Consider the following 230,686-nt stretch of genomic DNA (forward strand, 5'->3'; position numbering starts at 1 on the left):
GCCGGTCGTGACGTGGAGCGGGAACTGGTGCCACTGCTCTGCGAAGAGAAAATAGGACTCCTTGTCTGGTCACACCTCGCCGGTGGTTTACTTTCCAGAAAATTTGGCCATGGTGCAGCGGCAGAGAGCGATTCCCGTCGCAGCAAATTCGATTTCCCACCGGTTGGTCGTGCTTTGGCGTGGCGATGCGCTGCTGAAATGCGAATCATTGCAGACAAATACGCTGTATCGGTAAGCAGGATCGCACTAGCATGGTTACTTGCCAGGCCATGGGTTACCAGCGTGATTATCGGTGTAAAACGGATCGCCCAGCTCACCGATAATCTTGGCGCTACAGACATCGCTCTGACAGCAGAAGAACTGACGCATCTTGATGCGATAAGCGCTATGTCTCCTCATTACCCGGGATGGATGATCGAACATCAGGATGCAGAACGTTATCCCAAACCTTTCACTTTTAAAGCACAGAAATAAACCTAACCCATTGTTAACAGCTCAGCTTAGTCACGTATGTCTGTGAGCTTACGCTGAAATACAACATCATCTACGAAGGACAAAGAAAAATGAATAAAGGTTATTTAATCGCTCATGTAACTGTATCAGACCCTGTCGCTTACGCTGAATATGCCCGGGCTGCCGGAGAGGCAATGCAGGAATTCAATCCGAAGATAATTGCCTGGTCCGGGCAGTATGAAAACCTTGAGGGCGAATCACATGAACGGCATGTTGTCTTTGAGTTCGCTTCTTATACTGAGGCCAAACGTTTTTATGAAAGCCCTGGATATCAGGCAGCCAGGTCAATACGGGCAGGTGCTGCAACCGGAACGTTTGTACTGGTTGAAGGTCCGTCCTTTGACACCAAATAGTATCGTGTCTGCTTCTCGCTCATAGCGGAATTTGCCCCACTCAATGTCTGCTTTGTGCCAGAAGCGGACATTGCTAATACCCTGGCACACGCTAAACAGTTTGCAGTGCAGCTTATTTCTGTTCCCCATGTAAAAAGGCATTAACTGAAAGATGGCACTTAACTTTCTCATGTATATCTACATCCACATATAGTCATCAGGAAAAGGATGAATGAAGATGCTGAGAGGTAAAAGAGCTGTTATTACCGGTGGCGGCGGGGGATTTGGCCAGGCGCTGTGCGTGTGGCTGGCACGAGAGGGAGTCGAGGTGGATTTTTGCGCACGGCGGGCTGAAGATATTCAAAAAACCAGCAGCATCATCACTGCTGAAAGCGGCATTGCAAAAGGGTATATCTGTGATTTAACACGCCCTGAATCCCTTTCTCAGTTTTCCTCACAGCTGTTAATTTCAGACAAGCCTATAGACATTTTAATCCTGAATGCTGCTCAGTGGTTATCAGGGAGATTAGACGATCAGCCTGACACAGAAATTATCAATACCGTCAGTTCAGGTCTGACAGGTTCGATTCTGCTGACTCAGGCTCTGCTGCCCGGGTTAAGACGTTCAGACAATGCTGATATCGTCTCAATTATATCTTCATGTGGGATCCCGAATTTTACGGATTCAATTGCGCATCCTGCTTTTTTCGCCAGTAAACATGGGCTTAGCGGGTTTATCACCAAACTGTCACAGCAGTTGTCCGAAGAAAACATACGTGTGACCGGGTTGTATCCACCGGATTTCGAACTTACAGGGTTAGATACGCTTGTCGACAGTGAATCCAGAATGGGGGAACGTCTGATGAATGGGCGCTCAGTCTGGGAAACAATTCGTTTTGTGCTGACTCAGCCACGTAGTTGCCATATAAGCAGTATCTACTTTCAAGGTCCAACTCGCGAAGACCTGGGATAAGAGTAGCTAAAAGCCAATAGAGTTAAACAAACATTCATACTTCCGCTTCTCGCTCAAAGCGAACATCAATAGAGTTGCATATCACGGAACCGGCAGAAGCACTCATCCTTTCCCAATGGAAATGCATACACTCACTCAGGCGTAATCTTTCATAAGAAATAAAGTTTCTGATAAGCGAACCGATAAAAGCTATGCCTGTCGGTATGATTGCCTCTGTCACTGACAGCGTTTGTCCTTTTAGAAGTGGTTCCCGGCTTTGCTTCCCCTGTGCCGGGATTTTTTATTTCTGTCACCAGACCTGCCGGAGAAACACCGGTTTTAATCTTCAAAAAATCATCACAGCATGAATAGGTAAGTGCATCGATATGCATTCCCTGTAGTCCAACATTTTGCGCAAGCCGCATACAGCAATAACCCCCAACGGCCTCTGAATGACCCTACAAAAATAAAAGATAAGATAAGCGTTAATCCACATGTAAAGCTCTATTAAATAAACGTTATTTCAGCCAGGAACCTTATGAACAACATCAGAATCTGCACGCGGCTTGGCGCTGCGTTTGCCTTCATCCTTCTTCTTCTGGTCATCGTTGCGTTTACCGGATTTACCCGCATTCAGTCTCTGGGAGAGACGGCGGATACACTTGCAGGCAGCCGCTATCAGAAGGCCTCGACTGCAACCAATCTGCGTTACTATTCAACTGACCTTAGCCGGCTGGTCCGTAACGTTGTCCTGGCGGATGCACCTGATCGGAAGGCCGTCTTTAAAAAAGATTATGACAGGATACATGATAAAATTACCGCTACGGTTGATCAGGTTGATGCCCTGCTGAAGGCACCCAAAAGCCGGAAGCTGATTGCGCAAATCAGGAGCACCGGCAGTCAGTATCTGGCCTTTTCTGATGACGTTGTCGCGCTGGGAATGGCAGGCAAGCGGGACGAGGCCGCTCAACTTCTTCTTGGTCCGCGCTACCAGACCCAGGTTGACTATCTGAAAACTATTGCAGACCTGGTATCTTTTCAGGAACAACAGATGCAAACGGCGCGTAGTGCTGCTGAAGATGAACAACATGCGGCCACCATTCTGCTGACTTCGCTGAGTGCTGCCGCCATTCTGCTTGCCGTCGCCGCAGCCTGGCTCATCACCCGCAGCATTACCCGCCCACTGAGCATAACGCTTGCCGCCGCACAACGCATCGCACGCGGAGACCTGAGTCAGGCCGTCCCTGTCAGCGGACGGGATGAAACCGGTATGCTGCTCACCGCAGTTGCTGAGATGCAGGACTCGCTGGCGCAGACGGTCAGCACAGTACGCCGGAATGCCGAGAGCGTTGCCGCAGCCAGCCTGCAGATTGCGCAGGGGAACACAGACCTGTCTCAGCGCACCGAGGAGCAGGCCAGTGCACTGGAGCAGACTGCTGCTACCATGAGCGAGCTCAGTGTCACAGTCAAAAACAATGCCGACAATGCCCGTCAGGCGGCACAGCTTGCTGTTAACGTGAGAGAGGTCGCCCGTCAGGGAAGCGAGGTGACTTCCGACATTTTCGGAACCATGAAATCTATCGGCGAAAGTTCTGGCCGGATTGCGGACATTACATCGGTGATTGACAGCATTGCCTTCCAGACCAACATACTGGCTCTTAATGCGGCGGTGGAGGCGGCGCGTGCGGGTGAGCAGGGGCGTGGCTTTGCCGTCGTCGCCGGTGAGGTGCGCACGCTGGCTAGCCGCAGCGCCACAGCAGCCGGTGAGATCCGTCAGCTGATTGAGGCAAACTCTGCAAGCGTAAGTGCAGGCAGCACCCTGGCGAGCCGGTCTGTGACCACGATGGCGGATATAGTGTCATCGGTCGGTCAGTTAAGTGATACCGTTGAGGAAATTACTGCTGCAAGTGCCGAACAGGCCCGCGGTATTGAGCAGGTCGGCATCGCCGTAACGGAGATGGATGGTGTGACGCAACAGAATGCGTCACTGGTCGAGGAATCAGCTTCAGCCTCGCAGAGCCTGCGCGAACAGGCATCCCTGCTGCTGCAGTCGGTGTCGGTATTCACGCTTGCTGCAGACTCTCATCCTGCAGCCACCCGGCATGCAATTGTATCTGTACCAGCCGTAGTGAAGAAAGAAGCGCCTGCTGATACAGACGGAAACTGGACGACCTTCTGATATCTGGCTGCGTCCTGCAGAGCGCAGCCTCTCTCCTTTTCCGTATTGACTCTTAAGAATGTCCGCTTTGTGCCAGAAGCGGACGTTTAAACCAGCCGAAGGCTATCTCGTGCTCATAGCAAGTTTGGCCGCGAAGCATAAAAATAAGCCGCCTGTTGCTCTATCCATCACTTGGACAACGCGACTTTTCTTCAATGCGGCTGACGCAAAATGTGTGGATAAAATGAGTATTAGTGACCATATAGTTCCAATCGATACGTGGATGCTTACCAGGATAAAAGTCCATATCAAAGGAGAGTGACCGGCAGGTATGAACTGTGGCAAAAAAGAGACATAGAAAATGCCCATTTTAGGATTGAGCACATTCCCCAGCATTCCTCTGATAAACCAGTTCCCCTGAGAACCGTTGTTGTCATCGTCATCACTGAAAGATGATCGGGGACGTATCAGCAGTTGTAAGCCCAGCCAGCTCAGGTAGACCGCGCCACAAACTTTGAGCACAGTGTAAGCCATCTCTGAAACCGCCAGAAGAGCACCAAGACCTAACGCGACCAGCGCGCCCCATACAAAACAGCCAGCATCAATGCCAAGTGCAGCGTGAAAAGCCTTTTTGCCGCCCTCAGCACAAGCTGTGCGCAGAATAAGTGCCGTATCGAGGCCGGGAGTCAGGGTAAGTAACAGTGCTGCGAGAGAGAATGCGAAGAGGGAATCGTTAACAGTCATTTTCTTTGTCCGAAAGAGCAGATGCTAATCATTTAGTTCCTTACAATCCATCAAATATTACTTTTTAAAGGTCCGCTATTCGCTCATAGCGGACCTTAAAGCACCAATAATTTCTGTAGATTTTCCATTCCACATAAACGGTGACATGTCAGCGCGCATGATGGCGATATTGGGGGAGATGGCTGCAGGACAGGAGGTTTACTCTATTGACGAGTGTTTTCTTGATATCACCGGAATTAGCCGCCTGACACCACTTGAGACATACGGCCAGCAGATGCGCGAGCGTATCCGAAGAGAGACCGGGCTGATAATTGGCGTGGGATTTGGACCGACTAAAACGCTGGCCAAACTTGCCAACCAAGCGGCAAAAAAGTGGTCAAAGACGAATGGCATCGTTGATCTGTCTGACAGAAACCGGCAGCGAAAACTCCTGCATCTGACTGATGTCGGCGATATCTGGGGAATTGGTCAGCGTATTAGTAAGCGGCTGAACCAGTTGGGAATAACAACGGCCCTGCAACTTGCAGACAGCAACATCAGCATGATAAGGAAAAATTTTGACGTTATCGTTGAACGCATCACACGTGAGCTAAACGGTGAGTCCTGCATTGCAGTTGAGGATGCGCCACCGCCTAAACAACACATACTGAATTCACGATCATTTGGCGAGAGAGTAACAAAACTGGAAGATATGCAGCAAGCAATCGTGCTGTATGCCACGCGTGCGGCGGAAAAGCTCAGGGAGAAGAATTCGCGCTGCCGCCATATTAGCGTGTCAGCTGCTACCGGCAGGCATGGCGATGAGCCGCGATATTCGAATACTGCATCGTGCATCCTCGACTATCCGACCAATGACACGCGGGACATTATCGAATCAGCGCTTCGCGGTCTTGGCACTATCTGGCAGGACGGTTACCGGTATGCCAAAGCGGGAATTATGCTGGGTGATTTTTACCAGTCAGGCATGACGCAGTTTGACATGTTCAGTGAGCAGCAGCCACGTGCGAATGCAGACGCTCTAATGTCAGCGCTGGACGGTATCAATCGCTCAGGTAAAGGTAAAATCTGGTTTGCAGGGCAGGGAGAGCGCGACAGCTCATGGCAGATGAAGCGTGAAATGCTGTCACCTCGGTACACAACGAGATTAAAAGAGATTCCAAAAATAAAATAATCTTAAGCGTATAACTAAGATAGCTAGGTTATAATTTAGCTTTGAATACGCTATTTTAGCAATAACGGGTTTGATTTTTAGCATGTATGCATATACAGCAACGTTGCTTAGTTAGACAATACTCACACTTTAGTTAATTTGCCAGGTGCATTTATCAGTTGCTGAAAATTGAAATGTCTTATAATTTTAAGGAACAGAATACAGTAACCTAGTTGAAAAAGGCACTTAATATTCGGCCAATAAAAATCCCTTTCAGGAATGAAAGTTTATGAGAGTCAAAGTGTGACTGATAAAGGAGTGTATCTTGCCTAAAATTTTCTATAAGAGTAGCGACTATAAGAATAATCATACTCATTTGAATACTACAAATATAGCATGCCTAAACTGCAGAAAAATTGATCTTTACAGGTCAATTATAACTGTCGGTAACCCTAGTTTCATTTCAAAGCAAATGATTAAGGATTATGGTCTTGCGCGAACGATATATAGCTCTGTAATAGAGAAAGTTGGTGTTGTCTTCGAAAATATAATGTCTGATGGAAGTGGTATGAGGCTACATCCTATATATCATAGGCACGTGAGCGATAAAAAGCGTATTGTAAGTTACAATCTAGGGATGGCTTTTGAAAAATTCTATGCCGAAAAGTTGTTTAATATTCCTAGTTTAGTACATGTCGAAAGTCTCAAGGCGTCAGGTGCTATTGAGTTTCTTGATGGTGAAGAAATTAAAGAACGCGAACCAGACTTAGTAGGTAAGTGTTTGAATGATGATTGGCATGTTTTTGAAGCTAAAGGAATGTCAACTAACCAGTTAAATTCGAAAATACGTGATGCTAAAGAACAAGTGCAAAGAGTAGGTTCAATAAACGGAACTACACCCCAATCACTAAATGCTTGCGCAACTTACTTTAGTGATCATCAAATATTAACTTATCTGGTAGATCCGAAGAGCAAAAACGAAAAGGACTTTGCAATAAAAGGAAGTAAATATTTCGATGCGATCTACAAGCCAATATTCCTTTTCGAAAGCGCTTTAGATAGAAAGCTAAAGCTAACAGCTGAAGATGGTTTTAAATATTATGCGATAAATCTTGAAGGAAAAGGAGTTAAACTTACAGTTGGTATTGAAGAGGAAATTCATGATTTAATTCAACAAAAGGAAATTTCTATATTACCTCTATCTTTAGCGACTAAGTTTATAAATCAGCGCCCTAGAGAAAGAGAGCAGAATTTCTCTATTGGTTTAGATGGGATAATTGTGAAATATCGTGATTATTAGTCATTTGATGTGCGTGTCAAAAGAGACTTTCAATAACTCGGGCATAGTATGCAGCCTTTAACGTCAGCTTCTGGCTTTTAAAGGAATTGGGTATTCTAAAAATATCCGGCTATGGAGCAGACTTATTCCGAGCCAAACACAGCAGGCTGCAGTGTCGGTAATGATAGCGTGGCCCAAAAAAAAGGCGTGAGATTAAACAGGTTAAATTCTGGAACGCGCCTCGCATGACTAAACCATCGCCCTGTATTTGCAGTCCAATGGCTCTACTATGATGCCTCTCACATAACAGGAGGTACTATGGAACAGGAATTCGAGGAGCAGGCTCACGCCGCAGCATGCAGCACTATGGTGAGGCTGTCTGGTTGTTGGTCGCCAGCGGTGAAACGGTATCGCAGGAGGCGATTGCCAGAATGATAATGGAACTATCAAAGCGGAGGCCTGATTTGGCTTCAAGTATTGCGCTTTCAGTACTTGTGGGTACGCAAAAACCAAGGGAGCATAAATAATATGTTTTTTGAGTAGATATATCTTATTTGATGTTTTTAAAATTAAGGCTTAAATCATGTATATCCTGCCAAGATTTGACAGGATATTATTGATTAATTTGAAAATTAATCGTTACTAAAACTCCAGTATCCATGATCTTCAGCAAATGATGACATTGCTTCAGAATCGTTAGGATCGACCAATTCGTAATATTCTTCAGGGGTGTAATGTGTTCTGTTTGTGTAATGGTCTGCCACTCCGGCAGCAACTAGTTGAGCATAACCATTCAGCTTTAATCCACAACCTGAACATGAGAAACTATTTGGAATAACAGATCTTCTGGTGATTATTTCTTCGCCTGTGTTTTCAATCTGTAATTTACCAAATTCATTGCCATGAACTGTGGCAATACAAGAACACGCGGGACATATAACTTTATGGTGCTTAGTGTGTGCAAGCATTTCTCCTTTCTGTTGCGCAAGTACCTTTAATGCGTCTCTGTCTTCCGGAGTTTTATCATTAAAAACTTTGGCATAGGCTTGAATTTGGTCTAATACCTGTTTTTTAACCTGCTTATCTAGTTCGATAATTATGCCTTGTGCTGCAGCGGCTTCATCGTCTCCAAAAAGCTCTTCTAAGCTTCTATCTTGTGCCAAAGATAAGACGCTACAACATTTATAAAATTCTCCAATCCACTGTTGTTGTTTATATTCAACAAAGGCAGCTGTGCCTGTATGTACTTCTTCATTTCTACGTCCGGCCAAAGTTAAAGCTATCGCATATTCAGTATCATTGAAATCAGTAATCAATTCTTTGCAAAGCTTTAATACTTGGGTCGTTGATATAGACCTAGTCTGCGAAACCTTCGTATTAAGACCAAGAGCCGCGAGAAGATTCCTCTGTTCTTTATCAGGTTCAGCAAGCAAGCATGGGCTGATGAATGAAATTGCTGATCTTGAAAGCAATTCAAGCCCCATAGCGCACCACAGGCCAAAAACATCGGAATTTCTTTCTTCATTAAAGGCACGTTGAAAATAAACTCTACTTTTTGTCCACAAGGAATCATTATCCCAACTCATTTTTTACCTCACATATGCTCTATATATTTTTCTTTTCTCATGCTCGTTATCAACTCGGCTTCTGCCGTGAAGCATTTTCCAATTGTTAAGTACCAAAACATTCGAGCCGGACCAATATAAATCGATTAAATTGACTTGTGAAATTACCTTATTGAAAGCCTCAACAAATTTCTCAGCTTGTCTATTGGCCGGGAGCATTATGTTAGGATCATACCTGTATCCGTTTTTTTTCGAAGAAATGAAATTAATTGCTCGGTAATTTGAGTTTTCGAAAGTTTTGACTACAAAGACAGCCTCGTTTACGGCATTTTTTTCGGTTTGAGAAAAACGGTCTAAAATGTCTTTCCATGGCAGCATAGTTGTTGACGTGCTGCTAATTTCAGGTGACCACATTACTAACAATCTTGCTGGTACTGCCCAAAATGCAGTATCAGTGTGTAATGGAAAAGTGTTTAAACCAAAATTTTGACTAAAAGAACCTAACCTAGCGTTTCTTCCATCATTTGCAACAATTACATCATATTCCTGACCATTAGTTGTGGGGATTATTTCTCCCAACTTCTTAACTAATGATATAAAACTTTCAACTGAGTTGCAGTTTTCAATAACATTATATTCATTCATAAAAAGCCAGGGTCATTTTATGTGAGAGGGATCACAATTATTAAACGCGATATAAAATTTCAATCGATCTGTTTGTTATTAAATTGTTGTGTTTTATCCTATCATGGCTGCAAATTTGGTCAATGCATAATTTATAAATCTTGCTTAAGAATTTACGGTTTTTCATTGAATAAAATTTTGTCTTGTTTTCGTTATTGGAAGAATTCACTACCAAATTGAGATAGATCAAGCTAAGAATTTTAGCGCCTCCACATTTTTAATCATAAGATTTGAGATTAGAGGGTAATAATCGCCAACGCCAAATAAAAGACTCATGCTATCCAACTCGTTACATTTTTCAGAACTGATCTGTCTTGATCAAATGCCCTCATTGATAATACTGTTTATGTATGCAGTGTTTATCGAAAGGGGGATTAATCATGCCGCGCGACTATGAAATCAAACATGCATTTATGAACGCCATGAGGCGACAGCCTGGGCAAGGCGTTATCGTAACTACCCAGGAATTTGTCCGTCAGCTGGAACTGCTTAACTGGCACTTCAGCCTGCGTGAGGCTAACCAGTGGATAAAGGCCAACACAGTAACGTTCCGCGACGCCTCGACGCAGGAGGGTGAAGCAAAGATCTACAAACAGTTCAACCCCAATGGGGGTTTCTGATATGGACTTCCCATCACCAGGGCAGGATTACGTAGAACAACGCCTCACTCTTAACGGCATGCTTATGTGAAACCCGGCCAATATGATGCGTATTGATACGCCAGAGGGCTTCGTTCTGAAAGATCGTTTAATAAAGCCTGCAGCTGGCGATATAGTCGCATTTCAGTTCGATGATTATCCACAGATAGGCAAATTATTCAGGACAGGGATAATTACGCAGGACGGCGAAACGATCGACGGGGAAGGTCTTGAAGGGATCATCGTGCTGGGAAAAGTCACGGCCACGATTGTAGCGGTGTATGAGCCGTTGCGGCCTCCAACGTAAATTTATTAACTTCCGCCATAGAATTTTGAAGGTGTACATAGACGTGTACATAATTCAAGACAGTTACAAAATGCCGGGATAAAACCCATTAATTACCAAGCGTGTAGAAATAGTACTGTTATAGTTGCGCTTTATATGGGAGGAACCATGAGCGAACTGATTGATATTTTTACAAGTCACAAAAGTGAACGCAGTTTCACTGAACAACCTGTCGATGAAGCTGTGCTGGATCGGATTATCAGTACCGCTTACCGCGCACCCACATCAGTAAACTCGCAGCAGGTTTCTGTGGTGATCACGCGTGATGCAGGACGTCGCGCAAAGATCGCCGCCATTGCAGGCGGTCAGCCGTGGATTGCCAAAGCACCGGTGTTTATCACCTTTGTGCTGGATATGCATAAATCAGCCGTGGGAATGGCCGCGGTCGATCAGCAGCAGATTGCCCATCAGAGCATTGAGAGTATCGTGTCGGGTTCTACCGATATCGGTATTGCGCTGGGGTCGGTAATGGCCGCTGCGCGTGCGGAATGTCTGGGAATTGTGCCAATTGGCGGTATCCGTCGCGACCCGCAGGCGATGATTTCTCTACTGGAGCTGCCGCCGCTGACCTTCCCGGTAGCGGGTGTGGTAATCGGTCACGTAGATGAACCGGCTCATCAGAAACCACGTCTGCCTCTGGCGACGTTCCGCCATGATGAGACTTACCAGACGCAGGGCCTGGAGCAGCAGATTGCGGCCTACAACAATGAGATGGTTCAGCACTGGAAGACGATTGGTCGTAATGACGGTGAGAGCTGGAGTGAAAGCGTCAGCGGTTACTATAAAAACATCTACTTCCCGGATGTACTGCCCGCACTGCTGAAGCAGGGTTTTGGTACAGATAAATAGTTCGCTCTCGTTATTGAGTGAATAGCACAAGGCCATCCGTACAGTTTACGGGTGGCCTTTTTCATTTTGTTACTATAACGAAAGGTGACTTTCCACGTCGTAACACATAATTTCCCTTTTAACCGAAGCGCAACTGACTTTAACACTTACCTTCCAGGGAAATAACATGTCTCAGCGTTCACTCTACGCGCTCTGTTTAATGAGCTTTTTTCTGGCCGATGTCCGCGACGGCCTGGGGCCATTTCTGGGCATCTTTCTTACGGAGCGACACTGGCGACCCGACGAAATCGGTGTGGTAATGACCTGTGGCGGCATCGCCGGATTACTTGCCACGCTGCCAGCAGGGATCGCCGCCGATGCAACCCGCCATAAAAAAATGATTGTGCTGCTGGGCTGTCTGGTGATTACCGTTGCTACGCTGCTGCTGTGGTACAGCAATCAGACCTGGACGGCGATGGTCTCGCAGGTTGTAGCAGGCCTGGCTGCGGCGTTTATCGGCCCGACTGTGGCGGGGATCACCTTAGGGCTCACGGGCCAGCGCGGCTTTAACCAGCAGATGGGACGCAATGAGGCGTTTAATCATGGCGGGAATACGATTGCTGCATTGCTGGCCGGTTTTTCAGCCTGGTACTGGGGGATGGGTGCCGTTTTCATTCTTATGACGGTAATGGCGATTTTCGCTGCTTTCGCTACGCTGGCAATTCGCGGAAATGAGATCGATAACGACGTGGCGCGCGGTTATGAACCGCATGAAGAGCGTCAGCCAGCGCTGCGCTTATCAATGTTGTTGCGTAATCCGGCGCTGATGGTCGCCGGTGTGACGCTGCTGCTGTTTCATCTTGCCAATGCCGCACTGCTGCCGATGCTGAGCATGCGCGTTGCCTCGGCGGGCGGCCAGGGGGCAGTCAGTCCGGGCCTTTATGCGGCGGCAACGGTAGTGATTTCCCAACTGGTGATGATCCCGGTCGCGCTGTGGGTGTCTGAACGGGTTGATACGCACGGCTATCGCCTGTTTATCATGGTCGCCCTGATGATATTACCGCTGCGCGCGGTTCTCGCCGCCGGCTTTGCCGGGCCGATTTTTGTCATTCCGGTTCAGGTTCTGGATGGTATTGCGGCCGGGATTCTCGGTGTGGCGGTGCCAGGCTACATTGTCTCCCTGCTGCGGGGTACGGGTCATGTTAACGCCGGGCAAAGCGTTATTATGCTGATGCAGGGCGCAGGTGCAGCGCTGAGTCCCGCCATGACGGGCATGATCGCCGCACGTTATTCCTACAGCACCGCGTTTGCGGTACTCGGCGCAATTGCGCTGGCAGCGCTGATTCTATGGTGGCGCACCGGTAGCGCCCCAGCCGCCCGTCTGGCCTGATCAAACACAAAAAAGGCTGCCCATTGGGCAGCCTGTTCTGGCAAATCCGTTTGCGACCATCCGTTATTTATAAAGTTCTGCGGTCATGTGAACACGGTTATTGGTGTTCGCTTCCGTAATTTTATACTGCGCGCCCTGTTCCTGAGCCTGAGCAGCGATTTTTGATTCTGCGCCATCCAGTGTGGATGAGGTGACAGAAACGCTCTCGGCAAAGCTGCCAAAAGAGATCAGAGACAGAGTTGCGAGTGCGGCGATTGAGAGTGCTTTTACATTTTTCATGGTCATATTCCTGAGTTATGAATTGGGAGGATGTTTGCCTCCGATGGGAATAATAGTAACTCAGGTTATGATATCCATGTTAACTATTAGTGCGGTAATGGTGATCATGCTAATTGTTTATCTGAGGAGCAGACAGCGACTGTGCCGTCTCCGTACTCAACGTCCTGTTCCAGCGATGGGCAGGATCGTCGCGATAGCGTGCATGCCAGCCCATTCCTTTCTGCATTCAGTCTCACTCTGTCTGCATACGATGTACGCATCATCCCGGTTATTTTACAGGGTGGTCAGCGAACTCATCACCCCGCATCCCGCAGCGTTGCCGAACTGAAACCGGAACTTTGCTCCCTGGATATCTTCAAAGTATTTAACCTTCGCCTGCTGATAACCAAGGGAGAGGATTGGTCTTTCATGAGGATCACGACCCAGCGCAGCAGTGCACATCATTATGAACGACAATAAAGCTAATGACGATTTACTGAACAACCTCGGAACGCCTGTTAAAACTGGGGTGTATGATTTGGCATGCACCCCAGTTAAGAGGAACCCATCTTTAGCCAGATGCAGTTCAGAATAGTGAAAAATTAATCATCAGTTTTCACAGGATTGCTTTATAAGGTGAATGTTGTTCAATAGGGAGGCAGAAGTAAACAGGTAAGCAGTTAGCAGGATTTTATCATCAATTAATATGCAGGGCTTATTTTTAAGGCAAATCGTGATTCATGCTTTGCCCGGCATTTTTATAAAACCTTAAAAGCAGACTGCATCTTTAATTAAGGACGCTGTGTAGAACGTATGGAGAATATATCCTGGCTTAAACTATATTTCTCTTCACACCCCACGTTGCAGAACGTTCAGGTCAGTTTATGCCGGCAACCAGCAATAAATCCACGGGCCGTAAAACGACCCGCTCGCATCAAGAGAGATTTGGAAGATTGCCACTGCAAAAATATTATCTTTTATCCTTCCAGGGAGAGGCTTTGTATCTGCTCCTCCTGCCATATTTTTTTCCGCAAGGCTGATTCCGGGCTGAATAAACCTGTAAATCCCGGATTACAGTGATAAACATACTCAAAAAAAGCCGGCTGCCTGAATCCTGCTTTGGTTACGATACTATTACGGTGGTGATACAGCGTTTTTATCGCACAACCAAGTTGTCTTGAAAGTACCGACAGGCTAACTCCGGCCGTGAAAAAGGGCAGCAGGCGATGCTCCGTATGTGTCAGGCTGACCGGTCTGACGCGTTCTGCACTTATACGATAGACAGAGGAATGTTCAGCTATTTCTCTTATGCTATGGCAAAACGATGCAATATCCTGTGTCTGAGACAGGATCATGTCACCCCGACTTCTGGCCGGGAATATGCGCCCGGTATGTTCCTGCGTCAGCCAGACCACAGATATATCCTCCCGATAAGCCCGCAGTTTATTGAAGGTAATCCATTCGCCACGAAAAATTATCAGGCTGTCTACAGCAACGATGATGTTGCGTGCATTCTTTACTTTCTGTGGCAAATTTTGAATATCATAGCCTAATTTCAGACATGTCATCTCTGGCAACAAGTCATCAATACCTGTAAATAACCAGTTATTTTCAGTAATAACTACAAGTAATCTGTCATCCATTATATTAATCTCCCTGGCTTCTACGTGTTAAGTATTGCCGGTTATTTTCACAAGAAATAGCAATACAGCAAAAGGGGGCAGCCGATAAGTTCATCGGCTAAACTTTTCTGAGTATTAGATAATTAGTCATTAGCAGTAAAGTTCAGACTGCCGGTGAAGGCATGTTTGAATGAGATATATTATCTCTATTTTTACACTTATCCGTAAACAGCAGGCCCGAAAAGCAATCGATCTTCGGGCTTATTAACGAGTATGGCTTATTGAAAAGGTGCGCAGCATAATGACACGCTAACGCATCAATGCGAGTTCATAAATTCTATTACGCTCTGCAAGCCGTTGTTGTCATCTTTATGATACTGCAGGGAAAGAATTGATCCCCAGAACATTAACCGGTAAGGCATGATCGCTTCGGGCATCTCATCGAGAGAATCCACATTGAAAAATACCTGGAAACGTTGATCGAGTGACTTTTTGACTGACTCTTTCAAATTTTCATCAGCAAATGTTGCCTGCCATATTTCCATGATCAAAACCAGCGGGTTATGTACCGGCTGCTGCTGCATAAACTGGATTAACTCCAGAATACGTAACTTGCAGTCTGAGGTTTTGCTGGCAGGTATCTGCTCTAAAAGCCGTGGTATCAGTGCATTTAATAAGTCATACCTGCCCGAAGGGAAATGATATCTGAGCGCACCACGGGTGACACAGGCCTGTTCACAAATTTTATTCTCGCTGAAGGCAATATAACCTTCCTCTGCAATAATATTTTTTGCCGCGTCTAACAATCTCTTTTTGGTTTCATCCGCATTTCGGCGGATCATGTCCATCTTCATCAGCATCACACTCCTGATACATTTAATTTGTTGTCACCATGCCAGCCAGGAACAGAGCGACAGAGGTATACCAGCTCACGTGTCCTGAGCAGAAGCGGACTCTCTCTGACAGCGCCCGTTTCCGCGTCTATCTCCTGTATATCAGCAATAATCTGAACCCCCTGTGTGTCGATAGCCGGGGCACCACCCGGTTCGCACTGCAAACCCTCTGCATAGCGCTTCATCCCGACAGAAAGGGTTTGAAGTACACAACGGGCAAGCGTAACTGCGTGGTGCTGACTCGGGTCTGCGGCAGACCGCGCATACTCGGTTTCCAGCATCGAAATTGCAACGTGGATCTCACATAATTTACCCAGCAAGGTCTGACAGGCTAGCGTCAGTTCTTCATTATCATTACTGCGCCAGTTTGGCTCAAGCGCCACCTGGGCCAGTAATTTTTGTGTGGCATCCAGTTTCAACCAGCCTTCTGCTTGTGTGTGAGTTCTCGCTTTCAGCGGGCTCATTCTTGCAGCCATAAACTCAAACAAGCCAGCCAGGGAGTGACGCAGTGTCTTTCCCTCTGTTTCCGGCCAGATAAAAGTGTGTATAAGGGTCGAAACCGTGATGCCCAGTAAGATACCAATGAGTCTGTCCCGAATCTCTGACAGATCCGGTTGGGGAGAAAACGTTGCAAACATGGCCAGTGAGAACGCGAACAAAATCTGGACGCCCGCATAGCTGCTTCGCTCGGAACCTGCGGTTACCCAGCCGCTAAGGGCAATTGCAGGTATCACCATCAGCAACACGCCGGTCACTGAGTCGATATGAGGCAGAATAAATATCGTGCAGAATAACGCCAGCAGACTTCCGACTACGCATCCACCGATACGCAGCAGACTTTTCTGTACGGATGCGCCAAGTCCGGGAACGGCAACAATAATACAGGTGAGCATGCACGTATGAATCCCCGGCCACTGGACGCTGGTATAAAATACATAACAGAGCGCTACCGCGAATAATGTTTTGATTCCAAATTTAATATAGTCATATGAGAGTTCCGCTTTCGGCCGGGCAGTGCCGGTAAGCGTCTCACCTGACAGATGGCGTTCGCTTTCCCGTGCGTCCAGCAGGGACACGCTGCGCAGGGCACTGTACATTTCCTGAAGACAGGCGGGAAGAGACTCAAGTTGAGACTGATCCTGCTGTTCCGGGAAATAAGGGCACTGGTCACGCAGACACTGAAGGAAGGAACGGCATTCCGCGGCCAGTTTCAGGCAATGAATGGAGGCGGTGTCGCTTAATCCGGAATGCAGGCTGGCTAACTGACGTGAGGCAGAATAAAGGCGTTCAGCCGCCGATATTTCGGCAAGGTGCTTTTCCTTATTCGCGCGAAACTGCTGCGAGCGCATGATGCAGAACCTGAGACCGCTGTGTAAGGTCAGTGCGCTGGTCTGGATTTCTTCCAGCGCGACTGGTGCCATCGGTTTGCCTGCTGCTGCGGTTTCAAGCATCTGGCGGGTCGCACTCAGGATCCTGTCCATCTCCTGCTGTAATTGCCTGACCGGCTCTACTGGCAGGAGCAGCGTATTAACGATATGCGCCACAACAGTAGCATAACAGCCCGCCACCCAGGACCACAGACAGTTACGCAGCAGCAATTCGCCATCTGAAGTCAGGTCTACAAAGCTTTGAGCGTAGGTGATGGTGATAGCGACGGCAAAATAGAGAAATCCCCATTTTCTGGATGTCCGCATCAGATACAGCAGAATGAGCAGCGCAACAGAGACGCTGAGCAGACGCAGCAACGGGAGATCAATGGTGAATTTCAGGATAAGGATTGCCGCCCCCACCGCCGCTGTATTTACCAGCAGGAAGAGCGGAAATATCATCCGGGTTAATACAATGTTCTTCTGCGTTGCAAAAAATACCACCAACAGAGAATACGCGAGTTGCGGAACATCCAACGTCAGCGAAGTGACGATGACGATAACGGAAGAAAGCAGATACCTCAGCATGGCATTATAACGTCCGGGGAATGTCCTCAGTTCCTGCTGCAGAAAATGAAGCAGGGCACTGGTTTTCCCTTCAGTAATGGCTGGCGTTGTCATGCTGTAATACCTTTCTTTTCAGGACGCTGGCGGCCGGAATGCACCTTTACCACCGCAGAAGTGCCCATCCTGAAAAGCCGGCGGTCGGGACTGTTAATACGAATGCGTACCGGAAAGCGCTGGGCAACACGCACCCAGTTAATATTTCGGGCAACACTCGGTAAACCGCCCTGTAAGGATCCGCCATCGTCCGGATAAACTCCAAACCCAGTGGATTCGACAGTCCCGCTAAAATGTTTCCCGGTATCACTCATCAGGTAAACATCGACGCTGTCACCGCTGTGAATATTTTTAAGTTCAGACTCCCGGTAGTTTGCCACCACGTACCAGTTATTCGTGTCAATCAGGGTGAAAACAGCCTGTCCTGTGCTGACGTACTGGCCGCTGGTGGTTTTTAAAGAAGTGATACGCCCCTCAAACGGCGCCCTGATAACGGTATGTTCCAGATTAAATTCGGCCGTGGAGATATCTGCTTTAATCACTTCACGTTTCGCAATAAGTGCCGCTACGCTGCTGACTGCAGCATTGGCCTGTTCAGCTTGCAGTCGGACTGACTGTAACTGGGCCGCCGATGCTCGCTGCCGGGCTCGCGCCTGGTCCAGAGATTCCCCGGAAACGTAATTTTGCCCACGCAGCGCGTCCATCCGGCGCAGGGTAGCAGCATCCTGCTCAGCCGTAGCGCGGGCGGCATCAATCCGTTTTACCGCCGCCTGTGCATTGAACTGCTGTGCGCTGACGTCACGCTGAGTCAGGATGATTTGCTGTTCCAGTTGGGCAAGGTTGGCCTTTTGACGGATCAAAGCATCGTGATAAGGACGTGGATCTATTTCGAATAAAATTTCACCCTGACGAACAAGATTATTCTCTTTCACCGGCATTTTTATGATAACCCCGTTAACCTGCGGGGCGATGGTGATGGTATCCGCATAAACATAGGCATCATCTGTTCCGGGTGTCTCATTAAATAGCCAGATTAACCAGAATAATATTGCCAGCGTCAGCACTGACAGAAGCAGAATAAACGGCCTCTTGCCCGCGCCATTTTTTAACTGAATAGACATCTCTGTTCCATGGATAACAAAGTAAGATTAATAAAAAAACAGGATCCATAATCCCATTGTGAAGAGGGTGATCAGCAGCGGATAAGTCAGTATGTAAGGTGTAAGCCACGCATTTTTTCCGTACCTGGTCAGCGATGCGTAAATTGCCGCTGACAGCAGGCATCCTCCGGTAATGCAAAATAACCAGTCCGGAAAGTAAGCGCCTAATATATTGACTGAGGGTGAGTAGACCCTGCAGCCGTATAACTGAAAAATAATAACAGCAAGCAGAATTGTTCTGTATTTCATATATAAATTAGTCATTGAACTTTGACATAGCTTATAACAAACGCCTGATTACATACAACCCTGTATTTAGTGTGGTTATCGAGTCGTAAATTTAATTTTTACGCTTTCCTTCATTGACAGAAGGCGTCGTAAAGCGACTGACTGCTGAACTTACAGAATAAACATAGCGCTAAGATTTACTGTATCGGAAAGGGCGTTACGTGGTGTTTTCGTAGCAGGATTGTACGCGTCAGGATGTGAGATGAGTCCTCCTCCTGGATAACAACGTCATGCAAAAGAACCTCAATCGTGTCCACTGCTCCAGACTTTCGCCTGTTCTGACGAATGCCAGAGTGAGTCTGGAAAAAGTAATGGGGCCAGCACGGTCATAACGATTCCCGGAACCCCATACCTGGCATGCATTGCATATTTGACAGGAACAATCGGCTATAAAATTCAGTGCAACATGACATCACGTTCTCGTGTGAGGGACTGATCCCGCGCCTTACCTCTCAGCCAGTAGTGACACTCTGAAGGCGTAAGATTGAGGGGGCAATAAACACGGTAAAGTAAGTTGTCGTACTGGATTTAAACCGCTTACCAGCCCATGCGTTTTAATAGTGGCTTACCTTTTAGGTGATGTTTTACTACGGCAATAACATGCCCGACAACCAGCACTCCTAAAGTGATGCAGCAAAGAATATGCACGTGTTTAAAAAATCCCGTAACTCGGGTGTCATCAATGGGATGAGGTAACTCAAACAAGCCAAAGACGTTAATGGGTATATCCATCATCATCACACCAGTAATCAGGACAAAAGCAATGTTGCTGTAAAGCAGAATATGACCAGCCGCAGCGAGCTTTTCTTCTTTATGACTGAGCAAACTTTCACCGGGCTTACCATGGTGCCATGCAAACCAGAGCCTGAGTATAAAAAGCGGGATATAAATCGTTGTAAGGGAGACATTCACGGATCCAATCCAGCTTTTAAGCTGTATGTCGTGATTCAGCAATCCAATGTAGAAACCACTCAGCGTGGCCCAGATGATAATGACAGCGGAGACCCAGTGCAGCCATATCTGCGGTAACGAATAGCGGAGTAGCACAACGTTAATTCCTTATAACTATGTTAATTAAGTGTATCCATGACACTTTCAAAATACTGCCGTGGAAAAGTGGGCGCGAACTTTAAGCAATGAAAATAATGGCTGATATAAGATCATTCTCATAAATGTATCCTTGCCACTATTTTATATGCCAGAAAATAAGTAAACATCAGACTAAGTACCAGTTAATAGTAGAGTCAGGCGACTGATAAGTTACGACGCCTGAAATTAAATTCACTTTTATTAAGCTCATTCTCCGTAACAAACGCTGGATCGCTGAAAAGGGGGCAGGTTCCTTCTTGCCGTTAGGTAAAAACTGGAATTAATGAAGTCTGATAGATCTCAGCCAGTTCTTAAGAAAACCACCGCTTAAGCGGCTTCAGACTGCGCCGTCTCTCTTTACCCGAATAAACTAACCGTGCGCGTCTGGTTCCTGGCAGGGGACAAAGTGTTCAATTTAAGGGGCTGAGATGAAAATTAACGTCCGATTGACCATTAGTTTCAGGACCAAAAAACTTAATAGTCGTTAAGGCGCCATTTCATCATTTACCTAAAATTTTAGCACTGAGTGGGGACTAAATATTCAAGTTCCTTCCGGTATGGTGTGGCAGCAATATCAGAAGGTGTTTACTGAGCATCTGAAATAATTCGTTCAGGCCCGGAATAGCAGATACATGACTCCCGGATTACTGGCTTTTGGCTCGGTGTCTATCCTTCAGACATTAAACAGAGTGACACTAATACGCATCCTGCATGAGACTGTAAAGCTGCCTGATTCTCTTGCTGGCTTGAACAACAGCATGAAAGGCTACATTCAAATTTTTCATTTCGTTCTGGAATGAGTGATGCTGAGTCGTGTTCACGTTGGCGCATGAAATCTCAGTGCGTTAGTGACTTTCTATAACGCTCTGCTTACGAAGTCAGGCTATGAGTAGATGCCCCGGATCAGGCCACGGCTATTCAGATGGCGTTCTGTCACCCCCTGAGATTGCCGTCGCCATTACCCGGCTGACAGCCCGATCTTTGCTTAACGTGGGCAGATACCAGGCTCAGGTCTGCTTTGTGCCAAAAGCGGGCATTTCTAAGTCAGCGTGTTATGTTGGGACACTGCTATTAATCGTTCAAAACTGGAGTCAACAAGTGAACATTGACTGGCATAGTTCTTCATTAACACGTTCGACTACAGTGGATAAAGACTACAAAAACACACAAAACGTTCGCCATTTTATGGTCAATGAGTGTGGTCCAGATTTCCGGTTTAATCGCGAGTTTATGGCCTGGATACGCAATGACGTACCAAAAAATCTGGGTGATGTGGTAGATGAGTGGAAGCGCAGACATTCACTCTAAAGCAGTACTGTCCGGTCTTCGCCAATAGCAGATTTCAGCTAGTCTGATCCGCATACCATATAGTGTTCAGGTGTGATAGATAATGACGAGTAATGAAATAGCGAAGCCTGAACACCTTATTTAAGGGCATTTTAAAGCCCGGTGTTACCTGTATCGGCACGTTGATGCCGAACCCAGCCAATAAAATGTGCATCATAACGGTGGAAAGATTCTCACAGGTAGACCGTTCCCTGGCAGCTATATCGGGCGATATTTATGCAGTTCGCAGGCTATCCACAGACAGGCAAATTGTTCAGTTCGGAGTGATTACCCAAGACGGGAGAGAACAGACACGGAAAGGCTGAAGGGGATTGTGGAGCCTGGAAATGATACCGCAAAATCGTAGCGGTTTATGAAATGTTACGGCCCCAAATATAACCCAAAGGCTCAGACCTCAGATCTTTATTATTAAGAGCAATGCACATAATAAAAAATCAGCCACAAAAGTTGCCTGAAACCTTTTGTGGGGTGGCTTCCGACCGTTTCATTTCATATTTCTGAGTTATGAATTGGGAATATATTGGTCTCCGAAGGGAATAATGGCAACTGAGATGCTCATATCAATATCAACCATCAACATGACAATGGTGATCATACTAATTGTTTATCTGAGGATCAGACAGCGACTGGGCCGTCTCTGTAATCAACGTCCTGAACCAGCGATGGGCAGGATCGTCGCGATAGCGTGCATGCCAGCCCATTTCAACCGGAAAGGTGCCCAGGTCAACCGGCGCCGGAACGATTCTGAGTCGCTGATCGCGTGAAAGATGCTGACAGATCAAACGCGGCAGGGTAGCGCAGTAGTCCGTGACCGCAATCATTTCTGGCACGGCCAGAAAGTGTGTGACGGAGACTGCAACCTGACGACGCAGGCCCCGCTGTTCAAGCGCCTGATACAAACCGGCGCGCATACGGCCAGGCGGCAAAACGTTGACGTGCTTTAGCTGCTCATAGTGTTCTGCGCTCAGGTTTTCGCCCACCAGCGGATGATCGGCGCGTATCACGCAGGCCAGACCTTCATTCATCAGGTGCTGAACGACGAGATTGTCGGGCGGCTCCACGATACGACCCAGCACCATATCGGTATTACCTGAAATCACACCGGTTTCAGTGACGTCATTGCCAAAAGGAGTGAGGCGGAGTCGGATGCCGGGCGCACAGCTCCTCAGGCGGGCCACGATGGCCGGCATCATGATGAATTCTACATAGCTGTTAGGTGCGAGCGTGAAGAGACGGGTAGCGTGAAGCGGATCAAAGTCCTGCTGACCAAGAATAACCTTATCAATAGATGACAGTGCCGTACCAACCACCTGAGCCAGCAGTTCTGCTTTCGGTGTCGGGCGCATCCCGTAACGTTCGCGGATAAAGAGCGGATCGTTGAGCGTTTCACGCAGCCGGTTTAATGCATTAGAAAGCGCCGGCTGGGTTATGCCAAGCCGTTCAGCTGCGCGGGTCACGTTGCGCTCCTCCATCATGACCAGCAAAACGGGCAGTAAATTCAGATCGTATTTCATTAAGCTATAATGCTACGTGAATAACTGAAATTGAAGAAATAAATTTCATAAATATAAAGGGGTCGTTCATGATTAACGGGTCAACGCAGAAGATGGCGGCTCAGACGCTGGTTCTGACTATCCTTACACCTGAAACCGACTAACTGTTATATGGAGCGGAAATGAAAATTTTAATGGTTTTGACCTCGCATGATGAGTTGGGCACCACTGGCAAGAAGACCGGTTTCTGGCTGGAAGAACTTGCCGCACCTTACTATGCATTTCTTGATGCTGGCGCAGAGATTACCCTGGCTTCACCGAAGGGCGGACAGCCTCCACTCGATCCAAAAAGTGATGAACCCGATTCTCAGACTGATGAGACCCGCCGCTTCCATGCCGACTCTGCTGCTCAGGCAGTGCTGGCCTCGACCGTCAAGCTTGATACTGTTGATCAGGAAGCGTTTGATGCTGTTTTCTATCCGGGCGGCCATGGTCCTTTATGGGATCTGGCAAACGACAAACATTCCATTTCGCTGATTGAGCAAACCCTGCAGGCGGGCAAACCGGTTGCGCTGGTCTGTCATGCTCCAGGTGTCCTGCGTGATGTGAAAAATGCTGATGGCACGCCATTGGTCAAAGGGAAAAAAGTCACTGGCTTCACGAACAGTGAAGAAGAGGGCGTTGGGCTGACTGAGGTGGTGCCGTTCCTGGTTGAAGATGTGCTGAAACAGAGCGGGGGCGTCTACTCACGAGGCGATGACTGGCAGTCCTACACGGTTCAGGACGGTTTGCTGATTACCGGACAAAATCCAGGTTCATCAGCCGAGACCGCGAAGGTTTTACTGGCAAGTCTGGCGAAATAAAGCGCTGTACAGCATGCTGAGTTCTGAGGGTGCCTGCGGGCGCCTTTTTTATTGCTTCCGCACAGTGCCGGGGCAGATAGTGACCTGCTTAATTATTCAGGTTGAATAGATTAGGACTCGATTTTTCTTAACGTTGATAATTAATTTACGGGCGTTTTAAGAAAAAAATTATTGCCTGTACAATTCACTGCAAATATAAACATGTTTTTAAAACCAGTGTTGACATCGTTTTTTATATCCGTAAAGTAGGACTCATCAGCGGCGTGCAGTTGCCCTGATAAACCGGAAACAAAAGCGTTACGAGTAAAGTAAAAAGGTCCGACAAATTTGTGAGTTAAACTTGTCGGTGGTTCTGTTAAACATTGTTCTTTAAAACTGTTCGTTAGTTAAGATAACCCTGTTAAATGGAGTCGAAGTAAGTCTTTAAGAAGTATGTAGTATCGCGTCGCGATGATGTAAGGCCTCGTAGTTCTGAACGTTACGTTACGACAGGATACGATTGCGGTTTAAACGTCGTAATGAAAGTAAGGCAACGCATCAAAGAGTATATATCGCGATGGGGGTGTGCAGATTTATACGGGCCTGACCTGTCTTTGTCTCCTGAAGACTATCAGGTGGTTGAAACCGCTAATAATAGTGACATTTCAGTATCGTGATCATTATTATCCGCAGGATCTGTTCATAAACAGCAGTACCGAAGCAGTACCTTTCAATTAAGTTAGTTAATGGTAAACGTAAAATCTGTAGTACCTTAAAAGCCCTGGCTATCTCAGTCAGGGCTTTTATTATTTTATGGTTTCCGGCAGCTGTTTTTATAACGGTAATATTGTTGCATAACATTTCAAAAATCATTTCGGCAATCATTGCCTGAGAGCTCACGCACACTATCTTCTTCTGCTGTGATTTTTTTCAGTACGACACTCTTTTCCCGTATCCCCGGCATCGATGTTTACCAGCTATCGACATAAAAAGAAGATTTTGCCTTTTCGGCAACCAACAGGGCAGTACACCTGGCGTAAAATGACATGCAGTTAACCCAATTGCTAAACCTATATGATCGGATAAAAACCAGGCTTGAGAGTCGTCGCGCGGGGGTTAATCGGTACATTTAGCACCTGCTGGTTCAGCGCATAGCTGGTCATGCAGCTACAGAGTGATGTCGGGCAGGTTGCGATATAACGTCCCGTACTCTTATCTGCGGGTTAAGCAAAATCGTGAAACAGTGACAGCAATCCGTTATCCCTGTCAGCAAACCGCCGTTTCAGCCACCGACCCCAATCGCTTACGCAGCCACTGATGTGCTTTGTGATGATGGGTTCGGTCATGCCAGGCCATGATTTTGCTGAAGCCGGGGATGACCAGCGGTGGCGGCAACCTAACCAGACCCGCTGTGTCGAGTGCCAGTCGTTTAGGTACCACGCTTACCAAATCAGTGACGCGCAAAATTTCCGGTAGCACCAGAAAACTGCAAACGGATAGCGCTACGCGGCGGGTTCGGCCAATTGCAGCTAAAGCCTGGTCGGTCACGCCCTGAAAATTACCACCGGGCCACGACACCAGCGCATGATCCTGCGCACAGAAATCATCCAGCGACAGTGTCGGGCTGTCTGCCAGAGGGTGATTTTCACTCAGCAGACAAACATACTCTTCGTCGAACAATTGCCGCGTATGCAACGTCGGCGGCGTGGTTTCCGGCGTCAGCAACGCCACATCAACCTCCCCATGTTCAAATTGCCCTGACAGAGTTTCGCTATTCACGGGTACCACCGCGACACGTATATCTGGCGCTTCACATCGTAAATGCGCGATAAATGGCACAATCACAGCACTAAGCGCATAGTCCGTTGCAGCAACGTGTAATGTCATCTGCGACAGGGCCGGATCAAACTGTTGCGGCTGAAGCAATTCGCCCACCTCTGCCAGAATCGCCTTAACCGGCCCGGCCAGTTCCAGCGCCCGCAGCGTCGGCACGATGCCGCGTTGAGCCCGGATAAACAGCGGATCATCAAAACTTTCACGCAGCCGCGTCAACATGCCGCTTACAGCAGGCTGCGTCAGGCAAAGACGTTCAGCCGCTCGCGTCACGCTGCGTTCATCCAACAACACATCCAGCGTTTTTAATAAATTCAGGTCAACATTATGCAGATAATTGTTCATCTTTCCCCTGCGGCACGCGGTTAAGTTTTGATATTAATTCAAATAATATCACAGATAAATTATAGCGATTGGCGTTATATGATGAGGGATCAGATACTGCGTTTCCCGTGGCACTGATTACCGGTGCAACCGTTATAAAGCAGGAAAACATAGAATGAAAATGAACGCGATTTACTGGCCAGAAGGGTTTACCCCGGGTATGACTGACAACTTCTGCTCAAACGAGGTGATAGTTTCCGACCTGACCTCAGAAGCCGTCTGGCCGTTGCTGGCGTCACCCGCTCGCTGGCCTGAATATTACGCCAATTCAGCTAACGCACAGTTCTATGACAATAAGGGGCCAGCACTGGAGCAGGACGTACGTTTCTGCTTTGAGACTTTTGGCTTCCGGGTTGAGGCAAAGGTGACGGAATGTGTTCCGCCAGTCAATGGCGAAGCGGCACGTCTCGCCTGGCACGGCTGGTCAGGTGAAGCAGGGGCTGCCGATCGACTCGATGTCCTTCATGCCTGGTTGATAGAAACGCTGCCAGGAAACCGGCTGCGCATCCTGACGCAGGAGACGCAAAATGGAAATCCGGCGAAAGAACTGGCGCTCACCAAACCTAATCCGATGATTAATGGGCATCAGGAGTGGCTGGATGGACTGGTCGCTGCGGCCAGGTCGGCTAAATTCTGACTGGTGAAGAGGATGACAATTTCCGGCCGGCGCGTTATCGGCGCGTCGGTTGTCTGTTCCGGCAGGGTTTAACGATAACGTCAGACTCAGATAGCGTCACCTCCTTTTGCGTGTAATATCAGCGATTGTATGCGCTGTTTTATGCCTGACAGAATTGATAATAATAAAAGGTTTGGCCTGTCAGGGTCTGAGACGCTTTTTCTGCATTGACGACGTGTAACTTTATTTTTCTGATGATTAAGAGCTTCATTGGTGTCGGGCTAACAGACATTCTGGCACCTGATGAATTACTGAGCATGAATCGTGCGCACTGAGGTCAAATCATATCCCACTATGCCAGCAAGAAAAATGCATTCTCGTTTGAAGTTATTTTAAAATCAACCTTCGCTTGTAGATATTAACTTATTGAAATAAATCAATTTAAATAAACCATCAGGCCATTATTCTGCACTTCTTCATTTTACAGAGAATAAAGAAGGCGTCACCAGGAGTTGAATCGCTGAAAGGCACAAGAAATTACCCTTTATGCTACTGATCTATAAGGATAATGGAGGGTGTTAAGATAACGGACAATCTGCTCTGTAGAGTATTTAATCATAGGTAAGCATCCCCTTTCAGATTCCTGCATTCTCCGGTATACAGCGACTTATATATTAATTTATGGCTTTTCTGAAGCCCGTTATCAGAATAATGATGAAACTGATTTTTTAAGGGTTTATATTACCTGTCACAAAGCATTTCCGTTTTAAGATGGTAAAAAAATCAATCTGCGTCATAGTCAATATTCAATGATTCTTTGCGCTGTCACTCGTTATAAAATTCATCCGCGCATATCACACGCGCTATTTCAACAGAGGTTTACATGTCTGCAGAATCTCCAGAGAATATTTCCAGCGATCTTTCTCAGTTCGTCGGTACGCATTTTGTCTATACCTATGATAATGGCTGGAAATATGAGTGGTATGCTCGCAACGAAACCACCTGTGACTACCGCATTCATCAGGGACTGGTAGGTGGCCGCTGGGTGACCAACCAGAAAATGCACGCGATTCAGTTCGCCCCGGGCATTTACAAAGTAGACTGGCATGAACCCACCGGCACCTGCGTCAGCCTGCTGTTTGATCTGAATCGCACCCTGGTTCACGGCACAATTTTCTTCCCGCAGTGGATTGCCGGTGAAGGTCAGCATCCGGAAAAAACTATCTGTTATCAGAATGACTTCATTGAAGATATGCATCGCTTCCGCGATGAAGGCCCGGCCTATCCGTATGTGATCATTCCAGAGTTTGCTAAAGTGACCTATATGAAGAATGAAGGACCTGATAACGATGAAGTCATTAATCAGGCACCTGGACAGATGCCTGCTGACTATTTTGATGGTAAGTAACTGAGCCGGCTAGCCGCCCCTAAGGGCGGGTAGCTTCTGCCTGACGCGCCAGCGTGCGGGCCAGGATTGAGGAGTAGAGTGGTTTCCCCCCCAGAAACTGCGCCAGCAGCGTAGCGCCCAGACAGGTAATAATCATCGGCAATATCAGCTGATAGTTATCGGTCATCTCCAGCACCAGCACGATACCGGTCAGCGGTGCTCTTACCGACGCCGCAAACAGTGCTCCCATCCCCGCGATAGCAAAAGTGCCCGCTTCCAGATGATAAAACGGGAACAGGTCCGTCATTGCCACGCCAAAGGCTGTTCCGAGCAGCGTACCCAGCGCCAGCATCGGCGCAAAAATACCGCCCGGCGCACCTGAGCCAAAACAGAGCAGAGTCGTCACCAGCCTGACCAGAAAGATGATCAGCAGCAGGGTGAACGGAAAGACGCCATGGACCGCCTGTGGAATCAGTTCTGAACCGCCGCCTGCGCCAGGTGCAAACAGCAGAGCCAGAATACCGCATCCGCCGCCCAGCAATGCACCGGCCAGCACCACGCGTGCCGTTTTACCGGCATAAAAGCGGGCAAAAAGATCCTGCGTGATAAATATCAGGCGGTTAAACAGGACGCCGACCATACCGATTATCATACCGAGCACCAGATAGAGCCACAGCGTCTGCACGGGCGCATCAGCCAGCTTGCCGACGGAGATCACCGCCTGTTCGCCGTTGAAACAGCGAAACACGATGCTGGCCATAATCACACCGGTAAACACGGCTTTAATTGAAATCAGGTTATAGCGGAATTGCGGACGCATCTCCTCGATGATAAACAGGATGCCTGCCAGCGGCGCATTAAACGCCGCCGCCAGACCGGCCGCCGCGCCGGTTGCCAGCAGCGTATGACGTGCCTCATTGCTGCGCATCCCCAGAATATCAATGACCATGCGGCCAATGTTCCCGCCCAGCTGCACTGTCGGGCCTTCCCGGCCCAGCACCATACCGGCACCCAGCGTGCCCATGCCGCCAAAGAACTTCACCGGAATCACCCGCCACCAGCGCACAGGCCTCAGCTCTTCCAGCGCCCCTTCAATTTCAGGGATACCGGAGCCACCCGCTTCGGGAGCAAAGCGCCTGACGAGAAAATAGCCCACCATCGCCAGCAGAGCCGAGATGGCAAAAGCAACGGCGTAGAGCATCCAGCCCTGAAACTGCGCTGGCGTCAGCGTGTCAGTGCGCCACTGCTGTATTGCTTCAACGGCCCGGGCAAAGGCCACACCTGCCAGGCCAACCAGCGTACCGACCAGCGCGGCACAGAACAGCATCGCCAGCGGTGTTTTATCACGATAGAGCAGGGCGCGAAACATCCGGCTGCGCGCCGCGATGGAGCGGGGAACATAAACCGGCTGCGGTGATTCTTCATTCATTGAGAGGCATTCTTGTTCAATCAGACCAGCGCCCCAGTTTACTGAGTGATAAGGTGAAAACAAACGTCAGGATCAATTTCATCGGGGTAAAGGGTTAATTTGTCTGTGGTGGACAAACCACTTGCGCCATGCGTTCGCGGTAGGCTGGATCATCTTGGTTTTTCAGCGCCTGAGCCGCCGCGGTCAGCGTGACCTGATTCTGCTTCTGGTTCTGCTTATCGTTAAGAAAATTCTGACGCAGTTTTTCATCGGAGAGGGCTGGCGATAACTGGCACTTCTGGCGCAGATCGTCAGTTATCTGCTGCTGACGCAGCGCAAACTTTAGCGTGTCGTAGGGTGCGGCTGCCACAATCAGCGGGCTTAACAGCGGCAGAATAAACAGCGTGTTGCGGATCGCGTTCATGATGGTCTCCTGACTGCTGAGGACAAAATCGGGTCTTCGGCAGTTTTCATTTGATATTAATCGCATTGAGTGATTAGCCTGAGCACAATATTCCCGACCGACTGCGGCAACATCGCCACGGTCGACGCAATAATCATAGCAATACTGGCGTGACAGGGAGCTGACATGCAGCCACATTCCACTGAAATTCTCACCGCTGACTGTTGTATCGTCGGCGGTGGCCCGGCCGGACTTATGCTGGGTTATCTGTTCGCCCGCGCAGGCCTGCGCGTGGTGGTGATCGAAAAGCACGCCGATTTTCTCCACGATTTTCGCGGTGACACCATCCATCCTTCAACGCTGGAAATTATGCATCAGCTCGATCTGCTGGAATCTTTCCTGACGCTGCCGCATCAGCGTGCCGAAAAGCTGGAGGCGGAAATCGGCGGACAGAGTATTACGATGGCCGATTTTTCACGCCTGCCGGTTCAGTGCCGTTTTATCGCCTTTATGCCGCAGTGGGATTTCCTGAACTATATGGCTGAACAGAGCGCCCGTTATTCGGGCTTCAGCCTGCTGCAATCGACCTCTTTTGAGTCGCTGAATGTTGAAAATGGCAAGGTCAGTGGTGTGATCGCTTCCCGCGGGAATCAGCAACTGCACATCCGCTGTAAACTGGTGGTCGGTGCAGATGGCCGCCATTCACGCGTACGCGAAGCGGCAGGACTGACCGGACAGGAATTCGGCGCAGCACGCGACGTCATCTGGTTCCGCTTAAGTAAACAGCCGCAGGATCCCGATCTGGGCATGGGCCATAAAGGACCACGCCAGAACTTTATTGTTATCGATCGCGGCGACTACTGGCAGTGCGGACTGACCATTCCGAAAGGGGAGTTTGAAGCGAAACAGGCCGCCGGACTTGACGCGTTTAAAGCCGAAGTGGCGGCCCTGTCGCCCTTTGAAGCGACGCGCATGGCGGAAATCGAGGGCTGGGAAGCCTTTAAGCTGCTGTCGATACGGATTGACCGACTGGATAAGTGGGCGAAACCTGGTGTGCTCTGCATTGGTGATGCGGCGCATGCCATGTCGCCAATTGGCGGAGTTGGCGTAAATCTGGCGATTCAGGATGCGGTGGCGACGGCGAATCTGTTGACCGATCCCCTGAAGCGGGGAGAACTGCAGCTGCGCGATCTGGAAAAAGTGCAGAAGCGCCGTCAGTTCCCTACCGTCGCCACGCAGTTTTTGCAGATCAAAATGAGCCGCAGCAAAGCAAAAAGAAAACCTACGGGAAGCAGCAAGGTTCCCGCGATTATCCAGCGCCTGCCGTTTCTGCGTTTTGTACTGGGACGCCTGATCGGTCTGGGCTTCAGGACGGAGTCGCCGCAGGTTGCGCATATAAAAGAAGAGCGTTAAATGATTTCGACAGCGATCAGATATCATGCGACACTGTTTCACTGTGAAAGTACTGTCAGATTGAGCCGCTATTTATCTGATAATTGGGCGCTAATTGAGCATTCCTGAGCTAAATTATTTTCGATTTTTGCGCCTGCATAGGAGAGGTTTCAGTGCATAACGAGCAAAATGGCAGCGACATAAAACGTCTGAGTACCATTAAGGCGCTTTTATCACCGGATGAAGCCCGGGATAAAGTGCTGGAAAGATTCGTTAATCTTGCCAGCCAGGTTCTGGGTATTTCTGGCAGCTTCATTTCGATTATTGACGATCGTAATCAATATATTAAAGCGTCACGGAACTTCGATCTTAAGCAATCGACCCGAGATGAGTCTCTCTGCCGCCACGTCATCGATGGTGAGGGTCATCTGGTGGTGTATGACACCTTACTGGATGAGCGCTTTGTCACGCACCCGTTTGTTAAAGGCGATCCGCATATTCGTTTCTACGCCGGTGTCTCGCTGCAGAATCTCGACGGCGCGACGCTGGGCACGCTCTGCGTGACCGACACGCAGCCACATCCCTTTACGGATGAGAAACTCGCTACGCTGCGCTCACTGGCTACGCTGGTGACCTCTTTTCTGGATGTCTGGAACAACGCAGGTTTTGCCGACGTCATTACGCACCTGCCGAATCGCCCTCGCCTGATTCGTGATATTCAGCAGCTGACCCTGGTTGCACCACAGAGCCGCTTTCGCCTGATTCTTATCGACTGCCTCGATATCATTCGTGCCTATGAGCTTTCCCGTGCGGTGGGCATTGCACCGATGGAGAAACTCTTAAGGCAGATGGCGCAGGATGTGGTACACCGGCTTAATCTCCCGGAAAATGAGACGCTCTATACGTTCGCCCCAGGGCGTTTTGCCATTGTCCAGCCCTACCTGGGTCGTTATACCGCACATAACATGATCGACCTGTTTAAGGGCATGAAGGCCGATCTGGCGGAAAATATCACGCTCGACCTGGATGTCTTTACCGGTGAAACAGAGTTTGTACCGGGCCAGATGAATGCCAATGAAACGGTTCGTCAGGCGGTGAGCGCGCTGCATGAGGCGATTGATGAGAATATCAGTGCGATGTGTTTTGAAGAGAGTTACGACTCGCGGCGCACCGATGACTTCATGATCATGAACGATCTGGCTCAGGCGCTCAATAAAGACGAAGAGCTTTACTTGGCCTGGCAGCCTAAAGTGTGTCTCAAAACCGGTAAAACGGTCGGGCTGGAGGCGTTGATCCGCTGGAATCATCCTGAGCGGGGCGAGCTTTTCCCTTCAGAATTCATTCCGTTAGCGGGTAAAACCAACCTGATTTCCGATCTGACCAACTGGGTTATCGATCATACCGTTGAGCAGCTTACGCGCTGGGATCGCGAGTACGATCTGATTCCGGTTTCGATAAACGTCAGCGAGCGCGACTTTGCACAGCCCGATTTTGCCGATCGGCTGGTGGCGAAATTAGCGGCGGCTCAGTTACCCAACTCTATTCTGGGCATTGAGTGTCTTGAAAATGAACTGATCACCAAAACCAATGTGGCGATCAGCGGGCTGGAAGCGCTGAAATCACACGGCTTTGTGATCTCGCTGGATGATTTCGGCACCGGCTACAGCAACATCAGCTATCTGCAGGATATCCCGCTGGATGTGATCAAGATCGACCGATCCCTGATCTCGCGTATGGGTGAAGATGATGCATCAAAAATCATCGTCAGATGCATTATTCAGATGCTGAAAGAGCTGAACTACACCGTGCTGGCCGAAGGCGTTGAGACGGAAGCCACACTGACGTTGCTGAAAACTTACGGTTGCGATCAAATCCAGGGCTACTTCTTTTCAAAACCGCTGCCAGCCAGCGATATTGAACACTGGCTTTATCAGAAGTCACACTAGACAAGTGGCCCGCAGCGATCGTTGCGGGCTCTCATATTACTCACTGCCGGTGGCGTAGCGCTCAACCGGCGTGATGCTTTTAATCAGCTTGTTATCAAACAGAAATTGCTCGTAAGCCTGATAGCGTGCGCGATCCAGTTTTGCCGGATCGGCGGCAAACAGCGGCAGGGTGGCTCGCCATGCCTGATGATTCAGCGGTGTGTTCAGCTCCGGATGCGCGCGGGCAAAGGCCTGCCAGCTCTCCTCCGGGTGCGCCTGCAACTGCGCATTACCCTTCTTCAGTGCCCGCAAAAACTTTTGGATTTTCTCCGAGTGTGCCTCATCACGGTTGGCGACGATGATCAGTTCATCATAAGCCGGAACACCATAATCCTCGACGTTGAAGACTACCGGGTTTTTACCCTGCTGTTTCATCTCCAGCGCTTCGATATTGCGATAGCCGCCGATCACGGCATCCACCTGCCCGGTCATCAGGGCGCTGGTGAGCTGAAAATTGACATTAACCAGCTTAACCTGATCGGCCTTAACGCCATCATGGTTCAGCATGGTCGCCAGCGTTGCCTGTTCAATGCCGCTGACGGAATAGCCGATGCGTTTCCCTTTTAAATCGGCGGGTTTTTTTACCGTTTCGTCTAACGTCATCAGCGTATTCAGCGGACTGTTAATCAACGTACCCACCCGCATTAACGGCAATCCCTGATCGGCGAAGAAATGCAGCTGCGGCTGATAGGTAATCGCTAAGTCCGCCTGCTTTGCTGCCACCAGACGCGGCGGCAGCGCCGGATCGGAAGGCGGCACAATGTTAACCTCCAGCCCTTCTGCCGCAAAGGCGCCGGTCTGCTGGGCCACCATAATTGGCGCATGATCGGGATTGATATACCAGTCGAGCACCAGTGTCAGTTTCTCCATCGCCTGAGCCTGTGTGGCTAAGGTGGCGCTGAACAGCAGGGTAAGCAGAGGCATTTTTGTCATGGGTTTTCTCATTGGTTTGGTCATTAATGTGTCTCAGGTGCCCAGGTAATCAGGCGGCGCAGCAGGATGTCGAGGGTCAGCCACAGGGCCAGCGTCATCAGCACCAGAATAAACAAGGCGGCGAAACAGAGGTCGCTCTGCATCCGGGCATTGGCATTCAGCATCACGTAGCCCAGTCCCTCGGCCGAGCCGACCCATTCACCGATGATTGCGCCTATCGGCGCGACGGCTGCCGCCATCCGCAATCCTGAGCCCAGGGCGGGCAGCGCGGCTAACAGCCGGACATGGCGAAGTTGCGCTGCACGTGATGCGCCCAGCGTGTGAGCCAGATCGAGATAGCCGGGAGGGACGCGACGCAGTCCATCAAAAAAGGCGGAGGTCACCGGGAAGAAGATCACCAGGACGGCCATCACGACTTTGGCGCCCATGCCGAAACCAAACCAGAGCACCAGCAGCGGCGCCAGAGCAAAAACCGGAATCGCCTGGCTGGTGATCACCAGCGGCATCATCCAGCGCTGCAGCCACGGCGAAAAAGTCATGCCCAGCGCCAGCACAGAACCCAGCAGCACGCCGAGAGCCATGCCGCTGACGATCTCGGTCAGGGTAATCAAAGTGTGATGGCCGAGATAACCTGCGTTTTGCCACAGTGAGATGGCGACCGCAGCGGGTGAGGGCAGCAGAAAGGCCGGAACCGAAGTCAGTGTGGCGAGCCACCACAGCGCAATCAGTCCGGCAAACAGGATCAGGCCACGGTGAAAACTGACAAAACCTTTGTGTAATCTCATCCCGCTATCCTGCTCAGCTGTTTCAGCAGGGCGGCCTGACTGTGAATGACATTGAAGTCATCTGCTGCCCGCGGTGGCAGGCCTGGCAGAGGCGGGCAGGTTTCAATTCCCGCAGAACCAATCATCAGCACGTGGTGACTGAGCCGACAGGCTTCTGCGGCGTCATGGGTAATCAGCAGCACGGTGTATCCGACCAGCACTTCTGCGGCCAGCGTCTGAATCTGAGCGCGGGAGAGAGCATCCAGAGCGGAGAAGGGCTCATCCATCAGTACAACGGGCTGACGGGTGTAGAGGGTGCGGGCCAGCGCGGCGCGCTGACGCATCCCGCCGGAAAGTGTCGCGGGTCGCGCATTCGCCGAGTGGCTCAGACCTACCCGCATCAGCAGATGCTGCGCCCAGTCGCGATCGGCCCTTTCACCTTTCAGACGACTGGCGAGGCAGACATTTTGTTCAACCGTCAGCCACGGATAGAGCAGATCCTGTTGCCCCATCCAGGCGATGCGTCCGGTCAGCGGCAGGCCGTCGCTGCCGCTGACCTGCCCGGCGGTGGGTGGCGTCAGACCGGCAATGACCCGCATCAGGCTGCTTTTTCCGACGCCGCTGGCACCCAGTAAAGCGGTAAAAGCACCGCCCGCGATCTCCAGATCAAGCTGGCTGAAGAGTGGCTGCTGGCCAAAGTTCAGGCTGAGCTGGCGAAGTGAAATGCCTGGCGGCACCGGATGGCACGGCAGGTTCATGAGCTGATCCGCTGGGCGGCAGCATGGTTGAGGCCCATCTGCCAGAAAGCCGCTTCCAGCCGGGTTGCAGTGGTAAAAATCTCCGCCAGCGGGTTAAAACGGTGTTCACCGGCGCGCTGTTGGGCCAGGGTTTCAAACAGTGAAAGTGAGGAGCGAACACCAGCCAGATACGCTTCGTCGCCGTAATTTTCTATCCATGCCGCGTACGGATTCCCCTCAAAGCGGGTCGCGGGGTCATGCAGTAGTGTCAGGCCAATTTCAGCATAACCTGCAACGCACGGCATCAGCGCGGTCAGCAGCTCCAGCGCATCGCCGGTGTGACCCACGTCCAGCACGTAGCGGGTGTAGTTGAGCGTTTCCACGGCTTCGGGTTCGCTCGCCATTGCCGCCTCACTGATGCCCCATTGCTGGCAGTACGCCAGGTGAAGCGGCAGTTCGCTGACGATGGCGTTAAGCGATGCCGTCGCGCTGCGTAATGCGTCTGGCTCAGAGAGTTTGCTGATCAGCAGGCCCCAGGCACGGGCGAAGTGCAGCAGAAAGAGATAATCCTGAGTGAGATAGTGGCGAAAGGCGGCGGGTGGCAGGGTGCCCTGACCGAGTTGCCGCACAAACTCGTGCCCGATATAGGCGTGCCATTGGCTGCCCGCCTGCTGGCGCAGACGACCATAAAAGCCGGTGTCGAAAAGCGGATGTGACATAGGATCTCCAGTAACAGGGAGATCCGGGCATACGGTCTGGAACAGGGAATATTGCAGGAGATGACGCAGAAAATCTGCCGACCCGTCCCTTCGCTGGCATGACCCAGATCAGGTTCAAAGGGTTCGGCTTGCGCCATCTCAGCCCATTACAGGACACCCCTCGGAGACATTGGTTATACGATAATTACTGCCGGAGTACAACGGTACAAATAAGCGTGCTGTTCCGGCGTTGTTGTCGCGCCAGTAACAGCATGACGATAGATTTTAAGTGACGTTGTCACTCGAGATCTGCGCCATTACTGGCAATGACTTTTTTGTACCACCAGAACGATTTCTTCCGCGTGCGAGCCAGCGTACCGTTACCCAGGTCGTCGCGGTCAACATAGACAAATCCGTAGCGCTTGCTCATTTCGCCCGTTGAGGCGGCAACCAGATCGATACAGCCCCAGCTGGTATAACCCATCACTGGCACGCCATCCTCAATTGCGTCGCCCATGGCGCGGATATGTTCGCGCAGATAGCTGATGCGGTACTCATCGTTGATCTCGCCATTTGATTCGATCTCATCGCGCGCGCCAAGGCCATTCTCCACCAGAAACAGCGGCTTCTGATAGCGGTCATACATCATATTCATGGTGATGCGTAAGCCGATCGGATCAATGCCCCAGCCCCACTCACTGCGCGGTACATGGGGATTAGTCAGCGATTTCACCACATTGGCGGCGCTGCTGTTCTGCTCGTTCATCTCTGCCGAGGCGCAACGCGAGGCGTAGTAACTGAACGAGACAAAATCGACACTGTTTTTCAGGATGTCGGCATCACCGTCAGCGATCTCAAGCGTCACCCCTTTTTCACGGAATACGCGGGCGGCGTAGGCCGGATAGGCTCCGCGCGCCTGCACATCAATAAAGAACAGGTTTTCGCGATCCTTTTCCAGTGCTGCCCAGACATCTTCCGGCTTGCTCGACCAGGGATAGAAGTTGCCGCCTGCCAGCATGCAGCCGACCTGGTTTACCGGATTCACTTCATGCGCAATGCGCGTCACCAGCGCACTGGCGACCAGTTCATGATGGGCCGCCTGATATTTCACCTGATCCTTGTTCTCTCCGGGTTCGAACACCAGACCGGCGCCGGAAAACGGGCTGTGCAGCAGGATATTAATCTCATTAAAGGTCAGCCAGTATTTCACCAGACCATCAAATGCCTCGAAGCAACTGCGGGCATAGCGGGCAAAAAAGTCGACCATTTTGCGATTGCGCCACGAGCCATATTCAGTCACCAGATGCATCGGCACATCAAAGTGACAGAGCGTGACCAGCGGTTCGATATTATATTTCCGGCACTCCTCAAAGACCGCACGGTAAAAGGCGATGCCTTCCGGATTGGGCGCCAGTTCATCGCCGTTGGGGTAGAGACGGCTCCAGGCAATCGACGTGCGGAACACGCTGAATCCCATCTCCGCCATCAGGGCAATGTCCTCCGGATAGCGGTGATAGAAATCGATGGCTTCATGGCTGGGATAGAATTCATCGTCACGCAGGGTAAACCGCTTTTCCAGACCGAGTTTGACCGGTAAACGGTGCGGGCCATGTGGAATCATGTCAACGGTGGTTAAGCCCTTTCCGCCCTCACGAAAGCCGCCTTCACTCTGGTTGGCGGCCAGTGCGCCGCCCCATAAAAATCCTTGCGGAAACCTTGAATCAGACATGCAATCCTCTTTTCCGGGTCAGCGAGACCCTTTCCTTTAGTGGCTATTAATCGCGTTAGCGCGTTCGGTAACGGGCGCAGGTTGCGTTGTGCTTTCAGGTGCGGTGTTTGTTTTGGGTTCGGTTTCAGGAATATCTTCAAAACCTAACAGCAGCGTCAGCACAAATGACAGCACCACAGACAACACCATGACCGCACCGACCCAGACAATACTCATGGGATTGGTGGGATCGAAGAACTGTACGCTGGTAAACAGGCCGGGAGAGGCCATGGAGTGGCTGGCCAGCCCGCCAATGCCCGCGACCGCGCCACAGATAAAACCGCTGATCAGACAGGCGATCAGCGGTCGTTTTAAGCGGACCGCAACGCCATACAGCGCCGGTTCTGAAATGCCGGCAATAATCGCTGATGCCGCCGCTGCCAGCGCGGTCTGGCGCAGTTCACGGTTTTTGGTCCGGAACGCCACCGCCAGCGACGATCCTCCCAGCGAGAGGTTGGCACCAATCTCTGACGGCATCACCATGCCCTCTTTGCCGGTTTCGGCAATGGTCTGGATGATAGTGGGGGTGAACACCCGATGCATTCCGGTCATCACCAGCAGCGGCCAGATTGCGCCCATAATCGCAACGGAAAGCCAGCCAAGATAGCCATGCACCGTGTAGACCAGCGCGGAGATGCCGCTGCCGATCCAGATGCCAATCGGACCAATCAGCACAATCGCGATGGGTGCCGCAATCAGCACAATCAGCATCGGTTTCAGGAAGTTTTTAGTGACGGCAGGCGTAATACGATCCACGCCGCGCTCAATGTGCGACAGGATCCAGGTCATCACCAGCGCCGGGATGACCGTATAGGTATATTTCACTGCGGTCACCGGGATGTAAGCGAACTCGACCGCCTGGCCCTGTGCCGCTTTCGCCATCAGCTCAACAAAATTGGGATGAACCAGTACACCGGCAATGGCGATCGCCAGCGACATGTTCGTTTTGAATTTCAGCGCCGCAGAGGCGGCCACCATCACCGGCAGGAAGAAGAATGCGCCATCGCCAATCACGTTGAGGATGACCAGCGTTGATGAGCCTTTCTCAAACACGCCCGCCATATCCAGGATCATCGCCAGCAGCTTAACCATCGACCCGCCGATAATGGCCGGAATCAGCGGCGACATGGTGCCCACCAGCGCATCAAGAATACCGGCGCCGATGCCGCGCAGCGTGATTTTACGTTTAACGGGCACAGCCGATGTCGCTGCGGGCGAGCCCAGCTCCAGCACCGCCTGATAAGCCTGTGAAACGTTGTTACCAATGATCACCTGACACTGGGTGTCGTTGTGCACCACGCCCATTACGCCATTGATCGCCTTGAGCCGGGGATAGTCGACCCGGGTTTCATCTTTCACCACAAACCGCAGGCGGGTCATGCAGTGGGTTACGGCTTCGATATTGGTGAGGCCGCCTAGCGCATCGACGATGGCGCGTGACACCTCGGCATAATTTCTGGGCATGATCGCTCTTCTCTGTAGGGTAAATCGGTCAAGGTTTTTATGTTTTAGCGCCTGCGGGCAGGCAAATAGGAAACCGGTTTCACAAAATCATGAAGTGCTTTCTCAGCGCCGACAAGCGACAGAATCAACCAGATTTCTTTTTTGTGAACTCCATCACCTGATGCTGGCTGGTAACTTCGTTGAAAGGCGGGGTAAATATTTCCAACATTGAGAGGCTTAGGTAGACTGCATGACGACGCAGCAAAGGAGCATCACCATGGCAACGATTCAGGAAGTGGCAAACAGGGCGGGCGTCTCAAAAGCGACAGTGTCACGTGTGCTCTCGGGCAATGGCTATGTCGGACAGGAAAAGCGTGAAAAAGTACTGAAGGCGATTGCCGAAACCGGATACCGGCCCAATCTGCTGGCGCGCAACCTGGCCACGAAAACGTCTCAGACCATTGGACTGGTGATCACCAATACGCTCTACAGCGGCAGTTACTTCACTGAATTAATGGCGCATTCCGCTCGCATGATGGAGCAGCAGGGCCGCCAGCTGATTCTGGCAGACGGCAAACACACCGCTGAGCAGGAAGAGGCGGCAATACAGTTTCTGCTCGATCTGCGTTGCGATGGCATCATTATCTATCCGCGCTTCCTGAGCATTGACGCGCTGGATGCGATTATCTCGCGGCATAAACAGCCGATACTGGTGATCAACCGGCGGCTGCGCATCAACCACAGCTACTGTATTTACAGCGATCAGCACGCCAGCAGCGCCACAGCGGTGAGCCATCTGCTGAATCAGGGGCATCGCGAAATCGCGTTTATCACCGGTTCGCTCGATTCGCCGACCGGCGTCGAGCGGCTTTCCGGCTATCACGCTGCACTCGCCGCACAGGGCATTGAAGCCGACTCCCGGCGAATCGTGACCGGTAAATGGACGGCGCAGAGCGGTATGGCGGCCGTGGACACGCTGATGGAACGCAGGGTGACATTCAGCGCGCTGGTGGCGAGTAATGATGAGATGGCGATTGGCGCCATCAAGCGTCTGACTGAATGCAACATCGCAGTGCCCGGGCAGGTTTCGGTGATTGGCTTCGATGATATTCCGCTGGCGCCCTATATCTCGCCGTCGTTATCCAGCATGAAACTGCCGGTCACCGAGATGATCGATGAGACGATTAACCGCCTGCTGACCATGCTGGATGGCGGAGACTGGCATACTCAGGCACCTTTCATGGCCAGCCTGATGCTGCGGGACTCCGTTACGAAAGGCCCCGGCCGTTCTGCTTAATCTGCGGCGATCTGCATCACCTCTATCGCCTGTTCCCTGAGCTGCGCGACCGTCACCGCATCCAGTGTCTCATCGGTAATCACATGCCCGAGCTGATAACCGGATGAAAGCGGATAGGGGTGAATCTGACCAAACTTGGAGGCGTCGGTCAGGGCATAGCTCTCAGCGCCTTTCGCCAGCACGGCATCCACCACATCACAGCGCAGCATGTTGCGGCCGGTAAAACCGGTCTCCGGATGCCAGCCATCCACGCCAACAAATGCCCGATGAAAATGAACCTGCTGGATGGAATACCGCGTCAGCGGGCCGACTACCGACTCACTGCTTTTCTGCAGCAGGCCACCGAGCACAATCACCTCACAGGCGGCTTCCCGAAGAAGCTGGGCAATATAGTGACTGACGGTAATCAGCGTAAGATCGGCGCGGTCAGCCAGCGCACGCGCCAGCAGCGCATTGGTACTGCCGCCTTCGATGAACACCGATTCACCCGCCTGAACCAGGCTGGCCGCATGTCGTGCCAGCGCCTGCTTGATGGGATAGCGGGTATTCATGCGGGTGCCGACGTTATCGCTGTCCAGCGCCAGCGCGGAGCCGTGAACCCGTCGCAGCAGTCGGTCGCGTTCCAGCAGCGTGAGATCCTGACGCACCGTCACTTCAGAAACCCCGGTAAGCTGCGCCAGCTCACTGACCGTTACGCTGCCCCGGCTATTAACCAGTTGAATAATCTGATGATGTCGCGGGTTCATAATTGCGTTTCGCAGAAAAAAAGGAGCTACAGTGTAACAGGGATATCCCGCGCCGGTGTACAACGCGGGATTCGGGTCAGGACAAATCCAGCGACCGGCGTCCGTTAAGATTGAGATCCTGCAGCGTAAAACGCTGGTCCCACTCTGTTTCATAATCTTCCGGCGGAAAATCTCCCGGCGAACGTCCCTGCTCCAGCGCCTGTGCAACCCGCCGGGCATAGGCGCGGTTTTTGTCACACATTGGCGCAGCGGGGATATACATCACATTGCCCCAGCCCTGCTGATCTTCAACCGGTGCAACGGCGTGGATGACATCACAATGCCACCATACCGAATCGCCCGCCTCTAAAGCCGGTATCGAACAGAGTCCGGCAATCAGGTGCGGATGCCACTGTTCATTAACGGGCAACACCCGGCCCGGCGCGACGCCGCACAGTTCATCTTCAGGCACATCTGAAAGCAGCGGGCGCAGCAGAACATAGGCCATCGCCTGCGGCACCGGCACCACGTGCAGCAGGCCCTGACCGGGGATCATGTCAGAGAGTGCGGTCCAGCCCTGAAAGGTGCGGAACACGGAGCATTTGGTGGTACCCGGCAGATCATACTCATCCACGTCGGTGCGATGAGCCGCATCCCAGGGGTCGTAAGCGGCAAAATCACCGTGAAACAGTTTACTGAAAACCTGCTGATACGCGGGGAGTAACCAGCGTTCCAGCGCGCCGGAATCGGTATGGGCACCCAATCCCTTCGACGTGGTGCCCGGCAAGCGGCGACGGATGCGATCGGGATAGATAACGCTCACATCCGGGTCAAACCACTGCCTGCCCTGCGATTCAGACGTCCATAACCGGTTCAGAAAAGATTGCGCGTCAGCCATTGCTGCGCTCTGCCGCGCCTGCATTTGCGCCTGTGACCAGTAAATAGGATAGATTTCGGGGCGGGAGGCGGCCAGCGATCCAAAAAAGTCATCTCCGGGGCCGCGATAGTGTTCGTCAAACTGGTTGTGATCCAGATAGTCGAGCATCGACTTATCCCATGCCAGCGCCTGTTCACGCGCGAAGTGCTGCTTAATTACCACACAGCCGCGTCGTTTAATCAGCGCCCGGGTTTCATCCGAAACCTCTCCTGCCGCAATGTCCTGCATGGGCACTACTGGCCAGGCGCTGCCCGTGCGCTTTTCCTCCGCTTTTGCTTCAGCAATTGCAGCATCGATGTTGTCGCAAACCTGGCGGAAAAGGGCATCGACATCACCAATCTGTTGACGTAACTGCTGTTTCATCTCGCGAATAGCGGCATTGACGTCGTCAGGTAAAGGGGTTGATCGGGATTCTTCACGCATCTTGTGCTCCTGAATGTCTGGGGTTGAGTTTCGAGTGCAATTAAAATAATCTTCATTCGTAATTGGTGGTTGAGGTTAACATCCTTTTAACGAAAAAAAACGTGCGTGATAACACAACTCCGGAACCGGAACGCTCTGAAAGCCGTTAGCAAAGTCACTATTTGCATTCTCATTAATCCACACAGCGAGTAAGCTTTATGAATCAAATCAATCAGCCGAAAGGACAGAACGGCGAACGTAGAGGGGCAGGCGAGATGGCGGTTAAGATGATTGCGGTGGATATGGACGGCACCTTTCTGGACGACAATAAGCAGTACAACGTTCAGCGGTTTTCACGTCAGTATGCGCTGCTGAAGCAGAAGGGCATCCGTTTTGTGGTGGCCAGTGGTAACCAGTATTACCAGCTGCAGCGCTATTTTCCCGACATCAAAGATGAGATCGCTTTCGTGGCGGAAAATGGCGCATGGGTCTCTGACTGTAATGAAGAGATCTTTTGCGGAGAGTTAGCGCAGGAGAAAGTGCATAAGATCCTCGATATCCTGGCGCATGAACCTGACATCGCGGTCGTGGTCTGTGGACGCAACGGCGCCTATATGCATTCATCCACCTCTGACGAAGTGATGGCAATGCTTGCAAACCACTATCACCGGCTGGAAAAACGTGATGACCTCTATGCCATCGACGACACCATTTTCAAATTCTCGCTGAAACTGGAGCACGAAGGGGTGGATGCACTGCTGAAAAGACTGCATTCCAGTCTGGGTGAGCTGGAAAACATCATGCATCCGGTATCCAGCGGTTTTGGCTTTATTGATCTTATTATTCCCGGCTGCCATAAGGCACATGGTATTGCGTTGCTGCAGGAAAAATGGGGCATCAGCGATTGTGAAGTGCTGGCGATGGGTGACAGCGCGAATGATATTGAGATGCTGCGTCAGGCCTGCTTCAGTTTCTCAATGGCCAATGCTGCTGATTCGGTCGCTGCCGTGGCGCGCTATCAGACGCAGAGCAACAATGATGAAGGCGCGCTGAATGTCATTTCCCGCGTGCTGGCGCGCGAATTCCCGTTCGATTAAGCCTGCACTGCGTGAGAACTGGCGGAAGCCTATCCGCCACTCTCCTGATGGCTGCGCGCGTGATGCTCCATTTCATCCAGCGCAGCCTGATTCTCCAGACCCCACTGATACATCTGCTCAATTGGCTGGGCGAAGGTATGTCCCAACGGGGTGAGGCTGTATTCCACTTTTGTTGGCACCACCTGCCAGACCTGACGCGACACCAGTCCGCGCTGCTCCAGCTCACGCAGCGTCTGAATCAGCATCTTCTTCGAAATACCCTGCAGGCTGCGCTCCAGTTCGCCTGTGCGCGCCCGGTTTTCCGGCCAGTGATAGAGCGCATGCAGCACCATCGTGCTCCACTTCACCGAAAAGAGCTCCAGCAGGCGGCGCGGCGGTGAATCCGCATAAAAACAAAGTTTTCCTTCAACCCAGACCGGCATAGTGACTTCCCAGACAAGATGGTAACCAAAAGGTAACTACTACCAAATGGGGATCCGTGTGTCTATAGTGGGCCGCTTTCTTTACGACCACCAGGTGAGAAGAGGCAACAGATGAAAATTAACGCGCTGATAGCGTCCCAGGCTGACGAGCCGCTGCGGGCAGGCCAGGTAGAGTTACGCGAGCTGCAGGCTGACGATGTGAAAATCGAAATTCTTTACTGCGGTGTCTGTCACTCCGATCTGCATATGGCCCGTAATGAATGGGGCGTCAGCCGCTATCCGCTGGTTCCCGGTCACGAAATAGTCGGACGCGTAGTGGCTGTGGGGGGCAACGTCACAAAATTTGCCGCCGGGGAAACGGTTGGCGTTGGCGTGATGGTCGACTCGTGCGGTGAATGCCATTTCTGTCAGCAGCAGGAAGAGCAATATTGTGAGGCGGGTTTCACGCCGACCTACAACGGCACGGATAAATACACCGGCAATACGACATTTGGCGGCTATGCCCAGCATGTCATCGCCGACCAGCACTTTGTGGTCACGGTGCCCGACAATCTGGCGCTGAATGCGGTGGCACCGCTGCTATGCGCTGGCGTGACCGTCTGGTCACCGTTGCAGCATTTTAACGTCAAAGCAGGCGATCGTGTAGGTGTGGTCGGGCTCGGGGGACTGGGTCATATGGCGGTTAAACTGGCCAGCGCGCTGGGCGCAGAAGTTACCCTGTTTACTACTTCTCCGGCGAAAGGGGAAGATGCACGCCGGCTCGGCGCTAAGAACGTGGTGATCTCACGAGACGCCGCACAAATGGATGACTGCCAGGCGTCACTGGACATCATTCTGGACTGTGTCGCTGCACCACACGACCTCGATCCTTATCTCGGTGCGCTGAAAACCAATGGTCAGCTGGTGCTGGTGGGCATTCCCGATCAACCCCATCCGTCACCGAATGTGACACCGATGGTGTTTCGCCGCCTGAGCATCAGTGGCACCTCGATTGGCAGTATTCAGGAGACGCAGCAGATGCTCGACTTCTGTGGTCAGCACAACATCACGGCTGACGTTGAGATGATCACCGGTGAAGAGGTCGAAACTGCCTTTGAACGTATGCTGACCAGCGATGTGAAATATCGTTTTGTCATCGATATGCAGAAAACCCACTGGTGATGAATACGGCCCGCAGTCAAAGCGGGCCGTCTGACTTTTACCCGGGCTGAACCCAGAGGATAAAGCTCCGCATATAGTTACAACATACTAATAGGCTTCCATAACAACCCACCTCATTGAAATCCGTGCAGCAGGGGTCTTACAGCAAGATCGTTCTGATTAAACAAAAAAAAACCCGGTTCATTGACCGGGTATCTGTTTTGCCGCTTACGGGGTGCAGTTAATCCTGCTCTTTATCCGCGTCACTCTTAGCCGCTTCTTCTTTCTCAACAACATGGATAAAAGGCTTAAGCAGCTGAATATCCAGAATCACATAAACCATGGTGCTGATAAACAGAGAGATGACACTGCCAAACACCCCGCTGGTGGTAAACGTCAGATAGTTATAAATCACCAGCCAGGTCAGGCAGATAAACAGCGCGAGCGAAATGGAAAGATTGGGTACGGAGTAGTTGCTGGTCCCACCACCCTGGGTATGCGTCGCTTTAAACAGATTCCCGATGGAGTATTTCTCCAGCACCAGAATAGTTCTTTCCCAGTTACGCTGTTTACGCGCACTGGCGCGGGTCAGGAACAGATAAAGGATAGAGATGAAGAAGCCGGAGAAGGCAATGAGTACCGGAATCGCTTCCAGCGCATATTCAATACTCTTATGAGGCGTGCCCGTGGTGCTGAGATCCAGCGTCAGCGAGGCACCCAGCGCAGCATATAAAAAGAGAAACAGAGTCAGAAAAGTCAGGCTACGTTTCCAGTCGCCATCTGCCTCTGCCCCTTTTTGCTGGATGGCCAGCTGAAGCGATTGCTGAATTTGTTGCGCCTGAGGTGAGTCTGTTTCAAGGGTGTGGCATGGTGCAGCAAAGAAGTTATGCATAAACAGCTCATCTTCTTTGTGAATGGTGATTTTCATCAGAAACCTGTGTTCGGGAAATTTTCTTTATTCTAATCAGCACAGCATGAATTAACAGTAACTTTGGCTTTATCCCGCCAGCCCCGCACTGACTCAGCGGGATATCAGGTTTATCAGACTACCTAAAACTGAATCGGTTGCGAAATTCTGCGCAGCATTATCCTCTTCATGACGCAGTTGCTGATAGCGCAGCAGGGCGGCATCAGCGTTATCGGCATGAACCACGTCCCACACCATCTTAAAGCCTTCGACCATTAACGCATCCTGCTGATCCTGCCGTTCAGTGTTCACGGCTCTGACTGTTTGAGCTTTCTGAAACAGACGATAGTCTGGCATGGCTATTTCTCCCCAGGATGGTCCAGCGCCTTAAACTGTTTGATGGCTTCATGGATATTGTTGGTATCGACGGTCGCTATGCAGCGATCACCGTTGAAAACCTCATAGCGGGCATTGTGCAGCTGAAACAGCAGATCCCTGCCACGAAAGTGTATACGTTTCTGTTTAACGCCAATCCCATGCCGCCGTAATAATGCCTGTGACAGGCGATCGGTCTCTTTTATCATTCCTTCAGCCCCTCGGCAGTACGTGGTCACTGCCAGTAAACCCGATAAACATTAGTTTTATATTAAGAGATAACCCTATTTTTTACAGGGCTAACGCGCGGGTTTCAGAGAAATTACCGGGCGGCGTGAGCGGGTGAATTCAGCAGCCCACCTGATTAATGCCAATCTCTGCGTTAACGAACCGCAAATGCGGTACACTTGCCCGAATAACTCGCCACAGGACATGCCGCTATGAACGATAAAAAGATGATTTCCATTGATCAGTTCAACGCTGAAGAACGACTGGCCGTCGAGCAAACCTATAAAGGGCTGGCCGAGAAGTACCGTCAACGAACCGGTAAAGAGCCTGATAGCAAAAAAGAGAAAGAATTCAATAGCGAAGCGCGTCAGATCGTCATGATCACTAAAATGGAGAAAGAAAGAGCGCTGGCAGAGAAGGCGAAGAAAAAACCGCTGCGTAAAAAGAAACCTTCTTCACTGACCGCCAGTGAAGTCAGCGATTTCAACTGGTCGGCCTCAATTGTAAAAGGTCGCAGATAATCTTCCTCCGCGCGTATTCATGGCGCGCGGCATCTTTTCCCCTGACTGTTATCGCCTCGTCCGCACAACCCCGGCCATTTTAGCTATGATTCACTACCAGCAATAAGAATATTCTGTAAATAATTTACATTAACTTATCAATTGCCGATAAACTGTCATAACCCGTTGCTGCTTCAGTCTGCATATGAATTATTACACCCCTGACGATATTCAACTGAAGCGCCGCTCGACGCGATTTGTGCGCCGCATGTTTATGATGCGCCAGCTCGGCACCTTTCTCTGTTTTCTGCCCATTCTGTCGGTTCTGATGGAAATGGGAAAAAGCCCGGAACTCTGCGCACTGTTATTTACGAATGCGTTTGTCTGGCCCTATGCCGCCTACCGACTGGCAGTGCGTTCGCGCGACCCCACGGGTTTTGAACGCAAGAATCTGACACTGGATGCCGCTTTCGGCGGCTTCTGGGTGGCAACCATGGCGCTGAGTCCGCTTCCCTCGATTATTATCATGGCGGTACTTATCTCCGATCGTTACGCGGCGGGCGGCTGGGTTCAGCTGAAGTCTGCTCTGCAGGCCTTTCTTTTGACCTTTTTAATGGTCTGGTTAGCGGAAAAGGCGCCTTTGCAGCTGACTTTCTCTACCCGCACTGTCTGGCTGACTCTGCCCCTCGCCAGCATTTATCTGCTGGCGCTCAGCGTGGTATCACACAATCTGACCCTGAGTCTGCGAAAGAAGAACCAGGAGCTGGAACGCATCGCGCTGATGGATCACGGTCTGAAGATACCTAACCGCCGTCTGTTTGAGCGGCGGCTTGAAAGCGAGTTTTTACGTACGCAACGAGGTGAGGCTAAAGCCTGGCTGATGCTGCTGGATGTCGATCACTTCAAACAGGTTAACGATACTTTCGGGCATGAAGCCGGCGACTTTCTGCTGGCAGAGATTTCGGCACTGCTGCGTGACAGCGTTGGTCTGAAAGATGTGCCTGCCCGCTTTGGCGGGGATGAATTGTGTGTGATTGTGCGTGATGCAGATGAAACCCGCATCCTGCTGCTGGCAGAGCAGATCAGGCAGGGGATTGCCCTGTTGCGGCTGCCAGCGTCATCCACCTTTCAGTGCTCAGTGAGTATCGGGATTGCGCCGGCAACTGATGCGGCGTCGATTCATGAATGGCTGAGATGCGCTGATGAGGCGCTTTATCAGGTCAAGCGCGCCGGGCGCAACGATGTTCGGGTGTGGCATGCCGGTACGCTGGAAACGCTCAGTGAAGTGAGAGGCCGATAGAGAAGGTAGCCTGAGACGGCGTCTCAGGCTGAGTGTTTAAATCGCCGGGTAGTCGCCGGTGCCTTCAGGCCAGGGCGTGAGCAGATCATAACCCTCATCGGTGACGGCAACGGTATGTTCCCATTGCGCCGAGAGCGAGCGATCTTTGGTGACCACTGTCCAGCCATCTGACAGCACGCTGGTTCCGGCTTTACCGGCATTAATCATCGGTTCGATAGTGAAAATCATGCCTGCTTTCAGTGGCATCCCTTCGCCCGGTGTGCCGTAGTGCAGCACCTGTGGATCGGTGTGGTAAATTTCACCGACGCCGTGACCGCAATATTCACGAACCACCGAGAAGCCAGCCGATTCAGCGACACGCTGGATAGCCGCGCCTACATCGCCCAGTGTCGCGCCAGGACGGACGGTTTTGATACCGGCGACCATCGACTGATAGGTGATCTCCACCAGACGTTTGGCACGGACTGACGGTGTGCCGACAAAGTACATCCGGCTGGTATCGCCATACCAGCCATCTTTGATGATCGCTACATCGATATTAACGATATCGCCATCCTTGAGCTTTTTACTGGCCGGAATGCCGTGGCAGACCACATGATTGACCGATGTGCAGGTAGTACGGGTATAACCGTGATAACCGATGTTTGCTGGCGTCACTTTAAGCTCATTCACAATGAAGTCGTGACAGATATCATCCAGTTCTTCCGTGGTGATGCCGGGCCGGACGTGAGGTGTAATCATCGCCAGCACCTGAGCCGCAGCCTGTCCGGCTGCTCGTGCCATCTCAATCTCCGCTGCGGTATGAATTTTAACGCTGTTCATGACACGTCTCCCTGTGTAGTGAGGCTCTCTTTGTGGAGCATATTGCGAATATCAGCGCTGCCTTCCAGTTCAAGCCGGATTAGCATCTGCGCCAGTTGATGTTGGGTCTGCTGCGGATAGAGTTCAGCCAGCATACCGAGTTTTAGCCAGTGTTCTGCCTGTGCATTAATTGAGCGGCTCATCGCCTGACTGGCAATGCGCAGATTCTCATGCATCAGGTCGGAGATTTTTACGATACCCATGCTAGCCTTATATGAAACGTATATGTTTTATATAGCTTAACGCCAACGGCGTGATTTGAAAAGAGGGGGGAGATTGTTGCGCGTCTGAAGCAGGGTACAGAATGATGACCAACGGCCAAGCATTTCGATCGGAACAGAAAAATTTACAGGTAACAGGAAGGTGTGTATTGCCAGGTAACAGTAGGGCAGCCCCGCCGAAAAAGCGCCGAAACACTGTCTTTTTCCTGAAAACGTAGCTGATGACTGAGCAGATGAAATACTGGGTTTTTCTGGTGGCTATGGATATTAAGTCTGTAGCATTGATGGCATAAAATACGGTTAAACATCAGGGATGTAATTATGCATGAATAATTGCTTTTTTATTTTTATAATATTTTCAAGTCAGGCCGACAGTACATTTAACCGATGTCTGATAAAAGCCTTTCTGTTGCATGTAACGCTCTGCTGCTTCAGGAATTTCCTCTCTGCGGCTCATGATAATCAACACATTTAAAAAATTTTACTCTACCGGCTTATACACGGTATGGCTAAGTGTAGTAGCCCATTAGCCAGCCAGAACTGATGATATCAGTATGTCGATCTCTGAAGCTATGCCGTCAGATACCGGCTGCTAAAATTGTGCACCGCGATGCACTTATCCGTTGTCAGCAACAGACAGCAAACTCTTACTCCGGTACAAGCTCCATTCAGCCCAGCAATTTTCAGGATTGATATCGAAGTAACCGCGGCATTCAGCCATGGCGAGAGCAACATCACGCGGCACTTCGATAGTTGTGGCATTATCACGGATGCTGCTGACTTCCTGCTCAGTAAGCGGGCTTCCTTTCTCATTCTCAATTTTCATCAGTAATGGGATGAGGGCAGGTATAAAAACTATGCTCATGAGTCATTTCTCATATTATTAAAGGTTCGTGTCGCTACGAAGTCACTAAAATATGACCTCTCCGGGGTGCGGTCAGTGGCATTCTGTAAAATATATCTTTCTGAAAAATATTAATTCATCGTAGTTTCTTAGCTAAAAGGCCTGAAAATCAATTAACACTGCCCAGGCATACAGGCAGGTTTGTATAGCCCGGCTGGCTTGCCATAGATAAGGGTGAACATGTCGGCGCCATATTCTGGCTAACCGGCTGGGCCTGGGACTGATTTTGATACTGGCTGTCATCGTTGTTCGTTGAGGATTTTCTTACGGCCTGACGGGCCTTCTCTCGCACGTAGGATGACGTGTAGTTATGGGCCTGGTATGCGCCGTAACCTGCTGCGCCCGCTGTAGCATATCTGGCCGTTCGCTTGCCGCTGGAATATCTCTTCTTGATTCTGGGTGTCGTTGTTTGTGATGAATAACCTGAACTAAAATTATGGCTGTAGCTTCTATGCCCACCCCCACCACGATGGCCGCGCGCATCAGCTGTGAACGAGGCAGCCATCAGTGATGCCATAGCCAGACTTAACATAATTCCCTTCATTACTGCTCCCGTTTTTTCATATTCATTAATCATGTTCTCGTCAAAAATCACGATATCTTCAGCCAGAAGAACAATTTTTTTAGATTTATTTAACTCATTTAACGCTGCGCTATCCTTATGAGAGGAGGTGCCCATGTGTGGACGGTTTGCGCAGTACAGCAGCAGAGACGATTACTTTGAATCCCAGGGGCTGAAGCCCGATGAAATCACTTATGACCCGGAGCCCATAGGCCGCTTTAACGTAGCTCCAGGCACCAAAGTGCTCTTGCTCAATGAGCGAGATAATGAAATGCACTTTGATCCGGTTTACTGGGGTTACGGTCCGGAGTGGTGGGATAAACAACCGCTCATCAATGCGCGTGGTGAAACGGCGGCGACAGGACGCATGTTTAAACCGCTGTGGGAGCATGGCCGCGCTATTGTTCCTGCCAATGGCTGGTATGAATGGAAGCGAGAGGGCGATAAAAAACAGCCTTACTTTATCTACCACAAAGAGAAAGTGCCGCTGTTCTTCGCCGCTATCGGCAAAGCGCCTTATGGTAAGGATCATGGGCATGAGGGTTTTGTTATCGTAACGGCAGCGAGCAATAAAGGCATGGTTGATATCCATGATCGACGCCCGCTGGTTTTAAGTGCGGATGCTGTACGCGAATGGCTCAGTGCCGAAACCACGCCGGAACGTGCTCAGGAAATTGCATACGAAGCCGCACTGCCTGAGAAGGACTTCACCTGGCATCCTGTTACAGCCAAAGTCGGGAACATCCACAATCAGGGTGAAGCGCTTATTAAAGAGATCAAGCCTGACTGAACAGGCCGATGAGGTGAGAAATTTACCTAGTTTCCCGCACCGGTTCCCGATATAAAAACAGGATCCCTCGTTTCTTAAACTGAGAGCGTTTATTTTGCAGCCAGACACTATGCGGTTGTTTCTTCGGCCAGTCACTCCATCCGATGCCGATGATCTTTTCAGGATCTACGGTGATCCTGCGACGAACACCTTTAATCCCGCAGGCCCACATCCGGATATTCAGCATTCACGGGAAGTGCTATCGCGCTCTGTCAGTCACTGGGAATCAAACGGCTTCGGCACTTGGGCTATCTCGCTTCGGGATAATCCAGAAAGAATCATCGGTTTTGGGGGATTGAGCATCAGAAGCTTTGCCGATATCACGATCAATAATCTGGGGTATCGTTTTTCTCCGGAATCCTGGGGGAAAGGACTGGCGACGGAATTTGCGAACTATGCAGTGAATTATGGATTCGAAGAAGTAAAACTGGCTGAGATTTCTGCAGTCGTAAGAGCAAATCATCTGGCTTCACAAAAGGTTCTGATTAATGCCGGCCTCTGGCATATCCGGGATATCTATGATGTGGAAAATGCGCCCGCAAGCATGCTCTTTACCCTGAGTCAGGATGAATGGAACGAAAAACGGGGGTGAGGAGGGTATCTCCTGTCCTGTTAAACACCTATCGTTCCAGGTTAATCAGTGCGAGCTGTAGATGATGCGCTATAAAGTTCGCTTTGAGCGCGCTGTAGCGTTGAGAATCGTTGTTAAAGAGTGATGCTGCCGCACGCTTTATCTCAGCATAAGTTGCTGCGATATCTCTGTTTTCCCTGAGGTAATCACAGAAAGCCAGGGGCCTTATTATCTGTTCGTCTCCAGATACAAACGCATGCACCTGATGGCTACGCCGTTCGCCACCCTTAATAAAATATCTGCGGCCTGAGATTCCGTTCTCACCGCGAGGGCACCTCACTGGTCAGTCATCTCAAATGACGCTGATGGGTCTGTTAAACTCATGGCGATTCACGCAAGCTGGAATGGGTTTATCCCTGTCTCAGGCGGCAAGTCACGAGAATAACACTCTCTGCTTTAATGGCATCCGCCATTGAATTACCCATTTACTCCGCCCAGGAGTCATCACTTCTTACCCCTTTCATTACTGTATTTTTTTCCCCCGCTGCCGATAACAGATCCAGTACCAGCGAGCCATAGATGCGGAACGTCGGTGATAACCCAATAAATCAGACGTCGAGGTCTTCTATGTATCGGAACAAGAAAATGAAATTAAGCGTCATGCTCACTGGATCATTCCTTGCTGTCATCTTGACGGGTGTTTTTGTGACAGCCTTTGCCGGATTTAAGCTCAATACGGCCAGCGATCAGCAGGAATTGACGCGCGCGCGGCTGGGCGATCTTCAGGCTCTTCAGACGCTCAAAGACAACTTAACTCAACAAACGGTGCTTTTACTGTCCGTGGCTTCAGGCATTCAGCCTCAGGCCGAGGAAAAACTAAAAACGCAGTTCTTTGCATTGCAGACCAACAGTGACAATACCACTGCGCATTTCCGGGAACTGATCAACGGTGCCAAAAATATTCCGGGGATCAATCTCGCTGAAGTTGAAGAGGCGTCCACGCAATTAAATAAAATCGAAGTCGCAACGGGTCCGCTTCAGCAGGCAGAGAAAAATCTGTTTATGCAGAACGCCACTCCGTTCCCGGAAAAACTCCGTGGTGAACTGATCCCTGCGCTTTCTGTTTACCGCAGTGCGGTGGATGGGATGGTTGATTATCAGGCGAGAGTCACAAGTAAAACGGCGGAAACGTCGACGCAGGCGCTCTCCGGTGTCTATATGACGCTGGCTGGCCTGACAACCCTGTTCGTTGTTATGGGCTTTGTGATGAGTGGTCTGATTACCCGCTGGCTCAAAGTTCAGCTGGGTGGCGAACCTTCTCATGCACAGGGCTTGGCCGCCGCGATTGCGGCGGGTGATCTGACGACCAAAGTCACCCTTCGTCAGGGGGATACCGTCAGCATGATGGCGTCGCTGGATAGTATGCAGTCCAATCTGCGTGACCTGGTCTCACATATCAAAGACTCTTCCGCTTCGGTCGCGATGGCCGCTGATGAAATTTCTCAGGGCAATACTGAACTCTCTTCCCGTACAGAGCAGCAGGCCGCCGCTTTGCAGGAAACCGCCGCCAGTATTGAACAGCTCACGGTTACAGTGAAAAGCAATGCTGCGGGCGCGCAGCAGACTGCGGATTCGGCCCGCGAAACCGCTGCGCTGGCGCGTTCGGGTGAACACGATATGCAGCGCATGTCAGAGACGATGAATGATATTTCAAAAAGCGCGGTGAAAGTCCGGGATATTACCTCCGTTATCGAAGGGATTGCATTTCAGACCAACATTCTGGCGCTTAACGCAGCAGTTGAAGCAGCGCGAGCGGGCGAACAGGGCCGGGGTTTCGCCGTGGTCGCGGGTGAAGTCAGGACGCTGGCGCAGCGCAGTGCAACGGCAGCCAGAGATATTAAACATCTGATTGAAGAGGCTGTGGCGCAGGTTGAAAGTGGTGTTGTCGTGGCAACCGGGACCGGCAAGAGCATTCTTGATATCAATGCGATGGTCGGAAAACTGGCCGTCGCGATGGATAACATCTCACTCGCCTCAGCTGAACAGATGCAGGGCATTTCACAGGTCAGCATTGCGGTAAATGAGATGGATGGGGTAACGCAGAATAACGCTGCGCTGGTTGAGGAATCCTCTTCCGCATCGCAGTCTCTTTCGGCTCAGGCAAACTCTTTACGTGAAGCAGTGAATGCCTTCCGCATTTAGGTTGATGCGCATGGCTCACGCCGAAAGACGTGGGTGGAGAGCATCTGAACTGTGCGGGCCATCGTTTTTTTTAAATGATTGAAATCTATGCCGGGAGCTATTGCTTGCCAGTAATGATGGCTGTCTGCTGTGCATGAAAACCAGACGTTGATGCAGTATGGACTGGTTATGTTAAGCCCACCTTCGGTGGGCTTATTGCATATCACCTCAGCCTGATCCCCCAGCTAAAAAAAATTAAAATTTTTTGCATCCGTTTTCCCTGCTCATTCGTATTAACAGATAAGGGCGCTCTCGCCCTGTCCGTTAACTCAATGAGGGAAGTGAAAATGAAACCATTCCTGCCAACTCTGATTTTTTCTGCATTAGTCTTCAGTGGCGCCACTTACGCGGCAACCATGAACAGCGACACGGTGATGGTCGGCGGAGCCGCCATGTACCCATCGAAAAATATTGTTGAGAATGCTGTTAACTCGAAAGACCACACCACGCTGGTGGCTGCCGTTAAAGCCGCTGGCCTGGTCCCGACGCTGGAAGGGAAGGGGCCGTTTACCGTTTTCGCGCCCACCAATGCCGCCTTTGAAAAACTGCCTAAGGGCACTGTCGACTCCCTGCTGAAACCAGAAAATAAACAGAAACTCACCAGTGTCCTGACCTATCACGTGGTCGCAGGAAAACTGGACATGAAAGCACTGGAGAAAAAAATCAAAGCGGGTGGCGGCAAAGCCGAGCTGAAAACGGTGAATGGCGAATCACTGTGGGTAATGGCGAACGGCCCGCACAACATTCAGCTTAAAGATGCTCAGGGCAACATTGCCAGTATCACTACGTATGATGTGAACCAGAGCAACGGTGTGATTGACGTCATTGATACCGTCCTGATGCCGTAAAGCGTTACCTATACTGAGTGTGGCCACTGAATGCGTGGCTACACCTTTAACAGGGAAGCCGATGACAAAAAATGTGCCCCACATTCAGGCCGACTTAATGAACCAGATAGCCGTCGGTGATAAAGCGGCTCTTGAGCAGCTTTACCGCGTCCTGTCGCCCCGACTCTATGGGATCATCCTGCGCATGGTCAGACGCCGGGACTGGGCGGAAGAGATCCTGCACGACACGTTCATCCATATCTGGCAGACGGCAAATTATTACGACGATAAGCGCAGTGAACCGCATATCTGGCTCAGCCACATCGCCAGAAATCGGGCGATTGATTTCCTGCGTAAACATGAAAACAGAAGCTGTTCCATGGATGATATCAGCGAAGCCGAAGCGGGTTTCCAGACACCACTTCCTGCCGATGGGAGTCATGCGGAGGCACGTCGCCTTCAGCACTGTATGGCGCACTTACCCTCTGAACAGCGACAAAGCATTTCGCTCGCCTATTATCGTGGCCTGTCACAGAGTGAGATTGCGCTCTCCATGAGTCAGCCTGAGGGTACGGTCAAAAGCTGGATCCGTCGCGCGTTAATCCATCTTCGGGAGTGCATAGGCCTATGACTGCTCAGGAACAACATGATCTCACCGCGGCGGAATATGTGCTTGGTCTTACCGACGATGCGACACGTCATCGGCTGGATAAACGCCTCAATGACGATTCAGTGTTTGCCGCGGAGGTACTTAACTGGCAGAAAGCGTTCAGCGGCATTGATCTGCTCACCCACAACGTTATCCCGCCTTCTGCGATCTGGCCGCGGATTGAGCAGAATCTTAACCCTGGCGCTGGCGTATCTGGCACGCCATCAATTCGCAGGCAACCTGGCTTCTGGCTCGGCTGGGGTCTGGCGGCGGCAATGGCGGGCATCCTCATTTACAACCAGGTGATTAATCCGGAAGCCCCACCGTCCCTGCAGCCGATTGCGGTACTCAGCGGCGCCCAGCCCGATGCACAGTTTGTGGTGAATCTGGATAAGTCAGCTTCACACCTTCAGGTTTCGGCGCTGAATATCACGCTACCAGAGAATAAAAATCTGCAGCTCTGGCTGATCAGGGGCAGTGCTCCGCCACAATCATTGGGACTGATTAATCATCGCGACAGTAACGTTTTCCGGTTACCGCCTGGCGAGTTAGATAATCAGACGGTACTGGCGGTAAGTCTGGAGCCGGTGGGGGGATCTCCGCTCAGCGGGCCGTCCGGTCCGGTAATTTTCCAGGGTAAAGTCACTTTGCTCTGATATTAAATGGCGCAGGTTCAGGGGCGGGGATTCAGCGGGAAAGGGGAGTGTGTGGCTATCCGAATGGCAAGCCGCTCTTCTCTTACCTTCACTAAATCAGGGGGAAACGATAAAAAAATGGATATCAGAGAGGCCACTGCGTCTGATACGGAAAACATCAGTGAGCTGATACACAGGGTGTCGATACAATGTAATTTTTCAGAGATAGAGCCCTGTCCGCAATGGTTTATCGAGAGCATAAAACCTGATGCGCTTAAACCGTTGATTGTTTCAGATGATTATCTCTGGCTGATTGCCGTGGAAAAAGGTGAGGTGACAGGCGTACTCACCCTTTTCGAAGGCAATTTAGTGAAATACCTTTTTGTGCATCCGGCATTTCAGCGTAAAGGGGTAGCGAGGGCACTCTGGCAGCAGGTGACACCCGTGCTGCGTTCAGAAATCAGTGTACGGTCTTCACTCTTTGCCGTCCCTTTTTATGAGAAAAAGGGATTTAAAAAAGTCGGGGAGGTCAAATTTTTTAACGGCGTATCATTCCAGACAATGATCGCTCAGCGCTGACTTAAAAAAGAGATTTTTACGTTCTCTGTTTCTGTAATAAATCGACCCGGCCATTCACTTATCAAACCAGCTTTCAGGGCGAATGGATCCGGGCCAGCCCGCCGTGTTTATTGATACCCGCGCAGATTTCCTCTCTTCAACTCACTGACTTTTCGCGTCATCGCTGCCCGCTGATGCTATATCGGGTGTGTGATTTGCAGCGTTTTTACATTTCATCAGCCTCTTTTTACGCCTTTTTTACAGGCCGATCGGTTTAATTAACGGCATCGGGCGCGGATGCGCCTCTGTTCAAGGAAGTCGTGGATGAAATGCATTAACAAGCCCTATTCCATACCGGGATGCAGCGATGCTGCAGTGGCTGATCTTGCTGAGCAGCAGCGCCTTCGCCTGATGTCGCCCCGCAAATGGTTCCGAGATGCCATTGAGGCCAGCACCGATCCGGCACTGCTGAATTACCGCCTGATTTCTCAGTGGCTGGGCGCATCGATACCGGATACCCGCTCTCTGACTCTGGCGCTGAACAATAGCCTCTGTTTTGGACTTTACCGCAATGGCCGGCAGATTGGTTTTGCCCGCGTTGTGACCGATATGGCGGAGACCTGGGTCATCCGCAATCTGTTCATTTCGCCGGAATATCGTTTTATCGGCCTGGGTTCATGGCTGCTGCACTGCTGTCTGTCTCATCCTGGCGCCAGAGGCTGCCGGAGCATTATTGCGATGGGTGAGCCCGTGCCGGTTTTCTTTGAAAGCAACGGATTTGTGGCTTTTCCCTCACTGCCCGGCGTCTGGGTGACGACCTTGCACGATGGAGGTTACGACCCGATTTGCGCAAAAAGCGCCAGCAGGCATTAAACCCAGGTGCACGCTTATGAGCGGTTTTCTCCAGTTTATTATCCAACCTCCTGTTAATAGCGGCTCGCTGCCAGGCACTGGTGCCTCTCCGCAGCGGGTTCTTAAGGAACACACCATGTCAGGCCTTATCCTTGTTTCTCATAATCAATGTCAACGATCGACGCTTACTGCCGTTTATGACGGACTGCTTTCCCGTCAGGGAGGGGTGTGGATTAGCTGGGATGGTGGAAGCACAGTGATACCCCAGGATGCGTCAAGATCTTACGCTGTGCAGCAGATGGGCCAGTATGAAACCGTGACCTTCCCCTATACGCCGGGCGAGCTGAACGAGGGTTACCACAATTATATTCACAAAGGGCTCTGGCCTGTTTTTCATCAGCGTCCGGACATGGCTCGTTTTTCCGCCAGCGGCTATCAGGAATATAAAAACATCAATAAAGCCTATGCGCGTGCCATCTGTGAAAATGCCACACCCGACGATGTTATCTGGATTCAGGATTATCACCTGCTTGGCTGTGCCACGTATCTTCGTGAAGAAGGGCTGACTAACTCAGTGGGTATTTTTCTGCATCAGCCTTTCCCGTCCGGCAGAATGTTTGAAACTATTCCCGAATGGCGCTGGTTCACTGACTCATTACTGTGTTGTGACCTGATTGGCTTTCAGACCGTGCAGGACATGAATAACTTCCTCGTCTGGCTGGAGAGTGAATTCCGAATAGAGTGGCTGGAGGCACAAAGCTTTCGTGTTCATGGCCGGATTATCAGAGTGGGTGTGTTTCCTGTCGGGATTGACCTTGACGATGTCCAGTCTCTGCGTGAGAGCAACAGCTGTGCTTATATGGAGATGCAATGCCGCGAAAGCCTGCCAGAAAATACGTTATTAAGCGGTGGCCATCTTGATGAGAGTTCAGGTCTGCCTTACCGGATCAGCACGATGGAAGTGTTGCTGCGAAGACATGATTGCTATCAGAAAAATATCACGCTGTTGCAGCTGGCGCCTCCGGCAGCCGGGCACGCACATGATGCGTCAGAACTCGGTCACACTCTGGAAGCACTGTGTGGGGAGCTTAATGGCGTACATGGCACAATGAACTGGTATCCGGTGAACTATCTGACGCACGCCTACAGCCGGGAAGAACAGGCCGGTATCTATCGTGCCTAACGCGTCGCGCTGGTAACGCCGTTGATGGCGGGCATGAGCCTGATGGCCAAAATGTATGTCGCCCTGCAGGACCCGAAAAATCCCGGGGTGCTTATCCTCTCGCAGTTTGCCGGTGCAGCCGAGCAGATGGAGGGTGCCATTATCGTCAATCCCTACGATCCAGATGCAATGGCCAGTGCGGTGCATCGCGCCCTGCAGATGCCGTTACACGAACGGCGGTGTCTGCATGCCCGTCTGATGAAGGGACTGCATATGCACAACAGCCATCACTGGGCTGAGTCGTTTTTGCGCATACTGAACGCTGAGCCAGCTGCCCCGGAAGCCTTGCCGTCGCCTGCATTTTTTCCGCACCTGAGCAGTAGCCGGGCGAGGTACTGAGTTTCAGAGGTCAAAACGGCGATTTAAAACGGATGGTGTGGACGTTAAACAACATCACGCTGATAGAGAGTGGAGCAGGTAAAAATTTTAACTGCTTATTCATTCGAGCTTTGAATTTGCACTCAATAATATGAGGTCAGGGTCCTTTTCAAACCAGGGTGTCACTGATTGATGTCGTTGTGGGGTTTTTCCAGATCTTTGCCATACCTTCACTCACAGGGCTGACGCGCGTGAAACCAAATTTTTCGTACAACTCCGGGACATCTGCCATCAACTTGACATAAGCACCATCACAGGCATTTTGATCGAGCCACTTTGTCAGCGTTTCCATTATCATGCGGCCCAGACCTTTTCCCTGATGCGTGGGATCAACAGCGACATCGACAATGTCCATATTCAGCGCGCCGTCGCCCACGATACGCCCCATTCCGATGACGGTTTCCTTCCAGAGGATATGAACACCATAACAGCTGTTAGGTAGTCCCATACGGACGGCCCTGGCGGGACGTGGCGTCAGTCCTGAGATAATACGTAAGCGGCAAAAATCCTCTACAGACGGAACAGTTTCAACAAGCTGGTAGTCAGACAAAAGTGTATCCTCTTGTTAGTCATTCAATTTCTGCAAAATGCGGCTTTCGACTTTGTTCAGGGCGGGTGATTGGCAAAGCAGGCCTTAGCTGTCCGTCAGGGCAGCTATTCAGGTTAGCTCGGTCATCACGCCACGCAGTTCCTCTCTGAGCCAGCGCAGTGGCAAATCGTTATCAAACCGTTTATGCCAGAGCAGCGAGAGGCCAATCGCGGGAGTCGCTACTGGTACGGGACTGCAGCATAAACCGTAATGGGCTATCCAGTCATCTGCCAGCCCGGCGGGAACGGTGGCTAACGCGGGTGTGCGCGCCAGCAACGGAGGCAAAGAGGAAAAATGCGGCGTCACGTAGCGAATCGAACGTGCCTTTCCTGATGTCGCAAGCTCATCATCAATGGCGCTCCAGGTCGCCCCACGATAGGAAACCAGCAGGTGATCATGTGCCACGTAATCCTCCAGCGTCAGCGGTGCATGTAACGAAAGCTGTTCCGGGTGCCATAACGTACAAAAGCGGTGTGACACCATCTTCTCGCGCTGGAGCGTGGCGGGCGTGCTCTCGCCCACTGAAATGGCAAGATCGATCTCTCCACGTGCGACCAGTTCCGCATCCCGGAAGGGATCGCTGGCCGTGACCTGAAGCGTCACGCCGGGAGCGGTGTGTGTGATGCGCGCATACAGTTCCGGCATCAGCCAGCGTTCAACCCAGTCGCTCATCCCCAGCCGAAAAACATGCGTCGCCTCTGAAGGCGTAAAGGATGCTGGCTGAAACAATACGTTCTGCATCTGTGCCATTAACGGCCCCAGCTCAGCGAGCAGCGCTTCAGCACGCGGGGTAGGCTCCATGCCTTTCGCCGTGCGCACAAACAGTGGATCACTGAACATTAGCCGCAACCGGGCCAGTGCATTACTGACTGCTGGCTGACCCAGATGCAGCTTTACTGCCGCACGCGACACGCTGCCTTCCCGCTTCAGAACGAATAGCACCGTCAGTAAATTCAGGTCGATTCGATGAAAATCATTTTCTCTGATAGTGAGCATCAGTTTAATCAATTTGAGTGATACAGGTTGCGTAAGGATACTGCCCACCACGTTGTGATGAAACTTTATGGAGAGATATTTATGAAAATTTTAATGATGATGGTGGCTCCTCTTATCGCGTTCAGTCCGGTCTATGCTGCCGAACAGACCTCTGCACGGGATCAGCAAGCTCCGGGTTATTACCGGATGACATTGGGGAAATTACGCATTACCGCAGTTTCGGACGGCACGGTGACCGTTCCCCTGAATAAATTACTGACTAACATTTCGCCTGAAAAACTAAACCAGGCAATGGCCAGAGATTCGATGACGCCGCAGGCCGAAACATCAATCAATGCCTTCGTTATTGATAATGGTAAACAGCGCATTTTAGTCGATACCGGGGCCGGTGAGCTTTTTGGACACAATGGCGGACATCTGCTGACCAATCTGGCCGCCGCTGGCTATCCGGCAGAGTCGATCGATGCCGTACTCTTAACCCATATTCATGCCGATCATTCAGGTGGTGTCATGCGTGCGGGTAAGCCTGCTTTTCCAAAGGCCGAAGTCTTCGTGGATAAACGGGATGTCGATTTCTGGCTTAATCCGGCTAACGTCAGCAGGGTAGAGGCGAGTCAGGCTCATACCTTTGCCGAATCTGAACGGACGCTTCGCCCGGTCATCAATGCTGGCCTGCTTAAAACGTTTATGGCACCAGCCACATTACCGTTGGGAATCCGTGCAGAGTCGACAGCCGGACACACGCCGGGCAGCGTACTTTATCGCGTAGAGAGTGAAGGGCAGACCCTGGTGTTGTGGGGAGATATCATCCATGCTAAAGCGGTGCAAATGCCCGATCCTGAAGTAGCCATCCATTTTGATGTGAATCAGAAGCAGGCTATCACTACACGTGAAAGGATACTGAAACAGGCTGCAGATCAGGGCTACTGGGTGGCTGCGGCGCATATTGCCTTCCCGGGCCTGGGCCATGTTCGTCATGAGGGTAACGCTTATCGCTGGGTGCCCGCTAATTACACCACGCAACTCGGACAGTAAGGTTTTTTAATTTAGCGGCAAGCGGAACGGCATCATCGCTCCCTGCTAATCGCCGGACGTCAGCTGTTCTGATGTTATGCCGCTAATCATTCAGGTCGTCGCAGCGAATCAGGCACATTTTTTCTGAAAGCACGGTAGTCGATTTTCCAGGCATTCAGCTTGTTGTATAACGCCGTTCGTGAGATCCCCAGCAGTTGCGCTGACTGCCGCAGATTCCCCTGTTGTTCACTGACAATTTGTAAAATATGCATGCGCTCCAGGTTGTGCAGTGAGGATGGCATATCCCCGGCAACCTCATTAATTGAGACTTTTTGCAGCGATTCGGGCAAATCGGTTCGGGTAATCTCTAGCCCTTCACTCAGATTGACCACACGCTCGATCACATTTTCCAGTTCCCGCACGTTTCCCGGCCAGTTCCAGGATTGCAGACATGCCATTGCGTCTGGCGCGACCACCGGCGGAATACGCTTCAGACGCGTGCAGAGTGCCTGAATAAAGATGTTAACCAGCTCCGGAATATCTTCGCGACGATCGCGCAGCGGCGGGATCTCCAGCGAAATCACATTCAGGCGGTAATAGAGATCGCGCCGGAATGCGTTTTTCTCAACGGCTTCAGGCAGATTACAGTGGGTAGCCACAATAATACGCACATTCACTTTAACGGGCTGCGCTGCGCCGATACGCAGCACTTCGCTCTCCTGCAAAACGCGCAATAAGCTGGTTTGCGCTTCGAGCGGCATCTCACCAATCTCATCAAGGAACAGGGTGCCGCCATCAGCCAGTTCAAATTTCCCTGCGGAACCGCCACGACGGGAACCGGTGAAGGCGCCATCGGCATAACCAAACAGTTCGCTTTGCACCAGATCGCGCGGTATTGCGCCGCAGTTCAGAGCGATAAATGCTTCATGCTGGCGGGGACTGGCATTATGAATGGCCTGAGCAAACAACTCTTTGCCGGTCCCGCTTTCGCCGCTGAGTAACACGGTGCTGTCGGTACGGCTGCTGACGCGTGCCTTATGGATCGACTGCTGCAGGGGCGGCGAGTGGCCGCGGATCATCTCAAAGGTGTAACTGGCGTTCACGCCCATTACCCGCCGTGTAATGGCGCGGATACGCTGATTTTCACGCAGTGACAGCACACGTCCGCCATCCGGTGCGGGCATTAAAGATATCAGGCAGGAGAGGGGATCAAGGCCCTCCGGCCTGAACTGCAGCTCAAGGTCATTACAGAAAGGCATCGTCAGCAGCGATCCGCCCTGCGGTTGCAGCAGTGCGTCAATGGGGGTGTCGTGTGGATCCAGCCCGCTGAAAATCTGGCGTGCATAGCGGTTAAGGGTTTTGATGCGACCCTGCTTATCACAGACAATGACGCCCTCATTCAGCGTCTCCAGAATGGACTGCTGTTCAGCCAGCAGGCGTCGAAGCGTCAGCTGTTGCCCGACAGCTTCTGCCGCCGCCTGGACCGTTCCCAGAGTGTGGGCATTAAAATTCTCCGGCGTGGCGGTCAGAGTCAGCACACCAACTAACTGGCCGCTGTCATCGCGGACCGGTGCCGCCGCGCACTGTCGGCGGCGCTTGCGCAGATCAAACTTCCAGTTCTCACCGCTCAGCACGTAAACCAGCCGCTGTTCAATCAGGCAGCGCGCGGTACAGTTAGTGCCCAGTACCTCTTCACGCAAAATACTGCCGACGGGTGTCAGGTCGGCACCGCAAAAATGCAGTGTCACGCCCTGCGCGTCAGTAAGGTTAATGTGTCCGTCCGGATTATAGGCGAGCAAATTTTCCATAATGCTACGCGCCACAAGAATCAGTTCAGCATTGTTCTCAAGAATCGCAGTCAGCTCACTGTCCGGCGGGGCGGTATAGATAAAGCGGTGTGGATCAATACCGTACTGCTGCGAACGCTGCCATGAATGCAAAATACTCTGTCGCAGCGCGGGTGGCTGTTCGCCCTGGGTAAAGCTCTGCCAGCTTTGCCACAACAGCGCGTCCCAGCTGTCAGCATCCTCTCTGTCCGGCAGGCTGAAAATCGCATCGCTCTCATCTCTTAATAACCGTTGCTGATTCACCGGCCGCTCCCTCCAGGTTAAATGTCCATTTTATTGACATGTGAATTTGACATGTAAACTTTGTTGCCGATTTGTGATCAGATACCGTGCCCATGCTCACAAAATTTTCCGGATTTTGGTTGGCATCTCCTTTGCAATGGTTGATGCCGTGATGTGAATCAAATAAGCCAGGGGAAATAAGTTGTTATGCGCAAACATAATTTACGCCTGATTCTGTTTATCTGTGCCATTGCCTCACTCAGTGGCGTGATTCTGGGTTATGACGCTTCCGTGATTTCCGGCGTTATCGATCCGCTGACAGAACATCTGAATTTAACGCCATGGGAAAGTGGCTGGGCGGTATCAAATGTCATTCTCGGCTGCATCGCTGGCGCATGGGGCGTTGGCTTCATTTCAGATCGTATCGGCCGCAAATCGACACTGATCGTTACCGCCATACTCTTTGTGCTCTCTGCCGTGGGCGCGGCGCTGGCCAGTTCTTTGACAGATTTTGTTATCTGGCGACTGATCGGCGGACTGGCGGTCGGGATGGCCTCTGCGATTACGCCGCTTTATATCGCGGAAGTTTCACCGAAAGACTGGCGGGGCCGCATGCTCGGCCTGCAGCAGATGCTGATGGTCGGCGGACAGGTGGCGGTTTATATCGTGAATTACCTGATAGCACGCGGTATGCCGCATCAGTGGATTGTCAGTGAAGGCTGGCGCTGGATGCTGGCCTCCGGCGTGGTACCCTGTGCGCTATTCCTGCTGCTGGTGCCATTTATGCCGGAGTCGCCGCGCTGGCTGGCGCTGAACGGTAAAAAAGATCGCGCTCTCGACGTGCTGACCCGTCTTTCGAATGCGCAGCACGCCGAGCGACTGTTACAGGAGATCCTGACATCGGGTCAGCATGATAATGCCAGTACCAGCCAGCGCGGCATCCTGCGGGACGCGCGGGCACGCTATATTCTGCTGGTTGGCTGTGCCATTGCCATTTTGCAGCAGATCTCCGGTATCAACATCCTGCTCTATTACGCGCCCTCACTCTTACAAAACATCACCGGCAGTACCCAGTCTTCCCTGTTTCACAGCATTTTCCTTGGCCTTGCGCTGCTGGCTGGCGTGGCCGTTTGTCTGAGTACTATCGATCGTCTGGGCCGGACGCTGCTGCGCTGGGGGGCACTGGGATGTGCGCTCTCTATGGTCTTCACCGCCTGGGCATTTATCGCCGATGCTGGTGGATTGCTGCCAGTGATTGGGCTGATAGCCTTCGTACTGATATTTGGCCTTTCCTGGAGCCTGGGTGCCTGGCTGCTGATCTCTGAAATCTTTCCTAATCGTATTCGTGCCGTGGCGATGGGCTTTGCGTTTGCCTCAATGTACGTCGCGAATTTTATCGTTACCCAAAGCTTCCCGATGATGAACCGCAGCCGGGTGCTGATGGAACACTTCCATGGTGCCTTCCCGCTAATGCTGTGTGCGGTGGGATCGCTTATCGCGTTCTGGTTTGTCCGCCGCTTTTTACCGGAAACCCGGGGCGTTTCACTTGAGCATATTGAGCCACTGATGCTCTCCAAATCCCGTCGTTTCGCCGCTGATGCGCAACGATCTGATCAACACCAGTCCTCGCCCGCCTGGGCTAAAGCGAAATAATAAGGAGTTTTTATGAACCATCAAACAGTGCGTGTGGGTTTAATTGGCGCAGGCCGCATGGGCAGTTTCCATGCTGAAAATCTCGCCTGGCGCGTGCCTGGTGCCACCCTGGCAGCCGTGGCCGATCCGTTCCCTGGCGCGGCGGAAAAGCTCGCCAGCCGGCTTGGGGTCAGCAAAGCGTACAGCGATCTGCATGCGCTGTTGCAGGATGATGAAATTGACGCCATTGCGATTGCGGCTCCTGCCCGGACGCATGCTGAGTGGGTGATGGCTGCGGCGAAAGCCGGCAAACATGTCTTCTGTGAAAAGCCAATGGCTGTGACGCTGGAGGAGGCCGATCGCGCTATCGCGGCGGCAAAACAGGCAGGCGTTGTGTTACAGGTAGGCTTTAATCGCCGCTTTGATTCCGGCTTTGCGGCGGCGATTGCGGCGGTGAAAAATGGCGAGAATGGGGCGACGCAGCTCAGCCGATCGGTAACCCGTGACCCAGGCCTGAACGATCCCGCCCCGATTCCGCAGTGGACAATTTTCCTTGAAACCCTCATTCACGATTTTGACACCCTGCTGCACTTCAATCACGGCGCGAAGCCGGTTGAAGTCTATGCACTGGCCGATGCACTGGTGCGGCCAGATTTCAAAGATAAAGGTCTGCTGGATACCTCGGTTGTCACTATTCGCTTTGATAACGGCGCCATCGCGATTGCTGAGGCAAACTTTCAGGCGGTGTATGGCTACGACGTGCGTGGCGAGGTCTTTGGCAGTAAAGGCATGCTTCAGGCGGGCCACATCAATGCCAATCACTGCGTGCGTTACACCGCCAGCGGGATTGCAGTGGATACGTCACGACTGGATTCAGATCTGCTGCGCGAAGCGTACGTAGCAGAAATGAGTGAGTTTGCCCGCTGTATCCGCAGCGGTGAAACGCCTCGCGCCACCGGCGAAGACGCGCGAAACGCGCTGGAAATCGCGCTGGCCTGTATCGAATCTGTGCAGCGCAACCTGCCCGTTAAGCTGGGAGTTCGCTGATGGCCGGTTATCAACTTTCCGTATGCGCTGAAATGGTATTTCTGGAACTACCGTTTGTTGAGCGCGTAAAACGCATTCATGAACTGGGTTTTGGCGTCGAAATCTGGGGATGGGCCAGCAAGGATATCGATGCGCTGGTCGCGACCGGTGCGCGCTTTACCTCTATGACCGGTTATCTGAGCGGTAATCTGACGGATGAGACGGAAATCCAGCAGCTGCTGCAAAGTGCTGAAGCGTCGCTGGCTGTAGCTGCACGTCTCGGCTGTCCGGTTCTGAATCTGCATGGCACCGGGCTTGACGATCGCGGTCTGCCGGTAAAACCCGTGACAACGGTCACGGGCGCAATGTGGCTGAAGGCCGCCGATACGTTGCGGCAGGTTGCGCTTCTCGGCGAACGCGCCGGACGGGTTTTCACCCTCGAAAACCTTAATCTGCCAGTCGATCATCCAGGCACACCCTTTGCCCTGGCGTCTGAGACGCTGGCGCTGGTCGAAGCGGTCAACAGCCCGGCGCTGAAGATGAATCTGGATCTCTACCACGCACAAATTGGCGAAGGCAATCTGATTGAACTGCTGCGGCGCTGCGGTTCCGCTATCGGAGAGATCCAGGTTGCCGATGTACCCGGCCGCCAGCAGCCGGGCACCGGTGAGATCAATTATCGTGCAATCGCCCGGACGCTACAGGAGATGGACTACAGCGGCACGGTGGCCATGGAAGGCTGGGCCAGTGGCGATAGCACAGCGGCTATCCAGCAGTTCCGCGATCACTTTACGTTGTAAGCGCAGTGCGTCGGGTATTTGCCTGTTGCCCGACGCAAAATAAAGAAAACAATAACAACCTCAACCCGACAGGAACACAATATGATTATCAGAAACCTTTTCCTTTGCCTGTGCGCCCTGCTGTTTAGTGTGGGTGTCAACGCCAAAACCCTCACCGTTGGCGTCGCGCTGGCTAACTTCGATCTTAACTTTGTCTCTATTCTTCGCACCCGCATGCAACAGGAGCTGAAAGCCAGCCAGCTCAACAGCCAGTTTGTCGATGCGAAAGGTGATGTCGCGCTGCAGGTGCAGCAGGTAGATGACTTTATCAACCAGGGCGTAGACGCCATTATTCTTAATCCGGTCGATACTCAGGGCGTCTTGCCGATGATCAACGCTGCAAAAAAGGCCGGTATTCCGCTGGTTTTTGTGAACCGGAAACCGGAAGTGAAATTGCCCGAAAACATGGCGTACGTCGGCTCTGATTCGGCGCTGGGTGGTGAAATGCAGATGGAAGCGCTGGCAAAAAAAATGAACTATAAAGGCAATGTGGCCATTCTGATGGGGGCGCTGTCGAATGAAGAGGCACGTGAGCGCACGCGTGCTGTGGAAGCCGTTATCAGCAAATATAAGAATATGAAAGTCATTGAGAAGCAGACGGCGAAATGGCAGCGCAATGAAGCGGTAGATGTCGTATCAGGCTGGCTGCTGAATCAGCGTCCGATTGATGCCATCGCCGCTAATAACGATGAGATGGCAATCGGTGCCATCATGGCGTTAAGCCAGGCGAAGAATGAAAAAATTCTTGTGGCCGGTATCGACGGAACACCGGACGGTCAGCAGTTCATTAAAAACGGCAAGATGGCGCTGACTATTTTTCAGGATGCCAGAGGCCAGGCCACCGGTGCAGTCCAGGTGACCAACGCGCTGCTGGATAAGAAGAAAGTTGAGACGCTTAACTGGGTGCCTTATAAGCTGATTACGCCTGAGAATTACCAAAAGTTCTCTGCTGATAATGCCGGTTAATCTCTTAAGCCCGCACTGCGCGGGCTAAAGCATGCATCACAATCCCACCAGCGTAATATGTTTCTTAGTGGTCAGCGCCTTATAGAGTGCTTTCGCCAGGCTGCCGGGTTCCACCTCAGGGTGAGCCCCGTCTGAATCGGTCCAGAACGATTTGATGCGCAATATGGTGTTGATACTCGTTACGCGCTCCATTTCCAGCACGGCCAGCACAGGATGGCGCATTTCGCCATGTTCCTCTGTCGCGTCCGCCTCGATCACCGCGGCGCGGGAGGCCTGACTGTCAAAGATAATGTGGCAGCGAACGCCGTTCAGATTGAGTATGCCAATGACTTCATAAAGGCACTGAACAGCCTCTGCACTGTAGGATGCGGGCACAACAAACATAACAGATCCTTCTGATGCGGAACGTAATAAGCTGCCAGCATAGGCGAACTGTATTCAGAGGTGAAGTTACTGTTTTTGAATGATAAATATAGAGTTCTAAGGTTACGATAACGCGCGTTATTTTCACTCCAGTTTTTGCTGGTACTGGTAATAAGCGAGGCGTAACCCTGTCATTGCGCTGAGGCGCGGATTTGACGTAACGAAAAGCCCGCAGGTGACCGTCTAATCGTTCCAGTCGGGAATGTATTTATCTGTACCCGCTACGTGTTAGCTGCGTGCTTCAGTCACTTAGCCGGATGAACATCAGAATAAGTTTAAGATTTTTCGCGGTATTCACTTATCTCTCACTTTTGCCGTCACGTTTAACCGGAAGTCAGCAATATGAAATCAGGTGGTGGCTTACAGACAGGTGTTATCGATGCAACAGACCCATTAGCAATAGCGACTGACGGTTTTCCTGTCGGCAGGGCTACCTTAATATCCAGGACAGGCTCGCTCACATTCCGCAGGTAGATTCGCGGGCCGTACTGCGTCCCGGAAAAAACAGGGGGCGCAAGGCCCCCTATTTTTCACTGATATTTGCTTCAGGCGCTATTCAGGTAAGGCGTAAACCACCACCTGATCGCCCACCTGATCCTTCAGGATGGTATTACCGCCAGCGACAAACGCAACATACTGACGACCTTTGTACTCATAGACCGACGGGTTCGCTACCGCCGGCGCTTCCGCCTGATCGGACCACAGCTCTTCACCACTCTCTACGGAATAGGCGCGAACTTTGGCATCCATTGACGCACCAATGAATATCACGCCGCCTGCAGTCACTGCCGGCCCGCCGATGGTGGGTGATCCCCAGCTTTCTGGCATAAAGAAGCCATACTGCTGCGATGCCCCTACGGGACGACGCCATTTTACGTCACCGGTATGCATGTCAATCGCCACGATTTCACCAAAAGGTGGCTGCCAGCACGGCATGCCCAGCCAGTTATTGGCCACCATCAGGCGCAGGCCGTAAGGCGCCCCTTCCTGGGGAGCAAAACCGCTTTCATTGCCGGAGCCATTATCCGCTTTTTCATAATCCTGGCGGCTGTAGAGTTTCACATACTGCACAATATGAGAGGTGTTGACGATTGCAATCTGTTTCTGTGGATCGAACGCGACGCCTCCCCACTGAACGCCCCCCGCGCTGTCGGGATAGGTCAGCGCGCCTTCGCCTTTGGTGGTAGGAGGCGTGTACATACCTTCATAGGTCAGCTTATCCCATAGCCTTGAACACTGGCCTGCGCCCACCACATCCGCCAGTTTCCAGATCGCTGGCTTTTTCGACTGGTCAAGCAGCGGTGCCGGTTTGGTCGGGAATGGCTGCGTTGGCGAAAGAACTTCACCCTGAACGGAGCCATCACCTTGTGGCACCGGACGCTCTTCAATCGGCCAGACATCCTCTCCGGTCAGACGGTTCACCACAAACAAAAAGCCCTGCTTAGTGGCCTGAATGAGTGCCGGGATCTGTTTGCCGTTTACGGTAATATCCATCAATGTCGGCGCAGAATTGATGTCGTAATCCCACACATCGTGATGCACCCACTGGCGAGACCAGACGACTTTACCGGTATTGATATCCAGTGCGGTGGTAGAGGTGCCGAGTGGAATAGGCGCGACGCGGTTGCCTCCCCAGTAGTTAGGAGAAGGGGATGAGACAGGCAGATAAACCAGTCCATGTGCTTCATCGGCAGACATGTGTGTCCAGACGTTAGCCGTACCGGTACGTTTGCGGACTTCAGCCGGAATGGCTTCAAATGTCCATTCCCGCTTGCCGGTCTGCGCATTGACGGCAAACACGGTCCCCGGAGGCGCTTCAGCATACGCCCAGTCTTTACCCGCCCAGCCAATCAGCAGGTGATTACCAACCACCGTTGGCGGCTGTAATACAGAAAGAGGGTACCTGGCGTTAATGGTGTTCCACTGATTGAGATCTAATATGCCATTGTCTGCAAAGTCGCTGCACGGTTTACCTGAGTCGGCATCCAGCGCAAAGAGCTTGCCATCCACGGTTCCCATGTAAACGATCTTCTGACACGCCTGCCCGTCGACCGGATTTTTAGCCTGCCAGTAGGAGACGCCACGGTTTTTCAGAACCGGCTGTGTCAGCGCTTTACGCGACGACTTCGTGTCATAGTGCCATTTCTCTTTACCTGTACCGGGATCGAGTGCAATCAGGCGGTCAAAAGGGGTGCCAATGTAAAGTGTCTGGTTGGCAAAAATAGGGGTGGCTGACCAGACGGTAGCTGGCGTGTCGCCTTTACCATCCGAGACATCGCCGGTATGAAATTCCCAGATTTTCGTTAACTTGCTGACGTTGTCAGCATTAATCTGCGTGAGAGGGCTATATTTCTGCGCGCTCAGCTGGCCATGAAAACTGTCCCAGGTAGCTAAAGAGGGCACCAGTGAGGTCGATGGATCAGTTGCAGAGGCAACGGTCTCTGCGTCTTGCTTGCCCGTTGACGCATCATTCGTGGTTTTTGTGGTGCCTGGCGCTTGTTGATTAGCCGCATCTGCATTGACTTTTTCCCGCGCGCCCATTGAGGCTTCCGCCGCTTTATCCTGCGCCTGGAGTGTCAGCGGGGTAAGCAGCAGCGCCAGGGCCGTCATGCTGACTTTCATTACTGGAAAATATTTAGTGTTATGCACGAGTGGTTCCTCAGGCTTTGACGCGATGGTTATGGCGGACGGAATTATTGTTCAACGTAATCAGACCAATAAGGCCAACCACCATCGCTGCTGTAATGATGTACTGATGCAGTAGTGCCGCTGCAAAACCGATGCCGAACAAGACAACCAAAGTCAGAATAATTAACGTAATGCGCGCACCGCGCCCGGATGCACCACGTAAAAGAAAGGTCAGTAATGCCAGCACCACGTTAGCGATAGCCACACCCAGTGCGCCGATGGTGCCAGTGACACCACTAAGTGGCGTCAGCCACGCATACAAAGCCACCGCGAAACCAATCACGGCCGCCAGTAGCAGCAGTAAGCCGCCCAGGCGAGAGGGTTTAGATTGCAACATACCAGGAAATCCCTTGTGAAATTGATTAGCCATTAAATATGGCGCACTGACAGTTTTGTGCGGCTTTTTTTCGCCCGATAATGATAAAAATATTGCGCCATAAATTGGACGCACTGCTGGCTGGCTGAATCAGAGGCTATTTTTTGTTCCAGGCGGATGATCTCTTTCTCAGCCGGCATTGGGTCAATGGATGTAATTAGGGTTGATCCCCTGGGATCAAAAGGCTGAAGTAACCTGATTTGACAGAGACACTTTTGCATTTTTGATGCGGTTCTGGTTTGTCAGAAGCCCTGTTGCCCTCCGGGCTATCAGCCTTACTCCGGGTTGCGATCAGGCTGGCAGTGAGGATCAACACCAGCCACATCAGCACCGGTACGTGGCTGTTAATACCGATGATGCCGGGCAGGTCGCTCACGGCGGAGGGGCGCTTTTCCGGAACGTGCATCAGGGCAAGCGGTTCGTCCGTTTTACCGGCCGCCCAGACGGCACACTTAATGAGAGAACGGGCGGGTTGACGGCGAGCCGTCAATGCAGGCAATCCCACTCTTTTGCATCATCAGCCCTGTTGAATTAATGGCCGCTCATCAGCTTTTCCACCTCATCAGGTTTGTCATGCACCCCAAAGCGGTCAACGATTGTGCGGGTCGCGTTGTTCATGCCCCTGATTTCCACTTCGGTGCCCTCGCGGCGGAACTTAATCACGATGCGGTCCAGCGCACTAACCGAGGTAATGTCCCAGAAATGGGCGTGCGTCACGTCGATTACCACGCGCTCCAGCGCCTCACGGAAATCAAAGTGGCTCGTGAACCGGTCAGCCGAGGCAAAGAAAACCTGCCCGGTTACGGTATAAATGCGTGTATCGCTCCTGAGCGCAGAGGAGACCGCCATGAAGCGGGCCACTTTGGTGGCAAAGTTCAGTGACGCAATCAGCACGCCGGTCAGCACGCCAAACGCCAGATTGTGGGTTGCCACCACAACGGTAACGGTCGCCAGCATCACGACGCTGCTTGAAACCGGATGAGTGCGCAGGTCCCTAAGCGAGCGCCATGAGAAGGTGCTGACAGAAACCATAATCATCACCGCAACCAGCGCGGCCATGGGGATCTGCGACACCCAATCACGCAGGAACACCACCATCAACAGCAGCACCACGCCCGCCGTGAGCGTAGAAAGCCGCCCCCGCCCGCCGGACTTCACGTTAATCACCGACTGGCCAATCATGGCACAGCCCGCCATCCCGCCAATGAATGCGGTGCAGATATTGGCAATGCCCTGCGCCTTACACTCCCGGTTCTTGTCGCTCGGTGTGTCGGTCATGTCATCCACGATGGTGGCGGTCATCATTGACTCCAGCAGCCCTACCACGGCAAGCCCCGCCGAGTAAGGCAGAATGATCAGCACGGTATTGAGATTAAGGGGTATGTCCGGAATGAGAAACACTGGCAGGCTGTCCGGCAGTTTGCCCATGTCACCCACGGTGCGCACGTCAAGGTGCAGCCACATAGAAATAGCGGTCAGCACGATAATGCAGACCAGGGGAGAGGGAAGGGTTTTATTCAGGTACGGGAAGAGATAAATGATCCCGAGACCCGCAGCCGTGAGCGCATACACGTGCCAGGTTACGTTTGTCAGCTCCGGCAACTGCGCCATGAAGATCAGTATCGCCAGCGCGTTCACGAACCCGGTCACCACCGAACGGGACACGAAGCGCATCAGGCTGCCGAGCTTAAGGTATCCGGCAATCAGCTGAAACAGGCCGGTCAGCACAGAGGCAGCAAGCAGATACTGCAACCCGTGTTCCTTAACCAGCGTGACCATAAGAAGCGCCATCGCGCCGGTTGAAGAAGAGATCATCGCCGGGCGGCCGCCAAAGAAGGCCATGACGACGGGAATACAGAATGCGGAATAGAGCCCGACCTGGGGATCTACGCCCGCGATGATGGAGAAGGCGATCGCTTCAGGGATCAGCGCGAGCGCGACAACAATACCGGCAAGGACGTCACCACGGACGTTACCCAGCCAGTCCTTACGCGTTGAGGACAGCAGCATAGTCATTTCTCAGATTTTGAATACAGTCAGCCCGTTAAGGCAAAATTCAGGTGTAAAAAAGCACATCCGCAAACGGGATGTTTAAGGGTTCGCGACTGAGATTACTCAGTGCGGCAGAGAAGGGCTAAGACTCAGGGTGGCGTAAGACGCATGATATTAAATTTCTCCTTTACGGCATAAAGATGCTTTCAGGACTGAAGTCGACCAGCGAAACACGTTAATAAACGCTGGCAGCGAAATGTGATCTGAGCGCAAAGCTGAACAGAACAGGCTCATCACTATAAACCAAAGCGGGATGAGGTCAATCTCTGCCCGGACAGGTCTGCACTATTAAGGTAAGGGCAGGATACAGACATAGCTGGTGTCGTTCGCTTTGAGAGCTGAGTATTGATCATGTCTGGATATTCAGCGGATCGCACTGAGATAAGAGTCGATCCCGGGGCTATTCTTATTCTGGTTTCGCACAGAACGCCCTCATGCTGAAACCGGTAGTGGAGTGCGCCCATAGCAGTATGGGATCGATGGCTGCGCAGCAATCTGTAAAACAGTGTTCTACAGTTACAGGCTACGGTTCTTCACATCTGCGAGAGTCCTCCTTTTGCCGTGTCCTCCGCCCGGTATGGCCGCAGTGCTGACACGCTGCGTTGTGTCTGCTGGCGTAAGCATAGTGTGGCGCCGCAGCGGAAACCTTATCAAAACTCATTACAGCAGGCACATGATGTCTAAAACGCAATGGCTTATTCACCGGCTGACCCGACAACTCTGGTTTCGCAGTTCATTATTCGCTGTACTGGCAATTATTACTGCCCTGGTCGCTATCGCGATTAAACCCTTCATACCGGTTTCAGTGTCAGGCATCGTGGGCAGTGACGCAGTGGATAAAATCCTGGCCATTCTTGCCTCAAGTATGCTGGCCGTTACCACCTTTTCACTCAATATCATGGTCTCTGCTTATAACTCTGCCAGCAGCAGTGTGACGCCACGCGCCACTGTGTTGTTGCTGGAAGATGGTACTACGCAGAATGTCCTGGCAACGTTTATCGGCTCTTTTCTTTATAGTCTGGTGGGTATTATCGCGCTTGGCATGGGCGCCTATGGCACTCAGGGGCGCGTTATCCTGTTTTTTGTTACCCTGGCGGTAATTGCCATGATTGTGATTACCCTCCTGCGCTGGATACAGCATCTGGCGCAATTTGGCCGCATGTCTGACACCTCGCGTCGCGTTGAGGAAGCCACGAAGGCGGCGCTTCACCATCGCCTCCAGGAACCCTGTATGGGCTGCTCTCCCTGGAACGGCACCCGGCCAGAAACGGCCGCCTGGCAAAGCGTGTTCCCGCTGGAGGCAGGCTATCTTCAGCACCTGGATTTGCAGCATCTTTCCGGCTTTACAAAGGAAAAGGGCTGTAATCTTTATCTTGCTGCGCAACCGGGCCGTTTTGTTCACCGTGGTGCCCCATTGCTCTGGTGTAATCAGCCGCTTTCCGATAGTGAGATTCAGATACTACGTAATGCCTTTACGCTGGGTGAACAGCGTTCCTTTGAGCAGGATCCACGCTTTGGGCTGTGTGTGCTTTCTGAAATCGCCTCTCGTGCTTTATCTCCGGCCGTTAACGATCCAGGCACTGCAATTGATATCATCGGGCGGGCAGTCAGATTGTTTAGTCTGCCCGTTCCAGCTGACTCTGCCACAGCGCAATATGCACAGCTCTTTATACAGCCTGCGCAAATCAGCGATATGTTCGACGATATATTTACCGGGATTGCGCGCGATGGCGCCGCACTGGTTGAAGTGCAACTGCGCCTGCAAAAAGCGCTGCATGCGTTAGCAGTGATTTCACCTCATCTTTATGCCGCAGAGGCACAGCGCCACGCGCAGCTCGCGCTGACGCGCGCCAATCTCGCGATGACCTGTGAAGCGGACAAGACTGCTGTTGCACGAGCCACACTCTGGCCGCGCTGATGTCATTAACGGCGGAAAAACTGCTGTAATATTAAGCATCCGGTAGCGTATCGCTTTTACTCTTCCATACTGATTGTTACATTTGGTCTTCATTCACATTGAGCAGGATACTTATGTCTTCATCAGAAACTGAAACGCCACACAAAAGAAGCCAGATTAATCCGCCGGTATTTTTCACCTCTGCCGCCCTTATTTTTATTCTGGTGGCCTTTGCTGCACTTTTTCCTGAACAGGCTGATGTGCAGTTCGGTGCCCTGCAAAGCTCGCTGTTTGCGAACGCCAGCTGGTTTTATATTCTCGCAGTGGCATTAATCCTGCTGACGGTAGCCTATTTAGGCTTCTCTCGTTATGGCGATATCAAACTCGGCCCTGACCACGCAGAACCCGATTTCAGTTATCACTCCTGGTTTGCCATGTTATTTTCGGCCGGTATGGGGATTGGTCTGATGTTCTTCGGCGTCGCAGAACCCGTGATGCACTACATGGCACCCCCTACAGGTCAGCCGGAGACCGTGGAGGCCGCACGGGAAGCGCTACGTATCACCTTCTTCCACTGGGGTCTGCATGCCTGGGCCATTTATGCCATTGTGGCGCTGATTCTGGCGTTCTTCAGCTACCGTCACGGGCTACCCCTGACGCTGCGCTCGGCGCTCTATCCAATTATTGGTGACCGCATCTACGGCTGGATGGGGCATGCCGTGGATATTTTTGCGGTTATTGGTACGGTGCTGGGTGTGGCGACCTCGCTGGGTTACGGGGTGTTGCAGGTTAATGCCGGACTGAATCACCTGTTTGGTCTGCCGATCAACCAGACCATGCAGGTGATTCTGATTGTTGTCATCACCGCGCTGGCGACACTTTCAGTGGTCTCAGGACTTGATAAAGGCATCCGAATTCTTTCGGAAATTAACCTGGGTCTGGCAGTACTGCTGCTCATTATGGTGGGCGCACTGGGTCCAACCGTACTGCTGCTGAAATCCTTTGTGGAGAATACCGGCGGCTACCTCTCTGAGCTGGTAACCAAAACCTTCAACCTTTACGCCTATGAACCTAAATCAAGTAAGTGGCTGGGCGGCTGGACACTGTTCTACTGGGGCTGGTGGCTGGCCTGGTCGCCATTTGTGGGCATGTTTATCGCCCGCGTCTCGCGCGGTCGTACCATCCGTGAATTTGTCACTGGCGTGCTGTTTGTGCCAGCAGGTTTTACATTGCTCTGGATGACCTTTTTCGGCAACAGCGCGATATGGCTGATTATGCAGAAGGGGGCCACTGACCTGGCGCAGACCGTCATGAGCGATCAGACGCTGGCGCTGTTCAACTTTCTTGAGCATTTCCCCTTCAGCTCGGTGCTCTCCTTTATCGCCATGGCAATGGTCGTGGTGTTCTTTGTGACCTCTGCTGACTCCGGCGCGATGGTGGTCGATACGCTGGCATCTGGCGGTACCGATAAGACCCCAGTCTGGCAGCGCATATTCTGGGCTGCCATGATGGGCGTCGTGGCGGTCACGCTGCTGCTCGCGGGCGGTATGAAGGCGCTGCAAACAGTCACCATCGCCAGCGCGCTGCCCTTCTCGGTTATTCTGTTAATGTCGATATATGGCTTGTTCAAGGCGTTACGCGTTGACGCCTGGAAGCGCGACAGTAAGCAGATTGCGACCATTGCACCCACGGCTGCACGTAACCCGATTCCGTGGCAGCGACGGTTGCGTAACATTGCTTACTTCCCGAAACGCTCACAGGTAAAACGCTTCATGACCGAGGTCATCTATCCGGCGATGGAGATGGTGGAGCAGGAACTGGCGAAGCAAAATTCCGTATCGCATACCCGGGATGATGTTGAAGACCGCGTTCGCTTTGAAGTGGATTTAGGCGACGAACTTAACTTTGTCTATGAAGTTCGTGCACGTGCCTATCTGCAACCCGCATTTGCACTGGCAGGGATGTCTGGCAGCGATAAAGCGGAGGAGCAAAAGTATTACCGGGCGGTTGTCTACCTTAAAGAGGGGGGGCAGGATTATGATGTGATGGGCTGGAACCAGGAGCAGATTATCAACGATATTCTCGATCAGTATGAGAAGCATCTGCACTTCCTGCACATCGTTCGCTGATGCATTGATGAGGGGTAAAAGAGGAGCCTGGCTCCTCTTTATAAAAGGCGTTTAGCTACAGCGATAATTGACGGTGTGTTTGCTCAATGTCTGCTTGTGGCACGAAACAGACCAGTGTACTGAAAGGTCCGCTATGAGCGAGAGGCGGACATGCCCCTTTAACGTCAGAGCGATGCACAGTACCTGCTGGTAATCTGCGGAGCCACCCGTATTGAACATGACAACCGTGTTCGCACTCAGTCACGTTGTTACGGTGTTTTATCTGTTGGTGCTACTCCTCCGGAGGAGATATTCCTTCTTGCTTAAGCCCCGGTCCCTGCACGTTTATCAGTGCCTTAACGGTTTAAATCAGCCGCGGATTTTCCTGCGCTTCGTATTATTCAGGCGTTGGATATCAGGCAGCAAAAGCAGCGAACCCAGATGCGAAACTGGCAACGGCAGTATAGCGTGACACTCAATCCGGCGTGGGGAAAACAGACCGGATATATCAACCGGGGGTGACAACTTTATTGACACTTACCGAAAACCACAGGTTATATCCTGGGATATTGAAGTATGCGCAGACCGCACGAATATAATGGGGGAATATCACTAAATGAATGGGAAAACTAATACTGGAAAACGTTGAAACAGCGATCAGTTATGCGTTTATTGAGCAGGGGTTTCAGAGTTGTTATTTTCGCGGCAACATTTGTAACCCCCATCTCACGTACCAACCCAAAGCTGTCTGTAACACCAAACAGGCGAGGTTGTCGCTTGAGGAATAACAGTGATAACCCATTCTGCTCGCGGCAAACCTTGCCTCAGCTGAGATCATATGCTGCTGCCTTGCCGGTACACGACTACACTTAACGTCTGTTAGTCTTTTATTTCATTGGCTCAGGGGGTATGCCTTCACATCCCCAACTGTGTAAGGTCAGTTTTGCAAAGTTATTTATAAAAATAGCGGTGTGTCAAAGTTTTAAAAAAATTATATTTAGCTTTTACTCGCCTGCTTTAAGATCTGATAATTATATGACTATGATTTGACTATTTCTTGCTCATTATAATTAATTTTTTTTCGCGCGTTGAGGCGCGCGTTGAGGATTAAAATTGAAAAAGAAAATGAAGTTGTTTCTGTTCAGTGGATTAGCTGGCAGTTGTGGGGTGTTAAACCCTGTAACTGCACTGGCAGCCTGCGATTTCAAAGCAGAAAACGGTGTCACCATAAACTGTGAGGGAAACATTACCACGCCGCTATCCTTCACGGATGCTAGTCGCATCACCACCAACATCAAGCCCGGTACGCAAGTTGCGGTCAGCGCGCAGAACACGCCCGCAATTTTTTTTAATACCTCCGACAGTAAATTTGAAAACCAGGGCAGTATCACCACTGATGCCCTCACCAGTGATGGTGTGACTTTAGATACGCTTAGCAACTTCACTTTAATCAATGCCGCCTCCATAGGCACTTCGGGCAGTAACTCTAACGCTCTCCGTTTGTCTGGTGTTCTTAACAGCACTATCACCAATAATGAACTGTTGACCACAACCGGTAACGTCAGTTCTGGGATCCTGCTGGATGAAATCATCCGTGATAACACCATAAATAACAGTGGCTTTATTGCCACGCTTGGTGCCCAATCCCACGGTATCTCGGTAACAGGCGAAAGTCGAAACATTATAATTAACAATAGCGGGAATATCTCGGTAAGCGGCCCCAACAGTTACGGTATCTACGTTGATACGGCCACCACTCAGGCTGACGATGTTACTGTTGTGAACAGTTCGTCAGGGGTTATCTACTCTGAGGTTAGCGACGGGATCAATTTTAGCCGTGAGTCAATTGGCACGATTGATAACGCCGGGGTAATTGAAGCTGCTAATAGCGGCATTTCGCTGCAGGATAACGCGCAAGTTTCAAGCATTATCAACGATGGATTAATTGCTGGCACACGCGGAGGAACTACCTTTGACGGCACCAGCGGCACCAATTTACTGCTTAACCGCGGCATCATTGGGTCTATCGAAGGAGATGCGATTCGTGTAAGTGCAACCAGTACCGTTGCTAACGGTATCAATAACGAAGGCATTATTATTGGACGCGTTGATGCCCCAACCACCACGATGAGCAACAGAGGTGTTTTTGATTTGCTCAACAATAACTCCCCTTCACGCGTCAGCAACTATAATCAGTCTTCTAATGCTTTCCTGGCTCTGCAGGCTGAGAATGCCAGCAACTACGGACAATTGCAGGTTGGCGAAACGGCATCGCTGAGGGGTAACACTGTTGTGGTGACCAATGGCAGCATGAACTTCAGCAATGGCGATCTGCTGAGTGATGTGGTTACCGCTTCAAATATAGTTGGTAAACCAAACTCGGTGGTTGATGATTCCTTACGCTTCCAGTTTGTGCAAGAACTGACGCCCACCAGCTACTCATTACGCATCGTGGATACCGGGCTTACCTCCGTACAAACGGCGGTCACTTCCCAATCCACCTCTTCGGTAGCGTCCAGTCTTGGCGGCGCTATCGACAAGATTATTGTTAACAAAAATTCTGGTAATACAAGTGCCAATCCCGGGACTAATCCAGGAACCAATCCAGGAACCAATCCAGGAACCAACCCAGGAACCAATCCAGGTACCGACCCAGGGACTAATCCAGGCATCGACCCAGGCACAGTGGGCAGCGGCAGTGCCTCTGCTGTAACAGGTGGCTATTGCTCGGGTGCGTTAGGGGCTACGGTCTGCGCCATTACCTCCTCCTCTAATGCACAACAAATTTACCGTAATGTGGTGCAACTAGGTCCGCTGATGGACGGTATGCTCCCTTATGCCGAGTTAAATAATGTGCGTGCCTTTGGCGATATCGTGGACTCTCGTCATGATTCCGTGCGGGAATTTGGTCAGTACGATGAGTTCAACCCCGAGAAGTATCTGTGGATCAGACCGGTAGGTCGCTGGGATAATCAGGAAAAACGTGACGGTCTGGATGGGTATAAATCCGATACCCGTGGTATCGCCATTGGTGGTGATGTGCCGGTATTAGAGCAGGCTCGCGTAGGGGTGGCAGTGGGCACCAGCCGTACTGATGTGCGGGATACCTCAGATGATTTCCGCCATGATGCGCAGATTGAAAGCTGGAATACACTGCTCTACGGCAGCGTTGACTTCACGCCGGCAACTTCCATGACATGGAAAGCGGGTTACGGACGCGATAAAGTTGACGGTAACCGTTACCTTAACATCGTTAACCCGTCTTCTTCCGATCTGGCTTTTGGTGGCGTCGCGCGTTCCAGCTATGACAGCCATAACCTGCAGGCGGGTCTGGGCTTACAGAGCACCTTTAGCCTGACAAACAAATTAACCCTGACGCCAGCCGTGCGTGGCGACTACTATCGCATCAAGGATAAAGGCTATACCGAGAAAAATGCCAGCGATCTCGGTCTGGATGTGAGTGGCCAGACGCTGGAAGCGATGATTGTCTCCACCAAAGCGAAGCTGGGCTTACAGGTGTCGGACATTGTGAATCTGTATGGAACTGCCGGAATTGGGTATGACAGCATCAATGACCGCAGCGCTAATCAGGTAGCCTTTATCGGCAGCCCGGATACGCCGGTGGCCTATCAGAGCATGAAGCAGAGCCCGTGGATTGGGATGGCGGGCGTCGGTGTAACCGCTAAGTTCACCGACCAACTGGACGGCACCGTTCAGTATGATGCTGAACAGCGTTCTGACTTTGTTAGTCAGAGCATTGTCGCTAAGGTACGTTATGCTTTCTGATAACAATCTGAACTAACTTACTCTTCAAAGCCGCCTGCATCTGCTGGCGGCTTTTTTATGCTTTCCTGTTGAGGAACAATCACCGGCAGGTACCATGACTCTACCTTTGAAGATCAGGATTAGCAGCATAGCGTGACACTCAATCCGGAGCAGAAAATTCAGGCCGCATAATTCAACCGGGGGTGACAACTTTATTGACACTTACCGCACGGCTGCGGGTACTGTTGGGCTACTCAACCATCGCTCTGAGAGGTAGTGCAAGTATCCCTGCAAAACACCCATTCACTGTTAGAGATCTTCCGGCATACTGATTATGGCCTCTTAGAAGATCGCCATGCGTAAAATCCGTTTCACTGAACACCACAACATCGCGGTTCTGAAGCCTGTCGAAGCCGGGCGCACCGTCAAAGATGTGTGCCACGAAGCCGCTTTCTCCTCTCCGAAGCCAGCTACTACAACTGGGAAGCGAAATATGGCAGGACAGAAGCCGCTGATATTAAAAAAAATCAAAGACGTTGAGGGCGGGAATCGTCATCTGAGACAGATGTTTGCCGATCTGAGTCGGGAATGCCGGGCGTTGAAAGACGTCATCGAAAAAAAGCGCTAAAACCAGCGATAAAGCGTGAGTTCGTCAACTATCTGACCACGCAGTTTACGATGAGCATACGCAGGCATGCAGGATGTTATCGCTGAGCAGGACGGTGAACCAGAGGCTGCTAGAGGCAGCTGAACGCTATCCCCCGCTACGGATATTCAGGGACTTCGCAGGCAAAAGCACGTCTGGAACCACAGGCTGTAATCTTAAAACGACTCGTGTCTGTGATATCTGAGGTGCTCGCTGTGATGAATCCCTGAGCAGCCAGACTTATCATCAGCTCATTAAGTAATCCATTAGGTTCCATAACCGGAGTGAACTCAGCGGGAGACACGATGAGCCCCTCCGGCAAAACACGGCGTGCCAGTAATTCAAAACCCACTACGCGCTGATCTTCCAGTGAGACTATCGGCTGGAAAAAAGGTTTAAATTCGCCCAATTTAATTAACTGCTGATAAGCTGTACGAGAATCAGCATCTTTCAATTTTTCATTCATTTAAATATCCAGCAACCTATATCTTAAAGCAGTGATGGCCAGAGCGGGAGTGGAATAACTGACTTTTTGGAATTCCTCTGTTACACCGGGGGGGAATGATTTATTGCAGGAATCAATTTTCGGAAAGCCTTAAATTATTCATGGTCATAATTTTGTAAAACGTATCGCTATGATGTCAGTAAGCAGGAGGAAATTCATGTGCATAAAATGCCATAATTATTTAACTTACCGGTGTGACTGGACGTAATTTTTCCAGGATGGCAATAAAGAGACAAGTTAAAATAAATTCCATGAAAACCTGCCTTAAGTTAAATATTAAATTCTTTTCATGCATGTGAGCTGATTAGCAACAAGTCTGCCTTATGGGTGAAGAAGTCCAGTAAAGAGAATATCAATAATCGACGTACAAACTTTGGTCAGTGCGGATATTCCACCGTTAGCGGATGTTATGCCTGACAACTAAAAAGACAATTTTTATAATCAATGATCGTTGCCGGATGGGGACATGATTTGTTTGCTAAAGCCAGTCATCATATCTCAGAGGGCGTCTCAAGGCTGAACTGGAGTAACGAAATTGTAAAGTATTGCATTTTTAGAGATCATAGACTAAAGATAAAATTATGCCAGCAGGGTTATAAAAAATAAATTCAGCACACTGAAATCAGGCTCAGTCATCAACACTGTTCCGGTATCTGCACTACGCTACTGATCTATAGCATTCTGTTACAGTAATCATTCAAAGCAGCGATGTTTATTAAGTGAATATCCCCAAAATTCTGCCGATAACGCTTTATGGCATATTTTAATGCCAGTATATGCTCACCAGGAGAAATAATGCTGAATTTATTCCGGAAACAGTCTGCCACAGAGCTGACAACGATGGATATCGCTGAGAAATGTGTCGATGAGACGCGGGACGTGGTTCATAGTGATACCACGTTGCTGAAATGTATTATGAACCTCAGCCAGAAAGGCTACTGGTATGTAGAGACGACCGATCTTAAAAGTGACGCGCCTGCTTTTGTTTCACCTGAAGCACGCCAGCTTATGGGATTGCCTCTGCAGAAGGAGATCGGGCTCTCTTCGCTGATCCAGATGATCCATGCGGATTTCCGGGAGGCGTTCAGAGGTTTGATAAGTCAGACTCTTAAACATAGTGGTGATGAGAAGCTGTTGCGCTGCCTGATAAAAACTGGCGCAAACACCTTTCAGTGGTTTTGCATCCGTGCATCATACAGTCGTGAATTTACGCCGCCGCGTCTGATCGCCGTTATAGAGAATACGGAAGAAGAAACCTCACAGTCCCGCCAGTTTGATATTGTCTCCACCCGTTTTGACCTGTCGCGCGAAATGCTTAATGACGGCCTCTGGGATCTGGATATTATTGGCGGAAATCCCCTGAATCCCGATAACGTATTCTGGTGGTCGCCGCAGTTCAGAAAGCTGCTGGGTTTTGAAACCATTGAAGAATTCCCTGATGTGATGGACAGCTGGGCGTCACGCCTTCACCCGGATGACAAACAGAATGCGCTCGATGCTTTCGTCAGCCACCTGATGGACTTCAGTGGTAAAACCGGTTTTGATATCGAATATCGTCTTAAACTCCGCAGTGGTGAATATCGGTGGTTTCAGGCCCGGGGACAGACTAAACGTGCATCTGATGGTACCCCTTTGCGTGCGGTTGGGGCGCTTATCGATATTCAGGGCCGTAAAGATCGCGGGCGACATGAGGAGAATGAGGTACGACGAAACATTCAGACCGCCGAAACCGCAAAAGAAATCGCCGAGCTCGTCTCTGAAAACGGAATTATTGCAGCGCAGATCAAACTTATTTCACTGAACGCCAGTATCGAAGCCGCAAGAGCGGGTGTTCATGGTCGTGGATTTTCTGTTATCGCCAGTGCCATCCGGGGATTAGCCGAAAGAACGGCAGATATCACCGGACACATTTCTCGTCTTCAGATGCGAATAAGTAATTCTGCCAGCGGCACAGAAAAATCGTCTGAATAATAAACATTACACATTGATGAACACTTCTCACAGGTAAAAACAGGGATGTTCTGGTGAAGGGATCCCACAGCCCGTCTCTGATTTACTGTAATCAGAACATCAGTGCAGTTCGCAGTCTCTGCCTTATGAAAATCCTCCCGGAGTGGGTTCACATTTCAGTATGCGAACCTGCTCTGGGGGTTACACAGCACCTCAGAGCAGATATCTGAAAAGTGAGTAGCCCGCAAACTTTCTCATCTGTGTTTCACATCCGGAAGTGCATAACGATAGCAACAGAGTGATGAATAACAATCATTTTTCTGTGAATGTCAGCTCCTGGCACTGAGCAGGCAGCGTTGCGCACAAATCAACGTTCACTCTACGTTCACCACCTCACCACCTCACCACCTCACCACCTCACCAGCCGGCGCCGTAACGGTGGGGAAATCAACCTGTTAGCAGTCCGTTTTTACCGCAAATATCATTTTCTTGTCATTTATATTCTTTACGCTGTCAGCTTTCCCTCATGGATTTTAATATTATGAAAATAAAAACAATTTCTTTGGTTATCAGTTGTGCGCTCTCATTTTCTGGTCTTGCGGCGCAACCTCAGGCTGAGCACTATATCGTCAGTTTTCCGGAAGTTACGCGCGTGAGCTACAGCGGCGCATTCGCCAGTGCGTTTCCGGATGGTTTGCCGGTGGGAATCGGCTCCGGTTTGCTGTTTACCGGTAAGCAGGGGGATGCGCTCACCTTCGCGACCGTCACCGATCGCGGGCCGAATGCCGACTCACCCGATGTGGGCAAACATGAGTCAAAAATTTTCGTCACGCCAGACTTCGCTCCGCTGCTGATGAAAATTCGGGTGCAGAATGGTAAAGCGGAGGCCACGGACGCCCGACCGTTGCATGACGACAAGGGCGATATTAACGGATTGCCGCTACAGGACGGCGTGATCGGGTCAACCAATGAAATTGCGCTAAGCGATACGCTGCAAGTTTTGCAGGGCGATAACCGTGGTCTGGATACAGAAGGTATTACGACGGACGGGAAGGGCGGGTATTGGTTGTGCGACGAATATGGCCCATTTCTGATTAACGTTGATCAGCGCGGTAATATTCTGGCGATTCACGGGCCACAGGCCATGGAAGGGGAAAAATCCATTGCGGGTGGACTGCCAAACATTCTTAAGTGGCGTCAGCCAAATCGTGGTTTTGAAGGGCTGACGCGTATGCCGGACGGGCGCATTATCGCCGCGGTGCAGAGCACGCTCGATATCAATGGTAAAAGTAAAAAGCAGGCGCGCTTTACCCGCCTGGTGAGCTTCGATCCGGCGACCGGGAAAACCGCGATGTATGGATATCCTATCGACAGCCAGGCTTATAGTAAAAGCAGCGACGCCAAAATTGGCGATATCGTGGCGCTCGATAATCAGCATATCCTCCTGATTGAACAAGGCAGCGATAAAGACGATGCGATGCGCAACCTTATCTATAAGGTAGATCTCAGTGCGGCTACCGATCTTGCCGCATTCGATAAGCCTGGTAAGTATCCGGAGTCTGACGACGAGAAAGCGCTGGCGCAGCGAGGCATTAAGCTCGCCGCTAAAACGCGGGTTGTCGATTTACGTCAACTCGGCTGGCAGCAGGAGAAGGCCGAAGGACTGGCGCTGATCGACAGTAAAACGCTGGCGGTCGCCAACGACAATGACTTCGGCGTGAAAACTGTCATGCAAAATCCGGTGGAAGGTAAGAAGCGCAAGGATTATCGGCTGAACGAAAAGGGGGAACTTACTGTAGAGGGTAAGCCGGTCGCAACGACGATCGGGGTAAAGCCGCTGAAGAAACCGGAGTCGGACAGCGAGTTGTGGATCGTAACGCTGCCGGAACCGCTGAAATAAACCTTCCCCTTACCCTGGGCTGTATCTGCTAAATACCTGACTTTCTGTAGAAGAGCAGGATACAGCCCGGATTTACCCTGGAAGGGTCGGTCTTAGCCGTTTTGTTATAACAAGTGGCACCAGGTCGGTAATCGTTTAACCGATTGACTATTTTTCCAGGGCGTTACCGTGTTAAGCGTCATTAGCAAACGAGACGCGCCTGCCCGAAGCTATTTTTCATTAGATTCCCGGGAGATGATCGATGTCGTCTGCATCCCGGGGCTTCAATACGTTGCCGCCTGGTCAGCAGCGACTCACCGCGTTCGGTCACCTTATGTGATTATAACATTGTGTAATAATGTGTTATCAGCCTCTTCAACAGACACTCACCACCGTGTAAGTTCTGGGTCTCATACGCTTGTTGTCCCGTAATCCGCTGAGGAGAAAGAGAGTGAAAGCAACCGCAATGGCCGCTACAAGTCTGTTAATGCTGATGAGCAGTGTTCACGCTGAAGGTCTGACGACGTCGGCAGATGGTAAAAACCTCGCCGTCAGCTTCGGCCAGCCCACCATTAAACAGGTGCTGCACTACCGAAAAATGTATGACAAAAAGCCGTTTCCGGATGCTGAGATTTATTATTACGACAATGGTACCTATAAAATCATTTCTCAGGGCGAAAATCACTACGGCGTTTACGTTATGCAGGGCAAGTTTGATGATGAAACTTTCACCGTGCGATTTATCTCTCTGCCTTCTGCTGACTGGGGCAATAAAACGGCTTTTCATCAGTTAACCTTTATCAGGAGTGACAAGCAGAACATCTTTATTCAGAATGCAATTGTGGATACCGGTGAAGCCATTGCGCAGCAGAACGGCACCTATACTCAGGAAAAAAACACCGTAACCAACCCGGTCTCCACCCGCTGGAAAAACAAATAATTATCGGATGACAGCGGGTATGCCATCCTGATTTAAACGCAGAGCCTGTCAGATTTCTCTCGCAGGCTCTTACAGGTTTTAACCGACGGTCACTTTCATCCACTCATTTTTTGTCAGAAGATACATAGCCGCAATTAAATGCCTTATATTTCATAGCCTGATGTGCATTTGCCCTGCCGCGCCCAAGCCAGCAGTGTGTGCGGGCTGCAACGTGCAGTACCGGTAATCTGCCTGTGAAGGGTAACTCCTGCTTTTTTTGATACTGACAACACGCAATTTTTCAGGTCCTGAGGCATAAATATGGACAGAGTTTCACCCCTGCTGGATGTGCAGGACATCGCTTTATCCATCGGGGATCGCCAGCTACTTAAACCGGTCTCCCTGCAGTTATATCAGGGTGACAGCCTCTTGCTGACCGGCCCATCCGGGAGCGGAAAAAGTACCTTCCTCAAAATCCTTTCTTCACTGATTACCCCCACCTCCGGGCAACTCTTTTTCAGGAACAGTGAGATCACCACCCTGAAAGCGGAGACCTACCGCCAGCAGGTTTCTTACTGTTTTCAAACGCCTCAACTGTTTGGTCAGACGGTATATGACAACCTGGCGCTGCCATGGCAGATTCGCCGTAAGATGCCCCAACGGGATAGACTTGTTGCTGCGCTGCAAAGTGTGAATCTCTCTCCGGATATGCTGAATAAACCTATTGAACAACTTTCAGGCGGAGAAAAGCAGCGTATCGGACTACTTCGCAATCTGCAGTTTATGCCCCAGGTGCTGTTACTGGATGAAGTCACCAGCGCCCTTGATGAAGAGAACAGACTGACCGTACTTTCATTGATTAACCGGATCTCAGCTGAAGAAAAGGTGGCCGTAGTGCGGATCAGCCATGATGTTAACGACATTCAGCAGGCTCAGCAGGTGCTTCGCCTTGAGCCGCCACAAAAGGAGAACAAGCGTGAATCAGCATAATATCAGTAACACCTCGCTATTGCTGTCACTGACGCTGGTGGTTATAGCGCTGCTTATCAGCCAGAAAGAAAAGCTCGGCATGAGCAAAGATATTCTCTGGAGTGTATCCCGGGCGATAATTCAGCTGGTGATTGTCGGCTTTGTATTGAAGTCGATTTTCGATGTTAATAACAGCTGGCTGACGGTACTGATGGTGCTGTTTATCTGCGTTAATGCCGCGATCAACGCCCGTAAACGTGGTCGAAATATTGATAACGCCTTTACGATATCGTTTGTTGCTATTGTTAGTGGCACCGTCATCACGCTTACGATTCTGGTGCTGAGCGGAGCGATAGCGTTTGTTCCGATGCAGGTTATTCCCATCACGGGCATGATCGCCGGTAATGCCATGGTCGCAGTAGGGCTCTGTTACAGCAACCTGAACCAGCGCTTCAGCGACAACCAGCAGAAAATTATGGAGATGCTGAGCCTTGGCGCATCGGTGAAGCTGGCATCGGGCCGCATCATTGCCGACAGCATTCGTACAGCCATGATGCCGACGGTGGACGCTGCCAAAACTGTCGGACTGGTCAGCCTGCCAGGGATGATGTCCGGACTGATTTTCGCCGGAATAGATCCACTCAAGGCGATTAAGTATCAGATTATGGTGACGTTTATGCTGATAGGGACCGCCAGTCTGTCAACGATCATTGCGGTCTATTTATCCTATCGTCGTTTTTATAATGCCAGGGCGCAGCTAAAAATATCGGATAGATCGCTGGATTAATGAAACTGATTGGCGGATCTGAACGTTATAGCTTGTGAGTAAAGTAAGTCTGCTATCAGACGGCGCTCGGTTGTTTGCGAGCGCTTAACTGATAGCAGAGTGCTCAGAGGATGCTTCAAAAACACTTCCCGCTGATCTGAAGTATCCCGGCAGGGTTCGTGATTTATTGTTCATCTGGATGCCTGATACACAACTGGCTTTGGTTTTTAATTCTGCCTGTTCTGATAAAGGTCCCAACGGTTGCCGTACAGATCTTCAAATACCACCACGGTTCCGTACTCCTCTTCACGAGGCTCCTGGCAGAATGTAACGCCTTTCGATTTCATGGCTTTGTAGTCTCGCCAGAAGTCATCCGTCTGCAGAAAAAGGAATACTCTTCCGCCGCACTGATTGCCGATAAAACCTTCCTGTTTGTCATTTGAAGCGCGAGCCAGAAGAAGATTGCAGTCGCTTTCAGGGTCAGGTGTAACTACAACCCAGCGTTTACCTGGCTGCGGTGTATCCTCAACAAGGGTAAAACCCAGCTTTTCGGTGTAATACTCAATTGCCCGATCATAGTCATCAACCACGATAGCCACATATCCCATACATCGCTTCTGCGTTCTCATTTCTGCTCCGTCATGTTTCAGGCCTGGTTGCCTCGAAACATTGTTTTAACACAAACGAGTATCTCTGAGTTGGGTGAATTGATTCAGTCTTCACAGTATTCAGCCGTTGCAAGAAAGATACATCAGCTGACATCAGCCTATAATTTTTATAAATTCATGGCGCGGGTATCAAAAAATGTTTGAGGGATTTACTCATACACACTCGATATTCTGCAATCCGTTCCGGTGCTAGGCTAAATCTCTTTTACCGTGACGTTCTTCATTGCGCTGTTTCCTGGACAGGTACTGGGCGTAGAGCTGGCGGCGATCTTCGCATTGTTCACCAGCCAGACATGGAACATGCCCTTTAGCTTCTATCAATCGTTACGCACCGTATCTGCGGATTTGGTGGAGGTTTCCCGCAGTTTCCATCTGACAGCATGGCAATGTTTCTGGAAACTGGACGTGCCTTTTGCCGTTCCGGGCTGATCTGGAACATGATGATGTCAATGTCTGGTGGCTGGTTCTTTTTCGTGGCCTCCGAAGCGATCACCGTGAGTAATAACGCTTATACGCTGCCCGGCGTAGGCGGCTATCTGGCTCAGGCTATCATGCATAAAGATATTCACGCCATAGGCTGGGTGTTGCTCACGATGGTGATTGTGTTTCTGGCATAATCTTTTCCTACAATGATCAGACTGAAATCTTCAGCCTTGAAGATGTGGAGTTCTGAGTTTTAACAAAAGAATGACGGCTGTTGTTTAAAGAAATCATGCGGTTTATGTGTGGGCCTGAAGTTACTCAGGCCCTGAGCTGCGTAATGACGTTTACTCTTTGATTTTAGCGTTAACAATGCTCATGCCTGCCGCATTGCTTCGTTTAGTCACGCGAACCGTTCCGCCGGCAAAATAATTGCCCACGGGTTCACAGACTTTTATCCGTCTTTGCAGGTCCGGGTCGTTAACCTCAACACCCGAACAGTCGTGACGCCCGCCGCCCGAAAACTCGCTATAAGCGGTATAGTTGCTGAGGGTGCCCGGAAGTAGCCAGATAACCGTGGTCAGCAGCATATAGCTAAAAAAGGTAACCAACAGAACTGACCCTGCGAAAAGTTTGATGTTATTCTTTATGCCGTTGACAGCCTCACCTTTACCCCATTTTTTAATAATTAAAAAAATAGACAGTCCCAGAGGCAGGACGGCACTCCATAGTGCATCAAGAGTGGATTGAGTAAGAAATGTATTGCGGTCAATTTCATTGCGCCACACAAAAAAAGTAAATATGCAGCCCAGCACTCCGGTAATTATCAGCACGAAACGGCGGGTTGAATAGGTATCCATTGGCAACTCTCTCCCTGAGTCTTAAGTATGTGGCGCTGATGAGCGGCAGTTCCCTGAACCGGTTAGTTCTCATGGTAAACCAAACGTCAGGCGTAATTGTCGTATCTTCGAAGGTTATCACGTCGGTCTTTCTTAAGACAAAAAGCATGAGCTTTATGATGGTCAAAATGGGCGATTGTTTGTATGCCCGACGCTCTGTTTATGATCATCTAGCCGGTACGCAATTTATTAAAATTCCATCTTACACCCCAGAGAACGAATCGAGTTCCTGCATTGTCATGTTATGGTTAAAACTCTTCCACAACATGAGGATAGCAATATGATTGTCAGAACATGGCACGGATGCGTACCGGTCAGGCATGCCGAAGGTTTTGCAACTCACTTGCAGAAGACCGGTGTTGAACATTCATCAGTGACGCCAGGGAATCTGGGAGCCTATGTACGCAGAGAAACGCAGGGTGAGTGGGAGCATTTCTTCCTTGCGACGTACTGGGAAGATTTAGACGCTATCAAAGCCTTTGCAGGCGACCAGTATCAGATTGCCGTCACCTATCCGGATGATGAACATTATGAGTTGTTATCAGATCCCTACGTTTTTCAGCATCAGGTCCAGACTGTAATGCCATTATAAGTATTTGCCTGCCGCCGCCAGAAGGCGGCCAATCACTCACCTGTGTTTGTCCACTGACTCAGCTTTAAATTTTACCAGGCGAAAAGCATGACTTTTAACACAAGGTTTAGATAAAGCCTTTTAATTGTAGATTGGTCGATCTACAATCAATCGTCAGCACAGGAGAACCTTATGAAAGCATCAGCAGGCAGACCCAGAGAATTCGATCCCGAGGCGTTCCTCGGCACTGCACTTGATTGTTTCTGGCAGAACGGATACCAGGCAACATCCATGGCAGACCTTAAAAAAGCATCGGGTCTGGCAAGTGCCAGCATCTATAAACTTTATCCCGATAAGCGCGCTATCTACCTGGCTGCTTTGCAGCGATACATGGATGAAGGCATTTCTAGGACAGTGAAACGAAATGCAGAAATGTCGCCAGAAGCTGCCTTGCGAGAAACGCTGGAATTTGTGGCTCAGTTATCATCTGCTCCTGCCGGAGAGAAAGGGTGCTTTACTATTGCGGCAGCCAGCGAGCTTTTACCCGGAGACGAAGAGGTTAAAGGCAAAGTTTCCTGTAAATTTAACCGTTTAATTAGCGAGTTAGAGAATATCTTAAAAAGAGGCCAGGTTCAGCGGGTATTTCGCCAGGATGAAGATGCGCGAGTCATGGCTCAAAGCATTTTCATGATGCTGGAAGGTATGCGGATATATGGAAAACTCCAGCCAGAGATTGGAGATCTGAGAAAAAGTAATGACTTCATTGTCAGAACGATACTTTCAGACAACCATGACGTAACCGGCAGTAGTGCGGTTAAGGCATCCGCATGATAGAAGTGGGCACCATCGTTCGGAGAAGAAAAAGAAGGAGAATAATGGTGGTAATTGAATATGCAGATGGCATGGCATTATGCGGCTGGTTCGATAAAGGACGTTTTTTTAAAAGGCGTTTTCCACTATCTGAATTAAAAATAGGCATACCTTATTCAGATTACTGGTCACTCACTTAAATCACTGCACCTTTAAAAACATCGGGTTAGAATAAACATAATTACCGTAACCGGCTGCCCTAAATTCGCCGTACTTTTGTGAGTCAACAGACTCAGGATGGTTATCACCCAGCGATCACCGGGCATCATCATTGCCCGGTAATCAGCTGATTTACATCGGTGCTACTATCTCAGCTTATTTTTGAGATTGCTGATTTTGCTCAGCCTCTTTCTGTTTTTTCTTCGCCATATGATGACCGACTGCGCAGCCTGCTGCGGCACCGGCCACACCATGATGAGCAACATGACCTGCGACGCCGCCTACTGCGGCTCCCTTCAGACATCCCTGGGCATTAGCCTGTAAATTCACCGACAAAAACAGCCCGGTAGCAATAACGATAACTGATAATTTTTTCATCACTTAATATCCTGGTAGTCATAGTTGCAGGTTGAACTCAGCAGAGCATAGCCGCACTCTGGGGCCTTTCGCTGACCGGGATACAGGAATCACGACATTAGTTACCTGTCGTTACGCTTTCCAGACGGCATGAGAGTATTTCATGCCATACCCGTGAGTCAGATGCTTTCCGGCTCGTTAAGCGGCAGCCAGAGATTGGCATTGAGAAGTTAAACCGGGGAGAGTGTAAACAGGAGGTTATTCGACGACGACGATAAAACAGCGCTTCCACCGGGAAGCGCTGTTGCAGATCAGAAGGACATTGTCAGACCCGCGTAATATGCGCGTCCCGGCTCGTTATAGGTTGATGCACCATCAGCTTCGCGATATAGCTGTTTATCCAGCAGGTTATTAATACCCGCATTGGCACGCAGATTTTTGGTGATGTCATAATTGAAATTGACCCCAAATACTGAATAAGCGCCGACTTCGCGATTCGACATAGAATTGCTTTCTGTGCGGGATTCCGCATACTGGCGTGGTTTCTGACGACCATACATTGTCCAGTTCAGATTAGTGGAGAAATCCTGCGTCACCTGCCAGTCCAGCATTGTATTGATCGTGTATTCAGGAATGATCGACAGCGGATTGCCGGTCTTTTTATCCTTCGACTCGATCATGTAAGTCGCGTTAGTCCGCCACTCCAGCTCGTCACTGACCAGCGGGATAGTGAAATTGCCTTCCAGACCTTCGACTACCGCTTTGCCGCCGTTACTCCATTGCAGAATATTGTTGCCATTAGAGGCGTAACCCAACACTTCCGTCCCGGAGACGATTTTGTTTTTATAGTCATTGCGGAACCAGGTGATGCCCGCAATATAGCCATCCTGACTGAACTCGATACCCAGCTCTTTATTTACGCTGACTTCAGGATCGAGATTTTCATTGCCCAGCAGATAGCAACTGCCACGGGTAACGTTGATCGGACAGCCATTTCCCCGCGTCGCCAGCAAATAGCCTTCGCTGGACTGATAAAGGTTAGGGGCTTTAAATGCACGGGCGATACCCGCCTTCAGGGTAAAACTTTCACCCAGAGCCTGAGAAATATTGAGCGACGGACTCCAGTTCGCACCAAAGGTGTCGTGATAATCAAAGCGCAGACCGGGGATCACTTCAGTGCTATCGGTTGCAGCAATATTATCTTCAAAATAGAGTGAGCTCAGCGTTGCGCTGTTTTTACTGTTGCGGCTACCCGCATCACCACTGACACCGTCGATGGATACGCCAGGCGCACTGGTGCCGTTCATTGAATTTGGATCGTTCAGCTCATCACGGTTCCACTCGGCTCCCAGCGTAACGGTCTGTTCACGCAGCAGTTCCAGCGGGAAGCTGACTTCACCTCCGGCCCGGTAACTTTCAAAGCGACTGGTTGAGAACGTGTTGCTGTTGATCCGGCCTTCACCCGCACCCGCCGTGCCTTCATTCAGGCGGGTGTTATTGGTTTTTTCATAGTTAAAGGTGAGTTTAGATTGTCCCCAGTCCCAGATGCCATTATGAGCAAGGCCCCAGGTCTGACGATACAGACGGTTGGTTTCAGAACCATCGAGTGATTCGATCAAGGCATTACCGGCACCGTTGCTGTACTGGGTATCACCAGCGTAGATGTTGCCCTGACGGCTGTATCCGTAGCTGAAATCCAGTACCTGTAATGGCGTGATCTTCCACGACAGCACGCTGTTGATGTCTTTATTGCGAACACCTTCGCGACCGGCGGCGGCAGAACCATTGTGCGACTGGTTAATGTCGAAAGCATCGCTGTCGGTTTTATTGATGTTGCCATAGAGCCGCATGGTCAGGGCATCGCCTGCCAGCGGACCACTCAGGTTAAAGTTAGCGCGGCGGGTTGCGCCTTCTTTATCGTCTTCGGGCTGGTTGGTATAAAGCGACAGCGATCCGCTCCAGTCATTGGTCGGGCGTTTGGTAATAATATTAACCACGCCACCGGCCGCGCCGGAACCGTAACGGGCTGCCGCCGGTCCACGAATCACTTCAATCCGTTCAACCATTTCTGGTGGTACCCAGTTTGAGTCACCGCGGGAATCGCGCTCGCCGCGCCAGCTATAACGCACCGAATTACGCGAGGTGGTCGGCACACCATCGATCAGAATCAGCGTATTTTCCGGCCCCATGCCGCGAATATCGATCTGACGATTGTTGCCGCGTACGCCGTTGGCGCTGTTGCCGGTAAGGTTTACGCCTGGCATTTTACGGATAATGTCGGAAAGGTCGTTGACCGGCGGGTTTTTCTTAATGTCCTGCGAAGTGATCACCGAAACGCCAGGCTGCTGTTTCAGCTCCTGTTCAGCGGTGACCAGCATCGTCTCATCATCCGCCAGTTTTTCTGTCTCTTCCTGATTAGCGCCGTTAGCAGAAGTACTCAACAACCCAGCCAGCAGTAGCGCAACAGGGCGCTTATGGACACGCATGGTTACATTCACTTAGAAAATCTCCATGAAGTATTAAGGCATGTAAGCAAATGCGTATGATAATGATAATAGTTATCATTGTATATCGCGGTAATCCACCTTTACATTCCATAACAATGGGCTATTTATTCGCCATAGCGGTGAGCCAGGAGGGGGAAGTAACGGTAGTTTTACTTGTTGGTCATCACCCGAAAACTTCCTCAGATTTCGTGATAACGCGTCTTTATGACTCCAGACTTATTAGGTCTGGAGTCATGGATAAATAATGGATAGAATGGCCCGCTCTTCAGTGATTAACAGGTATAAATGTGACCCCAGATCTGACACAGATCCCTGCGCGTTCAGCCCATGTAGGCCGCCATGTATTGATCTGGCTGGAGCAGGTTAAAAAGGCTTCACTCAGTGAGCTGGATAATTTTGGCGATGAAGGCACGGTGGAGCAGGTGATGAAGGTCTGGGTAAAACTCTCGCTGCTGATCAGCCGGCGGCGTCCTGAAATCGCCATCTCCTCGCTGCTGAAACATGTCCTGCCGAATATCGGTTTGCAGCCACTTAAAACGCTGAACCGCTTACGCCTTAACCGGCTCTATAACATTCTGATCGCCGACGGTAAAAAAGAGGAGGCGCGGCGGGTGTTCGCGCTGACCAAACAATTTCTCGCCTGGGCCGAGATGCAGGGCTATCTCGATCATTCACCCATCGCTTCAATGAAAAAGCGTGATGTCGCGGGTCGTGCTACGCCGCCGCGCAGTCGGCAACTCACCGATGCCGAGATCTGGGTGTTCTGGCACGGTCTGGATAACTGGGCGCTCTCGGAACAGGCGCGCTGGGCGCTGCGTTTATGTCTGGTCAGCGCCCGGCGGCCGGATGAAATTGTGCAGGCGCAGAAAGCGGAGTTCGATCTGCAATTAGGATTGTGGAAGCAGGGCACGCGCAATAAATCGCAGCGGGAGCATGTGCTGCCCATTTCACCGCTGATGCGTCAGTGCATCGAAGCATTGCTCCGCGCCGCCGATCCGGACTCACCCTGGCTGGTGCCCGCGCCACGCGATCCGCAACAGCCGCTGTCAAAAGGCGCGCTGAATCAGGCACTTCGCCGGATGATCCGCGCTCCACGTGGACTGGGACTGGAGGCGTTTACCCCGCGCGATCTGCGCCGCACCGCGCGTTCAAAGCTCTCAGCGCTCGACACGCCTAATGACGTCGCCCGAAAAATTATGAACCATGCGCTGGAAGGAATCGATCGGGTTTACGACACTCATGACTATCTGAGCCAGATGCGCAGCGCCATGACTATCTTTTCGGACGCGGTTGAGACGATTATAGAATGCGAAAGTTACCATCTGCTGCGTCATCGCTATGATGGCGAGATCCTCACGCTGGACGATCTCTCGGTCATGGCGATGTCACGCTAACGCTTATATCGGCAACTATCAGAAGTGGTAGCGCAGCCAGGCAAAATAAACGTTGCCGTTGTTATGGGTGCCGGGAATATAGGTCATCTGGAAATCGAGATCGCCATAGCCGACAGAGGCAAGCGGCAGTAGCGCAGGCACCGGAATATAATCCCAGTTATGTCGTGCGGTAAAGCCCGCCGTGTAACCTGCACCCCAGTGAAAATTCTGGTCGGCCAGCGGACGCCATGTTGCCACCCAGCCATAGCCACCAAACGGCTCCCATTTATTAAAAGAGTCTTTAAACGCCATTAAGTAGATGCCGTTCCAGTTCCCTTTTTCATCGTAGCGGGAGATCCCGCCACCCGCGCCCCAGGGTCTTTCATTATATTTATTGATGTGTTCACGATCGTAGGTGGCCCGGTTGTGCCAGGTAATCGCGGGCAGATAAAAGTCCACGCCTTCCGGCTGCTGCCAGGTTGTGGCAACTTTATCACTGAAATTTTCCCAGCCTGCACTCACATTTTGCATAAGTGAGGCAGAATGGGCTGAGAAAACACTGAAAACGGTTGTCATCATCAGCGCTTTAATAGGTAACGTTTTGCGCATGCACGAACTCCTGCAATATCTGGTGTTAAATAAGGAAAAAAATGTTTCAAGAGGAGTATTGTGGCATGAAGAGAAGCAACTTCAGGTCAATGAACGGCTATTACAGGATTTTATAATTAATGTAATTGACGCTGCAGCCCTGCTTTTCTGAGAAATCTGCAGACGCACTGACGTAATTAACGCCCCTTACCTTTATCACCTTCCAGCAGCCTTTCACGCGCAGACAATTCCCTGAAAAAATTCGCATTATTTGTTAACAAAATCTTGCAATGATAATCGCAATGCGTATATTTCTCATTTGTTTTAGAAGTTCATCACACCCGCGCGCAGGCGCTCAGGGAAAGGTTTCTGGTTCCTCAAACCATTAGCAGGGCAGCGATGTCCGCAGGAAGCACGGTCGTGACAGTGGCAGCATAAAAACATAAAGATAATTGAGGAATTAATGAACGCTTTCGATCTTCAACACCCCGGGGCGACGGGCACCTCTGCTCCGCAACGTCTACTCCGCTTCTCCTTGCTGGCTGCCATCGTCGCCTCGTCGCTGGCGCATAACGCGGCTCATGCTGCAGAGACCGCCGCACCCGCGGCCAGCGATAACCAGACGATGACGGTCAGCGCGTCAGCCGATGATGCCGTAGCCGCTTCGCCCGCCACCGATTACAGCGTGCCGGTCACCCGTGCAGGCACTAAAATGCTGGGCACCGTGCGTGATGTGCCACAGTCAGTCAGCATTGTCAGTAAACAGCGTATGGCCGATCAGCAACTCCAGTCGCTGAATGATGTGCTTGCCAATACCACCGGCATCCGCGGTATCAGTGGTGATATGGATCGCACCAACTACTATGCGCGCGGCTTTATGATCGACAACTACATGGTCGATGGTATCCCTACTGCCTTTGCCGCTCGCTGGAACCTGGGCGATGCGCAGACCGATATGGCAATGTATGAGCGCGTTGAAGTGGTGCGCGGAGCGACCGGTCTGTTAACCGGACCGGGTAATCCTTCAGCCGCCATCAATATGGTGCGCAAACATGCCGACAGCAAAGCGTTCGGCGGCACCGTCTCCGCCAGCTACGGCAGCTGGAATAAGCAGCGTTATGTGGCCGATCTCTCGGCTCCGCTCAGTGACTCTGGCAATGTACGTGGCCGGCTGATCGCGGGCTGGCAGGATAACAACAGCTTCATAGAGCGTTACGGCGCCAAAAAACAGTTCATCTATGGCGTGGTTGACGCTGACCTGACCGACTCTGCCACGTTGTCGGTCGGCTATGAGTTCAGCCAGGTCAATACGGACTCTACCATGTGGGGTGGCGCACCGCGCTGGTACACCGATGGCACGCAGATTCATACCCGACGCGGCTACAACACCGCACCTGACTGGGCCTACAACGATAAAGAGAACCGTAAAGTCTTTGTGAATCTGAAACAGGACTTTGACAACGGCTGGAACATCACGCTGAACGGTGCGCATAACGAGATGCGCCTGGACAGTAAGCAGATCTATCTTGATGGCTATTTCGATCGCAACACCGGGGCGGGCGTCTCTTCCTATGCCAACTATCCGGTGGTGGGCGGAACCGGTTATAACACCGGTAAACGCAAGGTCGATGCCGTTGATGCCTTTGCCAGTGGCCCGTATGAACTGCTGGGTCGTCAGCATGAGTTGATGGTGGGCGTCAATTACACTCGCCAGGATAACAAGTACTTCAGTACCTTTGAGAATATCTCATCGGCGTCGCTGGGCAACTACAACGCGTTTAACGGTCAGTATCCGGAATCGGCCTGGACGCCGCGTCTGCCAGCCAGCGACACCCAGCTGGTTCGCCAGAAATCGACGTATATGGCGACCCGCCTGTCACTCGCCGATCCGCTGCACCTGATTATCGGTGCCCGCTACACCAACTGGAACCGTGAAACGCCGGGTGGTGAAATGGAAGAAAATAACACCACCCCTTACGGCGGATTGATTTATGACTTCGCGGAAAACTGGTCGGCTTACGCCAGCTATACCTCGGTGTTCCAGCCACAGGATTATCGCGATGCCAGCGGCGCTTTCCTGTCGCCTGTTATCGGCAAAAACTACGAGGCAGGCCTGAAATCTGACTGGATGGACAGTCGCTTCACCACCTCGATTTCGGTGTTCCGCACCGAGCTGAATAATGTCGGTGAAGCAACCACTCAGACGATTCAGGGTTCAGGTGATGTCGCCTACATTGGCCGTAAAGGTGTGGTGAGTCGTGGCGTGGAGTTTGAAGTCAACGGCGCATTAACCGACAACTGGCAGATGACCCTGGGCGGCACGCGCTACATTGCGGAAAACCGCGATGGCAGCACCTTTAACCCGCAACTGCCGCAGACCAGCTTTAACCTGTTCAGCAGCTATCGCCTGCCAACAATGCAGCAACTGACGCTGGGCGGCGGCGTGAACTGGCAGACCCATATCTGGAATGATGTCGGTGGCCCGGAAGGCAATGGCACCTGGCGTGCCCGTCAGGGCAGCTATGCGCTGGTTGATCTCTTCGCCCGTTATCAGGTGAACAAAAATCTGTCACTGCAGGGCAACCTCAACAACCTGTTCGACAAAGAGTATGACACCAACGTGGCCAGCTCTGTGGTCTACGGCGAACCGCGTAATTTCTCCGTGACCGCCAGCTACACCTTCTGATTTGTGTCGTTGTAAAGCCTGTGACAAACGCCTCAGTTGAGGCGTTTTTCATCAAATCCTGAATCTGTACTCAGGTAAAACGCAGTGCCAGGTTAAAACCTTCTGCCGACTCCACCACAATCGCCTCGGGCTGCTCCTGAAAAGCAATGTCACCCGTCACCAGCGCGCGTTTCACCAGGGCGAGATCGTCCGTCTCAAAACCCAGCGCGACCATCCGGGCGCTGCCATCATAGTCTTCCGGCAGCGGGCCAAACCGCTGCTGCGCATAGTCTGCCGAAGCAAACCGTACCGTGGCGGCACCGGCGCGCAGGACAAAGGCCCCTTCGGGACAGGCGAGCACCTTAGCGGCCCCAAACAGGCGGCTATAGACCAGGGCTGAAAGCGCCGGATCCTGCGCGACAATCACAAACTCACTGATATTACGCACGCCATTGGGGTGACGCTGCCATGCCGGCTGCCATACCGCTTCGGGCGTCAGATGCTGGCAAAAAAAGCAGCGGCCATTAGACACCAGTGAAGGGCGAATCCGCACAGTCCGAAAATGCGCTTCACTCACCGAACCGTCGGGCAGGGTGACCGGACGATGAAAGGCCGCTGGCGGATCGCCATCCAGATCCTGCCGTTGCAGATGCTGAAATTCACTCTCTGTATCGCGGCTTTTCCACACCAGACCGCTCAATCCCAGTGGCGACTGCCAGAGATCGGCGCGCTGGCTCCCTTTGCCCGTCTCATAGCCCAGCAGTTCCAGGTAATTCTCACCAAAAATCGCCAGATGATTACTCGATCCCAGCGAGTGATGACCCCGTTCAGTGAGCTGAAAGCCGAGCCTTCGGAAGCGCGCGCTGGCGCTGTCGAGCTGGTCGGCCACGTTAATCACCGCATGATCAAGAATCGGGTGTGGAACCTGAACTGACATAGCAGCACTCCTTTTTTTCGTCATTGCGCCGCCACAATCTGCAACGCGCGCGGCACCAGCTGCGTGAAGTAGTCCACCGCCGGGCCAATCAACGCTTCATCAGGATCGAAGGCGGCGTGATGCAGACCAAATTCGCTGGCACTGCCGATGCTGACAAATGCCCCCGGCACCTGCTGCAGATAGAAGGCAAAATCTTCTCCGCCCATCTGCGGCGACTCAGCGTGCTCCGCGAGATAGCCACTCTGTTGGGCAACGTCCAGCGCAACATCCACCCAGCCTGGCGTGTTAATCAGGGCCGGCGGTCCTTCAGTCCACTCCAGTTCGGCGGTCGCACCAAATCCGGCGGCAATACCCTGAATCAGGGCTCGCATGCGGTGCGGGATCTGCGCCCGGATTTCGCCGTTGTGGGTGCGTACGGTGCCCTCCAGCTCAACGCTTTGCGGCAGCACGTTCCAGGTATTACCGGCGGTAAAGCGCGTCACGCTCAGCACCACCGTTTCCAGCGAGCTGAACACCCGGCTCGGCAGGGTCTGCAGAGCCGTTACGATATGGCTGGCAATTACAATCGAATCGATGCCCTCCTGCGGTCGCGCGGCATGGGCGCCTTTGCCCTCAATGCGGATCACAAAGCGGTCGACGTTGGCATAAAATGCGCCCGCCCGGCTGCGCAGCGTGCCCAGCGGCAGGTCGGGCGCGTTGTGCAGGCCAAATATCGCCTGAACGCCTTCCAGCGCACCGGCATCAATCAGCTGACGTGCGCCATTAAAGCTCTCTTCAGCGGGCTGAAACAGAATCCGTACCCGGCCTTGTAGCGTGTCTTCCTGCTGTTTCAGCTGCAAAGCCACGCCGAGCATCACGGCGCTGTGAACGTCGTGACCACAGGCGTGCATCACGCCCGGCTGCTGTGATCGCCATGGGCGATCGGTGGTTTCTTCAATCGGTAACGCATCAATATCCGCGCGCAGGGCGATCAGGGGTTCGCCATGACCGATTTCTGCCACGACGCCGGTTTTCAGCCCCAGCGGCAACAGCCGGATCCCGGCCTGCTCCAGCCAGCGGCTTATGCGTTCCGTGGTGGCAAACTCATGATTCGAAAGTTCCGGATGCTGATGCAGTTCGCGACGCCACTGCACCAGTTGGTTGGTTAAAGGCAAAGTCATGGTTATCCCTGTTGTTCTGGCAGAAAAGGTTCGCCCAGCGTCAGCATCAGGCGATTAGCCCAGGCAAAAAAGGCGGTTGATTGAATCAGGTCGAGCAGGGCGAGCGTATCCAGACCCTGTTCGCGCAGTGCAGAGAGCTGCGACTGTGTCGGCTGAGCAGGGGTCAGCGACAGCGCTGCTGAAAATGCGATGATCGCCTGCCAGCGCGCGGCATGTCCGTGAGATAACACCGCGCCGGGTGCGACGTTCAGCAGCTTCTGTACCGCTTCATCCTGCTTTGATAGCTGGCTGGCTTTACGCGCATGAACTGAGGCGCAGTAGATGCAGCCGTTAACCTTACTCACCACGGTGGCAGCCAGTTCGCGCTCAGCGCGTGGCAGCCCTCCTGCGGTATAAAAAATGCCTTTATCGGTCAGGGTACGCTGCTCCAGCAACGGCAGATTACGCGCCAGCAGGCGAAAATAGTCGGAGTCGGTGTGACCGAATTTTGCCAGTGTCGCCTGCTCTTCCTCGCTGAATTCCGTCAGCGGTTTTGCCGGCAGCCAGGGCTCCCAGCCGAGTTCCTGTTGCGTAAACGCGGTCAGGGCAGTTTTGCCGCTGGCTGTTAGTCGTGCCTCGTGCCAGTGACCGGCGACTACCGGGGCTACCTCACCCGGTGCCTCATCGCCCTGTAAGCTGCGCAGACCCGCCAGCAACCTGCTCTGAAAACTGACAAAAGCCACAAGCTGTGCCAGTGTGACAATGCCGCGCAGGCTCCAGCCCGCCTGTTTCAACGCCTCCAGATGTGCGGGGGCAGCGGCAACCGGCTCAAAGGTCAGGCGATGGGCAAAAGCCAGTGCCGCGTTGATCCGATCACTCCCGGCCAGACTCTCCTGTAGCGGGTAGTGCGCCTGCAGGCCGGGTTGTGCATGCCAGCCGGCAACCTGTGCGGCCAGCAGACGGCGCTCCGCCAGCGGAAAATCCTCATCACCCTGGCTAAACAACAGGGTGTAGCTACCCTGAGCATGTTGTGTAGCGGCGTGACGTGTCTGGCGCGCACGGGCCAGTTCGGAATCAGGATCGATATCTGCCAGTGTGGCGATCAAATCGTCAGGTTGATTCATGAGATTCTCCTGTGAGGTTCGCCAGCGGCACGAAGCGCGGGCGCAAGATGTTGGGCAATCAGTTCAATCGAGCGCAGTGTGTCGGCATGCGAAGGCTCAACCGAATGCACCTGAAATGAGATGTCGGTGACGCGCGCCAGTGCGCTGTCCTGCGCCAGCGAGTGCTGCACCTGATCGATGCCGCCAACATGGGCATCAAACTGCGCCAGCAGGTCATCAAAGCGGTCACCGCGTAATTCGCCACGATACTGCGCAGCCTGCTGACGAATTCCCGGTTCAGCCACCTGACGGGCATAGCGGTCAGAATCGGCCACGAATGCGGTACGGGAGGCGAGGATGCGCGGAGGGGTTCCCGCAGGAAGTGCCGCAAGATAGGCATCGATCAGCGGATTCTGCAATGCATCCAGCGGCAGCTCAGGCTGGCCCGCCGGGCGCGGTTGGGTGCGGGACAGCATCAGGCCATGGCCGCCCTGAGCGGCACGGATTGCGCCCTCAACCGAGAAGGTGGCGATCCACACCCGTCCGGCAAGCTGCGGCGCGGCGGGATAGAGATGATTATCAGGATGCCCCAGTGAATCCCCGCGCCAGGCGCTGAGCAGCGTATGCAGATGGTCAGCAAAGGCGGCACCACGCTCGGCAAAGGTCAGACCAAACGGCAAAAATGAATCCGGCGTGCCCCCGGAGCCCAGCCCGATCTCCAGCCGCCCATCTGCCAGCAGATCCAGTACCGCGGCATCTTCAGCCACCCGCAGCGCATTTTCCATTGGCAGAGTGATGATGGCGGTGCCGAGCCGGATGGTGTGGGTCTGCGCGGCGACATGCGCCAGGAAGAGCAGCGGCGACGGCAGACCTCCCTCATCCTGATGAAAATGGTGCTGAGCAATCCACGCATTATCAAATCCGCAGCGTTCGGCATGCTGAATCTGTTCGGTGGCCAGCTGATAGCGCTGTTTCGCCGGCACCTTATCCAGCAGCCGGGTAAAAAATCCGAGACGTCGGCTCATGCTGACTCCTTGTGGGTTAAGGGAACAAGCGGAGGGATGGCAGCCATTAATTCCCGGGTATAAGGATGCTGTGGCGCACTGAAAATAGTGACAACGTCACCTTGCTCTGCGACGTCGCCCGCTTGTAACACCGTGACGCTGTCGGCAATCTGCCGCACCGTCGCCAGGTCGTGCGTGATAAACAGATAAGTCAGACCCAGTTCGGCCTGGAGCTGCTGCAACAGGTCGAGTATTTGCGCCTGCACCGTGACATCCAGCGCCGAGGTTGCCTCATCCAGTACCAGAATCTCCGGCTTGCAGATTAGCGCCCGCGCAAGCGCCACACGCTGCCGCTGACCGCCGGAGAGTTCGTGAGGCTGACGTGACAGCAGTGAGAGCGGCAGCGCCACCCGCGTGGTTATCGCTTCTACACGCTCACGGCGCTGACTGCGGCTCAGCCGCTCAAAATTACGCAGTGGCTCTTCGATAATGGCATACAGCGTCTGACGGGGATCGAGCGAGGCAAACGGGTTCTGATAGACAAACTGGATCTTACGCCGCAGCTGACGCAGCGCCTCGCCGCGTAATCCGTTGACTACGATGCCATCCAGCGTCACCTCGCCGCTGTCGGCGGGTTCAAAACCCATAACGATACGCGCCAGCGTGGTTTTGCCGGAGCCGGATTCGCCTACCAGGGCATGCGTAGTGCCGCGCGCTACCTGGAAGCTCACCTGGTTCAGTGCCTGCAGACGCTGCTGTTTGCCCAGCGAAAAGCTTTTCATCACGCCGGTTGCCCGGATGGCGGGGGCAGAAAAACGGGCGGTTGCAGATTTAACTCTGGCGGGTCGCTGCGGTGCCGCATCATTCAGTAACTGACGGGTATAAGGATGAGCAGGCGCGCTGATAACCTGAGCAGTGCGGCCCGATTCCTGAATCTCGCCGTGACGAAACACGATAATACGGTCTGCGCGTTGCGCCGCCAGCGCCAGGTTGTGGGTGACAAACAGCACGGCGGTGCGGGATTCCTGCCGCAGGTTGTCCAGCAAATCGAGAATGCGCTTTTGCATCGTGACATCCAGCGCACTGGTCGGCTCATCCGCAATGATGATCTCCGGCTGCAGGGCGAGGGCAATGGCGATCAATACCCGCTGCTTCATGCCGCCCGACAGCTGATGCGGATACTGCTTAACCCGCTGTTCCGGATGGCTGAGGCCGACGCGCGTCAGCAGGTCAATCACCCGCTGCTGGCGCTGCGCTGACGGTAATTTCAGGTGCAGTCGCAGGATCTCTTCCACCTGTTCGCCGACCGTTTTCACCGGATTCAGGGAATTACCGGGATCCTGGGGCACCAGACTGATGCGCGCACCGCGCAGCGTATCGAAGCGCTTTTGCGACCACTGACTGATATCCACGCCGTTGAGCAGAATCTCGCCCCCTTCGCGGCGGCCATTTTCCGCCATCAGACCCATTATCGCCTGTGCGGTGGTGGTTTTACCGGAGCCGGACTCCCCGACCAGCGCCACCATCTCCCCGGCGTTCAGCTCGAAGCTGACGTTATGTACCACCGGCTGCCAACGGTTGCCGCTGCGATAGCTAAGCGTCAGATCGTTGACCGCGAGTAACGGCTGAGTGCTCATCGGCGTCCTCCGGAAAGTTGCTGGCTGATGCGGTTGGCTGCGAGCACCACAGCGACCACCACCACACCAGGAAAAGTAGTCAGCCACCAGGCGGTAGCCAGGTAATTACGCCCTTCAGCGATTAACAGACCCCATTCCGGCACCGGCGGCGGAGTGCCGTAGCCGAGGAAGCTCAGAGTCGACAGCGCCAGAATCGCCTGACCAAATTGCAGGGCGGCATAGGCGATCACCGGCGTCAGCGCATTGGGCAGAATGTGACGCCACAGCACGCTGAAAAAGCGGCCGCCGCTGCCGTAAGCCGCTTCGACATACTCACTGTGACGGATGCGCACCACTTCGGCGCGTGCCAGTCGGGCGAAGCTGGCGATGGAGGCAATGCCCACCGCTAATGCGGCATTCAGGGTGCCGAAGCCGAGTAAAATCAGCACGCTCAGAGAGAGCAGCAGCGCCGGAATCGCCAGCAGGACATCCACTGCGCGCATCACAATTGCTTCAGTTTTGCCGCCGATAGCCCCTGCCACCAGACCCAGCGCGGTACCTGCCAGCAGTCCGATCACCACCGCCATGACGGCGGCGGAGAGTGAATGGGACGCGCCGTAAATGATGCGGGCAAAGAGATCGCGGCCGAGCTGATCGGTGCCGAGCCAGTGTCCGGCCTGTGGAGCGAGTCGCTGTGCACCCGCAATGCCTTCAATCGGGCTGGCCTGGGTAAAGAGGGCCGGGAACAGGGCCGCCAGTACGGCCAGCAGCATGACTGAAACGGCCAGCCACAGGCCCGGCGAGAACTGTAGAGTGCGCCTCTTTGCCGCCACGGGTTGCCGCGCGGCAGCGTAATCAACCAGACTCATGTTGCACCTCGTAACAGCTGTAAGCGCGGGTCAAACAGCGGCATCAGCAGATCCACCAGCAGGTTGATCACCACAAAACCCAGTGCGGAGATCATCACCACCGCCTGCAACACCGCCACATCCTGATTGTTCACCGCCTGCTGCGTCAGCTGTCCCAGACCGCCCAGGCCAAACACCGTTTCGGTAATCAGCGCACCGGCAATCAGTTCTCCCAGCAGCAGGCCCGCCACGGTGAGCACCGGCAGCATGGCGTTGCGCAGGATGTGCCGCCACAGCACAGAGTGCTCGCTGGCCCCTTTGGCGCGTGCCACCGCCACAAAAGGCCGGGTTGCAACTTCATCGATGCTGCGCAACAGAATCTGTGCCAGCGGCGCAGAGATCGGAACGGCGACCGTAATGATGGGCAGAATCAGCCCCTGCCACGGTGAGGGATTGATCACCGGGATCCAGCGCAGCTGGAACGAGAAGAGCTGAATCAGGGCTATGCCGAGCCAGAAGGTTGGCACTGAGATAAACAGCGCGGGCAGTGACTGAAGCAGATTACGCAGGCCGCGCAGGGCAGGCAGCCGCGACAGTGTCGCCAGTACGAATGCCAGCAGTGTCGCCAGCAAAAAGCCGCACAGGGCCAGTCGCAGCGTGCCAGGCAGATTGCTGGTCAGCAGCTCACTGACCGGCACGCCTGCCTGCACCGAATAGCCGAAGTCGCCGTGCAGCATCGCCGCCAGCGCGTGCAGATATTGCTGCCACAGCGGGCTGTCCGCGCCATAGGCCTGACGCAGCTCAGCAATCTGTTGCGGACTCAGGCCGAGATCCGGGTTCTGAAACTTGATCAGCACCGCATCGCCTGGCAGCACCTGTAGCAGCACAAACGACAGGGTAAACGCGGCCCACAGTACCAGCACGCCCAGACCAGCGCGTTGCAGCAGATAATGACGCATCCTCACCTCCGGTTACTGTTTGTCCAGCCAGACGCCATAGAGCGCCGGACGGCCCACCGCTTCAAAACTGACCCCTTTCAGCCAGGGCGCACCGGCATAGACCTGCGGCTCTTCGAAGATCGGAATCACATAGGCCTGGTCCAGCAGGTAGCGCTGAACGTCACCGGTCAGCTGTAACCGTTTTGCGGGGTCAACTTCAGCGGAGATCGCGACCAGCAACTGGTTCAGTTTGTCATCGCGGAAATTTTTCACTTTGTCGCTGGAGCCGCCTTTCTGCAGCAGGTTGTCGCGGTTAGCCGGGTAGAAGCTGCTTTTGATCACGTCGGGATCGGCACGGCCGACTTCGGTGACGTTCAGCGGGGTCTTAAGAGGATCGAGGTTATCCAGCGTTTTGCTGCCGGCATCGCCCGCTTTCACGCTGAGGGCGACGCCCGCCTGGCGCCACTGCTGTGCCACCAGTTGCAGCACCTCTTTGTTTTGCGGCTGCGGCAGTGATTCATAGACGGTTAGTGCCAGTCGCTGGCCTGCTTTTTCACGGATGCCATCGGCACCGGGTTGCCAGCCCGCCTGGTCCAGCAATGTCTTCGCTTTCGTCAGATCAAAAGTGAGTTTGTCCGCCAGATTGACGTAGCCGGCGGCGGTGGTCGCCACGACCGAGGTTGCCTGCGGATAGTTCGGCGAGAAGAGCGTCTCAACCACCTGTTTCGCATTGGTGGCGTGCAGCAGCGCCTGACGCACCCGGATATCGCTGACCAGCGGATTATCCGGACGGAAGCTGAGGCTGTCGTTTACGCCACGGGTCGGCGCGGCATAAACCGGGAAGTTCTGATCTTTAGCCTGCTTCTCATCGTAGGCCTGCACCTGACGGATCAGGCCTGCCTGACCCGCCAGCAGTGCACCGATGCGCACGCTGTCTTCCGGCGTCACGATCACTTTTATCGCATCCAGATTGGCCGGACCTTGCTGCTGAATGTTTTTCGGTCCCCACTGATAATCTTTACGTGCTTCTAGATCCACTTCCCGACCGAGCTTCTCATCACTGACCACAAACGGGCCGGAGCCGATGATATGACGCGCATCGCCCAGCTGATCGAAACTGCGCGCCAGGGTACTCAGCGAAACCAGGCCAGAGCCAATGGTGGCAGTGCCCTGTAAAAATCCGGGCGAGGGCTTTTTAAAATAGAATTTCACCGTCAGCGGGTCGATCACTTCGCTGCGTTCATAGTTATTAATCACTTCCGATACCGGCAGGCGCAGCGCTTTATTTCCCAGCCCGTAGGTATCAAAGTTTTTCGCTACCGCGTTCGCATCTAATGGTGTGCCATCGGAAAAAGTCACGCCAGGCCGTAATTTAAAGGTGTATTCAGTTTTGTCGGCGTTGGTAGTCCAGCTTTCCGCAATCCAGGGTTCAACCTGCAGCGTTTCGGGATTCTGCCAGGTTAATTTATCGGTGATCTGATTGAGAATGCCGCCATTCGGGTAAAAGCCACCGGCAGGGGGATAGAGGTTGGTATGTGCCTGCTGTTCAAGATAAATCAGCGTACCGCCTTTGACCGGTGCAGCCACCGCGTTAAAGGTCAGCGTCCCGGCAAGTAAAGTAAAAACCAGCGTTTGTGCGCGTGGTTTAAGGGGAAATAACGTCTTCATGGTGAATTCCTTTGTTATCAATTGCCTCAGCAGGCGGAATCATCATCGAATGACGTAACACACAGATAAAGTAACGATTTGGTCAAAGCTTATCTGAAAAAAATAAATGCGGGATTGAGTGGTTGATATTTGTCTGAATGGGATGACCTAAGATAAACGTTCAAAGTATAAATCGGCATCCATTGCCAGAGCAGGGAGCCCATGAATAGAGTGTAAGATGAGGCAGTGTTGAAACAATGGACATGCCAGAAAACGCTGAAGTTTTCCATTGCATCAGCACTGCCCCGTTTAGCTAAAATCGTACTTAAATTATCGATAGACTTTTAAGGAGATCCTGCAATGCATATTCAGATAAGTCCTTTTTGGCTAAACGTAATCCGGGTGGCTTCATTCAGATCAATGTTTTTTAAAGCCTCAGGTTCTACCCAGATAATCTCCTGAAACTCTTCATTGAAGGTTATTGTTCGGTTTGCGCTCAGACAATCAAAGATAAGATAGATCATATAAATTTCTTCAGTCATTCCATCAGAATAGGTTTTTATTCTGACATCATCCCGAAACGTCCAGGGTGTGATATTTGTTATCTTGAGCGCCTCGCCTAATTCTTCCCTGATTTCCCGCTTTAATGCTTCTTCGATTGTTTCACCTGGCTCCATTCCGCCGCCTGGCAAAGCCCACTGTCCAGGAAAAACACCCCTGTCAGATGCCATTTTACATAGCAAATATTTACCCTCATTTTGAATGACTGGGCACACAATGACTCTCTGTCGCATTACTTCTCCTTATTGATGTTAAAAATTCCAGATCTGAAATGGGCGGTTCAGAAGGCCGATAGTTGTTTTGTCATTTTTCTGGTCATACTTACCGCTCAACAGCTTAGCGAGACAATGTTTTTGACACCGATGTCACAAAAGTGGCATCCCTGTTATAAAAAACCAGGAAGCACTCTTAAGAATTCTCAAATCAGAAAGATTATAACCATGGATGTTGTAAGGGTATGGTGCGGCGATCACGCTTTAATGATGCCGTAATCGGATTCTTTATGGTTAGCAGTGCGGGCAAGCACTGTATCGCACTGCTAAATATATTCGATTATTCCGCGCACAATTTCCGCTGGCCTGCACGCAGAAAAGCGCCGACCAGAACCAGCCACAGCAGACCGCAGATCAGGTTCACCACACTGAAGCCGCCGGTGCCGTAACTAAAATAGGCGGTTTTGGCTGCTTCAATGCCCAGGGCAATAATCAGAATACTCACCATGCCGAGCATCGCTGCCACGCTGCCTTTTCCGGCGCTGCTGGAAAAAAGCGTCATGCGATAGAGTCCGGCACTGACCAGCCCGGCGCCGAAGCCGTAGAGGCTAATTCCGGCAGTCAGCCACAGATAGCTTTGCGGATGTAGCACGGTAGCGGTGACTGCGATTGCCAGCCCGCAGACCACCGGCCAGGCACCGAGCCGTAACGGCTGTTCAATGGGCAGACGGCTGGATAAGCGTCCCAGCGTCAGGTTGCCCGCAATCATGGCGGCGAAGACCGGCAGCTGTAATAACGCATAGTTGATGCGGCTGAGTCCCGCATCGTGAATTAAAATCACCGGCGACAACGCGACCCAGGCGATGCAGGGCACGGTGACCAGCCCGATGGCCAGCGAGCCGCGCATCACCTGACGATCCTTCAGCAATGCCGCGTAACCGCTGATGATTGATCGCAGCGACAGCGGTTTCTGCCGGTCACCTGCGGTTTCGGGCATCGCATACCACAGACCCGCCAGTGCCAGCGCCGCAACAGCGCCAATCAGCCAGAACAGGGTGCGCCATTCACCCACGGTAAGGAAAGCCGCGCCCGCCAGCGGACCGGCCAGCGGGGCCAGCAGGGCGACGTTGGCCATCAGCGCCATTATTTTGATGCTGAGCGATTCCATAAAGGCCTCCTGCACCGCCGCGTAGCCTACCGCGCCAATAAAACAGAGGCTGACGCCCTGCAGAAAACGCAGCAGGACGAACTGCTCAATGCTTTGCACCCAGTACGTCGCCACACACGAGAGCATAAAAAAGGCCACGCCGCTGAGCAGCACCGGACGCCGCCCGATGCGGTCAGAGAGGGGGCCAAGCAGCCATTGCAGCATAATGCCACCGGCCAGATAGGCGGTAAGCGAAGTGGAGACCCACTCCGGCCCGACCTTAAATTCCTGAGTCACCAGCAGCATGCCCGGCTGGATCATGTCGTGAGCGATATAGGTGGCGAACTCAAACAACACCAGCGACAGCGGAAAGATCAGATGTCGTCGGGTCAGTTGCGCGACCGGTTCGAAAAAAGCCATTACAGATACCTGCGATAAAGCCATTAAAAAAAGCGGCCACCAGGGTGACAGCATAATTTCAGCGTGACGGTGTAACGCTTATCGCCAGCGGGCGATCGGGTTGATCAGCGTTCCGGCAAACTTGAGGTTTTCAGCGGGATCGGCGAGGTTTATCATCTGCTGGTTATTCGCCAGCTGCAGGCGGTTCAGGCAGGAGCGGGTAAACTCCGGCGCGAACATGTCATAGCGCGCGAACTTTGTGGCATGCTCCGGGTGCGCCTGCTGGTAATCCTTCACGCACTGCGCTACCGCCTGCCAGAACGCTTCCTCCGGCAGCGTTCCTGACTGATGCAGGATCGCGCTGATAAAGCGGAAGATGCAGTCAAACACATCGGTGAAGATTGAGAGCAGCTTCAGGTTCTCTGGCACATCCACCGCCAGACGCTGCACGCCTTCCGGCAGCACCGCATCAGGATTCATCACGGCGATCTCTTCGCCGATATCCTTCATGTATGCACTGACCGGCACGTTGTTCTCCAGCAGCATAATGAGGTTTTCACCGTGCGGCATAAACACCAGGTCATGCTGATAGAAGCAGTGCAGCAGCGGGCTGAGATAGCAGGTCAGGTAGTGTTCTATCCACTGCTTCGCGGGCAAACCAGAATCCGCTATCAGCGCAGGCAGCAGTGCCTGCTGATGGTGGTCGACGTGCAGGAAAGAGGCCATGGTCATCAGACGCTGACCGGGTTGCAGGCTGGCCGCAGGATTATCCCGCCAGAGGGCAGCAAACATCTTTTTATAGGCGGAGTCGCCTTTGATCGCCTGCTCATAGTAGCGGTTATGATAGCCGACCGCCGCGACTTCGCGCAGGATGCGGAAATCACAGCGATTCAGCCACGCATCGCCAGCAACCAGTTGTTCCAGCCAGCCGTTTATCGCGGGCGTTGTCGCCATATAGTAGGGCGACAGACCGCGCATAAAGCCCATGTTCAGCACCGACAGGGCGGTTTTCACGTAGCGCTTCGCGGGCTGGCTGCGGTTAAAGAAGGTGCGGATCGACTGCTGCGCCTGGTAAGCATCGTCTCCGGTGCCAAGATAAACAATATCGTGACTGGCGATGTCCGCCGCAAACACGGTCAGCAGCTTGTTCTGCCACTGCCACGGATGCACCGGCATCAGGATATACTCCTCAACCGTCAGCCCTTTATTCACCAGCTGCGCAGTAAACTGCTCCAGGATGGTGTCGCCCAGTTCATCACGCATCAGCTGCTCATAGCTCAGCTCACTGAGGCTGGAGAAATGGGCGTTGCGGCGATGAACCGCGACCCAGATGAGGTGAACGGGCGCGGCGGCCTCGGGCGCATACGCCAGATAATCATGGGCATCGAAGCCAATACGCCCGTTGTTGGCAACAAAGCAGGGATGGCCTTCGGTCATCGCCGCTTCCACCGTCTGGAAATCGGCTGAGACCAGCGCCTGGCTGTCAGGATTATTCTTTTGCAGCTTATAAACGCTGCTGCACAGGGTGCTGCTGATCTCTTCCATGTAGGTCGCCAGCAGCGCCTGTGTAATACCGATCTCGCCGTTAAACTCCACGATAAACTTCAGCGCATCCAGCGGCAGATCACGACCGTTCTCCTGCTTGCGCAGTGAGCCGGCGTCGATTTCCCAGTGATCCAGCGCCAGCCGCGACGCCCGGAAATGGTAGCTCGCTTCACCGCCTGGCACCGCAAGCTGATAGCTGCCGTTGCCCGACGCCTGTGGCGTAATGATTTTTTCATGCGCGAACTCGGCAATCGCTTTACGGATCAGCATGCGGTTTGCCTGCGCCCAGTGGTCGCCCGTCAGATGTGTACCGTTCATTAGCGAAGAGGGGATGTTCATAGTCTGCGACTCCTGCAGTAACGCGTGTTGATAATCTTCCCGCTGGCAAAAGGCCAGCCAGGCGGTTTTATGACCCATGTTGATGGTGTGCTGATAGCGGAACCCGGCACGCTTATTCAGCACATGAATCTTCTCATTGCGCACATCCGGCTCTACCACCACGCGGCGCACTTCGGGGCGGCTGAACATGTAGTCCATCACCAGCGTGAAGACCTGCCAGCTGAAGGCTCTGATTGGCTGGCTGGCGGGGGCAATCAGAATATGCATGCCGTAATCATCGGGTGCGGCAGGATAAAATTTGCCGACCTCATCGTCGCAGGCGCGATAGCACTCAATCAGGCAGACCGGCTGGTCGTTGCAGCAGCCAATCAGCGCAGCATGAGGATCGGCTGCGGTCAGCGTCTGATAAAACGCAGCGACCTGGTTCAGGCTCTGCTGCTGCATGCCCCAGAAGCGGGCGTAATCGTGGGTGACCCAGTTGTGGATCAAGGGCGCATCGCTGGCGAGCATGGGCCTCAGGGTGAACTGGCCTGCGGGGCGGGCGGCGCTGAACAGTGTTTGTGAACTCATCTCAGTGCTCCGATTTAGCCGGGAAGGTCTGGAAGGCAATCTGACGCTCGATCGGGTAGACCTCGCGTCCGGTCAGTTCGCGCAGCAGCACCGAGTTGCGGTAGCAGGCCATACCGAGATCCGGCGTAACAAAGCCGTGGGTGTGCAGTTCGGCGTTCTGCACGAAGATCTGATTGTGATAATCGATGCTGTAGTTGCGCTGTACGTCGTAGCGGCCTTTGTCATCCCAGCGCAGGCGGGCGCTGATACCCTCTAAAAACATCGGTGGCTGGTAGTGATAGCCGGTCGCCATCACCAGTCCTTCGGTGCGACGGGTGAAGCTGCAATCCTGCTCCTCCTGATGCAGCGTCAGTTCGAACTCTCCCTGCGGCAGCCAGCGCATAGCGGTTAGTGCCGAGTGAGTAAACAGGTTAACGTTGAGATCGCCGTCGAGCTGTTTGACATACATCAGGTCATAAATATCGTTAATCAGGCTGCTGTTGATGCCTTTGTAGAGATTCTTGTGGCGCGCATTCAGTTCGTCACGGGTGCTGGCGGGCAGGGCGTGGAAATAGTCGACCCATTCCGGCGAGGTCATCTCCAGCGTGAGCTTGGTGTACTCCAGCGGATAGAAGCGCGGCGCGCGGGTGATCCAGTTGAGCTGATAGCCAAAGCGGTCGATATCGGTCAGCAGGTCGTAGTAGATTTCTGCCGCGCTCTGGCCGCTGCCCAGCACGGTGATGGAACGCTTCTGCTGCAGTTCGGCTTTGTTGACCAGATAGTGGCTTGAGTGCGTAAGGCGCTGGCGGTGCGGCTGGCTGCACTCCGGCATCCAGGCTTTAGGCCCGGTGCCGAGGATCAGATGTCGTGCCAGATAGTTCTGTTTCTGGCCATTCCGGGTGTCGGTCACCTGGAGTTGATAGACGCCAGCCGTCTCATCGTAGCTGACATACTCAACGTGGCTGTTCCAGCGCAGATTAGAGAGCCGTGAACTGGCCCACTGGCAGTACTGATTATACTCTTTGCGCATCAGGAAGAAGTCTTCGCGGATATAAAAAGAGTATAATTTCCCCTTTTCCTTCATGTAGTTAAGCAGGCTGTAAGGGCTGGTCGGATCGGCGAGCGTCACCAGATCGGCCATAAACGGCGTCTGCAGATGGGCATTTTCCAGCATCATGCCGGTGTGCCAGTCAAAGCCCGGGTTCTCATCCAGGAAAAGACCGTTCAGCCCCTCAACCGGCTCACTCAGACAGGCCAGGCTCAGGTTAAAAGGACCGATACCGATACCAATAAAATCGTAAACGGAATTATTCATTTCAGAGCTCTCACTGTTTCGCCGCGTTCAGCGCAGACGCACGTACCTGCTCGCGGCCATAGTGCGCGATCAGGCTCAGCACATCTTCGATGTCGGCGATGGTCGTGGTGGGATTTAACAGGGTGAATTTCAGGTACTGACGCCCATCGACTTTGGTTCCGGCAATCACTGCGTTGCCGGAGCGGAAGAGCGCTTTACGGATAGCGGCGTTGATTTCGTCGATCTGTGCGTCGCTGGCGTTTTTGCCGGGCACGTAGCGGAAAATCTGGGTGGTCAGCTCAGGCGCGTGCAGCACTTCGATAGCAGGATGCGCAGTTAACCGCTCATGAGCCGCCTGTGTCAGCTCTATCAGCGTATCGAAAGCGTCACCCAGCGCCGCCGGACCCATCACGCGCAGTGTCAGCCACATTTTCAGCGCATCAAATCGGCGGGTGGTCTGAATGCTTTTGTTGACCAGATTCGGTGTGCCTTCCTGCTGGGCGCTGAGCGGATTCAGGTAATCCGCATGGTGTGTGACATGCTTCAGGTTGTGGCTGTCCCGCACGAAGAATGCACCGCAGCTGACGGTCTGGAAGAAAGATTTGTGATAATCGACGGTCACGGAATCAGCCCGTTCAATGCCATTCAGGCGTGAGCGATGATTCTCTGAGACTAGCAGCCCACAGCCGTAGGCGGCATCAACATGCATCCACAAACCATAATCGTCACAGAGACGGGCAATCTCCGGCAGCGGATCGATGCTGCCAAAGTCCGTGGTGCCGCTGGTGGCAACCACAGCAATCGGGATCAGCCCTTCACTGCGACATTTTTCGATCTCCTTAGCCAGGCACGCTGCGTCCATACGGTAGTGGGCATCGTGATCAACGGCGATAACTGCGTCATAGCCCAGCCCTAAAATCGCCATCGATTTCTGGATGCTGAAGTGGCTGAGTTTTGAGGTAAACACCCGCCATTTCGACGCGGTCTCAGGCAGGCCGCGATGCTTAATCAGATGCCCCGGATGATGCGCTGCGCACCAGCTATCACGCGCCAGCAGCATTGCCATCAGGTTGGATTGGGTGCCGCCACTGGTGAAGATCCCATCAGATCCGGCAGGCAGACCGATGCGGCCAAGCGTCCAGTCGATCACCTTCTGCTCAATCAGCGTACCGCCTGCGCTCTGATCCCAGGTGTCGACCGAGCTATTCACCGCCGCCATAATCTGCTCAGCCATCAGAGAGGGCAGCACGACCGGACAGTTCAGGTGCGCCAGGTATTTAGGGTGGTGAAACCAGACGGCGTCACGAAGATAGAGCTGGCTCAGCTCTGTCAGGGCGTCATCGTTATTGCCCAGCGGACGATCGAGATCGACCTCACTGAATTCCGCCGCCAGTTCATGGGGCAGGATACCGCTGAAAGGTTTCTCAACGTCGGTAACGGTACGGGTCATCAGCGCCAGCACTTCCTGAGTCTGCTGCGACCAGGCCGCCAGTTGCTGATCGTTAAAAATAGCCGTTTCGGCACCGCTGGCGTTGGATGCTGGCGCGAGATCCTGTGCCGCCTGAGTGGATGAGCGTAAAAGCATGTTCAGTTCCTGTGCGTTAATACCAGTGACCCTGCCGACGCAATGTCAGCAGTGTTGGATGTCCGCTCAACAACTCCAGTAAACATAAAACTAACTAACCAGATAAAAACCCTGACCATTAAGTGGATTAGAGTTTTCACCTTAAAAAGAGTAAATGCCGCATATTATTTGTGGATAAGGCAGCGTTAAACGCTTTGTTATATGCGGATGAGAGTGTAAATGTTAATCATTATCATTCAATTGTTTTGTTGTTAAATTTTATTTATTAGTATGTCTAATGTTGTAAGTGTGATGTTGATCACTTTTCTCGATCGGAATAGTCCTTTTTTTACGCGGTTTAGCGCCAGCAATTCATTAAGGACTCATCTGCGTGTGTTCCAAGTTGGAAACATTAGCTTCGTGGGTTAGAATGTTTCCAACATGGAAAGTTTGAGAGAAAAATGCATATCATCTCAAGAGGGCCGTTCAGGGAAGCGGCAATAATTTATCCAAATCATGCTTCCGCACTGGATGCGGCTTATCTGGTCCTCAGGGATGAAAACTTTGCCACGCCAGATGCGCTGAAAATTCGCTTTCAGAGCCTTGACCGCATGAAGTACCGGGAAAAGTGGTGGGTAATCGATGTGGGCGGAAACAGCCTGAGGATCATGTTCTATGCTGACTTTGATCGAGGCAAAATTTTTATCAAGCACATCGTGACGCATGCGGAATATGACAAACTGGTGAAGAAGTACCGGGAGAGTAAAGAATGATTACCGAAGCAATCCAGGCGACCAATGACCTGGTCAGAATTGTTCCCTTTCTGGGAGGCAGTACCGATAAAAGGGACTACGAGCAGGCGCTGGAACTGGTTGAATATCTGGTTGAGCACCAGCCGGACAGCCCGTTAGTAGAGATACTGTCTGATAAGGTCGCTCGATACGAAAACAGCGCCCCTGAGTTTGCTGCGTTTAACGCGCGTACTGATGCTATGCCGCGCGGAGTGGCACTTTTGCGGGTCATCATGGATCAGCACGGCCTGACTCAATGCTCTTTTGCGGATGAAATAGGGCAGCGCTCTTATGTCAGTCGTATCCTGCGTGGTGATCGCCCCCTGACGGATAAACATAAAGCCCGACTGGCAGCGCGTTTTAACCTGCCGTTTGAAGTGTTCGCTGAATAACTGAGCCTGAACTTATATGAGTGCGGTTTTTTTTCTGGAAATTGAATAACGATTAGGGCTCAAATCTGGCTGGAAGGGTAAATCACTCCTGCACTCATTCCTGAATTAGCACCTTCCTTATGACATCTTTGCGAGCGACAATAATGACGAAGGCCTCCGGCAAATACCCAGAAAGGGCTAACAGGGGTCAGTTTGAATATCGAAAATTATTGTACGTTAAGGTTGTTTTTAGACCTTTCTACTTTAGCTGGTCTCAGCCGACGAAACTTTCCGGAAGCCGATATCAGGTTGTTATTCCAGATATAATTCCCTGCCAGATTGATGTGCTTCCAGCCTAACGGCGACAAATGCGACATCTGTTGATCGTTGATTTTCAGCCTTTTACGCTTCCGGGCATTGACCGCTCTTTCCATATAGACGGTATTCCATAGCGAGATAAAAGGGCTGGCTGAGCCGCCGCCAGCGCCAAAATCAGGGAATTGAAAGGGCCCATAGGCTGGGTTAATACCGGGGAAATCAGGTCGATCATGAACGGCATCAGAAAGTTCTGTACTACCGGCAGGTCAAGAAACTGAGCATCCGTGAAACGGCAGGCGCGACAGGATACAGCCCCTCCCAGATATACCGCGTTCAGGCACCATACCGGCAATCACAAATGGCAAATTTAGGTTAAGCCACGTCAGGTGTAAGATGGACGGTATTAGACCACATAAACTAAAAGGATTTTCTATGTCACAAATGGAAAATAGCCCGCAGCTCCCGGCCATCCGCTGGCCGGTGCCGAAAAATAACCGGGGCGGAGAGTTCAGCAATCTTGAGGAAATGCTGGCGCATCTGGAAGGCGAGGCTGCCGGGCACTGGCTGATTGGCCGCAATGGTATGTGGCACGGCGGTATCCACATCAGTGATAACACCACACCGTGGTGTGCGCTCAGCGGTCAGGCGATGAATGAGGGGGTGGATTTCCCGGTACCGTTTAAGGGGGAGCAGGCCGTGCGATGCATGGCGGACGGTGAGGTGATGGCGTACCGGATAAACCGGGATTACCTCAGCGTGCCGTGGCACTGGGGGGATTTACGTTACTCCGGGTCTTTTGTGCTTATTCGCCACCGTGTTCAGCCAGGGAAAACAGCAGAGAGCGGGCTGACCTTTTACACCCTGTACATGCATCTCGCGCCATGGCTGGCATACCCGGAGCAGGACAGTACAGCGTTTAAGGTGGCAGACGGCCAGCACCTGAGTGCATATATCGACACGTCACGGCAGTGGGTGGCGGCAGTACTGCCGTCCGGGACACGGGTGACATGGGATAAAGCGGTAAGCGCCGACACAATGACCGGAAGCAACGGGCGGCAGTATGCGCATGTCACGCTGGCGGAGCCGGTTACTGGCAGTATGAGCCTGAAACCCGGCGACCGTGTGTGGACTTTGTGTGATAAAGGTAATCTGGTTTCGGCCCGTGACAGAGCCACCCGTCCAGCATGGTGGTCTCCGTTCCTACCGCCGTCACGTGAAACAGTGCAGTTTGATAAGGTAGTGTGCCCAACCCGTTACCCGATTAAGGCCGGGGACCCGGTGGGTCATCTGGGATATTTTCAGGTGCCCGGTGAGGACGGGCATAAAAAACGCTATCAGGTGCATATCGAATGCCTGACGACTGATGATCTGCCGCACTTCCTGAGCAACCCGGAAAACGTGGGGCGCGACACTCCCATATTTGCCCGCTGTCCGAAGGACATTCCGGTGTACCTGCAATTCAGCGGTGATGAAATACAGAAGGGCCTGATAACCACGCAGTCCCAAACGGTGATGGCGCTGTCCGGGCAGGCGTTGACTGACAAAGGAGGTAAACGTTACTGGAAGAGCAGGTCGTCGCGCGGGTTACTGGCGGAGTCGGATATGCAGCTGCTGTCCCGGTATGATCTAGCCGGTCGGGGTTTTGAGACGACAGAAGACAGCCCATCGAGCTTTGACCATCTCGACGGGAAGACGCAACCGAAAGGGTTGGTGAAAACGATTTTTGAGCGGTTTTTCAGCGTGGTGGACAATGACGGGAAGCCCTACAGCAAGGCGGTAGCGTTCAATTACCGGCAGTTGCTGGACAAGATTGACGGCGCTAAATCCAGCTGGTATTACCCGGAGCAGTACCGGCGGGCGGTACAGAATCCGTCAATGCGCGATCACCTGTACCGTACGTGTGTGAAACATCCCAGTGAGTGGTACTACTCGTCAGAAGATCCGATATGGAAATCTTTTTTATCAACCACGATGAAGAAGGAATCGCCGGAATGGTACGCCTACAGCGTGAAGATTCTGACGGACACGCGCTGGATGCACCGTGTGGCAGGGATGGTGGAAAATCCTTGGCATATGCACCCGCTGGTTTTTCTGGATGCGATAAGTGTTACAAAAGATCAATGCAAACAATTATTTAGTAAAATATCGGGAGTCATCCTTCGTCATGAAGGTGGATATGTTAATGATCCTGATGATAAAGGCGGCGAAACAAACATGGGGATCACTATAGGGACATGGAATCGTTTCTCTATGAAAGATCTTGGAATACCTGCATCATCCGGCACTCTGAAAGCCATGACGAAAGAACAAGCTGAAATTATATATTATAATAATTTCTGGGAACCAAAAGGTTTTTGTAAAATAGAAAACACAAAGTTGGCTCTAATGATATATGACTGGACGGTGACTTCTCGCTGGGCTGTCAGAGAAGTTCGTTCATTATTGCACAATGAGTATAATAAAAAACTGTCCATATCAAATATAATGGATGATGATATGATTCATTGTATCAATGCTATTGAGCAGCAGGATACGTTCCTTAACAAATTAGCCCAATATAGGAAAGACTATTATAAGTCATTAACCATGACCAATGGTCAACAAAACAACCAGATAAAATACCTTAAAGGCTGGCAGGCTCGCGTTGATGATTGTTTGAGGGTTTCAGTATGAAATATATATGCATGGGGTTTTTGATTTTTTGTACTAATTCTTTTTCTCAGGATGTCTCCGGGTGTTGGAAAAACGAAGGCAATTCATCTATGTATGATTTTATTATCCATGATGATAAGGGGAAATTATCAGGAACTTATTGTTTCATTAACGAAAATGGAAACAGGATTGATTGTGATAAAAACAACTCCATAATCAACGGATCTGTTGATAATGGATTCGGAACTATATCGTTTGGCGGAAGTGGTGAAGGTAAACTGATTTATAATCATGATGATTTAACATTGAAAATGATTGATTCTACACCTTTCGACGATTTCAATATGCATATCCCTGAGGAAATAAAATTCTTGAGATCGAATGAATGTAAATAACGAAACTAGTGGGCAAACCCTACAGCAAGGCGGTAGCGTTCAATTATCGGCAGTTGCTGGACAAGATTGACGGCGCTAAATCCAGCTGATATTACCCGGAGCAGTACCGTCGGGCGGTACAGAACCCGTCAATGCGCGATCGCCTGTACCGTCTGTGCGTGAAACATCTCAGTGAGTGGTACTACTCGTCGGAAGATCCGATATGGAAATCATTTTTAATCAACTACGATGAAGAAGGAATCGCCGGAGTGGTACTCCTACAGCGTGAAGATTCTGACGGACACGCGCTGGATGCACCGTGTGGCAGGAATGGTGGAAAATCCATGGCATATGTATCCTCAGTTATTCTTGACGCACTTAGAGAGAAGATAAAACAGGGATGGGCACATAGCCCCTTTACTGAGTTGTTGAGGAGCGTTAAGTCAAAAAATGATTACACAGCCTACAACCGAACCTGGCCGCATCCTAAACCTACATATTCCCAGGCTTATTACAATACGAACCTGACTTCGATGACTCTAAGTCAGGTTATGGCAGCCCAAAAGACACACGATATGTTTGCCAATGGTCGATTCCAGATTATCCCGAATACTCTAAAAGTGGCTGTTAGATCGCTTAATCTGGATGTAAATGCTTTATACGACAATGAGATGCAGGTCCGAGTTTTTGAAGAATATCGTATTAACATAAAGCGAAAACCAATTATCAATTACCTGGAAAGGAATAGGAGCGTTGAAGATGCTGCTTATGCTTGGGCGCTAAAATTTGCATCAGCAGGTTTACAAAAAGGCAGGGAGATTAGCCGCGATCCCAATGAATATTAGAGAGATGCTGACGGAAATATAAAGCTTGATGATCGTAACAGGAAAATTCATAAACCACGTTGGGCGCAGGAGAATGGCGTATCTAACTACTCAGGCGATGGATTAAACAAAGCTCATATTATGCCTGATGTAATGATTAAAATACTGTAGGCGTCCAAAAATGCAGACAGGTAAATTGAGAATTATTCCTCAAGTTTTCTTGGTTAAAAACACCGAAGTTGGCTCTCCACAGTTTTCGGATTTTAAAGTAGAAAAAAATGAACAATTTACAAAAGTACTATTTCTGACGAATAATCAAAAGGCATTCACCAATAAATGGCAACTTATAATGCAACATGAGCTTTCTAAACCTGTGAATTTCTCAAGGCATTATCGATTATATCTATCATGGAATGGTGAGTTACCTAAAGAGTGTGGTGATGATAGGTGGGTTTGCGGCTGGATTTTAGATAAAAAAACTGGTGAAGTCGTATCTACTCTCCCTGAGCTTAATGGCAACACGGCTTACTTCTCGTACAGCGACAATGGCACACCTCGCCCGGATGAGTTCTCCCCTCAATATAACCAGTTAGCTCTATGTTATGGATCGCAGGCACTAATGTGCCTGCTAAAGGAAGTGGTAATGATGAATGCTCCATCATTACCTACAACTTCAAGAAAAACCAGTTCACACCATTACTTCATACCGGATGTGAAGTGGACAGGGGTGATGATATGAACTCTCATAACTAGAGTGCAAAGAGCATTTTTCCGTACTAGTGGGGTATGGCCCCGTTCAATGCTAATAAAAAGGATCTTCCTGAGATCCTTTTTACGCCTTAATTACCACACCCTGCATTCGTTTCTACAGGCGCCTTCTTTTTAGCCGTAAAGTTATAAATCACTAACAAGCCAAAAATGCCGGTGATAATCATGGTGATGGTTCCCTTATCCATAAAGTGAGCCATATGACCCAACAGGATGCCGGTGACGCCGAAGTCGGTATCCGAGAAGGTGGTGTTGGTCAGCCCTATCTGTCCGAGTACCGGCAGCAGGGCGACAGGCAGGAAGGTGATTAACAGGCCATGAGCAAAGGCACCGCAAATCGCCCCACGCTTGCCGCCGGTCGCATTACCAAACACGCCCGCCGTAGCGCCACAGAAGAAGTGAGGAACCACACCCGGCAGAATTAATACCCAATGCAGCTGACCGAGAACAAACAGCCCCACCAGGCCACCGACAAAGCTGGAGATAAAGCCCACCAGCACCGCATTCGGGGCGTAGGGGAAGACAATCGGGCAATCCAGCGCCGGTCTGGCTTCCGGCACCAGTTTTTCTGAAAAGCCGGTAAAGGCAGGGACAATTTCAGCCAGGATTAAGCGCACACCCTGCAGAATGATAAAGACGCCCGCCGCAAAGGTAATGGCCTGGATAAAGGAGTAAACCAGGTAGTTCTGACCATTGCTGAAATTAGCCTCTACATATTCTTTACCGGCAGACACCGACAGGATTAAGTAGATAATCATCATCGTCAGAGAGATCGAGATGGTACTGTCGCGCAAAAAACTGAGGTTTTTTGGCATGTTCATCTCTTCGGTGGATTGAGATCCTTTGCCTACTAAAGAGCCGATCCAGCCTGATAAGACATAGCCAATTGTCCCGGTATGCGCCAGCGCGACATGGTCGCCACCAATGATCTTACGCATATAGGGCTGGGCGATCGCCGGAAAGGTGGCCATCAGAATGCCCAACAGCAGTGACCCGGTGTAAATAAGCTGAATACCTTCAAAACCGGCAACCGATAAAATAATCGCGATCATACAGGCCATATAAAATGTCACATGCCCAGAGAGGTAGATATATTTCAGTCGGGTGAAGCGAGCGACAACGATGTTGGCGACCATGCCGAAGGCCATGATCATCGTGGTAGGCGCGCCATATTTTGCCAGAGCGATAGAGACCATCGCTTCGTTATTAGGAATGATGCCCTGAACATCAAATGCATGTTTGAAAATGTCGCCCAGTGGCGTCAGTGAACCGACCAGAACGGTCGCGCCACCTGCCAGTACCAGGAAGCCCAGAATAGTTTTTACCGTGCCCTTGATAACGTCAGGAAACGGCTTCTTCTGCGCAATCAGTCCGAAAAATGCCACCAGTCCGACTAATATAGAGGGCACTTTCAGCACGTCGACGACGAACTGCAAAAGATTTTGAGTAAACATATTAACCTCGAGGGTAAGGTGTTTATCTAATTATCAGCGTCAGTTTTTCTCAAAATACTCGCGTATTTTCTGCTCCACTTCTTTCAGGTCAATGATGTTATTGATGATGATGACCTTCTGTTCAGGAAGGTTTGCGCTATAGGCAATGTCTTTTGCCATAACAAAAACATCCGCCACATCGGGGGTGACAGAGCCGAGATCCGAATGTTCCACTTCAGCTTCAACACCGATCGTTTTAAGCACTTTCTTGATGTTCATTTCCATCATGAAGCTGCTGCCTAAACCTGAACCACATACCGCCATAATTTTCATATCAAACCTCATTAACTAATGATTAAAAGTCGCGTTTCAACGGGCAGACTAAACGTCTGATAAAATCGTCATGAGCGCTTCTTTGCTGCTCGCATTGAATATCCGCGTCATGATCTCTTCATCGGACAGCACTTCCGCCAGCTGGGAAATCATTTCGATATGGCTATTACTGTCCGGTGCCGCAAACATGAAAATGGCCTTCACCGGATCGTTCTCTTCGGCGTCAAACTTCACTGCTGTACCCAGCAGCACAATCGACAACCCCAGTTTGTGTGCGCCCTGTTCCGGGCGCGCATGAGGCATGGCAATCTGCGGCGCGATAACAAAAAAGGGACCGATCTCCTCTTTTTGCTGAATAATCGCATCAATATAATCCTGCGATATTGCGCCCTCACTGAGCAGAGGACGTCCCGCAATAACTAACGCTTCCTGCCAGTCAGTCACGCTTTCGACGTACTGGATTTTCTCTTTATTTAACCACTTAGCCAGGTGTGACATCGTCTTACTCCTCCTGTTTAAATGCGCGATAAAAATTTAACTGAACGCATAAACCGTGTGGCGCTTGCCCGCTCCCGGTTGTGCATGACCCATCTCATATAAAATTTTCTCAACCGGAACAGGGTCTGTTATGCATTCCGATTTTCATAAATTCCTGAGTATGTACAGTCAGTTTCCCTCTAAACCCCCGTTATCACTTTTCCAGATAAACTTTCTGTCAGCAGATCGACACAAAAATCGAATCTAGTAAAAAGACGTAACATCCTTAAAGTTCATTATTTTCATTGGGTTATTAAAAAAATACTTTCTCATTGTTCAGATGGGGTTATATTTCACCTTCGCCATCACATCTGTACATGTTAAAGATGTCTAGTCATCCTGATGATGTCCTTCGACGTGTACGGACACAACATGTAAAGTTAAAATATTGCTCATCAGGCTTAACGTCAGTGCCAATTTGATAAGTTGATCACATATTCAGCTAGCGGAAGTGGTACTCATCCGGCAATGTCAGGCAGAACTGTACTGACACGGATTAGAGGGAGTCTGTCCCTCACTCAAACAGGAAGAAAGCCAATGGTTGATGGCATTACTGAAAAGCAAAAAGAGGTTGTTGATTACATCCTCAATAAAATTAAGGATGATGGCCTTCGACCTGGAGAAAAACTGGATACCGAAATATCAATTGCCAAAAATATCGGCATTACTCGCGCAACGGTGCGAGAGGCCACTCGCATTCTGGTGGAGCAACAAAGAATTTACCGGGTTAAAGGGTCGGGTATTTTTGTCGGTTCTACGGAGATGAGTAGCCAGGCGAACCGATATCATGTGCTTTCACCCTTTGATTATCAGGCTCAAAGGAATGGCCATAAAGGTGTAAGAAAAATCATTTCGGTCAGCATCATCAAGGTTCCTTCAGCGGATATAGCCCAGGCGCTGCGTATAAAGAACAGCGATCAGATCTATAAGATTCTACGCCTGATGTGTTTCGATGACATCCCGGTGGCGCTGGAACATATTCACCTGCCGGTCAATATGTTTAGCAGCATGGAGTTCAGCAAGCTGGAATTGTCAAAATACGCCTACATAGAAGAAGTTACCGGTAAGAAAGTGCAGCTAAGGGACCAGCATTTAACGGCCGTCAATCTTACGGATACACAGCCGCTTATTCTGCTTAATTTAGCGGCAGGGGATGCTGTCATTCAGCTTAACGAGACCGTTTATCTCGATGATGGTGTTCCCTGTGAAGTCAATGTGGCGATTATCAACACCCGCTATTTCCCGTTGAAACAAAACTCGCAACGACCTTAGGAAAAACATCGTGTTTCTGGCCTCAATACTATTGCTGTGCCCGGATATGGCCTATGAGACAGATTCATGCCCGGTTTACATCTCTCATTACAGTAGAGGATCTTAATTCCGGATAATGCGCAAGGCCCTGTAAAACATCTGGCTGTTGCATTAAATCATCTCTGACTCAATTACATTCTACATATGCTTATTTGCACATCTGGCGGCTCGCGTTTCTCCAGCCTGTGAAGAAGGTACTTCAATGTACTGTATTCATACTGTCTTAAATTCCGGGAGCGCCAGCGCATAAAGCGCTTCATTCGTAAGACGATTTTCTGCAAACCTTTGCCAGTTCACCGATTTTACTCACCTGAATATCAGGCAACGAATAGCGTTATACGCAAAATATCTGCCTGATTCGCTGTTTCAGCGTCCGTTTGCCGCCTTTCACTTCTCACTGTTCTCCATTATGACGAAATCAATAATGCATAAAACAATATGATGTTTTACCAATGATCGACTGCGCAGCACACTGGTCTGCAACCGGAATGAACAAGGACCAGGTGAATGGCATATCGATTAAGTCTGTTAGATAAAGCGCCCGTGCTGCAGGGTGAATCACCTACCGCGGCGCTGCAGCGTACGCTGCAGATGGCGCAGCGGGCAGAGGAGTGGGGGTATCACCGCTTCTGGCTGGCGGAACATCACAACACCGCGCAGCTGGCCAGTCCTTCACCGGAAATATTGATCGCCTGGATCATTGCCCAGACCCGACATATACGCGTCGGATCGGGCGGGGTCATGTTGCAGCACTACAGCCCTTATAAAGTGGCAGAGAACTTTAATCTGCTCGCTTCGCTGGCACCGGGCCGCATTGACCTCGGCGTGGGTAAAGCGCCTGGCGGACTTCCACTCTCCACCCATGCACTGCAACAGGGTGTTGATGCCGCTAAAAAAGGGAGCTTTGCCGAACAGCTTCAGCTGCTGGATAGCTGGCTCAAGCCCTCACAGGCCCATCCCGACGACGAGGGCTTAGCCGCCACGCCACTGCCGCCACGTCCGGCGAACCGTTTTCTGCTGGGTGCCAGTGAAGAGAGCGCCCGGCTGGCCGCCAGTCTGGGCTGGCAGTTTGTCTTTGCCGCTCACCTTAATGGTGACCGCCAGTTGCTGGAGCACGCGCTGAGTACCTACTCCCGCCTCAGCCAGGGTCAGCGCGCACTGGTGGCAGTACAGGTGGTGGTAGCCGACTCACCCGCCGGGGCGGAACTGCTGGTTGCTCATCTTCGTCACTACCATGTAGCGGTGAAAGATGGCCCGAGCGTCAACGTCGCCAGCCTTGAGCAGGCGGAGCGCTATGTGCGTCAGGGCGGATACCGCGATTATCAGATTGAGCCGCGCACGCCGTCACTTCTGAAAGGCACGGCGGCGCAGGTTCATGCCCAGCTGGACGCGCTGCATCATAATTTTGACATTGATGAGTTCGTTATCGACACGCCGATTACCGAGCCGGTTGCGCGGCTGCAGTCACTTGAACTGCTGGCCACGCATCATCTGGTCGCAGCCTGAATCCCCGTCAGTGGAGAGTCATCATGAACCCTGAGTCACAACTGATTGAATGGCGACGCGAACTGCACACCTGGCCGGAGCTTTCGGGTCAGGAGTTCGCCACCACCGCGCGACTGCGGGGCTGGTTGCAGGCGGCGGGTATCCGGCTGCTGGACTATCCCCTGGAAACCGGCGTGGTGGCAGAAATTGGCAGCGGAGAGACGGTGATCGCGCTGCGCGCCGACATCGATGCGCTGCCGATCCATGAGGCGAGCGGGGTGCGTTTTCACTCCCGCCATCCTGGCGTGATGCACGCCTGCGGCCACGACCTGCACAGTGCGGTGATGCTGGGCGCGGCGTTACAGCTCAACGCACAGCCCGATCTATTACCTGGCCGGGTGCGCATCCTGTTCCAGCCCGCTGAAGAGATAGCGCGCGGTGCGGGTCAGTTTATTGAGGCAGGCGTACTGGATGAGGTGCAGGCTATCTTTGGGATGCACAACGAGCCGTCGCTGCCCGTTGGCACCTTTGCCACCCGCAGCGGGGCGTTCTACGCTAACGCTGACAAATTTGTTATCCGCGTCACCGGCAAAGGCGCACATGCCGCGTATCCGGAGCAGGGTGTCGATAGCATTGTGACGGCCAGTCAGATTATCCAGGCGTTACAGGGGCTCACCAGCCGCAGTTTCAATGCCCTGGACAGTCTGGTACTGAGCATTACCCGCATCGACGGTGGCAAAAGCTGGAACGTATTACCCGGTGGCGTTGAGTTTGGCGGCACGGCCCGAACCCACGATTTACAGGTGCGCGCCGAACTGGAACAACGGGTGCGCACGCTGGTTGAGCACTTCGCCGCAGCCAATGGCGCGCAGGCAACCCTGAGCTGGCATCCTGGCCCGCCAGTGTTGATCAACGATGCGCACTGGGCGACCTTCAGCAGCGAAGTGGCGCAGCAGGCGGGCTATCGGGTGCAGACCGCCGATCTCCATCTGCTGGGTGAGGATTTTGCCTTTTATCTGCAACAGGTGCCGGGGGCGTTTGTCAGCATCGGCAGCGCCAGTGACTTTGGTCTGCACCATGCCAGCTTTACTCCGGATGAAGCGCTGATTGCGCCCGCCGCCGACTACTTCGCCCGACTGGCCCGCCAGGCGCTGCAACATCTTAACGCGCGATGTCGTGAAGCCATTCTGAACTGAATTCATCTGCAACCCGCTAAATCACGACGGTTCTGACCCCCGTCGTCGGGCATCGCTACGACTAAAAAGAGAGAGCATCATGACCACAAGACAACTTCGGCTGGGCACTATTCTGCATGGCGCATCGGGAAACATGTCCGCCTGGCGCCATCCGGCGGCGCAGGCCGATGCCAGTATTAATCTGGATTACGCTAAAAAAATCGCCCGCAAGGCGGAGCAGGGAAAACTCGATTTTCTGTTTGTCGCCGACGGGTTGTTTATTAACGAAAAGTCGATCCCGCACTTTCTGAATCGCTTTGAGCCGCTGACGCTGCTCTCGGCGCTGGCGGGCGTCACTGAACATCTGGGGCTGGTCGGCACGGTATCGACCTCTTACAGCGAGCCGTTCACCGTGGCGCGTCAGTTTGCCAGCCTTGATCATCTCAGCGGCGGGCGTGCAGGCTGGAACGTGGTGACGTCACCGCTGGAAGGCTCGGCCAAAAACTTCTCACGCCAGCAGCACCCGGAGCACGCGTTGCGTTACCGCATTGCCGATGAGTATCTGCAGGTGGTGAAAGGATTGTGGGATTCGTGGGAGCAGGATGCTTTTGTCCGTGACAAGGCGAGCGGACAATTTTTCGATCCTGCGAAGCTGCACACGCTCGATCATCACGGTGATTTCTTCCAGGTGCAGGGGCCGCTGAACATCGCCCGCACGCCGCAGGGTCGTCCGATTATCTTCCAGGCGGGCGCGTCCGACGACGGTAAAAAACTGGCGGCGCGTCATGCTGACGCCATCTTCACCCATCAGCCGACACGTGAAGAGGCGCAGGCATTTTATCAGGATGTGAAACAGCAACTGGTGGCGAATGGCCGTCAGCCAGAAGACTTACATATTTTCCAGGGTGTCAGCGTGATTGTTGGCGATGATGCCGGGGACGTGGAGCGCCAGTATCAGACCACGGCGGCGCTGGTGTCGATTACCGATGCGCTTAACTACCTCGGGCGTTTCTTCGACCATCACGACTTTTCTCAGTACCCACTGGATCAGCCGTTCCCGGATATCGGTGACATTGGTCAGAACAGCTTCCGCAGCACCACCGACGAGATCAAACGCAAAGCACAGCAGCATGGGCATACCCTGCGCCAGGCCGCACTGGAAGCGGCAACGCCACGCCCGCTGTTTCACGGCACGCCGGAAGAGGTGGCGGATGGCCTGCAGCTCTGGTTTGAAACCCACGCCACTGACGGCTTCATCATTAACGGCGGCACGCCCGATACCTTTGAACGTTTTGTCGACCGCGTGGTGCCAGTTCTGCAGGCGCGCGGCCTGACGCGCCGCGACTATCCGGGCAGCACGCTACGCGACAGCTTCGCCCTGAAACAACCCGTTAATCAGTTCACCTCACAATAAGAGCACAAGCCATGAACAAAACATCGCGTCTTATCGCCCTGCTTATTCTGGCGGCCAGTAGCCATGCGCTGGCTGAAGATACCCGCGTCTCCTATAACGGCCAGCGCGTCAGCCTTGAAGCTAACAAAGCGCCGATCAATACCGTGAAGAATCCGGAGGCGATCGCGCAGCTGCCTGCGGGTCACCATTTTGTGGTGCCGGGTTCCTTTACCGTGGCGGTCGCCGCGCTGAATTCCCCGCCGTTAACGGTGTTTTCCGATGACAACAAAACGCTGCTTGGCAGTGAAGTGGATATTGCCCGGCTGGTGGCTGACAGCCTGGGATTAAAACTCAACGTGGTGCCAGCGTCCTGGGAAGACTGGCCGCTGGGCGTGGCCTCGGGCAAGTATGACGCGGCGATCTCCAATATTACCGTGACCAAAGATCGTAAAGAGAAGTTCGACTTCGCCACCTACCGCAAAGATTCACTGGGCTTTTATGTCAAAACCAGCAGCCCGATAAAGTCACTGACCAAAGCAGAAGATATTGCCGGGCTGAGGATCATTGTCGGATCCGGCACAAATCAGGAGGCGATCCTGCTGGCGTGGGATAAAGAGAATCAGGCTAAAGGCCTGAAAGCCTTTACGCCGGTTTATACCAAAGATGATGCCGCACAGACGCTGGCGCTGCAGGCTGGCCGGGCCGATGCCTACTTTGGTCCCAATGTGATTGGTGCCTGGAAAGCGGCACTGACTGGTAAAACCCGTCTGGTCGGCAGCGTCGATGGCGGCTGGCCTAAAGCGGCGCACATTGCCGTTACCGTGAAGAAAGGCAGCGGCCTGGCGGAACCGATCAGCACCGCGCTGAACGGCGTGATCGGCAATGGTGATTATCAGAAGGTGCTGAACCGCTGGGGTGAAGGTGTTGAGAAGATCGATCGTTCTGAAATCAATCCCGCCGGGCTGGGTGACTAAGGAGCTGACCATGAGTGAATCCACTTTTCGCGAAGTTTCACCCGACGCGCCGGAGTTACAACCGATCCTGGGCGGCCTGTTTGGTGAATATTCCGCACGCTATGGCGACTACTTTGCCCGTCATAAAGAGCAGGAACTGACGGAATGGTACCTGCCGCCACAGGGGCTGTTTATCGTGCTGGAGCGTGATGGCGAGATCATCGCGATGGGCGCCTATAAACCCTATGACCCGCAGACCGCCGAGCTGAAGCGCATCTGGACACGCAGTGATCTGCGCCGTCAGGGGCTGGCGCTGGTGGTGTTACAGGAGCTGGAGCGTCGCGCCTTACAGGCGGGTTATCAGCGCCTGTTCCTCACCACCGGTTTCCGACAGCCGGAGGCAGTGCGGCTCTATACCGGTCACGGTTATCAGCCACAGTTTGATATCAGCGGCGATCTGGAGCGGTACGGCCAGCCGCCGCACGATGGGCGACTGCGTTTTATTAAAGTGATCGGCGTCTATAACGTCGCCGCGGCGAGTTAAGGAGTGACGATGAGCAAACATCAACAGTTACAGGTGGTGCCGGCGCGTTATCCGGCACGCACCGCCGGGGCTATCGTGGCGCTGTTTATTCTGGCAGGCGTGGTGCAGTCAGTGGCATTTAATCCGCGCTGGGAATGGAGCGTGTTTGCCCGCTGGTTTTTTGATCCGGTGATCCTGCACGGTCTGGGTCAGACGCTGCTGCTGACGCTGCTGGGTACGGTATTTAGTCTGTTTCTGGGCGGTCTGCTGGCGCTGGCACGTCTCTCCTCATCGTGGCTGCTGAGCACGCTGGCATGGGGTTATATCTGGCTGTTCAGGTCACTGCCGCTGATTGTGGTGCTGATCATTCTTTATAACTTCTCCTATCTCTACGACACTCTGTCCGTCGGTATTCCGTTTACCGGCCTCTCCTGGGGGGCGTATCAGACGATTAACGTGCTGGGGCAGTTTCAGGCGGCCGTTATCGGTCTGACGCTGGTGCAGGCGGCCTACAGCGCGGAAATCATCCGTGGCGGGATCCTCGGCGTCGATCACGGTCAGGTGGAAGCCGCGTCCGCGCTGGGTCTCTCCGCCACACGCCGCACTTTCCGCATCATTCTGCCGCAGGCGCTGCGCGCCATTATTCCCACTGCGTTCAACGAGATCATCAGCCTGGCAAAAGGCACGTCCGTGGTTTATGTGCTGGCGATGCCGGAGCTGTTCTACACCATCCAGATGATCTACAACCGCAATCAGGAAGTGATCCCGCTGCTGATGGTCGGTGCCGCCTGGTATCTGATTATCACCACCGTGTTGTCCGTGATTCAGTACAACGCCGAACGCTGGATGGCCCGCAGTGTTACCCGTGAACCGCAACCGTCGCGCTGGCGACAATGGCGCAGCCGCGTCACGCCACTTCATCCGACCGAGGAGATCAGCCATGTCCGAAGCCATTGATTACCGCACCTCACACACGACCGGTGCCATCAGCATTACCGGCGTCAGTAAACGATTTGGTAAACATAAAGCGCTGGATGATGTCTCGCTATCGCTGGCCCCTGGATCAGTTACGGTCATCCTCGGGCCGTCCGGCTCCGGTAAATCCACGCTGCTGCGCACCATCAATCATCTGGAGCGGGTCGACGAAGGATTTATTCAGATTGATGGCAACTACATCGGCTATCAGCAGCGCGGCAACAAGCTGTATGAACTGAAAGAGAAGGCGATCCTGCGACAGCGCATCAACGTCGGCTACGTGTTCCAGAATTTCAATCTGTTCCCACACCTCAGCGTGCTGGATAACCTGATTGAAGCGCCGATTGCCCATCGTCAGTTAACGAAACCGGAAGCGATACAGCGTGCGGGTGAACTGCTGGATATTGTGGGCCTGCGGCATAAAGCCGATGCGTGGCCGCGTCACCTGTCGGGCGGTCAGCAGCAGCGCATCGCGATTGCGCGCGCGCTGATGCTCAATCCACGGGTGATGCTATTCGATGAGCCGACCTCGGCGCTGGATCCCGAGCTGGTGGGCGAAGTGCTGGATGTGATTAAAAAGCTGGCGCGTTCCGGCACCACGCTGGTGATTGTGACACACGAGATCGGCTTTGCCCGTGAAGTGGCGGACAACGTGGTCTTTATGGTGGATGGCCGGATTGTGGAGCAGGGCAGCACCACTCAGGTGCTCAGTAATCCGCGTCATGAACGCACCCGCCGCTTTCTGGCGCGCGTGTTATGAGGGCATTAACGTTAACGGTTCTGACGCTGCTTCCGGCGCTGGCCTGTTCTGCGGCTGAGAAGCTCGATGTCCTGCACAACGAGACGCCGATTCATGCACCGGCCAATCCGCAGGCAATCAGCAAGATTCCGGCCAATTACCGCTTTATCGAACCGGGCACCCTGACGGTCGCCACCTCGGCGACCAACTCGCCGCCGCTGTCGCTGCTGGCGTCTGACAACGTCACGCGGATCGGCAGCGATCCCGATATCGCCAGACTCCTTGCTGATAGCCTGGGCCTGAAACTCAGGCTGGTTCCGGCTTCCTGGGAGGACTGGCCACTGGGCATCAGCGCCGGGCGCTATGATGTTGCGATGTTCAATATTGCCGTGACCGAAGAGCGTAAGAAGAAGTTCGATTTTGCGACGTATCGCGCCGACAACCACGCTTTTGCGGTGAAAAGCGACAGCAATATCAGCAAAATTAATCGTCCGGCGGATATTGCCGGTAAGCGGATTATCGTCGCCTCTGGCACCAATCAGGAGCGTATTTTACTGAGCTGGGATGAGCAGAACCGGGCGAAAGGTCTGCCTGCGGTAACGCCGGTTTACCTTACCGATGATGCCTCCGCGACGCTGACGCTGCTATCTGGACGGGCAGATGCGATGTTTGGCCCTCACTCGATGGCGGCCTGGAAAGTGGCGTCACGCGGACAGACAAAGCTGTTGGCAGCGGGCCATTTCGTGCCTGGGTCGCCGTGACTACCAAAAAGGGCAATGGCCTGGCACCCGCGCTGCAGGCTGCGCTGGATGGCACCATCGCAGGCGGGCAGTATCAGCAGGTGCTGGCACGCTGGGGCGAACAGGATGAAGCCATTACTCAGTCCACGGTGAATCCACCCGGCATTGTTTACTGAGTCTGCAGAACCGGCTCGTCTGCTGCGGCCGGTTCTGCGCACTTCAACCTGATGAGCACAGAATTGAACTACACTCTCCAGCGTTAGTGATTTATCCTGCCCGCCTGTTTTCGTAAAATCCTCACTGCGTGGCGGAGTAATTGACCTGGAAGCCCCATGAAAATCAGATTCCTTTCTGCCAATGAGCAAAAGCTGGCGGAGGTGCGCAAAATACTCGAACCTGTCGGGGTCGAAGTTCTGCCCATCGCCCGTCGCATCGAAGAAATTCAGACTGAAAACGAACTCGACCTGGTACGCGACAAACTGACCAAAGCCTTTTCGCTGATTGGGCGACCGCTGTTTGTGGAACACACCGGCCTCTATCTGGATGGCCTCAATGGTCTGCCCGCCGGTCTGACCCGCATCTTCTGGAACCGCCTGGACGCTGAGCGCTTTACCGCGCTGGTGCAGGGGCTCGACAGCCAGGCCGTGACGGCCAAAACGGTGCTTGGCTACTGCGATGGCCGCAAAATGTACCAGTTTTCGGGTGAACTGCGCGGCACCATCGCCGCGAAACCTGCCGGAACGCGCGGCTTTCAGTGGGACTGCGTCTTTATTCCCGAAGGCTATGAGCAGACGTTTGCAGAGATGGGCGAACTCAAGAATGAGATCTCGATGCGGCGCATCGCGCTGGATCGCTTCGCCACCTTTTTAAAAACCTCGCGGGGCATGGCATGAAACCTGAACTCAAACGCGCCTATGATTCCGGCAAACTGATTCTGTTTGCCGGTGCCGGTATTTCGCGCAATTTTGGCCTGCCCGAGTGGCATGAACTGATTGCGCATCTTGCTAATGAGCTGGGTTACGATCCAAAGATCTTCAATACCTATGGCACGCACCTGTCGCTGGCGGAGTATTACAAACAGAAAAAAGGCTCGCTTGGCCCGCTGCGCAGCTGGATGGATCGCGAATGGCATCGCCCCGATATTGATGTCCGCTCTTCTGAAATTCATACCATGATTACCCAGGGAAACTTCTCGCGTATCTACACCACCAATTACGATCGCTGGCTGGAAGCGGCGCATGAAGCGCACGGCGTACCCTACTATAAAGTGGCCAACGCCGCGGACCTGGTCTCGCTTACCGAAGACAAGCGTCACATCATCAAACTGCACGGTGATTTCGATGATGACACCTCAATCGTGCTCGATGAGAGCAGCTATTTTGAACGCCTCTATTTTGATTCGCCCCTCGACATCAAACTGACTCACGATGTGATGGGCAACTCAGTACTCTTTGTTGGCTACAGCATCAGTGATTTCAATATTCGCCTGCTGTTTTACCGTCTGACCAAGATGTGGGGCCGCACCGGGCTGGCAACCGCACGGCCAAAATCGTACCTGTTCACCAACCGCAATAATCCGGTAGCCAAAGAGGTGCTGGGGCAGTGGGGGATCGAGGTGATCGTCTCGGAAGAGGACGATCCGCGCAAGGCGCTGGCGATGTTTCTTGAAGAGCTTCTGGTGTAGTCGCCCGACCTCGCGGCAGAGAATGCGTCAGGAAAAATGAAAAAAGTCTGTGCCAGGATAAGGTTAGCCCGTGCACAACCGATAAACTCTATTCTCTGCTGGCAAAGCATGACCGGCATGATATACTGTATGTATACACAGTACCTGAGGGCGAAAAGATGGCTGTTGAAACAAAATTTGTAGTAGTCAGAAAGGGTGAAGAGAAGATGACGTTTGCCAATAAGAAAGAGGCCGATGCCTACGACAAAATGCTCGATATGGCCGAAGCCTTCACCGACTGGCTGTTACAGCATCAACCTGCAATGGAAGAATCTCAGGCGGAAACGCTGGGCCTGCTGATTGCCGAGCAGAAAGATGCGGTTCAGCATATTCTGCGCACCAGCAAGCTGCCGGAAACGGCAGCAGCCGTCTCTCAGCCAGAAGCGGTATCAGACGATGGCACCGCTGAGCAGTCAGAAGAGCCTGCTGCAAAGAAAGTACGCGCCGTTAAAGCCGCGTAATTGCCCCAACGCCGGAAGCGAACCTTCCGGCGTTGCTGTTTCTGAATAACGGTTCAAGCTGTTCTCCTGCTAACTATCTTTACTGATAGCCTTCCTTCCATTCTTTTACCCTGCATAACGGAGCCTGACGCTCAGTTGAACTATTTCACACGTTAAGAATTTTTCGTTCGATAAATCAATACATTGTGTACAGTGACAAAAGCGTTTAAGCGGTATGTTTTCAATTGCTAAATGGCATTGAGCAGATACTGCAGTCCATTAGTCGATTTTTCAGACGACCTTCCTCGCATGACCATCTTCCTCCCAAACCGTGAGTTTTCATTCCACTGGGCGTCAATCCCCTTTTCCTGACCGGAACTGCAACCCGGGCTTCCGTACTGGCTTCGTCCAGCGGGTATCACCCACACGCAGGATGCCTGGGTGACTGACCTCAACACGGTGGTCACTTTTTAAGTTAATAAGAGGATTTCGATCGCTGTCACGCTTTTTGCCCTGACAGATTGAGGTCACGACGAAAACTGATAGAGTGCCCGAACTGGATTGTTACTGCTTAGGCAGGCAAAACCTGATTTCTGGCCTCTGCCGGATGTCAGGTTTTTTTGTTTCTGGGGTTCCGATGAAAATCGCCAAAATTCTTAATAACAACGTGGTGATGGTTCAGGATGAGCAGGGACGCGAGCAGGTCGTGATGGGGCGTGGACTGGCCTTCCAGAAGCGCATCGGTGACAGTCTCAACGCGGCGCACATTGAGAAGGTGTTCGCGCTGCAAAGTGATCTGCTGGTACGTCGGCTGGAGGAGTTGTTACACCAAATTCCGCCTGAAGTGATGACCACCTGCGACCGCATTATTGATCTTGCAACACAACGCCTGGGGAAATTGCAGGAGAGCCTGTATATCACGTTGACCGACCACTGCTACTTTGCCATTGAACGGCAGAATAAAGGTCTGGCGATTAAAAATGTGTTGCTGTGGGATATCAAACGCCTCTATCCCAAAGAGTTCGAACTGGGTCAGGAGGCCAGGGCTATCATTTCCCGTCGTCTGAATGTCGAACTGGCAGAGGATGAGGCCGGATTTATCGCGCTGCATCTGGTGACGGCGCAACTCAATAATGAAATGCCGGAAGTGATGCATGTCACCCGGGTGATGCAGGAGATTCTGCAACTGGTGAAGTATCAATTGCAGCTGGAATATAACGAATCGTCACTGAGTTACCAGCGCTTTGTTACCCATCTGAAGTTTTTTGCGCAGCGGATGCTGACGCGTACCGTGGTAGACGATGACGATGTGTCGCTGCATGCAGCTGTAAAAGATAACTATCCCAAAGCCTGGAAATGTGCGGTGAAAATCGCGCAGCATCTGCAACAAAGCTATCAGCGTGAGCTGACCGCGGAAGAGATCATGTTTCTCGCCATTCACATCGAACGGGTGAGAAAAGAGGGGCAATAAGCTCCATAAACTGGATTGTTACTGCTTAACGCAGGCAAAACCTGAGCGCGGCCTCTGAAAGGAGGACGTTCTCAGGTTTTTTCATTTTTGGCTCAGTTAACTGATGTCCTCAGGCATCGGTTGTAAGGAAATCGAGATGGAATATCACACGCTGGCGCAGGATATCCTCAGCCATATCGGTGGCCGGGAGAACATCGTAAGTCTGGTTCATTGTGCCACCCGGTTGCGCTTCAAACTGAAAGACAACCATAAAGCCGACGCTGAAGGACTGAAGAAAAATCCGGGTATCATTATGGTCGTTGAAAGCGGCGGGCAGTTTCAGGTAGTGATTGGCAACCACGTCCACGATGTCTGGCAGGCGGTCCGTACTGAAGCGGGTCTGGCTGACGAACTCTCTTCAGCGAAAGAAGAGGATGCGGTCGCGGGTAATCTTTTGAGTCGCCTGATCGACATTGTGTCTGGCATTTTCACCCCGTTTATTGGCGTTCTTGCCGCCTCCGGTATTCTTAAGGGTTTACTGGCGCTGGCCGTGGTCTGCGGCTGGCTTTCTGTTGAAAGTGGAACGTATAAAATCTGGTTTGCGGCAAGTGATGCCCTGTTTTTCTTCTTTCCATTGGTGCTGGGCTACACCGCGGGCAAAAAATTTGGCGGTAATCCCTTTATTACCATGGTCATTGGCGGGGCGCTGACCCACCCGACGATGATTGCAGCTTTTAATGCCAGCCAGCAATCCGTTGCCATGGCGGACGCGTTTCTCGGCATTCCTGTGACCTGGTTTAATTACAGTGCGTCCGTTATCCCCATCATTCTCGCTGCCTGGGTGAGTTGCTGGCTGGAAAAGCAGAGCAGCCGGCGACTTCCGGCCTCCATGAAAAACTTTTTTGCGCCACTGATCTGCCTGAGCGTCACTGTGCCGCTGACCTTTCTGGTGATCGGCCCATTGGCCACGGGCTTAAGTCAGATACTGGCGAACGGTTACCAGTGGATTTATGCGCTGGCACCCTGGCTGGCTGGCGCCGCCCTGGGCGCGTTGTGGCAGGTCTGTGTGATTTTTGGTTTGCACTGGGGACTGGTGCCACTGATGATCAACAATCTTGCCGTACTGGGGCATGACTCAATGCTGCCCATGCTGTTGCCTGCTGTCATGGGCCAGGTTGGCGCGGCGCTGGGGGTGTTTCTGCGCAGTCGGGATGCGCGGCAGAAGATGCTGGCGGGTTCATCCGTGACAGCAGGGATTTTTGGTATCACTGAACCGGCCGTGTATGGCGTTAATCTGCCGCTGCGCCGTCCCTTTATCTTTGGCTGTATGGCGGGCGCTATCGGCGGTGCTATTGTTGGCTTCAGTAGCACTCACGTTTATTCATTTGGTTTTGCCAACATTTTTACCATCGCCCAGATGATCCCCTCTGGCGGTGTTGATTCCACATTATGGGGCGGTATTGCCGGAACGCTACTCGCGCTGATACTGGGTTGTGGCATGACGCTGGTGGCGGGCATGCCCCGAAACACGATGCCAGACGCAGCGAGCCCGGTGACTCCTGGCGAAGATGACATTCTGTCACCGATGACAGGCACCGTACTGGCGCTTGATCAGATTCCCGATCCGACCTTCGCCAGCGGCCTGCTGGGACAGGGCGCGGCCATCATTCCTTCCGACAACAAACTCATTGCGCCCTTCGCGGGTGAGGTTGCCTCGCTATTTCAGACCCGACATGCCATAGGGCTGCTGAGTCACAGCGGGATTGAGTTATTGATCCATGTGGGTATCGATACCGTCAGGCTCGACGGTAAACCTTTCACGGCACATGTAAAAGTGGGCGACACGTTCAGTGCCGGCGATCTGCTGCTGGAGTTTGATCGTCAGGCCATTCTTGATGCCGGCTATGACCTGACAACCCCGATCATTATCACTAACAGCGATGAGTATTCTGAGGTGATGAAAGTAGCAGGAAACGCTGTTACTGCAGGAACACCTTTACTCAGCGTCTCTCGTCAATAAAAGGAGAACAGGATGAAAACTTTCCCGGATTCATTTTTATGGGGCGGTGCTGTTGCCGCTAATCAGGTTGAAGGCGCATGGCGTGAAGAGGGCAAAGGCCTCTCAACCTCTGACGTCCAGCCACAGGGAATCTTTGGCCCGGTATCGGAGCGCGTTGAGGGCAGCCAAAGCCTCAAAGATATCGCAATCGACTTTTACCACCGCTACCCGGACGATATCAGGCTGTTTGCAGAGATGGGGTTCAGCTGTCTGCGGGTTTCAATCGCCTGGACGCGCATATTCCCGAACGGTGACGAGCAACAACCCAACGAGGCTGGTCTGGCCTTTTATGACCGCTTATTCGATGAGCTTGCCGCACATCACATCACCCCACTTGTTACGTTGTCACATTATGAGATGCCCTGGAACCTGGTGAAGCAATATGGTGGCTGGGGTAACCGCCAGGTGATCGGCTTCTTTGAGCATTATGCCCGCACGGTGTTTGCCCGCTACAGGAAGAAAGTCAGACTCTGGCTGACCTTTAACGAAATTAACATGTCACTGCACGCGCCGATGACCGGCGTGGGTCTGCCGGAAACCAGCAGCAAAGGTGAGGTGTATCAGGCGATTCATCATCAACTGGTCGCCAGTGCGCTGGCGGTGAAAGCCTGCCGCGAGATTAACCCGGACGCCCGCATCGGCAATATGTTGCTGGGTGGTCTGGTCTATCCACTGAGCTGTAAGCCTGATGATGTGCTGGAAGCGCTACAGGAGAACCGGAAATGGCAATTTTTTGGCGATGTTCAGTGCCGTGGTATTTATCCGGGCTATATGTTGCGGTTCTTTCGTGAGAATAATATTCAGCTGGATATCACGGATGCCGATCGCCAGATACTCCAGTCGACCGTCGATTTTATCTCGTTCAGCTATTACATGTCCGGCTGCGTGACCGCCGATGAGGCGCTGAATCAGCAGATGCGGGGTAACATTCTGAGCATGGTGCCCAATCCTCATCTGCAGAGTTCTGAATGGGGCTGGCAGATTGACCCGGTGGGCCTGCGGACCTTGCTGAATCTGCTGTGGGATCGTTATCAGAAGCCACTGTTTATTGTTGAGAATGGACTGGGCGCCAAAGACATACCGGATGCAACTGGCGTCGTGCAGGATGATTATCGCATCAGCTACCTTAACGATCATCTGGTTCAGGTGCGTGAGGCCATTGACGATGGCGTGGAAGTCATGGGTTATACCAGCTGGGGGCCTATCGATCTTGTCAGCGCATCAAACGCCGAATTGTCTAAGCGCTATGGTTTTATTTATGTTGACCGCGATGACAGTGGGGAAGGTTCGCTGGCCCGCAGCCGTAAGAAAAGCTTTTACTGGTATAAAGAGGTCATTGCGACCAACGGGGCTTCACTTAAAGGGTAATTTCCGCGCCCGGGAGAACATCGCGGCGACAGTGATGTACTCCCGGTCAGCCATCAACACAGCCCGGCTCACGGCATCTCGCGGGTGTTAACCTGATAGCGGGTGCTCCTGCCTCCGCCTTCGAGCCGGTAAAGGCAGCCTTTTTCAAGCAGATCGGCCAGATGACGGGTCGCGGTTGCTTTACTCACTTTGGCGACCTTCTGATACTGGCTGGCGCTGATCCCCAGTTCGAAACCCTGCTCGCCGCCATCCAGTAACCGGTTCAGCACTTTCACCTGTTCCGGACTCAATCCCATCCCCTGATGCCGCAGCCAGAAACGCGCTTTCAACTGAGTGCGATCGATGACATTCATCGCCTGTTGCAGACTCTCATCCAGAATATCAAGAAACCACACCAGCCAGTGAGTGATATCCAGGCCGCCTTTCTGCGTCTGCTCAAGGATGCGGTAATAACCGGCACGCTGCGTCAGAATAGCGGGTGACATGGCATACAGCCGGATGCTCTGACTGTCGGCCTGCGCCAGCGCCAGATCGGTTAACGCACGCGTGATACGACCATTACCATCATCAAAAGGGTGCAGGGTAACAAACCAGAGATGGCAGATGGCGGCGCGCAGTAAGGGGTCCAGCATCACATCATGCTGACTGCTGTTGAACCACTCAATAAACTGGTCCAGTTGCGGTTCCAGTCCCTGTCTCGGCGGCGCTTCAAAATGCACCGTGGGACGATCGATGCGACCTGAGATGACCTGCATCGGCTCACTGCCGCGCAGCGTGCCGACGCTCAGGCGCTGCACCGTCCATTCATCGGCCGGGAAGAGCCACTGGTGCCACTGATAAAGACGTTCCAGCGTCAGCGGCTGGCTGCGGTTATTGATGGCATCGAGCATCATGGCGGCCAGGCCTTCTGAACGATCAGAGACCGGATAGGGTTGCTCTTCCGTCACGCCTAACCGACGCGCCAGCGATGAGCGGACCGATTGCACGTTGACCCGTTCCTCTTCAATCGCGGATGAGGAGAAAATATTACTCAGCAGGGTATCCAGCGTCTGGGTTTCACTGTCTGAATGCAGGCTGGCACGGCCCAGCAGCAATCCGCGCTGCTGCTGCAGATGACGCAGGCGCGGTAACAGCACGGCGTCCTGCCACTGAAAATGGGGCCAGTCCGGCTGTTGCCAGATCCAGGTAACACGCATAATCGTCTCACGCTAAGGGTGGGTGAGCCGAATAAAAGGGTTATTCGGCTCACGGAATGAGTCGATAATAGCGAATATTTGGCTCACAGGCCAACCTGGCGGAAATGAGGGCAAAAAAAAGGACCCGAAGGTCCTGTTTGCTTAGCGGGAGAACTGCATAAAGGTGTCTGAATAGTAGTGAACGATCCAGGCGACATACGCCAGCCAGACAACCATCCCAACAGCTAATCCTGATTTACCGATCATTGTTCTATCTCCACTGCGATAAGGGGGCTACAGCAACTGTTGACATAAACTGACAGTAATAGCGGCCGGCAATATTGTTGCAGATCAAAAAAAGGCCGTTCATTCGCAGCGCTATTTTCCCTTTGCGATCAACTTCCCTCTATGACGCACTCTGAGACCCCCGTCACGGCGGGATCACGCCCATTAAAGTTCAAAAAAACGCCGCCGATAGATGATCTCAGGAGCACCGTAATCACAAGGAGGTATTGAGCCGGGTAAATTTCAGGGGAATCACTATGGTCAGTCAGTTAACACATAAAAAAAGAATGAGTACCCGTGCGCAGATGCTAATCATGGGGGGTTGACGATAATACTGGGATTTACTGTGACTATTGGCGTCCTCAGCTGGCAGTCAGGTAAAGAGCAGAAAGCGCTGGCAGAACAATATCTGCAGCAGATTGCGCAGAGCCGTGCCTTACAGGTGCAGCAGGAATTGAGCCATGCACGCGACGTTGCCAGTCTTCTCGGTCAAAGTCTGATCGCGTTACCTCGCGCCGGTATTACCGATCGCAAAGCGGCTGATAAGGTGATGGAATATGCGCTGCGTGCTAATCCAGACTATCTGTCGATATCAGTCATATTTGAACAGAATGCGTTTGATGGCCGCGATGCGGAGTTCGCCACACAGCCAGGCCAGGCCCCACAAGGTCGTTATGCCTTTTTTGTGGATCGTGACGCGTCAGGAAAATACGCGATGCATCCGCTGCTCTCCTTTCTGACTCCGGGTCAGGGCGATTACTATCTGATCCCGCAAAAAACACAAAAAGATACGCTTACCGAACCGTACAGTTATGCCTATAACGGCGTGCCGACGTTACTCACCTCCGTCGCCGCCGCGATTATCGATCAGGGCACTTTAAAGGCGATCGTTACCTCTGACATTTCACTGGCATCACTGCAACAGAAAGTGAATCAGATCAAACCCTGGCAGGGCAGCGGCTATGCGCTGTTGCTTTCTAACGGTGGCAATGTGGTCTCTTCGCCGGTGAAAGATGCAGCCGGGAAGCCCTGGAAAGGCGAAAAAGAGGGTTTTACGTCGAAAGTCGTCCAGCAATTTGATGCCGTGCTGGGTGAAGACGCATTAATAACCTGGCAGCCGGTGATGATTGGTAATAGCGACAAACCCTGGTATCTGGGCGTGGTGGCACCGGTCAGTCAGGTGATGGCCGCCTCAAACCGGCAACTGATGTGGGCGGTGATCCTGATGGTCGTGAGCGTTCTGCTGGTCGGCGCGGTGCTGGGCATGCTGTTCAGCCGTAAAGTGTTGCGTCCGATTGGTGGCGAGCCGGTTGAAGCGGCGCATATTGCGCTGGCCGTTGCCGATGGCAAGCTGGATAACCGGATCGCGGTGAAAAGCGGCGACAGCAGCAGCCTGTTCTTTGCGCTTCACACCATGCAAAGCCAGCTCCGGCAGATTGTCGGGCAAATTAAAGATTCCAGTGAATCAGTACGTCAGGGTGCGGGAGAAATCGCCAGCGGCAACCTCAATCTGGCGTCACGTACTGAAGAGCAGGCTGCCGCGCTGGAGCAGACTGCAGCCAGCATGGAGCAGATCAGCGCCACGATTCGGCTGAATGCCGATAACGCGCAGCAGGCGACCAGCCTGACTGAAAACGCCACTCACATCGCCAGTCGTGGTGCCTCGCTGGTGGGTGAGGTGGTGCAGACCATGGCGCAGATCGATGACAGTTCGAAAAAGATCGGCGACATTACAACCATGATCAACAGCATTGCCTTCCAGACTAATATTCTGGCGCTGAACGCGGCGGTGGAAGCCGCGCGTGCCGGTGAGCAGGGACGCGGTTTTGCGGTGGTGGCCTCTGAAGTGCGTAATCTGGCCCAGCGCAGCGCGAACGCGGTAAAAGAGATCGGCGCACTGATTGAAGAGTCGAGCGTGCGGGTCGAGAGCGGCGTCCGCCTGGTGAACGATGCCGGTAAAACCATGCAGGAGATGATGCAGGCGGTGAATTCGGTGCAGGGAATAATCGGTGAGATTGTCACAGCATCAAGCGAACAGGCGCGTGGCATCAGCCAGGTAACGATTGCCGTCAATGAAATGGATGGCGTCACCCAGCAGAACGCCGCGCTGGTGCAGCAGATGTCGGCAGCCGCCAGTTCGCTGGAGGATCAGGCGCAGCAGCTGTCACAGACGGTGGAGCAGTTTCATCTGGCATAAGGAGGCGGCTCAGGGAGCATACGCCTTACGCAAAGACGCAAAAGCGCCATCCGTGGCGGCTCAACGCGGGCCATTCCTGGCCCGCGATAGCTTTGCTACAGGCGTTTGCTCCCATCGCTTAAAGCGGTTTTGCCGCCTGCATTCAGTGCTGACGTCAGATTTATCACTGTTCCGTCAGCCGCACACCGCTGCTGGCATCAAACAAGTGCATTTTATCCGGGTTAACGGTCACCGGCAGCGTGCCGCCAGGCACGGCATCGCTGCGGCCAGTCAGTTGCATATGCAGCGGGAAACCCTGCCAGTTCAGATGTAGCAGGGTCGATTCGCCGGTGATCTCAACAATGTTGACCGCCGCCGGTTGCCCGCTGGCATCAAAAATCAGATCGTGGGGTCGTACGCCAAGCGTGACCGGCTGATCGGCCTGCTGCTGTGCCGCACTGTGCCAGCGTCGCGGCAACGGCAGCCACTGCTCGCCACAGCAGACGCCAGGCAGACCATCGTGTGTCTGGAAACGGGCATCCAGCAGATTCATTGGTGGTGAACCGATAAACCGCGCCACGAATGTGTTTACCGGGCGGTCGTAAATCGCCAGCGGCGCACCCTGTTGCACAATGACTCCATCTTTCATCACCACAATCTGATCCGCCAGCGTCATCGCCTCAACCTGATCGTGGGTAACATAGACCATGGTGGTTTTGAAACGCTGATGCAGCGACTTAATCTCGGCCCGCAGCTCCATGCGTAACTGCGCATCAAGGTTTGAGAGCGGCTCATCAAACAGAAACACCTGCGGATTGCGCACCATGGCGCGGCCCATCGCCACGCGCTGCCGCTGTCCACCCGACAACGCCCGGGGATAACGCTGCAGCAGCTGATCGATGCCGAGAATGCCGGCAATACGGGCGATTTTGCTTTTTTGCTCCTCGCGCTTCACTTTTTTCACCTGCATGTGAAACGCCAGATTCTCCGCAACGGTGAGATGCGGATAGAGCGCATAGCTCTGAAACACCATGGCGATATCCCGGTCAGCAGGATCGAGATCGTTAATCTGTTTTTTATCCAGCATGATCGCCCCGTCAGAGACGGTATCGAGACCGGCAAGCAGCCGCAGCAGGGTTGATTTGCCGCAGCCGGAGGGGCCGACCAGCACAGTGAAACTGCCATCAGGGATGGTTAAATCCAGCGGGTGCAGCACGCTCTGTTTACCGTAGCGCTTCGCCACCTGTACAAGTTCAACACTGGCCATGTTCAGCGCACCTCATTGGAAAGTTGGAGTTGTTGCCAGCTGGGATAGCGGCGCGGAGAGCTGCTTATCGCCTGTGATGCCACTTCAATGCCCCAGCGCAGCGCCGTGTGCGATGGCTGGTGATAGAGTAGTGCAGTAAGAAAACCGGCATTAAAACTGTCACCGGCACCAATGGTATCCACTACCGTTACCGGCTGGGCAGCAGCATACTGCACAGAGGCGGCAGACCAGAGACGCGCGCCCTCTGCGCCACACTTAATCACACAGCCGCCGCGACCACTCAGCCGGGCTGCTAGCTGTTTACCGCTTTGATCCAGCAGTTCTGCGTCCGATAAGCCCAGCGCTTCCACCTCATTCAGCAGCAGCCAGTCACAGTCCGCTAACCAGTTGCCAATCTGGAAGCGAAGCCCATCGCTCCAGCCCGCAGGCGGCCAGCCGGTATCCACGGCGACACAGAAGCCACGCTGTTGCAACGCGGCCAGCAGCGCCGGGTAGTGACCATAGAGTTCCAGACAGAGAAAAGTGCCGCACAGCAGTACGATGTCGCCCGGCGTCGCCTGCGACGGCAACTGGGCCAGCACATCTTCAGCGGTCAGTACGGTAATATGGCCGTGATTGCTGAGAAAGGATCGTTCGTTATCGGGATGGGTCACGCCCACCGTCAGCGACGTCTCACAGGCATAGCGCGGCCAGTGTGCAGCGCTATGAGGAAAGTGACTGGCGAGCCAGTGACTGAAGCCATCGTCGCCCTGATTGGCAATGGCCCGATGCGGCACCTGCATCGCCTCCAGCGCCAGCGCGCAGTTACCCGCTGACCCGCCGGGACGTAACTCGCTATGCTGCAGCATCACTTCCGTCCCGCGCTGTGGCCAGTCACTGAGCGTACTCATGATTAAATCAACATTGATATTGCCCACCACATAGAGGGTGGGTGTGAGGGTAGTGACCATAGTTATCCCTTACTTCCGCCGCTGGTGAGACCGCTGACCAGCGTCTTCTGCAACCAGATGGCAATAAACAGTGGCGGCACCGAAGCCAGAATGCCGATTGCCGCGATCAGCCCGTCATCGGTCGCGCGTCCGGCGGTAAAACCGGCAATGGCAACCGGCAGGGTCTGTGCCGATATATTGCTGGTGAACAGCAGCGCGTAGAAAAACTCATCCCAGGCGAGCAGCCAGCCGAACAGCGCGGCAGCGCCCAGTACCGGTTTCGCCAGCGGCAGCGTAATGCGCAGCAGAACCTGCCAAAAGCGCAGACCATCCAGCCGTGCCGCCTGTTCGATATCACGCGGCAGCGAGTCGAACTGGTTCTTCAGCATCCAGGTCAGAAACGGCAGGATCAGCGAACAGTAGACCATCACCAGGCCGGGACGGGTGTTGAGCAGCCCCAGCTGTTGCAGCAGAAAGTAGAGCGGCAGCACAAACGCCACGGGCGGCACCATGTAGATCGCCAGAGCGCCGGACAGCCAGGCATCGCGACCGCTGTAGCGTGAAAAGCTGAACGCCGCAGGTATTGCCAGCAAGAGTGAAATCGCTGTCGCCACCGTCGCCACCAGCAAGCTGTTGCCCAGTGCGTGCAGAAAAACGTTGCCGGGCTGATTCGGTGCCAGCGAAACCAGCCCCTGATAGCGGCTGAAATCCCACTGACGCGGCAGCCACTCCAGCGGCACACGGGAGAGATCGCTGGCAGAACTGACGCTCATCAGAAACAGCCAGCCCATCGGGGCCAGGATGCTGAGGGCGACCAGCAGCGCAGCGCCGTACCGCAGCACTCGTCGCAGTTTAGTTTTCATAAGCGGTACTCCGGCGGCGCTGATGCCATAGCATCAGCAGATAGAGCGTGATCAGCAGGGCGCACATCAGGGTCATCAGTATCGCGTAGGCGGCACCGCTGCCCGCACGCAGATAGCTGAACGACTCCTGATAAACGAAAAAGCTCAGGGTTTTGGTGCTGTCCACCGGCCCGCCGCGCGTCATCACATAGATGATGTCAAAGATTTTAAAGGCATCAATGGTGCGTAACACCAGTGCGACGCCGAGCGGAGCGACAATCGCCGGAAAGGTAATCGCCCGGAAACGCCGCCAGGCTGACGCACCGTCCAGTCGCGCCGCTTCAAACAGATCCTCGGGGATCGACTGCAGCGCCGCCAGCACCAGCAGGGTGACCAGCGGATAGTTTTTCCAGATATCTGCGAACATCACTGCATTGAGCGCTGCCTCCGGCGATCCGAGCCAGCTGCGATAGCCGTCAATGATGCCGAGCTGGCTGAGCAGGGCATTGATGCTGCCGTAGTCAGGGTTGAAGTTCAGCCGCCACATCATGGCATTGACGATGGTCGGCAGCGCCCACGGCAGAATCACCAGTACACGCAAAACGTTGCGCCCGATGAATCTCTGATTCAGCAGCAGCGCCACCAGCACACCGATAATCCCTTCAACGGTGACAGACACAAGGGTGAAATAGAGTGTGCGCCAGATCGACGCCCGAAAGTCGGGATCGCTAAGCGCATAGAGATAGTTTTCCAGCCCAATCCAGGCAGGCGTTTCACCACTGCCAATCAGCGCAGCATCGGTAAAGCTGAGCCAGATGGTACGCAGCAGAGGCCAGGCGGTTAACAACAGCATTACCAGCAACATGGGTGCCAGCAGCACCCATGCCTGACGCTGTTCGCGTTGACGCAAACTCAGCATCATGACTCCTTAACGCAGCCGGGCGGCGCTTTTATCAACCGTCGCCATCGCGTCCTGCGCCGGGGTTTTACCCAGCAACACCTGCTGTAACTTCTGCTGCAGCTGGTTTGACAGACGGGAATAGTCAGCGGTCTCCGGACGTGACAGCATCACGTTTAGTGATTTATCCGCCGCGGCAATCAGGCTCTCCTGATCCTTTTTCACCGCCTCATCCTGGTAAGAGGATTTCCAGATCGGCAGGCTGAGTTTCGCATACTGATTCTGTACCGGCTGTGAGGTCATGTACTGAATGTACTGCCACGCCTCGTTGCCATGGGTGCTGCCTTTGGTGATCCCCAGGCCCATTGAGCCGTTCACCGCACCGACTTTACCGGGTGCATCGCCAGGCGCAGGCATGATCCCAACGTCGCCCGCCACTTTGCTCTGCTTCGGATCGTTCGCCATGTTGTACATGTAGGTCCAGTTCAGCGCGAAAGCCGCATCGCCATTAGAAAACGATTTACGCACATCCTCTTCCAGATATTCACGCGACGCCGGGTTACTCAGACCCTCATCAAGCGAGCTTTTCATCAGGTTAAGCGCCTTGAGTGAAGCCGGGCTTGAGAAGTTAAGCTTGCCGTTCTGATAGAATTGTCCACCAAAGCCTGACACCAGCGTGGTGTAGTCACACACCAGCGCCTCAGCCTGGGACCAGCTCCAGACCAGCGGCCATGTGACAATCTTCTTATTCTTGATGATCTTCGCGTCATCCAGCACCTGCTGCCAGGTCTGTGGCGGCGTGGTGATGCCCGCTTTAGCCAGCATTGCTTTGTTGTAGTAGAGGTATTTGGTGTCGAGGATCCACGGCATGCCCAGGGTTTTGCCTTTATAAACCACAGTGTTCATCGCGCCCGGGAAGACCTTATCTTTTTCTTCTGGCGTAATGCGTGTGCTGACATCCTGCAGCAGATCGAAACGGGCGAATTCCGCTGGCCAGATGGCATCGAACAGCACCACATCATAGCCATTGCCGCCCGCGCCACGCGCCGCCACAATCTTGTCGTGCAGCGCCTCATAAGGAACGAACTCCAGATTGACGCTGATATCCGGGTGCTGCTTCTGAAAATTTTGCGTCATCGCACGGATATCATTTTCGCTGTAAGCCGCCTGGGTCATAAACAGGGCATTGATCTGGCTGGCCGCCGCCGCGCTGCCTGCGCTTAACATCAGTAAGGCGGCAAAACCGGCTTTGAGTTGGGGGGTATAACGCTGTGACATGGTCTTCTCCACTGTGCAGCAACAGGCTGTCGGTTAATTAAATCAATTTGATTGATTTAATCGGGGGCGTAATTTTGGTCAGTGGGTGAACTGACCTGTGTGAATCTAAGCAAACGGCGTGCCACAATGCCGTAGGGCATAGCAACAAAGCCGTAACACCGCTGAAACTCACACTGCGCTTTTATGGCAAAATTGCCTATCCTGATGCGCGAGAAGTGCGTGCAGCATCAAAGATATTGTTTGCCCGAACGCTTTCGGAGACCAATACTGTCGGGTCCCGCTGAAATGGAAAACAACATGAAAACCTCGGGTACCAACCTTGAACATGCGCGGGCGCACAACCGGCGTGTGGTGATTGAAGCCATTCGCCTGCACGGTGAACTGACCCGTGCCGAACTGGCCCGCATGACGGCGCTGACGCCGCAGACCGTCTCGAATATCGTGGCGGAACTGGAGCAGGCCGAACTGCTGACCAGCCGCCAGCCGCGCCGCAGCGGGCGTGGTCAGCCCTCAATTCCGGTTACGCTCAATCCCACCAGTGCCTGGTCGATCGGCATTCATCTTGATCACCAGACGCTGCTGCTGGTTCTGGTCGATCTCAGTGGCGAAGTGCATTTCCGCCGCCTCGTTCTGGTGCAAAAGCCCCAGCCTGCTGCCACTCTGGCGTGCATTGCCAGCGTGCTGGAGGAGATGCGCGCCTTCCTGGGTACTCAGTGGCAGAAGGTGCTAGGGATTGGCGTGGTGATGCCAGGGCCTTTTGGTGTGGAGGGGATTTCATCAGTGGGGCCGACCACGCTGAACGGCTGGGAGCAGGTCGATATCGAGGCTGAACTCGCCACCCTTAGCGGGCTGCCGGTGACGCTGGAAAATGATGCCACGGTCGCCGCCATCGGCGAACGCTTTCACGGCACAGCGCGCCACCTGAACTCCTTTATCTATCTCTATATTGGCACCGGCCTGGGCGCGGGGATCTTCACCGATGGCCATATCTATACCGGCCACGCCCATAACGCGGGCGAAATCGGACACATCGTGGTGGAGCCGGGCGGTCGCGACTGCTACTGCGGAAATCAGGGCTGTCTGGAGCGTTACGTCTCGCTGCAGGCCGCCTATGAATTCTGCGGTCTCGATCCGATGCGGGCGCTGCCCGAAGATTTGTTGCAGATTGAACCTGCGCGTTTTACCGCATGGATTGAAAGTGTGACGACGCCGTTGCGTCAGGCGATCAATATTCTGGAGTCGGTGTTTGATGCCGAGGCGGTGATTATTGGTGGGATGATGCCTGCGCCGCTGCTGGAGCAGATGGTGCAGCGATTGCCGCCGCTTTATCAGTCGGTGCGCGGACGTTACCTTTTTGATATGCGACTGAAAATTGGCATGACCGGCAGCGATACCGCTGCTCTCGGCGCCGCCGCTTTACCGATTTTCGATGAATTTAATCCGAAGTTTCAGGTGCTGATGAAGTAGGCAAGGAAAACGGCGCTGCTGCAGGCAGCAGCGCCACAGGCATTAACCCGGGTAGATACCGCGATCTTTACGCGCCATCAGAATACGCTCACAGGCCACGATATAGGCCGCGGTGCGCAGCGAGCAATCTTTCTCCTTCGACTTTTCCCAGACGTGTACCATCGCTTCCGTCATGATCTTATCTGAGCGACGATTGATCTCATCTTCGCTCCAGAAGAAACTCGCCATGTCCTGAACCCACTCGAAGTAGCTGACGGTCACGCCACCAGCATTACAGACCACGTCCGGCACCACGATAATGCCGCGGGTCGCCAGCATGTCATCGGCATCCGGATAGGTCGGGCCGTTTGCGCCTTCCAGCACGATTTTGCAGCTCAGGACTTCGGCACGTTCGCGGGTGATCTGACCTTCCAGCGCCGCCGGAATAAGAATATCCATCCCTGTGGTCCAGAACGCCTCTTTATCAATGCTCTGCGCGCCAGGGAAACCGGCAATCTGCTTATTGGCGATCTGCCATTCGCTCAGGGCAGCCATGTTGATGCCATCAGCATTGAACAGCGTCGCGGTGTGATCCTGAATCACGACTACACGAGCGCCCGCCTCATCAAACAGGCGTGCCGCTTCGCTACCCACATTACCAAAGCCCTGAACCGCAACGCGTGCGCCTTCAATCTCAATACCTGCACGGCGTGCCACTTCGCGTCCGGTAATAAACACGCCGCGACCGGTGGCTTTTTCACGCCCCAGTGAACCGCCCAGATGAATCGGTTTGCCAGTGACGACGCCGGTAATCGTTGTGCCGTGGTTCATGGAGTAGGTGTCCATCATCCACGCCATCACTTTGCTGTTGGTCCCGACGTCTGGCGCAGGAATATCTTTCTGCGGCCCGATGATGATGCCGATCTCGCTGGTGTAACGGCGGGTCAGTCGCTCAAGTTCACCGTCGGACAGTTTGAACGGATCAACGCGGATGCCGCCCTTAGCGCCGCCATAAGGCAGGTTAACCGCCGCACATTTGATAGTCATCCATGCGGAGAGCGCCATGACTTCATTAAGGTCGACATCCGGATGGTAGCGAATACCGCCTTTTCCTGGGCCGCGCGAAAGGTTGTGCTGAACGCGATAGCCTTCGAAATGGCGAATCGAGCCATCATCCATCTGGAGAGGAATATCAACAATCAACGCACGCTTTGGATGACGCAAAGTATCTATCCAACGTGAAAGATCGCCCAGATAAGGCGCAACCCGGTCGATTTGCTGTAAATAGGTGGACCAGGCAGATGTGCTGCTTTCAGACGCATAAGATAACTTATCCATAAAAAACCTTTCTTAATGAAGTTATTTATTGTGTGGAGCCGTGGATGGAGAGCGCATTGCATTGCGCCGACATAATCTAACACTCCTGAAACAAATAAGATGTGGCATCAGCCATGGCACAACGCAGCAATGCCCTGTTTTGGGGCAGGGCGAGTGAATAGATTAGTATTACCGCCCCCTTGCAGGCGAATAAAGATGCGTCTTAAGTGCGTATTTTCTGCATAAGGCGGGAAATATCGCTATCTTTCAAATCTTTGAGGATGTTCAAAAAGTTAAATAATTGATCGTAACCCTGTTGACTTTGCTGCACCAATTAAGTGCATGAGAATAAGTAATCAAAGCATTACCTGAAGTAATGGATCGGGCGTTAATAGCACAGGTTAATCAGGTATTTAGAAAGGAGGGTGGGTCAGAGCTGGGGAAGTGATGATAACGGCCAGCGCAGTGGCTGGCCCGAATAAATTTTACTGATGCAGAGCCTGTTCGGCTTCTTTCAGTTCCTGGCGAGCGTCAGCCAGTTTATCTTCGCGCTTCTGGATCTTGCTGGCGCTGCGTCCTTCTGCTTTCGCTTTCGCCAGTTCCTGTTCGCGTTCATGTACCTTCAACTTTTTCTCTGTCACTTTTTCCTGACGCTGCTTTAGCAGGCTGCTTTCGGTACAGTTCTGATTCACTTCGCTCAGCGCTTTTTTAAGGCCGGCAACCTGATGGGTATTATTGTGCTGGCGGGCAAAAGAGAGCTGAGTCTCAATCTCCTGCTTTTTGGCTGCACAACCGGTCAGGTCAGAGGCCGCGTGCGCAGCAGTAAAAGTCAGGGGTAACAGGAGAAGGCTGAAGGTCAGTAAGGTCTTTTTCATCTTAGTCTCGTCAATGAGTCAGGGTTGTGGCAGCAGTATACGGAACTACCTTAAGAGATTCTTAACGAAAAAAAATATTTACTGGCGCGGAAAAACGGGGGTAAAGAAGGTGCTGCCTGCTGTCAGGCAGCGCTGGAGGCGTTGGATTGGGTAAACTGCAGGTTACAATCAGGTCCACTGAGCATCACAGGATAACCATCCTGGCTCTGCTGTTCAAAATAGTCCTGCATCTGCTGGCTGATGCCAGCGCCACACCACATCACATGATGCTGATGGAGGTCAGTTTTAACGGCTGGCTGACCAGAAGCACGCGAGTCAACCTCGACATTAAAGCCCATCGCAGTAAGACGAATGGCTTCAAGCCAGATTTCAGTTTTATCCAGTACGCTCACCGCTTCCAGAAACAGGGGAATGGAGGATTCGTTGCGCGATGACGCGCGCATGACTTTATCCGCCTGCTGTTGAACAGTTTGCTCAAAACGGTTGAGACGCCGTGACGCTCCCCGACGGAGATCGGTGTAAAGCCAGGCGCTTAGCGGCCGCAGCAGATTAATGACGAAATCATCACCGCTATAGTGGCTGGACATTGTGTGCATCTGACGTGAAAGCGACAGCGGTGTGCCAAATTCAAGTTGCCAGAGCAGGTCGCCTTTGCGCGCCGCCCAGCCAAAGGTGGTAACCGTCGAAGCAGCCTGCTGACCTTGCCAGATTTCGTCGAGTGTCGCGCCAGTGGCCGTTAAGCCAACCAGGGTCTGGATTTCACTGAGGTGATGTTCACTCCAGCGTTCCTGATACTGCTGCGGCGTCAGTAATCCCTGCTTCATCCAGCTCTTCAGGTTCGCAGGATGGGTGCCGGTTATGGCGCAAACAGTATCGGTGGTATAAGAATGCATATCGTGCCCTCTGTTGAGGGAAAGGCCGCCGGGATTAACCGGGGATGAACCACCACTATGAACCTTATAACAGACGATTAACAGAGGCAGAGTTAAGGCAAACTGGCGCTATGTGCCTGTGACGCTACGCTTATTCGTTGTTATTCTCTGATTAAATTTATGCTGATCAGCAGGTTAAAAGCACTACGATCAGGCAATAAAAACACTGTGTATTTATTCAGTAAATATTCTTTACGCAAATATACCTGGAAATCGGTACATTTAAGCGGTTTTTAAGAGCATGCCGACTCTTCTCCCCCTTACATCCTCCTGCTAAATCGCTAAAATAGCGGGTTCTGATGATCAGGAGAAAGAGTGCCCAATGCGTTATCGTTATACTCTCGCCGTTGTGACGGTTGCTGCTGTGCTGGCCGGCTGCGCGAAGAAAAATGCCGCCAGCGATGCGCCAGATGAATTTGCTGCTGGCCCGACGCAGATTGATGTCTCACACATCAAGACCCGCGCAGATGATGGCTCCAGTGTGTTCCTGACTGTAGATGGTAAAGACGCTGGCAGATTGCCCAACGGCGAAAGCATGCTGCTGCATGTTCCGGCCGGAAAACACCAGGTCGGCGGCTATGTACCCACCCTGTTTGGTATGGGGCGGGTGACCATTGCGCCGGTAGAAGTGACCACGTCACCGGACGATGTCAAAAAAGTGGCTTATACGGTCACACGCAACAAAGCGACCTTTGTTGAGAACAAGGACGAGCAGGGCTGAGTGGATGACGGCGGAGAGCTATGCTCTCCGCTGGAAGAGCTGGCGCTATAAGCCCAATTCGCTCAGTGAAGGATGGTCGTCAGGACGTCGGCCTTGCGGCCAGTGAAACAGCCGCTGTGCTTCACTGATTTTCAGATCGTTAATGCTGGCATAACGCTGCTGCATTAAACCCTGCTCATTAAACGCCCAGTTCTCGTTGCCATATGAGCGATACCACTGCAGTTGCTCGTCATGCCACTCATAGGCGAACCGCACCGCAATCCGGTTCTGATCAAAACTCCATAACTCTTTTATCAGCCGATACTGCTGCTCACGCTGCCATTTATGCTGCAGGAAAGTGATAATATCTGTCCGGCCGGTCAGGAAGGTATCGCGATTACGCCACTGGCTATCCGCAGAATAGGCCAGCGCGACCCGCTCCGCATCCCGGCTGTTCCAGCCATCCTCAGCCAGCCGGACTTTTTCAATCGCCTGTTCAGGCCGGGTAAACGGCGGTAAAGGCGGACGTGAATTTTCCAACTTTCTCTCCTTAACAGCGCAGGCAAACGCATTGTCAGCATTCGTGATAGTCGTATCAGAGTTCCAGGGCGTGGATCTGACAGACGGCACGCGCCGCTTCCTGACCTTTTTTCACGAAATGCTGAGTATAGAAGTCGATAAACTCTGCCGATGGCTGGAAATTATGCGGCGTAAGTGACACCGAGAAGACGGGCACATTGGTTGCCAGCTGCGCCTGCATCAGACCACTCACCACAGCCTGCGCGACGAAATCATGGCGATAGATGCCACCATCCACCACCAGTGCTGCACAGACAATCGCATCGTAGTTGCCGGTCTGCGCCAGGCGTTGCGCCAGCAGCGGCATTTCAAACGCGCCCGGAACATCCCATGTTTTAATCTCATATGAGGTACCGCGGCTTTCCAGTTCCTGTTCGAATCCTGTCAGAACCTGAGAAACGATTTCGCTGTGCCAGTTAGCTTTAATAAAGGCGACTTTCAACGGCTGCATGACTTACTCCAGTAAAAGGTGACATCCAGTGGTAACGGGCCAGATTGCGTCCCTGCACCCCGAATCAAAAATAGTGAGCCCGGCAGGCCAGTAACCTGCTGACAGCCTTCACTATACTGTAATGTAAAGATTCTGTGTCCATCATTGTGATTATATGTAAATAACTGAGAGATTGATTATCCACTTATGCTGCAGCAAAAGTCCGCAACGCCTCCTGCAAGGCATTCAACACGTGCTCTTCAGCCCGGAAAACGCCTCTTGTCCCGCTGTTTGCGTAACAGCTTCCAGTTATGTTACTGCTTAAATAAAGTACTGGATATTTGAACAGGTGTTTGTATAATAAATGGACTGCCCATCGGGTATTAGTAGCGTTAGTGAGGGGTGAACCCATGATGATTTCGACTGAAAGCCTCAAATCTCTGGAACAATCGGTCACAATGAGCAGTCGTGAACTGGCTCAGATGACCGGTATTACACACGGAGAAGTGAAGCGGTTAATCAAAAGTCTGGAGACGGCTCAGCGTCTCTCCCAGCCGCTCAGCGTGAATGAGTATGAGCGGGAAGGGGAAGTGCGTCAGGAGTATCGTCTGTGCAAGCGTGACTCGCTGCTGGCCGTGGCACGGCTGTCGCCGGGTTTCACCGCAGAAGTGCTGGATCGCTGGCAGGATCGCGAGAGGACTACCCACTTGCCTGACTTTACTAATCCGGCTGAAGCCGCTCGCGCCTGGGCTGAGCAGTTTGAACAGCGTCAGGCGGCGGAGCAGCAGCTGGCTCTCTCGGCTCCCAAGGCGGCGTTCTTTGATAACTTCGTTGAGGTTGACGACTCGCTGGGCTTTCGGCAACTCTGCAAAATGCTGAAAGTGAAAGAACCGGAGTTCCGCCAGTTTCTGCTGGAGCGCAACATTATGTATCGCGCAAAAGGCACCCTGACGCCGCAGCATTACCATCTGCAGGCCGGCTACTTTACGCTGCATACCGGTACAGGCGAAAATCAGCACGCTTTCTCTCAGGCACGCTTTACGTCTAAAGGGGTGAAATGGGTCGCCAGTCTGTGGGCAGGGCATCTCTCTGCTCAGCCAAAAGGCGCAGCCGCGTAACCGTTCATGTAAGCTTGCGGGCTGGCGCGGATGTATAAGTGCTGGCAGGTGTGCAGGTAAAAGTGCAGATATAAAAGAGGCCGCAACAGAGTGCGGCCTTTTTAGATCGTTAATGATCGATTATCGGGCGACTTACCAGCCTTTAATCGCATCACCCTTGTAAACTTCTTCGGCTTTGGCCGCGACTTCCGGTGACTGCAGCGCAGACTTCAGCTTCTGAATTTTATCGCTGTCTTTATTATCTTCTCGTGAAACCAGCGCATTGACGTAAGGCGATGAGGCACTTTCCATAAATAAGCCATCGCGGTGTGCTGATAATCCCGCCTGGGCTGAGAAGTTGGTATTGATAATCGACAGAGTGACGTTTGGATCGTCTAAGGTGCGGGTCAGCTGTGGCGTGTCCACTTCTACCAGCTTCAGATTTTTTGGATTTTCGATGATATCCAGTGAGGTCGGTAAATAACCCGCATCCGGTTTGAGTTTAATCAGACCCTGCGCCTGCAGCAGCAGCAGGCTGCGTCCCAGCGTGGTGGCTTCGTTAGAGATGGTGATAGTGGCACCGTTCTGCAGCTCACTGATGTTCTTGATTTTGTGCGAATAGGCAGCAATCGGGAAGACGAACGTTTTACCCACCACCGCAAACTTATAGCCGCGCTCTTTAGACTGGGATTCCAGATAAGGCAGGCTCTGGAAGGCGTTAGCATCCACTTCTTTGTTATTCAGCGCTTCATTTGGCAGCACATAATCATTGAAGTTAAGCACTTCGACATCCAGCTTGTATTTATCTTTCGCCACCTGCTTTACCACCTGCCAGATTGCTTCATCAGGCCCGGTATTAATCGCTACTTTAACTTTGTTATCGTCATCTTTTGAGCAGGCGGATAATAGTAGAACAGAACTGGCGAGTAATGCCGTAAACAGACCTTTCATTATCAGAAATCCCTCAGGTGGTTGATGGCTTCAAAGATAATACAGAACTCACAGGTTGCGTACTGACTGAGGAATATATCTTATAACCACAACGCAAATATTGAACATTAATTAATCAGAAATTCAGCCAGTGCGGTAATGCCGGGCGTTCATCTCTGTGTTCGCTGGCGGATAATGCCTGATAACAGGCTTATTAAAACGCAGGCGGGCATCAACACAGTTTTCTTCTAAGCTTACTTATCAGTCACTACTGGCATTCTATTGATTATTTACAGGGATTAAGCATGTCGAAGCAAGATAACGAAATTAACGCGGTTGAAGTGATGCGCAGTGGCCAGGCCTGGAACGGTGAAGTGATTGAAGCCTATCCCACTGGCGAACCTGAGCTGACCGTTATGCGGCTCTCGCTGCCTGCCCATACGTCATTGCCCTGGCACACCCATCCAATGCCGAATGCGGCGTTTATTCTTTCCGGCACCCTGATTGTTGAGGATAAAGAGAGCGGTAAACAGCATACCTTCCAGGCGGGTGAGGCCCTCAATGAGACGGTCAACAGCGCGCATCGGGGTTACACCCTGGATGAGCCAGCCGAACTGGTGATTACCTATGCCGGTGTAAAAGGGCAGGAGCTGACCGAGCCATTGCCGGGCGAGCCTGAAGAGTTTTAAACATCCTTACTTCATAATGCACCACAGTAGCGCCACCGTGCAGGCTGAACATATCAGTCACAAGCTTAAGGTGGATTTCGCTAAGCTTTAATGATCGGTGTTTCGCGCCCTTAAAGCGGGTTGCTGGCAGGGCGCAACGTCATCCGCGACAGAAAAGGCATTTACTCCCCGCCAAACCCCGCTTCCCGCAGCACCGCTGTTGCCTGCTCCGATCTTAAAAAATCCGCCAGCCGACGCGCCTCTGGCGTAATGACTGCACAGGCGTAGCGCGCAACAGGATTGAAAGCCGCAGGGATATCAACGACTGTCAGACCGGCAATCTGGCTCAGCGCCGCCCGATAGCTGGCATAACCGATAAACAGATCCGCCTGATCCTCCAGGATAATCCATTCTGCCGCCAGCCTGCCTGCGGGAATGGGTACAGAGTCACGCCCACCAACCAGTGCCTTTGCGCGATGGCGCACCGCTTCACCGGCTTTGCCCATCCGGGTGAAAAGGGTCTGCGCGTAGTCGCCAGAGGGATCGGCTGTGGGTGTAGAGGTTGCGATCCGCAGTGTGTCGCGGGTCAATAGCTGATACCAGTCGTCTCCCGCCTGTAGCCGATCGCTGCGAACGGTGATGCAGAGTTTATTGGTCGTGAACGGTATGACTGCCAGCGCTCGCCCAGCGTTCAGCAATTTTTGCGGATGCTCCTCACTGGCTGACGCAAAGAGATCGCAGGGCTCACCGGCTTCAATCCGTTCGCGGAGCAGACCGGCGGGGCCAAACCGGGTTTCAACTGGCTCAGGAAAGCACGCCATCAGCGCGGGCCAGACCGCTTTCAGGCTGCCCGCCGCCCGTACGCGCATCACTCTGTTCCCTGATAAGCGGTGCGATAGAAGCGCTGATACCATTTATTGGCCAGCTTATTCATATCCACATCCTGAAATTTCTGCGGATAGAGTTTTTTCGCCATCCACAATTCGCCAATCCCCATCGCTTCCGGCATGGGATAACCCCAGGCTTTGGCGTAGTCCGGCATCAGCCAGACACGATGATTTTTTACCGCGTCGATAGCCTGCCACTGCGGTGAACTGTTGATTTCATTCACAACGGAGGGATAGCGATCCTGAACAAAAATCACCTGCGGATCCCAGGCGATTACCTGCTCCATCGACACGGTTTTGAAGCCTTTTACCGTCGCTGCGGCGACGTTAACCGCGCCCGCATGCAGCATCATCAGGCCGGTATATTTCCCTGAGCCGTAGGTGGTCAGTTCCGGGTTCGCCATATAGGCGCGAATGCGTTTTTCCGCCGGAACATCCTTCAGTCGATCGCTGACGATTTTGCGGCTCTCATCGGTGGCCGTAATCAGGGCTTTTGCTTCTGCCGGTTTATTGACGATCTCGCCGATAAGCGTAATCCCTTCTCGCAGTCCTTTGTCATAAGCCATTTCCTCGTCGCGGATAGACGGGTTCATCTTTGCCTTTTCACCCGGTTCGTCATGACGCAGTGAGATAGCCACCACCGGAATGCCCAGCGCGGTAATGCTGTCGATCATCTCATGCGGCGCATAATTGGTCACAAACACTACCTGCGGATGCAGCGCCACCAGTTTTTCAGGATCAACATGCGTCAGATCCCCCAGTGTCGCTTTCTGATTCAGCTCAGGAGCCAGACGGGCATAGCTGTCGCCAAGTTGCTGCTTCCAGTTCGCCATCACACCAACGATTTTATCGGTCGCGTTCATCTGCACCAGCAGGTTAAGCGTCTGATGCTGAAGCACCACAATACGATCAACACGATCAGGAATCGTGACCTGGCGGCCTGTCTGATCGGTTATCTGGCGCGAAGCCTGGGAAGAGAGCGGAGGGAGAATCAGTAAACCGAGTGTGCATGCCAGCCAGAAGCGCTTCGTTAGCTATCCTCAAAATTCGTTATGCAGTGGATTATATAGCGATAAGTGACAGCCGTCACGGTCCGGGTCTGCCTTCCGGCATTGATGTGAGTACGAAAAGAGACTGAGCGAGGGTTCTGATATCGCTTGCCTGCACGGCACTGATTATGTGCAACGCCCGTTACTGACTCACCATCCCGGTGCCTTCCTGATTTTCAGCCCTCTATTTATCTGATTTATCGCGATTTAATTTCTGGCACGCCATTTGCTGAAGTCTGAACAGTAAGCAGCGTTCGACACAATTGATAGCAAATAGCTGGCTAGGGTTCCGGTTCACGCAGGTGAATGTCTGGTCCGAGAGCTGGCGACCTCTGCGAGGTTACACGGCGGGACAAAAGCCCGGGAGACAGCGGCACCAAATGGTGTCTTGCGCTGCTCCCGTTTTTTTGTGCTAACCAGAGGTCAACCATGAAGAAATCACCCCTCCTGACGCTTATTCTGTCGCTGACGCTGCTGGTCAGCGCACCCTCTTTCGCCGCGGTCAAAAAAGAGTTCAATATCTGCTGGACTATCTATGCGGGCTGGATGCCGTGGGGCACCATCAGCAACGAGAAAATTATCGATAAATGGGCCAGCAAATACGGTATCAAAATTGATATCACCCAACTCAATGACTATATCGAGTCGATCAACCAGTACACCGCGGGTCAGTTCGACGGCTGCACCATGACTAACATGGATGCGCTGACCATTCCTGCGGCGGGCGGCATTGATTCCACGGCGCTGATCACCGGCAGCTACTCCGATGGCAATGACGGTGTGGTGCTGAAAGGCGTAAACAAAAAACTCAGCGACCTGAAAGGGATGTCTGTTTATCTTCCTGCGCTGTCGGTTTCGCACTACCTGCTGGTTCGCGGTCTGGAGAAGGCCGGTTTACAGGAAAAAGACGTTAAGGTCGTGAACACCTCCGATGCCGATATCGTCTCCGCCTTTGGTACCAGCGGCGTGCAGGCGGCGGTTGCCTGGAATCCGCAGCTTTCAGTGATCAAGAAAACCCCACAAACCACAGAAGTGTTCAGCTCTTCGGCCGTGCCGGGCGAACTGATTGACATGATGGTGGTGAATACAGAGACCCTGAAAGATAACCCCGCGCTGGGCAAGGCGCTGACCGGTGCCTGGTTTGAGATGATGGCGAAAATGCAGGCTGGTGATGCGCAGGCGCTGAGCGCGATGGCTGCCGATTCCGGTACTGACCTGGCCGGATACAAGGCGCAGCTGAAAACCACCCACCTGTTCTGGACCCCAGCCGAAACCCAGACATTTGTTTCTTCCCCCGATCTGGCGAAAACCATGCAGCGCGTCGCCGCGTTCTCCTTTGATAAAGGATTGCTGGGCGAGGGTGCACAAAGCGCTGACTTTATCGGCATGAGCTTCCCTGGCAACATCACCGTCGGTGATACAGCGAACATCAAACTGCGCTTTGACGACAGCTATCTGAAGATGGCCGCTGCGGGCAAGCTGTAATCACCGATCTCAGGAGTATTTGCCATGCGCCACATCAACCGCTATCCCCGGCAGGGAATGCGCCTGACGCTGATGCTATTACCTTTTGTATTGCTGATCGCCGTCTGGTTTATCAGTTCGGCGGTGCGTCTTGAAGCCAACCCACACGACAAGCTGCTGCCCGGCCTGTCACAGATGATCGCCGCCATCGACCGGATGGCCTTCACGCCGGACAAGCGCAGCGGCGAATATCTGCTGTGGGCGGATACGTGGATTAGCTTAAGCCGTCTGCTGACTGGCCTGGCGATCTCTTCACTGATTGGCCTTTGCATCGGTGTTGCAGCGGGCGTCTTCCCGATGAGCCGCGCGGCGCTGTCACCCTTTATGACCGTGGTGTCGATGATCCCGCCGCTGGCGCTCCTGCCGATGCTGTTTATCGTCTTCGGGCTGGATGAGCTGTCAAAAGTGATGCTGATTGTTATCGGGATTACGCCGATGCTGGCGCGCGACCTGGAACATCGGGCGCGGGAAATCCCCGCAGAGCTGTTTATCAAAGCACAAACCCTGGGGGCAAACAGCTGGACGGTGGTATTGCGGGTTGTGCTGCCGCAGCTCTTGTCGCGGCTGATCACCTCACTGCGTCTGTTGCTGGGATCCGCATGGCTCTTTCTGATCTCCGCCGAAGCCATTTCTGCAACCGCCGGACTGGGCTATCGCATTTTCCTGGTCCGTCGCTACATGGCAATGGATGTGATCATCCCCTATGTCATCTGGATAACGCTGCTGGCGTGGCTGATGGATCTCGCGCTACGTCAATTGCACAAAGCCTGTTTCCCCTGGGCGGAAGGAGGCCGGGAATGAGTTTTATCGATTTTAAAAATATCTGGCAGGAGTATGGCGACCATGTAGTGCTGGAACGCATCAATCTGCAGGTGAAAGAGGGCGAGTTCTGCTCGCTGGTGGGGGCGTCCGGCTGTGGTAAGTCGACGTTTTTACGCCTGCTGCTGGGTCAGGAAAAGCCGACACGGGGATCGATCACGCTGGATGGCGAACAGCTGCGCGCGGAACCCGATCGCAGCCGTGGCGTGGTGTTTCAGCGTTATTCGGTTTTTCCCCATCTCAACGTGCTGGATAACGTGGCCATCGGCCTTGAGCTGCCGGCTTCACCGTTTACTGGCCGGCTGTTTGGCACCCGAAAACGCCATGCCCATGAGCAGGCAAAACAGATGCTGGAGAAAGTCGGGCTGGGCCATTCTCTCGATAAATATCCGGCGCAGCTTTCGGGCGGGATGCAGCAGCGGCTGGCGATTGCGCAGGCTTTTGTGATGCAGCCGCGCGTGCTGCTGCTGGATGAACCCTTCGGCGCGCTGGACCCCGGCATCCGCAAAGATATGCATGCGCTGCTGCTCCAGCTCTGGAGCGAAACCCGCATGACGGTGTTTATGGTCACTCACGACCTTGCCGAAGGCTTCAATCTTGGCACCCGGCTGCTGGTTTTCGACAAAGTGCGCATCGATCCTCAGGCCCCCAATGCCTGGGGGGCGCGTATCACTTACGACATCCCGCTTAATGAAACGCGGCTGTCACAGCTGGCAACCGGCAGTAAAAACAACATTTATCCCTTCAAGGAGACCGCTCAATGACCGCACTTTTTCATTCAGCCCCGAGCCTGCGCGAAGAGCAGCTGCCCGGCGGAGGGCACACCTCGCTGATTCTGCGCACAGGGCAGATCCTGCGCCTGACCGACATCGAGGGCGGCGCTAACGTCAGCATGATGATGCTCAATCCCCACGAGAAAAGTGAACGCCTGAATCTGCCGGATACCCTGAAAGGCCAGCATACGGCTCGCCTGACCACCGGGCACTGTTTCTACTCCGATATGGGACGCGTACTGGCCGCGATCGTGGCGGATAGCTGCGGCTGGCACGACCCGTTTGGCGGTGTACTCAACGCGGGGGAAACGCACGATAAGTATGGAGCCGGACGCTATCAGGAGTTGCGCAATGGCTTCTACCGTAACGGCACAGATAATCTGCTGGTTGAGATGGGCAAATGGGATCTGGGGCTGGAAGATCTGCTGATGGTCGTCAACTTTTTCAGCAAGGTCACGGTTGATGAGGAGGGCTGTTTCCGGTTCAGTTCGTGCAACAGCCGTGCCGGGGATTTCGTAGAGCTTTACGCACCTATGGACGTGCTGATCGTGCTGACCGCGCTGCCACATCCACAGGATCCCGCCACTGACTATCTCCCGCGACCCGTTCAGCTGAGCTGGTATCAGGCCGACGATATACAGGCCGTCAGTGAAGCGATGGTCACGCGCGGTGAAAACCAGCGCGCGCTTCATAACACCCAACTTTTTGCCCTGTAAGGAGGCTGAGATGACCCTTATCCACTCTGATCGTCGTCCTGAAGATGCCGTCTATCGCCACGTGATCCCGGCAGGCGAACCCTGGCTGCTCGAAGTGAAAAAAGGGCAGACGCTGCGCCTGCTCGACCTCGAAGGGAATCAGGCAATTGATACCCTGTTCTACAACAGCGATAACCCGCGGGAACGCTACGATCCTCAGCGCACGCTGCGTCGTCAGGGAAACGTCTATCTGACCACCGGCAGCGTGCTCTATTCGAATCTCGGCAATCCGCTGCTGACGATCGTCGCCGACACCTGCGGTCGTCACGATACCCTGGGCGGAGCCTGCTCGCAGGAGAGCAACACCGTGCGCTATGCCCAGGATAAGCGCTACATGCACAGCTGTCGGGATAACTTTCTCTGTGCCTGCCTGCACGATGGCCGCCTTCACAAACGCGATATCGGTGCCAACATCAACTTTTTCATGAACGTTCCGGTTACGCCGGAAGGCGGTCTGACCTTTGAAGACGGGCTATCGGCACCCGGCAAATACGTTGAGCTGGTAGCCGAATGCAATGTGATGGTGCTGATCTCCAACTGTCCGCAGCTGAATAATCCCTGTAACGGCTGGAACCCGACGCCCGCCGACGTGCTGGTGTGGAACTGAGTCAGCGTTGCCATGGCGACAAGCGGGACTGAGTTGCTCAGCCTTTTGCGTCAGACCTCTCAACACACCACCGGCGTATGCCTGTTACGTGCCGGTCAGCCCCGGGGACGGCCCCAGGGAATATCGAATTTTGCGGGACGACCCGCATCCCTGAGAGTTCGCTTATGTTTGATACCTTACTGATTGCTAATCGCGGTGCTATCGCCTGTCGCATCCTGCGCACGCTGCGTGCCATGCAGGTGAAAGGGGTCGCCGTTTACTCCGAAGCCGATCTGAGCAGTTTACATATCCGCGAGGCGGATGTGGCGCTAAGCCTTGGCGAAGGCCCGGCTGCACAAACCTATCTGGTGACGGAAAAGATCATCGCCGCCGCGCAGCAGAGCGGGGCGAAAGCGATTCATCCTGGCTACGGTTTCCTTTCGGAAAACGCCGCCTTTGCTGAGGCGTGCGAGGCTGCTGGTCTGATTTTTGTCGGCCCCACACCGCAGCAGTTGCGGACTTTTGGCCTGAAACACACGGCCCGCGCGCTGGCGAAAGCCGAAGGGGTGCCGTTGCTGGAAGGCAGTGAACTGCTGGCGGATATCAGCGAAGCCCGCCGCGCGGCTGAAATGGTCGGCTATCCGGTGATGCTCAAAAGTACCGCGGGCGGCGGTGGCATCGGTATGCGTGTCTGTCGTGATGCGAATGCGCTGTCAGAGGCGTTTGAAACGGTCCAGCGCCTCGGCCAGAACAACTTCAGCGATGCCGGGGTATTTCTTGAAAAATATATTGAACGCGCCCGTCATCTTGAAGTGCAGATTTTCGGTGACGGAAAGGGCGAGGTCATCGCGCTGGGCGTACGCGACTGCTCGGTACAGCGGCGTAACCAGAAAGTGATCGAAGAGACGCCAGCGCCGAATCTGCCCGCAGGTATGGCGGAGGCTTTATGCGCGGCGGCTATCGCGCTGGGAAAAGCGGTGAACTATCGCAGCGCCGGAACGGTTGAGTTTGTCTATGACAGCGCGGCGCAGCAGTTCTATTTTCTTGAAGTGAATACCCGTCTGCAGGTTGAACATGGCGTCACGGAGCAGGTGTGGGGCGTTGACCTGGTGCAGTGGATGATTGAGCTGGCCGCAGGCGATCTTCCTCCGCTTCACGCGTTAGCCGCCACGCTGAATCCACAGGGCCATGCCGTACAGGCGCGAATTTACGCGGAAGATCCGGGGCGGCAGTTCCAGCCTTCGCCCGGGCTATTAACCGAAGTCATTTTCCCGGCAGCCGAGGGTAAAACCTTGCGCATTGACCGCTGGGTGGAAGCCGGCTGTGAAGTCCCGCCATTCTTCGACCCGATGCTGGCAAAAACTATCGCCTGGCGTCCCACTCGTGATGAAGCCATCGCCACCCTGGCACAGGCGCTGGCTGAGACCCGTTTCTATGGCGTAGAAACCAACCGCCGCTATTTATTGCAGATTCTGGCCTTCTCGCCCTTCACGGCTGGCGAACCCTGGACCCGCTGCCTGGAGCAACTCGCCTATCAGGCGGCCACCGTTGAGGTGCTGAGTGCCGGAACCCAGACCAGCGTTCAGGACTATCCCGGACGTCTGGGATACTGGGCGGTGGGCGTGCCGCCGTCGGGGCCGATGGATGATCGCGCACTGCGTCTGGGCAACCGTCTGCTGGGCAATGAGGAGGGTGACGCCGCGCTGGAAATCACCCTGAATGGACCCACCCTGAAATTTAACACTGAGATTCAGGCGGTAATCGCTGGCGCGCCGCTCACTGTCACGCTGGATGGCGTCGGACAGTCAATGAATTCTGTTTTTACCATTCCGGCCGGGGCAACGCTGAAGCTGGGCGCGATAAGTGGCGCGGGCGTCAGAAGTTATCTCTGTCTGAGCGGCGGCATTCAGGTGCCGGACTATTTAGGCAGCAAAAGCACTTTTACCCTGGGTCAGTTTGGCGGACATGCCGGACGGGCACTGCGTAGCGGTGACGTGCTGCATCTCGCTCCGCATTCTGCGAGCGCAACCGGAACGGAACTGCCCGTCGGACTGCACACAGAACTGGGCAAAGTACGCACGCTGCGCGTCATTTATGGTCCGCACGGTGCGCCTGAATTTTTTGCGCCGGAGTATATCGAGACGTTCTTTGCCACAGAATGGGAAGTGCATTTTAACTCCAGTCGCACCGGCGTTCGCCTGATCGGGCCAAAACCAGTCTGGACCCGCGACAGCGGCGGTGAAGCAGGGCTGCACCCCTCAAACATTCATGATAACCCGTACGCGATCGGCGCGGTCGATTTTACCGGTGATATGCCGGTGATCCTGGGGCCGGATGGCCCGAGCCTTGGCGGGTTCGTCTGCCCGGTGACGGTAATCGAGGCAGACCTCTGGCAACTGGGACAGCTAAAAGCCGGTGACAGAGTGAAGTTTGTCGCGGTAGATATCCCCACAGCCCGCCAACTGGCAGAGGGCCGACGTACCGAGTTGACCACGCTCCAGCCACAGGAAACAGACTGGCAGGCTGCACCGCTGATTTCGCCCATCGTGATGACCTGCGGCGAAGCGGATAAACGCCTGGTGGCGCGCCTCTCTGGCGATACGCATCTGCTGCTGGAGGCTGGCGAGCCGGAACTGGATCTGGTGTTACGTTTTCGCATTCATACGTTGATGCAGGCGCTGGAGGCGCAATCCCGCAACGGCATTATTGATATCACGCCGGGGATCCGCTCGCTGCAAATCCACTTTCAGCCGGAGACACTGACGCCCGACGTGCTGCTGACGTGGGTGCGCGGTGAGTGGGAGAGGGTCTGCATGAGTGATGACCTTCAGGTTCCCACACGCGTGGTGCATCTGCCGCTCTCCTGGGACGATCCGGCCTGTCAGAAGGCCATCGAAAAATATATGACCACCGTGCGGCAGGATGCGCCGTGGTGCCCGAGTAATCTTGAATTTATCCGCCGGATAAACGATCTGCCGGATGAGCAGGCTGTCTGGAACACGGTCTTTGAAGCCAGCTATCTGGTGATGGGGCTGGGCGATGTCTACCTCGGCGCGCCGGTCGCCACGCCGCTCGATCCCCGTCATCGCCTGGTGACGACAAAATATAACCCGGCCCGCACCTGGACAGCGGAAAACTCGGTTGGCATCGGCGGTGCCTACCTGTGTGTGTATGGCATGGAGGGGCCAGGCGGCTATCAGTTTGTCGGCCGCACGCTGCAGATGTGGAACCGGTATCATGAAGTCTTTGATTTTGGCGGTAAACCCTGGCTGCTGCGCTTTTTCGATCAGATTCGTTTTTATCCGGTTCCGGCCAGTGAGCTGTTGCAGATTCGCCGCGATTTTCCCCTCGGTCGCTACCCGCTGCGCATTGAGCACAGCACGCTGCGGCTGGCGGAATACCAGGATTTCCTCGCCCGTGAAGCGGAGAGTATCGGTCTGTTTCGCGATCACCAGCAAGCCGCGTTCCATGCGGAACGTGACCGCTGGATCGCAAGCGGCCATGCCCATTTTGACAGTCAGGAAAATGTGGCCGATGAAGGCGGCGACGCGCCGCTTCAGCCGGGCGAGCAGGGGGTAGAAAGCCCGGTTTCCGGCAATTTATGGCAGGTGCAGGCGACGGCGGGCAGCCGGGTGCGGGAAGGCGATATCCTGGTGGTGCTGGAGTCGATGAAGATGGAGATTCCGCTTCTGGCACCGTGCGACGGCATTGTTCAGCAGGTCAGCGTGCAGCCAGGCAGCGCTGTACGCGCAGGGCAACGCGTGGCGGTGATTGTTGAGGATAATGCGGATGGATGATGACAACTGATCACCTGGTGGCGCAGTGATAATCTGACCCTGCGCCCGCTGATGGTCCCAGACTGGCGGGCGCAGGCGAGTCCGATCACGGCGACGGGCTATCCGCCGCTCGCGCCCAGTTGGCTTAACCAGCTGATCATCGCCTTACTGCCTGGCTGGCTCAGGGTGCGTTGCGGCCAGACAAGGTAATAGGGTTTGCTCAGCGGCAGGTAAAGATCATCCACTACCACCAGATCGCCCCGCGCCAGTTCCGCCGCGATAAGACGTCGCTGCCCCAGCAGCACACCAGCTCCCGCGACGGCCGCATCAATTGCCAGCGAGGTGAGATTAAAGCTGAATGCGGGCTGAGGCAGAGGTTCGTCCATGCCTTTAGCCTGAAACCAGCTTCGCCAGTCCGGCAGAAAACGGCCTTCATTGCCCCAGTCGAGATGGATCAGCGGCGCCTGGCTTAAGATCGTTTCCGTCGTAAAGCGATGTAACAGAGCAGGACTGGCCACCGGCAGCACGTCATCATGAAACAACTTCAGCTTATCTGACTGCGGGTAACGATCCTCACCAAAGCAGATCACGAAATCGGCGGGCATCGCGGTGAAATCGACCTGAGAATGCGTACCGTGTAACGAGAGATCGATATTCGGGCAATGGTCGCGCCAGCTCGCCAGCTGGGGCAACAGCCATTTGGACGCCAGCGCCGGTAATGTGAAAACGGTGAGTTTTGGCGCACTGGCCGCATGGCGGATGTTTTGCTGACCGAGATGCAGAATATCAAACGCCTCAGTGACATAGCGCAGATACTCTTTTCCGGTTTCGGTCAGCATCACGCCGCTCTGCGTTCGTAAAAACAGGGCGCTGCCGAGTTGCTCCTCCAGCTGGCGAATCTGCTGACTGACTGCCGCCGGGGTTAAGGCCAGTTGAGCGGCCGCTTTTGCCAGGCTGCCCAGTTCGGCAGCCACTTTAAATGACTGTATGACGCTGATCTTTGGCAACCGTGGAAATTGGGCAGGCATTAACTCTTCCTTATCAGGGCATTAAGTTTTTATCGTTACGCAGCGTTGCAGGCGACCGGTAGAGTAATATCACACCTGCTCATCATGAGAATTGTTGCTATGTCTGGTTCCCTTGTTCGTCTCGATCTTCATCCACTGGCCGATCATGGCTGGCGTCAACGTTGTCGTGAGCAGTTAAACCAGTCCGGTGCGCTGGTACTGCGGCAGTTTTTAAAACCAGACGTGTTAGAGGCGATCATCGAAGAGGGCAATGCACAACGTCACCTGGCTTATCACACCCGCAGCAAGCACAATGTCTATCTGATGAAACCTGATAACGCTTTCAGTGCTGAGCATCCGCGTAACAGGGATGTGCTCAGCACCAAAGGCTGTATTACGGATGATGTGATCGCTGCCCACTCGCCGCTGCGTCAGCTTTATAATGATGAGCTGTTCAGACATTTCCTGTGCGATGTGCTGGGTGAAAAAGCGCTCTATCCCTATGCTGACCCGCTTTCCTCGATCAACCTGCACTATGCATCACACGGCCAGGAGCTGGGCTGGCACTTCGACAACTCCTCATTTGCGATCACCTTACTGGTACAGAAACCGCTGGCGGGCGGGGTGTTTCAGTATGTGAGGGATCTGCGGGATGCCGATGCCGGTGAGATGAACTTCGCAGGCGTTGAAGCTGTGCTGGAAGAACGCCAGACCGTTGACGCGCTGGAGATAGATGCCGGGGATCTGGTGCTGTTTCGTGGCCGTAATTCCCTGCATCGCGTGACCCCAACTGAAGGCGAGGTCACCCGAATGCTGGCCGTGCTGGCTTACAATACGCAGCCCGATATTGCGTTGTCAGAAACCGCGCGTATGACCTTTTACGGCAGACTATGACATCACGGCGTGTCTGCAAGGGCACGCCAGCCGCCCAGAAAGATTTGCTGCGTGCGGAAAGCCATCAAAGCACGCCAGTCCGCATCTTCTGGCCAGAACCCTTCGACCTTCGTCTGAAAAAGCGTACCGATTAAGTTGGTAGCATTTCTTACCGAAGGTATTGGCATCATAAAAATTAATTTTAATGCATGCTAAAGTAGCATTGTTATTTTTGGGGTTAAAGGAAATACCGGTCAAATACCTTATGACTGCACCACAGGGAAGGGGGATAACGATGAGTATAAGAAGTGAAATTATAGATGGTAACCTTGCACAAATAAGTTCATACGGATTGATATATACGGAACTATTGGGCTGGGTAGACCTCGGACATGCACAGGGTACAGATATCCGACATTTATGGGCGCAAATGCTGCGTGGTGAGTCCCAAAGCGGACCAACTTATGATGTTACATATAAACAGTCAATGGTTGGCCTAAAACGTCGTCTGACAGTCGGTAAATCAATCACCTGACGCCTCAAAAAAGGCCTGAGATATCATCAAAAACAAAGCATTGCTCTTGCCATGATGATAACAGTAGCCAGAAGATTTGAAGGGCTTCAGGCTTCTTTTCCTTTCAGTTTGGCTAGCGATAGCGGGTTCAGCGGTGAAGATCTGGTATCAGACCTTCTCGGCTTTTACCAGGTTATGTCGTGTATGAACAATGTGTTCAGCTACCTGAAACCGATAAGCAAGGAAGAGGCTCTAAAACGGTGGGATCATTATGGAAAAATAGGCTCGTGGAAAAATGAAACATTCAAACCGCTGCTGTTCCCTGATCCGGTTCGTTCCCCCAACGGCAGACCACACTTCGGACAATTGCCAGACTTCATGAAAAGCGTCACGCCCTATAACAGGTGGACATCTGAAGATGTCGGTATTGTTGACCCTAATCGGGGTTTTATCCGTTTTGGCAGGGGAGTACCACGGGTATGAAAAAGCCACTAAAAATTACGCTGGCCGTTCTGATAGTATGTGTAACGGGTCTTTTTTATGGTTTGCAATATCTCAGCATGGAGTTCTCTGACGGTGCTAATTACACGGAAAAAGATAAGCGAGAATATAATTTTTATACTCCGAAATTGCTAAAAAATATGCCTCGTGTTAGTAGCGTCTACAGCTTCCATTATAGCAATGTGTCCGGACCCAATCCCGCACTGATTCATCAAGTGATTTTTTTTGGCACTACAGATTTGTCGAAAATTAACGCCTATCTGGAAAAGAACGGGTTTAAAAAAACAGAAATGTGCAATAAAAATAGAGATTGCTGGGTTGACCAGGATTCCAACATAACAGTATCGGTAGGGGTTGTGGAAAGCCCGGTCGCCATCCTGATCGAGATGATAGATAAGGCGGGATAAAATTGACGAGATTCGGCCAGGAATAATAAATTTCGTAAGCCCGGCTGATGTCGGGTTTTTAAAAAGCTAAAACACTAACTATATCATATAAACACAACCTCAAAAATAAAAGCCAATTAAAACAGTGTATTTATCAGGGCAGGGGAATAAGTAACTCCTATAATTCTAAAGAGGATGATATTTAATCAGATATTAAATGCTTATGATTCCCCGATGCTAAATAATCAATTTTAAGCGGTTAAAGTCAGCTCAAATAAATTAATTTCTAACCCATCAGAATAATGTCATGGATGCGCTTATTTTCTGCTGGATTGCGCTAAACGTTCATGCAGGAAATCTATAAACGCGCGTACTTTTTCTTGCACATGACGAGTATTAGGGTAGAGCGCGTAAATTCCCTGTCGGGGAAATTGATGATCGGGCAGCAGCCGTACTAATCCACCTTTATCAATCTCATCCTGCACCAGCCAGGCGGGCAGAATCGCCACGCCAGCACCGGCTAAAGCAAAAGCGAGTAAAGAAGAGGCACTGTCAGCCGTGATCATGGCAGGCTGAAATGCGCTCATCAGCACAGACTCGCCTTCGGGCGTGGTCACCTGCCAGCTGAGTGGCGTCTATAAACGGCTATGCGCAATCCATTTTGCTGACACGAGATGTGAAAGATCGCGGATAGACGCTTCATTCAGGCTGTTGAGATAACAAGGTGCAGCGACCGCCAGGATATCAAACTGATCGATAAGGCGGGCGTGATGACTGGAATCGACAAGATGGCCAAGTCTTATCGCCACATCAAAGCGGCCGGCAATCAGGTCGTCATTTTTTGATGAAGAGACGTGATGTATGCGTAACTGTGGGTGTTGGGCTGCAAAGTCAGCCAGGGCAGGGACGATCACACGAGCGCCATATTCCAGAGTGGTTGTAATCCGGAGTGTCCCGCTTAATCCAGCGTGATCACTTCTCACATCCTCTAATACGCTTTCCGCATCCTGAAGAAGCTGAAGGCAGCGATGATAAAATCTTTCACCCGTATCCGTCGCTGAAACGCGTCTGGTGCTCCTGATGAGTAACGAGACACCCAGCTCCTCTTCAAGATGTTTAATATTGAAACTCACAACGGCTTTGGTTAACCCGAGCGTCTGAGCTGCTCCTGTAAAACTGCCTGCCTCGACTACCGCGACAAAGATCCCCAGCCGCTGCATATTGATCATCCTGAACTCCGTTAGCGACTTCTCATTGTCAAAATATTTTTGACAGTGTAACAACGGCAAGTGAATTTATCCCAATAATTTAAGCACCTATACTGCGCGCCTTACGCTGATCTGTCTGGGAAAAAAATGAGCTATCGTGTGCGCGTAGCCAGTGTCTATCTGCTGGGATTTTTTATTGATCTGGTCAACATGTTTATCGCCAATGTTGCTTATCCTGAGATTGGCAGACATTTTGATGCCCCCATTAGCCAGCTGGCATGGATCAGTAATGGCTACATCTTAGGCCTGACGCTGGTCATACCGCTCAGTAGCTGGCTGGTCAGGCGCATGGGCGCAAAACGTCTGTTCATGCTCTCACTGCTTATTTTCATTGCGGGCACCTGTGGGGTAGGTGCATCAACGCCAGTTTCTCAGCTCATCGCCTTCCGAGGGATACAGGGCATCGGCGGCGGACTGTTGATCCCCATCGGTCAGACGCTGACCTATGCGTTATACAGGAGTAATGAACGTGCGAAGTTATCGTCAGTCGTGATGTTAATTGCACTGCTGGCACCCGCCTTGTCGCCAGCTGTTGGTGGAATAGTGGTTGAGAGTTTTAGCTGGCGCTGGGTTTTTCTTGCGAGCCTGCCGCTCGCGGTTGGTGCATTGCTGCTGGCGGGATGCTGGCTCAAAGCAGACAGACCGGCGAACTCATCTGAACCGCTGGACCTGGTGGGTTTAGTCAGTGGTTGTACCGCGCTCACGCTGATCCTTCTCGGACTGACATACCTCGGCGATGCTGACAGGCTTTATCAGGGCGCGATGATGCTGCTTGCTGGCATCCTTACTCTGGCGGGCTATGTGTGGGACGCACTTCGAAAAAGCCAGCCACTCATTAACCTGCATCTGATAAAGGATCCGCTCTTACAAACCGCAATGCTGATCTATCAGTTTATACCAGGCGTGTTCACCGGCGTCAGTATGATCACTATGCTATACCTGCAAAATCAATTGGGTATGCGTGCCAGCTTTGTTGGCGCGCTCATGCTGCCATGGTCTCTGGCTTCCTTTGCGGCAATTAGTCTGACAGGTAAGACGTTCAACCTCTGGGGACCACGCCCGCTATTTATCACCGGCTGTCTGTTTCAGGCGCTGGGAATTGGTCTGCTGGCGCTGACTGGACAGACATCGGACACCTTAGTCTGTGTACTTGCTTTCGCCTTGATGGGATTTGGCGGCAGCCTGTGTAGCAGCACGGCTCAGAGTTCTGCTTTTATTCACATCACCGACAGCGAACTTGCTGATGCCAGCGCACTCTGGAATATCAATCGCCAGCTCAGTTTTTGTCTCGGCGTTACGCTGGTCAGCCTGCTGTTCAACCTGATTGCGAATAACGGCATGCCGAAAGAACACGCTTATCACCTCTGTTTTGTTATAGCGGCATGTAGCGCTGTGATTCCGCTTCTGTGCTGTTTACGTATTTCAAATCAGAAGGTTATTTCTATGCTTAAAAGGGACCAAAAATGAACCGTTATTTTAAGGAAGTACTGGACGCCCACGAATTGATTCGCAACTGGCTGGGTAACAAAGAAGCGCATAATGATGTATGTGAGGAACTTTTAGCGCGTTTTAGTCCTGCATATTCTATGGTGACACCGGGCGGTGCCTTACTGGATTTCACGACACTAAATGGGTTTTTCCGCACTCAGCGCGGTGCACGTCCGGGTTTGGCGATTGATATCTGCGACATGCAGATGATTGCTGAGAGTGAAGGAAACGCCACGGTGGTATATAAGGAGTTACAACAGCTTCCGGGCCAGGAGGCCACACTGCGGTTTTCTACGGTTGTGTTCGAGGTAAATGATGCTGGCAAGGTCTTGTGGCGACATCTGCACGAGACTTCATTACCTAAGCCATAGATGCTGTCAATTCACAGTGTGTCAGGACGCGACAGGTTGAGAGCAACAGCGAGCAGGCTGAACCGCGCCGCTTAAACCAGCGATGATCGCAACTATCTATACCGTACCTATCGCCGTGAAAGAAACAGGGGTGGTGAGATGACGGCTTTATTTATCGTGCAAATTTCGCACCAGAGGCCGTTATACAAGGGGCTTCAGCAGGTTGTCTGAAGCGCCCGAATAAGGTTAAATTAGAGCTTTAGCCTTAATATTACCGTTTTGCCTTAAGTGCGCATAATCTATCTTATGTTAAATTAACGATAACGTAGTCATCCCCTCTTATCCTGTCTGCTGCTAATCAGTTTGATAATGCTGAAATAGTGGCGAAATCTCGCTTTATGGAAGCTCCAGCCCTGCATTTAACGCCCCCTGTCAAACAAGACAACCCGCAGGCAATTGTGTAATCATTCAGGAAATTTGCTGCTCTGGTTCTGCACCCATGCTCTCAGTGCCTTTTCCTGTCATTACACTTCTTGCTCTGCTGTTGCTGATGGCAACAATCTACTCCGGAAAACAACGTAACAACGGCACGCTGCGTTTTCTTTCTGCCTGTATCGTTCTTATTTCGATTAATACGATCCGCTGGGAGTATGACTCTGAGATTTTGAGAAATGTGCAGAGTGTGTTGGCAATGTTTTTACCTGCCATTGCATGGCACAGTTTCGTCCCGCTAAGCGAAGAAAGACGCAAACATGACTTACTGATTTTGCTTGTACCCGCAACAGTATCGCTATTGATCAGGCTGGTATGGGTGCCTGCTACAGACTTCATCCTCAGTCTGCTTTTTTTCAGCTATGGATTCGCCCTGCTAAGAAAAGCAGTGATTAGTGGAAAACCTACAAGGCTCAATACGCTGGGCGCAATAGCTCAGCATCATACTTTGACTTTTTTCGCAGGCAGCTTTCTGTGTCTCTCCGCGCTGACAGACCTTCTCATTGCAACTGACTTTGGTATCAGCGGTGGAAAACATGCCACTTCGATCATCCTCATCACTCAACTTGCGCTCCTGCCCATTGTCGGCACGATTATCTTCGGCTTTTTAAACTCATCCCAGCGCTTCGAACCTGTTATCGGGCAAAAAGCAGACAAGATCGATGATCCAGCGGCAGATATGACTGAGTTATATATGATACTCGAAAAACAGGTCCATGAAACAGAGCTCTACCTGAATCCCGATTTGACGCTTGCTCTACTCGCAAGGAAAACCGGCATACCCGCCCGCAATTTCTCTGCAGCCGTTAACTCGGTTAAACAGTGTAATGTATCTCAGTGGATCAATGGTTTCAGAGTTGAACGGGCAAAAGAGCTACTGCTTAACACTTCTTTGCCCGTTACTCATATCATGCTGGAGTCCGGATTCATGACTAAGTCTAATTTCAATCGTGAATTCCAGCGCCTTTCAGGCCTCTCCCCTAGTTTATTTCGTCAGCAGGGGCGTGATAACTCAGTACAGAATCCAGAAAAAGTGTGATTTTAGTCGTTATCAGTTGATGTAGTTCTGATCGACTAGCCCCCCTGTCGTCATGACAAACAATGCCATCGCCCGGCGTTCCATCGTCAATAAGTTTCTCTGCACCTGGTTTACATAACTGCATAAAACTGAAATGAGTCGCCCCCTTGATGATACTGAATTGTCGCAATGATCCGCGCATTTTATCAGCAAGATACTCAGATTCCTCAGAAGCAGGCAACTGACCCAACTTGTCATTACTGGCCGCGAGAATAAGTATGGGTATTTTAATTTTGCTCAGGCTATCAGGGGTAAAACCTGGCGCTAACCCCGCATCAAGTGATACGACGGCTTTGATTCTTGTATCAAGATTGTCAGATGACAAAATTTTATGCGCAGTAACGTCATCTATTCCAAGTTTGGTTGTCAGCTTACAGTCACCGCGAAGGACATGCTGCTGACAGTCATTCAGGAACAATGAAGGATCAAAACGCGCTCCAGCCAGCGACATGACTGTCCATCCTCCAAGAGAATGCCCAATAGCCGCAATGCGCTTATCATCTACTGTGCCAGATAAGTCAGAAGATCGACCGACGAAATCAATTACCCGGGAAATTTCACCAGGACGACGCCATAGTTTTCTGGCGTCTTCAGGATTATGATTAAAGGTCGTCGTGCCGGGGTGATCAGGCGCAGCTACAATGTACCCCTGAGCGGCCAATGCTGCAGCAAGCCAGGAAAGATTTTTCCAGCTTCCATTAAATCCATGTGAAATCAATACAAGTGGATGCTTTCCCGAAACGGGTGTGGCGTTACGGATAATCTCCACGCCGACAAAAGCGACATTTTCTCCAACAGTTTCACTTACTCCATTCTGAATCGCCGGATACCACACCGCTACTTTCAGAGGCTCTCCGTGGGTGTCTGACACTGTCACCTGGCGAAAACCCGGAGATGCCTGGACCTGCCAGCAGAAAAGTAAAACCGATGCTGCAATAAACACTGTTCTGAACATCATTGATGCCTTGCTGTGATAATTGAAGACCTGTTTGTAATCTGCCACAGCGTACGAATGCGTCCTCTTACACGATCCAGGTCTTCAAATTTGCAAAATCAGTGATTATTTATCCGTCTGCTTCAGTTTCATGGTGCCGCTCACAACCAGCGGCAAGTCAATAGTATCCATAGCGCGGCAGCCTGTAAGTCATAAAATCCGTACTCAAATCTGAAAACAAAAATCCCGATACGCGATATCACGTCATCGGGATTTCATTCATTCCAGTTACTCTTTCGCTATCGGCGTCTCGCTTACATCAATCTTCGTGTCACCCTGAATGCCCTTAATGCGTTTCTCAACGTCATTAACCTGCTCGCTGCTGTGCAGCAAGGTGTACGTCAGATCAAATGTTGTGCTCGCACCCGGTTGCAGTTGCTTCACACGTTTTTGTTCACGTTCAATGGTGACCGGATAGGCGTAACTGGTACCAGGTTCGATGCCGGTCACGTAGCCCTGTTTCAGGGTGTCGGTATTTTTCCATAGGGTAAGCATCGGGAGCTGACGCGTATCGAACTGAATGGATGCGCCGCTGTTGCCCGCTTTATTTATCACCGCAGCGACGGTCTGATGATTGCTGTCTGAAAGCGGCTTGATGTTGAACACCATCTCATCGAAGTCTTTAGTCGGACCTTTATAGGTCTGCCACGCTTTTAACCCGGCTTTCGCGTAGTCATTGAACGGGCTGATGCCGGACATCGGCGCCAGGAAGCGTGCGCCCTCTTCCAGAATCGGTTTGCCGAAGTTGCTGTGGTAGATGATCTGGTAATCGTGCGGATAGTCAGCGTGGTTAGTTAACACATCATGCAGGCTGAAACTGTTGCTGCCTGGCACGTAACGCAACTCGGTCATGGTCTGCAAATCAGCTTTCTTAAAGGTGCTCTCTTTAATCAGTCCGCGAATACGGATTTCGTGTGGTGCCGCATCGGCCACTTCAACTTCCAGCTGAGAAACCGGCGTATTCCCCGCTTTACCGTGCAGCGTATAGATTCGGCCTTCATCGGTGACCGGATGGCCGGTCCATTCGTAGCCGCAGCGCACCATCATCTCGTTGAAACCATCCAGCCAGCCCAGACCGTTGCGGCTCTCAAGATTGATGTAGGCAGGATTGACGACCTCTTTAACGGGTGAATCCCAGCCCATACGGGTGCCAAAGCCCTCAACACGCAGTAAATTCATGCCACGTGTCGGGCTTAGCGTGATGGTCAGGCCATCCTCGCTGCGGATCGTCAAAATTTTACTGCCTTCCTGCTTGCCGCCATGCAGGACTTTTTGCTCGATGCTGAACGGTTTACCCTGAGACTTCAGCTCACTACTGGAAATCTTCCAGTTTCCTTGGTCTGTGCCCTGTTCAGCACTTGTCAGCACCCAGGTTTTCGCCGCTGCGGAACCTGAAACCAGTACTGCCAGTACCGTTAACGCCAGTTTAATCTTCATCATTAACCCCATTGGCTGAATCGTTTTTTCATTGCTTAAGGGAAATTTACTTAATGGGACTGAAGATAAACGTGATGATGCTCACCTGTTGAGAAAAGGTGCATAGTTAGCCCTATTATTGTGGGCCAACTCACACTGATTGCGGTCAGTAAAGCATCGTTACAACGAATTTTGTGGAGTTAACTGTTATTGGCTTTATTCGATTCAGCAGCATACCAGCCGACAGATAAATGACGGAGGAGGCGCAACGACCCAATTAACAGAAAAAAAAATCTTTAACCGCGCAACTTTTTCCATTTTTAAACGAACCTGTAATCAGGGACGTCAGACAACTCCGTCTGTTCGTCAATGGAGAGAGTAAAGCCAATGAAAAACACCCTGAAAACCCTGGCCGTCGCTACGCTGCTGGCACTGAGTGTTCCGGCAACATCTGCTTTTGCAGCGTTACAGGTCGGTGAAAAAGCGCCGGACTTTAAACTGGAAGCCGCACTGGCCGGTAAATCGACCACCTTCTCATTGCAACAGGCGCTGCAGAAAGGTCCGGTTGTCCTCTACTTCTTCCCTGCTGCTTTCAGTGCAGGCTGTACGCTGGAAGCACACGATTTTGCTGAAGCGACCGATGAATTTAAAAAGCAGGGTGCGACCGTCATTGGCGTGACGGCGGGCAATACCGATCAGATTGCGAAATTCTCGCAGCTTGAATGCCGTGACAAATTTACCGTCGCAGCCGATCCCGGTGCCAAAGTTGCGGCAGAATATAAGAGCACCATGGAGATGAAAGGTCAGAAACTCTCAGACCGTACCTCTTACGTGATTGCGCCCGATGGCAAAATCCTGCTGAGCTTCACCGATAAAAATCCTGATACGCATATCCAGAAAGCGATGGATGCCGTTAAAAAATACCGTCAGGCCAATCCGGCATAACTTCATCTTCAGAGCAGGTACATCATGCTGACTGCGATTGCAGCCGCCTTCCTGGGCGGCATTATTCTGAACCTCATGCCCTGCGTGTTTCCGGTGATCTCGCTGAAAGCACTGAGCCTGATCCGCCATCACGAATCACCGTCCCACGCCAGAGCCGAAGGCCTGGCCTTTCTGCTGGGCGTCGTCGTGACGATGGTGGCTCTGACCGCGGTTCTGTTGCTGGCCAGGGCGGGCGGTGCATCGGTGGGCTGGGGATTCCAGCTGCAATCGCCGCTGGTCATCGCCGCGCTGATTCTGGTGATGCTTGGGTCGGCACTGAACCTGCTCGGTCTGTTTGAAGTGGGATTATCGGTACAGCGGGTTGGCGAAGTGGGAGGCGATCGCGGTGGTTTAGTCGGTTCAGCACTGACTGGCGCGCTGGCCATCATTGTCGCGACTCCCTGCAGCGCGCCCTTTATGGCCAGCGCGGTAGGCTATGCCCTTACCCAGCCTCCACTGATCAGTCTGGTGATCTTTATTTCACTGGCGCTGGGCTTTGCTGCGCCCTTCACTCTCATCTCATTCTTCCCGGTGCTGGCGCGAATTTTGCCAAAACCGGGAGCCTGGATGATCACGTTAAAGCAGGGGCTGGCGTTTCCCATGCTGGGCGCGGTGGGCTGGCTGATCTGGGTACTCGAACGTCAGGCGGGATCGGCGGCGCTGGCTGCCATTCTGGCCTGCTGTTTACTGTTTAGTTTCGCTGCCTGGCTGTATGGCATGGCGCAGAAACGCCGTATGATGGGACAGCGCCACTGGGTGCTGCATGTGGCGACCGCATTCTTCCTGGCGCTGGTCGTAGTACCGTTACTGAACCTGAACAGGTTTGCCGAGGCTCCGGCTGAAACGGCAACCGCCTCACAGGCTGCCGCCGCTGTGGCGTGGTCGCCCCAGAACGTTGATGCCATCAAAGGTCAGGGCAAGCCAATACTGGTGAACTTTACCGCATCATGGTGTATTACCTGCCAGGTTAACGATCGCACTTCGCTTTCGACGCAGGCGGTAAAAGCGGCGATGGCGCGTACCAACACCATTTATATGGTCGCGGATTCCACCAAATACAATCCCGATGTTGAACAGGCGCTGAGCGATTTCGGACGCGGTGGATTACCGCTCTACGTGGTCTACCCGGCTGACGGCGGTAAACCTGAGGTGCTGCCGCAGGTGCTGACGCCTGGCATTGTGATTTCAGCGCTGGATCAGGCGACACAAAAAGGAAATAAATCCTGAGATTACTGATGAAACGATTGCCTTGCGCGTTATCAGGGCACGGCAATAGCGTGCTGAACTGCTGATGATCGATGTCAGAAACTGATCAACGCGCACAGCAGTGGCCAGCATTAATGGCCCGGGCGCAAGCGGGCGACAGAGCTGCCTATAACCAGTTACTGAAAGCGATGGTTCCGGCCATCCGGGCACTGGTATGCAAAAAAATCCGTGACGAGGGACTGGTTGAGGATGTCATTCAGGAGACATTGCTGGCAATTCATCGGGTGCGGCATACCTACGATCCGCAGCGTCCGATACTCCCCTGGGTTGCTGCCATCGCCTCTGCCCGCGCCATTGATGCGCTGCGCCATCGCGGCCGTCGCCAGGAAGTACAGGATGAGGAAGAGCTGCAACGGCAACCCGCTACAAGTGCAGAGGCCTCGGTCGATACGGATATCCTCTCCGGTTATCTGGATAACCTTCCGCAGCGCCAGCGGGAGATCGTTGAATCCGTGCATCTGCGCGAGCAGAGCCTGGCGCAGGCAGCAGCTGAAACCAATCAGTCGCTCTCTGCGGTTAAATCTCTGTTGCATCGCGCAATGGTCAACCTTCGTAAATATGGACGGGGTCATCATGAGAAATCATGACCAGTTAATTAATCAGCTCAGCGCGTCTGCGCAGCCGGTGCAGCGTGTCTGGCCCACTGCCTGGCGGGTCGCGGGCTGGATTGCGCTTGCCCTGCCCTGTGGCGCGCTGACCAGCTGGGCATTTCACAGCCGTTTCACTGACTGGTCTCAGCCTGGCGCGTTTTTTGCGCTGGTTGCCCTGCTGCTGTCACTGATCATCGCGGGCAGCACGCTGGCTGCTGCGTTTACGTTGAGTATTGCAGGCAGAAAACCGATCGGCCTGCGCTGGCCGCTGCTGATGGCGGTGATGTGGCTGATGCTGAATCTGATCAATATGTCATCTTCCGCACCGCCATCGGACGCAAACCGGTTGGGTGAAGGGATGCACTGCTATCTGTTTATGCTCTCGGCCAGCGTGCCGATGATGCTGATGTCCGTGTTCACCCTGCAGCGCACCCGATCTCTTTATCCTGCGCGCAGTCTGGCGCTGAGCGGCTGTGGCAGTGCGTTTACTTCATCGATGCTGCTGTCGCTGTGCCACGATACCCATCTGCACGCCCTCGATTTTTCTATGCATCTGGCTGCGGGCATCACCATCGTGGCGCTGACGGTGCTGGCAGGCCGCCGCTGGGTCAGGCTGGGAAAGTAATGGCAGGTCGCTTCCGTTCCTCCTGAAGATGACTCCGCGCCCCGTTCAATCAAATTCTGTCAGGAGCGCGAGCTGGGTGATTTATGCGTTCTCTCCCGAGCGACTACGGCCCAGATCCAGGGTCAGAGAGACCGCACCGACGATCAGCATCAGCGCCATAATCAGTGAAAATGAGAAAGCGAGATGCGTGTAATGCGCCACGTAGCCAATCACGGCTGGCCCGCTCAGGACACCCAGATAGCCCAGAGTAGTAATGGCAGGCACGGCGACTGCCTGCGGCATCACCGTCTGACGTCCGGCGGCAGAAAACATCACCGGCACGATATTGGCGCAGCCTGCGCCGACCAGGGCGTAACCCAGCAACGCCAGCGGCCATGAGGCGATAAAGGTCACCATCGCCATGCCAGCCGCGGCAACCAGTGCGCCGCCCAGCACAACCGGTAAACGTCCCAGCGATGAGATAATCCGATCGCCGGTCAGACGTGCCGCGGTCATCGCAATGGCAAAGCAGGTATATCCCAGCCCGCCCAGTGACGCCGGAATGGCCCGGACGTCGGTCAGATAGACAGCACTCCAGTCCAGCACGGTGCCTTCGGTCAGGAAGACGGCAAAGCAGATGATGCCGATAATCAGTACGCTGCCGCGCGGAACAGCAAACACAGGGCCTTCAGCGGGGTTCGCGTAGGTCAGTAAGCCCGGTGCGCTGACCAGCGTCATGATAATCACCGCCACAACTGCCAGAAAACAGCCGGTCAGTACGCTAAAACCCATCGCCAGCAGCAGCGTCATAAAGCCCGCCCCGGCAATGCCGCCCACACTGTACATGCCGTGAAAGCCTGACATGACTGGCTTCGCCGCCTGCTTCTCCACCAGAATCGCCTGGATGTTCATGGCGCAGTCTGTTACTCCAATGCCGACGCCAAAAACCAGCAACGCCAGCGCCAGCAACAGCGGGTCGCTCAGCACCGACAGCCATGGCGTACTGATGATGACCAGCGCGACAGCGACCAGAATCACCCGCCGGCAGCCAAAGCGGCTGGTCAGCCAGCCCGTTACCGGCATCGCAATCAGTGCGCCGACGCCAAGACAAAGCAGCAAGGTACCCAGTTGCGCCTCATCAACCCCGGTATTGCCGCGGGCGAAAGGCACAATCACCGCCCAGGTCGCGGTGATAAATCCGGCTATAAAAAAGATGATGCGTGTTGCCAGCGTGGAAGAGACGTTATTAGCCATTGCATTCCTTTGAGGGATATCAGGGGGAGCAGACAGGACAGAGAGATCGCTATTGACTGCCTGCCCGGCAGTGAACGATTATGCTCACTATAGCTCGATTGTGAATTTTTTGAGGTTTATATGCTCGATTATGCAGCTTTCCCACAGCAGCGACAAGCGCTGATTCGCGAGATATTGCAGGACAAAGGACGGGTGGTCTGCGCTGACCTGGCACGGCAAATGGCCGTATCAGAACACACGATCCGCCGCGATCTCCATGAGCTCAGTAAAGAGGGTTTATGTAAAAAGGTCTATGGCGGTGCGGTATTACAGCTGCAGGAAGCGGGCAGCTTTGTCAGCCGGAAAGCTCACGATCACGCAGCAAAAGCCCTGATCGCGCAGGGCTGTGCCAGCCTGGTGAAAGCCAATAGCTGCATCTTTATTGATGCCGGCACCACCAATCTGGCGCTGGCACAGGCGCTCTCACCAGATTTAAATATCACCGTCGTCACTAATGCGCCCGATATTGCTGCGCTACTGATCAACCATCCTGTCGCGGAGGTGATTATGCTGGGCGGGCAGATACAGAAAAGCACCGGCGGCGCGGTGGGGCAAACCGCGATCAACCAGATCCAGGGCATTCTGTTTGATCAGGCGTTTATTGGCGGCTGCGCCATGAGCCCGGAGGCCGGTCTGACCGGTTTTAACTATGCGGATTGCGAATTCAAGAAAGTCGCCATGGCGCAAAGCAATCAGGTCATTGTCGGGCTGACCGCGGATAAAATCCCTGCCGTGGCGCGGTTCAGCGTGGCGAAATGCCGTGAAATTTCAACGCTCGTCGTGGAAGAGAAGCTCGATAAAGAACTGCTTGAGGCGTTTGAAGCGGAAGAGATGACGCTTATCACGGTCTGAGCCAGCGAAATATCGTGTCACGTTCGCGGTCGCAGCAAATACGCGCGTTCTTGCCCGGCCCGCTCCTCTCGTCATTGATGACCACGAAAAGCGAGCCTGCTTCAGATTACAGATGCGTTGCGAACCATGCAGTCTGCACCTTAATCACCGACGCAAAATGTTGACCGCTGTAGATATCGTAATGGCGGGCCTCCTGGGCCACAAACAACTGTTTGTCAGCCGCGGCAACGGCATCAAACAGCGCACGTCCTTGCTCAGGTGGGTTCACGCTATCCTGCCCGGCAACCACGACCAGTGTCGGACAAGTCACTTTTTCAGCATTCACGGCGGGTTTGTAGCGCAGCGTTTCTATGACGGTTAAAAACGGGATTTTGACATCCATTTTTGGGTACTGATGCCGGTTCTGCTCGAAGAACGCTTTTGACTCGTCATCGTTCAGCACGCGGGTGATGGCAACAAACATCTCCTTGCCACTGTTCTGGCGCTTTTGATCCATTTTCTCCAGCGTGGCGATAAAGCCTCTCTTTTCTGCCGCATCCATTTGTCCGGTGACAATCTCTTCACCGTCCGCAAAGGCCAGCTGACTGACAACACATTTCACATCCGGGTTGTTCGCTGCCGCACCAAAGATGTGACAACCGCCAAATGAGGTGCCCCATAATCCGATTCTGTCCGGATCCAGCGCTGGGTTTTGTTTTGCCCACGCGATGACTGAGAGTATGTCAGCAATCTGCATTGCAGGAACCAGACGGCCTCTTTCCCCTTCACTGTCACCAAATCCGCGATAGTCAAAGGTCACGGTGGCAAAACCTGCGTGCGTAAATGCCTCCGCGAACGCAGGCAGTAAAATCTCCCGGATCCCGCAAAAGCCGTGGCAAAGAATAATCACCGGGGATTTAGAAGCCGCAGTGGGCTGACGCAGTGTCAGTACGATGCCTTCAGGCAATGTATGGGTTGATAATTCCATCGTGAGTCATGCTCCTGGTTAAGCGTTCAGGTTACGAAAAGCCAGAACGTACCCTTTCACAACGTAACGGTTTTTACTTCGATCCAGATCAGACGGGTAATACTTAATGTCCGAATAGTGGACAAATTAGCACGCGATGCTGCCAAATCCCAGGCTTTGGCGTAGGCTCAAATCTGGCGGGTTTCACGACACAGGAGATCACGATGCAAAATGAAATGACAGCACAATGCCACTGTGGCGCAGTGGCGTACCGGGTGACGCTGAAGGATGGATTTAATACGGTGCGCCGCTGCAACTGCTCGTTTTGTCGGATGCGCGGCGCGGTAGTGGTGTTTGCGACAAAAGTGGAGCTGACCCGGGGCGAAGCGCAGCTCACCGAATATCGATTCAACAGCAAAGAGGTGGGTCACTACTTCTGTTCCGTTTGCGGCATTTATACCTTTCATCAGAGTCGCTCACAGCCCGATCAGTTCGGGGTGAATGTCGCCTGCCTTGAGGCGATTTCGCCGTTTGATTTCACCGATGTTCCGGTCTCCGATGGCATCAATCATCCAAAAGATGGCGGCGCGGGCGGTGTAGCCGGTCATCTGATCTACACCCCCACGCAATCCTGAACGATCGCAGGCCGAGCTACTCCCGTGTGGACTTGCCACTGAAGCGGGTAATCGGCTTCTGCTCTTCTCGATCGATCTGGTGTGAGAAGACTTCAAGCGCCGCGAAGATTGGGCGCAGTCCGCGCCACAGATCTTCATCATTGAGTAATCGGATAATGCCGCGGATGCCCGGCGCGGCTTTTTCTTGCCGGGCCTCATCGCGCGCCGGTTTAACGGCCATCGCGGCATCGCGAATCGCCAGCAGCAGATGATTAAACCGTTCTGGCGGCACGCTGCCCAGTGTCATCATCAGCAACGAAAGGTTCTGCAGAGCACTCTGGGTGCCTGGCTGATTAAGGCCCGAGACCAGAATTTTTCCCACCTCGCTGTTTGATTTAACCAGATCGTTCGCCAGCCTCAGAAAGCCGTGCTGGTGAAGATTTTCAATTAGCTCATCCATCGCCTCCCGCGCGGTTGGCTCGGTACGTGCAGGCGTGACCTGATATTTCATCCGTTCTGCCATTAGAATTTCTCCGGTTTTTCGACATGTTCAGGCGGTTCACGATAGCCTGTCTGCTGCCATTTTTGCTCAATCGGCAGGTGATCCAGTGGCGTACGACTGCCATGACGGAAGTTGTGTAGCGGCATCGGATTCGGCTGTGACCGGCGATCGATACGCTTCATATTTACGGCGACCTCTTTGTAAGCTGGTGTATTAACATCAGGATCGTGATGCTCACCGGTCAGCGTGTTGACGCCATCTTTGCCATGATGAATCGGCATAAACAGCACATTGCCTGACACGCGATCAGTGATTACAACGGGCACATCCAGCGATCCGCGCCGCGAGGTAATGCGCACCCACTCTCCTTCGTTAAGCGCGCGCTCGGCGGCCAGTTCCGGTGAGACCTCAACAAAGGCATTGGGCGACAGTGACATCATGCGGCCACCCTGCCCGGTCTGATTCATCGACTGGAAATGCTCCAGCATCCGGCCATTATTCAGCAGCAGATTATACTGTGAATCCTCCTGCTCGGCGGGCGGCTGCCAGCTCAGCGGATAGAGTCGCGCTTTACCATCGGGGAAGTTAAATCGTTCTGTATACAGAAGCGGCGTACTTTCGCCAGCGGCGCTGACCGGCCAGAGCTGGGACTGCCAGCCGACCAGTTGCTCATAGCTGACACCCGCGAAAATCTCTGCGATGCCAGCGGCTTCTGCCATAATTGCGCCCGGATTTGGATAATACCAGGGATGACCAAGCCGGGCGGCGAGATCGGTAAAAATCTGCCAGTCGGGACGGCAATCGCCCAGCGGCTTCATGGCGGGTGAAAAGTGCTGGATCCGCCGCTCGGTGTTCACGAACGTGCCCTCTTTCTCCACGCTGGGCGCACCGGGCAGCACCACATCGGCAAACTCGGCTGTGCGTGACATGAAAATGTCCTGTACCACCATAAATTCCAGCTTGCTGAAGGCAGGGTGAACAGAGTTTGAATCTGCATCTGCAAACGCCGTCTCTTCACCGGTGATGTACATGGCGCGGATTTTACCTTCACCGGCCTGCTGCACCATTTTGAAGTTATCTGCGCCGGGCTGATCAGAAAGCGCTTCCGGAGAGACGCCCCAGGCACGCGCCCATTTTTCCCGAACTACGGCGTCAGTGACCTTTTCATAACCCGGATAAACATTGCTCAGGCAGCCAAAGTCGCTGGCGCCCTGCACATTGTTGTGTCCGCGCATTGGAAAGCCGCCGGTGCCTGACCGGCCATAGTTGCCGGTGACCAGCAGCAGATTCGACAGCGCCGTACTGGTGTCAGCGCCATGGCTGTGCTGGGTAATCCCCATCGCCCACAACACACAGGCGCTGCCCGCCTGGCCGATCATATCTGCAGCTTCAATCAGTTCTGATTCGCTCAGTCCACAGATCTCACTGGCAAAGGCCAGCGTAAAGGGAGCAAGTGAGGCGCGGTACTCATCGACCTGGTTGACGCGCTGCGCCAGAAAAGCGTCATCGGCATAACCGTGATCGAACATATATTTAGCCATCGCCGAAGCCCAGACCAGGTCAGTGCCGGGTCGGATGCGCAGATAGCAGTCAGCCCGTTCCGCCATTTCATGGCGGCGCGGATCAACGACCAGCAGTTTCTGACCGCGATGTTTGTGGCTCTGTTTGATGTGGGAAGCAATCACCGGATGGTTCTCAGCCAGATTGCTGCCGACCAGGACAATCAAATCGGTCTGTTGCAGATCCGCTATCGTCCCGGCATCGCCGCCGTAACCTACCGTGCGGAACAGCCCTTCTGTGGCTGGGTTCTGGCAATAGCGCGAGGAGTTATCAACGTTGTTGGTGCCAAAGATTAAACGGGCGATTTTCTGCGTAAGATAGGCCTCTTCATTACTGGCCTTGCTGGAGCCGATAAAGCCAATCGCATCGCCACCATACTTCTGTGCAACGCCCTGTAATCCTTCGGCTACCCGCTGCAAAGCTTCATCCCAACTGGCGGGCCGGAAACGACCATTTTCGCGGATCAATGGGGTTGTCAGGCGCTCCGGGCTGTTGACGAAATCCCAGCCGAATTTACCTTTAACGCAGGTCGAGATGCCGTTGGCCGGCGCTTCGGCAACCGGCTGAACTTTCAGGATATGGCGGTCACGGGTCCAGATCTCAAAGCTGCAGCCCACGCCGCAATAAGTGCAGACCGTTTTGGTGCGTTTGATTTCAGACTGGCGCAGCGCCACATCGATTTTTGAAACGCCGGTAATCGGCTCCATGCCGATGCTGTTTTCCAGCGTTTTAACAAAGTCGATCAACGGACGCTTCAGCCCCTCATCCATCGCGGTAAAGGGGCCCGCATCGGGCTGCATGGTTTTTTCCAGCAGCGCATTGCACGGGCAAACAGTGACGCAGTGCCCACAGCTGACGCAGCTTGAACCGGCGATTTCCATTCCGCCATCCCAGAGCACGCGCGGATGCGCCTGGGTGTAGTCAATAGACAGCGTCTCATTGACCTCAACATTCTGGCATGCCTCGACACAGCGACCGCATAAAATGCACTGGTCAGGATCGTAGGTGTAAAACGGATTGGAATGATCTTTAGCGTAGGGCTTGGGCTGATGAGGATAGTACTGAATCGGAATGTGCATATCGGCCACAGCATTATGCAGCGTGCAGTCACCGGTATTGTGCTCACAGACGGTACAGTAAAGCTCATGCCGGTTGAGTAAGCGATCCATTCCCTCCTGCTGCGCGGCCTTAAGCGCACTGCCTTCACTCTGCACTGTCATCCCCTCTTCAGTGCGGAGCGTGCAGCCGCGAACCCGCTCGCCGTTGGCATCTACCCAGCAGACATCACAACTTTGCAGTGGCGGCAACGCCGGGTGGTAACAGACATGAGGTAGCTTTTTCCCGTGAGCATCCAGAAAATCGATTAGTGGTTGATCAGCTAACCCTTTTAACCGTTCACCATTAAAGAGAATGGTGCAGTAATTTTCACTCATATAAGCCTCATGACGATATTGCGACGAGCTTCCGACTGGAAAATATCCCTCTATTTAAGGGGTTGCCTCACAAGCTTAGTGAGGATTGTCAGCCGCGCCATGAATACCGCTACGCTTATTAAGGTTACTTGCTGACAGACAAGGCTTTTTTAAATGTAATGACTTTTTACCGGATAAAAACGGGTCAGGTATTACCCGGCTGATAGTGAGAATCTGGCAGAGAGGCTTTGCGTTGCTCAGCATTGGCCGCACAATGGTGATGCCGAGGAATAAAGATTGGTCACTATGTATGTTGTAACTATATATCCCGACCTCTTATTCTGCTTCAAGGTACAGGGCAAGCGTCGGCTTACTTATCAATACATCGTTGTGCCCTCAGGAAAATTAATGATCAGGTCCGCCGTAAGTTATCAGATCACTCCCGAATTAATTACGAACCGCCACTAACTTATTACGCTATACATCAGGCTGAAACGATCTAATCTGGATAACGGATTTATGGATTATTTCAGTTATTGAACGGGACTATTCTCCTGCCCGTAAGTGAGCGAACAATTTATGGCATAGCTGTGTCGATCAAATGACAGTTAAAAGCAGTGATGACCAGAATAACGGCACACTTCACCGAGGCTGGCGTTCACATTTTAGTCATATCTATCAGCCATTTATCTAAATTTTAACAAGCTGATAATTATAAGATGATAATGATAACTATTATGGTAATATCCTGTTAACCCTGCCCGACACTTTCTCATCAGGGCCTTTTTCCGCGTCATGCTTAATTAGATTATCAGTAAATACCTGGCTGAAATGAGGTCCCTATGAATCCCATCGTTTATATCGTTGACGACGACGCTGCTGTGACTGCTGCACTGCATAATCTGCTCACCGCCGACGATTACACGGTTATCTCATTTTCTTCGGCTGATGATTTCCTGGCTCACACTTTTACTCCCCTTCCCTGTTGCCTGATTCTGGATATTAATCTGCCGGGCGCAGATGGATTTGATGTCGCACAGGCGTTGATCGATCGTGGCTACGCCATTCCCACTATCTTCTTAACCGGCTTCGGGACGATTCCGGTCACGGTGCGGGCGATGAAAACCGGTGCTTATGAGTTTCTGACTAAACCTGTCGATCCCGACCGTATTTTGCAGGCAGTTTCAGAAGCCTTACACATCGCCGGGCAGAATATGGCCTCTTCCGAGGAACGAAGGGAGATACTTGAGCGACATCAGACCCTGACACCGCGTGAAAGTGAGGTCATGCTGCTGGCGATTAGCGGCCTGCTGAATAAGCAGATCGCTGCTGAAATGGGCGTCAGTGAGATCACGGCTAAAGTTCACAAGCGGCGGGTGATGGAGAAGATGAAGGCGCGGTCACTAACCGATCTGGTGCGGGCGGCAGAGCGGCTCAATATTGATCATACCCGACGCCGCTAAGGCCAGGCAGACACCTGGCCTTAATACGTTTATCCCAGTGGCAGAGTGAACCAGAAACGGCTGCCGCCTTCCGCCCGATTCTCTGCGCCTAACTCACCACAATGCTTTTTGATGATCCCTTTGCTGATGGTTAACCCCATGCCCATGCCACTTTTCTTCGTGGTGTAGAACGACTCAAAAATCCGTTCACGCACGCCATCCGGCAAGCCGCAGCCGCTATCCAGTACTTCAAAACGCAACGTGTCCGGCGTCGGGTTCTCTGACGTCAGCCGCAAGAGCGCCGTGCGAGGTAAATCGTCGGACATGGCATCGATGGCATTGATCACCAGATTCAGGAGCACCTGCTGAATCTGAACGCGGTCACAATAGATATCCGCCTTTCCGGCCCTCAGTTTCAGCTCCAGCGAAATTCCGCGTCGCTCCAGCTCAACCCGGGAGAGCGCCAGAATATCGCGGGCGATCAGATGCAGGTTTTCCGAGGCAAAGCTTGATTCATGATTGCGGGTCAGCGCCTGCAGGCCACGAATGATCTCTCCGGCACGTTTACCCTCTTTGATAATTTCATCCAGACTGCTGCTGGCATTCTCCAGCATCACCGGTTCACGCTTCAACCAGCGCAGGCTGGCCCCGGCATTGGCCACGATCGACATCAGTGGCTGGTTAATTTCGTGCGCGATTGAGGCAGTCAGTTGCCCGACTGTAGTAGCGCGGGTTACACGGGCCAGATCCGCCTGGGCCATGCGCGCGGCATCTTCTGCCTGGCGCTGCGAGGTGATATCGGAAATGGTGCCGAAGTACTCTTTGACCTCGGGGAAATTTTCTACCGGCTCTCCGATGCCTTTGATATAGCGGCATTCACCATCCGGCCTGAGCACACGGAACTCAGCCTGCATACTGCGCCCCTGACTGACGCTGTGCGTCACCAGTTCACTGATGCACGCATAATCATCGGGATGAACGCGGGTCAGAAAGTCTGCCATCGATAACCCTTTTTGATGGGCTGGCAGGCCCAGAATACGACCATACTCATCAGACACCATCATCATGTCCTCTGCCACTTCCCAGCGCCAGGTGCCGGTATGACTGATCTTCTCGCCGAGCATCAGCGAGGTTTTGCTGGCGCGCAGCTGCTTCTCAACCCGTCGCCGATGGTTGTTCTCCTCCAGCAGCTCAGCGTAGAGTCGTGCCGTCTCCAGTGAAACTGCCGCCTGAGCACTCAACGTTTTCACGATGTGGGAGTGCTCAGCCGTGAACGCATCGGGCATAAGGCGATTCTCCAGATAGAGCACCCCAACCATATTGGCCTGTCTGAACATCGGAACACATAACACCGCAGCGCCCGAAGCCACCAGATAGGGATCCTGACTGAACGGACTGAACTCTTCCGGTTTTCCGGTGCGTATCTCCTGGCCGGTACGGATCACCGCAGCCAGTACCGATAGCGGCAGATCGGTCGCGACGGGGCGTTCCTTGACAATCTGTACCCGCACACCATCAGCCGTGCTTTCAGCCCAGGCCTGCGTCTCGGGCAGATTGCCATCCAGAATCCGGATGAGCCGACAGCGCTGGGCACCGGCCCGCTCCAGCAGCATGCGCATCAGGGTATGAATCAACCGATCAAGGTTGATCTCCTCCGTCAGAGCGCGTACAGCAGTCAGTACGCTCTCCAGATCGTAAAAAGAGGCATCCTGCGTAAAGGGTATGGTCGACACCGCGCTGTTTTGCGCCGGCGCGGTCAGATGCGGATAGTGCTGCTCAAGCTGACGTACCATCGCCAGTGCGCCCCAGCTTTCCCAGCTTCTCATCGACGCTTTAATGTAAGCATCGGCGGCGGTATCGAGCTGTAATGCTTTGCAGTAGCGACCAGCCAGCTGATTCGCCAGCGCATGGATGTGCAGATATCCCCCCTGGCGGGAGAGACTGATCGCATTTTCATACTGCTTTAGCGCCTCAACCGTGTTGCCCTCAAGACGGGCAGACTCTGCGCTGAGCAGGGCATATTTATCAGCAAACAGTCCGGGATTGAGGTCAGCCCAGCCCGCAAATTTGTCCAGATCGCAGCGCAGCGTATCGCTGTCAGCCGCCCCGGGCTGCAGGCTCAGTGAAAGTGCGCTGTAGAAATGCATATCCATCAGGTAGATATAAGCGGGTACGGCGCTAATCAGCGGGCGAATGTCTGCAAAACAGCGCAGCGCATCACGGTATTCAGCCGCAAAGAAATGCGCCATTCCCCGATACAACCCCGCCCAGAACAGCACCATCGCTTTTGGGCCAGAGATCACGCCCGGCTCGCTGCCCGCCACCATCGGCAAAGCCCCATCGCGATCGCCTGCCCTGAACCCGTTGCTGTTTCGCAGTTGCATCACCAGCTGCTTCTGCATGACCAGCACGTTCTCAACATCGGGATAAAAGGTTTTGCGTGTAAAGGCCAGTCCGCGCTCAATGGAGGTCATGACCGACTCCAGATGATCGCCGCGAGTCAGTGTGTTCATGATCTGATGACGCAACGAGAGGCAGGCAAAGGAACGGTCACCGTGCATTACCGCGACGCGAAAACTTTCACGGGCACTCTCCACGGCGACATCCAGCGGCTGCGTCCAGATCCCCAGTTGATCTAATGGCAGCAGCGTGCGGGCTTTGTAGCGGGTAAAGTCATGCCGCTCCACCAGCTCACGGGCCACCCGGCCGCAGGCATAGCCAAAATGCCAGGCCTGATAGCGTTCGCTAATCAGCACGCTGAACCAGGCGAGACCAAACGCAGAGGCACCGGTCACGCCGTGATCAAGCGTCAGCTCCAGCATCCGGCAGACCAGGATCAGATGCAGCTGCGGGCAGTCGTAGGCAGAAACAAAAATCGTACTGGCCATCAGGTTCAGCACCGACTCAGTTTCAGGATCGCTGTTAAGCGGCAGACGGGAGAAAGCGTCTTGCGGGGAATCGCCGATCCGCGCCCTGATTGCCTGCCAGGCGGCATCAATCTCCGCGTCGTCCGGATCACGCCTGAGATGCACACCAAACACCGCCAGCCAGGCAAGCGCAGTTTCCAGCGCCAGATGGTTGTCGGACTGCCGCATATGAATTTCTGCAGAGAGGCAGGCTGCCATCGATTTTTCACTGAGCGTCCCCGGCTCACTCAGTAGTCGGGTACAGAGCCTTTGCGCGGTTGTGAGATTACCGTGCAGAAACTCGCACTCCGCCTCATCGATGCCGAGCATAAAGTCATTGCCGGTCACCATCCGCTGGCTGAGTTGCTGGGCGCTGCGCAGATAACGCAGTGCCGAGAGATAGTCTCCGGCACGCTTCGCACTCTGTGCTGCGCGTAAACAGAGGGGATAATAGCGTTCACGATCTGCGACGCTGAGCGGCAGTTCAGCAATCATGCCGATGTGATAAGCCGCGCGGAACAGCGTCTCACTGTGATCGGCATTCACCACCGCGCTCGAAAACCATGCCGCCGCCTGTTGATGAAGAGACTGTTGCTGCCGAAGGTCGGGCAGTAAAAACGCCGCGTTATGCACCCGGTCGTGGGTAAAGGCATAATTCCCGCCAGTCAGAGTTATAAAACGTCCGCTGACGGCAGGCTCAAGCTGCTGCAGAATGCGCGATACGGATGTCGCGGTGATATGACTTAACAGCGACAGCTCGCCGCTGGCCCCCAGACAGGCCAGCGAACCCAGCAACTGACGTGTTGCCTCCGGCATCCGCGCCAGCTGATTTAGCACCAGTACAGCCACATTATCGCTGTACTGACGGGCACTTAGCGCCTGGCTGTCGTAATGCCACCTCAGCGGGTTCTGACGATAGACAATCACCCCATCATCCACCGCCTGACGGAAGAACTCCTGCATAGAGAGCGGATTACCGCCGGTTTTCTCAAAGATAATCTGTGCCAGCTCTCGATTACCGCCGGGCCGGGTATGCAGCATCCCCGCCAGCCAGCGGGTGATACTCTTAACGCTGAGCGGCTGCGGCGTCAGCGCCACGACTCGCGCCGCTGACGCTCTGAGCCTCAGCAGAAACCCGGCAATCATCAGACAGGGCATCGATTCACCCTCCCGGAAGGCGAGCACCAGCATAAAGGGCAGATGCTCATTACGGGTAATCAGATTTTCCAGCAGTTGCAGGGTGGCATTGTCTGCCCAGTGAACATCATCAATCAGCATCACCAGCGGACGGCCCGGCGTAGCAAAAGCCTGGATAAGCGCAGACGCCATCTGATTAAACTGCTCGCGGGCGTCCGTAGCATGGCGCACCACCGGCTGCATCGTCCGGATATTCAGCAGCTGTTTTAGTTCAGGCACCAGTTCAATGGCTAAATCGGTATAACCGCCCAGCAGCCGCAACAGGCGAACCCGCCATTTGCTTAGCTCCAGGGCTGACAGTCCCAGCAGATAAAGCGTGACCGTGCGAAACGCTGAGGCGACAGCGGCATAAGGTGCGGCCGGCGAATGTTGATCGGCCTTGCTGGCGGCCAGCAGAATCTGTCGGTGCTGCAGGGTTTTCAGGGCGGAAGCGATGATGGCGGACTTACCCGAGCCGGGCGCACCGCTCAGCATCACCAGACTCTGCGTGCCGGTGCGGTTGACCGCATCCAGCGCTGTCAGCAACATACCGGCCTGCGGATGTTGAGTAAACAGCGTCTCGGGCCGGAAACTGGTGCTGAACCGCTCCTGCAGACCGGGCGTGAACGGCGCAATAGTGTTTTCTGCGGTCAGCGTCGCCTGACAGCGGCGTAAATCAGCCATCAGTCCCTGCACGGTCTGATACCCGTCAGCAGGTGACTTTGCCAGCAGACGCAGCAGAATCACAGAGAGCATCGGCGGCACATCCTCTCTGACCTGGACGGCTGGCCGGGGTGCGCTGGCGATGTGATGATGAATCCACTCCGCCTCCCCCGCGTCCGGTGAGCCAAAGGGCAGCTTACCGGTGAGATATTCATACAACACGACACCCAGGCTGTAGAGATCGCTGAGGCTGCTGACCGGATGCGGCGTGCGGCCGGTATGTTCAGGCGACATATAGGCCAGCGTGCCGCCTGAGACGCGCAGGCTGTTTTTTTCCGCCGACTGCGCCGTCAGTGAGGCGAGACCAAACCCGCCCAGCCGGAACCGGCCATCGTCAGTGATGAAGAAATGGCCTGGCTTGATATCCCCATGCACGATGCCCTGATGATGCACCTGGCCGAGCGTGTAGCAAAGCTGCAGAGCAACCTGCAGGAAGTCTGCGATTTTATCGGGAGGGGTCGCGAGATTATTCGCCAGGGTGCGAAACGGAAACGTCGGGTAGATCAGCGCATAGCGGTTGAGATAGCGGGTGGTGCCCGTCGCGGTGATGGCCCAGCGGGGAGAAAGATAAGCGGCCAGCGCGCGCTCATTTTTCAGCCGCTGCGTCGCCTGAAACGTGACGTCGTCACTCTGCCCGGTGGCGATAATCAGCGACTCACCTGAGTGGCGGCGCGCCAGCATCCAGAGCAGACAGCCATCCTGCGCCAGCGGCGTCAGCGTGTCAAAGTCTTCAATTGCGATCCCTGCGTCGTCACTCTCCTGAAAATTAACTGAAAGCATGCTCATCAGCGCACCTTTCCCTGAGATAACTCGCAACGGATCAGTGTCAGCAGCGTATCAACATCAATCGGCTTTCGCAAAAAAGTCACGGCACCTAAAGCAATGGCATACCACAGGGTGTTTTCTTCCGGATCTGCCGAGATAAAAATCACCGGTGGCAGACCAGCCCGCTGTTTCAAAATAGTAAACAGCTCAAATCCGGACATGCCCTTGAGTCCGACATCGATGATCAGCATGCCCACCTCTGAAAGCGCATCGTCATCGCTCAGCAGCGCCTCACCTGACTCAAATAATCGGGTCGAATAGCCGTCTGAATGCAACAGATTGCTGAGTCCACTGCGGACCGCGCGTTCATCATCAACAATGACAATACGCTGTGACAGCGCCATGCAGTTATCCTCTGAAACGCCTCATCGTACGGCACGCGAGGACTTAAGGGTGGTTATCACCATCGGGTGGCGGTGTCCCACTGATTTTTGGCACACACTCATGGCGAAACCACTTCAGCGTCACCGGCTGCCGGCGGAACAGACGCGTACCCAGCGGAATCAACTGCTCGCCCACCAGCATGCCAAACAGCCCCACTAAAGCAATAACCGGAGGTGCCGGAGCGTTCACGTTGATCAGGGCATAGATTACCCCGGCAAGCAGCCCCACCGTGAGAGAAATAATGTAGGATTTCAACATGTTCAGCTTACCCGCGAAACAGGTGTGACAAACGGCGCATCGGATCGCTGCAGGGTGGTCGCATGCTCTGCGGGCAAGACCGCGTGCACCAGCGCCCCACCCAGCAACATCCCCAGCAACCCCACCAGCGCAATCGCGGGCGGGGCCGGTGAACGCACCTTAAGCAGGCCGTAAAGCAGGCCAATCAAAACCCCTGCAGCCAGAGAAAGAAGTAAAGGATTCATGACCGGACTCCTGTTATACCTGATGACCGACAGAACTGCCGATCACCAGGGCGCCCCTTAGCGGAGCGGTGCGTGCACCGGCGCCAGGGTGCGGTGTTCACTTTTCTGACGTGACGGCGCTTTGTGTACCATGGTGTAGGCGTAATCCACACCAATGCCATAGGCACCTGAATGCTCTTTGGCGATGTTCATCACCGCATCGTAAGTGTCACGGTTGGCCCAGTCACGCTGCCACTCCAGCATTACCTGCTGCCAGGTGACCGGCACCACACCCGCCTGAATCATGCGCTGCATCGCGTAGTCGTGCGCTTCTTTGGTGGTGCCGCCTGACGCATCCGCCACCATATAGATCTCATAATCCCCTTCCAGCATTGCGCACAGCGCAAAACTGTTGTTACACACTTCCGTCCAGAGACCGGACACCACCACTTTTTTCTTGCCGTTCGCGGCCAGCGCATCACGCACTTTCTGGTCATCCCAGGAGTTCATTGAGCTGCGCTCCAGAATGTCCTGACCCGGAAACACATCCAGCAGTTCAGGATAGGTGTGGCCCGAGAAGCTTTCGGTTTCGACGGTGGTAATGATGGTGGGGATATTGAAGACTTTCGCCGCCTTCGCCAGCGCAACGGTGTTGTTTTTCAGCACCTGGCGGTCAATAGACTGCACGCCAAAGGCCATCTGCGGCTGCTGGTCGATGAAAATAATCTGGCTGTTATGTGGCGTGAGGACTTCAAGCTTAGCGTTGGACATGCGTTCACCCATAGAGGTTATGTAACGGAATTTTCGCCAATTGGCGCGGAGCAAAAGGACGGTCAGTGCAGGTTTAACGTCCTGCTGCTGGCTGTCTGGTCGCAGTGTAGGGTGACGTGCCGCGGCAAACTATTATCTCTGCGTATAACTATACGAAGGTATAGGTATCCCTCTGTATAACTAGACGACGCATTAGCCCGCTCACCATAATCCGGCTTATTCGTGCCCTGTTATCTGCGGCACTTCCTGTCCCGCGCTATGTCGGACAACCCCGTTGAGGAGGATCTATGGTTACGCTGGGTAAAGCAGAACTGATACTGACCCATGGCAAATTTCATACTGTTGACCGCAGCAATCCGGTGGCAGAAGCCGTTGCAATTCGTGATGGCAAATTCGTTGCGGTAGGCACACTGGCAGAGGCGATGGAGTATCACTGCGACGGCACTAAAGTGATCGATCTGAAAGGTCACACCGCCGTGCCGGGCCTGAACGATTCCCACCTTCACCTGATTCGTGGGGGGCTGAACTACAACCTTGAGCTGCGCTGGGAAGGGGTTCCGTCGGTTGCCGATGCGCTGCGGATGCTGAAAGAGCAGGCGCTGCGCACGCCGTCACCGCAGTGGGTGCGTGTGGTAGGCGGCTGGACCGAGTTCCAGTTTGCCGAGCGGCGGATGCCGACGCTGGATGAGATCAACGAGGCGGCGCCCGATACGCCAGTCTTCGTGCTGCATCTTTATGACCGCGCCCTGCTCAATCGCGCAGCGCTGAAAGTTATCGGTTACACCAAAGAGACACCGAACCCGCCGGGAGGCGAAATCCAGCGCGACAGCAACGGCAATCCCACCGGCCTGCTGATCGCCCGTCCCAATGCCATGATCCTCTACGCCACCCTGGCCAAAGGACCGAAACTGCCGCTGGAACAGCAGGTCAACTCGACCCGTCAGTTTATGCGCGAGCTGAATCGACTGGGTCTGACCAGCGCCATTGATGCGGGCGGCGGCTTCCAGAACTATCCCGAAGATTACGAAGTGATCGCTGAACTGCATCAGAAAAAGCAGATGACGCTGCGTATCGCCTACAACCTCTTCACTCAGCGTCCGGGTCATGAACTGGAAGATTTTGAGAAGTGGACGGACATGCTGACGCCAGGTCAGGGCAGCGACTATTTCCGTCACAACGGCGCAGGTGAAATGCTGGTGTTCTCGGCTGCCGACTTCGAAGATTTCCTGGAGCCACGTCCGGACTTAGCGCCTGGCATGGAGGATGAGCTGGAGCGTGTGGTGCGTCATCTGGTGGAACATCGCTGGCCTTTCCGTCTGCATGCAACCTATGACGAGTCGATCAGCCGGATGCTGGATGTCTTTGAGAAGGTCAACCGCGATATTCCGTTTAATGGTCTGCACTGGTTCTTTGACCACGCGGAAACCGTCACTCAGCGTAATATCGATCGTATCAAAGAGCTGGGCGGTGGCATTGCAGTGCAGCATCGCATGGCATTCCAGGGCGAATACTTTGCTGAACGCTACGGTATTGAAGCCACCCGCCATACCCCACCGGTTCAGAAAATGCTGGAAACCGGCGTCCCGGTCGGACTCGGCACCGATGCCACCCGCGTCGCCAGTTATAACCCCTGGACCGCGCTCTACTGGCTGGTTTCCGGTCGCACCGTGGGCGGCATGCAGATGTATGACGTGAATGCCCGCCTTGACCGTGAAACGGCGCTGATGCTCTGGACACAGGGCAGCGCCTGGTTCTCCAGCGAACAAAATAAAAAAGGTCGGATTCAGGTAGGTCTTCTGGCGGATCTGGCCGTGCTCAGTAAAGACTTCTTCAGCGTGCCGGAAGAGGAAATTAAAGGCATTGAGTCAGTACTGACGGTGGTGGATGGGAATATTGTCTATGCCGCCGGATCGTTCAGCGCGGATGCGCCGCCCGCTTTTCCGGTTCTGCCTGAGTGGTCACCGGTGGTGAATGTGCCCGGTCACTATCGCAGCGCCCCGCCGGTTGCGCAGAGCCGTGCGGGTATGATGCCCGCCGTGCACCACTGCAGCGGCCCCTGCGGTGTTCATCGCCACTCGCATGAGATAGCCCGTGGTTCCAGCGTGCCGGTCGCCGAAGATAACGCCTTCTGGGGCGCGCTCGGCTGCAGCTGCTTCGCGTTTTAATTATGAATAACGCTATCACTCAATCGCCCCGCATCAACGCGGGGCTGTTCTTCCTGCGCCTGACCGGCAGTCTGCTGCTGTTACAGGTGCATGGACTGCCGAAAATTCTGCATTTCAGCGAAGAACTGACGCGTATAGAAGACCCGTTTGGTCTGGGACCGATGATGAGCCTGCTGCCGGCGATAGTGGCAGAAGTCATCTGCCCGATCTTTATTATTCTCGGCTGGGGTACCCGGATTGCCTGCCTGCCGATCATCGCGGTGCTGCTGGTCGCAATGCTGGTGGTACACCCTGGCTGGTCACTGGCGGAAGGCCAGTTCGGCTGGCTGCTGCTGATTATCTTTACCACGCTGGCGCTGACCGGGCCTGGCGGCTGGCGAATCGGCGCGGTAAAACCTCAGGGGGTTCGTCATGGCACAGGTTAATGATATCCACCAGCTGGAGCAGGAGCAGCCCGAGGTGCAGCCCGCTGGCGAGATGTCGCCATTACAACCGCTACGCAGGCCGGTGTTTCGCATGCTGTGGATCGCCACCGTCGTCTCCAATATCGGTTCATGGATGAATGATGTGGGTGTGAACTGGAGCATGCTGACGCTGAGTGCCGATCCGCTGGCCGTGGCGCTGGTGCAGGCGGCCAGCAGCCTGCCGATGTTCCTGTTCGCGCTTCCATCAGGCGTGATGGCGGATATCGTTGACCGACGCAAATATCTGCTGTTTTCCCAGCTTTGGACCTTTATCGCCGCCTGCGGGCTGACGGTGCTCGCCTGGACCGGCCATGTCACTCCCGAAGTGCTGCTGGCAGCCGCCTTCTTGTTGAGCGCCGGTGCCGCCATGAGTTCGCCGCCCTTTCAGGCGATCGTACCGGATCTGGTGACGAAACCGGAGCTGGGATCTGCTATCGCGCTTAACTCCCTCGGCATTAATATCAGTCGGGCCATCGGGCCGGCGCTGGGTGGCCTGATCCTCTCGTTCACCGGTCCCTGGATGGTCTTCCTGCTCAATGCGCTCTCCGTGCTGGGCGTCACGTGGGTGCTCTGGCGCTGGAAGGCTGAGCCGAGCGTACAGCGTCTCCCGCCCGAGCACTTCTTTCCGGCGGTGCGTGCCGGACTGCGCTACGTTCACGCAGCACCGGTATTGCGTAATGTGCTGGTGCGGACCTTTGCCTTCTTCCTGTTTGGCAGCGCCGGCTGGGCATTGCTGCCGCTGGTGGCGCGTCGTGAGCTCGGCCTTGGCCCTGGCGGCTACGGCATCATGCTGGCCTGCATCGGTGTCGGCGCGATTACCGGCGCGGTACTGCTGCCAAGCCTGCGTCGTCGCCTGAGCTCCGATCGCCTGATGGTACTCGCCAGTCTTGTTTTCGCCCTGACCATGCTGGCGCTGGCTTTTGTGCGGCACTTCTGGCTACTGAATGCGTTTGAATTTTTTACCGGATTTGCCTGGATTGCCGTGCTCTCGACGCTGAATCTCGGCGCACAGCGCAGCGCCGCGAAATGGGTGAAAGCACGCGCGCTGGCGGTCTATCTGACGGTGTTCTTCGGCTCCATGACCGCCGGCAGCGCACTCTGGGGACAGCTCGCCTCACACTTCAGCATTCCGCTGTCGCTCTGCATCGCCGCCCTGGGCATGGTGCTGGCCAGCAGTACCGTCTGGCGCTGGCGGCTCGACCAGGATCCCGACCTCAATCTCGATATGATTGGTGATGGCGTCAACGCGCCCGCACTGGATATTCGGCATGAACGCGGGCCGGTGATGGTGAATTATGAATACCGGATTACTATTGATGATGCACATCCCTTTACCGTCTGCATGCAGGATATGCGGCGGGTCAGACGTCGCGGTGGCGCCATCAACTGGTCACTGTATGAAGATATTCTGCAGCCCGGCATTTTCGTTGAGACGTTTGTCGTCGGCTCCTGGGTCGAGCATCTGCGTCAGAAAGAACGCTACACCATCAACGATAAAAAGATAGAGCGGCGGGTTTTCGCTTTTCATCAGGGTGAACGTTCACCCGAGGTTCGCTATCTGGTGGCGCCAGCATGACTGGCGTCACCCTCATTTCATCCATCACGCCATACAGAGGGCAATACCATGAGCACCTTTAAAACGACCGACGGCACACAGATCTACTTCAAAGACTGGGGCACCGGTAAGCCGGTTCTGTTCAGTCACGGCTGGCCGCTGGATGCCGATATGTGGGACAGCCAGATGAACTTCCTGGCGGAGCGTGGTTATCGGGTTATTGCGTTTGACCGTCGTGGTTTTGGTCGTTCTGATCAGACCTGGACCGGTAATAATTACGATACCTTCGCTTCTGACATCAACGATTTGATCACCCATCTTGACCTGCAGAATGTGACGCTGGTGGGTTTCTCAATGGGTGGCGGCGACGTCACGCGCTATATCGGCAGCTATGGCAGCGATCGCGTCGCGGCACTGGTGCTGCTCGGTGCCGTCACGCCAATCTTTGGCAAAACGGCAGATTACCCGCAGGGTGTCGATATGTCGGTGTTTGAAGGGATTCGTGATGGCCTGCTTAAGGATCGCGCGCAGTTTATCAAAGAGTTCGCGACGCCGTTTTATGGGACCAATGCCGGACAGACCGTTTCTGATGGCGTCATGACGCAGACGCTGAATATCGCGCTGATGGCCTCGCTCAAAAGTACTGTGGATTGTGTCACCGCCTTTGCTGAGACCGATTTCCGCGCTGACGTGGCGAAAGTCAATGTGCCGACGCTGGTGATCCACGGCAGCAACGACCAGATCGTGCCGTTTGAATCCACCGGCAAAGTAGCGGCGGAGATGATTGAGGGAGCTGAACTCAAGGTTTATGACAATGCGCCGCACGGTTTTGCGGTGACGCATCAGGATCAACTGAACCAGGATCTGCTGGCGTTTCTTAACGCGCAGTGATGTAAAAAATACTGCGCGGTGAAAGCCGCGCAGTTTTCATTTTAACGGGTTGGATGATTCACTTCATTCGGACGCAGATCGAATAACAACACCTCCGCTCCTTCACCGTGACTGAACGACAGCGTTTTCTCATTGCGAACACGCGCACCGTCTCCGGCATTAAATTGCAGCCCATTTACCCTGACACTGCCGCGCGCCACATGAATGTACGCATAGCGGTTATCCGGCAGGGTGATGGTCTGCTGCTCATCCCCCTGGAACAGTCCGGCATAGATGCGAATATCCTGGCGCACCCGCAACGCCCCGTTTTCACCTTCCGGCGAAATAATCAGTCGCAGATTACCGCGCTTATCCGCTTCGCTGACGGAGACCTGCTGGTAGCCTGGCGGGCTGTTCTTCTCTGCCGGCACCACCCAGATTTGCAGAAAGTGAACACCCTCGGTGCCCGAGTGGTTGAACTCACTGTGCGTCACACCGCTACCGGCACTCATCAGTTGCACATCGCCGGGAACAATCACAGAGCCGGTGCCCATGGAATCTTTATGCTCCAGCGCGCCCTCAAGGACATAGGAGATAATCTCCATATTGCTGTGAGGATGGGCACCAAAACCGCGGCCTTTGGCTACCCGGTCATCGTTGATCACCAGCAGATCGGAAAAGCCTGCCTGTTTTGGATCCCAGTAGTTTGCAAAAGAGAAGGTGTGACGTGAATTCAGCCAGCCGTGATCGCCCACGCCGCGTTGCTCTGACAATCTTTGCTCAATCATATTCTGCCCCTTCGTTGATTCGGGAAGTGCGAATGCCCTTCGATGGAAACAGCATATAAGTAAACAAGACTGTCAGACAATGGCGTTAACTGGCAATCACTGTCACGTTTTAGTAGACAATTAAGACAAAGTTAAGACGGGTGACAGACTATTCGGATTAACGCTTCAGCTGCTGGCTCGCACCACCAGTTCCCCCTGCATAATCACGCATTGTGGCGGAGAGTCGGGTCGGGTGATTTTTTGCAGCACCAGCTCACAGGCACGACGGCCAATCGCCCTGGAGGGCTGAGCCAGGGTCGTCAGCGGCGGCGAAACCATGTCGGCCAGTTCGCTGCCGTCAAACCCCACAACAGCAATGTCCTGAGGTATCCGCAGGCCCGCATGCTGAATTGCCGCCATGGCACCGGCTGCCAGCGTATCCGACACCGCAAACACGGCGTCAGGTCGTGTCTCGCCCGCCAGCAGCTGGTTCATCGCGGCTTTACCGGCGCTGAAGCTTAACTCACTGGCGTAAGCGATGGCCTGCCAGCTCAGCTGCTGTGTATCAAGCTGGTCGGTGTAGCCCTGCTGACGCAGGCGGGCATATCTATAACTGAGGTCGTGATTGATCAGCGCAATCCGTTGACGTCCCTGCCCGGCCAGATAGTGCACCACTGACTGCGCAGCGATTTCATCATCAATGCCGACGCAGGAGATTTGACCGTTATCATCATATTCGGCGCACTGAACCCAGGGCGCATCGCCTATCAGCTGGCTCAGCTCCGGCAGTTTGCTGAATGCATCCATGGTGATAATCCCATCCACCATCTTGCCGGAGAGCAGTTGCAGGCTGGATCGTGAACGGGCAATATCCGCGCCCGAGTTACACAACAGGATGCGATAGCCATTTTTCTCCGCCTGCTCCTCAATACCTTTGACCACCTCCGCGCAGAACGGGTTGGAGATATCTGAAACCAGTACCAGAATCATTGAGCTGCGCGCCGTACGCAACTGGCGCGCCAGCAGGTTGGGCTGGTAGTTGCTCTCTTTAATCGCCTCAAGGACTTTCTGCCGATTAGCCTGTTTTACGCTGTCGCTGTTATTTAATACCCGGGAAACCGTGGCGACTGAAACACCCGCCATCCGGGCAATTTTCTGGATAGACATTGCGATCCTTCTGTTTTAAAACGCACCCAAATTAAACCGGCTGAAACCATGCCGCCTCAGGTGTCGCGATCCAGGCCCAGCTGCTGGCGTATCGATGGGCCGTTCTTTGCTAAAGCGAAATCATCAAAAGCGCGGTCAGCCACCGGGATGATATGCCGACGGATAAACGCCGCCCCTTCCCGCGCCCCGGTCTCGCCATCCTTCAGACAGCATTCCCACTCCAGCACCGCCCAGCCGTCATAGTCGTACTGTGCCAGCTTACTGAAAATGCGGCTGAAGTCGATCTGGCCGTCGCCTGGCGAGCGAAAACGTCCGGCACGCGCCAGCCATGGCTGATAACCGCCATAAACCCCACTGCGTCCGTTGAGCTGGTACTCCGCATCCTTAACGTGAAAGGCTTTGATACGCGGATGATAAAGGTCGATGAACTGCAGATAGTCGATGTGTTGCAGCAGAAGATGGCTGGGGTCGAACAGGATATTGCAGCGCGGGTGGTGATTCACCTCCGATAAAAATCGCTCAAACGTGACACCGTCATGCAGATCTTCGCCGGGATGAATCTCATAACAGAGGTCAACGCCATGATGGTCAAAGGTATCCAGCACCGGCAGCCAGCGGCGCGCCAGCTCAGCAAACGCCTCATCAAACAGCGCTTCATGATGCGGCGGCCAGGGATAAAACCAGGGCCAGGCAAGCGAGCCGGAAAAGGTGGCATGGGCGTGCAGGCCGAGGTTTTCAGAGGCTGCGGCCGCACGTTTCAGCGTAGCGATGGCCCAGTCGGTACGCCTGGCAGTATCGCCTCGCAGCGCGGCAGGCGCAAAATTATCAAAAGCGAGATCGTATGCGGGGTTAACGGCAACCAGTTGCCCTTCAAGATGGGTGGAAAGCTCGCTGATTTCCAGCCCGAAACCGGACAGAATCCCTCGCACCTCATCGCAGTAAGTCTGGCTGACCGCTGCCTTTTCAAGGTCGAAAATAGCCGGCTGATGGCAGGGGATCTGCAGCGCCCGGTAACCCAGCCCCGCAGCCCACGCCGCCAGACCTTCCAGCGAGTTAAAAGGTGGCTGCGTGGTGATAAATTGTGAAAGGAAGATGCCCGGCCCCTTAACTGTTTTCATCTGTGACTCCTGAGTTCAGTGACCGCTCAGTCACGGTATTTGAATGAGAAGAAGAAAATAATCGCAATCACCGCAGCAGCCACGGCAGGGATCCACCAGAATATCGCCCAGCTCTCTGCGCTGGCGTTACCCGCCACCAGCTGATTGTAAAGCGCCCCGGAGATTTGCGACCCCAGCAGCATGCCGATGCCATAGGTGAACATCACCACCATGCTCTGCGCCTGCCCCTTGACCTTTTCACCGGCGATCCGATCGGTGTAGATGAATCCCACCACAAAGAAGAAGTCATAGCAGACGCCATGCAGCAGAATGCCCAGATAAATCAGCGTGCGCGTCTCATCACTCATGCCCAGCGCAAACAGTGCATAGCGGACAAACCACGCAGTCATGCCAATCAGCAGCATGGCTTTCACGCCAAGACGTCGGAACAGCAACGGAATGATCAGCATGAAAACAATTTCAGACATCTGACCCAGTGACATCAGGGTGCTGACTTCCCGGATGCCGGCATCCGCCAGCCAGGAGGCGGTAAAGGCGTAGTAGGTGCCGAGCGGAATAGAGATCAGGGTGGCACACAGCGCAAAGACCAGAAAATGACGCAGTCGCAGCAGTGCGAAGGCATCGGCGCAGAAGAGATCGCGGACTTTTAACGGCAATCCTTTGGCCGGCGCGGGCGTATGTGGCAGCGTCAGGCTGTAGATTGCCAGCAATACCGAACAGAGCGCCGCCAGCTGGAACACTGCCACGCTATCAGCAATGCCCGTTACGCCGATAAAGATCCCCGCCACGATCCAGCCGATGGTGCCGAAGACTCTGACGATGGGAAAGCTTTTCTCGCTGCTGGCGAGGCTGTGAAACGCGATGTTATTTGAAAGCGCCAGCGTCGGCATAAAGCAGAGCGTATAGCCAAATAGCAGTGCGATCAGTTGCGCTCCGTTCTCCGCAATTAGCGCCTGGGGCACGAACCAGAGAATCGCAGCGCCCGCCAGGTTCATCACAGCCATCACTTTCTGCGAGGAAAAAAAGCGATCCACCAGCATGCCGAGCACAAACGGCGAGAGAATCGAGGCGATAGGCCCGGCCGAAAACGCATCCCCAATCAGCAACGGCATATTGTGGCGTGTCATTACCAGTCCCAGCGTCACCGACCAGCTGCCCCAGATAAAGAACTGCATAAACATCATCAGAGAGAGGCGCGGCACCAGCAGCTTATGCTGCACCTGCTGGCCTGCTCTCTCCTGCACTGTTGCGATCATGGGAACCTCACGAATAAGTAATCGATTACATTCTGATTGTTCATAAACTATACGAATGCAGCCGTCGGTTCCTGCGCCGCGATCACAAATTATTAACTCTGCGTTATCACTCTGGCAGTCATAAGGCGATGTCAGGCGGGCCGGTTAGCGACTGGCATTAACTACCCGCGCTTTACGGAAGCGGTAACGCTCATACAGCAGCGAATAAAGGCCGCCAGCCACCACCAGAATCGCACCCATCACCGTAATGGAGGCTGGCAGATTGCCGAGCAGCAGATACCCCACCGCCACTGACCAGATTAAGGTGGTGTAGTCGAACGGGGCCAGCAACGACGCTTCGGCATAGCGCAGGCTCAGGGTCATCAGAATCTGAGTGATACCGCCCAGCAGCCCACACCCAACCAGTAACGCCAGCTGATTGCCATGCGGCACTTTCCAGCCGCCTGGCAGCGTAACCAGCGACGTCAGGGCCGTGGTGATAGCGAACCAGAAAGCGATGGCGCCCGGTTTCTCTTTGCCGTTAAGAAAGCGGATCTGCACGAGCGCACAGGCGGTACAGAAGGCCGCCATCAACGCCAGCAGAATGCCGGCCGATGCAGAGAGTGAGAATGTCGCCTGGCGCGTCAGTGTAAGATGCCCGGAGAACATCACTAGGATGCCGCTGAAACCGGTAAAGACCGCGACCCAGCGATGGTGACGCACTTTTTCCCGCAGCAGCAGCGCCGCCAGCAGCACGGTAAACAGCGGCGCGGCATAGTTGATAGCCGTGGCGTCGGTTAAAGAAATATAGAGCAGCGACAGATAACTGAAATAGAGACCGCCGGTTCCGGCCAGGCCGCGCACAAAATGCCCACGGATATTGCGGGTGCGAATGCCATCCAGCACGCTGCCCTGCACGCGCAGCCAGATTAACAGCGGCACCAGTGCCAGCAGCGAGCGAAAAAATATCACTTCGCCGACCGGTATTGCCCCATCGAGTTCTTTTACACAGGCCAGCATCAGCGTACTACTCAATGCAGCGGTGATCTTCATCGCTATGCCAGCGGAAGCGTTCATACGGTTTTTGATCTCTCAAAAGGGAAAATAAGCAGGGGAATCAGCACACTCCTTATCCATATTGTCATAATGTCCTACTCCAATCTGCCGCGATTACCCTGCAGACAGCATTTTATCTTTTTTTGCCGCGGCATCACGGCATGAAGAGGCATGCTGGCCTGCGCCCCGACTGGTACACTCTGCCTTCTGCCCTGCTTTATGGGCCTCTTCTCTTAAGGAACGGGAGTCACCGATGTCCACGCTGCGTTTACTGTTATCTGAATCCAACGATCCCTGGTTTAACCTGGCGGTAGAAGAGTGCATTTTCCGCCAGATGCCGGCCACCCAGCGGGTGCTGTTTTTGTGGCGTAATGCGGAGACGGTGGTGATCGGGCGGGCACAGAATCCGTGGAAAGAGTGCAACACCCGACGCATGGCAGAAGATGGCATCCGCCTGGCGCGTCGCAGCAGCGGCGGTGGTGCGGTGTTTCACGATCTCGGCAATTGCTGTTTTACCTTTATGGCCGGCAAGCCGGAGTATGATAAAAGCGTCTCGACTGAGATCATCCTGCGTGCGCTGAACGCGCTGGGTGTCCCTGCGGAAGCGTCCGGTCGTAATGATTTAGTGGTGAACACGGCTGAGGGGCTACGCAAAATTTCCGGTTCCGCCTACCGCGAAACGCCGGATCGCGGTTTCCATCACGGCACTATTCTGATGGATGCCGACCTCTCCCGCCTGGCGGATTACCTCAATCCGGATGTGAAAAAATTGCAGGCGAAAGGGATAACCTCAGTGCGTGCCAGAGTCACCAACCTGGCGGAGTTAACGCCGGGCATCAGCTATCAGGCGATCTGCTCCGCGGTGACGGACGCATTTTTCAACTATTACGGTGAACGCTGTGAACCGGAGAGGATCTCTCCCGACGCCCTGCCCGATCTGCCGGGTTTCACAGAGCAGTTCGCAAAGCAGAGTAGCTGGGAGTGGAATTTCGGTCAGGCACCCGATTTCTCGCACCTGCTGGACCAGCGTTTTGTCTGGGGCGGTGTGGAGATTCATTTCGATGTAGAACGCGGCGTGATCAGCCGCTGTCAGATTTTCAGCGACAGCCTCAACCCCGCGCCTCTGGAAGCGCTGGCGCAGCGGTTACAGGGTGTGACCTATCGGCCCGATGCCCTTGAACCGGTGCTGATTCAGCTTATTGCGGATTTCCCGGAGCAACGTGCGGAGCTGACAGAATTGCAGCAGTGGCTGATCGCCAGCGTGCGCTGAACATTTTTTACTGGCCCACGCGGATATCTGGCGCGGGCAAAAAACATCGCGTAAAAATCCGGCAAATCATAAACGCAAAAAACCCGCACAAGGCGGGTTTTAATTAATTATCAATATCAGGCTTATCTGCTGAGGCTATTGCCGTCACGCGATGATAAGCGCTATTGATAATTAAGGCTTACATAGGGACAACGTTTGCCGCTGAAGGACCTTTAGCGCCGTTTTCAATAGTGAATTCGACCTGCTGACCTTCGTCCAGAGTTTTATAATCGTTGCTCTGAATTGCAGAGAAATGTACGAATACATCTTTGCTGCCATCCTGAGGAGAGATAAAACCGAAACCTTTACCAGCGTCAAACCATTTTACTAAACCAGTCATTTTATTAGACATCGATAATTCCTTAATTTATGAGCCACTAAGTGGCGGAGATGGCCTGTCTTTCAGAAGGTAACTTACCAGGCTTTTAGGAGGAGACTCATGAATAAGGGTATCTTGTGATATCGCTTGCACTGAGGACTGCTTTACTAAAACTGCTTTGATAAGGTCTGTGTTCCAAACCGATGACGCTATTAAGCCACGCCACACCGACATTAGCAAACATTATTTTAATTTACTTTTAACATCCAGACGTCCGGAGCGCCCTTGTTGATTTTCCGAGCATTTTGAAATATCAGGGCTGGCAGAATGATAATTTTCACTGAACGGTCAGAGAGTAAATAATAGTGCGGTTAATCATTGCTGGAAAATTATGCGGTGGCCCTGTAGCAATAAAGCGCAACGACAAACAGTATCGCTGCGCCCTGCTTTATAGAACTCAGGCCAGTTGAGTCTGCTGGCGGGCAGCATGTCGCGCCGTGAGCACAAAGACCATCAGACCGGCCACGCCCAGCGCAACGCCCACCCAGGCGGTGGAGATCCAGCCATAGCCCAGCGACACCGTCAGGCCCCCCAGATACGCGCCCATCGCATTGGCAATGTTCAGCGCCGAGTGATTCATCGCAGCCGCCAGAGTTTGCGATTCATTGGCGACATCCATCAGGCGAATCTGCAACGACGGCAGCAGCACTGAGCAGGTGCCGATCAGGAACGTGGCCAGCAGGCCGGTTGCCACATGCTGAACCAGCACCGGGAAGGCCAGCATTACCAGCACGTTCCATAACAGCGTCCAGCCAATAATATTCAGCACCGGGCCATCAGCCAGACGGCCACCCACCAGATTGCCGATGATCATTCCCAGCCCAAACGCCACCATCGCCCAGGGGATCAGCGAGGGGGAGATGCCAGCAATGTTAATCAGCGTCGGCGCGATATAACTGAAAATAGCGAACATCCCGCCAAAGCCTACCGCCCCCACCAGCAGGGTCAGCAGCACCTGCGCGTTTTTCAGCGCGCCCAGTTCCCGCAGCGGATGCGCATCCACATCGCCTGGCGTGTAAGGGACATAGCGGCCAATCAGCAGGCAGGTCAGCAGACCAATTGCGCCCACAAAGGTGAACACCACGTGCCAGCTAAATAACTGCCCTATCCAGGAGCCCAGCGGCACACCAATCAGGGTCGCCACCGTCAGTCCCAGCATCAGTGACGCCAGCGCGCGGCCACGACGTTCAACCGGCACCAGCGAGGCGGCTACCAGCGACGCCACACCAAAGTAGGCACCATGAGGCAGGCCGGTCAGAAAACGCGCCACGAGCAGGCCGTGATAACCGTCGGCCATCGCGCTGGCAACATTACCGATGCTGAACAGCGCCATCAGGATCAGCAGCAGCGATTTACGTGCCATTCGCGCCGCCAGCACCGCTATAAACGGCGCGCCGACCACCACGCCCAGCGCGTAACTGGCGATGGCGTTACCTGCCTGCGGCTCGGTAATCGCCAGGGAGCGTGAGACATCTGGCAGCAGGCCCATCATGATGAACTCACCGGTTCCGATGCCAAAGCCGCCCAGCGCGAGGGCCAGTAATGCCCAGCGGACAAAACCGGCATCGTCGGTTCTATGATTTTTTCTTAACAAAATTGATTCCCAATGGCCAGAACTGAAAAAACTGAAGTGAGCCGGAGAGAGAAAGCAGAGCGTGTTCCCGTCCGGGTGAAGCGGGCAGACTATAAAAAGTCAGGCTGCGCATAGCAACCCATTTATGTGATCTGGCGCACAGTGAAGGCTGCGGTAACGTGAGGCTTTATCTGTGCAGCTCTGCCACGGAGCGACCTGTGCAAGATCACAACCCGGAAAGGCCACGCAGGTCTGAATCGGGAATCTCTGTTTTACTGACCTCTCAGCGTTTCTTTTGCCTGACAGGAATCAGCAGATGACGACCAGAGTAATCCTTCTTACCGGTGCAAGCGGGCGCATCGGGCGCACTTTCTTTGCGGCCAGCCAGAACAACTACCGTTTTATCCTGACCGATTTGCGCGAGCCGGACTACGCGATCCCCGCTCCCCACCGCTTTATCACGGCGGATCTGTCACAACCTGGTGCGGCGGAAAAATTACTGGCTGAACAACCTGTCGATACCGTCATCCATCTCGCCGGTATCCCCGATGCGCAGGCCAGTTTCGACGATCTGCTGCCCGCCAATATTCTCTCTACCACCTGGATACTCAAGTCAGCAGCTGAGCACCACTGTCGTCGTCTGATCTTTGCCAGCAGTGCGCAGACCATTGAGGGCTACCCGAAAGATGTGCAGATACATCCTGGCATGGCCGTCTCTCCCGCGAATCTGTATGGCGTCACCAAATGTTATGGTGAAGCACTTTGCGCCTTCTATGCCAGCCAGCACGGGTTGAGTTGTGTGGCGCTGAGAATCGGGGCGTTTGAACCTGAACTGGATAACAGCCTGCATAATGCACGGGATTACAGCGCCTGGCTGAGTCCGGAAGATGCCGTCAGATTGCTGACCGGTGCGGTCGAGGCAGAGAAGATCACCTTCTTTATTGGCTACGGCATTTCTGATAACCGTTTCAAACGCTTTGATCTGACACAGACGCGAGAGGTGCTGGGCTATACGCCGTCTGATAACGCATTCAGGGCATTTGCGCCGGGGGAACTGGATTATTAGCCCGTCCCCTGCGCCGCTATCGGTCTGGAGTCGGGGCGTTATTCTTCACCTTCGTTGCCGCCGGCCTGTCCGGCGGCGGCTTCAGCTCTCAACTGAGACAACGCCCAAAAGAAGGCAGCGGCTGAACGGGCCAAATCAGTGCGCGCCGGTATTCACCCGGCGACCGATGTCTTTCAGCTGGGAATATTTCTCCAGTAGCTGTGGGCCATCATCCAGGCTCATGGCAAACATCCACATATAGGTCATCACCGAATAGATGTGACCCGGATTGGTCCCGCCACGGTTCGACATTACCGCAATGGTGACAGCAAATAGCAGCGCTGCCACGCTACCGATGGCCAGATAACCCCAGGCTTCCCGATCGGAGAGACGGATCCGCAGACTGGCCAGCACGCCATAGTGACGGTCCAGTGACGCAGCGTTAGCGTTGCTGACAAAGCTCACCTCTTTCTCCAGCCGATTATTCAGACGACTAAATAACGCGTCGTTCTTGCGGGTAAACCCTGGCAGGAAACAGGCGAAGAACAGCAGGATCGCCAGACAACCCGCGCCGGTCCAGAACTCGATAGCCAGCAGCATCACCGCGGCACCAGTCATGGACGCCAGCGAAGTTATCAGCACCGGCAGATGTTTCTCGAAAAAGTCGACAAACTCCCGTGACAAGGCCACCCGCGCGGCAATGGTGGACGCGCTTTGGTTTTCGCTGCGCTGTGCCACAATCACCGGCACGGCCAGCCCGGCATAAATACGAGCAAAGGTGCGGGTATCCACACTGCGTCGTGCCGCCCCGATGGCCCACATGATAAACACCATCGCCGCATAGAGCACCGCATGCCAGGTTCTGCCAGAAAGAATCGCATTGATAGCGAAGCCCGCCAGTAGCGGATAGAGGAGATACATGACATTTTCCGCCACCACCAGCAGCAGCGTGAGGAACAGCTTGCGGCTATGGCGACGGCCGAGCATTTTTAATGTCAGAATAGCACTGCGGGATTTTGCTACCGGCAGGATCGTTTTTGAGGAATGCATAGTTTCTGTTTCTGATATCATGAGTCTTGAGCGGTTGCTCAAGTACGAAAAGCAGTCTATTTGAGCGGTTGCTCAAAGTCAACGTGACACTTATTGAGAAAGAGATGAAAGAGTCAGCTGAAGCACTGAGAACCAAAATCCTGGATGTCGCGATAGTGTTATTTATCGAGAAAGGGATCGAGAAAGTGACCACACGAGAACTCACTGAGTCGGTGGGCATTTCACGCAGTCATATTTATCACTATTTCAGCAACTGGCAGTCGCTCTGCCTGGCAGCGCTGGAACGCTTTATGCACGTGGATTTTGACAATTTTGCTCACTCTCTGACTTTACTCACTCCCCGCCAGAGGTTGCTGACGCTGTTCGAAAGTCATCTGCCGAGCGCACCAGATGCAACCTGGCAACTTTATGCTTCATTCTGGCAGATGGCTGCGCATCAAGCAGCCTTTGCCGCGCTGGCAGAAGAGATGACGGCAGCATGGCAGGCGCTGGTGGAGGGAATAATTCGTGACGGTGTCACTGACGAAACATGGCGTTGCACCGATATTCCACGCACCGCCCGGCAAATCAGCGCGATGCTTAACGGTTATGCCGATTTGCTCACCATCAATCCGTCAGAGAAAAAGGCAAATGAAGGAATGGCTGACTTAACGCAATTTATTAACGATGTCCTGACGTAGGTTTGACGCGTTATATCGGTCTTATTAATGCCAATTTTTAAATAATTGTTAATGAAAGGTTTATTATTTTAATTAGTCTGCGCTTTTAACCCGGTATAAATGCAGCTTCTTCAGCCAGACTGACTTATGCTTTTTCCATCTGAAAAGTCCCCTTTTTGATAGCGTTTTGCCCCGGAAACAGCTGTTTACACAGATTATTATCATTGTGTTAGTGCACCCCGCACCAGTTAAGCTGGTGTTTTTACGCCACTTATTAACAACGGATTAGCGAAGCGGCAATAATGTATACGTTCACAAACCCACCAACTGTTTGATTCCTATAGCAAAGAATCTGCTCCCTGCTGATAAAATTAAACATTGAGTCGGACCTTAAAAACACCTATATTGGCCGCGCTTAAAACACATACCCCCATTTAAATACATTTATTCAACTGCGACGCTACACCCGTCCCGGTTGTAGGAGAGATATGATGACGGATAAAGTCCGTATTGATAGTTTGAATGCACAGAACTTAAACGCAACCAATGAAACCTATTTAGCCCGTCAGGCTGAATTTGAATCAAACGTTCGAAGTTATCCTCGCAAATTGCCGTTCGCGATTGCAAAAGCACAGGGTGTCTGGATCACAGACGTCGAGAATAATCAGTATCTCGACTGTCTTGCAGGGGCCGGAACGCTGGCATTGGGTCATAACCATCCAGACGTTCTGCAGAGCATTCAAAATGTCATTACAAGCGGCTTGCCGTTACATACTCTTGATTTAACCACGCCGTTAAAAGATGCGTTCTCTGAGTACCTGCTCTCGTTATTACCGGGCCAGGGCAAAGAGTACTGCCTGCAGTTTACCGGCCCATCGGGCGCGGATGCCGTTGAAGCGGCGCTGAAACTGGCGAAAAAACACACCGGTCGTTCGGGCATCATCAGCTTCTCTGGTGCGTATCACGGCATGACCCACGGCGCGCTGTCGGTCACCGGCAACCTGTCACCGAAAGAAGCCGTCGATGGCATGATGCCGGAAGTGCAGTTCATGCCTTATCCGCACCTCTACCGCTGCCCACTGGGCATTGGCGGTGAAGCGGGCGTGAAAGCGCTGACCTACTACTTCGAAAACCTGATCAACGACGTTGAGAGTGGCGTTCGCAAACCGGCAGCGGTCATTCTGGAAGCGGTTCAGGGCGAAGGCGGTGTTAACCCGGCTCCGGCTGAGTGGCTGCAGCGCATCCGTAAAGTGACCAAAGAGCATGGCATTCTGCTGATCATCGACGAAGTTCAGGCGGGCATTGCCCGTACCGGTAAATTCTTCGCCTTTGAGCACGCCGGTATTGAGCCAGACATCATCGTGATGTCAAAAGCGGTCGGCGGCGGTCTGCCACTGGCGGTACTGGGCATTAAGAAAGAGTTCGATGCCTGGTCTCCTGGCCACCACACCGGCACCTTCCGTGGCAACCAGCTCGCAATGGCGACCGGCCTGACCACGCTGAAACTGCTGAAAGATAACAACATCGCTGACAAAGTGGCTGCACAGGGCGAATGGCTGAAAGGCAAACTGGGCGAGCTGCAGCAGCGCTACCCGGTGATCGGCAACGTGCGTGGTCTGGGTCTGATGATCGGCATTGAGCTGGTGAAACCTGACGAAGCCGCTGATCACATGGGCAGCTTCCCGGCAGACGGCGAGCTCTCCGCGCTGGTACAGAAAAAATGTTTTGAGAACGGCCTGATTCTGGAGCGTGGCGGACGTCACGGCAGCGTATTACGTCTGCTGCCTTCCCTGCTGATCACAGATGCAGAACTGGACGTGTTTATGGATAAATTTGAAAACGCCCTGCTGTCAGCTGGCGTGAAACCAGTTTGAGTGGAGTGAATGCAATGTCCCGGTTAAACCCGATTCTGGCGGCCTCAGCACAGAGTACCGAGGCCTACCAGCAGGCGATTGCCCAGAGTAGCGCGGCCGTCGTGAAGTGGCTGGAACAACCTGAGATGTATCAGGGAAAAACCGTCGCAGAGCTGCGCGAGCGCATTAAGCTGGACTTCAATCCTCAGGGCCTGGGCAACCAGGCCGCGATTGAACGCGCGATTGAGTACTTCCTCAAAGACAGCCTGTCGGTGCATCACCCGCAGTGTGTGGCGCACCTGCACTGTCCGAGCCTGGTCATCAGCCAGGCGGCGGAAGTGCTGATTAACGCCACCAACCAGAGCATGGATTCGTGGGACCAGGCACCTTCAGCCACCCTGATTGAGATGAAGCTGATCGAGTGGCTGCGCACCCAGGTGGGTTATCAGCCCGGCGACGCGGGTGTGTTCACCAGCGGCGGCACCCAGAGCAACCTGATGGGTCTGATGCTGGCGCGTGACGCCTGGTTTGCCCGTCAGGGACATTCTGTTCAGCAGGATGGCTTAACCGGCGATCTGAAGAAGATTAAAGTCTTCTGTTCAGAGAATGCGCACTTCTCGGTTCAGAAGAACATGGCGCTGCTGGGTCTGGGCTATCAGTCAGTCACGCAGGTTAAATGCGATCGCTTTGCCCGCATGGATATGGATGACCTGCGCCACAAGCTGGCAGCCTCCAAAGCCAACGGTGAAAACATTCTGGCGATTGTTGCCACGGCGGGTACTACTGATGCCGGTGCGATCGATCCCCTGCGGGAAATCGCGGCGCTGGCAGCCGAAGAGAACATCTGGGTGCACGTCGATGCGGCCTGGGGCGGCGCGCTGCTGCTTTCAGAAAAGTATCGTGACTATCTGGATGGCATTGAGCTGGTCGATTCCATTACCCTGGACTTCCACAAGCAGTTCTTCCAGACCATTAGCTGTGGTGCTTTCCTGCTGAAGGAAGCGCGTCACTATGAACTGATGCGCTATCAGGCGGCCTATCTGAACTCTGAGTTTGATGAAGCGCAGGGCGTACCAAACCTGGTGTCCAAATCGCTTCAGACCACCCGCCGTTTTGATGCTCTGAAACTGTGGATGGGTCTGGAAGCGCTGGGCCAGAAACAGTATGCCGAAATTATCGATCACGGTGTGACACTGGCGCAGCAGGTTGCACAGTACGTTGATGAGCAGCCTGCGCTGGAGCTGGTGATGAAACCGCAGCTGGCCAGCGTGCTGTTCCGCTATCGTCCGGCGCATCTGGCACACTTCAGTAGTGCGGATATTGCACTGCTGAATCAGCGTATCGGTGATGCCCTGCTGGAATCGGGCCGCGCCAACGTCGGCGTGACCGAGCATGATGGCGTGACCTGTCTGAAGATGACCCTGCTGAACCCGACAGTGACGCTGGAAGATATCAAAGTGTTGCTGACATTGGTGGAAACCACGGCACAGCAGCTGGTGTAAAGAGTGGCGTTAAGGCCACTATCAGAGGCGCCTTCCGGCGCCTTTTCTTTTTCTGTCTTTATCCGTGATCTTTCATTGGTATCGGTAAAGCCACCTCACCTGTAAGCCTGTTCGCTGAACATCTGCGCTTTTTGGACTGATGTCAGATCGTATATTTCCTCACCTATTCGGCACAACAATCCAGATACGCCAGAATGATGGCTGAAAAATGTTGGTGTCAGACCCAGACCAGATGCAAGGGTGAAAAGAAAGTCAGACAAGCAGAGCACCGTCGCATCCGCATCCCGTTATTCATATCAGGTTTAATTCTCTTATTACGCTCAGATTTGTTTCAGAACTGGCATGACTCTTTTATTTCAGCAGAGTTTGATAAACCGCATCGCGATCAATAAAAAAAACTGCATTTGAGTCATAATAAAAATGCTTATTAAATCATTGATTAACAACAGATAACACCTTGTCGATCAGCATAATTTCATCCCACTGGAATTAACGCCTATGCTCCTGCGTAAAATAGTTATCATCCTTCTCGGTCTGATTATCGCTGCTGTCATCATCATTGCCGACAACCATGCACATAAAGTTCATTGCCGCGACCAGATTTTCAGTTTCTCATCATCGCAAAGTGGCTGACGTTCTCTGATTCATTCCCGCTGGCAACATACCGGTTTTCAGGGTGGTTAACGGTGTTGTTGAAGCGTGAAGGTCAGAGGCTTTATCTGAGGGATAACAATCCCAGCACATCTGCCCGAACAGCGCGGTACGTTACGCCGGTGATATTATCAACAGCACTTCTGATAAGCAGGCTAATTTATTGCCATTCGCGACAGACCCTGCCAATAAAAAAGGCTGCATGAAACGTATACAGCCTGAATTTCCCGCTTAGCTGGCTTACTCAGTTTTGCGCGACGGTGGCTCATCCAGCAGCCGCAGATGGTCATCTTTGTTCAGAGTCATCAGAGCAACAATACTGACCAGCGCAGTCGCCATCACATACCAGGCGGGAATATCAGGATTACCGGTCTGTTTAATCAGCCCGGTGATAATCAATCCGGCACAGCCGGAAAACACCGCGTTTGAAAGCGAATAGGCCAGACCCAGTCCGGTATAACGCACCCGCGTCGGGAACATCTCTGCCAGCATCGCAGGCCCCGGACCGGCCAGCAATCCGACCACCCCGCCCGCGATAAACACCACCAGCGCTTTCAGCAGCAGTCCGGCGCTCTCTGCCTGGAGTATGTTAAGCAGCGGCAGAGAGAGCAGCAGCAGTAATACCGCTGCCGTCACCATCACCGCACGGCGGCCAATGCTGTCGCTGAGCATCCCGGCCGGGATGATGGTGGCGGCAAAGCCCAGGTTTGATATCACCGCAATCAGTAACGCCTGGTTAAAGCCAGTGTGCAGCGATGCCTGCAGGTACGTCGGCATAATCACCAGCCAGGTGTAACCGGCCGCCGACCAGACCATCAAGCGGCAGATACCGAGCAGGATCGTTTTCAGCGTATCGCCCAGGCTGGCGTCAACTTTTTCAACGGGTTTTGCCTGCTGCTTAATAAACGCCGGGGTCTCCTCCATCTGAACCCGCAGCCAGAGCGCGATAACACCCAGCGGCAGAGCAATGAAGAACGGGATGCGCCAGCCCCAGCTCAGCATCTGCTCCGGCGACAGCAGCAGTGAGAGCAGCGCCACGATGCCCGCGCCTGCCAGCAACCCCAACGCCACAGTAAAGGATTGCCATGCACCATAGAGGCCCCGCTTACCGCGTGGCGCAAATTCGGTCATCAGCGATACCGCCCCGCCATACTCACCCCCTGCGAACAGCCCCTGCAGAATACGCAGACCGGTCACGATCAGTGGCGCCAGCACGCCCAGCTGGGCGTAGGTGGGTACCAGGCCGATAGCCGCCGTCGCCAGTGTCATCATGATCAACACAAAAATCAGCGTGGGTTTGCGCCCGATGCGGTCACCCATCCGGCCGAAAATGATTGCGCCGAGTGGACGAAAGAAAAAGGCGATGGCGAATGACGCATAGGTCAGCAGAAGCCCGGTCAGTGCTGACTCCCCTTCCAGACGGAAAAAGTTCTGCGCTATCACGGTGGCAAGAAAGCCATAGACGGCAAACTCATACCATTCAATGAAATTACCTACCGAACCAGCAATCAGAGCACGTTTACGGCTGGCGGAGCTAAGCAGATTATCGACGGGCACAGACATGGCAGGGGATCCTTTTTGAGCATCATCAGTCGCTTATGATTAGCACAATCGCCGCACGCCTGCGCACTCTTCTGCCTGTCACGTTAACTCAGACACAGAAATCTGCGCTTAACGCGCCACGGCACGCCCTTTTTCACCATCACGCCTTGCACAACGGCTTTACGATTGTCAGGATGTGCGGCATTGAATGAATCAGGCGGATAGATGATGAACGCACAAACCTCAAAAGATCCTCTGCATGGCGTAACGCTGGAGATGCAGATAAACAGTTTAGTCGCGCAATATGGCTGGGTGGAACTGGGAAAACGGATCAACATTAACTGCTTTAAAAGCGATCCGAGTGTTAAATCGAGCCTGAAGTTTTTGCGGCGTACGCCCTGGGCGCGGGCTGAAGTCGAAGCGCTTTATCTCGCCTCGTTAAAAGACAAGACGCCCTCCCGCGAAGAACCGTCTGAAGAGGCGGATCAAACACCCGCAGAAGATCCCTGGAGCAACTGGCGCGGTAACCAGCCGGAGTAACGGGCAGACAACGCGGCAATAAAAAAGCCCGCGCAGGATAACCTGTGCGGGCTTTTTTTATATCAGGTCGCGGTTACAGCGCCATGTCGTGCTTCGCTGAAGGCGCTGCCTGCTCTGGCTGTGCTGCTGGCGCCTCGGCTGCTTTACCATCCATGTTGATAACCGGCGGGGTGGTCAGTTGCAGAGTCGCAGCGGTCTCATTCCAGACCTGCTGCAGCAACGGCACGTTGTCATTCAGTTTCTGACCGTAGCCTGGGATCATCTTGTGGATCCTGGCCTGCCATTCCGCTGACTTAAACTCTTCCGGGAACAGTTTCTGCATCACGCTCAGGGAGATCGGCGCGGCGGTCGATGCACCAGGAGAAGCACCCAGCAGTGCTGCAACGGTTTTCTGCTGATCGGTCACAATTTCTGTACCCAGTTTCAGCACGCCACCTTTGTCAGCATCTTTCTTGATGATCTGTACGCGCTGACCAGCCTGAATCAGTTTCCAGTCCTCTTTCTTCGCGTCCGGGTAGTACTCTTTCAGCGCTTCGAAGCGATCTTCTTCTGTCAGCATCACCTGTCCTACCAGGTATTTCACCAGGTCGAAGTTATCCATACCCACATCGGCCATCGGTACGATGTTATAGGTAGTGGTGGTGCTCAGCAGGTCAAACAGTGAACCGTTTTTCAGGAACTTGGTTGAGAAGGTCGCGAACGGTCCAAACAGCACGACGCGTTTGCCATCCAGATAACGGGTATCCAGATGCGGAACGGACATCGGTGGTGCACCGGTAGACGCCTGACCGTAGACTTTCGCCAGGTGACGAGCGGCAATCGCCTTGTTTTCCGTTACCAGGAATGAACCGCCGACCGGGAAGCCTGCATAGTTTTCCGCTTCCGGGATGCCGGTTTTCTGCAGTAATTTCAGCGCGCCGCCGCCAGCACCAATAAAGACATATTTCGCGTCAACCGCACGCTCGTTGCCGTTTTTGGCATCTTTAATGGTGACGTGCCACGAGTTATCACCGTTACGTTTGAAATCGGTGACTTCAGAGGAGGTTTCCAGACGGAAGTTGTCATTCTTCTTCAGGCTGCCGATGAGCTGACGGGTAATTTCGCCGTAGTTTACGTCGGTGCCGACTGGCGTCCAGGTTGCGGCCACTTTCTGCTGGGGATCACGACCTTCCATCACCAGCGGTGCCCACTGCTCGATCTGCTTGTGATCGGTAGAGAACTTCATGCCCTGGAACAGCGCGGTTTTCTGTAACGCCGCATAGCGTTTAGTCAGGAAGTCGACGTTGTCGCCCCAGACGAAGCTCATGTGTGGGGTTGAGTTGATGAAAGAGCGCGGATCGTGCATCACACCCTCTTTGACCTGCGAACTCCAGAACTGGCGTGAAACCATAAAGGCTTCGTTGATTTCCAGCGCTTTCGTCACGTCGATCGAGCCGTCTTTACGCTCTGGCGTATAGTTCAGCTCCATATTGGCAGAGTGACCGGTACCGGCGTTGTTCCAGCCGTTAGAGGATTCCAGTGCCACACCATCCAGCTTCTCAACCATGATCTGTTTCCAGCCAGGCTGCAGCTCTTCCAGCATGGTGCCCATTGAGGCGCTCATGATGCCGCCACCAATTAACAGGACGTCGGTTTTTTCTGGTGAAGTTTCAGCATGCAGTGCTGAAGAAACTAACAAGGCCGCGAGGGAAAGAGTGGGAATAACGTTCTTTGAATTCATCATTTTAATCTACAGCTCAGACGGTACTGGTTAAAAAAAGTCCTTAAAGTTTAAAATAATGTTATTTGTGAGTTAATGTGAAAATAGTTATAAAATTAAAAATAGCAATTTAGCCTTAATTTAATTACAAAAGGCTTACGGAATTGCTCACATATTTTAACCACACATTAAGGGTGTCCTTTGAATTATACAATCCCCTAACACAAATATTGTTCTCCGGCGATTGCCCGGGCGCAGACCGCTAAAACTGTACTGATGCGGTCAGTTAGCGTATGTTTCCGGGCGATCGCCCACCCGTGCTGAACGCCAATGACAAGCCAACCACAGAACCGACATGCCGTGACTAAACGACCCATGAAACTCAGTACCCTGACCACCCTGATGATGACTGCGGTTATCGTCACCGTGCTGCTCGCTGTCCATCTGCTCTATTTTGTGCAGATTGATAACTTTGCTCAGTCGCACCTTAAAGATAAGGCGATGGCGGTGGCGCGCACTCTGGCAGACAGCCCTGAAGTCCAGCGTGGGTTACTGTTACCGGATGGCAGCAGCCAGATTCAGCCACTGGCTGAAGCCGCGCGCAAACGCAACGGCCTGCTGTTTGTGGTGGTGACGGATATGCGTGGCATTCGCTTTTCACATCCGAATGCGGCGGTGATTGGCAAACATTTTGTCGGCAACGATATCTATCCGGCGCTCAGCGGGCGGGAAAATGTGGCGGTAAATCACGGCGTCCTGGTAGAGGCATTGCGGGTATTTACGCCAGTGTATAACGCAGAGCATCAGCAGATTGGTGTGGTGGCGATCGGCATCGCGCTGAATGATGTGGCGGCGCAGATTGCCAAAAGCCGCTGGAACATTGTCTGGACTGTCTTATTTGGCGGCCTGGTTGGCCTGCTGGGAATTCTTATTCTGGTCAGACGCCTGAAGAGCATCTTGCTGGGGCTGGAGCCGCATGAAATCTCCAGCCTGTTCGAGCAGCGTCAGGCGATCCTCAATTCTATTAAGGAGGGAGTGATTGCGGTAGATGATGAGTCACGCGTCAGCCTGATTAACCACGCGGCGCAGCAGCTACTGCATGAGACCACCCGCAAGATGCCATTAAGCGGCGATCTGATTGCTGAGGAGAGTGTGATGCACCGCCATCAGCAGGATGCGCTGCATGCGGGCAAAGCCTGGCACGATCAGGAGCTGACGCTGGGTAATCGCATCCTGATCAGCAATACCGTGCCGGTTCGCAGTCGTGACCGCATTATCGGCGCGGTGACCACCTTCAGGGACAAGACCGAGATCAGCCAGCTGATGCAGCGTCTGGACGGCATGGTAAACTATGTCGACGCGTTACGTGAACGGTCCCATGAGTTCATGAATAAGCTGCATGTCATTCTGGGCCTGCTGCATATGAAAAACTATGCGCAGATGGAAGAGTACATCCTGAAAACCGCCAACGCCTATCAGACGGAGATTGGTTCGCTGCTGCAAAAGATCAAATCGCCCATCATTGCGGGTTTCCTGCTCAGTAAAATCAACCGGGTGACCGATGAAGGCCATCAGCTGATTATCGATGAGGCGAGTTTTTTGCCCGACTGCGGCAGCGAGGAGCAGAGCGCGGTATTAATTACGGTGCTGGGCAATTTAATTGAAAATGCCCTTGAGGCGCTGGACCCGGAAACCGAAGGTGAGATCCACCTCATGCTGCATTATCAGAATGGCTGGTTAGCCTGTGAAGTGAGTGATGACGGGCCCGGGATCGACGGCACGCAACTCAGCGCCATTTTTGAGCGTGGCGTTTCGTCAAAAGGCGACGATCGTGGTGTTGGATTATTTCTGGTTAAGCAGCAGACCGAAAGCCTGGGCGGCAGTGTCAGTGTCGAGTCGGAACCGGGAGTATTTACCCAATTCTTTGTGCAACTTCCGTGGGAGAGAGGAATGATTACCCAATGATCAATGTGTTAGTTGTCGATGATGACGCCATGGTAGCCGAGCTGAATCGCTGCTATATCGGGCAGATCCCAGGCTTCACCTGCTGCGGCACCGCCTCAACCTTACAGCAGGCCAAAGAGCGGCTGGCGCAGGCTGAGCCCCAGGTTGACCTCATCCTGCTGGATATCTATATGCAGCAGGAGAACGGTCTCGACCTGTTACCGGAACTGCGCAGCGCTGGACGTCCGGTTGACGTGATTATTATCTCGTCAGCAGCAGATGCCGCCACCATTAAAACCTCACTCAACTATGGTGTGGTGGATTATCTGATCAAGCCTTTCCAGTTTGCCCGCTTTGAAGAGGCGCTGACTGGCTGGCGACAGAAAAAATCGCTGATGGATAATCATCAGTTCTATCAGCAGTCGGACGTTGATCAGCTGTTGCATGGCAATCCGCCGGGGGCCAGCGAGCAGAAGCGACTACCGAAAGGATTAACGCCGCAAACGCTGCGCACCCTGTGTCTGTGGATCGACGCCCATCCGGGTACCGAGTTCTCCACCGACGAACTGGCAACCGAGGTGAATATCTCCCGCGTCTCCTGCCGCAAGTACCTGATCTGGCTGGCGCAGATTAATATCCTGTTCACCAGCATTCATTATGGGGTTACGGGCCGTCCGGTTTATCGCTATCGCCTGCAGCCGGAGTATCACACCTTACTCAAACAATATTGTCAGTGAACCTGCCGAAAATCGGCGTCCAGTAACTGAAAAGAAAAGTGACGTTGTGACGAGCAGATCACCTGCCTGTCACGGGTCACAAATATCGCTTCAATGCCCGGTTGCTCCGCCAGGCAGCCAATGCCCTGTTCAACGCCGAGGCCGTAAAGTAGCGTGGTGTAGATGTCGCCATCCAGTGAACGGTCTGAGATCACAGTGACGCTCAGCAGGTCGTTATCCAGCGGATAACCGCTACGCGGGTCGAGTATGTGGTGATAACAGACGCCATCCAGCTCGAAATAACGCTCATAGATACCGGATGTCACCACCGAGCGATTATTCACGCCGATCACCCCGATCAGCTCATCGGCCTCGCCAAAGGGTTTTTTCAGGCCGATTGCCCAGCCCGCCTCTTCTGGCGGCGCACCCACCGTCTGCACATTTCCGCCCAGATTAATCAGCGCACTGCTGACCTGCTGCTGGCGCAAAAAAGCCTGCACAACATCGGCGATATAGCCTTTGGCGATAGCGCCCAGATCAATCTCCATCCCGGGCCGGGCCAGCATGACACTGCGGTTTGCATCATCAAGAATAACGTCATGCGGATTCGTCAGCGCCATGCGCGCCTGAAGTTCTGTTTCTGATGGAACACGGTGGCCCTGAAAGCCGATTTTCCAGCACTTCACCAGTGGGCCGATAGCCAGATTAAACAGGCTATCGGGCAGCAGGCTCACCGCATGCGCGCAGGCGATCAGGTCAAACACCGGCTGACTGACGACCACCGGATGCTGCCCTGCCGCGTGATTAATCGCCATCACTTCCGACGCCACGCGGTTAACCGTGAAGAGATTCTCCTGCTGTTTAATCAGGCGGAAGACCTGTCCGGCCAGAGTCTGATTATCGTCGAAGAGTTTGAGCAGGATAGGTGAACCCATTAAGACAGCGGAGTAAGCATAGACACGCGCATCAGTTAACATAGGCGACTCTGCTTTAAAGAGAAAAGAACGGCATCCGCAGAGCGCGGATGCCGGAGACGACCCTTAACGTCGGGCGTAAGCGGCGGCGTTACCACCGGCCAGAATGCCGAAGATAATGATATCGGCGACTGCGTTACCGCCGATACGGTTCGCGCCGTGGATGCCACCAACCACCTCGCCACAGGCCCATGCGCCGTTAATCACCTGTTTCTGGCTGTCCAGCACCGCGGTGGTGGTGTCGATGGTGACGCCGCCCATGGTATGGTGTACGCCCGGAGCAACACGAATCGCGTAAAACGGCGCTTCACTCAGAGGATGACGCAGCGCGGTCTGACGACCGAAGTCTTCATCTTTCTGCATAATAACGAAGTTGTTGTAACGGGCCAGCGTGGCTTCCAGCGTATGATGCTCACTCATGTTGAGTTTCACCGCCAGTTCCGCCACGGTGGGCGCGCTGACCACAAAGCCTTTGGCGATATATTCGTCAGCCGCTTTGTTATTCATCCGCACCTGCTCGTCAAACACAATCCAGGCACTCTTCTCTGGCAAGGCGATAATCTGCGCCGAGACTTTGTCGCGGGTTTCCATTTCGTTGTAGAAGCGCTCACCCGCCTGACTGACCAGGATAGCACCGCCGCCACGAATAGATTCGGAGACCAGATAAGAGGTGGTCTGTTCAACCGTAGGGTGAATCTGGATTTCGCCCATATCCACGGTTCCGGCACCAATTTTTTGCAGCATGGCAATACCGCTGCCGGTGGCACCTTTGTGGTTGGTAGTGACAAAGCCATCGAGTTCAGGGCGATATTTCACCACCAGTTCACGGTTCGCACTGAATCCGCCCGTCGCCACAATCACGCTTTTCGCGTTCAGGATACGGCTGTCGTTGTACTCATCGACCACTCTCACCCCCGCTACCGCGCCGTTCTCATAGAGGATTTCTGAGACTGAGGTTTCCAGCAGGACTTCGATGTTGCGGCTGTTGATGTTTTTAACCAGACCGCTGATCAGGAAGCCACCCACCGCTGAACGATCCGCCGGACGGTGGGTACGATCGATGCTCATCCCGCCGGTAATGGTGATGTCGTTCAGCTCAATGCCGTGATTCGCCAGCCACTCAATCGCCTCCGGCGCCAGCTCGACAAACTCACGCAGCAGCACCGGATTATTTTTAAACTGACCGCCTTTCAGCGTTTCCTCGTAGAACAACTCTTTGCTGTCTTCGATGCCTTTGAGTTTCTGGAAACGGGTTTCAGCGGCGTTCATGCCCACTGAGGCTTTAATGGTGTTACCGCCGATGGTCGGCATCTTCTCGATGATGACCACGCGCGCCCCTTCGTCGTGCGCCTGAATCGCCGCCGCAAGACCGGCGCCGCCGCTGCCCACAATCACCACATCGTAATTCTGCGGTGCGTTAGGGTTGCCGCCCTCTTCAATCACATGCTCTTTGCTGGAGGTGGTCAGCGCGCGTGAAACCGCTTTTTTCAGCGCCTCACTCTGGGTAGTTGCACCGGTAATCGCATCGACGTGCGGGCTGTTGGCCACCAGGATGCGGCTACGCAGGCTTTCAAAGGTGGTGGTGAAGTCCACATCCAGAGTGTCATCCGGCACCAGCGAGATGTCGGTGATACGGTCAGTATCCAGCGTGACGTTGATTTTCAGTTTCAGCGCTTCGGCTTCGACTTTTTCCTGATAGACGCCCGCTTTATATTTACGGCCCGATTCACTCATGTCGCGGATCATCGCATCGACCAGGGAGAAGCGCCACAGCGGTTCCGGGATCTGCAGCTCTTCACGTTTGTTGCTGTCGATGTAGAGATCGAGGTGTTCGTTATTGATGATGCGGTCAGCCCAGTTCGGGTAGGCGATGCAGGCTTTACCAATCGCCACCAGATCGTAGCCTTTTTCCAGCGCCAGCTCGGCATCGGCTTTATTGACGACGCCGCCAACACCAATTACCGGCACTTTTGCCAGTACAGGCGAACGCATCGCGACGAATTTTTCAATCAGCGGCGTCGGATCCTGGGTATCGACAATTGACGGACGCAGCAGCTGGCCTACAGAGAAATGGACGTAATCGAGTCCGCGCGCCGCCAGTTTTTCCAGCAGATAGAGCGTGTCGTCAAAGCGAATGCCAGGTACTTCGATCTCTTCCGGCGAGAAGCGATAGCCGATGATGAAAGAGTTATGGGCGAAGCGCTCGGCCATTTTGTGGGTGATTTCCAGCACTTCCAGCGGGAAGCGTGCGCGGTTATCGCGGCTGCCGCCCCACTTGTCATCGCGCTGGTTAGAGTTCGGCGAATAGAACTGCTGAATCAGATAGGTGTTAGCACCGTGAATTTCGACGCCATCGAAACCCGCCTTGATAGCGCGGTTCACCGCATCACCAAATTTGGTGATCATGGTTTCGACTTCTTCGGCGCTCAGCGCCAGGGGTTGGGTTGCCCCTTCACGCGGTGCCGCGATGGCGCTGGGTGCAACCGGCGTTTTCCCGCCAATCA

The 230,686-nt window shown here is 53.2% G+C and carries 201 protein-coding genes, 11 pseudogenes and 2 riboswitches (1 of these 214 cut by a window edge); of the genes and pseudogenes, 108 read left to right on the plus strand and 104 right to left on the minus strand.

The window, feature by feature from the left end:
* From AC0T7J_RS10595 to AC0T7J_RS10610, 4 genes are all read left to right on the plus strand, one after another.
* A partial coding sequence (locus AC0T7J_RS10595) for an aldo/keto reductase (protein WP_473793994.1) occupies positions 1 to 474 on the plus strand: 474 nt, incomplete at its 5' end.
* 89 nt (positions 475 to 563) lie between these two features.
* Positions 564 to 866, plus strand: coding sequence for a DUF1330 domain-containing protein (locus AC0T7J_RS10600; protein ID WP_473793996.1), 303 nt, complete (start codon positions 564 to 566; stop codon positions 864 to 866).
* Between the two features lie 217 nt (positions 867 to 1,083).
* Complete coding sequence (locus AC0T7J_RS10605) at positions 1,084 to 1,818, plus strand: SDR family oxidoreductase (RefSeq protein WP_473794578.1); 735 nt, start codon at positions 1,084 to 1,086, stop codon at positions 1,816 to 1,818.
* Between the two features lie 517 nt (positions 1,819 to 2,335).
* Positions 2,336 to 3,976 carry a methyl-accepting chemotaxis protein gene (locus tag AC0T7J_RS10610; RefSeq protein ID WP_473793998.1) on the plus strand — a complete coding sequence of 547 codons (1,641 nt, stop codon included), beginning with the start codon at positions 2,336 to 2,338 and terminating at the stop codon, positions 3,974 to 3,976.
* Between the two features lie 102 nt (positions 3,977 to 4,078).
* Here the strand turns inward: AC0T7J_RS10610 and AC0T7J_RS10615 are convergent, their stop codons facing one another.
* Complete coding sequence (locus AC0T7J_RS10615) at positions 4,079 to 4,699, minus strand: LysE family translocator (RefSeq protein ID WP_473794000.1); 621 nt, start codon at positions 4,697 to 4,699, stop codon at positions 4,079 to 4,081.
* A gap of 109 nt (positions 4,700 to 4,808) precedes the next feature.
* On the opposite strand from AC0T7J_RS10615, the gene umuC reads away from it, so the two are divergent.
* Complete coding sequence (gene umuC / locus AC0T7J_RS10620) at positions 4,809 to 5,870, plus strand: translesion error-prone DNA polymerase V subunit UmuC (protein ID WP_473794579.1); 1,062 nt, start codon at positions 4,809 to 4,811, stop codon at positions 5,868 to 5,870.
* A 304-nt stretch (positions 5,871 to 6,174) separates the two neighbouring features.
* Complete coding sequence (locus AC0T7J_RS10625; RefSeq protein WP_473794002.1) at positions 6,175 to 7,149, plus strand: hypothetical protein; 975 nt, start codon at positions 6,175 to 6,177, stop codon at positions 7,147 to 7,149.
* 611 nt (positions 7,150 to 7,760) lie between these two features.
* On the opposite strand, the gene AC0T7J_RS10630 is transcribed toward AC0T7J_RS10625, so the two are convergent.
* Complete coding sequence (locus AC0T7J_RS10630) at positions 7,761 to 8,714, minus strand: hypothetical protein (RefSeq protein ID WP_473794004.1); 954 nt, start codon at positions 8,712 to 8,714, stop codon at positions 7,761 to 7,763.
* A gap of 3 nt (positions 8,715 to 8,717) precedes the next feature.
* Positions 8,718 to 9,338: a Fe(II)-2OG oxygenase family protein gene (locus AC0T7J_RS10635; protein ID WP_473794006.1), complete on the minus strand. Its 621-nt coding sequence runs from the start codon at positions 9,336 to 9,338 to the stop codon at positions 8,718 to 8,720.
* Positions 9,339 to 9,757: 419 nt separating this feature from the next.
* On the opposite strand from AC0T7J_RS10635, the gene AC0T7J_RS10640 reads away from it, so the two are divergent.
* The 4 genes from AC0T7J_RS10640 to AC0T7J_RS10655 all read left to right on the plus strand — a co-directional run bounded on the left by AC0T7J_RS10640 (position 9,758) and on the right by AC0T7J_RS10655 (position 12,579).
* Entirely contained in the window at positions 9,758 to 9,997 is a 240-nt protein-coding gene (locus AC0T7J_RS10640; RefSeq protein ID WP_473794008.1) for a DNA polymerase V, read from the plus strand.
* Positions 9,998 to 10,079: 82 nt separating this feature from the next.
* Positions 10,080 to 10,322 (plus strand): phage repressor protein, encoded by a 243-nt coding sequence (locus AC0T7J_RS10645; protein ID WP_473794010.1) that lies wholly within the window; start codon positions 10,080 to 10,082, stop codon positions 10,320 to 10,322.
* A gap of 147 nt (positions 10,323 to 10,469) precedes the next feature.
* Positions 10,470 to 11,210: a nitroreductase family protein gene (locus AC0T7J_RS10650; protein WP_473794012.1), complete on the plus strand. Its 741-nt coding sequence runs from the start codon at positions 10,470 to 10,472 to the stop codon at positions 11,208 to 11,210.
* A 166-nt stretch (positions 11,211 to 11,376) separates the two neighbouring features.
* Positions 11,377 to 12,579 (plus strand): MFS transporter, encoded by a 1,203-nt coding sequence (locus AC0T7J_RS10655; protein WP_473794014.1) that lies wholly within the window; start codon positions 11,377 to 11,379, stop codon positions 12,577 to 12,579.
* 63 nt (positions 12,580 to 12,642) lie between these two features.
* Here AC0T7J_RS10655 and AC0T7J_RS10660 read toward each other — a convergent pair whose 3' ends face one another.
* From AC0T7J_RS10660 to AC0T7J_RS10700, 9 genes are all read right to left on the minus strand, one after another.
* Positions 12,643 to 12,858 (minus strand): YdgH/BhsA/McbA-like domain containing protein, encoded by a 216-nt coding sequence (locus AC0T7J_RS10660; protein WP_010246960.1) that lies wholly within the window; start codon positions 12,856 to 12,858, stop codon positions 12,643 to 12,645.
* A gap of 273 nt (positions 12,859 to 13,131) precedes the next feature.
* A complete protein-coding gene (locus tag AC0T7J_RS10665) occupies positions 13,132 to 13,302 on the minus strand; it encodes a hypothetical protein (RefSeq protein ID WP_473794018.1) in 171 nt (56 codons plus the stop codon).
* A 512-nt stretch (positions 13,303 to 13,814) separates the two neighbouring features.
* Entirely contained in the window at positions 13,815 to 14,480 is a 666-nt protein-coding gene (locus AC0T7J_RS10670; protein WP_473794020.1) for a transcriptional regulator, read from the minus strand.
* Positions 14,481 to 14,776: 296 nt separating this feature from the next.
* Positions 14,777 to 15,319 carry a TetR/AcrR family transcriptional regulator gene (locus tag AC0T7J_RS10675; RefSeq protein WP_473794022.1) on the minus strand — a complete coding sequence of 181 codons (543 nt, stop codon included), beginning with the start codon at positions 15,317 to 15,319 and terminating at the stop codon, positions 14,777 to 14,779.
* Positions 15,319 to 17,400: an FUSC family protein gene (locus tag AC0T7J_RS10680; RefSeq protein ID WP_473794024.1), complete on the minus strand. Its 2,082-nt coding sequence runs from the start codon at positions 17,398 to 17,400 to the stop codon at positions 15,319 to 15,321. The genes AC0T7J_RS10675 and AC0T7J_RS10680 overlap by 1 nt, the downstream gene beginning before the upstream one ends.
* Complete coding sequence (gene mdtN, locus AC0T7J_RS10685) at positions 17,397 to 18,461, minus strand: multidrug transporter subunit MdtN (RefSeq protein WP_473794026.1); 1,065 nt, start codon at positions 18,459 to 18,461, stop codon at positions 17,397 to 17,399. Before mdtN ends, AC0T7J_RS10680 begins: the two co-directional genes overlap by 4 nt.
* Positions 18,361 to 18,570 carry a hypothetical protein gene (locus AC0T7J_RS10690; RefSeq protein WP_473794609.1) on the minus strand — a complete coding sequence of 70 codons (210 nt, stop codon included), beginning with the start codon at positions 18,568 to 18,570 and terminating at the stop codon, positions 18,361 to 18,363. Before AC0T7J_RS10690 ends, mdtN begins: the two co-directional genes overlap by 101 nt.
* Positions 18,489 to 18,764 carry a YtcA family lipoprotein gene (locus AC0T7J_RS10695; RefSeq protein WP_473794028.1) on the minus strand — a complete coding sequence of 92 codons (276 nt, stop codon included), beginning with the start codon at positions 18,762 to 18,764 and terminating at the stop codon, positions 18,489 to 18,491. The genes AC0T7J_RS10690 and AC0T7J_RS10695 overlap by 82 nt, the downstream gene beginning before the upstream one ends.
* A 561-nt stretch (positions 18,765 to 19,325) precedes the next feature.
* A complete protein-coding gene (locus AC0T7J_RS10700) occupies positions 19,326 to 19,835 on the minus strand; it encodes a cytochrome b (protein WP_473794030.1) in 510 nt (169 codons plus the stop codon).
* Positions 19,836 to 20,975: 1,140 nt separating this feature from the next.
* Here AC0T7J_RS10700 and AC0T7J_RS10705 point away from each other — a divergent pair.
* On the plus strand, positions 20,976 to 21,185 hold the full coding sequence (locus AC0T7J_RS10705; protein ID WP_473794032.1) for a DUF6434 domain-containing protein: 210 nt from the start codon (positions 20,976 to 20,978) through the stop codon (positions 21,183 to 21,185).
* A 635-nt stretch (positions 21,186 to 21,820) separates the two neighbouring features.
* Here the strand turns inward: AC0T7J_RS10705 and AC0T7J_RS10710 are convergent.
* Positions 21,821 to 22,738 carry a LysR family transcriptional regulator gene (locus AC0T7J_RS10710; RefSeq protein ID WP_473794034.1) on the minus strand — a complete coding sequence of 306 codons (918 nt, stop codon included), beginning with the start codon at positions 22,736 to 22,738 and terminating at the stop codon, positions 21,821 to 21,823.
* Positions 22,739 to 22,899: 161 nt separating this feature from the next.
* Between AC0T7J_RS10710 and AC0T7J_RS10715 the strand changes: the two genes are divergently transcribed.
* Positions 22,900 to 23,580 (plus strand): type 1 glutamine amidotransferase domain-containing protein, encoded by a 681-nt coding sequence (locus AC0T7J_RS10715; protein ID WP_473794036.1) that lies wholly within the window; start codon positions 22,900 to 22,902, stop codon positions 23,578 to 23,580.
* A gap of 1,245 nt (positions 23,581 to 24,825) precedes the next feature.
* On the opposite strand, the gene AC0T7J_RS10720 is transcribed toward AC0T7J_RS10715, so the two are convergent.
* Positions 24,826 to 25,737 (minus strand): LysR family transcriptional regulator, encoded by a 912-nt coding sequence (locus AC0T7J_RS10720; protein ID WP_473794037.1) that lies wholly within the window; start codon positions 25,735 to 25,737, stop codon positions 24,826 to 24,828.
* Positions 25,738 to 25,897: 160 nt separating this feature from the next.
* On the opposite strand from AC0T7J_RS10720, the gene AC0T7J_RS10725 reads away from it, so the two are divergent.
* Positions 25,898 to 26,413 (plus strand): SRPBCC family protein, encoded by a 516-nt coding sequence (locus AC0T7J_RS10725; RefSeq protein ID WP_473794581.1) that lies wholly within the window; start codon positions 25,898 to 25,900, stop codon positions 26,411 to 26,413.
* Between the two features lie 862 nt (positions 26,414 to 27,275).
* Positions 27,276 to 27,800 carry a phenolic acid decarboxylase gene (locus tag AC0T7J_RS10730; protein ID WP_010246964.1) on the plus strand — a complete coding sequence of 175 codons (525 nt, stop codon included), beginning with the start codon at positions 27,276 to 27,278 and terminating at the stop codon, positions 27,798 to 27,800.
* Between the two features lie 19 nt (positions 27,801 to 27,819).
* Here AC0T7J_RS10730 and clcA read toward each other — a convergent pair whose 3' ends face one another.
* Positions 27,820 to 29,208, minus strand: a complete 1,389-nt coding sequence (gene clcA / locus AC0T7J_RS10735; RefSeq protein ID WP_473794038.1) for a H(+)/Cl(-) exchange transporter ClcA — start codon at positions 29,206 to 29,208, stop codon at positions 27,820 to 27,822.
* A gap of 94 nt (positions 29,209 to 29,302) precedes the next feature.
* Positions 29,303 to 29,611: a YicS family protein gene (locus AC0T7J_RS10740; protein ID WP_031591616.1), complete on the minus strand. Its 309-nt coding sequence runs from the start codon at positions 29,609 to 29,611 to the stop codon at positions 29,303 to 29,305.
* A gap of 165 nt (positions 29,612 to 29,776) precedes the next feature.
* Between AC0T7J_RS10740 and AC0T7J_RS10745 the strand changes: the two genes are divergently transcribed.
* Positions 29,777 to 31,003 carry an FAD-dependent oxidoreductase gene (locus tag AC0T7J_RS10745; RefSeq protein ID WP_473794039.1) on the plus strand — a complete coding sequence of 409 codons (1,227 nt, stop codon included), beginning with the start codon at positions 29,777 to 29,779 and terminating at the stop codon, positions 31,001 to 31,003.
* A gap of 152 nt (positions 31,004 to 31,155) precedes the next feature.
* The gene (locus AC0T7J_RS10750) at positions 31,156 to 32,928 is read left to right on the plus strand and encodes a sensor domain-containing phosphodiesterase (protein ID WP_473794042.1); all 1,773 of its coding nucleotides are present in this window, start codon (positions 31,156 to 31,158) and stop codon (positions 32,926 to 32,928) included.
* Positions 32,929 to 32,964: 36 nt separating this feature from the next.
* On the opposite strand, the gene AC0T7J_RS10755 is transcribed toward AC0T7J_RS10750, so the two are convergent.
* The 6 genes from AC0T7J_RS10755 to ascF form a co-directional block, all read right to left on the minus strand.
* Positions 32,965 to 33,900: an ABC transporter substrate-binding protein gene (locus AC0T7J_RS10755; protein WP_473794043.1), complete on the minus strand. Its 936-nt coding sequence runs from the start codon at positions 33,898 to 33,900 to the stop codon at positions 32,965 to 32,967.
* Between the two features lie 23 nt (positions 33,901 to 33,923).
* Positions 33,924 to 34,685 (minus strand): ABC transporter permease, encoded by a 762-nt coding sequence (locus AC0T7J_RS10760; RefSeq protein WP_473794046.1) that lies wholly within the window; start codon positions 34,683 to 34,685, stop codon positions 33,924 to 33,926.
* Entirely contained in the window at positions 34,682 to 35,422 is a 741-nt protein-coding gene (locus AC0T7J_RS10765; RefSeq protein ID WP_473794048.1) for an ABC transporter ATP-binding protein, read from the minus strand. Before AC0T7J_RS10765 ends, AC0T7J_RS10760 begins: the two co-directional genes overlap by 4 nt.
* Positions 35,419 to 36,120, minus strand: a complete 702-nt coding sequence (locus AC0T7J_RS10770) for a TenA family protein (RefSeq protein ID WP_473794050.1) — start codon at positions 36,118 to 36,120, stop codon at positions 35,419 to 35,421. Before AC0T7J_RS10770 ends, AC0T7J_RS10765 begins: the two co-directional genes overlap by 4 nt.
* 68 nt (positions 36,121 to 36,188) lie before the next feature.
* A riboswitch (TPP riboswitch) is annotated at positions 36,189 to 36,291 on the minus strand.
* A 106-nt stretch (positions 36,292 to 36,397) separates the two neighbouring features.
* Positions 36,398 to 37,828, minus strand: a complete 1,431-nt coding sequence (locus AC0T7J_RS10775; RefSeq protein WP_473794051.1) for a 6-phospho-beta-glucosidase — start codon at positions 37,826 to 37,828, stop codon at positions 36,398 to 36,400.
* A 36-nt stretch (positions 37,829 to 37,864) separates the two neighbouring features.
* Positions 37,865 to 39,331 (minus strand): PTS cellobiose/arbutin/salicin transporter subunit IIBC, encoded by a 1,467-nt coding sequence (gene ascF / locus AC0T7J_RS10780; RefSeq protein ID WP_473794053.1) that lies wholly within the window; start codon positions 39,329 to 39,331, stop codon positions 37,865 to 37,867.
* 256 nt (positions 39,332 to 39,587) lie between these two features.
* Here ascF and AC0T7J_RS10785 point away from each other — a divergent pair, with 256 nt between their 5' ends.
* Positions 39,588 to 40,607 carry a LacI family DNA-binding transcriptional regulator gene (locus AC0T7J_RS10785; RefSeq protein WP_473794054.1) on the plus strand — a complete coding sequence of 340 codons (1,020 nt, stop codon included), beginning with the start codon at positions 39,588 to 39,590 and terminating at the stop codon, positions 40,605 to 40,607.
* On the opposite strand, the gene AC0T7J_RS10790 is transcribed toward AC0T7J_RS10785, so the two are convergent.
* Together AC0T7J_RS10790 and AC0T7J_RS10795 are read right to left on the minus strand one after the other, a co-directional pair.
* Positions 40,604 to 41,353 (minus strand): DeoR family transcriptional regulator, encoded by a 750-nt coding sequence (locus AC0T7J_RS10790; protein WP_473794055.1) that lies wholly within the window; start codon positions 41,351 to 41,353, stop codon positions 40,604 to 40,606. The genes AC0T7J_RS10785 and AC0T7J_RS10790 overlap by 4 nt on opposite strands.
* Before the next feature lie 76 nt (positions 41,354 to 41,429).
* Entirely contained in the window at positions 41,430 to 42,692 is a 1,263-nt protein-coding gene (locus AC0T7J_RS10795; protein ID WP_473794057.1) for a DUF1479 domain-containing protein, read from the minus strand.
* A gap of 254 nt (positions 42,693 to 42,946) precedes the next feature.
* Here AC0T7J_RS10795 and AC0T7J_RS10800 point away from each other — a divergent pair, with 254 nt between their 5' ends.
* A complete protein-coding gene (locus AC0T7J_RS10800) occupies positions 42,947 to 43,768 on the plus strand; it encodes a Cof-type HAD-IIB family hydrolase (protein WP_473794583.1) in 822 nt (273 codons plus the stop codon).
* Between the two features lie 29 nt (positions 43,769 to 43,797).
* Here AC0T7J_RS10800 and AC0T7J_RS10805 read toward each other — a convergent pair whose 3' ends face one another.
* The gene (locus AC0T7J_RS10805; RefSeq protein WP_473794059.1) at positions 43,798 to 44,190 is read right to left on the minus strand and encodes a winged helix-turn-helix transcriptional regulator; all 393 of its coding nucleotides are present in this window, start codon (positions 44,188 to 44,190) and stop codon (positions 43,798 to 43,800) included.
* Positions 44,191 to 44,301: 111 nt separating this feature from the next.
* Between AC0T7J_RS10805 and AC0T7J_RS10810 the strand changes: the two genes are divergently transcribed.
* On the plus strand, positions 44,302 to 45,351 hold the full coding sequence (locus AC0T7J_RS10810; protein ID WP_473794061.1) for an NAD(P)-dependent alcohol dehydrogenase: 1,050 nt from the start codon (positions 44,302 to 44,304) through the stop codon (positions 45,349 to 45,351).
* Between the two features lie 220 nt (positions 45,352 to 45,571).
* On the opposite strand, the gene AC0T7J_RS10815 is transcribed toward AC0T7J_RS10810, so the two are convergent.
* From AC0T7J_RS10815 to AC0T7J_RS10825, 3 genes are all read right to left on the minus strand, one after another.
* Entirely contained in the window at positions 45,572 to 46,258 is a 687-nt protein-coding gene (locus AC0T7J_RS10815; RefSeq protein ID WP_473794062.1) for a RipA family octameric membrane protein, read from the minus strand.
* A gap of 93 nt (positions 46,259 to 46,351) precedes the next feature.
* Positions 46,352 to 46,594, minus strand: a complete 243-nt coding sequence (locus tag AC0T7J_RS10820) for a hypothetical protein (RefSeq protein ID WP_473794064.1) — start codon at positions 46,592 to 46,594, stop codon at positions 46,352 to 46,354.
* Positions 46,595 to 46,596: 2 nt separating this feature from the next.
* On the minus strand, positions 46,597 to 46,821 hold the full coding sequence (locus tag AC0T7J_RS10825) for a hypothetical protein (protein ID WP_473794066.1): 225 nt from the start codon (positions 46,819 to 46,821) through the stop codon (positions 46,597 to 46,599).
* 231 nt (positions 46,822 to 47,052) lie between these two features.
* Between AC0T7J_RS10825 and AC0T7J_RS10830 the strand changes: the two genes are divergently transcribed.
* Together AC0T7J_RS10830 and AC0T7J_RS10835 are read left to right on the plus strand one after the other, a co-directional pair.
* On the plus strand, positions 47,053 to 47,361 hold the full coding sequence (locus tag AC0T7J_RS10830) for a hypothetical protein (RefSeq protein WP_473794068.1): 309 nt from the start codon (positions 47,053 to 47,055) through the stop codon (positions 47,359 to 47,361).
* Between the two features lie 184 nt (positions 47,362 to 47,545).
* On the plus strand, positions 47,546 to 48,640 hold the full coding sequence (locus AC0T7J_RS10835; RefSeq protein ID WP_473794069.1) for a diguanylate cyclase: 1,095 nt from the start codon (positions 47,546 to 47,548) through the stop codon (positions 48,638 to 48,640).
* Positions 48,641 to 48,676: 36 nt separating this feature from the next.
* Here AC0T7J_RS10835 and map read toward each other — a convergent pair whose 3' ends face one another.
* The 4 genes from map to AC0T7J_RS10855 form a co-directional block, all read right to left on the minus strand.
* Positions 48,677 to 49,462 carry a type I methionyl aminopeptidase gene (map, locus tag AC0T7J_RS10840; RefSeq protein ID WP_473794071.1) on the minus strand — a complete coding sequence of 262 codons (786 nt, stop codon included), beginning with the start codon at positions 49,460 to 49,462 and terminating at the stop codon, positions 48,677 to 48,679.
* Complete coding sequence (locus tag AC0T7J_RS10845; RefSeq protein ID WP_473794072.1) at positions 49,459 to 49,704, minus strand: ParD-like family protein; 246 nt, start codon at positions 49,702 to 49,704, stop codon at positions 49,459 to 49,461. The genes map and AC0T7J_RS10845 overlap by 4 nt, the downstream gene beginning before the upstream one ends.
* A 634-nt stretch (positions 49,705 to 50,338) precedes the next feature.
* Complete coding sequence (locus AC0T7J_RS10850) at positions 50,339 to 50,587, minus strand: hypothetical protein (RefSeq protein WP_031591642.1); 249 nt, start codon at positions 50,585 to 50,587, stop codon at positions 50,339 to 50,341.
* 148 nt (positions 50,588 to 50,735) lie between these two features.
* Positions 50,736 to 51,305, minus strand: a complete 570-nt coding sequence (locus AC0T7J_RS10855) for a hypothetical protein (RefSeq protein WP_473794074.1) — start codon at positions 51,303 to 51,305, stop codon at positions 50,736 to 50,738.
* Between AC0T7J_RS10855 and AC0T7J_RS10860 the strand changes: the two genes are divergently transcribed.
* Positions 51,304 to 51,978, plus strand: a complete 675-nt coding sequence (locus AC0T7J_RS10860; RefSeq protein ID WP_473794076.1) for an SOS response-associated peptidase family protein — start codon at positions 51,304 to 51,306, stop codon at positions 51,976 to 51,978. The two genes, AC0T7J_RS10855 and AC0T7J_RS10860, sit on opposite strands and share 2 nt — an antisense overlap.
* 109 nt (positions 51,979 to 52,087) lie before the next feature.
* Positions 52,088 to 52,609, plus strand: coding sequence for a GNAT family N-acetyltransferase (locus AC0T7J_RS10865; RefSeq protein WP_473794078.1), 522 nt, complete (start codon positions 52,088 to 52,090; stop codon positions 52,607 to 52,609).
* 28 nt (positions 52,610 to 52,637) lie between these two features.
* On the opposite strand, the gene AC0T7J_RS10870 is transcribed toward AC0T7J_RS10865, so the two are convergent.
* Positions 52,638 to 52,928 (minus strand): GrpB family protein, encoded by a 291-nt coding sequence (locus AC0T7J_RS10870; protein ID WP_473794079.1) that lies wholly within the window; start codon positions 52,926 to 52,928, stop codon positions 52,638 to 52,640.
* A 287-nt stretch (positions 52,929 to 53,215) separates the two neighbouring features.
* Here AC0T7J_RS10870 and AC0T7J_RS10875 point away from each other — a divergent pair, with 287 nt between their 5' ends.
* The 7 genes and pseudogenes from AC0T7J_RS10875 to AC0T7J_RS10905 all read left to right on the plus strand — a co-directional run bounded on the left by AC0T7J_RS10875 (position 53,216) and on the right by AC0T7J_RS10905 (position 59,911).
* On the plus strand, positions 53,216 to 54,790 hold the full coding sequence (locus tag AC0T7J_RS10875; protein WP_473794081.1) for a methyl-accepting chemotaxis protein: 1,575 nt from the start codon (positions 53,216 to 53,218) through the stop codon (positions 54,788 to 54,790).
* A 326-nt stretch (positions 54,791 to 55,116) separates the two neighbouring features.
* Complete coding sequence (locus AC0T7J_RS10880; protein WP_473794082.1) at positions 55,117 to 55,677, plus strand: fasciclin domain-containing protein; 561 nt, start codon at positions 55,117 to 55,119, stop codon at positions 55,675 to 55,677.
* 61 nt (positions 55,678 to 55,738) lie between these two features.
* Positions 55,739 to 56,287 (plus strand): sigma-70 family RNA polymerase sigma factor, encoded by a 549-nt coding sequence (locus AC0T7J_RS10885; RefSeq protein ID WP_473794084.1) that lies wholly within the window; start codon positions 55,739 to 55,741, stop codon positions 56,285 to 56,287.
* The gene (locus tag AC0T7J_RS10890) at positions 56,284 to 56,961 is read left to right on the plus strand and encodes an anti-sigma factor (protein ID WP_473794086.1); all 678 of its coding nucleotides are present in this window, start codon (positions 56,284 to 56,286) and stop codon (positions 56,959 to 56,961) included. The genes AC0T7J_RS10885 and AC0T7J_RS10890 overlap by 4 nt, the downstream gene beginning before the upstream one ends.
* 51 nt (positions 56,962 to 57,012) lie before the next feature.
* Complete coding sequence (locus tag AC0T7J_RS10895) at positions 57,013 to 57,519, plus strand: GNAT family N-acetyltransferase (protein WP_473794088.1); 507 nt, start codon at positions 57,013 to 57,015, stop codon at positions 57,517 to 57,519.
* Positions 57,520 to 57,822: 303 nt separating this feature from the next.
* On the plus strand, positions 57,823 to 58,371 hold the full coding sequence (locus AC0T7J_RS10900; RefSeq protein ID WP_473794090.1) for a GNAT family N-acetyltransferase: 549 nt from the start codon (positions 57,823 to 57,825) through the stop codon (positions 58,369 to 58,371).
* Between the two features lie 115 nt (positions 58,372 to 58,486).
* Positions 58,487 to 59,911, plus strand: a pseudogene (locus tag AC0T7J_RS10905) (alpha,alpha-trehalose-phosphate synthase (UDP-forming)).
* 148 nt (positions 59,912 to 60,059) lie between these two features.
* Here the strand turns inward: AC0T7J_RS10905 and AC0T7J_RS10910 are convergent.
* Both AC0T7J_RS10910 and AC0T7J_RS10915 read right to left on the minus strand, forming a co-directional pair.
* Positions 60,060 to 60,500: a GNAT family N-acetyltransferase gene (locus tag AC0T7J_RS10910; RefSeq protein ID WP_473794092.1), complete on the minus strand. Its 441-nt coding sequence runs from the start codon at positions 60,498 to 60,500 to the stop codon at positions 60,060 to 60,062.
* Between the two features lie 108 nt (positions 60,501 to 60,608).
* A complete protein-coding gene (locus AC0T7J_RS10915) occupies positions 60,609 to 61,535 on the minus strand; it encodes a LysR family transcriptional regulator (RefSeq protein ID WP_473794093.1) in 927 nt (308 codons plus the stop codon).
* 81 nt (positions 61,536 to 61,616) lie between these two features.
* On the opposite strand from AC0T7J_RS10915, the gene AC0T7J_RS10920 reads away from it, so the two are divergent.
* Complete coding sequence (locus AC0T7J_RS10920) at positions 61,617 to 62,570, plus strand: MBL fold metallo-hydrolase (RefSeq protein ID WP_473794095.1); 954 nt, start codon at positions 61,617 to 61,619, stop codon at positions 62,568 to 62,570.
* An 86-nt stretch (positions 62,571 to 62,656) separates the two neighbouring features.
* Here the strand turns inward: AC0T7J_RS10920 and AC0T7J_RS10925 are convergent, their stop codons facing one another.
* Positions 62,657 to 64,639: a sigma-54-dependent Fis family transcriptional regulator gene (locus tag AC0T7J_RS10925; protein WP_473794097.1), complete on the minus strand. Its 1,983-nt coding sequence runs from the start codon at positions 64,637 to 64,639 to the stop codon at positions 62,657 to 62,659.
* Between the two features lie 186 nt (positions 64,640 to 64,825).
* On the opposite strand from AC0T7J_RS10925, the gene AC0T7J_RS10930 reads away from it, so the two are divergent.
* The 4 genes from AC0T7J_RS10930 (at position 64,826) to AC0T7J_RS10945 (ending at position 69,081) form a co-directional block, all read left to right on the plus strand.
* Positions 64,826 to 66,271, plus strand: a complete 1,446-nt coding sequence (locus AC0T7J_RS10930) for a sugar porter family MFS transporter (protein ID WP_473794099.1) — start codon at positions 64,826 to 64,828, stop codon at positions 66,269 to 66,271.
* A gap of 12 nt (positions 66,272 to 66,283) precedes the next feature.
* On the plus strand, positions 66,284 to 67,297 hold the full coding sequence (locus tag AC0T7J_RS10935) for a Gfo/Idh/MocA family oxidoreductase (RefSeq protein ID WP_473794102.1): 1,014 nt from the start codon (positions 66,284 to 66,286) through the stop codon (positions 67,295 to 67,297).
* The gene (locus AC0T7J_RS10940) at positions 67,297 to 68,076 is read left to right on the plus strand and encodes a TIM barrel protein (protein WP_473794104.1); all 780 of its coding nucleotides are present in this window, start codon (positions 67,297 to 67,299) and stop codon (positions 68,074 to 68,076) included. The genes AC0T7J_RS10935 and AC0T7J_RS10940 overlap by 1 nt, the downstream gene beginning before the upstream one ends.
* Positions 68,077 to 68,157: 81 nt before the next feature.
* Complete coding sequence (locus AC0T7J_RS10945; protein ID WP_473794105.1) at positions 68,158 to 69,081, plus strand: substrate-binding domain-containing protein; 924 nt, start codon at positions 68,158 to 68,160, stop codon at positions 69,079 to 69,081.
* Between the two features lie 36 nt (positions 69,082 to 69,117).
* Here AC0T7J_RS10945 and AC0T7J_RS10950 read toward each other — a convergent pair whose 3' ends face one another.
* From AC0T7J_RS10950 to AC0T7J_RS10970, 5 genes are all read right to left on the minus strand, one after another.
* Positions 69,118 to 69,465 carry a hypothetical protein gene (locus tag AC0T7J_RS10950; protein WP_473794107.1) on the minus strand — a complete coding sequence of 116 codons (348 nt, stop codon included), beginning with the start codon at positions 69,463 to 69,465 and terminating at the stop codon, positions 69,118 to 69,120.
* 591 nt (positions 69,466 to 70,056) lie between these two features.
* Positions 70,057 to 72,114: a pyrroloquinoline quinone-dependent dehydrogenase gene (locus AC0T7J_RS10955; protein WP_473794584.1), complete on the minus strand. Its 2,058-nt coding sequence runs from the start codon at positions 72,112 to 72,114 to the stop codon at positions 70,057 to 70,059.
* 49 nt (positions 72,115 to 72,163) lie between these two features.
* Entirely contained in the window at positions 72,164 to 72,529 is a 366-nt protein-coding gene (locus tag AC0T7J_RS10960) for a hypothetical protein (RefSeq protein ID WP_473794108.1), read from the minus strand.
* Positions 72,530 to 72,725: 196 nt separating this feature from the next.
* The gene (locus tag AC0T7J_RS10965; protein ID WP_473794110.1) at positions 72,726 to 73,067 is read right to left on the minus strand and encodes a hypothetical protein; all 342 of its coding nucleotides are present in this window, start codon (positions 73,065 to 73,067) and stop codon (positions 72,726 to 72,728) included.
* Positions 73,068 to 73,099: 32 nt separating this feature from the next.
* On the minus strand, positions 73,100 to 74,578 hold the full coding sequence (locus AC0T7J_RS10970; RefSeq protein ID WP_473794111.1) for a SulP family inorganic anion transporter: 1,479 nt from the start codon (positions 74,576 to 74,578) through the stop codon (positions 73,100 to 73,102).
* A gap of 715 nt (positions 74,579 to 75,293) precedes the next feature.
* Here AC0T7J_RS10970 and AC0T7J_RS10975 point away from each other — a divergent pair.
* From AC0T7J_RS10975 to AC0T7J_RS10990, 4 genes and pseudogenes are all read left to right on the plus strand, one after another.
* A complete protein-coding gene (locus AC0T7J_RS10975) occupies positions 75,294 to 76,538 on the plus strand; it encodes a DUF2254 domain-containing protein (RefSeq protein ID WP_473794112.1) in 1,245 nt (414 codons plus the stop codon).
* 113 nt (positions 76,539 to 76,651) lie between these two features.
* A complete protein-coding gene (locus AC0T7J_RS10980; protein ID WP_473794113.1) occupies positions 76,652 to 78,646 on the plus strand; it encodes a BCCT family transporter in 1,995 nt (664 codons plus the stop codon).
* Between the two features lie 1,092 nt (positions 78,647 to 79,738).
* Positions 79,739 to 82,411, plus strand: coding sequence for an autotransporter family protein (locus AC0T7J_RS10985; protein ID WP_473794115.1), 2,673 nt, complete (start codon positions 79,739 to 79,741; stop codon positions 82,409 to 82,411).
* Positions 82,412 to 82,745: 334 nt separating this feature from the next.
* A pseudogene (locus AC0T7J_RS10990) lies at positions 82,746 to 83,204 on the plus strand (transposase); the annotation flags it as partial.
* 91 nt (positions 83,205 to 83,295) lie between these two features.
* Here the strand turns inward: AC0T7J_RS10990 and AC0T7J_RS10995 are convergent.
* A pseudogene (locus tag AC0T7J_RS10995) lies at positions 83,296 to 83,502 on the minus strand (EAL domain-containing protein); the annotation flags it as partial.
* Between the two features lie 834 nt (positions 83,503 to 84,336).
* On the opposite strand from AC0T7J_RS10995, the gene AC0T7J_RS11000 reads away from it, so the two are divergent.
* The 5 genes from AC0T7J_RS11000 to fetB all read left to right on the plus strand — a co-directional run bounded on the left by AC0T7J_RS11000 (position 84,337) and on the right by fetB (position 90,045).
* On the plus strand, positions 84,337 to 85,512 hold the full coding sequence (locus tag AC0T7J_RS11000) for a methyl-accepting chemotaxis protein (RefSeq protein WP_473794117.1): 1,176 nt from the start codon (positions 84,337 to 84,339) through the stop codon (positions 85,510 to 85,512).
* A gap of 520 nt (positions 85,513 to 86,032) precedes the next feature.
* Positions 86,033 to 87,391, plus strand: coding sequence for an esterase-like activity of phytase family protein (locus tag AC0T7J_RS11005; RefSeq protein WP_473794119.1), 1,359 nt, complete (start codon positions 86,033 to 86,035; stop codon positions 87,389 to 87,391).
* Between the two features lie 430 nt (positions 87,392 to 87,821).
* A complete protein-coding gene (locus AC0T7J_RS11010) occupies positions 87,822 to 88,310 on the plus strand; it encodes a hypothetical protein (RefSeq protein ID WP_473794121.1) in 489 nt (162 codons plus the stop codon).
* A 300-nt stretch (positions 88,311 to 88,610) separates the two neighbouring features.
* A complete protein-coding gene (gene fetA / locus AC0T7J_RS11015) occupies positions 88,611 to 89,279 on the plus strand; it encodes an iron efflux ABC transporter ATP-binding subunit FetA (protein ID WP_473794123.1) in 669 nt (222 codons plus the stop codon).
* Positions 89,266 to 90,045, plus strand: coding sequence for an iron efflux ABC transporter permease subunit FetB (fetB, locus tag AC0T7J_RS11020; RefSeq protein ID WP_473794124.1), 780 nt, complete (start codon positions 89,266 to 89,268; stop codon positions 90,043 to 90,045). The genes fetA and fetB overlap by 14 nt, the downstream gene beginning before the upstream one ends.
* A 206-nt stretch (positions 90,046 to 90,251) precedes the next feature.
* Here fetB and AC0T7J_RS11025 read toward each other — a convergent pair whose 3' ends face one another.
* Entirely contained in the window at positions 90,252 to 90,653 is a 402-nt protein-coding gene (locus AC0T7J_RS11025; protein ID WP_473794126.1) for a VOC family protein, read from the minus strand.
* Between the two features lie 201 nt (positions 90,654 to 90,854).
* Between AC0T7J_RS11025 and AC0T7J_RS11030 the strand changes: the two are divergent.
* Positions 90,855 to 91,306, plus strand: a pseudogene (locus AC0T7J_RS11030) (ABC transporter permease subunit); the annotation flags it as partial.
* A 153-nt stretch (positions 91,307 to 91,459) separates the two neighbouring features.
* Here the strand turns inward: AC0T7J_RS11030 and AC0T7J_RS11035 are convergent.
* Positions 91,460 to 91,972, minus strand: a complete 513-nt coding sequence (locus tag AC0T7J_RS11035) for a hypothetical protein (RefSeq protein ID WP_039389900.1) — start codon at positions 91,970 to 91,972, stop codon at positions 91,460 to 91,462.
* Between the two features lie 319 nt (positions 91,973 to 92,291).
* Between AC0T7J_RS11035 and AC0T7J_RS11040 the strand changes: the two genes are divergently transcribed.
* From AC0T7J_RS11040 to AC0T7J_RS11050, 3 genes are all read left to right on the plus strand, one after another.
* Positions 92,292 to 92,603 (plus strand): antibiotic biosynthesis monooxygenase family protein, encoded by a 312-nt coding sequence (locus tag AC0T7J_RS11040; RefSeq protein ID WP_473794128.1) that lies wholly within the window; start codon positions 92,292 to 92,294, stop codon positions 92,601 to 92,603.
* A gap of 171 nt (positions 92,604 to 92,774) precedes the next feature.
* Entirely contained in the window at positions 92,775 to 93,413 is a 639-nt protein-coding gene (locus AC0T7J_RS11045) for a TetR/AcrR family transcriptional regulator (RefSeq protein WP_473794130.1), read from the plus strand.
* Between the two features lie 44 nt (positions 93,414 to 93,457).
* Complete coding sequence (locus AC0T7J_RS11050) at positions 93,458 to 93,592, plus strand: hypothetical protein (RefSeq protein WP_473794131.1); 135 nt, start codon at positions 93,458 to 93,460, stop codon at positions 93,590 to 93,592.
* 175 nt (positions 93,593 to 93,767) lie between these two features.
* Here the strand turns inward: AC0T7J_RS11050 and AC0T7J_RS11055 are convergent, their stop codons facing one another.
* Positions 93,768 to 93,989 (minus strand): hypothetical protein, encoded by a 222-nt coding sequence (locus tag AC0T7J_RS11055; RefSeq protein ID WP_010247042.1) that lies wholly within the window; start codon positions 93,987 to 93,989, stop codon positions 93,768 to 93,770.
* A gap of 290 nt (positions 93,990 to 94,279) precedes the next feature.
* Complete coding sequence (locus AC0T7J_RS11060; RefSeq protein WP_473794585.1) at positions 94,280 to 96,454, minus strand: TonB-dependent siderophore receptor; 2,175 nt, start codon at positions 96,452 to 96,454, stop codon at positions 94,280 to 94,282.
* Between the two features lie 308 nt (positions 96,455 to 96,762).
* Here AC0T7J_RS11060 and AC0T7J_RS11065 point away from each other — a divergent pair, with 308 nt between their 5' ends.
* The gene (locus AC0T7J_RS11065) at positions 96,763 to 97,869 is read left to right on the plus strand and encodes a tyrosine-type recombinase/integrase (RefSeq protein ID WP_473794134.1); all 1,107 of its coding nucleotides are present in this window, start codon (positions 96,763 to 96,765) and stop codon (positions 97,867 to 97,869) included.
* An 18-nt stretch (positions 97,870 to 97,887) separates the two neighbouring features.
* Here AC0T7J_RS11065 and pagP read toward each other — a convergent pair whose 3' ends face one another.
* Positions 97,888 to 98,457 carry a lipid IV(A) palmitoyltransferase PagP gene (pagP, locus tag AC0T7J_RS11070; protein WP_473794135.1) on the minus strand — a complete coding sequence of 190 codons (570 nt, stop codon included), beginning with the start codon at positions 98,455 to 98,457 and terminating at the stop codon, positions 97,888 to 97,890.
* A gap of 442 nt (positions 98,458 to 98,899) precedes the next feature.
* Between pagP and fhuE the strand changes: the two genes are divergently transcribed.
* Positions 98,900 to 101,122 (plus strand): ferric-rhodotorulic acid/ferric-coprogen receptor FhuE, encoded by a 2,223-nt coding sequence (gene fhuE, locus AC0T7J_RS11075; RefSeq protein ID WP_473794137.1) that lies wholly within the window; start codon positions 98,900 to 98,902, stop codon positions 101,120 to 101,122.
* A 70-nt stretch (positions 101,123 to 101,192) separates the two neighbouring features.
* Here the strand turns inward: fhuE and AC0T7J_RS11080 are convergent, their stop codons facing one another.
* The 13 genes from AC0T7J_RS11080 to AC0T7J_RS11140 all read right to left on the minus strand — a co-directional run bounded on the left by AC0T7J_RS11080 (position 101,193) and on the right by AC0T7J_RS11140 (position 117,964).
* Entirely contained in the window at positions 101,193 to 102,038 is an 846-nt protein-coding gene (locus AC0T7J_RS11080; RefSeq protein ID WP_473794139.1) for a VOC family protein, read from the minus strand.
* A 20-nt stretch (positions 102,039 to 102,058) separates the two neighbouring features.
* On the minus strand, positions 102,059 to 103,198 hold the full coding sequence (locus tag AC0T7J_RS11085; RefSeq protein ID WP_473794140.1) for an amidohydrolase: 1,140 nt from the start codon (positions 103,196 to 103,198) through the stop codon (positions 102,059 to 102,061).
* A gap of 2 nt (positions 103,199 to 103,200) precedes the next feature.
* Positions 103,201 to 104,301, minus strand: coding sequence for an alkylhydroperoxidase domain protein (locus AC0T7J_RS11090; protein WP_473794141.1), 1,101 nt, complete (start codon positions 104,299 to 104,301; stop codon positions 103,201 to 103,203).
* Entirely contained in the window at positions 104,298 to 105,305 is a 1,008-nt protein-coding gene (locus AC0T7J_RS11095; RefSeq protein WP_473794143.1) for a putative FMN-dependent luciferase-like monooxygenase, read from the minus strand. The genes AC0T7J_RS11090 and AC0T7J_RS11095 overlap by 4 nt, the downstream gene beginning before the upstream one ends.
* Positions 105,302 to 106,921, minus strand: coding sequence for a dipeptide ABC transporter ATP-binding protein (locus AC0T7J_RS11100; RefSeq protein WP_473794144.1), 1,620 nt, complete (start codon positions 106,919 to 106,921; stop codon positions 105,302 to 105,304). Before AC0T7J_RS11100 ends, AC0T7J_RS11095 begins: the two co-directional genes overlap by 4 nt.
* The gene (locus AC0T7J_RS11105; RefSeq protein ID WP_473794146.1) at positions 106,918 to 107,769 is read right to left on the minus strand and encodes an ABC transporter permease; all 852 of its coding nucleotides are present in this window, start codon (positions 107,767 to 107,769) and stop codon (positions 106,918 to 106,920) included. The genes AC0T7J_RS11100 and AC0T7J_RS11105 overlap by 4 nt, the downstream gene beginning before the upstream one ends.
* Positions 107,766 to 108,707, minus strand: coding sequence for an ABC transporter permease (locus AC0T7J_RS11110; RefSeq protein ID WP_473794147.1), 942 nt, complete (start codon positions 108,705 to 108,707; stop codon positions 107,766 to 107,768). Before AC0T7J_RS11110 ends, AC0T7J_RS11105 begins: the two co-directional genes overlap by 4 nt.
* A 12-nt stretch (positions 108,708 to 108,719) precedes the next feature.
* A complete protein-coding gene (locus tag AC0T7J_RS11115; RefSeq protein ID WP_473794149.1) occupies positions 108,720 to 110,354 on the minus strand; it encodes a TIGR04028 family ABC transporter substrate-binding protein in 1,635 nt (544 codons plus the stop codon).
* A 347-nt stretch (positions 110,355 to 110,701) separates the two neighbouring features.
* On the minus strand, positions 110,702 to 111,127 hold the full coding sequence (gene nudI, locus AC0T7J_RS11120; protein ID WP_022624355.1) for a nucleoside triphosphatase NudI: 426 nt from the start codon (positions 111,125 to 111,127) through the stop codon (positions 110,702 to 110,704).
* Positions 111,128 to 111,446: 319 nt separating this feature from the next.
* Positions 111,447 to 112,673 (minus strand): MdfA family multidrug efflux MFS transporter, encoded by a 1,227-nt coding sequence (locus AC0T7J_RS11125; protein ID WP_473794152.1) that lies wholly within the window; start codon positions 112,671 to 112,673, stop codon positions 111,447 to 111,449.
* Between the two features lie 78 nt (positions 112,674 to 112,751).
* Positions 112,752 to 115,106 carry a GNAT family N-acetyltransferase gene (locus AC0T7J_RS11130; protein ID WP_473794154.1) on the minus strand — a complete coding sequence of 785 codons (2,355 nt, stop codon included), beginning with the start codon at positions 115,104 to 115,106 and terminating at the stop codon, positions 112,752 to 112,754.
* 1 nt (position 115,107) lies between these two features.
* The gene (locus tag AC0T7J_RS11135) at positions 115,108 to 116,400 is read right to left on the minus strand and encodes a lysine N(6)-hydroxylase/L-ornithine N(5)-oxygenase family protein (protein WP_473794156.1); all 1,293 of its coding nucleotides are present in this window, start codon (positions 116,398 to 116,400) and stop codon (positions 115,108 to 115,110) included.
* 10 nt (positions 116,401 to 116,410) lie between these two features.
* Complete coding sequence (locus AC0T7J_RS11140) at positions 116,411 to 117,964, minus strand: pyridoxal phosphate-dependent decarboxylase family protein (RefSeq protein ID WP_473794157.1); 1,554 nt, start codon at positions 117,962 to 117,964, stop codon at positions 116,411 to 116,413.
* Between the two features lie 440 nt (positions 117,965 to 118,404).
* Between AC0T7J_RS11140 and AC0T7J_RS11145 the strand changes: the two genes are divergently transcribed.
* Positions 118,405 to 118,716, plus strand: a complete 312-nt coding sequence (locus AC0T7J_RS11145; protein WP_010247063.1) for a type II toxin-antitoxin system HigB family toxin — start codon at positions 118,405 to 118,407, stop codon at positions 118,714 to 118,716.
* Positions 118,713 to 119,126: a helix-turn-helix domain-containing protein gene (locus AC0T7J_RS11150; protein WP_473794160.1), complete on the plus strand. Its 414-nt coding sequence runs from the start codon at positions 118,713 to 118,715 to the stop codon at positions 119,124 to 119,126. The genes AC0T7J_RS11145 and AC0T7J_RS11150 overlap by 4 nt, the downstream gene beginning before the upstream one ends.
* A 206-nt stretch (positions 119,127 to 119,332) precedes the next feature.
* On the opposite strand, the pseudogene AC0T7J_RS11155 reads toward AC0T7J_RS11150, so the two are convergent.
* A pseudogene (locus AC0T7J_RS11155) lies at positions 119,333 to 119,563 on the minus strand (Tn3 family transposase); the annotation flags it as partial.
* 2 nt (positions 119,564 to 119,565) lie between these two features.
* Between AC0T7J_RS11155 and AC0T7J_RS11160 the strand changes: the two are divergent.
* The 5 genes and pseudogenes from AC0T7J_RS11160 to AC0T7J_RS11180 form a co-directional block, all read left to right on the plus strand.
* Positions 119,566 to 119,799: pseudogene (locus AC0T7J_RS11160) on the plus strand (recombinase family protein); the annotation flags it as partial.
* 56 nt (positions 119,800 to 119,855) lie between these two features.
* On the plus strand, positions 119,856 to 122,096 hold the full coding sequence (locus AC0T7J_RS11165) for a glycoside hydrolase family 108 protein (RefSeq protein WP_473794162.1): 2,241 nt from the start codon (positions 119,856 to 119,858) through the stop codon (positions 122,094 to 122,096).
* Between the two features lie 89 nt (positions 122,097 to 122,185).
* Positions 122,186 to 122,470, plus strand: a complete 285-nt coding sequence (locus AC0T7J_RS11170) for a hypothetical protein (RefSeq protein WP_473794163.1) — start codon at positions 122,186 to 122,188, stop codon at positions 122,468 to 122,470.
* 131 nt (positions 122,471 to 122,601) lie between these two features.
* Complete coding sequence (locus AC0T7J_RS11175; protein ID WP_473794165.1) at positions 122,602 to 123,294, plus strand: hypothetical protein; 693 nt, start codon at positions 122,602 to 122,604, stop codon at positions 123,292 to 123,294.
* 160 nt (positions 123,295 to 123,454) lie between these two features.
* Positions 123,455 to 124,012 carry a hypothetical protein gene (locus AC0T7J_RS11180; RefSeq protein WP_473794166.1) on the plus strand — a complete coding sequence of 186 codons (558 nt, stop codon included), beginning with the start codon at positions 123,455 to 123,457 and terminating at the stop codon, positions 124,010 to 124,012.
* A 100-nt stretch (positions 124,013 to 124,112) separates the two neighbouring features.
* Here the strand turns inward: AC0T7J_RS11180 and AC0T7J_RS11185 are convergent, their stop codons facing one another.
* From AC0T7J_RS11185 to AC0T7J_RS11195, 3 genes are read right to left on the minus strand one after another with little or no spacing between them, the layout of a single operon-like run.
* Complete coding sequence (locus AC0T7J_RS11185; protein WP_473794168.1) at positions 124,113 to 125,495, minus strand: PTS ascorbate transporter subunit IIC; 1,383 nt, start codon at positions 125,493 to 125,495, stop codon at positions 124,113 to 124,115.
* Between the two features lie 39 nt (positions 125,496 to 125,534).
* Positions 125,535 to 125,807 (minus strand): PTS sugar transporter subunit IIB, encoded by a 273-nt coding sequence (locus AC0T7J_RS11190; RefSeq protein ID WP_003855084.1) that lies wholly within the window; start codon positions 125,805 to 125,807, stop codon positions 125,535 to 125,537.
* A gap of 48 nt (positions 125,808 to 125,855) precedes the next feature.
* Entirely contained in the window at positions 125,856 to 126,305 is a 450-nt protein-coding gene (locus AC0T7J_RS11195; RefSeq protein ID WP_473794171.1) for a PTS sugar transporter subunit IIA, read from the minus strand.
* A gap of 576 nt (positions 126,306 to 126,881) precedes the next feature.
* On the opposite strand from AC0T7J_RS11195, the gene AC0T7J_RS11200 reads away from it, so the two are divergent.
* The 15 genes and pseudogenes from AC0T7J_RS11200 to AC0T7J_RS11270 all read left to right on the plus strand — a co-directional run bounded on the left by AC0T7J_RS11200 (position 126,882) and on the right by AC0T7J_RS11270 (position 142,678).
* A complete protein-coding gene (locus AC0T7J_RS11200; RefSeq protein ID WP_473794173.1) occupies positions 126,882 to 127,616 on the plus strand; it encodes a GntR family transcriptional regulator in 735 nt (244 codons plus the stop codon).
* Positions 127,617 to 128,162: 546 nt separating this feature from the next.
* Complete coding sequence (locus tag AC0T7J_RS11205) at positions 128,163 to 129,161, plus strand: MsnO8 family LLM class oxidoreductase (protein ID WP_473794175.1); 999 nt, start codon at positions 128,163 to 128,165, stop codon at positions 129,159 to 129,161.
* Positions 129,162 to 129,184: 23 nt separating this feature from the next.
* Positions 129,185 to 130,336 (plus strand): amidohydrolase, encoded by a 1,152-nt coding sequence (locus tag AC0T7J_RS11210; protein ID WP_473794176.1) that lies wholly within the window; start codon positions 129,185 to 129,187, stop codon positions 130,334 to 130,336.
* Positions 130,337 to 130,415: 79 nt separating this feature from the next.
* Positions 130,416 to 131,729 carry an LLM class flavin-dependent oxidoreductase gene (locus AC0T7J_RS11215; RefSeq protein WP_473794178.1) on the plus strand — a complete coding sequence of 438 codons (1,314 nt, stop codon included), beginning with the start codon at positions 130,416 to 130,418 and terminating at the stop codon, positions 131,727 to 131,729.
* 11 nt (positions 131,730 to 131,740) lie between these two features.
* A complete protein-coding gene (locus AC0T7J_RS11220) occupies positions 131,741 to 132,682 on the plus strand; it encodes an ABC transporter substrate-binding protein (RefSeq protein WP_473794180.1) in 942 nt (313 codons plus the stop codon).
* A 10-nt stretch (positions 132,683 to 132,692) separates the two neighbouring features.
* Positions 132,693 to 133,205, plus strand: a complete 513-nt coding sequence (locus AC0T7J_RS11225; protein WP_473794182.1) for a GNAT family N-acetyltransferase — start codon at positions 132,693 to 132,695, stop codon at positions 133,203 to 133,205.
* A 9-nt stretch (positions 133,206 to 133,214) separates the two neighbouring features.
* Complete coding sequence (locus tag AC0T7J_RS11230) at positions 133,215 to 134,141, plus strand: amino acid ABC transporter permease (RefSeq protein WP_473794184.1); 927 nt, start codon at positions 133,215 to 133,217, stop codon at positions 134,139 to 134,141.
* Positions 134,125 to 134,919: an amino acid ABC transporter ATP-binding protein gene (locus AC0T7J_RS11235; protein WP_473794186.1), complete on the plus strand. Its 795-nt coding sequence runs from the start codon at positions 134,125 to 134,127 to the stop codon at positions 134,917 to 134,919. Before AC0T7J_RS11230 ends, AC0T7J_RS11235 begins: the two co-directional genes overlap by 17 nt.
* A pseudogene (locus AC0T7J_RS11240) lies at positions 134,916 to 135,814 on the plus strand (ABC transporter substrate-binding protein). Before AC0T7J_RS11235 ends, AC0T7J_RS11240 begins: the two are co-directional and overlap by 4 nt.
* Positions 135,815 to 135,970: 156 nt before the next feature.
* The gene (locus AC0T7J_RS11245; RefSeq protein WP_010247077.1) at positions 135,971 to 136,531 is read left to right on the plus strand and encodes a non-canonical purine NTP pyrophosphatase; all 561 of its coding nucleotides are present in this window, start codon (positions 135,971 to 135,973) and stop codon (positions 136,529 to 136,531) included.
* Complete coding sequence (locus AC0T7J_RS11250; RefSeq protein ID WP_010247078.1) at positions 136,528 to 137,322, plus strand: SIR2 family protein; 795 nt, start codon at positions 136,528 to 136,530, stop codon at positions 137,320 to 137,322. Before AC0T7J_RS11245 ends, AC0T7J_RS11250 begins: the two co-directional genes overlap by 4 nt.
* Before the next feature lie 158 nt (positions 137,323 to 137,480).
* Positions 137,481 to 137,822 carry a YebG family protein gene (locus AC0T7J_RS11255; protein WP_473794189.1) on the plus strand — a complete coding sequence of 114 codons (342 nt, stop codon included), beginning with the start codon at positions 137,481 to 137,483 and terminating at the stop codon, positions 137,820 to 137,822.
* Between the two features lie 616 nt (positions 137,823 to 138,438).
* Positions 138,439 to 139,272, plus strand: coding sequence for a BglG family transcription antiterminator LicT (licT, locus tag AC0T7J_RS11260; protein WP_473794192.1), 834 nt, complete (start codon positions 138,439 to 138,441; stop codon positions 139,270 to 139,272).
* Between the two features lie 136 nt (positions 139,273 to 139,408).
* A complete protein-coding gene (gene bglF / locus AC0T7J_RS11265) occupies positions 139,409 to 141,271 on the plus strand; it encodes a PTS beta-glucoside transporter subunit IIABC (protein WP_473794193.1) in 1,863 nt (620 codons plus the stop codon).
* 12 nt (positions 141,272 to 141,283) lie between these two features.
* Complete coding sequence (locus tag AC0T7J_RS11270; protein WP_473794195.1) at positions 141,284 to 142,678, plus strand: glycoside hydrolase family 1 protein; 1,395 nt, start codon at positions 141,284 to 141,286, stop codon at positions 142,676 to 142,678.
* 68 nt (positions 142,679 to 142,746) lie between these two features.
* On the opposite strand, the gene AC0T7J_RS11275 is transcribed toward AC0T7J_RS11270, so the two are convergent.
* Entirely contained in the window at positions 142,747 to 143,874 is a 1,128-nt protein-coding gene (locus tag AC0T7J_RS11275; RefSeq protein ID WP_473794197.1) for a Fic family protein, read from the minus strand.
* Positions 143,875 to 144,395: 521 nt separating this feature from the next.
* Between AC0T7J_RS11275 and AC0T7J_RS11280 the strand changes: the two are divergent.
* Positions 144,396 to 146,335, plus strand: a pseudogene (locus AC0T7J_RS11280) (methyl-accepting chemotaxis protein).
* 163 nt (positions 146,336 to 146,498) lie between these two features.
* Here the strand turns inward: AC0T7J_RS11280 and AC0T7J_RS11285 are convergent.
* The 5 genes from AC0T7J_RS11285 to AC0T7J_RS11305 are packed head-to-tail and all read right to left on the minus strand — an operon-like array spanning position 146,499 to position 151,528.
* On the minus strand, positions 146,499 to 147,581 hold the full coding sequence (locus AC0T7J_RS11285; protein WP_473794199.1) for an ABC transporter ATP-binding protein: 1,083 nt from the start codon (positions 147,579 to 147,581) through the stop codon (positions 146,499 to 146,501).
* A 2-nt stretch (positions 147,582 to 147,583) separates the two neighbouring features.
* Entirely contained in the window at positions 147,584 to 148,531 is a 948-nt protein-coding gene (locus AC0T7J_RS11290) for a carbohydrate kinase family protein (RefSeq protein WP_473794201.1), read from the minus strand.
* A gap of 2 nt (positions 148,532 to 148,533) precedes the next feature.
* Positions 148,534 to 149,373: a carbohydrate ABC transporter permease gene (locus tag AC0T7J_RS11295; protein ID WP_473794203.1), complete on the minus strand. Its 840-nt coding sequence runs from the start codon at positions 149,371 to 149,373 to the stop codon at positions 148,534 to 148,536.
* Positions 149,363 to 150,271: a carbohydrate ABC transporter permease gene (locus AC0T7J_RS11300; RefSeq protein WP_473794587.1), complete on the minus strand. Its 909-nt coding sequence runs from the start codon at positions 150,269 to 150,271 to the stop codon at positions 149,363 to 149,365. The genes AC0T7J_RS11295 and AC0T7J_RS11300 overlap by 11 nt, the downstream gene beginning before the upstream one ends.
* A gap of 9 nt (positions 150,272 to 150,280) precedes the next feature.
* Entirely contained in the window at positions 150,281 to 151,528 is a 1,248-nt protein-coding gene (locus AC0T7J_RS11305; protein WP_473794205.1) for an extracellular solute-binding protein, read from the minus strand.
* 297 nt (positions 151,529 to 151,825) lie between these two features.
* Here AC0T7J_RS11305 and AC0T7J_RS11310 point away from each other — a divergent pair, with 297 nt between their 5' ends.
* Complete coding sequence (locus tag AC0T7J_RS11310; RefSeq protein ID WP_473794207.1) at positions 151,826 to 152,995, plus strand: ROK family transcriptional regulator; 1,170 nt, start codon at positions 151,826 to 151,828, stop codon at positions 152,993 to 152,995.
* Positions 152,996 to 153,037: 42 nt separating this feature from the next.
* On the opposite strand, the gene AC0T7J_RS11315 is transcribed toward AC0T7J_RS11310, so the two are convergent.
* From AC0T7J_RS11315 to AC0T7J_RS11325, 3 genes are all read right to left on the minus strand, one after another.
* Positions 153,038 to 154,312 (minus strand): Glu/Leu/Phe/Val family dehydrogenase, encoded by a 1,275-nt coding sequence (locus AC0T7J_RS11315; protein ID WP_069026744.1) that lies wholly within the window; start codon positions 154,310 to 154,312, stop codon positions 153,038 to 153,040.
* Positions 154,313 to 154,776: 464 nt separating this feature from the next.
* Positions 154,777 to 155,166 carry a DUF1090 domain-containing protein gene (locus AC0T7J_RS11320; RefSeq protein ID WP_473794209.1) on the minus strand — a complete coding sequence of 130 codons (390 nt, stop codon included), beginning with the start codon at positions 155,164 to 155,166 and terminating at the stop codon, positions 154,777 to 154,779.
* A 122-nt stretch (positions 155,167 to 155,288) separates the two neighbouring features.
* On the minus strand, positions 155,289 to 156,059 hold the full coding sequence (locus AC0T7J_RS11325) for a MerR family transcriptional regulator (RefSeq protein ID WP_473794211.1): 771 nt from the start codon (positions 156,057 to 156,059) through the stop codon (positions 155,289 to 155,291).
* Positions 156,060 to 156,420: 361 nt separating this feature from the next.
* Between AC0T7J_RS11325 and AC0T7J_RS11330 the strand changes: the two genes are divergently transcribed.
* Positions 156,421 to 156,819 (plus strand): hypothetical protein, encoded by a 399-nt coding sequence (locus AC0T7J_RS11330; protein ID WP_473794213.1) that lies wholly within the window; start codon positions 156,421 to 156,423, stop codon positions 156,817 to 156,819.
* A 45-nt stretch (positions 156,820 to 156,864) separates the two neighbouring features.
* On the opposite strand, the gene AC0T7J_RS11335 is transcribed toward AC0T7J_RS11330, so the two are convergent.
* The gene (locus tag AC0T7J_RS11335) at positions 156,865 to 157,338 is read right to left on the minus strand and encodes a nuclear transport factor 2 family protein (RefSeq protein WP_473794215.1); all 474 of its coding nucleotides are present in this window, start codon (positions 157,336 to 157,338) and stop codon (positions 156,865 to 156,867) included.
* A gap of 55 nt (positions 157,339 to 157,393) precedes the next feature.
* On the minus strand, positions 157,394 to 157,828 hold the full coding sequence (locus AC0T7J_RS11340; RefSeq protein WP_010247107.1) for a 6,7-dimethyl-8-ribityllumazine synthase: 435 nt from the start codon (positions 157,826 to 157,828) through the stop codon (positions 157,394 to 157,396).
* A gap of 389 nt (positions 157,829 to 158,217) precedes the next feature.
* Here AC0T7J_RS11340 and AC0T7J_RS11345 point away from each other — a divergent pair, with 389 nt between their 5' ends.
* The gene (locus tag AC0T7J_RS11345; RefSeq protein WP_473794217.1) at positions 158,218 to 158,925 is read left to right on the plus strand and encodes a phage antirepressor KilAC domain-containing protein; all 708 of its coding nucleotides are present in this window, start codon (positions 158,218 to 158,220) and stop codon (positions 158,923 to 158,925) included.
* A 132-nt stretch (positions 158,926 to 159,057) separates the two neighbouring features.
* On the opposite strand, the gene AC0T7J_RS11350 is transcribed toward AC0T7J_RS11345, so the two are convergent.
* Positions 159,058 to 159,855, minus strand: coding sequence for a MetQ/NlpA family ABC transporter substrate-binding protein (locus tag AC0T7J_RS11350; RefSeq protein ID WP_473794218.1), 798 nt, complete (start codon positions 159,853 to 159,855; stop codon positions 159,058 to 159,060).
* Positions 159,856 to 160,139: 284 nt separating this feature from the next.
* Here AC0T7J_RS11350 and AC0T7J_RS11355 point away from each other — a divergent pair, with 284 nt between their 5' ends.
* Positions 160,140 to 160,523 (plus strand): cupin domain-containing protein, encoded by a 384-nt coding sequence (locus tag AC0T7J_RS11355; RefSeq protein WP_473794220.1) that lies wholly within the window; start codon positions 160,140 to 160,142, stop codon positions 160,521 to 160,523.
* Positions 160,524 to 160,684: 161 nt separating this feature from the next.
* On the opposite strand, the gene AC0T7J_RS11360 is transcribed toward AC0T7J_RS11355, so the two are convergent.
* Positions 160,685 to 161,371 carry a molybdate ABC transporter substrate-binding protein gene (locus AC0T7J_RS11360; RefSeq protein ID WP_473794222.1) on the minus strand — a complete coding sequence of 229 codons (687 nt, stop codon included), beginning with the start codon at positions 161,369 to 161,371 and terminating at the stop codon, positions 160,685 to 160,687.
* Positions 161,371 to 162,405, minus strand: coding sequence for an ABC transporter substrate-binding protein (locus AC0T7J_RS11365; RefSeq protein ID WP_473794588.1), 1,035 nt, complete (start codon positions 162,403 to 162,405; stop codon positions 161,371 to 161,373). The genes AC0T7J_RS11360 and AC0T7J_RS11365 overlap by 1 nt, the downstream gene beginning before the upstream one ends.
* 303 nt (positions 162,406 to 162,708) lie before the next feature.
* A riboswitch (guanidine-I (ykkC/yxkD leader) is annotated at positions 162,709 to 162,807 on the plus strand.
* Between the two features lie 60 nt (positions 162,808 to 162,867).
* Here AC0T7J_RS11365 and AC0T7J_RS11370 point away from each other — a divergent pair.
* The 6 genes from AC0T7J_RS11370 (at position 162,868) to uca (ending at position 170,692) form a co-directional block, all read left to right on the plus strand.
* A complete protein-coding gene (locus tag AC0T7J_RS11370; RefSeq protein WP_473794224.1) occupies positions 162,868 to 163,923 on the plus strand; it encodes a putative urea ABC transporter substrate-binding protein in 1,056 nt (351 codons plus the stop codon).
* Positions 163,924 to 163,947: 24 nt separating this feature from the next.
* On the plus strand, positions 163,948 to 164,763 hold the full coding sequence (locus AC0T7J_RS11375) for an ABC transporter permease (RefSeq protein WP_010247123.1): 816 nt from the start codon (positions 163,948 to 163,950) through the stop codon (positions 164,761 to 164,763).
* Positions 164,760 to 165,545, plus strand: a complete 786-nt coding sequence (locus tag AC0T7J_RS11380) for an ABC transporter ATP-binding protein (protein ID WP_473794226.1) — start codon at positions 164,760 to 164,762, stop codon at positions 165,543 to 165,545. The genes AC0T7J_RS11375 and AC0T7J_RS11380 overlap by 4 nt, the downstream gene beginning before the upstream one ends.
* Complete coding sequence (locus tag AC0T7J_RS11385) at positions 165,542 to 166,270, plus strand: urea amidolyase associated protein UAAP1 (protein WP_473794228.1); 729 nt, start codon at positions 165,542 to 165,544, stop codon at positions 166,268 to 166,270. Before AC0T7J_RS11380 ends, AC0T7J_RS11385 begins: the two co-directional genes overlap by 4 nt.
* A gap of 10 nt (positions 166,271 to 166,280) precedes the next feature.
* Positions 166,281 to 166,916 carry an urea amidolyase associated protein UAAP2 gene (locus AC0T7J_RS11390; protein ID WP_473794230.1) on the plus strand — a complete coding sequence of 212 codons (636 nt, stop codon included), beginning with the start codon at positions 166,281 to 166,283 and terminating at the stop codon, positions 166,914 to 166,916.
* Between the two features lie 164 nt (positions 166,917 to 167,080).
* On the plus strand, positions 167,081 to 170,692 hold the full coding sequence (uca, locus tag AC0T7J_RS11395) for an urea carboxylase (protein WP_473794232.1): 3,612 nt from the start codon (positions 167,081 to 167,083) through the stop codon (positions 170,690 to 170,692).
* 98 nt (positions 170,693 to 170,790) lie between these two features.
* Here uca and AC0T7J_RS11400 read toward each other — a convergent pair whose 3' ends face one another.
* A complete protein-coding gene (locus AC0T7J_RS11400) occupies positions 170,791 to 171,699 on the minus strand; it encodes a LysR substrate-binding domain-containing protein (RefSeq protein WP_473794234.1) in 909 nt (302 codons plus the stop codon).
* 99 nt (positions 171,700 to 171,798) lie between these two features.
* On the opposite strand from AC0T7J_RS11400, the gene AC0T7J_RS11405 reads away from it, so the two are divergent.
* Positions 171,799 to 172,572, plus strand: coding sequence for a HalD/BesD family halogenase (locus tag AC0T7J_RS11405; protein ID WP_473794235.1), 774 nt, complete (start codon positions 171,799 to 171,801; stop codon positions 172,570 to 172,572).
* A 2-nt stretch (positions 172,573 to 172,574) separates the two neighbouring features.
* Here the strand turns inward: AC0T7J_RS11405 and AC0T7J_RS11410 are convergent.
* Positions 172,575 to 172,688, minus strand: a pseudogene (locus AC0T7J_RS11410) (DUF2817 domain-containing protein); the annotation flags it as partial.
* Between the two features lie 158 nt (positions 172,689 to 172,846).
* Here AC0T7J_RS11410 and AC0T7J_RS11415 point away from each other — a divergent pair.
* Both AC0T7J_RS11415 and AC0T7J_RS11420 read left to right on the plus strand, forming a co-directional pair.
* Positions 172,847 to 173,548 (plus strand): annotated as a pseudogene (locus AC0T7J_RS11415) (hypothetical protein).
* The gene (locus AC0T7J_RS11420; RefSeq protein WP_473794237.1) at positions 173,545 to 173,973 is read left to right on the plus strand and encodes a hypothetical protein; all 429 of its coding nucleotides are present in this window, start codon (positions 173,545 to 173,547) and stop codon (positions 173,971 to 173,973) included. Before AC0T7J_RS11415 ends, AC0T7J_RS11420 begins: the two are co-directional and overlap by 4 nt.
* A 296-nt stretch (positions 173,974 to 174,269) precedes the next feature.
* Here AC0T7J_RS11420 and AC0T7J_RS11425 read toward each other — a convergent pair.
* Positions 174,270 to 175,181: pseudogene (locus AC0T7J_RS11425) on the minus strand (LysR family transcriptional regulator).
* A 126-nt stretch (positions 175,182 to 175,307) separates the two neighbouring features.
* Between AC0T7J_RS11425 and AC0T7J_RS11430 the strand changes: the two are divergent.
* The 3 genes from AC0T7J_RS11430 to AC0T7J_RS11440 all read left to right on the plus strand — a co-directional run bounded on the left by AC0T7J_RS11430 (position 175,308) and on the right by AC0T7J_RS11440 (position 178,589).
* A complete protein-coding gene (locus AC0T7J_RS11430) occupies positions 175,308 to 176,687 on the plus strand; it encodes an MFS transporter (RefSeq protein ID WP_473794239.1) in 1,380 nt (459 codons plus the stop codon).
* Entirely contained in the window at positions 176,684 to 177,079 is a 396-nt protein-coding gene (locus tag AC0T7J_RS11435; protein ID WP_473794241.1) for a DUF4440 domain-containing protein, read from the plus strand. Before AC0T7J_RS11430 ends, AC0T7J_RS11435 begins: the two co-directional genes overlap by 4 nt.
* 478 nt (positions 177,080 to 177,557) lie before the next feature.
* Entirely contained in the window at positions 177,558 to 178,589 is a 1,032-nt protein-coding gene (locus AC0T7J_RS11440; RefSeq protein ID WP_473794243.1) for a helix-turn-helix domain-containing protein, read from the plus strand.
* On the opposite strand, the gene AC0T7J_RS11445 is transcribed toward AC0T7J_RS11440, so the two are convergent.
* Entirely contained in the window at positions 178,531 to 179,586 is a 1,056-nt protein-coding gene (locus AC0T7J_RS11445; RefSeq protein WP_473794590.1) for an alpha/beta hydrolase family protein, read from the minus strand. The genes AC0T7J_RS11440 and AC0T7J_RS11445 overlap by 59 nt on opposite strands.
* A 264-nt stretch (positions 179,587 to 179,850) precedes the next feature.
* Entirely contained in the window at positions 179,851 to 181,059 is a 1,209-nt protein-coding gene (locus tag AC0T7J_RS11450) for an aldose 1-epimerase family protein (protein WP_473794592.1), read from the minus strand.
* Between the two features lie 366 nt (positions 181,060 to 181,425).
* Here AC0T7J_RS11450 and AC0T7J_RS11455 point away from each other — a divergent pair, with 366 nt between their 5' ends.
* The 4 genes from AC0T7J_RS11455 (at position 181,426) to AC0T7J_RS11470 (ending at position 184,503) form a co-directional block, all read left to right on the plus strand.
* On the plus strand, positions 181,426 to 181,983 hold the full coding sequence (locus tag AC0T7J_RS11455; RefSeq protein ID WP_010670341.1) for a peroxiredoxin: 558 nt from the start codon (positions 181,426 to 181,428) through the stop codon (positions 181,981 to 181,983).
* Positions 181,984 to 182,007: 24 nt separating this feature from the next.
* On the plus strand, positions 182,008 to 183,249 hold the full coding sequence (locus AC0T7J_RS11460; RefSeq protein ID WP_473794245.1) for a protein-disulfide reductase DsbD family protein: 1,242 nt from the start codon (positions 182,008 to 182,010) through the stop codon (positions 183,247 to 183,249).
* 71 nt (positions 183,250 to 183,320) lie between these two features.
* Positions 183,321 to 183,875 (plus strand): sigma-70 family RNA polymerase sigma factor, encoded by a 555-nt coding sequence (locus tag AC0T7J_RS11465; protein ID WP_473794247.1) that lies wholly within the window; start codon positions 183,321 to 183,323, stop codon positions 183,873 to 183,875.
* Complete coding sequence (locus AC0T7J_RS11470) at positions 183,862 to 184,503, plus strand: DUF1109 domain-containing protein (protein WP_473794249.1); 642 nt, start codon at positions 183,862 to 183,864, stop codon at positions 184,501 to 184,503. The genes AC0T7J_RS11465 and AC0T7J_RS11470 overlap by 14 nt, the downstream gene beginning before the upstream one ends.
* A gap of 81 nt (positions 184,504 to 184,584) precedes the next feature.
* Here the strand turns inward: AC0T7J_RS11470 and AC0T7J_RS11475 are convergent, their stop codons facing one another.
* Positions 184,585 to 185,736: an MFS transporter gene (locus AC0T7J_RS11475; protein ID WP_473794251.1), complete on the minus strand. Its 1,152-nt coding sequence runs from the start codon at positions 185,734 to 185,736 to the stop codon at positions 184,585 to 184,587.
* A gap of 120 nt (positions 185,737 to 185,856) precedes the next feature.
* Between AC0T7J_RS11475 and AC0T7J_RS11480 the strand changes: the two genes are divergently transcribed.
* Entirely contained in the window at positions 185,857 to 186,627 is a 771-nt protein-coding gene (locus AC0T7J_RS11480; RefSeq protein ID WP_473794253.1) for a DeoR/GlpR family DNA-binding transcription regulator, read from the plus strand.
* 106 nt (positions 186,628 to 186,733) lie between these two features.
* Here the strand turns inward: AC0T7J_RS11480 and uilS are convergent, their stop codons facing one another.
* The gene (gene uilS / locus AC0T7J_RS11485; RefSeq protein WP_473794255.1) at positions 186,734 to 187,594 is read right to left on the minus strand and encodes a UilS family quorum-quenching N-acyl-homoserine lactonase; all 861 of its coding nucleotides are present in this window, start codon (positions 187,592 to 187,594) and stop codon (positions 186,734 to 186,736) included.
* A 203-nt stretch (positions 187,595 to 187,797) separates the two neighbouring features.
* On the opposite strand from uilS, the gene AC0T7J_RS11490 reads away from it, so the two are divergent.
* A complete protein-coding gene (locus AC0T7J_RS11490; protein WP_473794257.1) occupies positions 187,798 to 188,208 on the plus strand; it encodes a GFA family protein in 411 nt (136 codons plus the stop codon).
* A gap of 16 nt (positions 188,209 to 188,224) precedes the next feature.
* Here AC0T7J_RS11490 and AC0T7J_RS11495 read toward each other — a convergent pair whose 3' ends face one another.
* Positions 188,225 to 188,710 carry a helical membrane plugin domain-containing protein gene (locus tag AC0T7J_RS11495; protein ID WP_473794259.1) on the minus strand — a complete coding sequence of 162 codons (486 nt, stop codon included), beginning with the start codon at positions 188,708 to 188,710 and terminating at the stop codon, positions 188,225 to 188,227.
* Positions 188,710 to 191,682 (minus strand): formate dehydrogenase subunit alpha, encoded by a 2,973-nt coding sequence (fdhF, locus tag AC0T7J_RS11500; protein WP_473794261.1) that lies wholly within the window; start codon positions 191,680 to 191,682, stop codon positions 188,710 to 188,712. Before fdhF ends, AC0T7J_RS11495 begins: the two co-directional genes overlap by 1 nt.
* 821 nt (positions 191,683 to 192,503) lie before the next feature.
* Here fdhF and AC0T7J_RS11505 point away from each other — a divergent pair.
* Positions 192,504 to 193,124: a response regulator transcription factor gene (locus tag AC0T7J_RS11505; RefSeq protein WP_473794263.1), complete on the plus strand. Its 621-nt coding sequence runs from the start codon at positions 192,504 to 192,506 to the stop codon at positions 193,122 to 193,124.
* Between the two features lie 29 nt (positions 193,125 to 193,153).
* Here AC0T7J_RS11505 and AC0T7J_RS11510 read toward each other — a convergent pair whose 3' ends face one another.
* Genes AC0T7J_RS11510 through AC0T7J_RS11530 form a run of 5 tightly spaced genes read right to left on the minus strand, consistent with a single transcriptional unit; the run spans position 193,154 to position 200,349 of the window.
* Positions 193,154 to 198,694: an AAA family ATPase gene (locus tag AC0T7J_RS11510; protein ID WP_473794265.1), complete on the minus strand. Its 5,541-nt coding sequence runs from the start codon at positions 198,692 to 198,694 to the stop codon at positions 193,154 to 193,156.
* Positions 198,694 to 199,077 (minus strand): response regulator transcription factor, encoded by a 384-nt coding sequence (locus tag AC0T7J_RS11515; RefSeq protein ID WP_473794267.1) that lies wholly within the window; start codon positions 199,075 to 199,077, stop codon positions 198,694 to 198,696. The genes AC0T7J_RS11510 and AC0T7J_RS11515 overlap by 1 nt, the downstream gene beginning before the upstream one ends.
* Before the next feature lie 43 nt (positions 199,078 to 199,120).
* Positions 199,121 to 199,375, minus strand: a complete 255-nt coding sequence (locus tag AC0T7J_RS11520; protein ID WP_031590644.1) for a XapX domain-containing protein — start codon at positions 199,373 to 199,375, stop codon at positions 199,121 to 199,123.
* Between the two features lie 2 nt (positions 199,376 to 199,377).
* Positions 199,378 to 199,599 (minus strand): XapX domain-containing protein, encoded by a 222-nt coding sequence (locus AC0T7J_RS11525; RefSeq protein ID WP_010247175.1) that lies wholly within the window; start codon positions 199,597 to 199,599, stop codon positions 199,378 to 199,380.
* A gap of 57 nt (positions 199,600 to 199,656) precedes the next feature.
* Positions 199,657 to 200,349 (minus strand): hydrolase, encoded by a 693-nt coding sequence (locus AC0T7J_RS11530; protein ID WP_473794270.1) that lies wholly within the window; start codon positions 200,347 to 200,349, stop codon positions 199,657 to 199,659.
* A 287-nt stretch (positions 200,350 to 200,636) separates the two neighbouring features.
* Between AC0T7J_RS11530 and AC0T7J_RS11535 the strand changes: the two genes are divergently transcribed.
* The 4 genes from AC0T7J_RS11535 to AC0T7J_RS11550 are packed head-to-tail and all read left to right on the plus strand — an operon-like array spanning position 200,637 to position 205,424.
* On the plus strand, positions 200,637 to 202,514 hold the full coding sequence (locus tag AC0T7J_RS11535; RefSeq protein WP_473794272.1) for an amidohydrolase: 1,878 nt from the start codon (positions 200,637 to 200,639) through the stop codon (positions 202,512 to 202,514).
* Between the two features lie 2 nt (positions 202,515 to 202,516).
* The gene (locus AC0T7J_RS11540; protein ID WP_473794274.1) at positions 202,517 to 202,939 is read left to right on the plus strand and encodes a DoxX family protein; all 423 of its coding nucleotides are present in this window, start codon (positions 202,517 to 202,519) and stop codon (positions 202,937 to 202,939) included.
* Complete coding sequence (locus tag AC0T7J_RS11545) at positions 202,926 to 204,554, plus strand: MFS transporter (RefSeq protein WP_473794276.1); 1,629 nt, start codon at positions 202,926 to 202,928, stop codon at positions 204,552 to 204,554. The genes AC0T7J_RS11540 and AC0T7J_RS11545 overlap by 14 nt, the downstream gene beginning before the upstream one ends.
* 48 nt (positions 204,555 to 204,602) lie before the next feature.
* Positions 204,603 to 205,424 (plus strand): alpha/beta fold hydrolase, encoded by an 822-nt coding sequence (locus tag AC0T7J_RS11550; protein ID WP_473794278.1) that lies wholly within the window; start codon positions 204,603 to 204,605, stop codon positions 205,422 to 205,424.
* A 41-nt stretch (positions 205,425 to 205,465) separates the two neighbouring features.
* Here the strand turns inward: AC0T7J_RS11550 and AC0T7J_RS11555 are convergent, their stop codons facing one another.
* The 5 genes from AC0T7J_RS11555 to AC0T7J_RS11575 form a co-directional block, all read right to left on the minus strand.
* Positions 205,466 to 206,191: a pirin family protein gene (locus AC0T7J_RS11555; RefSeq protein WP_323168751.1), complete on the minus strand. Its 726-nt coding sequence runs from the start codon at positions 206,189 to 206,191 to the stop codon at positions 205,466 to 205,468.
* Between the two features lie 165 nt (positions 206,192 to 206,356).
* Positions 206,357 to 207,337, minus strand: coding sequence for a LacI family DNA-binding transcriptional regulator (locus tag AC0T7J_RS11560; protein ID WP_473794280.1), 981 nt, complete (start codon positions 207,335 to 207,337; stop codon positions 206,357 to 206,359).
* 56 nt (positions 207,338 to 207,393) lie between these two features.
* Positions 207,394 to 208,455 (minus strand): sugar phosphate isomerase/epimerase family protein, encoded by a 1,062-nt coding sequence (locus tag AC0T7J_RS11565; RefSeq protein ID WP_473794282.1) that lies wholly within the window; start codon positions 208,453 to 208,455, stop codon positions 207,394 to 207,396.
* Between the two features lie 26 nt (positions 208,456 to 208,481).
* The gene (locus AC0T7J_RS11570; protein ID WP_473794283.1) at positions 208,482 to 209,711 is read right to left on the minus strand and encodes an MFS transporter; all 1,230 of its coding nucleotides are present in this window, start codon (positions 209,709 to 209,711) and stop codon (positions 208,482 to 208,484) included.
* A 144-nt stretch (positions 209,712 to 209,855) separates the two neighbouring features.
* A complete protein-coding gene (locus tag AC0T7J_RS11575; protein WP_473794285.1) occupies positions 209,856 to 210,767 on the minus strand; it encodes a DMT family transporter in 912 nt (303 codons plus the stop codon).
* A 232-nt stretch (positions 210,768 to 210,999) separates the two neighbouring features.
* Between AC0T7J_RS11575 and AC0T7J_RS11580 the strand changes: the two genes are divergently transcribed.
* Positions 211,000 to 212,016, plus strand: a complete 1,017-nt coding sequence (locus tag AC0T7J_RS11580) for a lipoate--protein ligase A (protein ID WP_473794287.1) — start codon at positions 211,000 to 211,002, stop codon at positions 212,014 to 212,016.
* Positions 212,017 to 212,194: 178 nt separating this feature from the next.
* Here AC0T7J_RS11580 and cspE read toward each other — a convergent pair whose 3' ends face one another.
* Both cspE and AC0T7J_RS11590 read right to left on the minus strand, forming a co-directional pair.
* Positions 212,195 to 212,407, minus strand: a complete 213-nt coding sequence (cspE, locus tag AC0T7J_RS11585) for a transcription antiterminator/RNA stability regulator CspE (RefSeq protein WP_003855207.1) — start codon at positions 212,405 to 212,407, stop codon at positions 212,195 to 212,197.
* Between the two features lie 424 nt (positions 212,408 to 212,831).
* A complete protein-coding gene (locus AC0T7J_RS11590; protein WP_473794289.1) occupies positions 212,832 to 214,028 on the minus strand; it encodes an MFS transporter in 1,197 nt (398 codons plus the stop codon).
* Positions 214,029 to 214,323: 295 nt separating this feature from the next.
* Here AC0T7J_RS11590 and AC0T7J_RS11595 point away from each other — a divergent pair, with 295 nt between their 5' ends.
* Entirely contained in the window at positions 214,324 to 215,073 is a 750-nt protein-coding gene (locus AC0T7J_RS11595) for an NAD-dependent epimerase/dehydratase family protein (RefSeq protein ID WP_473794291.1), read from the plus strand.
* Between the two features lie 135 nt (positions 215,074 to 215,208).
* On the opposite strand, the gene AC0T7J_RS11600 is transcribed toward AC0T7J_RS11595, so the two are convergent.
* Positions 215,209 to 216,102 (minus strand): ABC transporter six-transmembrane domain-containing protein, encoded by an 894-nt coding sequence (locus AC0T7J_RS11600; RefSeq protein WP_473794293.1) that lies wholly within the window; start codon positions 216,100 to 216,102, stop codon positions 215,209 to 215,211.
* 104 nt (positions 216,103 to 216,206) lie between these two features.
* Between AC0T7J_RS11600 and AC0T7J_RS11605 the strand changes: the two genes are divergently transcribed.
* The 3 genes from AC0T7J_RS11605 to AC0T7J_RS11615 all read left to right on the plus strand — a co-directional run bounded on the left by AC0T7J_RS11605 (position 216,207) and on the right by AC0T7J_RS11615 (position 220,116).
* Positions 216,207 to 216,782 (plus strand): TetR/AcrR family transcriptional regulator, encoded by a 576-nt coding sequence (locus AC0T7J_RS11605; protein WP_473794295.1) that lies wholly within the window; start codon positions 216,207 to 216,209, stop codon positions 216,780 to 216,782.
* Positions 216,783 to 217,249: 467 nt separating this feature from the next.
* Complete coding sequence (locus AC0T7J_RS11610) at positions 217,250 to 218,635, plus strand: diaminobutyrate--2-oxoglutarate transaminase (RefSeq protein ID WP_473794296.1); 1,386 nt, start codon at positions 217,250 to 217,252, stop codon at positions 218,633 to 218,635.
* Between the two features lie 14 nt (positions 218,636 to 218,649).
* Complete coding sequence (locus tag AC0T7J_RS11615) at positions 218,650 to 220,116, plus strand: pyridoxal phosphate-dependent decarboxylase family protein (RefSeq protein ID WP_473794298.1); 1,467 nt, start codon at positions 218,650 to 218,652, stop codon at positions 220,114 to 220,116.
* Positions 220,117 to 221,007: 891 nt separating this feature from the next.
* On the opposite strand, the gene AC0T7J_RS11620 is transcribed toward AC0T7J_RS11615, so the two are convergent.
* On the minus strand, positions 221,008 to 222,330 hold the full coding sequence (locus AC0T7J_RS11620) for an MFS transporter (protein WP_473794300.1): 1,323 nt from the start codon (positions 222,328 to 222,330) through the stop codon (positions 221,008 to 221,010).
* 207 nt (positions 222,331 to 222,537) lie between these two features.
* On the opposite strand from AC0T7J_RS11620, the gene AC0T7J_RS11625 reads away from it, so the two are divergent.
* Entirely contained in the window at positions 222,538 to 222,849 is a 312-nt protein-coding gene (locus tag AC0T7J_RS11625; protein WP_473794594.1) for a VF530 family protein, read from the plus strand.
* 73 nt (positions 222,850 to 222,922) lie between these two features.
* On the opposite strand, the gene mqo is transcribed toward AC0T7J_RS11625, so the two are convergent.
* A complete protein-coding gene (mqo, locus tag AC0T7J_RS11630) occupies positions 222,923 to 224,572 on the minus strand; it encodes a malate dehydrogenase (quinone) (protein ID WP_473794302.1) in 1,650 nt (549 codons plus the stop codon).
* 306 nt (positions 224,573 to 224,878) lie between these two features.
* Here mqo and AC0T7J_RS11635 point away from each other — a divergent pair, with 306 nt between their 5' ends.
* Both AC0T7J_RS11635 and dcuR read left to right on the plus strand, forming a co-directional pair.
* Entirely contained in the window at positions 224,879 to 226,513 is a 1,635-nt protein-coding gene (locus AC0T7J_RS11635) for a sensor histidine kinase (protein ID WP_473794304.1), read from the plus strand.
* Positions 226,510 to 227,229, plus strand: coding sequence for a two-component system response regulator DcuR (dcuR, locus tag AC0T7J_RS11640; RefSeq protein WP_009093030.1), 720 nt, complete (start codon positions 226,510 to 226,512; stop codon positions 227,227 to 227,229). Before AC0T7J_RS11635 ends, dcuR begins: the two co-directional genes overlap by 4 nt.
* On the opposite strand, the gene AC0T7J_RS11645 is transcribed toward dcuR, so the two are convergent.
* Both AC0T7J_RS11645 and AC0T7J_RS11650 read right to left on the minus strand, forming a co-directional pair.
* Positions 227,223 to 228,185 carry an FAD:protein FMN transferase gene (locus AC0T7J_RS11645; RefSeq protein ID WP_473794306.1) on the minus strand — a complete coding sequence of 321 codons (963 nt, stop codon included), beginning with the start codon at positions 228,183 to 228,185 and terminating at the stop codon, positions 227,223 to 227,225. The two genes, dcuR and AC0T7J_RS11645, sit on opposite strands and share 7 nt — an antisense overlap.
* Positions 228,186 to 228,248: 63 nt before the next feature.
* A protein-coding gene (locus AC0T7J_RS11650) for a flavocytochrome c (RefSeq protein ID WP_473794308.1) crosses the window boundary here: on the minus strand, positions 228,249 to 230,686 show its 3' portion. It continues 343 nt past the right edge of the window; only the last 2,438 of its 2,781 coding nucleotides appear in the window; the start codon falls outside the window, past its right edge — the gene reads right to left on this strand; the stop codon is at positions 228,249 to 228,251.

The sequence above is a fragment of the Pantoea sp. E956-1 genome, from assembly GCF_982223955.1.

Excerpts from the sequence above, each read along its gene's own strand:
- AC0T7J_RS11490 (WP_473794257.1), top strand. The coding sequence starts at position 187,798 with ATGCAAAATGAAATGACAGCACAATGCCACTGTGGCGCAGTGGCGTAC.
- AC0T7J_RS11135 (WP_473794156.1), bottom strand. The coding sequence starts at position 116,400 with ATGAATAATTCCGTTTACGATTTTATTGGTATCGGTATCGGTCCTTTT.
- cspE (WP_003855207.1), bottom strand. The coding sequence starts at position 212,407 with ATGTCTAATAAAATGACTGGTTTAGTAAAATGGTTTGACGCTGGTAAA.
- AC0T7J_RS11495 (WP_473794259.1), bottom strand. The coding sequence starts at position 188,710 with ATGGCAGAACGGATGAAATATCAGGTCACGCCTGCACGTACCGAGCCA.
- AC0T7J_RS10935 (WP_473794102.1), top strand. The coding sequence starts at position 66,284 with ATGAACCATCAAACAGTGCGTGTGGGTTTAATTGGCGCAGGCCGCATG.
- AC0T7J_RS11575 (WP_473794285.1), bottom strand. The coding sequence starts at position 210,767 with ATGAACGCTTCCGCTGGCATAGCGATGAAGATCACCGCTGCATTGAGT.
- AC0T7J_RS10710 (WP_473794034.1), bottom strand. The coding sequence starts at position 22,738 with ATGAAATACGATCTGAATTTACTGCCCGTTTTGCTGGTCATGATGGAG.
- AC0T7J_RS10920 (WP_473794095.1), top strand. The coding sequence starts at position 61,617 with ATGAAAATTTTAATGATGATGGTGGCTCCTCTTATCGCGTTCAGTCCG.
- AC0T7J_RS10830 (WP_473794068.1), top strand. The coding sequence starts at position 47,053 with ATGAACGATAAAAAGATGATTTCCATTGATCAGTTCAACGCTGAAGAA.
- AC0T7J_RS11560 (WP_473794280.1), bottom strand. The coding sequence starts at position 207,337 with ATGTCTATCCAGAAAATTGCCCGGATGGCGGGTGTTTCAGTCGCCACG.
- AC0T7J_RS11555 (WP_323168751.1), bottom strand. The coding sequence starts at position 206,191 with ATGATTGAGCAAAGATTGTCAGAGCAACGCGGCGTGGGCGATCACGGC.
- AC0T7J_RS11165 (WP_473794162.1), top strand. The coding sequence starts at position 119,856 with ATGTCACAAATGGAAAATAGCCCGCAGCTCCCGGCCATCCGCTGGCCG.
- AC0T7J_RS11470 (WP_473794249.1), top strand. The coding sequence starts at position 183,862 with ATGAGAAATCATGACCAGTTAATTAATCAGCTCAGCGCGTCTGCGCAG.
- AC0T7J_RS11550 (WP_473794278.1), top strand. The coding sequence starts at position 204,603 with ATGAGCACCTTTAAAACGACCGACGGCACACAGATCTACTTCAAAGAC.
- AC0T7J_RS11340 (WP_010247107.1), bottom strand. The coding sequence starts at position 157,828 with ATGCAGCCGTTGAAAGTCGCCTTTATTAAAGCTAACTGGCACAGCGAA.
- AC0T7J_RS11615 (WP_473794298.1), top strand. The coding sequence starts at position 218,650 with ATGTCCCGGTTAAACCCGATTCTGGCGGCCTCAGCACAGAGTACCGAG.
- AC0T7J_RS11245 (WP_010247077.1), top strand. The coding sequence starts at position 135,971 with ATGAAAATCAGATTCCTTTCTGCCAATGAGCAAAAGCTGGCGGAGGTG.
- AC0T7J_RS10900 (WP_473794090.1), top strand. The coding sequence starts at position 57,823 with ATGAAATGCATTAACAAGCCCTATTCCATACCGGGATGCAGCGATGCT.
- AC0T7J_RS10635 (WP_473794006.1), bottom strand. The coding sequence starts at position 9,338 with ATGAATGAATATAATGTTATTGAAAACTGCAACTCAGTTGAAAGTTTT.
- AC0T7J_RS10725 (WP_473794581.1), top strand. The coding sequence starts at position 25,898 with ATGAACGCGATTTACTGGCCAGAAGGGTTTACCCCGGGTATGACTGAC.
- AC0T7J_RS11215 (WP_473794178.1), top strand. The coding sequence starts at position 130,416 with ATGACCACAAGACAACTTCGGCTGGGCACTATTCTGCATGGCGCATCG.
- AC0T7J_RS11235 (WP_473794186.1), top strand. The coding sequence starts at position 134,125 with ATGTCCGAAGCCATTGATTACCGCACCTCACACACGACCGGTGCCATC.
- AC0T7J_RS11300 (WP_473794587.1), bottom strand. The coding sequence starts at position 150,271 with ATGCTGAGTTTGCGTCAACGCGAACAGCGTCAGGCATGGGTGCTGCTG.
- AC0T7J_RS11200 (WP_473794173.1), top strand. The coding sequence starts at position 126,882 with ATGGTTGATGGCATTACTGAAAAGCAAAAAGAGGTTGTTGATTACATC.
- AC0T7J_RS11455 (WP_010670341.1), top strand. The coding sequence starts at position 181,426 with ATGAAAAACACCCTGAAAACCCTGGCCGTCGCTACGCTGCTGGCACTG.
- AC0T7J_RS11345 (WP_473794217.1), top strand. The coding sequence starts at position 158,218 with ATGATGATTTCGACTGAAAGCCTCAAATCTCTGGAACAATCGGTCACA.
- AC0T7J_RS10980 (WP_473794113.1), top strand. The coding sequence starts at position 76,652 with ATGTCTTCATCAGAAACTGAAACGCCACACAAAAGAAGCCAGATTAAT.
- AC0T7J_RS10650 (WP_473794012.1), top strand. The coding sequence starts at position 10,470 with ATGAGCGAACTGATTGATATTTTTACAAGTCACAAAAGTGAACGCAGT.
- AC0T7J_RS11125 (WP_473794152.1), bottom strand. The coding sequence starts at position 112,673 with ATGGCTTTTTTCGAACCGGTCGCGCAACTGACCCGACGACATCTGATC.
- AC0T7J_RS11380 (WP_473794226.1), top strand. The coding sequence starts at position 164,760 with ATGAGTTTTATCGATTTTAAAAATATCTGGCAGGAGTATGGCGACCAT.
- AC0T7J_RS11040 (WP_473794128.1), top strand. The coding sequence starts at position 92,292 with ATGATTGTCAGAACATGGCACGGATGCGTACCGGTCAGGCATGCCGAA.
- AC0T7J_RS11430 (WP_473794239.1), top strand. The coding sequence starts at position 175,308 with ATGAGCTATCGTGTGCGCGTAGCCAGTGTCTATCTGCTGGGATTTTTT.
- AC0T7J_RS10770 (WP_473794050.1), bottom strand. The coding sequence starts at position 36,120 with ATGTCACATCCGCTTTTCGACACCGGCTTTTATGGTCGTCTGCGCCAG.
- AC0T7J_RS10715 (WP_473794036.1), top strand. The coding sequence starts at position 22,900 with ATGAAAATTTTAATGGTTTTGACCTCGCATGATGAGTTGGGCACCACT.
- AC0T7J_RS11350 (WP_473794218.1), bottom strand. The coding sequence starts at position 159,855 with ATGAAAGGTCTGTTTACGGCATTACTCGCCAGTTCTGTTCTACTATTA.
- AC0T7J_RS11210 (WP_473794176.1), top strand. The coding sequence starts at position 129,185 with ATGAACCCTGAGTCACAACTGATTGAATGGCGACGCGAACTGCACACC.
- AC0T7J_RS10745 (WP_473794039.1), top strand. The coding sequence starts at position 29,777 with ATGCAGCCACATTCCACTGAAATTCTCACCGCTGACTGTTGTATCGTC.
- AC0T7J_RS11205 (WP_473794175.1), top strand. The coding sequence starts at position 128,163 with ATGGCATATCGATTAAGTCTGTTAGATAAAGCGCCCGTGCTGCAGGGT.
- AC0T7J_RS11540 (WP_473794274.1), top strand. The coding sequence starts at position 202,517 with ATGAATAACGCTATCACTCAATCGCCCCGCATCAACGCGGGGCTGTTC.
- AC0T7J_RS11570 (WP_473794283.1), bottom strand. The coding sequence starts at position 209,711 with ATGATCGCAACAGTGCAGGAGAGAGCAGGCCAGCAGGTGCAGCATAAG.
- AC0T7J_RS11325 (WP_473794211.1), bottom strand. The coding sequence starts at position 156,059 with ATGCATTCTTATACCACCGATACTGTTTGCGCCATAACCGGCACCCAT.
- AC0T7J_RS10665 (WP_473794018.1), bottom strand. The coding sequence starts at position 13,302 with ATGATGTGCACTGCTGCGCTGGGTCGTGATCCTCATGAAAGACCAATC.
- AC0T7J_RS10950 (WP_473794107.1), bottom strand. The coding sequence starts at position 69,465 with ATGTTTGTTGTGCCCGCATCCTACAGTGCAGAGGCTGTTCAGTGCCTT.
- AC0T7J_RS11370 (WP_473794224.1), top strand. The coding sequence starts at position 162,868 with ATGAAGAAATCACCCCTCCTGACGCTTATTCTGTCGCTGACGCTGCTG.
- AC0T7J_RS10795 (WP_473794057.1), bottom strand. The coding sequence starts at position 42,692 with ATGCGTGAAGAATCCCGATCAACCCCTTTACCTGACGACGTCAATGCC.
- AC0T7J_RS10850 (WP_031591642.1), bottom strand. The coding sequence starts at position 50,587 with ATGAGCATAGTTTTTATACCTGCCCTCATCCCATTACTGATGAAAATT.
- uilS (WP_473794255.1), bottom strand. The coding sequence starts at position 187,594 with ATGGAATTATCAACCCATACATTGCCTGAAGGCATCGTACTGACACTG.
- AC0T7J_RS11290 (WP_473794201.1), bottom strand. The coding sequence starts at position 148,531 with ATGGTCACTACCCTCACACCCACCCTCTATGTGGTGGGCAATATCAAT.
- AC0T7J_RS11025 (WP_473794126.1), bottom strand. The coding sequence starts at position 90,653 with ATGAGAACGCAGAAGCGATGTATGGGATATGTGGCTATCGTGGTTGAT.
- AC0T7J_RS10600 (WP_473793996.1), top strand. The coding sequence starts at position 564 with ATGAATAAAGGTTATTTAATCGCTCATGTAACTGTATCAGACCCTGTC.
- AC0T7J_RS11610 (WP_473794296.1), top strand. The coding sequence starts at position 217,250 with ATGATGACGGATAAAGTCCGTATTGATAGTTTGAATGCACAGAACTTA.
- nudI (WP_022624355.1), bottom strand. The coding sequence starts at position 111,127 with ATGCGACAGAGAGTCATTGTGTGCCCAGTCATTCAAAATGAGGGTAAA.
- AC0T7J_RS10810 (WP_473794061.1), top strand. The coding sequence starts at position 44,302 with ATGAAAATTAACGCGCTGATAGCGTCCCAGGCTGACGAGCCGCTGCGG.
- AC0T7J_RS10885 (WP_473794084.1), top strand. The coding sequence starts at position 55,739 with ATGACAAAAAATGTGCCCCACATTCAGGCCGACTTAATGAACCAGATA.
- AC0T7J_RS10670 (WP_473794020.1), bottom strand. The coding sequence starts at position 14,480 with ATGGATGACAGATTACTTGTAGTTATTACTGAAAATAACTGGTTATTT.
- AC0T7J_RS10835 (WP_473794069.1), top strand. The coding sequence starts at position 47,546 with ATGAATTATTACACCCCTGACGATATTCAACTGAAGCGCCGCTCGACG.
- AC0T7J_RS11175 (WP_473794165.1), top strand. The coding sequence starts at position 122,602 with ATGCGCGATCGCCTGTACCGTCTGTGCGTGAAACATCTCAGTGAGTGG.
- AC0T7J_RS11050 (WP_473794131.1), top strand. The coding sequence starts at position 93,458 with ATGGTGGTAATTGAATATGCAGATGGCATGGCATTATGCGGCTGGTTC.
- AC0T7J_RS10790 (WP_473794055.1), bottom strand. The coding sequence starts at position 41,353 with ATGAACCCGCGACATCATCAGATTATTCAACTGGTTAATAGCCGGGGC.
- licT (WP_473794192.1), top strand. The coding sequence starts at position 138,439 with ATGAAAATCGCCAAAATTCTTAATAACAACGTGGTGATGGTTCAGGAT.
- AC0T7J_RS11090 (WP_473794141.1), bottom strand. The coding sequence starts at position 104,301 with ATGAATCAACCTGACGATTTGATCGCCACACTGGCAGATATCGATCCT.
- AC0T7J_RS10740 (WP_031591616.1), bottom strand. The coding sequence starts at position 29,611 with ATGAACGCGATCCGCAACACGCTGTTTATTCTGCCGCTGTTAAGCCCG.
- AC0T7J_RS11055 (WP_010247042.1), bottom strand. The coding sequence starts at position 93,989 with ATGAAAAAATTATCAGTTATCGTTATTGCTACCGGGCTGTTTTTGTCG.
- AC0T7J_RS11330 (WP_473794213.1), top strand. The coding sequence starts at position 156,421 with ATGCGTTATCGTTATACTCTCGCCGTTGTGACGGTTGCTGCTGTGCTG.
- AC0T7J_RS11270 (WP_473794195.1), top strand. The coding sequence starts at position 141,284 with ATGAAAACTTTCCCGGATTCATTTTTATGGGGCGGTGCTGTTGCCGCT.
- fdhF (WP_473794261.1), bottom strand. The coding sequence starts at position 191,682 with ATGAGTGAAAATTACTGCACCATTCTCTTTAATGGTGAACGGTTAAAA.
- AC0T7J_RS11385 (WP_473794228.1), top strand. The coding sequence starts at position 165,542 with ATGACCGCACTTTTTCATTCAGCCCCGAGCCTGCGCGAAGAGCAGCTG.
- AC0T7J_RS10760 (WP_473794046.1), bottom strand. The coding sequence starts at position 34,685 with ATGAGATTACACAAAGGTTTTGTCAGTTTTCACCGTGGCCTGATCCTG.
- AC0T7J_RS11390 (WP_473794230.1), top strand. The coding sequence starts at position 166,281 with ATGACCCTTATCCACTCTGATCGTCGTCCTGAAGATGCCGTCTATCGC.
- AC0T7J_RS11185 (WP_473794168.1), bottom strand. The coding sequence starts at position 125,495 with ATGTTTACTCAAAATCTTTTGCAGTTCGTCGTCGACGTGCTGAAAGTG.
- AC0T7J_RS11545 (WP_473794276.1), top strand. The coding sequence starts at position 202,926 with ATGGCACAGGTTAATGATATCCACCAGCTGGAGCAGGAGCAGCCCGAG.
- AC0T7J_RS11285 (WP_473794199.1), bottom strand. The coding sequence starts at position 147,581 with ATGGCCAGTGTTGAACTTGTACAGGTGGCGAAGCGCTACGGTAAACAG.
- AC0T7J_RS10960 (WP_473794108.1), bottom strand. The coding sequence starts at position 72,529 with ATGTTGCAATCTAAACCCTCTCGCCTGGGCGGCTTACTGCTGCTACTG.
- AC0T7J_RS10755 (WP_473794043.1), bottom strand. The coding sequence starts at position 33,900 with ATGACAAAAATGCCTCTGCTTACCCTGCTGTTCAGCGCCACCTTAGCC.
- AC0T7J_RS11595 (WP_473794291.1), top strand. The coding sequence starts at position 214,324 with ATGACGACCAGAGTAATCCTTCTTACCGGTGCAAGCGGGCGCATCGGG.
- AC0T7J_RS11115 (WP_473794149.1), bottom strand. The coding sequence starts at position 110,354 with ATGAAGACGTTATTTCCCCTTAAACCACGCGCACAAACGCTGGTTTTT.
- AC0T7J_RS11405 (WP_473794235.1), top strand. The coding sequence starts at position 171,799 with ATGTCTGGTTCCCTTGTTCGTCTCGATCTTCATCCACTGGCCGATCAT.
- AC0T7J_RS11230 (WP_473794184.1), top strand. The coding sequence starts at position 133,215 with ATGAGCAAACATCAACAGTTACAGGTGGTGCCGGCGCGTTATCCGGCA.
- AC0T7J_RS11355 (WP_473794220.1), top strand. The coding sequence starts at position 160,140 with ATGTCGAAGCAAGATAACGAAATTAACGCGGTTGAAGTGATGCGCAGT.
- fhuE (WP_473794137.1), top strand. The coding sequence starts at position 98,900 with ATGAACGCTTTCGATCTTCAACACCCCGGGGCGACGGGCACCTCTGCT.
- AC0T7J_RS10630 (WP_473794004.1), bottom strand. The coding sequence starts at position 8,714 with ATGAGTTGGGATAATGATTCCTTGTGGACAAAAAGTAGAGTTTATTTT.
- AC0T7J_RS11180 (WP_473794166.1), top strand. The coding sequence starts at position 123,455 with ATGCAGACAGGTAAATTGAGAATTATTCCTCAAGTTTTCTTGGTTAAA.
- dcuR (WP_009093030.1), top strand. The coding sequence starts at position 226,510 with ATGATCAATGTGTTAGTTGTCGATGATGACGCCATGGTAGCCGAGCTG.
- AC0T7J_RS10860 (WP_473794076.1), top strand. The coding sequence starts at position 51,304 with ATGTGTGGACGGTTTGCGCAGTACAGCAGCAGAGACGATTACTTTGAA.
- AC0T7J_RS10815 (WP_473794062.1), bottom strand. The coding sequence starts at position 46,258 with ATGAAAATCACCATTCACAAAGAAGATGAGCTGTTTATGCATAACTTC.
- AC0T7J_RS11525 (WP_010247175.1), bottom strand. The coding sequence starts at position 199,599 with ATGAATCCTTTACTTCTTTCTCTGGCTGCAGGGGTTTTGATTGGCCTG.
- AC0T7J_RS11195 (WP_473794171.1), bottom strand. The coding sequence starts at position 126,305 with ATGTCACACCTGGCTAAGTGGTTAAATAAAGAGAAAATCCAGTACGTC.
- AC0T7J_RS10915 (WP_473794093.1), bottom strand. The coding sequence starts at position 61,535 with ATGCTCACTATCAGAGAAAATGATTTTCATCGAATCGACCTGAATTTA.
- mqo (WP_473794302.1), bottom strand. The coding sequence starts at position 224,572 with ATGATGAATTCAAAGAACGTTATTCCCACTCTTTCCCTCGCGGCCTTG.
- AC0T7J_RS10955 (WP_473794584.1), bottom strand. The coding sequence starts at position 72,114 with ATGACGGCCCTGGCGCTGCTGCTTACCCCGCTGACACTCCAGGCGCAG.
- AC0T7J_RS11620 (WP_473794300.1), bottom strand. The coding sequence starts at position 222,330 with ATGTCTGTGCCCGTCGATAATCTGCTTAGCTCCGCCAGCCGTAAACGT.
- AC0T7J_RS11080 (WP_473794139.1), bottom strand. The coding sequence starts at position 102,038 with ATGTCAGTTCAGGTTCCACACCCGATTCTTGATCATGCGGTGATTAAC.
- AC0T7J_RS11060 (WP_473794585.1), bottom strand. The coding sequence starts at position 96,454 with ATGCGTGTCCATAAGCGCCCTGTTGCGCTACTGCTGGCTGGGTTGTTG.
- AC0T7J_RS10880 (WP_473794082.1), top strand. The coding sequence starts at position 55,117 with ATGAAACCATTCCTGCCAACTCTGATTTTTTCTGCATTAGTCTTCAGT.
- AC0T7J_RS11100 (WP_473794144.1), bottom strand. The coding sequence starts at position 106,921 with ATGAGCACTCAGCCGTTACTCGCGGTCAACGATCTGACGCTTAGCTAT.
- AC0T7J_RS10720 (WP_473794037.1), bottom strand. The coding sequence starts at position 25,737 with ATGAACAATTATCTGCATAATGTTGACCTGAATTTATTAAAAACGCTG.
- AC0T7J_RS11520 (WP_031590644.1), bottom strand. The coding sequence starts at position 199,375 with ATGTTGAAATCCTACATTATTTCTCTCACGGTGGGGCTGCTTGCCGGG.
- AC0T7J_RS11600 (WP_473794293.1), bottom strand. The coding sequence starts at position 216,102 with ATGCATTCCTCAAAAACGATCCTGCCGGTAGCAAAATCCCGCAGTGCT.
- AC0T7J_RS10605 (WP_473794578.1), top strand. The coding sequence starts at position 1,084 with ATGCTGAGAGGTAAAAGAGCTGTTATTACCGGTGGCGGCGGGGGATTT.
- AC0T7J_RS10805 (WP_473794059.1), bottom strand. The coding sequence starts at position 44,190 with ATGCCGGTCTGGGTTGAAGGAAAACTTTGTTTTTATGCGGATTCACCG.
- AC0T7J_RS11435 (WP_473794241.1), top strand. The coding sequence starts at position 176,684 with ATGAACCGTTATTTTAAGGAAGTACTGGACGCCCACGAATTGATTCGC.
- AC0T7J_RS11250 (WP_010247078.1), top strand. The coding sequence starts at position 136,528 with ATGAAACCTGAACTCAAACGCGCCTATGATTCCGGCAAACTGATTCTG.
- AC0T7J_RS11190 (WP_003855084.1), bottom strand. The coding sequence starts at position 125,807 with ATGAAAATTATGGCGGTATGTGGTTCAGGTTTAGGCAGCAGCTTCATG.
- AC0T7J_RS11000 (WP_473794117.1), top strand. The coding sequence starts at position 84,337 with ATGCTGAATTTATTCCGGAAACAGTCTGCCACAGAGCTGACAACGATG.
- AC0T7J_RS10945 (WP_473794105.1), top strand. The coding sequence starts at position 68,158 with ATGATTATCAGAAACCTTTTCCTTTGCCTGTGCGCCCTGCTGTTTAGT.
- AC0T7J_RS11150 (WP_473794160.1), top strand. The coding sequence starts at position 118,713 with ATGATTACCGAAGCAATCCAGGCGACCAATGACCTGGTCAGAATTGTT.
- AC0T7J_RS10930 (WP_473794099.1), top strand. The coding sequence starts at position 64,826 with ATGCGCAAACATAATTTACGCCTGATTCTGTTTATCTGTGCCATTGCC.
- AC0T7J_RS11625 (WP_473794594.1), top strand. The coding sequence starts at position 222,538 with ATGAACGCACAAACCTCAAAAGATCCTCTGCATGGCGTAACGCTGGAG.
- AC0T7J_RS10775 (WP_473794051.1), bottom strand. The coding sequence starts at position 37,828 with ATGTCTGATTCAAGGTTTCCGCAAGGATTTTTATGGGGCGGCGCACTG.
- AC0T7J_RS11605 (WP_473794295.1), top strand. The coding sequence starts at position 216,207 with ATGAAAGAGTCAGCTGAAGCACTGAGAACCAAAATCCTGGATGTCGCG.
- AC0T7J_RS10845 (WP_473794072.1), bottom strand. The coding sequence starts at position 49,704 with ATGGGTATCGTAAAAATCTCCGACCTGATGCATGAGAATCTGCGCATT.
- AC0T7J_RS10875 (WP_473794081.1), top strand. The coding sequence starts at position 53,216 with ATGTATCGGAACAAGAAAATGAAATTAAGCGTCATGCTCACTGGATCA.
- AC0T7J_RS11440 (WP_473794243.1), top strand. The coding sequence starts at position 177,558 with ATGCTCTCAGTGCCTTTTCCTGTCATTACACTTCTTGCTCTGCTGTTG.
- AC0T7J_RS10820 (WP_473794064.1), bottom strand. The coding sequence starts at position 46,594 with ATGCCAGACTATCGTCTGTTTCAGAAAGCTCAAACAGTCAGAGCCGTG.
- AC0T7J_RS11085 (WP_473794140.1), bottom strand. The coding sequence starts at position 103,198 with ATGACTTTGCCTTTAACCAACCAACTGGTGCAGTGGCGTCGCGAACTG.
- AC0T7J_RS11305 (WP_473794205.1), bottom strand. The coding sequence starts at position 151,528 with ATGTCACAGCGTTATACCCCCCAACTCAAAGCCGGTTTTGCCGCCTTA.
- AC0T7J_RS10695 (WP_473794028.1), bottom strand. The coding sequence starts at position 18,764 with ATGACTAATTTATATATGAAATACAGAACAATTCTGCTTGCTGTTATT.
- AC0T7J_RS11450 (WP_473794592.1), bottom strand. The coding sequence starts at position 181,059 with ATGAAGATTAAACTGGCGTTAACGGTACTGGCAGTACTGGTTTCAGGT.
- AC0T7J_RS10640 (WP_473794008.1), top strand. The coding sequence starts at position 9,758 with ATGCCGCGCGACTATGAAATCAAACATGCATTTATGAACGCCATGAGG.
- AC0T7J_RS11130 (WP_473794154.1), bottom strand. The coding sequence starts at position 115,106 with ATGAGTTCACAAACACTGTTCAGCGCCGCCCGCCCCGCAGGCCAGTTC.
- AC0T7J_RS10610 (WP_473793998.1), top strand. The coding sequence starts at position 2,336 with ATGAACAACATCAGAATCTGCACGCGGCTTGGCGCTGCGTTTGCCTTC.
- AC0T7J_RS11515 (WP_473794267.1), bottom strand. The coding sequence starts at position 199,077 with ATGGCGCTGTCACAGCGTATTGTCATTGTTGATGATGAACGCGCGGTC.
- mdtN (WP_473794026.1), bottom strand. The coding sequence starts at position 18,461 with ATGTCTATTCAGTTAAAAAATGGCGCGGGCAAGAGGCCGTTTATTCTG.
- AC0T7J_RS10890 (WP_473794086.1), top strand. The coding sequence starts at position 56,284 with ATGACTGCTCAGGAACAACATGATCTCACCGCGGCGGAATATGTGCTT.
- AC0T7J_RS11530 (WP_473794270.1), bottom strand. The coding sequence starts at position 200,349 with ATGTCCAACGCTAAGCTTGAAGTCCTCACGCCACATAACAGCCAGATT.
- AC0T7J_RS10660 (WP_010246960.1), bottom strand. The coding sequence starts at position 12,858 with ATGAAAAATGTAAAAGCACTCTCAATCGCCGCACTCGCAACTCTGTCT.
- AC0T7J_RS10680 (WP_473794024.1), bottom strand. The coding sequence starts at position 17,400 with ATGACAACGCCAGCCATTACTGAAGGGAAAACCAGTGCCCTGCTTCAT.
- AC0T7J_RS10940 (WP_473794104.1), top strand. The coding sequence starts at position 67,297 with ATGGCCGGTTATCAACTTTCCGTATGCGCTGAAATGGTATTTCTGGAA.
- AC0T7J_RS11460 (WP_473794245.1), top strand. The coding sequence starts at position 182,008 with ATGCTGACTGCGATTGCAGCCGCCTTCCTGGGCGGCATTATTCTGAAC.
- AC0T7J_RS11360 (WP_473794222.1), bottom strand. The coding sequence starts at position 161,371 with ATGCGCGTACGGGCGGCGGGCAGCCTGAAAGCGGTCTGGCCCGCGCTG.
- AC0T7J_RS10825 (WP_473794066.1), bottom strand. The coding sequence starts at position 46,821 with ATGATAAAAGAGACCGATCGCCTGTCACAGGCATTATTACGGCGGCAT.
- AC0T7J_RS10765 (WP_473794048.1), bottom strand. The coding sequence starts at position 35,422 with ATGAACCTGCCGTGCCATCCGGTGCCGCCAGGCATTTCACTTCGCCAG.
- AC0T7J_RS11095 (WP_473794143.1), bottom strand. The coding sequence starts at position 105,305 with ATGAGCCGACGTCTCGGATTTTTTACCCGGCTGCTGGATAAGGTGCCG.
- AC0T7J_RS11170 (WP_473794163.1), top strand. The coding sequence starts at position 122,186 with ATGTATGATTTTATTATCCATGATGATAAGGGGAAATTATCAGGAACT.
- AC0T7J_RS11375 (WP_010247123.1), top strand. The coding sequence starts at position 163,948 with ATGCGCCACATCAACCGCTATCCCCGGCAGGGAATGCGCCTGACGCTG.
- AC0T7J_RS10645 (WP_473794010.1), top strand. The coding sequence starts at position 10,080 with ATGATGCGTATTGATACGCCAGAGGGCTTCGTTCTGAAAGATCGTTTA.
- pagP (WP_473794135.1), bottom strand. The coding sequence starts at position 98,457 with ATGCGCAAAACGTTACCTATTAAAGCGCTGATGATGACAACCGTTTTC.
- AC0T7J_RS11635 (WP_473794304.1), top strand. The coding sequence starts at position 224,879 with ATGACAAGCCAACCACAGAACCGACATGCCGTGACTAAACGACCCATG.
- AC0T7J_RS10855 (WP_473794074.1), bottom strand. The coding sequence starts at position 51,305 with ATGGGCACCTCCTCTCATAAGGATAGCGCAGCGTTAAATGAGTTAAAT.
- AC0T7J_RS10730 (WP_010246964.1), top strand. The coding sequence starts at position 27,276 with ATGTCTGCAGAATCTCCAGAGAATATTTCCAGCGATCTTTCTCAGTTC.
- AC0T7J_RS11475 (WP_473794251.1), bottom strand. The coding sequence starts at position 185,736 with ATGGCTAATAACGTCTCTTCCACGCTGGCAACACGCATCATCTTTTTT.
- fetA (WP_473794123.1), top strand. The coding sequence starts at position 88,611 with ATGGACAGAGTTTCACCCCTGCTGGATGTGCAGGACATCGCTTTATCC.
- AC0T7J_RS11255 (WP_473794189.1), top strand. The coding sequence starts at position 137,481 with ATGGCTGTTGAAACAAAATTTGTAGTAGTCAGAAAGGGTGAAGAGAAG.
- bglF (WP_473794193.1), top strand. The coding sequence starts at position 139,409 with ATGGAATATCACACGCTGGCGCAGGATATCCTCAGCCATATCGGTGGC.
- AC0T7J_RS11315 (WP_069026744.1), bottom strand. The coding sequence starts at position 154,312 with ATGGATAAGTTATCTTATGCGTCTGAAAGCAGCACATCTGCCTGGTCC.
- AC0T7J_RS11310 (WP_473794207.1), top strand. The coding sequence starts at position 151,826 with ATGAAAACCTCGGGTACCAACCTTGAACATGCGCGGGCGCACAACCGG.
- AC0T7J_RS11510 (WP_473794265.1), bottom strand. The coding sequence starts at position 198,694 with ATGAGCATGCTTTCAGTTAATTTTCAGGAGAGTGACGACGCAGGGATC.
- AC0T7J_RS10675 (WP_473794022.1), bottom strand. The coding sequence starts at position 15,319 with ATGCTGATGAAGATGGACATGATCCGCCGAAATGCGGATGAAACCAAA.
- AC0T7J_RS11225 (WP_473794182.1), top strand. The coding sequence starts at position 132,693 with ATGAGTGAATCCACTTTTCGCGAAGTTTCACCCGACGCGCCGGAGTTA.
- AC0T7J_RS11105 (WP_473794146.1), bottom strand. The coding sequence starts at position 107,769 with ATGAGTCTGGTTGATTACGCTGCCGCGCGGCAACCCGTGGCGGCAAAG.
- AC0T7J_RS10655 (WP_473794014.1), top strand. The coding sequence starts at position 11,377 with ATGTCTCAGCGTTCACTCTACGCGCTCTGTTTAATGAGCTTTTTTCTG.
- clcA (WP_473794038.1), bottom strand. The coding sequence starts at position 29,208 with ATGAATGAAGAATCACCGCAGCCGGTTTATGTTCCCCGCTCCATCGCG.
- AC0T7J_RS11400 (WP_473794234.1), bottom strand. The coding sequence starts at position 171,699 with ATGCCTGCCCAATTTCCACGGTTGCCAAAGATCAGCGTCATACAGTCA.
- AC0T7J_RS11645 (WP_473794306.1), bottom strand. The coding sequence starts at position 228,185 with ATGTTAACTGATGCGCGTGTCTATGCTTACTCCGCTGTCTTAATGGGT.
- AC0T7J_RS10785 (WP_473794054.1), top strand. The coding sequence starts at position 39,588 with ATGGCAACGATTCAGGAAGTGGCAAACAGGGCGGGCGTCTCAAAAGCG.
- AC0T7J_RS10865 (WP_473794078.1), top strand. The coding sequence starts at position 52,088 with ATGCGGTTGTTTCTTCGGCCAGTCACTCCATCCGATGCCGATGATCTT.
- AC0T7J_RS11145 (WP_010247063.1), top strand. The coding sequence starts at position 118,405 with ATGCATATCATCTCAAGAGGGCCGTTCAGGGAAGCGGCAATAATTTAT.
- ascF (WP_473794053.1), bottom strand. The coding sequence starts at position 39,331 with ATGCCCAGAAATTATGCCGAGGTGTCACGCGCCATCGTCGATGCGCTA.
- AC0T7J_RS10975 (WP_473794112.1), top strand. The coding sequence starts at position 75,294 with ATGATGTCTAAAACGCAATGGCTTATTCACCGGCTGACCCGACAACTC.
- AC0T7J_RS11565 (WP_473794282.1), bottom strand. The coding sequence starts at position 208,455 with ATGAAAACAGTTAAGGGGCCGGGCATCTTCCTTTCACAATTTATCACC.
- AC0T7J_RS10800 (WP_473794583.1), top strand. The coding sequence starts at position 42,947 with ATGGCGGTTAAGATGATTGCGGTGGATATGGACGGCACCTTTCTGGAC.
- map (WP_473794071.1), bottom strand. The coding sequence starts at position 49,462 with ATGAACAGCGTTAAAATTCATACCGCAGCGGAGATTGAGATGGCACGA.
- AC0T7J_RS11505 (WP_473794263.1), top strand. The coding sequence starts at position 192,504 with ATGAATCCCATCGTTTATATCGTTGACGACGACGCTGCTGTGACTGCT.
- AC0T7J_RS10615 (WP_473794000.1), bottom strand. The coding sequence starts at position 4,699 with ATGACTGTTAACGATTCCCTCTTCGCATTCTCTCTCGCAGCACTGTTA.
- AC0T7J_RS11295 (WP_473794203.1), bottom strand. The coding sequence starts at position 149,373 with ATGAAAACTAAACTGCGACGAGTGCTGCGGTACGGCGCTGCGCTGCTG.
- AC0T7J_RS10970 (WP_473794111.1), bottom strand. The coding sequence starts at position 74,578 with ATGCTGCTGTCCTCAACGCGTAAGGACTGGCTGGGTAACGTCCGTGGT.
- AC0T7J_RS11045 (WP_473794130.1), top strand. The coding sequence starts at position 92,775 with ATGAAAGCATCAGCAGGCAGACCCAGAGAATTCGATCCCGAGGCGTTC.
- AC0T7J_RS11320 (WP_473794209.1), bottom strand. The coding sequence starts at position 155,166 with ATGAAAAAGACCTTACTGACCTTCAGCCTTCTCCTGTTACCCCTGACT.
- AC0T7J_RS11275 (WP_473794197.1), bottom strand. The coding sequence starts at position 143,874 with ATGCGTGTTACCTGGATCTGGCAACAGCCGGACTGGCCCCATTTTCAG.
- AC0T7J_RS11445 (WP_473794590.1), bottom strand. The coding sequence starts at position 179,586 with ATGATGTTCAGAACAGTGTTTATTGCAGCATCGGTTTTACTTTTCTGC.
- AC0T7J_RS11220 (WP_473794180.1), top strand. The coding sequence starts at position 131,741 with ATGAACAAAACATCGCGTCTTATCGCCCTGCTTATTCTGGCGGCCAGT.
- AC0T7J_RS11535 (WP_473794272.1), top strand. The coding sequence starts at position 200,637 with ATGGTTACGCTGGGTAAAGCAGAACTGATACTGACCCATGGCAAATTT.
- AC0T7J_RS11580 (WP_473794287.1), top strand. The coding sequence starts at position 211,000 with ATGTCCACGCTGCGTTTACTGTTATCTGAATCCAACGATCCCTGGTTT.
- AC0T7J_RS11480 (WP_473794253.1), top strand. The coding sequence starts at position 185,857 with ATGCTCGATTATGCAGCTTTCCCACAGCAGCGACAAGCGCTGATTCGC.
- AC0T7J_RS11420 (WP_473794237.1), top strand. The coding sequence starts at position 173,545 with ATGAAAAAGCCACTAAAAATTACGCTGGCCGTTCTGATAGTATGTGTA.
- AC0T7J_RS11005 (WP_473794119.1), top strand. The coding sequence starts at position 86,033 with ATGAAAATAAAAACAATTTCTTTGGTTATCAGTTGTGCGCTCTCATTT.
- uca (WP_473794232.1), top strand. The coding sequence starts at position 167,081 with ATGTTTGATACCTTACTGATTGCTAATCGCGGTGCTATCGCCTGTCGC.
- AC0T7J_RS11035 (WP_039389900.1), bottom strand. The coding sequence starts at position 91,972 with ATGGATACCTATTCAACCCGCCGTTTCGTGCTGATAATTACCGGAGTG.
- AC0T7J_RS11110 (WP_473794147.1), bottom strand. The coding sequence starts at position 108,707 with ATGCGTCATTATCTGCTGCAACGCGCTGGTCTGGGCGTGCTGGTACTG.
- AC0T7J_RS11140 (WP_473794157.1), bottom strand. The coding sequence starts at position 117,964 with ATGCTTTTACGCTCATCCACTCAGGCGGCACAGGATCTCGCGCCAGCA.
- AC0T7J_RS11465 (WP_473794247.1), top strand. The coding sequence starts at position 183,321 with ATGTCAGAAACTGATCAACGCGCACAGCAGTGGCCAGCATTAATGGCC.